Here is a 230,686-nt window from a genome sequence, read left to right as displayed (position 1 = left end):
GCTTTCAAGACAGTCACTTGTCCTGTTACACAGTTTTCGAGTACGTTTAAATTATTAAATAAGTTGAAATGTTGAAAAACCATTCCAACCTTGGAACGATATTTAAACAAATTCAAAGATTCTGATAAAATGCTTTCGTTACGATAGAGAACATCACCGGTTGTCGGCTTTTCTAATAAATTTAGGCAACGCAGTAAGGTAGATTTACCTGAACCAGACGCACCAATTAAACAAATAACTTTACCTTCTTCTACTTCAAAGTTGATATTTTTTAGAACTTCGCGCTCACCGAATTTTTTACTTAATCCTTCAACTTTCATTACAGAAGTCATTTTTGCACCTCTTTATCTAATGTAACAATTTGATTTTGATTTCCGCCAACAAGATCGTAGTGTTGCGGGCCGTCAAGCTTCTTCTCTACAAATCGAAGGATTCTCGTTACAGAAAAAGTCATAATTAAATAGAGAATACAAGCAACTGTAAATGGACCAAAATAATCAAAATTTATACCGGAAACTGTTTTTGTCTGGAAGAACAATTCTGTCACAGAAATCACATTTAACACGGAAGTGTCTTTAATGTTAATGACAAATTCGTTCCCCGTAGCAGGAAGGATATTTCTCCAAACTTGAGGCATGATGACAATACGCATCGTTTGCCAATGAGACATTCCGATTGCTTCAGCACCTTCATATTGTCCTTCGTCAATGGATAAAATTCCACCACGAACAATCTCAGTGATATAAGCACCCGTATTAATCGAAACAATAAAGATTGCAGCGAAAATACGATTCATATCCCAGCCAAATGCAATAGCAGATCCATAATAAATTACCATGGCCTGAACAATCATAGGTGTTCCTCGGAAAAATTCGATATAACAAGTTGTTACGAAATGAAGTGTTTTTAAAGCATAGCGTTTAAAACTTCTTTTATCGGGTTGTGGAATCGTACGAACGACTCCCAGAATCAACCCAATTAATAGTCCAATAATCGTTCCAATCATCGAAATATATAGTGTCACCCACGCACCATTCAAAAATAAAGGCGCATTTGCTTGAAAGATATTCCATAAATTACTCAATTGATTTTTCAGCTCCTACTTTTATTGTGCTGCTGGTTGGTTTAGAATTGCAGCATCCATCAGCTCTTGTCTTTCTTCTTCAGAAATTTCACTTAAAATTTGATTCAATTCATCCAATTTTGGTTCATCTTTACGAACACCAATTGCAATCGTTGTGTCTTCTGGACTTGTCTCAAAACCATCTTCAAATTCGACGAAAGAAAAATCAGCATTTGCATTGGATGCACTTACCGCTTCCGGATACTCAGAAACATAACCATCAATCACACCCGATTGTAGAGCCACGCGCATAGCAGAGAAGTTATCCATTGCGGTCTGTTTCTCTACTCCATCAATTTGATCAATTACTCCATAGTGGAATGTGTTTAATTGAGCAGTAATTTTCGCGCCAGAAAAATCAGCCAGTTTCGTTGCATTTTCATATTCACTGCCAGAAGCAACAACCATAACCAATCGAGATTCTAAGTAAGGATCACTGAAATCAATGGTTTGTTTTCTTTCTTCAGTGGGAGACATCCCTGCAATGATTGCATCGATTTTATTCGCTTGCAATGCAGGAACCAGGCCGTCCCACTCTGTCTTAACAATTACTAATTCTTGTCCTAGGTCTTCCGCAATTTTTTTAGCAATTTCAACATCATAACCGCCAGCGTATTCATTTGTTCCGTCAATAGGAACACCGCCATTGCTGTCATCCAGTTGTGTCCAGTTATAGGGTGCGTAAGCAGCCTCTAATCCAACAACAAACTGACCATCATCTGCTGTTTGGTCTGATTCTCCACTGGAATTGTTAGAAGCACATCCACCTAAAATCGCGAATGTTCCGAGCAATAATGCTGCATAACCATATCTCTTTTTCATTTTTACGAACTCCCTTTTCTGTATGTAAGAACACAAAAAAACCGTGAGCAAAAGGCCCACGATTGGTATCGTCCTTTTGCCCCAATATGAACAGCTCTTCAAAAGATAAAATGGGCATTTTATCTCGACAGTCCTATACTTGTTCAGCATAGACCCAGCACCTCTAACAGTACTTCGGCGAATTCCCCTTTCGTTTCCTACTAATGGTTTTCGCGTCCTCTAATTCATATTGTTTTTGATATTCTTCTTGAGTAACTATAAAACATTGATGAAGCGATGTCAACCTGTGAATTACTTATTTTACACATTATTGGTCAAAAAGATGTTAATCCGTTACAATTGGATTAATGATACACGAAGGAGGAAATGTAAATGATACCGAAGATTATTCATTACTGTTGGTTTGGCGGTAACCCTATCGGAGAAAGAGAACAGAAAGTAATGGAAAGCTGGAAAGAGTATTGTCCTGATTATGAGATAATGGAATGGAATGAAGATAATTTCGATGTCGAAAATATGGGGAACTATGTAAAAGAAGCCTATGAAGAAGAAAAATGGGCTTTTGTATCCGATGTGGCTCGTCTTTATGCATTAATACAATATGGTGGCATTTACATGGATACTGATATGGAAGTTATTAAGCCACTTGATCAATTACTAAAATTGGATGCCTTTATGGGATTTGAAGTTGAAACAACCATTTCCACTGCCATTATTGCAGCCAAACCAAAGCATCCAACTTTCCAATTACTTTATGATGATTATGAAGATCGTCATTTCAAAAATGAAGATGGAACGCTTGATGAAAAAACAAATGTAATCCGTATCACAGAAATATTTGAAGAACATGGTCTTGAATTAAATAACGAAAAACAAGAAGTTATGGGCGTTACAATCTTCCCTCGAATCTATTTCTCTCCAAAGAGCTATTGGACACAAGAAATTAATGACGGTGAAGAAACGCATACAATTCATCAATATTCCGGTTCTTGGCTCTAAAAAAATTCTCAATGTAAAACATACTAAGATTAGATAGGCGCCTCGACGGAGGTTTCTGCCTACTAATCTTAGTATGTTTTTGCTCTTACTCACTAATCAAATGCAGCTTGATACCGCTGGAATCTTTCATTTTAAGGACGCCATCATCTTCTTGATAAGCGATTTGATTCTTATCCAACTTCGCTCTGAAGCTGGATAATTCCTCTTCAGAAGGAAGAACCCACTCATAATATGCTATTCCCAATTGATCTTCTTCTAGTGCTGGTAATGATTTCCCGGCCCATGTATTTGTCCCGACTTGGTGATGATAGTCGCCAAACGCAAAGAACTTTGCTTGTCCAAAATAATCCGATTTTAATCCTAGCCCGATAATCTCAGTGTAAAATACACCAGCATCTTCTAAATTATTTACAGTCAAATGCACATGCCCCATAATCGTTCCCACCGGCAATCCTGTGAAGGCTTTTTTAACGGAAGCCAGAACGCCTTCAGCATCCATCTGAATTGTAACCCCTTCCACCCTTCCGTCTTCACGAACATCCCATTCAGACTTAGGTTTATCTGCATACACTTCAATACCATTTCCTTCTGGGTCATTGAAATAAATAGCTTCACTATATCCATGATCACTTGCTCCGCCTAATGGATACTTTTTAACTAATAAATGATATAAAAACTCTCCCAAGTCACTTCTTGTTGGCAATAATAGTGCATGATGGTATAAACCAACCGTCATTTTTTTATCTGCCGCAGGAGTAATCTGAATCAATTCAATTAATTCTTCTTTTGAATCTTTTACTCCTAAAGTGACAGATGAATCAGTTTTTGTTAATACCGCCATCCCCATAATCTCTTGATAGAATTCGCTCATTTCAGTTAAATCTTGTACTTTTAAAGCTACTTTGCCAATTTTCCAATTTCTAGTCGACATTTTATTATCACCTTTATTTTTCTATAAGTAATCTTTCTTTTTGAGCCAAAAAACCGTCAGAATCCCAATAATAATAGAAGCAAATACTAATAAAGCAAATGCAAATAAGTTTTTTTCAAATGGTAAGCTTACGTTCATTCCCCAATACGAGCCAATAATGGTCGGGATTGTCATTACAATCGTTAAAGATGTCAGAAACTTCATAATATTATTCAAATTATTTGAAATTACGCTAGAAAAGACTTCACTTAAATGAGAAATCATTTCATCTGATTCTCTCCTCATTACTCTTGCCTGGTTTGATAAGATACGGATATCGTGCAGAAGTTCATTATTCAGTTTTTCTGTCACTCCTTGTTGTTTCTTATAAACCTGGTCGATAATCTCGTGATTTTTCGTAATCCCTGTTTCGAAATAAACCAGTGTTTTATTAATTGAAATCATCTTGTAAAATGCTTCATTTTTAGTACTATTCACAAGGTTTTGCTCCATGTTTTCAATAACATCATCAATTCTTGTAATTGCTTTAACATATTCATTTGTAAGCTGCCATAAAATTTGTAAAAGAAATAAAGATTCTTCCGATTGATTATTTTGATTAATCGTTCTTTCTAAAAAAGGAAGTTCCTTTGGATATACCATAATCATTTTTCCATTCAGAATAATGATGGATAATGGTAATGTCTGATATTCCAATCGGTCTGCTTCATCGATTTTAACAAGCGGATAAAGGAAGAGCAATAACTGAATGAGTTCATGATTATCTGTCTCATAATTTTCTTTTCGTGGAACCATATAGCGATTTAACCCATCTGTTATAAAATCTAGCGGGATATCATATTGGTTGTGTAAATAGTCGATTTCTTCTTGTGATGGGTCTTCGCACAACACTAATTCTGCTTCCTCTATAGAATCAGTCGATACGTATGCTTGGTTCTCCAAACGAAAAGCTTTCATAACTTTCACTCCAAATCATAAGAAATTGTAGGTATTTGAAACGTTTCTAGCGTATAAGACATCTCTGTTAGTGGATCATCTGTCCACCAGTACCTGCCGCTGCCTAAACAATTACAATAGTATTGAATACCATTTTCTTTTAGGCTCTTACGGAAATGGACATGCCCCATGACACTATGGGTAATAGGATATTCCTTATAGAGAGTCATGTAACTTTTGCTTCCTAAGAAAGCATTGTAATAGTCGTAAATTCTGTGTGGCAGAGGTACGGTAAATTGCGGATGAGTAACTACATGGGTCATCAAAATCGCATTTCGATTTCCAATTAATTGTAAGTCTTCTTTAATTTGATCCAACATTCGTGATGCAACGTTTCGATCAGATTCATTCCAATGGACATATAACCGATCGTTCCAACCACCCACTTTTAATTTTTTTTGTTCAAATTCTTCTATCGTGTACTTACCACTTGCAAATCCATAATCATACCATCCAGGATTTCCTACTACTGCTATATCGTCATTTATAAAAAATGGTTTTCCTACCGGTGAATCTTCTCTGTCACAAAATATTTGATAAATTTTTTCTGTATCCGTTTCTTTGTTTTTAATAGACCAAAAATCATGGTTTCCTGGTACAAAAAGTAAATCACCCACATTATGTTGTTTCATTTTATCAAGAAAAACAATCGATTCTCGATAATCCGAAGCGATGTCTCCTGCTAGTAACAGCAAATCAACTTCGTTGTTATACAAAAGTTGCGCTAATAAAACATCGTAGGAGTCTCCCCTTTTTAATTTCTTTTGGTTACTATCTATATGTAAATCAGATATTACACCAATTTTCATGTTTTTACACCTCACAAACTGTGCTCAAAAAGAGTATATCACATACTTCGAAATAGAGATATTAAAAAAGAAAGATATTTTCGAAATGTTTTTTACTTAAAAACCACCATACAAAACAAATTGTATAGTGGTTTTACAGGAATTATTTTGCGTAAGCCTCTGTCAGCTGAGGAACAACTTGCTTTTTACGGGAAACTACTCCTGGTAAAAAGGCTGTTTCGTTTTCTAATCTTACTTCAAAAGCAGCCTCCGCTTTTGAAACGCCGTCTCCAACTGCAACAATCGTTGAATCACTGTCGATGATATTTGTCACTAATAAAACAAACAAATCATAATTTTCAGCAGCATTTGAAGCTGTCATAAGAGAAATTAATTCTTCCTGACGCTTTAATACATCTTGAAAATCAACCGTATTTACTTGTGCAACACGTACCGTCTTATTCCCCATTGGGAAAGATTTTGCATCTAAATCAAGTAATTCTTCGCTAGATATGTCATCTAAATTTGTCCCTGCTTTTAACATAGCTAAACCATACTCATTTGGATCAACATCAGCTATTTTTGCTAGTGCTTTTGCTACTACTACATCTTCATCGGTACAAGTGGGCGATTTGAATAATAGTGTATCTGAAATAATGGCAGATAACATCAAGCCAGCTAATTCTGCAGGAATTTCAATTCCTTTTTCTTTAAACATCTTATAAATCACTGTATTTGTACATCCCACTGGCTCTGCACGGTAATAAACAGGATTTGCAGTATGGAAGTTATCAATCCGATGATGATCAATCACGTATTGTACTTCAAGGCTTGAAATATCAGAAACACTTTGTTGGAATTCATTGTGATCCACAAGAGCAACAGCTTTTACTTCATTAGAAGCTGTTTTAATTACACGAGGTGCTTCTGTATGAAAGTGATTCAATGCGTAAGCTGTCTCATCACTTAATTCTCCTAAAGCGACTGCTTCTGCTTCGACTCCTATTTGGTTTAAATAATAAGCAAACGAGATTGCCGAAGTAATTGCATCTGTATCTGGATTTTGATGACCGAATACTAATAATTTTTCCATTATATTTTGTCCCTCTTTCATTTCTTATCTTTTTCCATAATAATCAAAAAAAAGGAAAAGGGCAACGGTTAACTCCCTTTTCCTTTAAGTTTAATTTGCTTGTAGATATCCTTTATACTCATTACACCTTAATAGCTTGCGAGCATTTTCTACTCTTTCTTGTGTTGGAGGATCTATTCCTTCCAGCTTATAAGGGATTCCTAAGGCTTCATATTTATAAACACCCATTTTATGATAGGGAAGAATTTCCACTTTATGAACATTATCAAGAGTAGCGATATAATCACCTAATCTTTTTAAATACTCATCGTAATCAGTTCTCTCTGGAATCAAGACATGTCTAATCCATACGGGTTTGCCAATTTTCGATAAGTATTGTGTCATGTCGATAATACTTTCGTTCCGCCACATGGTCAGTTCTTTATGCTTTTGGCTGTCAATATGTTTAATATCCATGAGCAGTAGATCGGTAACTTTCATTAATTCCTCAAATCGATTGAAAAATGGCTCATCATATGTAAATGGTTGGCCGCAGGTATCAATGGTTGTATTAATTCCTTCTGCCTTTGCTTTTTGAAAAAGCTCAATAATAAAATCTATTTGCAGTAATGGTTCTCCACCACTAATAGTAATACCGCCTTTTTCGCCCCAAAACTCTTGATATTGCTTCGCCATGTCAAGGACTTCATCCGTTGTCATTTCTATCCCGCCACCCATATTCCAGGTGTCCGGATTGTGGCAGAATTCGCAACGCATTCGACAACCTTGCATGAAAACAATGAAACGAATACCAGGTCCATCAACAGATCCAAAGCTTTCAGTTGAGTGTACAAACCCTTTAAGTGCACTAGTCATTGTAATAACTCCTTCTTTGTACTCTTTCTTTCCCATCAAAAAGAGAGATAAGGGGATCTCTCCCTTTGATGGAAAACGGATGAATAAATCATTCATCCGTTTCCTTTTTTTACATGCTTTCGTGCATTGTACGATTGATAACGTCTAATTGTTGTTCACGTGTTAATTTAATGAAGTTAACTGCATAACCAGACACACGGATCGTTAACTGTGGATAGTTTTCTGGATGATCCATAGCATCTAGCAAAGTATCGCGGTTAAAGACGTTAACGTTTAAGTGGTGACCGCCTTTGCGAGCATATCCGTCAAGCATACTTGCTAAGTTTTCTTCTTGAACTTCCCCTTCGCGTCCCAATGCCTTTGGAACGATTGAGAAAGTATTTGAAATTCCATCTAAAGAGTATTTATAAGGAATTTTTGCTACTGAAGAAAGACTCGCTAATGCGCCATGAGTATCTCTTCCGTGCAATGGATTTGCTCCAGGAGCAAATGGCACAAGTGCTTTACGTCCATCAGGTGTGGAACCAGTGCTTTTACCGTATACAACGTTAGAAGTAATAGTAAGGATGGAAGTCGTGTGTTTTGAATCACGGTATGTTTTATGTTTTTGAACTTTACCCATAAAGTCTTTTAATAACCAAACTCCAATGTCATCCGCACGATCATCGTTGTTTCCATATTTTGGATAGTCTCCTTCAATTTCGAAATCGACCGCGATACCATCTTCATCACGAATTACTTTTACTTTTGAGTGTTTAATTGCTGATAAGGAGTCAATTGCTACAGAGAAACCAGCAATTCCGGTTGCCATTGTACGCATAACGTGCGTATCATGTAGAGCCATTTCGAGATTTTCGTAACTATACTTATCGTGCATATAGTGGATTACATTCAATGTATTAATGTATAGACCTGCTACCCATTCATTCATTAAATCATATTTTTCCATAACTTCATCAAAATCCAAGTATTCAGAAGTAATTGGTTGATATTTTGGTCCAACTTGCTTTTTAGTAACTTCATCCACACCACCATTAATTGCATATAATAGTGTTTTAGCTAAGTTTGCACGAGCTCCAAAGAATTGCATTTGTTTACCAATGCGCATTGCAGATACACAACAAGCAATTCCGTAATCATCGCCCCACTCCAAGCGCATTACATCATCATTCTCATACTGGATGGAACTTGTCTCGATAGAAATGTGTGCACAGAACTTCTTGAATGCTTCCGGTAATTTTGTCGACCATAAGACAGTCAAGTTTGGTTCAGGTGCTGTTCCCATGTTCTTTAATGTTTGTAAGAAACGGAAACTGTTTTTTGTAACCAATGTACGGCCGTCTTCTCCCATGCCCCCAATTGATTCGGTTACCCAAGTAGGGTCTCCTGAGAACAATTCGTTGTAATCTGGCGTACGGGCAAATTTAACTAAACGAAGTTTCATAACAAAGTGGTCAACAATTTCTTGTGCTTCCACTTCTGTTAATGTGCCATTTTTAAGATCACGTTCGATATAAATATCCAAGAATGTAGATACACGCCCAAGTGACATAGCCGCTCCATTTTGTTGTTTAACCGCTGCTAGATAGCCCAGGTATAACCATTGGAATGCTTCTTGTGCAGTAGTTGCGGGTTTTGAAATATCGAATCCATAAATATTTCCTAGTTCTTTCAATTCTTTCAATGCTCGATATTGGTCGCTCATTTCTTCACGTAAACGAATAATATCCTCAGACATTGTTCCGTTACCAATTACTGCATAATCTTTTAATTTTTGTTCCATTAAATAATCTACACCGTATAAGGCTACGCGACGATAATCTCCGATGATTCTTCCACGTCCATATGCATCAGGCAATCCTGTGATAACTTTGTTTGATCTAGCTGCACGCATTTCAGGTGTATATGCATCAAAAACCCCTTGATTATGTGTTTTTCTGTAATCGCGGAATATTTTTGATACTTCAGCGTCAATTTCGTAACCATATGACCCTGCAGACTGTTCACTCATGCGGATGCCGCCGAATGGTTGTAAGGAACGTTTAAAAGGTTTTTCTGTTTGGAAACCAACAATTTTTTCTTTGTCTTTATCTAAGTATCCCGGACCATGAGAAGTGATGGTAGATACAACTTTTGTATCCATATCCAATACTCCGCCTGCTTCTCGCTCTTGTTTTGTCAAATCCATTACTTGTGCCCAAAGTTCATTTGTAGTAGCTGTAGGACCTTCCAAAAATTCTGCACTGCCTTCATAAGGTGCATAGTTTTGTTGGATAAAATCTCGCACATCAACTTCTGTTTTCCAAGTCTTTCCTTTAAAGCCTTGCCATTGTTCCATGAATAAAGCCTCCCATTTAACTCTTATTGTGATTTATGTAACACACTTTATGAATTCATTATAACACGTTAAAATGATTGTGCAATACTTTTCAATCAGATTCTTTAAAATAAATATTTATTTTAAAGAAATACCTAAAATCCTTTATTCAATAAGCTTCTTGAGCTTTTAAAATTTTCCTCGAATTAAAAATTAATTCACTTTTATTTCGAAAAAATGGAAACAAAAAAGCAAACTGTATTATACAACAGTTTGCTTCTGTACTAATTCGTGTTTTTTAATCTTCTAATTGTGAAAGAGAGTATATTTTCTTAATCGAATAGATCATTCCTTCATCTTTCTCAACTAAAACAGAGGAACCATTCGTATATCTTGCACTGAATGGGACATTCTTGCTGTATAGTTCTTTTGTCTGACCTCTTGTGGTTCGAATGCGATATAAAGTATTTGCTTCGGTGTCTGCATCCATATAAATAATTCTATGAGGATTTGTTTTTAATTCCTTGATTAACATTAGCCCACGTTTTGCTCTTCCCAATCTTGGAATTTCACTCGTTCTAAATCGCTTGGCATTTCCTCGTTGAGTCATAATTAAAATTGGATATTTCTCATCATCCATTTCAAATATTGCAGCTCCCACTACATAATCATCTACTTTTAAGTTAATCGCCTTAACACCGCTTGTACGAATTCCCGTTACAGATATTTCGTCTAGTAAATAGCGTAAACTAAAGCCACCATTTGTTATAAGTAATACTTCGTATTCTTTTTTAGCTGCATCAATAAAATGGATATTGGTGACGAAATCTGTTTCCGTCTTTAAACGAATTGCTGTACTTTTTTTCCTTTTGTAACCTCTAAACGTTTGATATTCGGATAATAACGACCGTTTAATCATGCCCTCTTTGGTGACAAAAATAACGGATTGGCTCTCAGACAATTCTTCCTCATGTTTGATAATTTTTGCAACAAGAATTTCTTCATTATTCGCAAAAGGAATACTCTGAGATAAATGATGTCCCATATCCTTCCATTTTAATTCCGGTAATTCGTAAATGGGGAAATGCATATAATCGCCTCTATTAGTAAAGATGGCAATGGCATCCAAAGTAGAAGCTTTCTCAATAAGCAACGGCTGATCGCCTTCTCGTAATCCTATATCAGTCAAATCGGTCGCTGCAAAAGAACGGAGATTGGTACGTTTATAATATCCTTCTCGTGTTAAGACAACGACAACTTCTTCTTCTGGAATTAACACTTCGGTCTCGATTTTTATCTCATCTATTTCTTCTTCAATTACTGATAGACGAGGGGTAGCATATTTCTTTTTGATTTCATTCAGTTCGTTTTTCATTACCAATAACAATGTCTTCTCGTTCTTTAAAATACTATTATAAGAGGCAACTAACTCGCTTAAATCCAGACGTTCATTTTGAAGAGCAACTATATCTGTATTGGTTAAACGATAAAGTTGTAAAGAAACAATTGCTTCAGCCTGAACTTCCGAAAAATCAAAAGTTTTCATTAAATTGTTTTTAGCATCTTTTTTATCATTACTATTTCGAATAAGTTGGATTACTTCATCTAAAATAGAAACTACTTTTATTAAAGCATCTACGATATGCAATCGTACTTCTGCTTTTTTTAAATTGTAGCGGGTTCTGCGAACAATCACTTCTTTTTGATGAGCGATATAGGCTTTTAATATATCTGATATACCAACTTGTTTGGGCATTCTTTCATCAATCGCAACCATGTTAAAGTTATAATTTACTTGTAAATCAGTATTTTTAAATAAGTAATTCAAAATACCTTCTGCATTCACGTCTTTTTTAAGTTCAACGACAATTTGCAATCCTGTACGGTCTGTCTCATCACGAACTTCTGCGATTCCTTCAAGTTTTCGGTTAATCCGAATCTCATCCATTTTCTTGACTAATTGTGCTTTATTCACTTCAAAAGGAATTTCGTTGATTACAATTTGCTGCTTGCCGCCGCGAAGGGATTCGATTACTGCTTTTGATCGAACAACTACTTTTCCCCTTCCTGTTTTATAAGCAGTTTTCAGTCCGTCAATTCCTTGTATAATCGCTCCAGTCGGAAAATCAGGTCCTTTCACAAATTTCATTAATTGATCTAAAGTCGCATTTGGATGTTCTATTAAATAGGTTGTTGCATCAATTATTTCTCCTAAATTATGAGGCGGAATATCGGTCGCATATCCTGCTGAGATACCTGTTGTCCCATTCACTAAGAGATTGGGATAACGCGCTGGTAGCACTAATGGCTCCTCATCGGTATCATCAAAATTCAACATAAAATCAACCGTTTCCTTATCGATGTCGCCAAGTAATTCACTCGATATCTTTGCCAGACGTGCTTCCGTATAACGCATAGCTGCAGCAGGATCTCCATCCATACTTCCGTTATTCCCATGCATTTCAATAAGGGGTTCACGCATCTTCCAGTCCTGACTCAAACGAACCATTGCTTCGTATACACTTGAATCGCCATGAGGATGATAATTCCCGATAACATTCCCAACCGTTTTAGCTGATTTACGAAATTGCTTTTCAGAAGTGTTCCCACTCACATACATTGCATACAAAATCCGTCTTTGAACTGGCTTTAAGCCATCTCGAATATCAGGAAGCGCACGATCTTGAATAATATATTTTGAATAACGACCGAAACGATCGCTCATCACGTCTTCCATCATTAATTCTTTAATTTCCTGTCTCTCTGCCAATCTTATTCACCACTTTCAATATCCAAAACAGTTTGCTCAAGCTCCTCTGTTGAAACACCAGAACCACTTGCTTCTTGCTTTTCTTCACGAACCTGTTTTTTTACTTGTTTCGTTCCATCCGTTGCTGACTGTTCGGTTTTGTCTTCTTCCAAAATACTTTTATCATCTTCCAGTGTGAATTGAACATGTCCTTCAATCCATTTCCGACGCGGCTCTACTTTATTCCCCATCAAAGTTGTCACTCTTCGCTCAACCTGTGCTTTATCATCAATGATTACACGAATAAGAGTGCGGCTATCAGGATTCATCGTTGTTTCCCATAGCTGGTCGGCATTCATTTCACCCAACCCTTTATAACGCTGAAGAATATAACCCTTACCAACAATCTTTATTTTGCTCTCTAATTCTTTTTCTGTCCATGCATACTCCACTACCTCTTTTTTTCCAGCTCCTTTTGATACTTTATATAAGGGCGGTTGCGCAAGATACACTTTCCCCGCTTCCAATAATGGCTTCATATAACGATAAAAGAAAGTTAATAGTAAAGTTTGGATATGAGCTCCGTCAGTATCCGCATCGGTCATGATGATGACTTTATCATAATTACTGTCATCCACATCGAAGTCCGGGCCAACACCTGCTCCGACCGTATGAATAATCGTACTAATTTCTTCATTTTTTAAAATGTCCTGCATATTTGCGCGCTCTGTATTAATTACCTTTCCACGAAGCGGTAAGATTGCCTGGAATTTCCGATCGCGACCTTGTTTAGCGGACCCGCCAGCGGAATCTCCTTCGACCAAGAATAATTCATTCTTTTTCGCATTTTTCCCTTGAGCAGGAGTCAATTTACCAGAGAGTAAAAGCTCTCCTTTTCTTTTCTTCCCGTTCCTTGAAAGTTCTCTCGCTTTTCTTGCAGCATCTCGAGCTTCTCGAGCTTTTAATGATTTCCTGACAAGCATTTGGGCAACTTCTCCATTTTCAATTAAGAAAAAATTTAAACGTTCATTGAGAAGATTATCAACAATGGGACGTGCCTGAGGAGTACCTAGTTTTTCTTTGGTCTGTCCTTCAAATTGAAGAACTTGCTCAGGTATACGCAAACTAAGAACAGCAGTTAGTCCTTCGCGGACATCGCTGCCTTCTAAATTTTTGTCTTTTTCTTTTAAGAGCCCCATTTTACGTGCATATTCATTAAAGGCCTTTGTCATTCCTGTTTTCGCACCTGTTTCGTGGGTACCCCCATCCTTGGTGCGAACATTATTTACAAAAGATAGAATCGTCTCGGAATAGCCATCATTGTATTGAAAAGCGAATTCAACCTCGATTCCTTCTACCATTCCACTAAAACTGGTAATTTCTGTCAACGTATCCTTTTCCTCATTTAAGTAGGCAACAAACTCACTGATTCCTTTTTCATAAAAGAAAACATCACTTTTGTCAGAGCGTTCATCTTTCAGTGTAATTTTAAGTCCTTTTAAGAGGAAGGCTGATTCTCTCATTCGTTCTGCCAAGATGTCATAAGATAATTGAGAAGTACCGAATATTTCTCTATCCGGTAAAAAATGAATAGCAGATCCGCTTGAGGGAGATGTAGTTTTTTTCTTTTTTAATTTTCCCGTTGGTTTTCCACCATTTTTAAAAGTTAGACTATACAGCGTCTTATCTCGAATAACTTCCACTTCTAAATACTCAGATAATGCATTCACAACGCTGGCCCCCACTCCATGCAGTCCTCCAGAGGTCTTGTAACCACCTTCTTGACCAAATTTACCTCCGGCATGTAACACTGTAAAGATGACTTGAATCGTTGGTATACCCGATTGATGCATTCCTGTGGGCATCCCTCGGCCGTTATCTCTTACAGTAATACTTTGATCTGCATGAATCATGACTTCTATTTCGTCTGCGAATCCTGATAATGCTTCGTCTACTGCATTATCGACAATTTCATATACCATGTGATGTAGTCCCCGGCTGTCCGTAGATCCAATATACATTCCCGGTCTTTTACGGACTGCTTCCAGTCCTTCTAATACTTGTATTGATTCATCATTGTACAAATTCTTTTTTACTTGTGTCATAGTTAAACTCCTTCATTCTAGCTACGGAATTCGAACATCCATTCTATTATAATACTTGAAATATTGGTGATTGTAAAAGGAAAATCAAATTATTATATCATTCAAAAGCTATTCTAACAGGGTTTTATAAAAAACTTAGTATGAAAAACCATGGAATAGTGGTAGAATAATGACGTATTATTTTTAATTCGTATATAGGAGTGAACCAAGTGATTTCACTAATTACCATCATAGCAGCATATTTATTAGGATCCATCCCTTCTGGTGTGTGGATTGGAAAACTATTTTACCATAAAGATATTCGTGAATTTGGCAGTGGTAACATGGGAACTACCAATACGTTCCGCGTGTTAGGCACAAAAGCGGGTATTATTGTACTCATCATGGATATTTTAAAAGGCTCTATCGCTACCTTACTGCCGATTTGGTTTGGTCTACCGATTCATCCTTTATTAACAGGTGTTGTCGCTTCTATTGGCCATACCCTTCCGATCTTTGCAAGTTTTCGGGGTGGAAAGGCAGTTGCTACCAGTGCCGGTATTATTCTAGCGTATAATCCTTTATTTTTTACTCTAGCGATTATCTGCTTCTTGATTTACCTATTCATTTCCAGCATGGTTAGTTTTGCAAGCATCGTTGCTTGTCTTACAGCCATTGTCATTTCTTTCTTTATGGGTGATGTCTGGTTGATTGTGGTAACTGTTTCCTTAACTTCGTATATCATCTATCGCCACCGTGCAAATATTCAACGGATCAAAGAAGGCACAGAAACTATGGTCCCGTTTGGATTAAGATATAACAAATCAAAAGGACCAAAATAAAAAAGATGCTTTCCAGCATCTTTTTTATTTTGGAGATAGATATATTAGGATAATTTTTCCTTTATCTCATTTAATAATCTCGGAGAGCTTACTTTAATATAGGTGCCTTTCATCCCCAACGATCTTGATTCCAGAATACGTGCGGATTCCAATTTTCTCAAAGCATTTACAATGATGGATCGAGTGATATTTTTCTTCGCCGCGATTTGAGATGCATTGATTCGAGTTTCCAATCCATCAATATTTTTAAATATCTCTGTAATTGCTTCCGTCTCACTAAAGGACAGCGACTGCAGAGCAATGGCAACAGCTGTTTCTGCTCGAGCAGCTTCTTCGGTCCTGACATTCATCAAATGAAGCATTTCCATTCCAATTACAGTAGCACTGTGCTCTGCCAAAATCAAATCACCACTATCAAAAGCATCTTTTAAGCGAGCAAAAATCAAACTACCTAAACGAGTTCCAGCAGCAAATATAGGGATGACCGTTGTCAAACCTGTTACAAATATATCTCGCGTTTCAATAGGAAAAGCGGTCATATTTGATTCAATGCCGATGTTAGCCGTTGTAAAAGTGAGCTTATTCAGATCAATGGCATAATTTTTAGGGAATTTTTTATCAATCAGCATCTGTTTAACTCGTTCATTGTTGATGTCAATCGCTTCACTAAATCCTAATAAGTTTCCCTCAACATCAATTAGATAAGCATTAGCTCCTAAAATTTTTGACAATTTTTCGGTCATCTCTAAGAAAGGTAAGTCATCGTGACCTTCGTCTGAAATGTTATTTGTAACAAAACCATCTTTTTGAAGCAAACGGTTAATTGTTCGTAACCTTTCTAATATTTCTTCCATATGCTCCCTCACAGTATATAACGTCTTAGATCTTGATCTTCGATAATATGTGCTAGTTTTTCATCAACGTAATCCGCAGTAATCGTAATTTGTTGTCCTGGCATGTCTGGTGATTCAAATAAAAGATCTTCTAATAGTTTTTCTAAAATGGTATGAAGTCTTCTCGCTCCAATATTATCTGTTTCGTTATTCATTTTAGTTGCATTTGCAGCGATGCGATCAATCGCCTCTTTTGTAAAGGTAATAACTACATCTTCGGTTTCCAATAATGCTTTGTATTGTTTTAATAAAGCGTTATTCGGTTCCGTTAAAATCCGCACAAAATCCTCTTCTGTTAAATCATCTAATTCAACACGAATCGGGAAACGGCCCTGCAATTCTGGTATCAAGTCACTTGGTTTAGACACGTGGAAAGCACCTGATGCAACAAAAAGAACATGATCCGTTTTTATGTTCCCATATTTTGTTGCAACTTGAGAACCTTCGACAATTGGAAGGATATCTCTTTGAACACCTTCTCTAGAAACCTGTCCGCCTTGGTCTGATTTTGATGTAATTTTGTCAATCTCATCAATAAAGATAATGCCGCTTTCTTCAGCTAATTTTAAAGCTTCCATTGAAACATCATTTTTATCAATCATTTTATCTGTTTCTTCATCCACACAAATTTTCAGTGCATCTTTTACTTTCATGGTTCGATTACTTTTCCGCTTTGGTGTCATTGACTCCAAAGCGGATTGAAGCATCATCATCTGTTCATTTCCACCCATTGCCCCTAAAGGACTGCCGCTTTTTTCTTCTACTTGAATCGTTACATCGCGATTATCTAAGATACCTTTACGAATTTGTTCAACGATCTCAGTTCTTGCAGTTGCGATTTCCGCAGTCACTTCTTCTGTTTCTTCTTCTGTTTCATCGCTCAATGGTGGCAGTCCAAATTGTTGGAACATATTTTGGAAGCTATTTGAATCAGTTGTTTTTTTCTTTTTAATTCCTGGTTTCAGTGCCTTGGCAATACGTTGCAACGCTTTTTCATACGCTTTACTGTATACATCGCTACGTTTTTCTTCTTCCACTAATGAAATGGCATTTTCTACCAAATCACGAACCATTGATTCGACATCTCGACCAACATAACCTACTTCAGTAAATTTCGTTGCTTCCACTTTAACAAAAGGAGCATTTACAAGATTCGCCAATCTGCGTGCAATTTCTGTTTTTCCTACACCAGTAGGGCCAATCATTAATATATTTTTTGGTGTTACCTCTTGTTGCATATCTTCAGCTAATAACATACGACGGTACCGATTACGCAATGCAACCGCTACTGATTTTTTCGCATCATTTTGTCCAATAATATAACGGTCTAGTTCTGTCAGCACCTGACGCGGTGTTAAGTTTGTTTTAGTTTTCAAAAGAATTCTCCCTTCTTACGCAAATTCATCAACAATAATGTTGTCATTTGTATAAACGCAAATTTCAGAAGCAATTTGCAAACTTTGTTGCGCCATTTCCTTGGCAGTCAATTCATTACTATTTCGTTTCAACGCGCGAGCAGCTGCCAAAGCAAAATTACCACCCGATCCAATCGTTAAAATGCCGTCATCGGGTTCAATTACTTCCCCGCTCCCTGAAACAAGGTACATTTCGTCTTTATTCATGACAATTAATAGAGCTTCCAGCTTTTGTAATGCACGGTCCCCTCGCCAAATTTTAGCTACTTCAATGGATGCGCGCAATAAATTTCCTTTATGTTGGTTTAATTTTTCTTCAAATTTGTCTTCAAGTGTAAAAGCATCTGCTACACCGCCAGCGAAGCCGACAATGACTTCATCGTTATAAATCCGACGAATTTTTTTAGCAGAACCTTTCATGATTACTTGTTCTCCCATTGTAACCTGGCCATCGCCAGCCATAGCAGACTTTCCATTGTGTTGTACGGCACATATTGTTGTCATTCTGTAAATCCCCTTTTTATAATCAGATTCAATAAAGCTGAATTCTCAATAATAGTATTATACAGCTATTTTTTCCTTTTGGCTCGTGGATGATACGCTCGATAATTCTTTTGTAAGACGTCTTTCGTGACATGGGTGTAGATTTGCGTGGAAGATAAGCTCGAATGGCCTAGCAGCTCCTGTACGGTCCGCATATCAGCTCCTCCATTCAACATATCAGTCGCAAATGTGTGGCGCATCATGTGTGGATGTAAGTTTCCGGTCATACCTGTTTTTTTCATAATAGTGTTTAAGATATGTTCCATTCCGCTTGTCGTCAATGGATCCCCTAAACGATTAACGAATAAAGTCGAGTGTGTTTTATGATATTTCATCATAATCGGTTCTCTTCCTTTTTGCAAATATTGCTCCATCGCCTCTAAGGCAAAGTGTCCAAAAGGAACATATCGTTCTTTATTCCCTTTTCCGATAATCAAAATTACACCGAGAGTGAAATCAATATCTTCTAAAGTGATATTACGGCATTCGCTAACTCGGATTCCTGTTGCATACAACAGTTCCAAGATTGCTATATTACGATAATCCAAAGGCTCGATTCCTTTTGCCGCTTCGAAAATTTTTTCTAGCTCTTCATCATACAGATACTTTGGCAAACGTAAGGAACGATTCTTAAAGGTAATGCTTGAGACAGGATTTTCCGTAATCATTTTTTCACGTAATAAATAACCATAAAACCCTCGAAGACTGGATAGAATACGTGAAATAGTGTTGCGGCTTAGCTCTTCTTCGTCTAAAAAACTCAAAAAGGTCCGGACATCAAAAAGACGGACTTCAACAAACGAGGCAGTCCCGCTTTCTTTTAAAAAAAGTTCGAATTTTTTCAAATCTTGCAAATACGCTTTTACTGTTTCTTCAGAATATCGTCGTTCAATCGATAAATAGTGAACAAAGCTTTCTAATAAATTTTGATTTGTTTTCAAAAAAACCCCTCCAGCAACTTACGTTTAAAATATCATAAGGCTGGAGAGAATTCAATTAGTCTCTATTAAGTTTAAGAGTTTATTTAATCTTGCCGTAGTTACTTTTGTACTTCTTCTTCATAATCACAATGACTACACTTTACTTGCATGCCGCCTCGTACTTTTTTCTGAACTAGGAAATGCTCGCATTTAGGGCAATCTCTACCGATCGGTTTATCCCAAGAGACAAATTCACATTCCGGATAACGGTCACATCCATAAAAAATACGTTTCTTTTTTGATTTTCTCTCGATTACTTCGCCTTTTTTGCAAAGCGGACAAGTAACGTTGATTTTTTTAACAATCGGTTTTGTATTTCGGCACTCAGGAAAGTTACTGCATGCATAGAATTTTCCAAATTTACCAATTTTGATAACCATAGGATGGCCACATAATTCACAATCAAAACCAGCTGGCTCGTCTTTTATTTCTATTTTTTCCATTTCTACTTCAGCTTTTCCAACTTCTTCACTGAACGGTTGGAAAAATTGGTCAATCACTTTTACCCATTCAATTTGTCCTTCTTCTACTCGGTCCAAGTCTTCTTCCATACCCGCTGTAAATGACACATCGACGATATCCGGGAAATACTCTTCGACGACATGATGAACAATGGTTCCTAATTCTGTTGGTTCGAAACGTTTAGCATTTAATTTTACATAATAACGTCTTTGAATAGTTTCGATCGTCGGTGAATAGGTAGAAGGTCTTCCCACGCCATTTTCTTCCAATGCACGAATAAGCGTCGCTTCAGAGTAGCGTGCTGGCGGTTGAGTAAAGTGTTGGTTAGGAATAATATCTTTAGAAAACACTTTATCGCCAACTTCAAGATCCGGCAACATATTATCTTTTTTCTTTGAATCAACATAAACCTTACGATAACCAGGAAACTTTTCCTTTGATCCATTTGCACGGAAAATAATATCTCCATTGGTCAAATCCACTCTCATTGTATCAAAAACAGCTGGAGTCATTTGACTTGCTACAAAGCGAGACCAAATGAGCTGATACAACTTAAATTGATCTTTTGACAAGTATTGTTCAATATCCTCGGGTTTACGTAAGACACTAGACGGTCGAATTGCCTCATGGGCATCTTGTGAAGAGCCACTTGCTTTATCATTACGTGGTTTGTTCCTTGCATATTCATTACCGTATTGATCAACAATAAATTCATGGGTCTCATTTACAGCACTCTCTGCTATACGTGTGGAGTCGGTACGCATATAAGTAATTAAACCTACAGAACCTTCTCTTCCAAGAGAAATCCCTTCATACAATTGTTGAGCGACCATCATTGTTTTTCGAGTACGAAAATTTAATTTATTTCCTGCCTCTTGCTGCAAACTGGATGTAGTAAAAGGGGCTGATGGGTTTCTTTTTTGTTGTTTTTTAACAACATCATCGACTAAAAATTCGTTATCTTTTAATTGTTCTAAAATTTCATTTGCTTCTGATTCATTATTTAAAACTAATTTTTTCTTATTTCTTCCATAGAAAGATGCTTCAAAAATACTTCTATCTTTTTGGAACGTTCCATCTAACGACCATGATTCAACTGGCTTAAAATTATTTATTTCTTCTTCACGTTTAATAATCAACTTTAAGGCTACAGATTGGACACGTCCTGCACTTAAACCTTTTTTCACTTTCTTCCATAATAAAGGAGAGATTGAATAACCAACTAAGCGATCTAAAATACGTCTTGCCTGTTGAGAATCTACTAAATCCATATTAATAGGACGTGGATTTTTAATTGCTTCTTTTACAGCTGTTTTTGTTACCTCATTATAAACTACACGGATATTATCTTCTGGATTAAGACCAAGTAAAAATGCCAAATGCCATGCAATTGCTTCCCCTTCTCTATCCGGGTCAGATGCAAGAAAGATTTTTTCAGCACTTTTAGCATATTTTTTTAGTTCTTTAATGATTGGTCCTTTTCCACGTATGGAAATATAATCAGGTTGATAATTATTTTCAGTATCAACGCCCATACGACTTTTCGGCAAATCACGGAGGTGCCCTTTGCTTGCAACCACCTTATAATTGCGTCCAAGATATTTTTCGATTGTTTTTGCTTTGGTTGGGGATTCTACAATCACCAAGTATTTATATGCCAAAGGAAAACCCCTTTCTTTCTTAGTTTATTCGATTTAAATCCATCGAACTAAAATCGTAAATCATCTTATGCTACTAAGTAGTGATTTGTCAAATTTAATTTTCGATAAATGAAAAAATATTTTCAAAATCCGGAAAGTTTTCTGTCTATTATCTTTATTTAGGCTTCACAACAACCACAACTCTCTCAGTTCATCAAAAATATCTTCTACATCTAATACTAATTTTGCTCCAGCCTGAATTAATTGATTGGTTCCTTTACTTCCAGAAGATAGAATACTGCCTGGAACAGCAAAGACTTCTCGATTTTCTTGAAGAGCAAGATTTGCTGTAATGAGACTTCCTGATCGTTCTTGTGCTTCAATGACTAATGTACCATGACTGAGACCAGCAATAATACGATTACGCATTGGAAAATGATATTTCGCAGGTGGCACTCCTAAGGGATATTCACTGATCAGCAATTGCTCTCTTCCAATTTTTTGTTGCAAATAAATATGATTCTTTGGGTAATGTTGATCAATTCCAGTCCCAATCACAGCAATGGTATCTCCACCAAGACGCATCGTTTGAGAATGGACTTGTTGGTCAATCCCGGCTGCTAATCCGCTAATCGTCGTTACATTTCTCTGGACTAATGGTGGCATTATTTTTGTTAAAACGCGTTCACCATATTCCGTTGATTTTCGGCTACCTACAATTCCGAGTCGACGTCTTTTAGTAAGCTTCCAGTTCCCTTGGTAGAATAGAACAGCTGGTGGTAAATAAGTTTCTTTTAACGAAAGAGGATAATCCTCATCAACAATCGTGCAAAAATGAATATCTGCTTCTTGATATTTTTTCATCAGATCCTCTCTGTTTTTTTCTTTATCGAAAATTGCTATCTTTTCTTTTAATTGCCGAATATTTGCTTCTTTTTTATAACATTTCTGAACCAAATAATCTCTTCCAATGATAAAGGCGAATCTGTAATCAGTTCATTTGCGATTGCAGACAATTGTTTTGAGTTAAATATATTCATAACTGCTAAACCAATCAATTTCTCTCTTATTTCTTTATTTTCCATATAAAAAAACTCCCTTCTCTATATAAATAGAGAAAAAGGAGTTGTTTCTGTTATTTTAATCAATCACTTGTTTGTCAGCTGAATAAAAACTAACGATTTTCTCTCACCATCGTTTTTATCGGTTCAAAGCTTTTACGGTGAATGGGAGTCGTTCCAAATTCTTTTAAGCCTTCTAAGTGGATTTTTGTACCGTAACCTGCGTTACTTTCGAATCCATAATGAGGATAAATCTCTGCATAATCTTTCATGAGGGTATCTCGATATACTTTGGCAACAATGCTGGCAGCTGCAATAGAGTAGGAATGAGCATCCCCTTTTATCAAGGATACCTGCTTAGTAGTTGTCTTTAATTTCATTGCATCGATTAGTAGAGCATCTGGCTGAATGGGAAGTGCGTGGATTGCTTTTTCCATTGCTACCTTTGTTGCTTCATAGATGTTAATGGAATCAATTAAATCATTTTCAACAATTCCAATCCCAACTTGAGCACATCCAAAAATTAGCTCGGATAACTCTTCACGAAGCGAAGCTGATAATTTTTTTGAATCATTGATCGGCAATGCGGGGATATCTTCTGGTAAGATGACTGCTGCGGCTACAATGGGTCCAGCTAAAGGACCCCTGCCCACTTCATCGACACCTGCAATAAATCGATAGCCTTCTTCCTTTAGTTGTCTTTCTGGAATCAGCATCGTTTTTTTATGTTCCTGCAATAATAGCTGTTTATCATAATTACTTTGCCATTTTTTTAAAGCAAGCTGGACGCCTTTGCGGGTGTCGTTTGCTAACTCTTCCAGCAAAGGATCGTCTATTTGATTAATCTTTGAAAGTTGCTTCTTCACATCACTTATCGTCGGTTTTTTTTCCATCAGTTAAACTCCTTTTCGTCACTTACAGGAGTATGAGGTATTTCATCTAAGGTAAATGTACCAAGTTTTCCATCACGAATATCAAAGATCAATTTTTCGCTGGCACGGTCATAATCGTCTCCAAAATTTAACTTTTTCGTCAACTCCATTAATAAATCCGGCAAGTTTTCTTCTGAAATATCTTCGTTTAGATGATAATATGACTGCAATCTGCCCGGGTAATTAGAAAGAAAGAATTTTAATGCGTATAAAGCTATGTCATCTTTGTGAAAAAGTGTATCCTTTATTGCGCCTGTCAAAGCTAAATGAATGCCCGTTTGAGGATCTTCAAATTTATGCCATAAAATTCCCGGTGTATCTAGCAGTTCAAATTCATTGCTAATTTTCAGCCATTGTTGCTGCTTCGTTACTCCTGGCTTATTTGCTGTTTTTGCGCGATTCTTCCTAATCATTTGATTAATGAAGGTCGATTTACCCACATTTGGTATCCCTAAAACCATTAAACGAGTAGCTCTTGGTTTCATGCCTTTCTCTTTCCACTTTGCTGCTTTGTCTGACATCATTCCCTGCAGTACTTTTTTGGTGTAATTGATATCTGTTTGGTTAAATACATTAATCGCGATAGCTTTTTGATTTTCAGTGTTCCTATTATAATATTGCAACCATTTCTCTGTCTTGTTTCGATCGGCTAAATCAGCTTTATTCAAAATAATTAATCTTGGCTTATTTCCTACAATCTCATCCATTAAAGGATTCGAACTTGATTCAGGTATACGAGCATCTACCAATTCAATAACGATATCTACCATTTTTCTGTTTTCAATTGCTTCTCTTTTCGCTTTGGCCATATGACCAGGGAACCATTGAATAACCATACTCTATTACCTCCTTATAACACATCAATGGGCCGGGAGTCCTCCCAGCCCAATGCACTCTTTATTCATTCTTCTCAAGAAAGCCAATTCTGTTTAATGGCCAAATTCGCAAACTTGTTGTTCCTTCTATCACTTCTTCTGGAACAAGCCCAAACATCCGACTATCTTTAGATACTTCACGATTGTCTCCTAACACAAGGTACATTCCTTCAGGAACCACGAGACTCTCGCTTCCAGGGACATCTAATAAGGTAAAGTCGGGAGTAAGCAGACTGTTTTCTTGATCTTCTTTTAATGTTTCTAAATATTTTTCCTCTACTACTTCACCGTCAATATACAACTCATCATCCTGATAAGAAATTTCATCTCCTGGTACACCAATGATTCGTTTGACATACTCTTCATTGTTTTCAGAACTTTCTGCGTCAGGAGCAGGAAAAACAACGACGTCAAAACGATCCAGTTGCCCCAGACGGTTAAGGATTAAGCGGTCTCCGTCTTGCAGCGTTGGGTACATAGAGGGTCCGACTACTTGAAATGGAAAGAATAAATACGCACGTATTAGCAGAAATAAAAGATAGGCAACAACCACTGAAAATAATATATTCAACAGTTCTTTAAAAAAACTATTACTAGCTTTGTTATTTTTCGATTGATTATCTTTCCATGACTCTTCTTGTTCTGTATTCATAATTAATAGCTCCTTTTCTCTCACTTCCTCTAAAAAGAATGCTAAGGAAGAATGGAAATCTCATTAAAAGGAAAAATAACAAATCTTACTTTTCCTTCAACGGCCATTTCAGAAACAAATCCAAACATTCTGCTATCCTTACTGCGTGGTCGATTATCTCCTAAAACGTAGTAACTTCCTTCTGGCACAACTTCAACGCCTGTCATTGAATCTAATGTAAAATCTGGCGTGTTGACTTGATTATTATTTTTACCTTTTACTAGAAAGGACTCTTCAATATGCTCTCCATTAATATAAAGTTGATCGTTTAAATAACTAAGCGACTCCCCCGGCAAGGCAATGACTCTTTTTACAAAGGCTTCTCCTTGTTCATCGTGAAACAAAATAATATCAAATCGTTCCAATTTTGTATAGGGTTCATAGACTATATAGCTATTTGGCTCTAATGTAGGAAACATGGATCTTCCTTCAATTTTAACAGGAATAAATAAGAAATAACGAATGAATAGAGCAATTCCTAACGCCATTAAAAATACTTTGCCGAGTTCGGTTAATTTTTTTGATTTTGAAGATTCAATTTCCATCTATTCATTCATGTCCCCTAATACTTCAATTGCTTTTTCTTTTTGAGTATCATTTTGAGCAATAACTTCTCTTAAACGTTCTACTAATCTTGCCCCAGTTTCTTCATTTAATTCTCCTGTAACCTCTAACTCTTGGCTCATTTGGAAATTTTGAATGGCTGTCATCGTTTCCTCATCAAAATATCCATCAGCTGTCACTTCAAATCCAACAGCTCCAAGCATTTTCTCTACATTTAATACAGCTTCGGAAACTTTTCCTAATCCATAGTCAGCTGTAAAATCAATGAGTGTTAAAAAGGCATATTCCGGTAATTCAACTTCATAATCTGGTGCGATACCTTTGTCATGGATCCAATTACCATTGGGAGTTAACCATTTTGCCACAGTTAATTTTAACTCATTATCTTCACTCAATGGATAAATCGATTGTACAGTACCTTTACCAAATGTAGTAGTTCCAACTAATGGAACTCCTGCTGCTTCTTGTAATACTCCTGCAAGGATTTCTGAAGCACTTGCGCTTCCTTCATCAATTAACATCACTGTTGGTTCAGTAATTTGGAATGAACCATATTCTTTGTCATTCGCTAGTATCGGTTGCGCTTTTGAACCTCGTTCTTCCGTCTGAACAAGTATTTCTCCGTCTTCTACAAACATGTTTGCAATTTTAATCGCTTGATCAAGCAGGCCGCCTGGATTTTGTCGGAAGTCGAATACAAATTTCTTTGCTCCTTCTTCTCTTAAATTCGTCACAGCTGTTACAATTTCATCATAAGTAGGGCGTGCAAAACTGAAAACACTGATAATTCCGACATCTGATTGATTCTCATCCATTTCATATGCAACCGTCTCAATCGGAATCGTGTCCCGGATGATATCTACTGTAAATGTCTGACTGCCTCTTTGAACTTCCAATTGGACAGGAGTTCCTTTTTCTCCACGAATCAAACTGACTGCTTCCGTAGTAGTCATGCCGCTTAACGAAGTTCCATCAGCACTTAGTACAATATCATTCGGAAGCAAACCAGCTTCTTCAGCTGGAGAGCCTTTAATAGGAGATACAATCACAATCTGGTCGTTCAAGCTCATGATTTCAGCACCGATCCCTTCGAAGGATGCTGATATCGTTTCATCTAACGAATCACTTTCATCAATATTTAAATACTGACTATAAGGGTCTTCAATGGCATTTACCATCCCTTGAAGGGCGCCTGACACAAGAGTTTCACCGTCAACCTCATCAATATAGTTCTCCATGATTAATTCATAAACTGCTTGTAGATTTTTAGAACCTTGAATACCCGATATGTTACTTACTTGACTACTTGTTAAGGGATAAAAAGGGCTTTCTTCCGATTCTTTATTATCTAAAAAGAACCAAGTTGTTCCGATTGCAATCAATGCAACTAAGAACATAGAAATAAAATAAACAGGAAGTTTAACCCCTCTTCTTCTTTTCTTTGTTTTATTAAAATCCTTCTGTTGACTATCTTTTTTCATATTGCAAGGGTCACCTCCAGTGATACTTTATTATAGTGATTATTCTAGCACGCTATCAAGCGCAACTAACATCATGTCGTCAAATGTTTTTTCTCTTTCTTCCGAAGTTGTTTCTTCTCCAGTCAAAATATGATCACTAATTGTTAAAATCGCTAATGTATTTACCTTATGTTGCGCACCAAGCATATAAAGACCAGCCGCTTCCATCTCAACAGCTAAAACACCGTAATCTGCTAATTTCTTTTTATCCAGCTCTTCATTATAGAAGCGGTCAGAAGAAAGGACATTTCCAACGTGAACCGTTAGATCTCTTTCCTTTGCAATGCCATAAGCAGTATGAAGCAAATCAAAGTTAGCAATGGGAGCAAAGTTCACTTGATTCTTAAATATATTTTGAACAACGCTCGAGTCTGTTGTAGCTCCTTGTGCCAAAACAATGTCCCTAATATGCACATCTTCTTGTATGGCTCCTGCAGATCCAACACGAATTAAATTCTTTACTCCGTATTCAGTTATTAACTCTGTCGCATAAATCATGATCGAAGGTAATCCCATTCCTGTTCCTTGAACAGAAACTCGTTTACCCTTATAAGTTCCTGTATACCCAAACATATTCCGTACTTCATTATATTGAACAACATCTTCCAAGTATGTCTCCGCAATATACTTTGCACGTAAAGGGTCTCCTGGTAATAAAACTGTTTCTGCAATTTCTCCTTGCTTAGCTGAAATATGTACACTCATGCTTCATTTTCCTCGCTTTTCATCGTTATTTTATTTGCTTGTTCTTTTCTTTCTTGAAATAACTGATACATCTCATCAAACGTATCCATATAACTAGCGTATTCTCCGCTTAATTCTAAATAATCTGCCAAGTCTGCGTAATTAGAATGGTCCCTGGGAAACCCATAGTCATCTTCCAATTGATTTGCAAAATCGGTCAAAACATCTTTTTTATAGGGATCACGAAAAGTCATCGCAAATTGAAAAAATTGTTGGTCCAAATCTTCCACCTCTTTTAGTCTTTCTACATTTTTTGCAAAAACCTTTCTTCTATTGTAGCAAATTTTCTTTCGAGATAGTTACCTCAAATGTATATTCTTGTACTTCTTTATCGATTTGAAGTAATTTTATTTCTTCTACATTTTCTAATGGTATTTTTGTAAGAAAAACGGTGATTAATTGATTTTCAGTATCAAGTTCAATTGGTAACTCGTTGCTAAATTGATTCAGCATAATATTCATCGTTTGTTTAATTGGCAAAGATAGATTTCCTAACTGGATCTCATTCACTTTTAATTGCAATTCTCCACCCTCAACCAAGAATGGTTCTGCTCCAATTGAATAGGATACAGGCATTCCAAGAATACTCAATTCTCCATCTAAAAAGATTGATTCTTCCACTCTGATTTGCCTGATCGTGTCTGTTTCGTTTGCAATCAAAGCTTCTTGTAATAAAGCTTCTACATCTTTATTCTCCAAAGTTATGATTGCTTTCACATTCTCACCAAGGTTACTAGGAGCCTGATCTTCATTCATGACCACTGGGTTTCTTGGTGTAAACAAAGCAAAATAAATACTAACGGCAACGATAATATTGAAAATAAATAAAATAAAAAAAGCCCACTTCCATTTCATTTGTGTTTCCCTCGATCGTTTTTCCAAAGACCATCTTCCTTTGCATTTTCTTAATTTCTTTGTGCTCTATATTTCCTAATTTTATCATGAATTATGCTATACTGTCATTAGAATGACTTGTTTATCTCGAAATAGTTAGATTTGAAGGAGGTTCAAGATGACAACTGAACTAGATACAAAGAAGCCCAAGGGTATTTTAATGGAAGTATTGAATGCCGTAACCCATGGGATCGGAACATTGTTAAGCATTGTCGCACTCGTTTTCCTGATTATGAAAGGATTGGATTCAAACGATACCGTTCATTTTACCGCCTATTTAATTTATGGTATTTCAATGATTCTTTTATTTCTATCCTCTACCCTTTACCACAGCTTTAGCTTTACGAAATATTACAAAATATTCCGTTATATTGACCATGCTGCCATTTATTTATTGATTGCTGGTTCTTATACTCCATTTTGTTTAATCGCTCTGGAAGGAAACCCTTCTAAAGTCCTTTTCATCACAATTTGGTCCATTGCAATTGTTGGGGTAGTTTTAAAAATATTTTTCGTGGGTAAATTTAACGGTATATCGACTATTCTTTATTTAGTAATGGGTTGGTTAGCAATTTTCTTGATTGGACCCATGTATAATCACTTAGGAACAAATGGATTGATTTTACTTGTCCTTGGCGGATTAAGTTATAGCTTGGGTACCATTTTTTATGCGAATAAAAAATATGGTATCATGCATGTAATCTGGCACTTGTTTGTGTTAGCTGGCGCAGCATTCCATTATTTTGCGATTTTATTATATGTCTAGAATCCCAAGACCAAAAAAACGTAGAGAGCACAGCGCTTTCTACGTTTTTTATTGTTTATTGATTTACAATGAGCTTCTAGTCATTCATTTTAATAAACTTTTGGAAAACATGTTTGTGTTGATTCTTCGCATCAACAATTCCCTCTTTTTCTTCAGCTAATCGCCATTCTTGCCAATTTACTTCTGGGAAAAAAGTATCTCCATCAAAGTTACCAGAAACTTTCGTTCTCCAGAGTACATCTGCAATTGGTAAAAACAAACGGTAAATCTCGCTGCCGCCAATTACATAGATATTTTCCCGCTTTGGAATCTGTTTTTTTAGCTCTTTTAAATCATGAACAACCGTCACATGATCGGCTTGATAATCTTCTTGCCTCGTAAGTATGATATTATTACGTTTTGGCAGAGGTCTTTTCCCCATACTCTCAAACGTTTTTCTTCCCATTACTACGGTATGTTCCGTTGTAGTATCTTTAAAGAACTTCATATCATTTGGCAATGACCATGGCAGGCCGCCGCCTTTTCCAATTGCACCTGTTTCATCTTCTGCCCAAATCAAAATAAACATGATTGTGACCCCTTTCTACACAGCTATTGGAGCTTTTATTCTTGGATGACTCTTATATCCCTTTACCACAATATCTTCTTTTTCCATTTCAAAAATAGATTTCTCAGGATGTTTTATTACTAATTCAGGAAGCTTATAGGGCTCTCTAGCTAGTTGTTCTTTTACTTGATCCATGTGATTCATATAGAGATGAGCATCTCCAAACGTATGGATAAATTCTCCAACATCCAGCCCAGTCTCATTTGCAATTAAATGAGTGAGAAGTGCGTAGCTGGCAATATTAAAAGGTACACCTAAAAATACATCTGCGCTTCTTTGATAAAGTTGACAGCTTAATTTTCCATCGGACACGTAAAACTGGAATAAAGAATGACAAGGAGGCAGCGCCATATTCGGAACATCTTCCGGGTTCCATGCAGAAACAATCATTCTTCTCGAATCAGGATTATTTTTTATCATATCAATAACGTCTTTAATTTGATCGATCGTTTCTCCTTGGCTCGTTTTCCAGCTACGCCATTGGGATCCGTAAATATTCCCTAATTCTCCGTACTTTTTTGAAAATTCTTCATCTTCCAAAATATTCTTTTGGAACTCTGCCATCTCTGCCTGATAAAGAAGATTAAATTCGTCATCTTCAAGGGACCGACGTCCAAAATCTGCCATATCAGGGCCGGAATATTCTTCTGATTTGATATATCGGCCAAAAGCCCATTCATCCCATATGTGATTATTATTTTCTAAAAGATAGCGTATATTTGTATCGCCTTTTAAAAACCAAAGTAGTTCACTTTTAATCAACCCAAAAGCTGTTTTTTTCGTTGTCAACAAAGGGAACCCCTCTTGAAGATTGAAGCGCATTTGATAACCAAAGATACTTTTTGTACCTGTCCCTGTGCGATCTTCCTTTGTAGTGCCTTCATCAAGAATTTTTTGTGCTAAACCTAAATACTGTCTTGTCATTTTTACCCACCTCAAGATTACACGATTACTCATCAATAAATTGACTTAAATACTCATAACGGTTCCAGTGATTCGTTAGTTTTTCTTCTGTTTTCTCTAATTCTTCTTGTAGTTCAGCCAACTTGGCATAATCACTTGTATGCTCTGTCATTTCATTTTTTAGGTGTTCTACTTCTTCTTCCACCAACATGATATCTTCCTCTATTGACTTCCATTCAATTTGCTCAGAATAGGTTAACTTCGTTTTTTCTTGTTTTTCTTTCGGCACATATTCAGAACTGACTTTTTTATTGACTGATGTAGATACTTCACTCTTTAATAAGTCACTTTCTAAATAATCACTCATATTTCCATAATATAATGCTGGCCCACTTGGATGATCTAAAACCAGTAACTTCTGAGAAACTTTATCCAGAAAATAGCGGTCATGAGAGACAACCAACACAGCACCTTGAAAAGTTGTTAAAAAATCTTCTAAAACTGTTAACGTATCAATATCCAAATCGTTCGTTGGTTCATCGAAAAGCAGAACATTCGGTTGATTCATTAGTATCTTTAATAAATAAAGACGTCTTTTCTCACCGCCGGAAAGAGTTCGAATCAGGCTGCCGTGCATTTCACGGGGAAACAAAAATGTTTCGAGTAATTCAGTCACACTTACTGTGATGCCATCTTTCCTTTTTGCTTCTTCTGCAATTTCTTGTAAATAATTAATCACACGTTTATCTTCTGGAAAAGGTTCCATAATTTGTCGATAATAACCGATTCGAACAGTTTCCCCTATAATAAAATTACCCGAGCTCGGCTGTATATCTCCAGCAAGCATTTTTAATAAGGTCGTTTTGCCGGAGCCATTTTTTCCTACAATTCCAATTCGATCGGTCGATTGAAAGATATGGTTAAAATGTTCTAAAATTGTTTTTCCACCAATTTCGAGAGTAACATTTTCTAAATTAAAAACTCTTTTACCCAAACGAGAACCCTCTAAAGCAATCTCTAACTGCGGTTCATCTCCAGAGCTCTGTTTTATATCTTGTTCCAAATTTTCAAAGCGATGGATGCGAGCTTGTTGTTTTGTCGTTCTTGCTTTAGCACCTTTTCTCATCCAGGCTAATTCATTTTTGTATAATTTCGCTTGTTTTTCATCCATCCGCTGTTGAATCGCTTCGCGTTCAGATTTTTGCTCTAAATAAGAAGCATAATTACCGGAATAACTTTCAATATTCCCATTTTTTAATTCCAACATATGATTAGTGACTCGCTCTAGAAAATAACGATCATGAGTAATCAATAATAAAGAACCTTTATATTGAGACAAATATTTTTCTAACCAGATAATTGCTTCAACATCTAAGTGGTTAGTAGGCTCATCCAACAATAATAAATTAGGCGCTTGAATCAGTACTTGCGCAAGACCAACACGCTTTCGCTGTCCGCCAGAAAGCTCTCCAATTTTTTTATCCAATTCATGGATCCCTAATTTATTCAAAATCGTTTTGAATTGAACTTCAGCTTGCCAAGCATCCTTTGCATTCATTTCCTGTTCTGCACGCGCGTATTCTTTTTGATGATGGGCACTCATACTATCTTCTGCCAATAAAGAAACTGCCTTTTCATAGTCTCGTACAACCCGTGCAATAGGTGCATCTCCTTCAAAAACTGCTTCAAAAACCGTATGTTCTTCCTTCATCTCCGGTTCTTGCGACAGGTAGCTAATTCGAAAGTCATTTGGCTTATCAACACTACCGGAATCGGCAACATCTTTTCCTGCCAAAATTTCCATTAAAGAACTCTTGCCGCTCCCATTAGGTCCAATCAAACCAACATATTCTCCTTCTCTAATCGTGAAAGAAACGTTGTTGAATAATTGTTTTACTCCATAAGTCTTGGATATTTCGATTGCTTTTAAATCTTTCATATTTCTTATAACCTCAGTTCCCATTTACATTCTAAGCTATTATAGCATAAGTTCCTACATAGCTGTGGTTAGAATAAGCCGGTAACTGTGCCATCTTCCAAAACATCCATATTTAAAGCGGCTGGTTTCTTAGGCAAGCCTGGCATCGTTAGGATATCCCCGGTTAATGCAACGATAAAGCCAGCACCGATTTTCGGCACAAATTCCCGAATTGTAATAGTAAAACCTTCTGGACGAGCCAATTTTTTCGGATCATCTGAAAGAGAATATTGCGTCTTTGCCATACATACAGGAAAATTCCCCCAGCCATTACGAGCAAACTGTCTCATTTGATTTTGAGCTTTATTCGTATATTGAACGTCCGAACCGCCATAAATTTCTTTCACAATCTTTGAAATTTTCTCTTGAATCGAGGTATCTTCTGCGATATAAAGTGGCTGAAACTGATTGCTTTGTTCACAAGCATCGACTACTGCTTCCGCAAGTTCTATTCCGCCATCAGGGCCATTCTCCCAAGTAGAAGCTAGTATACAAGGAATATTTATTTCATCACATAACCTCTGTAAAGCAGTAAGTTCAGCAGGCGTATCGTGAACAAACTGATTAATACCGACCACAACTGGAATTCCATAACGTTGCATATTTTCAATATGTTTTTGTAAGTTAACAAAACCAGCTTTAACTGCCTCTACATCCTCCACCTCTTTCAAACTAGCCATCTCTGCTCCGCCATGCATTTTCAACGAACGAATAGTTGCGACCATCACAACAGCGTCAGGTGTTTTTTCTAATACCGGTGTTTTAATATCTAAAAATTTCTCTGCTCCTAAGTCAGCACCAAATCCAGCTTCCGTTATTACATAATCTGCTAATTTTAAAGCTGTTTTAGTAGCTATCACGCTATTACATCCATGAGCAATATTGGCAAAAGGACCACCATGTACAAATGCTGGAGTGTGATACAAAGTTTGTACCAAGTTAGGTTCCAGAGCGTCTTTTAATAATAACGTCAGTGCTCCTTCCATCTGAAGATCCCGAACAGTTACCGGCTTGCGGTTCATATTATAACCAATTACGATATCTCCTAATCGTTTCTTCAAGTTTTCTAAGGAGGTTGCTAAGCATAAGATTGCCATAATTTCACTCGCTACCGTTATATCGAATCCATCTTCTCGAGGAACACCATTTGTCGCTCCTCCTAAGCCGATAACAATATTTCGTAATGCGCGGTCATTAATATCTAAAACTCTTTTCCAAGTAATTCGACGGGGATCGATATTTAATTCATTGCCTTGTTGAATATGGTTATCAATAAACGCTGCAAGAGCATTATTGGTTGTCGTAATGGCATGCATGTCACCAGTAAAATGCAGATTGATTTCTTCCATAGGTTGAACTTGTGCATATCCGCCGCCTGCGGCTCCACCTTTCATACCCATTGTTGGTCCCATCGATGGTTCTCTTAAAGCAATCATTGTTTTTTTACCAATTTTTGAAAGGGCGTCACCCAAGCCAACAGTCATGGTTGATTTTCCTTCACCAGCTGGCGTTGGGCTAATAGCAGTAACTAAAATTAATTTTCCATCTGATTCATTTTTTAAAGAATCAATTTTATTCCAATCCAGCTTTGCCTTGTACTTTCCATATTGCTTCAAATCATCCTCCACAAGACCCAATGTTTCTGCTACATTTACAATTGGCAGCATTTCATTCTCTTGTGCTATTTGAATATCATTTTTCAATCGATTCAACCCCATTCCAAGTGTTTTATCTATTTTACCAAATATTTCGCGTAAAAAAATAGATATAGTATCTTTTTCGATAAGATCATATATCTATTTTTTCTTGCAGCCTTTTCCTGCTTTTTAATTTATTCTGTTAAACCAATATCTCGTCGATAAAATGTATCGGGAATACTTACTTTTTCAATCATTTTATAAACGCTGTCCCGGCAATCAGAGAGTGAGCGCCCTTTGGCTGTCATCATTAATATGCGACCGCCATCAGAAACAAATTGTTTAGAATCTTCTCTTTTCACCCCAGAAAAACAAATTGACTCTACAGGACAAGTATCTAATAATTTGATTGGCATGCCTATCTGGTAACTTTCTGGATAGCCGTTTGCCGCGATAACCACTCCTAAACCATAATCGAGAGAATGATTTACACTTATATCTTGTTTTTCTAAATGAGCATGAGTTAATTCATAAAAATCAGTTTCAAGGAGAGGCAATAAAATTTGTGTCTCAGGATCTCCGAAACGTGTATTAAATTCGATTACATAGAGCCCTTTTTCGGTCTGCATAAGCCCAGCATACAGCACACCAGTAAAAGGAGTATTTTCTTCTATCATTTTCTGTATGACTGGCTGAATTATCGTGGTATGAATTTCGTCGATGAGATTTTCATCTACCCAGTCAACCGGCGCATATGCTCCCATTCCACCCGTGTTTAAGCCTTCATCGTTATCAAATGCTCTCTTGTAATCACAAGCAGTCCCAATAGAAATAATATGTTCTTCATTCACCAGACAGAAATAAGAGAATTCCTTACCGGTTAGAAACTCTTCTATGATGACGGAAGACTCTTGTTCAATCATCAGTTTCTCTAAGGCCTGCTCTGCCTCTGCCCGTGTAGTGGCTATTATAACACCTTTCCCTTGTGCCAAACCGTCTTCTTTTAGAACAACTGGTAAAGCGTGCTCAGATAAATAACGAGAAGCTTCTTGAAATTGAGTAGGATCGAATGATTGATAAGCAGCTGTTTGAACACCTGCTCGATTCATAATCCCTTTCGCAAACCCTTTTGAAGCTTCTAATTGGGATGCTTGTTTTGTTGGACCAATAATTTTTAATCCTTCTTTACGAAATTTATCTACGATTCCTGAGTTTAAAGGGATTTCCGGTCCTACAAAAGTTATCTGGATCTCGTTCTCTTTCACAAAAGCACATAATGATTCAAAATCTTCTATTCCAATATCTACACAATCAATCGCTGCAGATGAATCCCGCTCTGGTTGTATCATAGCAGGATTTCCTGGAGCTACCCATACATGACTTACATGGTCGCTAGCGGCGTATTGTTTCGCAAGAGCATGCTCTCTGCCACCGGAACCAATGATTAAAATTTGCGTTGTGATCAAGCTGTCTTCCCCCTACGATTAATGTTTGAAGTGACGAATACCTGTTTTAACCATGCTCATACCCAGCTCATTGCAGGCAGCAATAGAATCTTTATCTTTTAAAGAACCAGCTGGTTGTATAATAGAAGATACACCGTATTCATGAGCCAATTTAACTGTATCATCCATCGGGAAGAAAGCATCACTCGCCATGATCAATAAAGAATCTTTCATGTCCTTTGTTGCATTTTTTGCTTGTTCCAAAGCAATTTTCGCAGCGCCTACCCGATTCATTTGTCCCGAACCAATACCTAATGTACGATACTCATTGCTGATGACAATGGCGTTACTTTTGACATGCTTACATACGCGCATTCCAAAGCTCAGTGCTTGTTTTTCTTTCTCAGTTGGAACTAATTCTGTCATCGTTTCCCATTCTGAAGGATTTGTTAATTCACTAGAACAATCAACATTTTGTACCAGTAATCCGCCCGAGACAGACGCATACTCCATTTCAGGTCGGTTATCTTTTTCTGAGAAATGAACAGTCATTAAGCGGATATTTTTCTTCTTAGCAAGCAATTGAAAGGCATCTTCCTCAAATGATGGAGCAATAACAATTTCAAGAAAAATATCATGTAATTTTTCAGCTAGGGCGAGCGTTACCGGTCGATTCAGAACGACGATGCCGCCAAAAATTGAGATAGGATCTGCTTCGAAACAATGGTTAAATGCTTGTTCAATGGTTGATCCGATTGCTACACCACAGGGATTTAAATGTTTTACTGCAACTGCACAAGGTTCAGGGAACTCGCCAATGATTTGTAAAGCTGCATTTGCATCTTTGATATTGTTATAGGATAGTTCTTTTCCATGAAGCTGTACAGCGTTCGCTAAAGAATATTCTGGTGCGTCTAACTTTGTATAGAAATCAGCAGCTTGATGACTGTTTTCGCCATATCGCAAGCTTTGGCTATGTTCATAAGTAAGTGTGATATGCGGCCAATCATTACTTTTTTCTGCCTCTATGTTATCAAACTGTTGTGTTAAATACTCTGCAATCAGTGAATCGTAATAAGCAGTTAACTGGAAAACCTTTTTTGCAAGATATTGTCTAAATTGCAAAGTAGTTTCATTGTTATTTGTTAATTGTTCAATTAGCAGAGGGTAATCTCTTGGATCTGTCACAACTGTAACCGATTGATAGTTTTTAGCAGCGCTTCGCAGCATGCTGGGTCCACCAATATCGATGTTTTCAATCGCATCTAGCAAGCTTGTATTGGGATGCTGAATGGTTTCTTTGAATGGGTATAAATTCACTACCACTACGTCTATTGGGACGATGCCATGATCGCTCATGGCTTTTTTGTGCTCTTCATTTTTACGTACACCTAACAAGCCGCCATGAATTTTAGGATGCAAGGTCTTTACTCGACCATCCATCATTTCTGGAAATTCTGTTACAGTTTCAACTGCTAGAACAGGGATATTTGCTTCTTCTAATGCCTTTAAGGTCCCTCCAGTACTCAACAAGGTTAAGCCTGACTGAATAAGTGCTTCAGCAACTTTTTCGATATCTGTTTTATCGGATACACTAATTAATGCATAGCGGTCTGTCATGAATTGAATCGCTCCTTTTGAATGACTTCTTGAATCACTTTTGGATAGAGTTGATGCTCTATTTGATGAATCTTTCTTTCGAGTGTTGGCAAATCCCAATTTCGCTCAATCGATAACTTTTCTTGAGCGATAATCGGGCCTGTATCAATCCCACGATCCACGTAATGGACCGTAACACCCGTTTCTTTTACTTTTGCTTCAAATACATCTACTATACTCTGTTTTCCTGGAAAATCAGGCAATAAAGATGGATGAATATTTATAATGCGTCGAGGATATCGTTTTAATATCGGCTCGCTTATAATCCTCATAAACCCTGCCAAGATAATCCAATCTACTTTTTGTTCCTCCAGAAAAGATAAAATTAGCTCTTCCCATTTATTTCTACTTGCACACTGACGCGGAGAACAGACAAAATAGGGAATTTCGTATTTTTTTGCTCGCTCAATGACGTATGCATGTGGATTGTCAGAAAAAACACACGCAACGGATGCATCAATCCTGCCTTCTATTATAGCTTGAATAATTGATTCCACGTTGGAGCCATTTCCTGATGCGAATAAAGCTAGTCTCATCTTATCTGGACTCCTTTATACTCAATATAACGGATTGTTCCGTCGTCTTGTTATTAATTGAACCGATCACTACTGCATCAGCAATATGGTCTAGGACACTTTCTACTTGCTCAGGAGCTACTGCGGCTACCATTCCGATTCCCATATTGAAAGTATGATACATTTCTTCCTCATCAACTTCTCCAAGTGCTTGAATCATAGCAAATATCTCAGGCTTATGCCAAGAGTCTGTATCCACTTGAGCTTGCAGTTTTGTTTCGTCGAACATACGCGGTAAGTTTTCATAAAAACCTCCGCCCGTAATATGAGCCAAGCCTTTTACTGCACCTGCTTTTATTAATGGCAGTAGTTCATTTACATAAATTCGAGTAGGAGTTAATAATTCATCTATTAGTGTACGTTTATTGGCTAATACTGTTTCGAATGGCCAATCATGATCTTTAAAGAATACTTTACGGACTAAAGAGAATCCATTTGAATGAAGTCCCGAACTTGGAATTCCTATAAGAACGTCGCCTTTTTCGATGTTATGAGAATCAAGTAACTGCGCACGGTCCACAATACCAACACAAAAACCTGCTAAATCGAATTCCTCTGCTGAATATACATCAGGCATTTCGGCAGTTTCGCCCCCTATAAGAGCTGCTCCAGCATCAACACATCCTTGAGCAACACCAGAAACGATTTGCTCAATAGTTTCTGGATCATTTTTGCCAACAGCTAAATAATCTAAGAAAAACAGCGGTTCTGCTCCTTGAGCAAGAACATCATTCACGCACATTGCTACACAGTCAATGCCAATCGTATCGAATTTTTGAGACTGTTGTGCTAAAACAATTTTTGTTCCCACTCCGTCTGTTCCAGAAACTAGAACGGGATGCGTTCCGGAGCGAGCATGTTTCGACAAGTCAAATAAACCACCGAATCCGCCTAATTGAGACAGCACCTCCGGACGATCGGTACGTTGAATATGTTTTTTCATTCGTTCAACAGCTTCATATCCTTTTTCAATTTGAACGCCCGCTGCTTCGTACGCTGAATGTTTGCGATTACTCATCAACGTTTTCTCCTCTCAAGATTCTTTTTTGAATATCTGTTAATTGAAGTTCTAATCCTGTTTTGTAATCTCCAAGCGGCGCCGGGTATTCTCCTGTAAATGCACTGATACATAACCCTTTGTGAGGCGCGTCAAAATTTACACCAATACTTTTAATCGTACCATCGACGGATAAAAACTCTAAACTATCCGATCCAAGATAGGTACACATTTCTTTAATAGTAAAATTAGCAGCCAGTAATTCAGAACTCGTGCTCATATCAATTCCATAGTAGTTTGGAAAGCGGAAAGGCGGGCTGGAAATACGAACGTGTACTTCCCGCGCTCCCGCTTCTCTCAGTAAAAGGATCAGACGTTTCATTGTTGTTCCTCTGACAATAGAATCATCTACCAATACAATTGATTTCCCTTCTACAACTCCTACAACAGCAGATAATTTTTTTCTAACTCCCTGCTCGCGCAGTTCTTGCGTCGGTTCAATAAAAGTACGGGCCACATATTGATTCTTTACCAATCCCATTTCGTAGGGAATACCACTCTGTTCTGCATATCCAGTTGCGGCAGATAAAGATGAATTGGGAACACCGATTACCATATCAACACTTGCTGGAGATGGCTTTTCAATCGCGAGTTGTCTTCCCATTGCTTTACGAGCACTATGGACGTTAATACTTGCTATATCTGAATCAGGCCGAGCAAAATAAATATATTCCATCGCTTCAATTGCAACCATGGTTTCATTTGTGTAGGGACGAATATCAATGCCATCATCATTAATAATGGCATAATGACCAGCATGTATATTTTGAACAAACTCAGCACCTACTACATGCAGGGCGCAAGTTTCACTGGTCAATATATAAGCCCCGTTCTTCATTTTCCCAATGACTAAAGGACGGAAGCTATTGGGGTCAACCGCTCCGATTAGCGCTTCTTTCGTTAAGACAACATAATTAAATCCACCTTGAATCTTTCGCAATGAGTCTTCTAATTTTTCATAAAATGATTTCTCTTTACTGTGGCGGATTAGATGAACAAGCACCTCAGAATCAGAGGAGGAATTAAAAACTGCTCCCGCTACTTCTAATTCCTTCCGCAAACTTTTAGCATTTGTTATATTTCCGTTGTGTGCTAAAGCTATGTCTTGGTCATAAAAATGAAATAAAAAAGGTTGAAAGTTATTTAAGTTATCGTGACTTCCGTTCGTCGCATAACGTACATGACCGATTGAACGATCGCCTTCCAAAGACTCTAAATCGATTGGATTATCGAATACTTGGCTTAGCAAACCAATTCCACGGAAATTTCGTAATCCGTTCTTATCACCACAAGTGATTCCAGCTCCTGCTTGTCCACGATGCTGCAAAGCATGTAAGCCGAAAAAGGCGACACGATTTGCCTGAGGGTGATTCCATACTCCAAACACCCCGCACTCTTCATTCAATGTGCGTACTGTTTTCTCATCCCATTCCATACTGACAAGGTCTTCTTTTCCTTCCCGATAAAAGTTAGGAGTTTGAAATATTTCAGTCTGAATACCAAGCGGAGAAGAACCTGTACTACTCTTTTGTAAATCTAAGCGTTCAAAAGACATGGAATAACCTCTTTCCATTTTGACTCGATTACTTCACGATTAAATGAAATAGTTGCTTCATCTGTAGTCACTGTTATCTCACCAGAACTCGTTACTTCGCCGAGTAATTTTACTGACAAATTCGCAAAATCCTCTGAAACATATTGTTCAAATTTCGTTTGGTTTTCTTTCTTGACTGAAATAACAAAACGAGATTGTGTTTCACTGAATAACTGTCCGTTTGTTAAAGAGGTTTTCACTTTAAAACCAAATGGAGTTGAAAACACAGATTCCATCAGTCCGGCAGCTAATCCCCCTTCCGATAAATCATGAGCACTTTCCAAAAAGCCATCTTCATTAGCATGTTGAACAAATTTCTGGTTTTGGTACTCTTCTTCTATGTCAAAAGCAATAGTTCCTGAAATACTTTTTTGTTGTACTTTTTGAATAAGTGAGCCAGAAAAATCATTTCTTGTTTCCCCAACAACATAAATGAGATCCTCCGCCTGCTTGAATGTCTGCGTTAAGATATTTTTTACATCCTTAATTAGCCCGATCATCCCGATAGTGGGAGTAGGATAAATGGCACCATTTGCATTCTCATTATAAAGAGAAACATTTCCAGAAATAACAGGAGCATCAAATCGTTCACAAGCAACAGAAATTCCTTTAGCAGATTCTTGTAGTTCATAAAATATTTCAGGATTTTCAGGATTTCCAAAATTTAAGCAATCGGTAATCGCCAATGGATACCCACCAGATGCAACAATATTACGTGCTGCTTCTGCTACTGCAATCTGACCACCTGCAAATGGATCTAGATAAATATAACGGGCATTACAATCAGCAGTCATTGCTAAAGCTTTTTTCGTTCCTCTGATTCGAATGACAGCAGCATCACTCCCCGGCCCAACAACCGTATTTGTGCGCACCATGGAATCATATGTTTGATAGATCGGTTCTTTACTTGCCAAATCGGGTGTCGTTAATAAGTCAAACAATGTTTTTTTCAAATCATTTACTACTGGAATAAACGCTTCTTCTCGTTCAAATTGGACGATACGTTCTGGCTTTATTGCTTCATTCTGGTATACAGGTGCATCTTCCGCAAGTGAATCGACGGGCACATCTGCAACAAGTTCTCCGTGCTGAAACACACGATATTGATTACCTTCTGTTACTTCTCCCACTACGACCGCATCTAAGTCATAACGAGCAAACAGGCTTTCTACTTCTTTTTCATATCCCTTTTCCACACATAAAAGCATTCTTTCTTGTGACTCCGATAATAGAATTTCGTATGGTGTCATTTCTGTTTCTCGCTGCGGAACTTTATCTAGATTGATCGATACTCCTGTTCCAGCTTTCGAAGCCATCTCCGAACTTGATGAAACAAGTCCAGCCGCTCCCATATCCTGGATTCCGACTAAATGATCACTTAATTCTTTGATTAATTCCAGACAAGCTTCCATTAATAATTTTTCCATAAAGGGATCGCCTACTTGGATCGCCGAACGTTGACTGGTATTTTCATCGCTGAATTCCTCACTTGCAAAGGTTGCTCCGTGAATACCATCCCGACCTGTTTTAGCACCGACATACATAATCGAATTTCCTACACCAGTCGCTTGTCCTTTTTGAATATCCTCGTGATTGATTAATCCTACACACATAGCATTTACTAAGGGGTTCCCTTCATAAGAAGCATCAAATTTCGTTTCGCCTCCTACTGTTGGAATGCCGATACAATTTCCGTAACCGCCAATCCCTTCCACAACTCCAGAGAAAATGGTTCTCGTGCGTGCATCCGTTAACTCGCCAAATCGCAATGAGTCTAACATCGCAATCGGTCGCGCTCCCATGCTAAAGATATCACGGATGATTCCTCCAACACCTGTAGCAGCTCCTTCATAAGGTTCTACCGCTGAAGGATGATTGTGGCTCTCCATTTTAAATACGACTGCTTGATTATCGCCAATATCAACAATTCCAGCACCTTCACCAGGACCTTGCAATACTTGCTTTCCTTCAGTGAAAAATGTTTTGAGAACTGGTTTTGAATTTTTATAAGAGCAATGTTCACTCCACATAACAGAATAAAGACCAGTCTCCGTATAATTTGGAGTACGCCCCAATATTTTTTCAATTAACTCAAACTCTGAATCTTTCAAACCCCATTGACGGAAAATGCCAGAATCTTTCACTTCCTCTGGCTTCATTGCTTGTAAAAGCATAATAATCCCCTTTCGTTTTCAGCTTTTTTATTGTTTTACGAGACTCTGTGCGAGTGACTGGAATAGTTTCAATCCATCTTTAAATCCTAGTATTTCTTCGACTGCACGTTCCGGATGAGGCATCATTCCTAAAACATTTCCAGCTTTGTTCGTGATACCAGCAATGTTTGCTAGACTGCCATTTGGATTATCATCGGACGCATAACGAAAAACAATTTGATTATTTGCTTCTAATTCTGCCAACGTTTCTTCATCACAATAATAATTTCCTTCTGCATGTGCGATTGGTAAAACAATTTCTTCTTTCTCATCATAAAAACGAGAGAAAATAGTCTGATTATTCTCTACAATTACTTTTTGAGCTTTACATGCGAATTTTAAATCGATATTCGAATGAAGAGATCCGGGTAACAATCCTGCTTCTGTTAGTATTTGGAATCCGTTACACGTTCCAAATACAGGTACACCTTGTTCGGCTTTTTCAATGATGGTATCCATTATAGGAGCGAACCGCGCAATTGCACCACAACGTAAATAGTCGCCATAAGAAAAACCACCTGGAATTAAAATAGCATCATAGTCGTCCAATGTTGTTTCACGATAATCTACATATTCAACTTCTTCTTTTAAAACAGAATGAATGGCTTCATATAAATCAACATCACAATTTGATCCTGGGAAAACAATTACTGCAAATTTCATGCTATGCCTCCTCAATTTCGTATCGATAGGATTCCATAATGACATTCGCCAATAACTGATCAGAAATTGATTCAATGATCTTTTCAACTTGGCTCAAATCTGATTCATTTACCTCAATTTCAAAATATTTACCCATTCGAACCGACTCTACTGATTGATAATCTAATTGATGGATTGCTTTTTTTACTGCTTCTCCTTTTGGATCTAAAATTGACTCTTTATACGTTATAAATACTTTTGCTAAAAACATGATTTCACTCCTTATTTGTATTGACCATTTACTATTTGATTCTTACCATTCTAAATTACCATTTCCCAGCAACAAACTCAACCATTTTAAGAACATTTATTTTATTTTAAATATAATTATTCGTATTTTGCCCGAAATATCTCATTTATCTATTTCCCACACTATAACATGTACCTAAAATGCGAACATTAAAACGAACGTTCGTAAAAAAGAGACTAGCGAAATTGCTAGTCTCTTTTGATTCATTCATTTGAATTTTCTAAGTTTTTTCGAAGAGAGTCATATTTTTCAAAGTAATTATCTACGAATGTCAGATGACCCATTTTCCGATTTTTCTTCGCTTCTCCTTTTTGGTACAAGTGGACAACTGCTTCTGGATATTTTTCCCATATATGAGAAACATGTTTAACATCTTGTCCCAGTATATTGAACATGAGCGCTGGTTTCAAAAGCTTTATTGGACTGAGTTTGTGCCCAGAAACAGCGAGGATATGTTGGTCGAATTGAGATACATTACATGCTTCAATTGTATAGTGGCCTGAATTGTGTGGTCGAGGGGCTACTTCATTTACCACTACTTCACCCTTTGATAAAAGAAAGAATTCAATGCCCAAAACTCCTATTAAATTTGCTTTTTTCGCAATCTTTTTCGCAATCTTTTGAATTTTTTCTTCAGCCGTAGAGGACAACTCAGCAGGTACTTGACTTGAAAATAGAATTCCTTTTCGATGAATATTTCTGCTGATCGGAAATGTTTCAATCGTTCCATATTGATCTCTTGCTACCATGACTGAGACCTCTTTATCAAATGCACAATAGCCTTCTAAAATACAAGCTGACTGTAACATCTGTGCTAATGAGTCCCTATCATCTGATAATTGCTCTTGATTGTATATAACGATTTGGCCCTTTCCATCATACCCAAAGCGGGTTGTTTTTAATATAGCAGGAAAGCCAGACTCAATTAATGCAGCCTCTAAATCTTCAAAGGAACGAATTTCCCAAAAAGGCGCCGTCGCGACACTCATTTCATTTAACCATTTTTTTTCTAGTACTCGATCTTGAGACGTTAGTAATAAATCGGTCCCTTGCGGAAGATTCACTTCCGAGTGAAGTGTTTTTAGAATCTGAGCATTGATATTCTCAAATTCATATGTCACGACATCTACTTTTTTTGAAAAATCTATTAGCGACTCTTCGTCATCAAAGCTGCCAACTTGGTGCCAATTGGAAACAGGAAAAGCACAGGCTTTAGGGTTCGGATCGTAGGTGGCAATTCGATAACCCATCTTTTGAGCAGATTGAGCAAGCATTTTCCCTAATTGACCCGCCCCAATGATTCCAATCGTTGCATCTGGCTGAAGAGGCATCATCATTCTAATTCCTCCGTACTCTTTTTTGCATATTCTGTTTGAATATTTTGAAAATCGATTAAGTTCCGTAAAATGGCAGAATCATGAACCGCTAATAACCGAGCAGCAAACAAAGCTGCATTTTTAGCTCCTGCGGCTCCAATTGCCATTGTTGCAACCGGAACTCCGCCCGGCATTTGAACGATTGACAAAAGAGAATCAACTCCATTTAACGTACTTGATTTAATTGGTACACCAATAACGGGAAGAGTCGTTTTTGATGCAATCATCCCTGGCAGGTGAGCTGCTCCTCCTGCTCCTGCAATAATTACTTCATATCCATTCGATACAGCTGTTTCTGAAAATCGAAACATTTCATCAGGCATACGATGGGCAGAAACAACTTCCTTTGTATAAGGAATCTTTAATCCTTCTAATAATTGTGCGCATTCTTTCATTTGAGTCCAATCTGATTTACTCCCCATAACAATGGCAACTTTCGGTCGAAGATTGGATGGTTGATTCGTCGATGACATTAAAAACAGCCTCCTTTTAACTGTCACAATAGCATATTTTTATTTTTTTATCCAGGAAAAAATGCAAACTTAATCGATAACAAAAACTGAAAATGTTCGTCTTTAATTGAAAAACTCCTCTTTTATAGACAAAAAAACCCTAATATGAACGAAAAAAAACCAACATTCATATCAGGATTTAATTTACCTTTTCTGTTTTTTTCTTTTGACAAACTAGTAAAATATTTAGTGCTATTTATCAAACTACTTTACTTTCTATAACAATTTTCGATACAGCTGAATAATTTCTTCTACAGTAGTGTCCCTTGGATTACCACCTGTACAAACATCTGCGAAAGCATCTGCTGCGATTTGATCAATATCCTCTTCTTTAAAGCCAACTTCTGTTAACGAACGCGGAATCCCCACATCCAGACTCAATTGCCGAACAGAATCAATAGCCGCTTCCCTTGCTTCTTCAAGAGTCATCTCTTCTACATTGGATATTCCCATTGCTACTGCGATATCTCGGTATTTTTCACTTGTGTATTCTTTGTTATAATCCATTACGACCGGTAACAAGATTGCGTTTGCCACTCCATGAGGTGTGTCATACCAAGCTCCTAAAGGATGAGCCATTCCATGAACCAAACCAAGCCCGACATTAGAAAATCCCATACCCGCTATATACTGGCCTAACGCCATCTCTTCTCTAGCAGATAAATCACCCTCCACTGATGACTTTAGAGAACGGCCAATAATTTCAATCGCTTTAATGTGGAACATGTCAGACATTTCCCAAGCACCTTTGGTAATATACCCTTCAATCGCATGGGTTAACGCATCCATACCAGTCGCTGCCGCTAAACCTTTTGGCATTCCCGCCATCATCTCACTATCAATAAAGGCAACAGCAGGAATGTCATGAACATCCACACAAACAAATTTTCTCTTCTTCACTTCATCCGTTATCACATAATTAATCGTTACTTCTGCTGCTGTTCCAGAAGTAGTTGGTACAGCAAAAATTGGTACACTAGGATTTTTTGTTGGAGCTACTCCTTCTAGACTAACGATATCTGAGAACTGTGGATTAGCGATGACAATACCGATTGCTTTCGCGCTGTCAATCGGAGAACCCCCTCCAATAGCCAAAAGATAATCTGCTCCAGAGTTTTTAAAAGCTTCTATCCCTTCTTTAATGATTGAAACAGTTGGATTCGGTACGGTTTTATCGAATACTTCATATGATAAATTCTTTTCTTTCATCAAATTTGTAACCTTTTCAACTAACCCTGCTTGCACAAGCCCCTTATCCGTCACAATAAATGCTTTCTTAAATTGGCGAGCTGCCACTTCTTCCGGGATATGCTTAATCGCACCTGCCCCAAAGTAAGACGTTTCATTTAAAACAATTCTGTTTGTCATGTTAAAATCTCCTTTTCTTGTATATAAATTCACAATATATGTTGGAGAAAAGCTTACTGTTGATTTAAACAGTAAGTTTTCTTTAACAACTATTTTCGCTTATTCAAAACTTCTTCTTCATATTTTTGAGCTTCTTTTAACCAGTCCAGACCCACTGGAACCTGATTTATTTCACAATAATAGTTCCATACATCCGCAAAAGGAAAGTCTTTCAACTCTTCCGTTAATGCCAAACGAGTTGTGAAATCTCCTTCTAATTCTATTTTTTTCAAATAATCCGTTGGTTCAAGCATGGCTTTAAGAATTGCCTTAATCGTATTTCTCGTACCAATCGCCCAAGCTGCTACTCGATTAATGGTTGCATCAAAGAAGTCCAATCCAATATGAGTTTTTCCTAATAAATCATTACGAACGAGTTCGCGTCCAATTTCTTGTAATTCATCATCCATAATCACTACATGATCTGAATCCCAGCGAACCGGACGAGAAACATGCAGTAAGATTCCTTCACTGAATAAGGCTATGGAGGATAGTTTGTTCGAAATCACTTCTGTTGGATGGAAATGCCCCGCATCCATACAAATTAGCTTATTGCGCGTTAGACCATATCCCATATAGAATTCGTGGGAGCCAACAGTATAAGCTTCGGCACCAATACCAAATAATTTACTTTCTACCGCATCGAGGGTATATTCAGGATTGATTTCCTCACTGAATATTTCATCTAAAGATTCCATCAAACGTTGGCGTGGTAAATAACGGTCAATCGGGTTGTCTTTATAACCATCTGGAACCCAGAAGTTGTTTACGGCAACTTGCCCTAATTCTTTTCCAAAGTATTCTGCAATCCTTCTCGTGCGTTTTCCATGTTCAATCCAGAACTCTCGTACTTCTTTATCAGGTGATGCCAGTGTAAATCCATCTTTATACATAGGATGCGAAAAGAACGTTGGATTAAAATCAAGACCTAAATCTTGTTCCTTTGCCCATGATACCCATTTTTCAAAATGCTTCGGTTCAATTTCGTTTAAATCTACATCCTCATCCGTATCGAGATAAATGGCATGTAAATTCAATTTGTGTTTTCCAGGAATCAAAGAATAAGCCTTCTCCAAATCTTGACGCAGTTCTTCCGGCGTGCGAGCTTTACCAGGATGATTTCCGGTAACCGTAATTCCTCCTGAAACTTCATCATCACTTAAAAATCCAGCGATATCATCTCCCTGCCATACATGCATCGAGATCTTCACTTCTTCAAGACGCTTCAATACTTCATCAGTATTTACGCCTAATTCTGCATATTTTTCTTTTGCTTCTAGATATTTTTTTTCAACTGTTGACATATTATACCTCCTCGATAAATTGTTTATATTTTTCTAATATCGTTTCATCATTTCTTTCAGGTTTATGAACGGTAAATTCAAAAGAGTTTTTAATTAATTTTCGAGCAGCAGGTATATCTGTTACTTCTTCACTAGCGATCATCTGCATTACAATATTTCCGATTGCAGTCGCTTCGCTTGGACCCGCTTCAACAATGGTGCCAGTGAGATTTGCTGTAAGTTGGTTTAGGAATTGGTTGTTAGATCCTCCCCCAACGATATGCAATCTTTTAATTTTCTGATCTGTTCCGCTCAATTTCGTTAATTTTTCTAATTCAAGTGCATAACAAAGTGCCAAATTATCATAAATACAGCGAGCAATTTCACCAGCAGTTTTTGGAACGATTTGATTTGTTATTTTGCAATATTCTTGTATCTCTTCAATCATATTTACAGGGTTCAGAAAGCGTCCATCATTCACATCGATAAATTGCTGGTAAGGAACTGCCTGACTAGCAAGATCTGCTAATTCCGGATAGCTGTGTGTATAATTTTGACTGCGGGCAACTTCTTGAATTAACCACATTCCCATAATATTTTTTAGAAAACGGATTGAATTATGAGCGCCCCATTCGTTTGTGTAATTAGCTAAGAAAGCATCTTGGTGAACATTGATCACATTTGTCTCAACACCTAACAAAGACCATGTCCCACTACTAATATAAGCCCAATTGCTGCTTTCGCCAGGAGTACCTAAAACAGCTGAAGCTGTATCATGACTCGCAACAGAAACAAAAGTTGCATCTGGTAAATCAAATTCAGGAAATTTATCCTTTTGCATTTGACCAAGAATCGTTCCAGCATCTACTAATGGCGGGAATAAGTTTTCCGTCACTCCTATAAGCTTTAGTAAATCAGCATCCCAATGTTTTGTATTTGCATTTAATAACTGCATGGTTGAAGCATTTGTTTTCTCTGTTACCATTTTTCCTGTAAATACATAGCCCAAGTAATCAGGTATCAGCAGTAACTTATCGGCTTGATCTAATACTTGCCTTTCTTCTACAAAAAGCTGGAAGATCGTATTGAAAGGTTGAATCTGGACGCCCGTCTTTTCATAAAGTTTCTCTAACGATATTTTCTTTGATAGATTCGTAACCGCGTTATTTGTACGGCTATCTCGATAAGAAATAGGTTCTCCGATTCTTTCACCAGAATTGTTGACAAGACAATAATCGACCGCCCACGTATCGATTCCTACATGACAAGAAGTAATTCCTCTGTTCTTTACTTTCTCTAATCCTACAAGGATTTCTTGAATCAGGTAGTCGATTTCCCAACAGTCATATCGACCTTTTTTGCTAAAGCCATTTTTAAAACGATGAATTTCTTCCATCATTATTTTATTTTCTTCATTAATGGAACTTATAATAAGACGCCCACTGGAAGCACCAATATCAATGGCAATATATGTATTCATAGCACATCCCTTTCACTTTGTTGTTGGATAACTGTTATCGTTTACATATATAATATACAGAAATTGAACCCGTTTTACATCAGACAATTTTGGTGTATAATTGCACTATCTTGGTTAAAAGGAGGAAGATAAGAAATGAAGTATTGGGAAAAAGGAAATCATACGTGGAGCAATGATTCTCTCAGACAGATTCGCACGCCTACTCAAAAAAGCCAAGAATTATTTTATTACATTCAAGAGATTGGTTACTTTAAAGCAAATAAACCCTACTATACGGAAAGGGAGAATCTTCCCTCCTATTTAATGAAATTCACTTTGTCAGGAGAAGGTCAATTAACTTATCAAAATAAAGTCCATAGAATAAGAGCAGGTGATGTATTTTTTATTGATTGCCAAGAATACCAGCTTTACGAAACGATTAGTGAGGAACCTTGGGAAATGGATTGGATCCATATTAACGGAGCAAATATACATGCATTCTATAATGAGTATTCTAAGAACAAATCCCCTATTTTTCACGTTGATCAAACAAATTTAAAAACGAACCCTATACATTTAATCATCACTCAATTATTACAGTTAACAACAGAATCAGACGCTCGAACAGATTTTCAATGCTCCGTGTTGATACACGAACTATTAAATCAGCTATTAATTCAGAAATTCGAATTAGATTTTGAAGATGCAGAAATACCAAAATATATTCTAGAGGTCAAGACACTGCTAGATAACCAATTCAAGGAGAATATTTCTTTAGAGGATTTAGAAAATAGATTTCATCTTAATAAGTTTCAGATCGTTAAAGACTTTTCAAAATTTATTGGAACACCACCCATTGATTATCAAATTAACCAAAAAATTTCTTATGCAAAAGACTTGTTACGATACTCAAATTTATCAATTAAAGAAATTTCCTTAGAAATCGGATTAGAAAATTTTGCCTATTTCAGTAGATTATTTAAGAAAAGAACCGGGTTATCACCAAGCGTATATCGGAGGATTGGGTAGAAAAAAACAGGTCTTAAAATCATTGGTTAGATTTTAAGACCTGTTTTGGATTTTTTATAGACTAGGGGATTATAAGTTCAGCCATCAATGTCTAGCTCCCAAGTCCTGGCCTACTGAAAAAAAGATAAATTTGCCCCATTGCGCGCTTCGCTGCTCATTCAGGGACAAATTTCCTATTTTTTCATAGGCCAAGGCGGACTTGTCCGCTTTTCTTATTCAGTTGTTTGTTCAACCGGAGTTTTTGTCTCTACAACATTTGAAATCGGTGTAACAAACTTGTTTGATTCTAACGTTTCATTAAGATCAGCAATCTTAGATCCTACATTACTATTTCCAACATAAGAATTAATTAATTCAGACATATCTAATCCAAGTGTTTCTTTTAAACTTTCTTGAATACCAGCCAGCGTTTTTGTTGTATATCCGCTGACTTGCGATACACCGTTGCCTTCGCCACCATCAATAATCGTAATTTTGTCAATATTACTAATTGGTTCTGCAGCGTACTTAACAATTTCTGGATATACTTTTAGTAACTCTAACATAATTGCTTGCTGACCGTATTCTTTATAAGCTTCCGCTAATTTCTTAGCTGCTTCCGCTTTTGCTCTACCGACTTCTGAAATGTTCAATGACTCAGCTTCCGCCTTTGCTTTACCAACCTTAGCAATACTTTCTGCTTCGGCCTGAGCGTTTAATTCCAATTCTCTTGCGGCAGCTTCTGCATCCAGTATACGTCTTTGTTTATCAGCTTCCGCTTTTTGAACATCCGCATACCGTTTTGCATCAGCAGATTTCTCAACTTCAGCTTCTAATTTTTTCGCTGCCAAGAAAACTTCTTCTGTTTCAATTTCAATTTGCTTTCTTCGATCGACTAATTCAATCTCTTTTTGCTTTTCCACTAATTGTTTTTGTAATTCTGCATCTTGTAATTGATAAGCTTTATCAGCAATGGCTTGTTGAACATCTTGTTCTTTCTTATATTCAGCTAGTTTTAATTGTTTATCTTTTTCAGATAAAGCAATCTCTCCTGCACGTCTATTTTCTGCTTCTCGTGCTTGTTTCATTGCATCTGCTTTTTGAATAATCGTCGTTTTTTCTGCTTCAGCTTCTGCAATTTCTGCATTTTTCTTCACCTCTGCAATTTGAGGACGCCCTAAACTTTCTAAATAACCGTTCGAATCACCTACATCTTTAATTGTAAAGGAAACAATCTTCAATCCCATTTTTTCTAAGTCATGGGAAGCAACTTGTTGTACCTGTGCTCCAAATTCATCACGCTCACGATAAATTTCTTCAACGGTCAAACTACCGAGAATCGCACGCAAATGTCCTTCAAGAACTTCTTGTGCTTCCTCTTCCAGTTCATTTGTTTCCTTTCCTAAATACTGTTCTGCCGCAGTAGCGATTTCTTCTACAGAAGAACCAATTTTAATAATAACTGTACCAGTTGCAGATATTGGAACACCTTGTTTCGTGTAAACTTCACTTGCTCCAACCTCTAGCTTACTAGACATTAACGATAATCTTTTTCCTTGTTGAAAAATAGGCCATAAAAATGTTCCACCGCCCCGAACGATTTTCATTTTGTTATTTTCTTTATCGGTAAACACGTTGTTTCCCTTTCCTAAGAAACTACCACTTACGATTAAAGCTGTATCAGGCGATACAGTAACATAACGACCAATAATTGCTACTAAAAATACAATAACAACTGCAGCTAAACCTATCCAAATTAAATATTCTTCCATTCACTATCAACCTTCTTTTCTTTTATTTTTATTTTCCCCAATGGCTTTCCAAAGGGGGGAGGAAAGCTTTTTCTTCGTATGGCGCCACAAAAACGATAGATTCTTGAATATCCATTACTCGAATCATTTGTCCATTGGCAATCTGAATAATTCCATCATTTTCTTGATGATAAATTTTAGCAGTCATAGGAACGTTTCCGAAAACAGTATACAAAACTACTTCCCCTAGTCCCTCTTTCGTAATCGTTACCGTAACTTTTCCTCGTTCACCAATATAATCTTTTCTAGATAACAGAGCATTCGTCTCTGCTTTCTCCTGAAATGGTACAAAAACAAAAAGCTTAATGAGTATAATCACGATTGAAACACCTAAAAATATACCCGTTAATAAGAACTTATTCTGCTCCATTCCTTCGTCCATCTTAGTCATGATTAAACCAACAAAGAAAAGACTAATAAACACATCGCAGATATCGTAAAACTCCAAGCTGATGACATCTTTGATGGGAATCAAAATAATTGCTCCTGCAGTTCCGATTAACATTAAAAGATTTGGCAATGTCATTGATTCAATGAATGCTTGCAAAATTCCTCACCACCTCTTTTTAGCTAAGTTGAAAAACAACATTAATCAAATTAATTATAATACTTTTACATTGATCTGTAAATAAAAAATAGAACTATCTTTTCTAAGTAGACGGAAATTTTTTATCAGGGAAAAGAGAGAATTTCACCACCCCCTATCCTTGATAAACAGTAGTTATCAAGGATAGGGGGCGGAAAAGAAGAAGGTTTTACCTGATAAAAATCAAAGAAACATTTCAAAAAAAGAGACACAGCCGATTTATTCGACCGTATCTCTTCAGGTTATTCAGAATAATGGGATATATTTTGCCATCTTTTTTTTGCCCGGGATGGCAAATGGATGGCACCCCCCCTATCCTTCAAATATAAATTTTATAAAGCCTTGACACAACAAGCTTCTACTCTTCATCCATCTTCAGAACAGTCATAAAGGCTTCTTGAGGCACCTCTACAGACCCAACTTGTTTCATGCGTTTTTTACCTTCTTTTTGTTTCTCCAACAATTTACGTTTACGAGAAACATCCCCACCGTAACATTTTGCAAGAACATTCTTACGCAAAGCTTTGATTGTGGTTCTGGCCAGGATTTTATGTCCAATCGCTGCCTGGATTGGCACTTCAAACTGTTGACGCGGAATGATTTCTCTTAGCTTTTCAGTAATCGTACGGCCGCGATTATAAGCAAAATCTCGGTGTATAATCGTACTTAATGCATCCACAACTTCTCCGTTTAGCATGATATCCATTTTCACCAATTTGCTTGGTTTATAGCCGATCATTTCATAGTCTAAAGATGCATATCCCTTTGTGCTGGATTTCAGTTGATCAAAGAAATCAAAAATGATTTCTGCTAATGGAATTTCATAGATAACATTGACACGGTTGTCATTCAAGTATTCCATGGTCAAAAAACTTCCGCGTTTGCGTTGTGCTATTTCCATAACAGATCCAACATAATCATTTGGAACCATGATACTTGCTTTTACATACGGCTCTTCTATCCGTTCTATTTCTGTTGAATCCGGCATTTCTGAAGGATTATCAATGGAAATAACTGTTCCATCAGTTTTGTTAATATTATAGATAACAGAAGGCGCAGTTGTAATAATCGCTAAATCGAATTCACGTTCTAATCGTTCTTGAATTACATCCATATGGAGCATACCCAAGAATCCTGTACGGAATCCGAACCCTAATGCTTGGGAGGATTCTGGCTCAAATTGGAGTGAAGCATCATTTAATTGAAGTTTCTCTAAAGCTTCTCTTAAATCATTGAAGTCTGAAGAGTCAACCGGATAAATCCCACAGTAAACCATCGGATTAAGCTTGCGGTACCCTTCCAAAGCCTCACTAGCTGGATTGTTAGCAAGTGTGATAGTATCTCCTACACGAGCGTTTTGGATGGTTTTAATGCTTGCTGTTACGTAACCGACGTCACCCACCATCAAATAATCACGGCTGATTGGTTTTGGCGAAAAAATACCTACTTCAGTAACATCAAATTCTTTTCCGTTTGACATCATTTGTATTTTATCACCTGGACGTAAAATACCATTTTTCACACGAACATTTAAAACAACGCCGCGGTATGGGTCATAAGCGGAGTCAAAAACCAATGCTTGTAAAGGTTCTTCTATATCGCCAGCTGGTGCAGGAACTTTTTCTACAATCTGTTCTAATAATTCTGAAATACCAATTCCAGCTTTTGCACTAGCCAAAACAGCTTCACTTGCGTCAATTCCAACTACATCTTCTACTTCTTGTCTTACTCGTTCTGGATCAGCTGCAGGCAAGTCAATCTTATTAATGACAGGAACAATCTCCAGATCGTTATCTACTGCTAAATAGACATTAGCCAATGTTTGGGCTTCAACACCTTGTGCTGCATCAACGACTAAAATTGCTCCTTCACAGGCAGCCAAACTACGAGATACCTCATAGGTAAAGTCTACGTGTCCTGGGGTATCAATTAAATGGAAAATATATTCTTCTCCATCATTTGCTTGATAGGTCAATTCCACTGCATTTAATTTTATCGTAATTCCACGCTCACGCTCTAAATCCATTGAATCTAAGAGTTGCTGTTGCATTTCTCTATCAGCAACAGTATTAGTAGCTTGTAGAATCCTATCTGCCAAGGTAGATTTTCCATGATCTATATGGGCAATAATAGAAAAATTTCTAATTTTCCTTTGTCTTTCTTTCATTTTTTCTATGTTCATTGAACTACTCACTCTCTTCTTCCAACTATATACCCTAAGATTATAACAAGTTTAGACCAAAGTAACAAGTTCTCAAACCACTAGAAAAGCGGACAAAATCAGGACTTGAGAGTTAGACATAGAAAGCAGAACCTATAACACCTTAGTCTGCAAGAAAATACAGTTGTTAGCTGCTAAAGGCAACTAACAACTGTATGAAAATTTTTTTACAAATAATTAACTAAGTCTTTTAATAAAGCAATCGCTTCTTCTGGCAAAGGATGATCTTGATGATCTTCATTGAATTTTTCAACGTATTCTAAACGCATTTGCATCCGCTCTTTTATAAGCTTCTTGTAAGAAGAATCATCAAAATCAGGCTCATATCCTTTGACATCTAGATAACTTAAGTTTTCTACATTATCAAAGGGTTTAAATTCAGCAGTTTGCTCAACAACACTTTCAATGGCTCCTAAAGTTACCTCTTTTGGTATTTTTTTATCTAGGAAGTAACCTGTATTGATAATGTAGCACTCCATATTTTCTCGACTTAACAATTCTTTGAAATCATTAAAATCTTCTACTAATGGGTAAACTCTAAATGGATTCGCATATGGTTCGATAACTAATTTATCGGTAGATTCACCTTTCTTCACATTCTCTGCACTTGTCCGTTTAGTAGCGAGAGTCAGACCAAAAATTGAGCCCAATACTGGATTTGTTATCTTTACCAATGGTGGAAGTGATTCATCTTTCATAATCCAATAGACTGCATTAATGGGCTCCGTGAATTTATCAACTCGATTTGGTGTCGAATAACGTGATTTCACTGTCCGGCCATTTCCATTTCGAATATCTTCTGTAACAAGAACTTTCTTTCCATCTGTATCCAATGTCACTCCTACATTTTGCACGGTAACAAAATAGTCCTGTTCTGGATGATCTGCTGGGTAGTCTTGAGTTTTATCAAAATAAGCTGGTTCCAAAGCGATAGAAGAGCCATCATTCAGATTGATTAAAAAAGCATCATCATGTAAGACTTTTACGTTGTATTTGTTGTCATGTTTTGAATGTGTCAAGGTTGATTTTCCTGAACCAGATAATCCAAAGAACGACGCAATATAAGACCCATCATCTGTAATAAATTCTTTTTGCCCGCCATGACAAGCAACGAATTGATTACGATGACCGGTTCCCCAAGCCAGCGTTAACGTTCCCTTTTTAAATTCTCCGAAGTATTGCATCCCTAGGATACAAGCTACGTTACTATCAGGTTCAAAATAAGCCAAACCTACAGGATAATCTGGATGTCTCCAATCTGGATCTCCATAAATGTAAATATCTCCTTCAGAAAATTCAGTTGATTCTGCATACATTTCATCGTACTTTTCATTGCTTGCCTGAAAATTCAAGAGCCATGAATACAAATTATTTTCTTGTCCTTCAGGAAATGCAATATGTGCTTTTATCATAAAATCTGGATCTAATCCGACATATCCAGTAGTTTTATAGTACTTCCTGTCGCTACTTTCATAAATCACGTCTCGAATAATTCCTTCTAACTTTGCATCTTCCTCTTTGTCTTCTCCAACGGTTCTTCTCGCTCTTGCGGTTCTTCCAAACGTTTTTCCTCCATTCTCCACTAAAATCTTCGCATCAGAAGGCAGCCCTAATTCTTCAGTATGTTTCACAGGTAAATCGGTAATAATGGTACTTCCAGCTTCTGAAGCTAATCGATAAGCTTCGGCAATGTCATTGACTTCAACCATATTATTTCCATAAAAGGCTGTTTCAATGGTAGTCCGAAATTTCGTCAACAATGGGTTGGTTTTCTTTATGCTTTCCCTTTCATACCGTTCAACAGTTGCCATACATTTCCACTCCTTCACAGTTTGTTACTTCTATTATAAACTTAATTACCGATTTTGTAACCCCTTACATATTTTTGTTTCAAAACATACTATTTATAAATGCTAATTAGGAATAAAAAATTACTTTCCCAAAAACATACAAGGGAAGCAAAAAAAGTGAGAAGAGTTTCTGATAAGCTCCCATCAAAGTAGACACTGTAAAAAACAAACTACTTTGATGGGGGTTTTTTTCTATGGCCAGAAAACATACAGAGATGGAATTATTACAATTCATCGGCCTACACCTAGAGGGTGTCCCTTATCGGACACTCGTCGAAAAATTCAATCTAATGTTATCAATTGCCGTTTTTATGAAATATGTTGACAAGTATCAACGTGATGGCGTCGAAGGGATCCGCTAGCAAAAGAACAACCGCCGGGATACGAAAGAGTTCAAGCAGCAGATCGTGTCTGAACATCTAAGAACGGGATATGATTTTTCTTACTTAGCCGTTAAACATAACATTCCATCGGAAACAACAGTAAAAAATTGGATAAAACGGTATACTGAAGGAAAAGAGAATGTATCCGATTCTCCCAATTCCGAGGTGTATCAGATGACCAGTGCCAAGAAAACATATGAAGAGAAGTTACAAATCGTAGAGGATTACATCAGCAATCGCTTGACCTACAAGGAAGCAGCCGAGAAACACCAGGTAAGTTACAACAACATTTACTTATGGGTAAACAAATACAAAAAGCATGGACCGAAAGGTCTGGAAGACAACCGGGGCCGCGGGAAGCCCACGGAACTTCAAACAACGGAAGAACGGTTAAACGCAGAAGTTGAAACACTCAAAGCCAGAAACAAATGGCTGGAAATGGAGAACGATGCGTTAAAAAAGCGCCAAAAGATCGCTGGGAGTCTCAAATCTCAGGAGTTAGACAAGAAGCGGAATATCTGACTATTGAAGAATTAAAGCATAAATACCCAGTCAACCACCTTTACGACATACTGGGGAATGAGCAATCGTAATGATCATCCATTAGTGCTAAATACAATGAAGCAGATTTTGAGTGATGTAAAACCTGAAACCACCTTAATCCACAGCGACCGTGGCTCCCAGTACACCTCCCATGCATTCAATAAGATGATCCATAGTATGTCGCGTGTCTCAAAATGTATCGACAACGGTCCTATGGAAGGTTTTTGGGGGACGCTAAAGGTGGAAATGTTTAACCTCGATACCTTTGATACACCGGCCTATTTAGATCGGAAAATCAAGACATATATTGCGTTCTTCAATAATGAGCGCGTAACTTTGGATATGGGATTAGCGATTCCCACGGAAGAGAAGATTCTACAAACGGTTGCATAAATGCGATAAAAAAGACCACGCATTTTTACATACATGGTCTAAAAGATTTATTTTTTTACCTGTCTACTTGACAGTGGGCAGTTCATTCCTCTTCTCACTTTTTTACTTCTTTTTTCCTTTTGAATCGAAGTTAAAAGCATCTCTCACTTTATTGAAAAAGCCACTTTCTTCGCCATTTATTTGTTCGCCACTTGCTTCAGCAAAAGCATGCAATGCTTCTTTTTGCTGGTCGCTAAGATTTTTCGGTGTTACGATGCTCACTTTTACATGTTGATCGCCGTTCCCAGTTCCTCTTAAACGTGGCGCTCCTTTTCCTCTTAAACGGAAATTCGTACCCGTTTGAGTTCCAGCTGGAATTTTTAACTTCACTTTTCCATGCACAGTAGGAACTTCAATTTCAGCTCCCATTGCTGCTTGAACAAAAGAGATTGGAAGAACATAATAGATTTCTGCCCCATCTCGGTCAAATATGTCACTTTCTTCAACAGAAAAAATAACATATAAATCTCCGTATGGTCCTCCGTTTGAGCCAACTTCACCTTGACCAGCTAATCGTAATTGCTGACCATCTTCCACTCCGGCTGGTATGGTAACATTTACAGAATGTTCTTTCTCAACATGCCCATTACCATGACAAGTTTCACATTTTTCTACAATTTCTTTACCTGAACCTTGACAAACATCACAAACCGCTTGGGTCATTACGCGACCAAAAGGCGTGTTGCGTTCCACTTGAACAGCACCTGAACCATGACACTTCGAACAAGTTTTTGGCTCTGTTCCAGGCTTTGCACCAGACCCGCTACAAGTTTCACATTCTTCTTCACGTGCATAACGAACGGTTTCTTCTTTACCAAATATAGCTTCTTCAAATTTCAAGTGTACACGATATTGTAAATCTGCCCCTTGACGTGGTGCATTATAGCTTCTAGAACGGCCGCCGCCACCACCAAAGAAGGTATCAAAAATATCATCGAATCCACCTGTAAATCCTCCGAACCCACTGCCGCTTCCGCCGCCAAAACCGCCATAGCCAGCTCCAAAATTTGGGTCTGTGCTTGCATGTCCATATTGATCGTAAGCAGCTCTTTTTTGTGAATCACTCAAAATTTCATAAGCTTCAGCAACTTCTTTAAATCTTTCTGCTGCGTCATCAGCTTTGTTAATATCAGGATGATATTTTTTTGAAAGTTTTCGATAGGCTTTTTTAATTTCATCATCTGAAGCGGTTTTTGAAACGCCTAATATTTCATAATAGTCTCTTTTCGCCATATATTTTCCTCCATTAGATCACTATGATACGGATGCAGTTCCGCACATATATACATCACTATTTTTATATCAGCAAGAAAGCTATCCGTTTTTCATAGTCGCTTAAGAGTTTCGGCAACCTAATCAGTCAAACACGTACAGCCCAATGAAGTTCTGTACGCGTTTTGCTTTCACTAATAAGAAATTATAAACTAATTTCTCTATGACTTAATTAGTCATTGTCAACTTCTTCAAAGTCAGCATCAACAACATTATCGTCATCAGATGAGCCTTGACCGCTGTCAGCTCCTTCACCAGCTTCTGCTTGTTGAGCAGCTGCTTGTTCATAAAGTTTAACAGTCAAGTTTTGAACTACTTCATTCAACGCATCGCGTTTTTCTTTCATAGTTTCTAAATCATTTGCTTCAACTGCTGCTTTTAATTCATCACGTGCTTCTTCTGCTTTTTTCACTTCGTCAGCGTCAACTTTTCCTTCTAAATCTTTCAAAGTCTTATCAGTTTGGAAGATTAATTGATCTACTTCATTACGTAATTCTACTTCTTCTTTACGTTGTTTGTCTGCTTCTGCGTTAGCTTCTGCATCTTTAACCATTTTTTCAATTTCTTCATCAGTTAAACCAGATGATGATTTGATGGTAATTTGTTGTTCTTTTTGTGTTCCCAGGTCTTTCGCACTTACATTTACGATACCATTTTTATCAATATCAAATGTTACTTCGATTTGTGGGATACCACGTGGTGCTGGTGGAATATCCGATAATTGGAATCGACCTAATGTTTTGTTATCCGCAGCCATTGGGCGTTCACCTTGCAATACGTGTACATCTACCGCAGGTTGGTTATCTGCCGCTGTTGAGAATACTTGTGATTTGCTAGTTGGGATCGTTGTATTACGATCAATTAATTTCGTAAACACACCGCCCATTGTTTCAATACCAAGAGAAAGTGGTGTTACGTCAAGAAGTACGATATCTTTTACATCACCTGTAATAACGCCACCTTGGATTGCTGCACCCATTGCTACTACTTCATCCGGGTTCACTGATTTATTTGGTTCTTTACCTGATTCACGACGTACCGCTTCTACAACTGCAGGAATACGAGTCGACCCACCAACTAAGATAACTTGGTCGATTTCACTTTTCTTGATTCCAGCATCTTCAATAGCACGACGTACAGGAATTTTTGTACGTTCTACAAGATCATGTGTCAATTCATCAAATTTTGCTCTTGTTAATGTCATTTCCATATGCAATGGACCAGATGCTCCAGCAGTAATAAATGGCAGGCTGATTTGTGTTGAAGTTACACCAGACAAGTCTTTTTTCGCTTTTTCAGCAGCGTCTTTCAGACGTTGTTTAGCCATTTTGTCATTTGCTAAATCAATTCCATTTTCCTTTTTGAACTCTGCAACCATGAAGTCAATAATTTTGTTATCAAAATCATCTCCACCAAGGTTGTTATCTCCTGATGTACTTAATACGTCAAATACGCCATCACCAAGTTCAAGAATAGAAACGTCAAATGTTCCTCCACCTAAGTCAAATACTAAGATTTTTTCATCCGTATCAGTCTTATCTAGTCCATAAGCCAAGGCAGCTGCTGTCGGCTCGTTCACAATACGCTCAACCTCTAGACCAGCGATTCTACCTGCGTCTTTAGTTGCTTGACGTTGTGCATCATTAAAGTATGCAGGAACTGTAATAACTGCTTTATCTACAGTATCTCCTAAGTATTCTTCTGCATAACCTTTTAGGTATTGTAGAATCATTGCAGAAATTTCTTGTGCTGTATAGGATTTGTCTTCCACTTCAACTTTAAAACCAGCTTCCCCTATATGGCGTTTTACAGAACTAATTGTATTTGGGTTTGTAATTGCTTGACGTTTTGCAACTTCCCCTACTTGAATTTCACCATTTTTGAAGGAAACAACAGAAGGTGTTGTTCGATTTCCTTCTGGGTTTGGAATAATTTTAGCTTCTCCACCCTCTAATACTGCAACTGCAGAGTTTGTAGTTCCTAAGTCAATACCGATAATTTTGCTCATAGTTGAATATCTCCTCTAATTTTTAAATTTTTAAATTTTTAAAATACATTAATTATTGTGCCACAATTACCATTGCAGGTCGAAGTACACGGTCTTTTAAACTATAACCTTTTTGGACAACAGATACAACCGTATCAGCTTCTTGCCCTTCTTCGAGAGCTTGTACTTGAATCGACATATGGAAGTTTGGATCAAATGGTTCGTTGACCGGATTGATTACTTCAATGCCTTCACTCTTCAAAGCTTCCACAAAAGAATTATATACCATTTCAACGCCTTTTTTTAGATTCAATGCTTTTTCATCTTCTACTTCGATTTCTAAAGCACGTTCCAAGTTATCCACTACTGGCAGCAATTCATTTGCTAATACTTGTGAACGGTATTTCGCAGCATCTTGTCGTTCTTTGGCATTCCTCTTTTGGATATTGGCTAATTCGGCTTGTACGCGTAAATAGCGATCCTGTGTTTCCTCTAGCTCTTTAGTCAGCTGTTCTATTTCAGAAACCGTCTCTTCAACTTCTTCGACTGTTTCGTCTATTGCAGCAACTTCTTCGTTTTCATTTAGGTTTTGTTTTTCTCCCACGACGATTCTCCTTTACTATTCTTCATAAAAATCATGCATACTGTCTGATAGTTCATCACTTGTCACACGCATAATTTTGATAATTTCATCATACGGCATATTGGTAGGGCCTAGTAAAGCAATTAATCCTTTACCGCTCCTGCCAGCGCTGTATGTGGCCGTAATTAAACTTAAATTATTCAATAATTCATTATTCATTTCTGTACCAATCCGTACCGTGATTTGGTTTGGATCGCTTAACAGCAACGAATGCAATTCATTCGATTGATGGATCAATGAATAAATTGATTTAATCTTCTCTCGATCATTTGACTGATCAAAATCAAAATAGTTAAGGAGATTCATTTCTCCACCAATATAGATTCGGTCATTATCCATTTTAGAGATAATTTCTTTGAAGATAGAAAATAAATCCAGTTCATCGCCTACATACCTTGTCACAAGTGCAGGTATTTCCGTCTGAAGCTTTAGATAGACTTCATTAAGCTGTAAACCTGCTAATTCTTCATTAAATATATTAATGATTTTCTCAAGTTTGCCAGTATCAAAGTTTCTGCCTAAGGAGAACATCTTACTTTCAATATATCCTTTATCAGTCACTAGGATTGCCATGTACTGACCACTTGTAACAGGCACTAAACGAAAACCCGTTAACTTACTATTAATCTTCTCAGGACCAATGCTCAAGGCCGTGTAATTCGTTAAGTAAGAAAGCATTTCAGCAGAGGTTTCGATAATCTCCTGAGCTTCCTTATAGGGTGAACGTATCGAACGTTTAATCTTTTTCCTGATTAAATCTTCGGAAGAAGATTCAAGTCTTTGCTGGAGCAAATAATCAACATAATGACGATAGCCTAAGATAGACGGTATTCTTCCAGAAGAAGCATGCATTTTCTCTAAATATCCCAACTCTTCGATGCGCATCATATCATTTCGGATCGTCGCCGGAGAAACGGATAAATTTATTTCATTTAATAAGCTTTTCGAGCCAAGTGGTTCACCATGCTCAATATAATGCTTAATAATCTGGTTTAATATCATCAGCTGTCTTTCTGTTAACATATATTCACCTCGCTTTAGCACTTAAGCATACAGAGTGCTAATCCATAAACAAATTTATCACGATGCTATGTTTTTGTCAACAGATATCAACTGTTTTATTCTCAATCATTTATTAATTATCCATTAAGAAGGAACGGAACACTTCATTTCCTAAAAAAACGCCTTTTTTCGTCAAACGAATATAATCCCCTTCAATTTTAATCAACTTTTGATTAAAAAGCGTTGTTAATTCATTCTGGTAAATTTCCTCGACCGCTTGTCCATATTTTGTTTTGAAGAGCGTTTGGTCGATACCTCTCATTGTCCTAAGACCAAGGATCATCTCTTCCTCCATTTTATTTTGCTTGGATAGAGTGTTTTGATAAATAATTGGCGATTCACCTTGCCTTAGTGGCTCTAAAAAATGTTGAATCGGCCCATGATTGTTATAACGGACTCCATCAATGTAGCCATGAGCGCCCGCTCCAAAACCAAAATATGTATCATTATTCCAATATGCCAAGTTGTGTTGAGACTGAAAGCCCGGCTTTGCATAATTTGATATCTCATATTGGTAACGCCCAGCTTTTTCCATCGTTTCCATCGCAAGTTGAAACATATCCGCCTCATCATCTTCAGATGGCAATGGAAGTTTCCCTTGTCGCATTAAATTATAGAAAATCGTTTTGTTTTCGAGGATTAAGGCATAAATCGAATAATGCGGTAAGTCTAACTCCAATGCTTTTTGCAAGGTTCGAGTAAAATCTTCTATTGTTTGATTCGGTAAACGAAATATAAGATCAATACTGATATTATCAAAGCCAGCTTTATCTGCGTTCGCAACACAATCATATACTTGTTCTGCTGTATGGATTCTACCAATTTTTTTTAATATTTCATTATTGAAAGATTGAACACCCATACTGATTCGATTTACACCATGTGATTTCATTACAGCAAATTTTTCAAAAGAGACACTTTCCGGATTTGCCTCAACAGTAAATTCTGCATTTTTATCCAGAGGGAAATACGTTTGGACTCCATCCAAAAGTTTGTCTAATTGTTTAGCTGTGAGCGTCGTTGGTGTTCCTCCGCCAATATAGAAGGTACTGACCGCCTCCTTAGGATGCCGGCTCTTCATAATCGCCATTTCCTTGATTACAGCGTCCACATACTCGTCAACAGGTTGTCCTTCTAAAAATACTTTGTTAAAGTCACAGTAGAAACAGATGTGTTCGCAAAAAGGAATGTGTAAATAAGCAGCGGTCATTCCATCATCTCCAAATCAGAGTTCACGTCTGCATCCACGATTTGATCAGGATGCTGAGAAAAGTATTTTTCCGTATCAATTTGGTCTTGTTTTAACTGATCAATCAATCCTTCAATACCCGTAAATTTTACTTCATCACGTAGATAATGATGCCAACGAACGGTTACTTTTTCCCCATAAATCATTTTATCAAAATCAAAGATATTTACTTCGATGGTCTTTTGGCGGTCTTTTTCAAATGTAATATTATAGCCGATTGAGGCCATACCTTGATACCATTTCCCTTGAACTCTAATGGATACCGCATATACGCCTACTTTTGGTAACCGAATATACTTGCCTATTTTTATATTTGCAGTAGGAAAACCAAGTTCTCTTCCTCTTGCATCACCATGCATGACACGGCCATCAAACTGATAGATATAACCAAGCATTTGATTAGCTCTCTCTAAATTACCGCTATCTAATGCTTCACGGATACTCGTTGAACTAATCTTTTCTTTGTTGTCGGTTACTTGAGCAGAAACTTCGATAATGTCGAATCTTTTTTTTGCATAAGAAGGTAAATGAGCCATGTCAGCAATATTCTTAGGACCATAAGTATAATCAAAACCAGCGACAATTGCATCGGCATTAAGACCGACTATATACTGATCAACAAATTCTTGCGGACGTAAAGTTCCAAAATCATACGTAAAATCAATGATATAAAAATAATCCACACCTAACTGCTCCATCAAGGCTATTTTTCTTTCTGGAACAGACAAATATTTCATTGATTCTGCGTCCAGTTTCTTATATACAATACTAGGGTGTTGGTTGAAGGACATTACCGCTAATTTACTATCTCTTTTTATCGCTTCTTGTTTGGCTTTCTTTATAACCGCTTGATGCCCGATATGGACGCCATCAAAGTACCCCAAAGCTAAAACTACCGACTCCTTGGGGATTTCTTCTTTCTTATAAGGATGATGAATATATAATACTTCCATTATTAACTCTCTTTCCTGTTTGCCAAAATTAGGACAAAAACATTTTCCGTGGTTTTTTAAACCCTTCTCGACCAGGGTGATTTTCATACAATGCTACCAAATTATTATTATAATGGAAAGCAATCAGATTTATTTCTTCCATCCCTGGAAAAGCATCGGCTTCGATTACTGCTCCATTTTTCACTCTGCTCCACAAGGAATCGTTTAACGAAAAGCTAGGAAGTTCCTCAAAAATAAGATCAATAGGCTCTAAAATTGAAGAAACTTGATTACTTTCTGCCAGTTCACGAACTTGTGCTAATGTATAACAGTTTGTTTGTTCGAAAGGGCCGCTCTTCATGCGCGTTAGTTGCGACATATGAGCAGGATACCCTATTTTTTTGCCTAGATCTACTGCAAGTGTACGAACATAAGTCCCTTTTCCACAAGCCACAACAAATTTCCAAGAAACTGTTTGATTTTTTTCATTATATTTTGGATTGCTTGTTCTATTAAAAGAATAAATTTGAGCGGTTCTTTTAGGACGCTCTACTTCTTCCCCATTACGTGCGTATTCATAAAGTCTTTTACCATTTACTTTTACTGCGGAATACATTGGAGGTATTTGAGTAATTTCTCCGACAAAAGACTTCATACAACAATCAATCTCTTCATTCGAAATATCTTTTCTTACTGAAAGCTGTTCGATTATTTCACCATGAGCATCTTCTGTCGTCGTTGCGATTCCTAGCGTAATCTCTCCGGAGTATGCTTTTCCCATATCCGTCATGAATTCAGCGGCTTTTGTCGCTGGTCCAAGACAAATTGGTAAAACACCGTCTACTTCTGGATCAAGTGTTCCAGTATGCCCAACTCTTTTCATTTTCAAAATTTTTCGAAGTTGAAAAACACAATCGTGGCTGGTCATCCCTCGCTCTTTCCATAATGGCAAAATTCCATTCATTCTCTTTCCTCCAATCTTTACAACCCTGTAATTATAGCATAATCAAAGCTGCTTTCGAACCTTCATTCAAAAGCAGCTCTAATGAAATTAATGTAGTCTGTAATAAAAAATAAAACCCCATGCTAACAATCCTGCTAGATACCAGCCATAAAAATAAAAATGCTTTGTTTTATGTCGAAAGATCTTCATTCCAGCAATACCACCGATTCCTCCACAAATAGATCCTACTATTAGTAACATTTTTTCAGGGATACGGAATTGTCTTTTTTTTGCTCTTGATTTATCAATACCCATTAAAATAAAAGCAAGGATATTCAAAAGGAAAAGTCCAGCAAAATAAAATTCTTTGTAATCAATCATAGCTCAGAATAGTGTTGACTTTGACGAATAATTTCAACGATAACATCTGTAGCTTTTACCATGCTTTCTGCCGCAACGAATTCATAACGTCCATGGAAGTTCTCTCCACCCGCAAATATATTAGGCGTTGGTAACCCCATATATGTCAATTTCGAACCGTCTGTTCCACCTCGAATTGGTTCAATAATTGGTTCAATCGATAGAGATTTCATTGCTTTTTCAGCTAAGGTTACAGGACGCATATCTTTTTCAAGAAGTTCTCCCATATTATAGTATTGATCAGCAATCTCAATATTAATACGCGGTTCCTTAAAGGCTTGATTCATTTTTTCAGCAATCTCTTGCATATTTTTCTTTTTCTCTTCAAATAATCTACGATCGTGGTCTCGGATAATATAAACCATCTTACTTTCTTCAACGGTTCCTTCAATGCCCAAAAGATGGTAGAATCCCTCTCGTTGATCTGTTTTTTCGGGAGTTTGTTTTTCTGGCAGATAGCTGTTGTATTCCATAGCTAATGTAATTGCATTGACCATCGTGTCTTTTGCTGTTCCCGGATGAACATTTTTCCCTTGAATTTCAACGACAGCTTGTGCAGCATTAAAACTTTCAAATTGTAATTCCCCTACAGGACCACCATCCATCGTATAAGCAAAATCGCAAGCAAAAGCTTCTACATCAAAAAGATCTGCACCTTTTCCAATTTCTTCATCGGGACCAAAAGCGACACGAACTTCTCCGTGTTTGATTGTGGTATCTGCTAAAATGATTTCCATAGCTGTCATAATTTCCGCAATTCCAGCTTTGTCATCTGCACCTAGTAAAGTGTTGCCATCTGTGGTAATCAAAGTTTGGCCTTGATAATTTTTTAAATTTGGAAAGTCTTCCGGAGATAAAACAATATTTTTTTCTTTATTTAGGATAATTGCTTCTCCATCATAGTTTTCATGGATTTGTGGATTGACATTTTTTGATTCAAAATCAGCAGTATCCATATGTGCTATAAAACCGATTGCAGGTAATTTTTCATCTGTACTTGCAGGAATATGTGCAGTCACAAAACCATTTTCAGGATTGTATTGAATAGCAGACATTCCAATTTTTTCTAATTCAGGTATCAAAATTTCTTTTGCAAATGCAATCTGGCTAGCTGTAGACGGCACTGTTTCACTATTTTCATCTGAACGTGTATCAAACTTAGTGTAGGTAAGTAATCGATTAATTAATTGTTCTTGCATGGATTTATTGCTTCCCTTCTTAAAAACTATAATTGATTATCAAAAATAAACGGATTCGTGTTAACGGTAGACGGAATAATTTCTACATCCCAAGACAATTCTTTTTTCCACTCAGTTAACATCTCTCGCAGCTTCGGAATACAAACTTTTTCTATGTGATGCCCTGGATCAACAACTACTAATCCAGCTGCTTGCATATCGTGAGCAGTGTGATAATAAACATCCCCTGTTATATATACGTCTGCTTCTTTTTGGATTGCTTTCGGATAGTATTTTCCAGCATCTCCGCCACAGAGGGCTACTCTACGTATCTTTTTATTAAGGTCATTCTGAGGCGCAATCACTCGTAAGCCGTCTACTTTAAAAGATTTTTTCACATGTTTAGCGAAATCTTTTAAATTCATCTCTTTTTCTAAATTCCCTACTCTGCCTAAGCCAAACGTTTCTGCTTGTTTTTGGTCAACCGAGTAGGTTTCAAAAACAGGTTCTTCATAAGGATGTGCTTGATACATCGCTTCAAGAATAGTGGTGAGTTTCTCTTCTTCGAGAATCACTTCTATTTTCTCTTCCATTACTTTTTCTGGCTTTCCAACTTCTCCAATAGTAGGGTCCGCTTCATTCACAGGAGTAAAGCGACCAATTCCTTCTAAAGTGTAAGAACAATCTTTATAGTTATCGGTTATCTTTCCAGCGCCTGCTGAAGTAATTGCTTGCCTGACAACTTCTGCGTGTGTTTCGGGAACATAGACAGCCAGACGTTTTAGACAAATGGTTTTACTCACATCCATTATTTCTACATCGTTTAACCCTAATTGATCTGCCAGCCAATCATTCATACCACCATTTGCGTTATCTAGATTGGTATGCGCTGCATATACGGTAATATCATTCTTCATTAAATCAGCATACATTTTTATTTGGGGATTAGCTAAATCTAAACGAGCAATAGGACTGTAGATAGGCGGATGGTGTGCTAATATGAAGTCTATGTTTTTTTCAATTGCTTCTTGAACCACTTCTGGCCGCACATCTAGAGTAACCATAATTTTTTTTATGGTTTTTGAAAGATCACCGACATGTAAACCTACTGGATCTCCATCCTCAGCTAACCAAAGAGGGACTTCTTTCTCAAAGTGTTTCACAAAATCAAATCCGATAAGAGTTTTCATGAAATCTCCTCCTTGATTTTTTTCATTATTTTTTTGACCTCTATTTTTTTATCTGAAACATCTCTTTGCGAATGGTCTAAACTATTTAAAATATATTCATATTTTTCATATTCGTTTTGCCATTTTTCAACAAACACCTTACTCTTTTCTTTCCGCAAAAATCTTCCAAAAACAAAATCTTCTTCAGCGTAGTTTGGCAGCTCGTCTGCTGGTTCTGCAACGATGATTTCATAAATTTTATTATTTTCCGAAATGATTTGTTCAGCTATAATGTTATATTGATTTTCTATTAACCACATTCGTAATTTTTTTTCCGCATTGTTCGGCTGCAAGATTAATCGTTTCACGTTTAACAATCGATTTTCCTCATTGCCAGAATCTAAAATCCTAGCTATTAAATCGCCGCCCATTCCGCAAATGGTAACTGTATCAATTTTATCCGCGGCTTCAATAACCGAAACACCATCCCCTAGTCTTGCCTGAACAATGTGTTCTACTTGAGATGCTTCAATTTGTTTTTTAGCGGAAGCAAAAGGGCCTACAACCACTTCGCCAGCTATCGCGAACTCAATCATTCCCTTTTGTGCCAGATTACAAGGTAAATAAGCGTGATCTGAACCAATGTCTGCTATCCGTGCACCTTTTTCTATATAGGATGCAGCAGTTTCTAATCGCTTTGATAATTGATTATCATTCATGTACTGCTCCTCCTTTCAAAATTCTTACTTCTCCTTATAATCTTATCAGTTTAAGCTAAAAAATTAAAGCATCGTTCAAAAAAAAGAGAGAGAGTGGGAAAAAAGGCGTTCAGCCCCGAATCACTGGAGCGAATCATGCTCAGATGGTTGCAGACCATCTGAGCATGATTCGTGAAGTGGACGTCGGGGCTGCCTTTTTGAGCACATTTACGCTACATTATTCGGGTATAGGAAAGAGGCTGGGAGTTTTTTCCCAGCCTCTCTCTTAGCCAAAGCGGGACAAGCCCTCTTTTCTTATTCTAAGAAATCTTTCAATTGTTTTGAACGACTTGGATGTCGTAATTTTCTTAAAGCTTTTGCTTCAATTTGACGAATACGTTCACGAGTAACGCCAAACACTTTTCCAACTTGTTCAAGGGTACGTACGTTCCCATCGTCTAATCCAAAACGCAATCTCAAAACATTTTCTTCTCTATCTGTCAGCGTATCAAGAACTTCTTCTAATTGTTCTTTTAATAGCGTTTGTGCAGTATGTTCGGCAGGACTTGTCACTTCTTGGTCTTCAATAAAATCTCCAAGATGAGAGTCATCTTCTTCACCAATTGGCGTTTCTAAAGAAACTGGTTCTTGAGCAATTTTCAATATTTCACGTACTTTTTCAGTCGGCAAATCCATTTCAGCACCGATTTCTTCTGGTGTTGGTTCGCGACCTAAATCTTGTAATAGTTGACGTTGAATACGAACAAGCTTATTAATCGTTTCTACCATATGTACTGGAATACGGATGGTCCTTGCTTGGTCTGCAATAGCACGCGTAATTGCTTGACGAATCCACCAAGTAGCATACGTTGAGAACTTAAATCCTTTTTCATGGTCAAACTTTTCAACGGCTTTCATCAACCCCATATTTCCTTCTTGGATAAGGTCTAAGAAGTGCATACCACGCCCAACATAGCGCTTTGCAATCGAAACAACTAAACGCAAGTTTGCTTCCGCTAACTCTTGTTTTGCTTCTTGATCGCCATCTAAAATACGAATTGCTAATTCTTTTTCTTCATCGGCAGTTAATAAGGATACACGTCCAATTTCTTTCAGGTACATTCTAACTGGATCATTGATTTTCACGCCCGCTGGTGCAGTTACTTCCTCTTCAATTTTTTCTTCTTTCTTTTCAACCTTTTTCTTCTCTTCGGTTTTCAATTGACGGGCAGTCGGACCGCCATCAGCGTCTACCACACTAACACCGCTATCTTCCATTTTTTGGATAAGTTTATCCATTTGGTCCGCATCGAGTTGGAAAGGTGTCGCTACTTTATCGGTTAGATCATCATAAAAAATAGATCCCAACAGTTTGTGTTCTTTAATCACCTGATTCGTTACTTGCTCGAGTGTCTTACCTTTTTCATTTTTAACAATGGCCATAAAAATTCCTCCATTTCAATACGGATTATTTCTTTACAAGTCTCAACTCTCTTGATAAAAGAATAATTTCTTCAAGGAGATGTCTAGCTTTATCTTTATCATTGTGACGTGAAGCTTCCTTCATATCACGCTTTTTTTGTCTTAATTGTTCTTCCAAACCAGCTTTAGAACTAATAATATGCACGATATCTGCTATTTCTTGATGGGACACTTCCGATTGTAAATCTAACATTTCAATATTAATAATCGTTTTTATTAGATGACTCTCTTTAATCCGATCTAAAAACCGATCAATTTGGCCTATGTCACCTATTTCATCATGAAAAGCACTATACAGCAAAAAAATTGTTTGATGCTCTTCATTAATAAAATTGAATTGAGGGGAAATTTCTCCTAAGTAGTGCCATGCTTCCTCGTAATGAAATAGCCGATATAGCAACTGTCTCTCGCTCGCTTCCACCTGTGTATATTTTTTCTTAACAGGAGCATCAATGATTACAGAAGGAGCCGGCTGATCAGGCGTTTCTTTCTTTTGCGCTTTCAAATAGTTGCTTTGGTATTCTTGTAACTGTTTCTTTAAAACTGCTGCATCCAAATGAAACTCTTCGGCTAATTCATTTAAATACATCTCCCGTTCAATAATTGAATCCACTGTTACTAATCGTTTCAACATTTCTTCCAAGTATTGAAGTCTATTCGATTCAGAATCTAGATCCATCTGTCTTTTTAAAAAACGAGAATGAAACTGGAACACCATCTCTCTTTGACTCACAATGCTTTCTCGAAAAGCCTGCATCCCTTTTTCCTGAATATAATCATCTGGATCCATTCCAAAAGGAAGTGGAAATATTGATAGTTCAAACCGATTGCCTATGCTTAATAGTTCAATTGCCTTATTTGTTGCTTCCATGCCTGCTCTGTCACCATCATAAGCAATGGTAACCGAATCAACAATTTTATTTAGGACTCGGATTTGTTCTTCCGTTAAAGAGGTTCCCATCGAAGCAACACCATTGGTTACGCCCGATTGCCAAGCAGAGATAACATCCATATATCCCTCAAATAAAACCACTTCTGATGTCTTGCGCATCTGAGACCTTGCTTTATCTAAATTAAACAAAAAATTCCGCTTAGAGAAAATAATCGTTTCGGGACTGTTTAAATATTTCGCTTCATGAAAATCGAAATCACTTGTCTCCTCGTCATTTGGAAGCGTCCGTCCAGAGAATGCGACGACTTTTCCTTTTTCATTTCTAAGTGGGAATATAATCCGAGAACCGAAGCGGTCCAACAATTCATTTGTATCGGTCCTATCCGAAAAAATGCCTGATTCCCTTAACAATTCATCTGAATAATGATCTCTTTTCAAAATTTGGTGAGTGGTTGTTTTATTTGGGGGTGAGAATCCAATTTGGTATTCTTCAAGTAACTCTGTCGTAAAACCACGTCTTAATAAATATTGTAGTGCTTTTTCGCCGGTTACAGTATTCATCAAAATTTGATGATAATAAGCTGTGGCAGCTTCATGGATAGAGATTAATTGTTCTTTCTTGCTTTGAATAGCACTTTTAGGTTGATCGTCAATTGCAATATCAACATGAAGATCAGATATCTCAGCAGCTTTCTTTACTGATTCTATAAAGCTTAATCCCTCAACTTCCATTAAAAAAGTAAAGAGATTTCCACCTTTCCCGCAACTAAAACAATGAAAAATTTGCTTTTCATCCGTCACAGAAAATGACGGAGTTCGTTCATCGTGAAAAGGACAAAAACCAAAGTAGTTCTTCCCTCTCTTCTTCAATTGAACATACTGACTGACAACATCAACAATATTTGTTTCAGTTCTTATCTTATTAATCGTTTCTTCAGGTATTCGCGTTGCCATTGAATCACCTCTTTTGTGTACCCTTTTTTTGATTAAAAAGGGCATAAAAATACAAAATACATTATAGCAAACTTTCCTTAATTAAGCAATCTCAATGAATTGAAGAACTTGTACGTATAGAAGGCCGGGAAAAATTCCCAGCCTTCTATACCCAAATAATGCGGGCTCTATCATTTCTGGTGTTGGTGCCTCGAAAGAAATTTCAAGATGGGGCTAAACGCCTTTTTTCCCACTCTTTTTTCTAAAATTATTCAACTTCTTTTTCATGGGGGATCTTTACAAAAATAAGAAGAACTCCTCCAATGACAAACAATATGATTAAGGCAAATACACCATCTAATGAATTCCCTGTAACTTGGGCAATAATACCAACCAACAATGGGCCAACAACTGCTGCAAACTTACCAAAAATATTATAAAAGCCAAAGAATTCATTTGCTCGTTCTTTTGGAATTAACTGTCCAAATAAAGAACGACTTAAAGATTGCACCCCGCCTTGTGCGGTACCGACTAATAACGCGAGAATAATAAAAGTCTGCAAACTCTCTAATTGCAGAGCATAAATACAAATGAAAGTATAGGTTATAATACCAACAAATATCATATTCTTAGCACCGAACCGTTTCGCTAAAACACCATACAAAATTGAGAATGGAAACGCCACAAACTGAACAATTAACATCACGACAATTAAATCATTGGCGGATAGTCCAATATCGCTACCAACTGCAGTCGCCATTTTAAAAATAGTTCCAACTCCATCAATATAAAAGAAGTAAGCAATTAGGAATAGAAAAGCTTGACGATATTCCTTGATTCCTCTTAAAGTACTCCATAATCTTAAAAAACTATTCTTGATAAGATGAGGTTCTCTTTCAATAAAGGATTTTTGTTCTACATTTTTCCAATAAGGAATTGTGAAAACAAACCACCATACTGCTGTCAGCACAAAACCCATTTTTATCAAGGTTGTCTGAGATACAGGTAGAACACCTGTTAATTGGAAAGCAATAAATATAACAAAAGGGATTGAACTGCCAATATAGCCCCAACCAAAACCAGCAGAAGAAACTCGATCCATCCTGGAATTCGTTGTTACATCAATTAAAGAGCCATCATAGAATATATTTGCTCCAGAAAAACCAATTGCAGAAATCACATAAAAAATGAATAAATAAAGCCAACTGCCTGCTGGTGCAAATGAAAAAGCTAATGTTGCAACAATCCCACTGAGAGTAAAGAAAGTAAACATCGACATTCTTTGATTCTTATAATCAGCTAGTGCACCTAAAATAGGTGCCAATAAGGATACAATTAATGTGGCGATTGAATTTGCATATCCCCAATAAGCGGTAGAAGTTGCATCACTCAATCCGCCAGAGCTTGCTACTGCTTTGAAAAATAACGGGAATACAGCAGTGGTAATCATAATAGAATAGGCAGAGTTTCCCCAATCTTGCATAATCCAACTGCGTTCCTCTTTTGTATACTTAAATCTACTTGTGGCTGGTTCGCGTTTCATTGATTGCCTCCTTGGATTTCTTATTCAAATACTTATCTGAATCATATCGAATTCAATTCATTTGAGCAACTACTGCCTTCAATCAATCTCGTTTTCTAAGATAAATATTGACTAATCACATTCCAAGCCTTGTCTTTTCCTTCTCCACTTTCCGAAGAGAAAATAATCAATGCATCATCATTTTTTAGCCCTAAAGCTTTTTTAGTTTGAGAGGTATGTTGATTCCATTTTCCACGCGGGATTTTATCTGCTTTGGTTGCAATCACGGTATACGGTATTTGATAATACTCGATAAATTCCTTCATTTGAATATCATCCGCAGTTGGTGGATGACGAAAATCAACCATTAAAAACACATGCTGTAAAGTTTCTCTTTGAGTAAAATACGTTTCTAGCATTTCTCCCCATTTTGCACGTTCTGTTTTGGATACTTTTGCATAACCATAACCTGGAACATCGACAAAATAAAAAGCTTTGTTAATCAAATAATAATTCAATGTTTGTGTTTTACCTGGTTTACTAGAAGTACGTGCTAGAGCCTTCCGTCTAATCAGTTTATTTATAAACGAAGATTTCCCTACATTCGACCTTCCTGCCAACGCAAATTCAGGTAATCCTGTTGTTGGGTATTGTTTAGGGCTTACCGCACTAATAATAATTTCTGCATCGGTTACTTGCATACCAATCACTTCCTTTTCATGGAATAAAGAACCAATGTATGTGGGAGACTATCCTATACATTGGTTCTTTTCATATTCATTAACTGATTAATCGTTGGTCGTCTCCATAAAGCAGAGGCTTTCCTTCTCCATCGATAATATCTTTTGTAATTATTACTTTTGTGATTTCATCTCTACTTGGTATTTCATACATGATGTCAAGCATCACATTTTCAATAATTGAACGAAGTCCACGTGCACCTGTATTCCGTTCGATCGCTTGTTTTGCGATACCAAGAAGGGCATCTTCTTCAAACTCAAGTGATACGCCGTCTAATTCAAGTAAGCGTTGATACTGCTTCACTAAAGCATTTTTTGGTTCAGTTAAAATTCGAACCAAGTCGCTTTCTGTCAGTTTTTCCAAGGCAGCCATGATTGGCAACCGTCCGATAAACTCAGGAATCAAACCGAATTTCAACAAATCTTCTGGAATAATTTGCTGCATCAAACTCTTATCGCTTTCTTCTTTTGTTTTTGCAGGACTAAAACCAATTATTTTTTCACCTAGACGTTCTTTTACGATTGCTTCAATGCCATCGAACGCTCCACCAACGATAAAGAGAATATTTGTTGTATCGAATTGAATGAACTCTTGATGTGGGTGTTTACGTCCGCCTTGTGGTGGAACATTCGCTACGGTTCCTTCAAGTATTTTTAACAATGCTTGTTGGACACCTTCGCCACTTACATCACGTGTGATGGAGACATTTTCACCTTTACGGGCAATTTTATCAATTTCATCAATATAAATGATGCCACGTTGAGCACGTTCTACATCATAATCCGCTGCTTGTAAAAGTTTCAATAAGATATTCTCAACATCTTCTCCTACATAACCAGCTTCCGTCAGGCTTGTAGCATCTGCAATGGCAAATGGAACATCTAAAATGCGCGCTAAGGTTTGGCCTAGGAACGTTTTACCAGATCCTGTAGGACCAATTAAGCAAATGTTACTTTTTTGTAATTCTACATCGTCTTCTTTTTGGTTACTCATTTGAGTGATTCGTTTGTAATGGTTGTATACTGCTACAGACAATGTTTTCTTAGCGTTGTCTTGGCCAATAACGTACTCACTTAAAATCTCACGGATTTCTTGCGGTTTAGGTACGTCACCAAATTCTACGTCTTCATTACTATAAATTTCTTCTTCCATAATTTCCTTGCACAGATCGATACACTCATTACAAATGTATACATCCGGACCAGCAATAATTTTCTTTACTTGGTCAGAAGATTTTCCGCAAAAGGAACAATGAATGCTTGTGCCATCGTCTCGGAACATATGCATTCCCCTTTCATACTTATATATGTAATTTCACCCTTCATCTCTTCTATTTTACCATAAAACAGAAAAGTATATAGAGGTGCCATTCATTAACTGATAGGTTTTTATAAAAAACCTAGCGTATTAAAAACTATGTTAGCAGTGAGTTTTCTAATAACGCACCTAATCTTAACATATTTTGACCAAATCACAACTATTCTGTTTGTCATCCAGTCAAAAAATAAAGAGACATTGCAAACGATGCAGATGTCTCTTTATTCCAGCTTACAAAAAGTGTTTATGCTTCTACAGCTGAATCACTAATTAAAGCCATAGCTTTCTTCATTTGGATATCATTTGTTAACATGTCATTGCTTATTAAACCACGTACACGTTCAACATCCATGTTGTATTGAGAAGCTAATGTTTCGATTTCTTCATTGATTTCTTCTTCAGTAGCTTGAATATTTTCTTCTTTAATAATTTGCTCTAAGACAAGCGTTGTTTTTGTACGAACGTCTGCATCTTCTTCCATTTGTTTATGAAGATCTTGTTCAGTAGTTCCAGTAATTTGATAATACATTTCTGGAGAAATACCTTGTCTTTGCATATCATTCAAGAATAAATCCATTTGACGGTGAACTTCGTCATGAACCATTACATGTGGTAATTCCACAACTTCAGCGTTATCTACTGCTTGGCGAATTGCTGTTTCTTGAACAACTTCATCAGCAACAGATTTTTTGCTTTCTTCTAGTTCTTTACGAATTTTTTCTTTTAATTCGTCGATTGATTCAACTTCTTCATCTAAATCTTTTGCAAACTCATCATCCAACTCAGGAAGTTCTTTTGTTTTCACTTCATGAACAACAACTTTAAATGTAGCTTCTTTTCCAGCTAGATCTTCAGCTTGATATTCTTCCGGGAATGTAACAACTACATCTTTTTCTTCGCCAGCTTTTGCACCCACTAATTGCTCTTCAAAGCCTGGAATGAATGAATTAGAACCTAGTTCTAGTGAATGGTTTTGGTCTTTTCCGCCTTCAAAAGCTTCTTCGCCCAAGAATCCTTCATAATCGATAACAACTGTATCACCTTCAGCAGCTGCATCTTCTTTCAATACTAGTTCAGCATGACGTTCTTGACGTTCTTTTAATGCATCTTCCACGTCTGCTTCAGTTACTTCGCGATCTTGTTTTTCAACCGTCAAGTTTTTGTATTCACCAAGTTTTACTTCTGGTTTTACAGTTACATCAGCTGTGATTACCCAAGCTTGACCTTTTTCCATGCTCTTGATGTCAATATTAGGTTGGGAAACTGGATCAATTCCTGCTTCTTTAACAGCATTGTCATATGCTTCTGGTAAAGCAGCATTCAAAGCATCTTCATATAATGATTCTTCGCCGTATTGTTTGTTGAAAATATGACGAGGAACTTTCCCTTTTCTGAATCCAGGAACAGAAATATTCTTTTTAACTTTGTTAAATACTTTATCCGTTTCAGCTTTAATTGTTTCTGCAGGTATTTCAAATGTTAAGACACCTTCGTTAGTGCCTGTTTTTTCCCAATTTGCAGTCATTATCTTTCCTCCAAAAATCTATCATTTTTCGCAATGTTTCTCTCATTGCATACTAAATCAGTGTACACTAGAAAGCTTTTAAAGTAAATAAAAAAACAAAAGGCTTTTTCATAACACTTGAAAAAAATGAAAATGGTGGTAAAATCTTACAGAATTGACTTTAGACTATGCTGAACCATTCATTAAAAACTACTTTCCTACGAGATTCCTTGTCTTTAAAAAAACTTTAAACGAAACTTTACACATTCCTACAAAAGATTGCTACAATTTAATAGGAGGAAGTGAGAAAATTGATGAATTATCCAAATGGAAAAATCTATAAAAAAACAGCTGCATCAGACCATGAAAAAAAGAAGACAAAGACGGTTCAATACGGAAAACGTGGAATGACGCTAGAAGAAGAAATTAATCAGTCTAATCAATTCTACCTTGAACGTGATATTGCTGTTATCCATAAAAAACCCACTCCTATTCAAGTTGTAAAAGTTGATTATCCTAAACGGAGCGCAGCAGTAATCCGTGAAGCTTACTACCGGCAATCTTCGACTACGGATTTCAACGGAGTATACAAAGGTTTTTATTTGGATTTTGAAGCAAAGGAAACAAAGAATAAACAGTCATTTCCATTAAAAAATTTCCATGAACATCAGATTTTTCATATGGACAAATGTCAAAAGCAAGGTGGCATTGCTTTTGTTTTAATTTGTTTTTCTATTTTTAATCGTGTATTTCTTTTGGAAAGCGAATATTTGTCTATGTTTTGGAACAATCAGAAAAAAGCTGGTTCCCGAAAGTCAATTCCTCTTTCTTTTATCGAAGAGAATGGCTATGAAATACAATATGGTTTTCAACCTTCTTTACATTATCTGGGAGCAGTTGATCAAATAATCAAGAACAAAAAATAGAGGTGAAAGGCAATGCCCAATAATGATCAGACAAGAATGTCTCGTTCAAAACAAAAAAAGAAACCCGCAAAAACGAATCATAAGAAGAATAGAGGGAAAAAAAGTATTTGGAAGAAAATAATCCTTACTATCGTAGCCTTCGGATTCATTGGTCTTTTAGCTGGGGGTGGATTGTTTATCTATTATGCTTCAAGCGCCCCTAAAGTAAATCGCGCTGAACTAGTAGATACGGTTCCTTCTCAAATTTTAGATCGAGATGGTAATTTAGTAAAAGAGATTGGTGCGAATGCACAAAATCGTGATTTAGTTGATATGGAAGAAGTTCCTGCTATCTTGCAAGATGCAATCATTTCGATAGAGGATCGACGTTTTTATAAACATATCGGTGTTGACCCCATCCGGATTGTAGGTGCTCTATTTGCCAATATTCAAGGCGGAGGCATCTCTCAAGGTGGAAGTACGATTACACAACAGCTAATCAAGCTCTCCTACTTCTCCCACTTAGAAGAAGATCAAACACTTAAAAGAAAAGCACAAGAGGCGTGGATGTCTGTTCAACTAGAACAAGAATTAAATAAGGATGAGATTCTCGCACTCTACATTAATAAAGTATATATGGGAAATAATGCTTATGGTATGGGAACAGCAGCTGAGTATTACTTTGGAAAAGAATTAAATGAAATAAACCTCTCTGAAGCAGCTATTTTGGCCGGGATGCCGCAAGCTCCGAATTTTTATGATCCTTATATAAGTCCAGAAGAAACAGAAGAAAGAAGAAACCTTGTTTTAGACATGATGGTAGAAAACGAAAAAATTTCGCAAGCAGAGCGAGATGAAGCAGCAAGTATGCCAATAACGGAAAACCTCGTTGATCACTCAAATGATGCTGACTACTCTCTTGTCGTTGACTCTTATATTCAAATGGTAATGGACGAAGTTCGCGAAAAGACTGGCTTAGATGTAGAGATGGGCGGCTTAACCATTCAAACAAACTTAGACATGGATGCCCAGCAACACTTATATGATATCGTCAATTCAGATGACTATATTCAATTTCCGGATGATGAATTGCAAACAGCAGTAACAATGGTTGACGTTGAGACCGGAGCCTTGAATGCCGTTATTGGTAACCGAAAAATTAATAATCAATTAGCTGTAAACTATGCAGACCAAACAGTACGCAGTGTCGGTTCTACAATAAAGCCTTTAATCGACTTTGGTCCAGCAATTGAATACTTAAATTATTCAACAGGAAGTCTGATTGTTGATGAAGAATGGTCGTACCCTTCTGATGGTACACCTCTTTATAACTATGATAGACTCTTTAAAGGAGATATGACGTTACGTGAGTCTTTGGTGGATTCTCGAAATGTCCCCTCTGCAAAACTGTTGCAAGAAGTAGGCTTTGATAATGCTAATTCCTTTTTAAATGGATTGGGTATTGAAATATACAACGATGGCCAGCAAGAATTAGTAGATTCAAATGCGATCGGTGGTGAAATTTCAAACGTTGACTTGGCAGCCGCCTATGGTGCTTTTGCAAATGGCGGAACTTATTATGAACCTTACACAGTTCAGTCAGTTACCACTTCTGATGGCGAAATATTTGAATTCTCGCCAAATGGCACAGAAGCAATGAAAGATTCAACTGCTTACATGGTTACGGACATGTTGAAAGATGTTATTCCTCAAAGCGCTCCTGAAGCTGATGTAGCAGGCTTGATTCATGCTGGTAAAACGGGTACTACGGATTATCTTGAGGATGAATTAGAATCTGTCGGTGGCATCGGAGTTGAAAACATTGGAAAAGATTCTTGGTTCGTTGGTTATACAACTAATTATGCCATATCAGTGTGGTTAGGTTACGCTCAACCACTAGAATATGGAAATTACTTAGATTATGAAACAAGAAAAATCACAAGATATATTTATAGTGAGTTGATGGGATATGTTTCCCAAGACGTTGAAAATACTGATTGGACAAAACCTGATTCTGTCGTAGAAGCTTCTATGGAAAAATATACGAGCCCTATTATGAAACCAGGTCCAAATACCCCTTCAAATATGACGATTACTGAATTATTCGTTAAAGGCTATGAACCTACGCAGATATCAAAGAAATACGGTGAAAAACTTGAAGCACCTACAGGCTTAAAAGCCGTTTACAACAAGGACAAAGACGAGCTGACAATTAGCTGGGACGCATATAAATCAAGCACCGAAGACGATAATCGCACGCCACAATATACGATAACTGCTGGATCGCAAACACAAAATACGACCAATACAGAAGTTGTCATCAAAAATCCTGCAAAAGGTAATATAAAGATTACTTTATTAGCCAAGATTGGATCGAGCACTTCTCCAGCAGCCTCTATCTCTATTACAATTGAGGAAGATAAGGAGAAAGAGGAAGAAGAAGAAAACGATGAGGAAAACTCTTCTAGCGAAAGTAGTTCAGAATCTAGTTCATCTTCTTCAGAAGAAAGTTCATCCGAAGAATCTTCTGAGGAACAACCGGAACCTACTCCTCCTGAATCTGAGGAATCTGAAGAATCCGAGGAAGAACAACAGCCCGGAGAGGAAAATGAGGAGAATCCAGCAGACGAAGAGGAAGCTGCTTAATTCATCCAATAAGAAAAGCGGACAAGTCCGCCTTGGCCTATGAAAAAATAGGAAATTTGACCCTGAATGAGCAGCGAAGCGCGCAATGGGGCAAATTTATCTTTTTTTCACTAGGTCAGGACTTGGGAGCTAGACATTGATGGCTGAACTTATAATCCCCTAGTCTACAAAAAAGTCTTGATAACCGTTTTAAAACAGTTATCAAGACTTTTTTATTCTTCTTCCAGCCAATTAAATAGCGGTATCATCTCTTCTTCTGGCTCTTCTTCCGAATCTCTTCCTTGTGTATATTGTTGATTAGCAAATCGTTTGCTTTCTTCTTTTGCTTGATTAGACGAACGAATATTTTTCTTATCCCACGAGAGAAGAATACGATCAATATATTTTAAACTGTATTTTTGATTTAAAACAGCTTCTCGAAGCGCTTCAAGGATAAGTTCTTTCGAATAGTCATCCGTATCCAGCCATTCACCGATTGTTTGCATTTCAATCGGAGTAAGCAACCTTCCAAACTCTTGTTGGAAGATTTCCAATAAATTTATGTCTGATTCAGAAGATTTTGTTTGTTCGCTCTTTTTCGTCAACAACATGCCTAGTTTTTTATATAGCGGTATTAAAGAATACCGATCAACAACTTTATCAAAATCATCTTTTTCTGTTGTAATAGAAATATAGTTCTTTTGAATTAAAGAATGCAGAATAGCGAAAATCTCAGACTCTTTCCGATCCATTCGATTGGCAATCTCTCCCATATTAGGAAAGTAAATGTTCTGGTCTAAATAACTTTGCAACTGAATAACAAAAACTAATTCCGTCTCATTCAAGCCGATTGCCATGTAATTTTCTAACAAACTATTATTTATTACTGTGTGACCATAATTTAGCCATAACTCCAAGTGGTCATTCATATAGCGTAATCCTTCTTTCTTAAAAAAATGTGGAACAGCACTTACCTCATTGCTGTCCCACCTTTTTTATTTGATTATGGATAAATACGGTTTAATAAACGAGGGAATGGAATTGACTCACGAATATGTTCAATACCAGAAATCCAAGCAACTGTTCTTTCTAATCCAAGCCCAAAACCTGAATGAGGAACAGAACCATATTTTCTTAAGTCAAGATACCAACTGTATTCCTCTGTACTTAAACCAAATTTTTCAATTTGTTTACTTAATTTCTCATAATCAACTTCTCGCTCGCTTCCCCCAATAATCTCTCCGTATCCTTCTGGAGCAATTAAATCTGCACAAAGAACAACATCATCACGGTCCGGGTGCTCTTTCATGTAAAATGGTTTAATTGCTTTTGGATAGTTCAAAATAAAAACAGGTTTCTCAGATTGCTTTGCGATAAATGTTTCATGCGGAGAACCAAAGTCATCGCCCCACTTGATATCATCGAAGCCATTTTCTTGCAATAAAGTTATTGCATCATCATAAGAAATACGTTTGTAAGGAAGATCTGTGTACTTCTTGAGCGCTTCTTTATCACGCTCCAACACATCTAAGTATATACTACAGTTATCCAACACAGACTGTACAAGATAGCTTACATATTGTTCTTGGACAACTAAACTATCATCTTGGGACATAAATGCCATCTCTGGCTCAATCATCCAAAATTCAATTAAGTGACGACGTGTTTTGGATTTTTCAGCGCGGAAAGTTGGTCCAAATGAAAATACTTTTCCAAACGCCATAGCCGCTGCTTCCATATAAAGCTGTCCGCTTTGAGATAGATAAGCTTCTTGGTCGAAATATTCCGTGTGGAACAATTCAGTTGTTCCTTCTGGAGCACTACCTGTCAAAATTGGTGGATCTATTTTTAGGAAGCCTTCTTTATTGAAAAATTCATAAGTTGCCCGAATAATTTCGTTTCTAATTTTCATGATCGCATGTTGTTTGCTAGAACGCAGCCATAAATGACGATGATCCATTAAAAATTCCGTTCCGTGCTCTTTAGGAGTAATCGGATATTCATGGCTTTCTCCGATTACCTCAATATTATTTACAAGTAACTCGTAACCAAGTTTTGAACGAGTATCTTCTTGGACAATTCCTTCTAGGATAACGGATGTTTCTTGTGTCAGTGATTTTGCGATTTCAAATATCTCAGGTCCGACATCATTTTTTACTACAATACCTTGGAAGTAATGTTCTCCATCACGTAACTGTAGGAAAGCAATTTTCCCGCTGCTACGCTTGTTTGTAACCCATGCTCCAATTTTTACTTCTTTTCCAACATATTCATTTGCCTGCTTCATTGTAATTCGTTCCAACGTCTTATTTCCCCTTCGCTCTTTTATCCTTTGGTCTTTTTTTCCATAAATTGATTGATGCGGTTTACAGCTTCTTTTAGTTGCTTTTCTTCTAGCGTATAACTAATACGAATATAATCAGAAAAGCCAAATCCTTCTCCCGCTACCACAGCTACTTGTGCCTCTTCAATCAAAGCTAAAGCAAACTCTGATACGGAAGAATAACCAGCTATTTCTGCCGCTTCTTTACAATTTGCAAAAATATAAAATGCTCCTTGTGGTTTGGTAACTTTAAAACCAGGAATTTTTTCAACTAAAGGATAAAAATAATTTAATCTTTTCTCAAATGTTTCTCTTAATTCAGTAACAAATTTTTGATCACCGCTTATTGCTGCTAAAGCAGCATATTGGCTTGGGCCGGCAGGATTAGATGTCGAGTGACTTGAAAGTTCAATCATCTTACTGATTACTTGTTTATTTCCAATCGCATAACCAATGCGCCAGCCAGTCATAGCGTAACTTTTCGATACACCATTAATGATAATTGTTTGTTCTTTAATTCTGTCAGAAATGGACGCCATCGAGACGGCTTCATTGCCGTTATAGCAAAGATTGTAATAAATCTCATCAGCCACGATAATGATACCATGTTCTACTGCCCAATTTCCGATCGCTTCTAGTTCTTTTTTTGTATAAACAGTTCCCGTCGGATTATTAGGTGAATTTAAAACAAGGGCTGTTGTCCTTTCTGTTCGCTTGCTCTCTAAATCTGCTACCGTTACTTTAAACTGGTTTTCAGGTGTGGATGTAACCAAGACATTCACGCCTTCTGCTAATTTTACTTGTTCTGTATAACTTACCCAATAAGGAGAGGGAATCAACACTTCATCACCTGGGTCTAAAATTACTTGGAATAAGGTATAAAGTGCATTTTTTGCACCCTCTGTAACAATTACTTGACTTGCTTCGTACTCGATTTTATCATACTTTTTGTGATAATCTACAATCGCTTGTCTTAATGGCATAATCCCAGCAGTCGGAGTATAGTGATTTGCCCGATTATCTAGAATCGCTGCAACTGCCGCATCTTTAACTTCTTTAGGAGTTTCTAGATCCGGTTCACCCACAGTCAGACTGATGATGTCTTTTCCTTTCTCTTTCATTTCTTTCACTTTAGCTGAAGTAGCTAAAGTAGGAGATTCTTCAATTACAGACATTCTTTTTGAAATCCGGAACATATCCCTCGCCCCATTCTATATGTTTTTATATTCTTTCATGAGTTCACCTGTATTAGCAGAAAGTAATACATATCCTAACTTTCCATCTATATCTCTGTATGCGACTTCCCAAAATGGTTCGTCTGCTTCCATTCCCAGTCGTGCTTCAAGAATTTTTTGCGGTTCCTTTATCGTTTGCAATATGGACTTTGCTTCATCCTCTGTAACTATCTGTTGGGAATCCAGTATGGTCACTTCTCCACCATTTTGTTTTACCACGACATACAAATAGCGATCTTCAGAAGTATATCCCGCTACAGTGAAGAATGTATCATCACTTCCATTGTACCAGTAAAAATTATCTACACGTTGAATGTCAGCACTTTCTTCCGCAATTTTTGAAACTTCCTTTTCTGCTTGAACCATTGGCTGTTGTGAATAGAAAAAAAAAGAATAAGAGCTGACAATCAACACAAATAGAACACCTATCAGTCCCATTATAAAATTTCTCTTCAAAAAAGTACCTTCTTCCTATGTATTTGTCTGATACATCTACTTTACTAATCATACTCAAATTTAATAAAAAAAGGAATTAGTCCATTCGATTTTTATTAAATTTTTCAACTTCTTGTTCGATTAAGTGCAGTGGCAATCCAGTAATGGTTATTCCTGTTGGCAATACTTGTTTAATTTTATGAGCATATGAACTGTGTAGCATTCGTGTATCTAAACAAACTAACAATCCCATCTCATTCTCTTTTCTACTGACTCGCCCTACTCCCTGGACCAGTCGGGACATCATCTTCGGCAACATTTCTTGCTGGAAACTATTCTCCCCAACTTGATGGTAGTATTGAGATATAGCTCTATTTTCTGGACTATCTGGAGAATCAAACGGTAAGCGTACCATTAATAAAACATCAACCGCTTGATCAGGAAAATCAATTCCTTCCCAATACATTCCGCTGCCTAATAAGACAACTTTGGATGCTTCTGAAAAACGTCGATGGACTCTCTTTCTACTTCCAGTATATCCTTGTGCAAGAACATCTAATTCATCCTGCTTATATTCTTCTGTTTCTTTAATCTTGTTATAAACGTCTTCTAGCGCCTGGTTCGAATTAAACAAAACCAATACTTTATTTTGATTCTTCATCATGATTGTTATGATTAATGTAGCAGTCATGTGAATCCATTCGTGATAATCGAACTCTGCCACGCTTTGAATATCGCTAGGAACAATAATCTGAAGCTGCCTATTCTGCTGCTCATTGTAGGAGCAAGAAGAAGTCTTTAAACCTTCTATGCCTAACTTTCGTTTCATATAGTTAGATTCATCTTCTAGCAATAAGGATGCACTAATATAAATCGTCTTATCAAAAAAACTTTGGATGTTTTTCTGTAATTCTGCGCCCATGTTCCACTTTGATTTTTCAATCTCATAAAACATATGGACAGCCTGGTAATAATAAATTAAAGAATAGAAGTCAAATTCTTCAGTATGACTGAACGATTCCAGCTTCGTTTTCGTTTGATCGATCGTGCGATTAAACTTAGTAATTCTTTGGTTAAACTCCGATTGATCAGAACTTGATTCCGATTCATTATACCGCACACCCGTTAAAATTACTTCATCAATTTGCCTTGTGATTTGTTTTAATTTTCTCTGAAATCCAGGTCGGACGATTAAATCATTGTCAATGGCAATTTTTTGTTCATTTTTTTTCTTAGCGCTCTTTTTAAATTCATTTTCAAAAATAATCTCACTTAAATGATTTTCTAAGACAGTCAAACTAGCAGCAAGCTGAGACAGGGAAAATTCAAGGTTAATTAATTCATAATGCGGAAAAGGCTGGGTCGCTTTATTTTCTAAATGCTCTCGATACCCTCTCACATCGCTTAAAAACTTTTGAATTTTACGTTTTATAGAAGTTAAAGCAAACGAAACTTTTTTACTTTCTTGATATATGGTTGGTAAACGGTGCGCTTCATCAACAATTAAAAATGGTTTTTCTTCCCCACATAATTTATAAATATCTTCAAAGTGATGGGTTAAAAATGCATGGTTGGTTATAAGAATACTCGCCTGTTCTGCATTTCTATAATAGTGTTGCAAGAAATCCTCTGTTAACCATTTAGACGACAGTAAGCCATCCTCTCTTTGATAGACTATTTGTTCTAATAAGCCTCCAGCTTTATGACTTGAACTTAATTCAGATAAATCCCCCGTAGTCGTTTCTGTTAACCAGACAAAAACGCTCATCATCACTAACGACTCGATACTTAATAATTTATCTAAGTCGATTTCTGCAAAACGCTCCAGATGAATGAAATGCACTTTGCTTTTCAAAGAAGTAACATTAAAAGAAAACGGTAATTCATGACGTAGTTGATTAATCTGTTCTTGTAATTGTTCTTGCAGCAACAGTGTAGAAGTACTAATCACAATTTTTTTATCAGGATTGCCAGTTAAAATTGCCGGTATTAAATAAGCATAGGTTTTTCCAAAACCTGCTGGAGCTTCTATCGTTAAAATATCGCTACTTGATTGATGAAAAAATGTATCAATCTGATTCATCATTTTTTGTTGATTCATTCTTTTTTTATAAGCGATTTGTTTTAAAAAAGCTGGACTTAAAAAATAATCAACGTTCAAATTTTTTTTCATCCGATGAGCAGTCTGCTCAATCAATGTATCTTTCTTTTTTAATGCAATGCCGTTCAAAATTATGATTTCTTCCGATAGTGCTTGTTTATTCTTAAGCGCTATTTCCAAACATGTCTCAAAGAAGATTTGATTGTCTTTTTGAGTATGCGGGGATAGCGAAGCAAGCTTCTCTAACGTGACTAGTGGTAAATGAACCGCCTTGTTCTTTAATTCAATAAATAATTCAGCTGTTGCTCTCGCATCTCCAGCAGCATCATGAACATTCACATGCTCAATTCCAAAAAACTTGGAAAGGTCTGAAAGGCGGTAACTGCTTAATGTTGGAAATAGAATTTTTGTTAATTCTACTGTATCAATTCCTTTTTGATTGAGAGCTGGCAATCCAACTGAGACAAATGACTCACTTAAAAAATGATAATCAAAAGCGATATTATGTGCTACAAAAATACAATTCTCCAATAAATTATGGACATATGGTGCAACATCCTCAAAATAAGGCGCGTTTTTTACATCTTTATTTTTAATACCTGTCAAATCTTTAATCATAGGTGGAATGGCTTGTCCAGGATTTATTGTAAAATTATAATCTTGGATGATTTGATCGTTCTGCACCATCGTTATTCCTATTTGAAAAATTTTATTTCCTTTTCGATAACTAGAACCGGTTGTTTCCAAATCAACAACTGCGTAAATTTCATTTTCATAGCTCATTTTTATTTAATGCTCCAATTCAACTGATCTTATCTACTATACTTTCTCTATTTTACTAAAAAAAAACAAATAATTGTAGCCTTTCCTAGTAAAGATTAGAAAAAACAACAGAATAAGATCTATTTACAAAAGCGAAACGAAAAACAAGGAGGTCGAGAACTGAGTCTCAATCTCCTTGTTTCTTTTGTAATTTATTTGTTAGGGTAAATTTCTTCTACGTCTTTAGTTGGATCAATAACAATGTATAATTTTTCAGCAACTGTTTTAGATGATTGATATTCATTGTCGTTTCCATCAGTGTCCAGTGCTTTATATGGGAAATAAATACGATCGCTTTGGACAATCACATCTGATTTCGGATGGTCCTCATCTTGGTACATAATATCCATCATTTCAATATCTTGATATTTTTTAACGCGATCAAACATTCCTGCTTCAATACCGCCTAAATTAATATCATCAGATTTAACATGGTCTGCTTCTTGGAAAATCTCAATACGCAATGATTCGCAAGGATGAATTTCTTGAAATTCACTATTACCAATTCTACCATAACTAGTTGTTACTTGTTTGATCCATAAATCACCTATATTTTCACGACTAATTGTCCAAGTCTCACCATTACGGAAAATAAATTTTAAGCTCGACATTACTTTTTTCATTTTCTCACTCCTGACTTATATCTTGTGAACATTTTATCATATATTTGATAAAATGAAAAGCGACAACTGTTATATATTTCAAAATCAACATTGCACTAGTATTTCAAGGGTTTTTCGAACGGTTTTCATTTTGTTAATTTATTCCTAAATTCGTTTTTGTTAATGATTTTTCTGGTATGTTCTCCAATAGCAACGATATCATCGCCATTTCTCGCAACAATGGAAAATGAATATTTTTTTCCAGATAATTCTTTAATCCGTGTTTCAATGATGATTTTTGAGCCGATTTCTGTAAGATAGTGATGATTCATGCTGACAAAAGTACCTACGGACGTTTCATCTTCTTCAACAAGACCTTCAATCATTTCTTTGCAGCTCTCCTCCATAAAAGAAAGCAAGCTAGGCGAAGACAGCACTCCTGTATCTCCTAATTCTATAGATCTGGCGCTATTCCCTTCTTCCACAATATACTCTTTTTTTTTCACTTCATCCAGATAAATGAATCTTCTTTTTAAAATAAATGTTTCAATTTGTTTTTTGTTGTTTGGTAAGCTGCCACTCAGAATTCGATCTTTTACATCTTCCAAGATGGTGCCCAGATAAGGACCACCACGATTAAATCCTAACAAATGAATTACTTCATTTCCATTAATTTGGATATCGTGTGTTGAATGTATGGGCAGAGTTTTATCAAGAGCCAGCAGTCGATTTATATCATTTACCACACCAAATCCTGCCATAATGTCTTCTATTTCTAACGCAATTTTTATTCCAGTTGCAAACAGGAGATGGTTATCCCAAAAACGTTCCATCCGTACTCTTAAAGCGTATAATGCAGTTCGTACATTTGAAATCTCTTTATTAGAAAGTTTCCACGCTCTTAGAAAAGAACTTACTTCTTCCTCATCAATTTTTAAAAAATACAATAAAACCGTCCAAGCGATTAATGGCGTCTGAAATTGATGGGGAAATAACGCTAGGTCAACCAAATCTTCTGAACGATTTTGAAAACCAGGACACATCTGAAACAATCGCGTTTCTATAAAAAATTTTACTCCTCCTTTTCTGTTTCTCCCAATTAATAATTTTGTCCATTCTTCGCGAATTCTTTCAACTGCAATTTTTGAAAGTAATGGATGATAATACTCAACCGCTTCTTTCGTTTTCTCTTCAATATCAAAACCTAATTGGCTCATAAAACGAGCTGCTCTCATCATTCTCAAGGCATCTTCACGAAATCGTTCAGAGGGATTCCCTACCGCTCTTATTAATTTATTTTTTATATCAATTTGTCCATCAAAGGGATCAACCAGCTGCCCATTTCTATTCAGGGCAATTGCATTAATAGTAAAGTCTCGACGCTTTAGGTCTTCTTCTAAACTTCTGACATAATCTACTTTCTCCGGTCGCCGAAATTTTTCATATTTTGATTCCGTTCGAAAAGTAGTAATCTCATAAGTTTCTTTCTCATGTAACACCATAACGGTTCCATGTTGGATTCCAACATCAAAGGTCACTGGAAAAAAACGCTTTATTTCTTCTGGGGTTGCACTGCTAGCAATATCCACATCTGAAATAGGTAGGTGAAGTAACGTGTCACGTACTCCACCACCCACAAAATAAGCCTCATATCCTTCTTTTTCAATTTTTTCTATGAGAGAGGCCGCCTTATTAAATTCAGGTATTTGCTTTATATTAATCATGTTAAATCCAATCTATTGCTTTTCATCACATCTAGAAAGCAATTTATATCATATTTTTTTCATCAATTTCTTTTAACTCTTCTGTGTACTTCTTAAATTTTTCTTCGTCTTTTTCGATAAGGGCTGTGTCTATTAATTGCATAAGATGATTTTTTCGTTCTTGCCACGCAAGTTTTTTAAGTGATTGATCAACAATACTCACAACTTCTGGAGAAAATAATTTATCTCCATCTTCAAATGGATTGGCTTCTAATACACTATAAAACGAAAGAACTTGATAAGATTGTTCAAAATAAAGTTCCAAGTAAAAATCTTCTTTCCAATTTAAACGCAGGTCATGAAATGCTTGTTCAGGGTCATCGTACCTTTTCCCTTCTTTGTAGTAAACAAACGGTTCATTTGAACTCGTAACGGTCGCTAATCCCATACCGCGGTTTGTAAGAGCGATATTTTCAACAAAATGGATGTTCTTTAATAATAATTCATGGTTTAGTAAGTAATTCAAAATCCAAAGCGATTCTCTTCTTTTTAATTGATGATTCTGTATAAACCATGTGATGAACGTCTTCTTTTCTTCTAATGTTGGCCGTCTCATGTTCTCCTCCCCCTTTCAGTGGTTACTCACTCGTTAACAGATTCTCTCGCAATTCATTAAAGTAAGTATGGTTCGGATCTAGCATCAGTGCTTTTGCGACTAACTCTGCTAATTTAGTATCATTTGCTTCCTCTCGAAGAAACTCACTGTAATCTTCTAAGAAAGAAAGATTGTCTGCTAGTGTAAGATAAGCTTTATCAAAATGAGCAGCTGCCTTCACAAATTCTTCTATTTCATTATAGACTTTTGCTAATCTCCATTCATAGTTTGGATGATAGATTCCTTCGTTATCTTCTGTCTCAATCATTTGAATCACTTCATCGTACGATTCTTGACCGATTAATAAATCTATTTTCAGTAATTTTGCTTCCATCAAATCAGGATCTAAATGTAAGACTTGATCCAAACTTTTTTCAGCTTCATTTTCTTCAGATAATTTAAGATAAAGTTTTGCCTGAAATAAAAAGAATTCTGGTTGATAAGGATCTATATCAATTCCTTTTTGAATAGCATCTAAAGCTTCTTCATGCCTATGTTCTTCATCAAGTGACTCAGCTAAGTAGAAATAAGCACTATTGTAATCGGGATCCATTTCCAATAACTGTTCAAAAATTTGGACAGCTCTTGGAAATTGTTTTAATTGTAAATAGGCAAAACCTAATTGAAATAGACTGTCGGAAGTATGATCTTCTTGATAAATTTGTTCTAAGTAATCAATTCCTTCTTCAAAATTCCCAATAGCATTGTGACAATCCGCAAGAAGTATAAACAGGTTCTCTTGCCATAAATCTTGTGTTTCTTCCTCCACTAATTGTTCGTATAAAATAATTGCTTCTTTATATTTGCCGCTTGTATGATACAGTTGAGCAAGTGCATAAACTAAAACAGGCTCGTCAGGAAGAATCCTCATCGCTTCTTTTATTTTATGCTCACTCACTTCGTATAAGCCCATTGTTTGATAAGCATCAGCAAGCATCAATAGTGCGTTTGGATATAATTCACTCTCTTCATCAAACTGGAGCAACAAATCTAAACCAGAATCGGTTTGATTTTGATCAATGGCGATTTCTGCTAGAAAGAGGTTCCATTCTTCTATTTCTGGAGCTAGTTCTTGTAATAATAAATAGGACTCTTTAGATTGTTCCAAAAAACCAGCCATGTGCAAGGAACGTGCAAATTCAGCTAACCCTTCAATATCTTTTTCTATTTTCGCTTTTTTTAGAGATTCATTAAAATAAACAAGAGCCTTTTCCTGCTCATTCTCTCGAATTGCGTCAAACATTTTTTCTGCATCATTATTCAATAGTATCCACCTACCCTAACCTTCTACCTTTATTTTACCATATTCTAAATTTTATGTATGTAAGTCAACTTTGATAATACAGAACTTTTCTCTAGCATAATACGTTTTATAAGAAAAGGTCAAATAAAAAGAAAAAACCGAAGACGTTTCGTCTTCGGTCGATCTAGCTTATTGTTTTACTGCATCTTTCAATGCTTTACCTGGTTTGAAAGCAGGAACTTTAGTTGCTTCGATTTGGATTTCTTCCCCTGTTTGAGGGTTACGTCCTTTACGAGCCGCACGGTCACGAACTTCAAAGTTACCAAATCCGATAACTTGAACTTTTTCACCGCTTTGTAAAGCTTCTTGAATTACTTCAAATAATGCATCTACTGTAGCTGTAACTTCCTTTTTGGTAAGGTTTGTTTTATCAGCAACTCTTTCTACTAATTCAGCTTTGTTCGTCATATTGTCTTTTCACCTCCTGCCAAAAAAAGAAGATCCATGCTTTTATAGACTTTCTATTAAAAAACATGATGAACTACTTTTGAGTGGTCCAAAAATAGTGAAGGAAATTCCAACTATTTTATTGGTAATTCCTAATACAGAATATCATAGAAAAGTTGGTACTGCAATGATTATAAAGTATTTTTGATTGATTCTTATGGTTTATTTCTTCTGTCTTGCAATAACTTTAAAAGGTGTACCTTCAAAATTAAAAGTATTTCGAATTTGATTTTCAATAAACCGCTCATATGAAAAATGCAGTAATTCTGGATCATTCACAAAAAGAACGAATGTAGGAGGTTTTACACCCACCTGAGTAATATAATAAATCTTCAATCTCCTGCCTTTATCCGTTGGCGTCGGATTTCTAGCTATGGCATCCATCAAGACGTCATTCAGTAAAGAAGAAGAGATACGTTGATTTTGAGACTTACTCACTTCTTTAATCTTATCAGGAATTTGTACCAACCGTTGTTTTGTCAAGGCTGAAACATATAGGATAGGAGCATAGGAAAGATATTGGAACTCATCGCGAATATCTGTTTCGAATTTATTCATTGTATGATTATCTTTTTCAAGTTTATCCCATTTATTAACAATAATTACAATGCCTTTTCCAGCTTCATGTGCATAACCAGCAACTCGTTTATCCTGCTCACGAATGCCTTCTTCTGCATTCAAAATCATGAGAACAACATCTGAGCGGTCAATTGCACGAATAGCACGCATGACACTGAATTTTTCGGTTGATTCTGTTACTTTTCCTTTTTTACGGATTCCGGCGGTATCAATCATCCTGAATTTAACACCTTCAGAATCAGTAAACGTTGTATCAATTGCATCACGTGTGGTTCCAGCAATATCTGATACAATTACTCTTTCTTCGCCAAGAATTGCATTTACAAGGGAAGACTTCCCAACATTTGGACGGCCAATTAAACAGAAGTTAATAACATCCTCGTCATCAGTAAAGTGTTCTTCTGGAGGCAGTTCTGCTACCACAGCATCCAATAAATCTCCTAAACCTAAACCATGGCTCCCAGAGATTGGATAGGGATCTCCAAGACCCAAACTGTAAAACTCAAAAATATCTGCGCGCATTTCAGGATTATCAGCTTTATTTACTGCAAGAATTACAGGCTTGCCAGATTGATACAATAAGCGAGCTACGTTTTCGTCGCCCTCTGTCACGCCTTCTCGCACACTTGTAATAAAGATAATAATATCTGCTTCTTCCATCGCAACTTGAGCTTGTAGCTTAATTTGACTCATAAATGGTTCGTCCTTGAGATCAATTCCACCTGTATCGATAATATCGAATGTTCTACCTAACCATTCACCTTCTGCATAGATTCGATCTCTTGTTACACCGGGAATATCCTCGACGATGGAAATCCTTTCTCCCGCTAGACGATTAAAAATAGTCGATTTACCAACATTTGGTCTTCCTACAATTGCAATAACAGGATTCGGCATTTACATCACTCCCTATTTCATTTTCTTATTTTTTCCATAGAAAAGGACATGGATAGACATCCATGTCCTATCAGCATTTTGTTTATTCGTTATCTTGCAAGTCTTTCAATTGATCACCCAATACATCACCTAGTGTGAATGCTGAATCAGAGTCATCTTCGTAAGTACCTGCTGATTCTGGTTCAACTGCACCTGATGCTCCTTCTTTTTGATCTTGCAATGCTTTGATGCTCAATGATAAACGGTGCTCCTCTGGCTTCACATCCAGTACTTTCACTTCAATCTCTTGACCTTCTTGAAGTACTTCGTGTGGAGTTGCGATATGTTGGTGAGATATTTGAGAAATATGTACCAATCCTTCTACTCCAGGGAATACCTCAACAAATGCTCCAAAGCTTGTCAATCTTTTGACTGTTCCAGTTAAAACAGAATCAACTGGCGCTTTTTCTTCAACTGTTTCCCAAGGTCCTGGTAGAGTATCTTTAATACTTAATGATACACGACCACGATCTTTATCTACTGATAATACTCTGACATTTACTTTTTCACCAATTGTCAATACGTCTCCTGGGCTATTCACGTGTTCATGAGCAATTTGAGAGATATGAACAAGTCCATCCACTCCGCCTAGATCAATAAATGCACCAAAGTTTGTAAGACGTGCAACTGTTCCTTCTACCGTATCTCCTTCAGTGAGGGTATTCATTCTTTCTTCGCTTAGCGTTGCTTTTTCTTCTTCTACAACAGCTTTGTGAGAAAGAATTAGACGATTTTCACTTGGTTCAAGTTCAACAATTTTGAAGGTCATTGTTTTCCCTTTATACTCTGAAAAATCTTCTACAAAGTACTCTTCAACCATAGATGCAGGAACAAATCCTCGTACCCCAACATCTACAACAAGTCCGCCTTTAACCACTTCTTTGACAGGTGCTTCGATGTATTCGTTGTTGTCGTGTTTCTCTTGGATATCTTTCCATACTTTTTTAGCATCTAGACGGCGTTTGGAGAGCAAGAAACTTCCGTTCTCTTTATCTTTGATTTGTTTAATAACCACTAAATCAACCACATCGCCTACATTAAGAACTTCTTTAATGTCATCAAATGGTTTTGCAGACAATTCTTTATAAGGAATGACTCCTTCTACACCACGTCCGCTTATTCCCACGATTGCTTGATTGTCTTCAATCGTTAAAACTTCACCTTGAACGGTATCGCCAACTTCTAATGGTGGGTATGCGTCCAACATTTCATCCATTGTCAATTCGCTGTTTTCTGAATCTGGTTCGCGCTTTGGAACTAAATTATTTTCAATATCTTCTGGAGCAAAATCTTCTACTTCTTGAAGAGCAGAATCTACTTCCTCATCCGTATTAACTGTAATCGGGGATACAGGTGTTGGTTCAACTTCTTCATTCTCTCCTGCAGTTTCAGAAGTAATTTCTTCGGGTGTTACATTTAATTCCTCTTCATTTGCTTGTGAATGCTCTTTAAAATCTGCCATATGCCTTTTCCTCCTAGTATCATTCTTACGCATGTTTGTATTTTTTTGTTAATCAACTTCTATTTCATACAAACGATTGAAAACGTATAACCATATAGAATCATTTTAACATTTTCTTTAAACATCGTCCAGTAATGTAGGATTTAGACCGTATTTACATTCATAATTCTTTCTTTTTTCGTTCTACAGCAAGTTTCAAGACTATCTCTACCACTTCATCAATGCTCAAATGAGTAGAATCCAGCTCGATGGCATCGTCTGCCTTCTTTAGTGGAGAAGCAATGCGATTCGAATCATAATAATCTCGTTCTTTCAGCTCTTTTGTCAGCTGCTCTAAGGAAACATCCATTCCTTTAGCAACCGATTCTTTGTATCTTCTCAGTGCTCTTTCTTCCGCTGAGGCAACTAAAAATATTTTTAAATCTGCTTTCGGCAAGACTACCGTTCCAATATCGCGACCATCCATTACAATTTCTCCGGTAGCTGCAATCTTTTGCTGACGCGCAACCATTTCTTCTCTTACCTTAGTGTGAGCAGAAACCAAACTCACATGTTGCGTAACATCTTTCTCTCTTATTAACTCAGTTACGTCTTCACCATTCACAAAAACTTTTTGTCGGTCACCTTCATATGAGAAAGTAATTTCAATTGAATCCAGCAACTCTACTAATTCATCTTCGTTATCTAGCGAAAGAGACTCTTTTATTGCTATATAAGTTAAAGAGCGATACATTGCGCCAGTGTCGAGGTATATAAACCCTAAATTTCCAGCTACTTTCTTAGCGATGGTACTCTTCCCTGCAGAAGCAGGTCCATCGATTGCAATACTAAAATTATCCAACGTTTTCCTCCAGTTACTTTGAATTTAAATTATTAAAAAGACCAAGGTCCGCGTAGCACGCAGACCTATTGTCTTTCTTTTATTTTACTTTTAAAACAACACCAATTTCAGCTACGTCGCTAGACAATCCATTTACTTCCTTTAATTCATCTAAAGTCATGCCATGATTCACGGCAATGCGGTATAAATTATCTCCAGCTTTAATGGTATATATATTCGCATAAACCTTATCGTCATCATCTGATTCTTCCTCAATCGATTCCGGCTCCTCTACAACAGGTGGAACCTCTGGGGCAGTACTTTCTGATTCTTCAGAAGTTGGATCTGAACTAGATTCAGACGAGCTATCCGCCTTTGATTCTGAAGAAACGCTTGATTCTGCTTCGCTTGACTCTTCTTCAGAAGAAACTTCGCTTTCTGAAACAGAACTTGCGGCTTGTTTTCTTTCTATCACTTGTTGAGCAGTTTGCGGCTCTGGATTTTTCTTTGACTGCTCACTCCAGTAGTAAGTAGCGAATGGAATCACGAGCAAAGCAAGGAACACAAATAATATTACTTTATACAGAGGCGCTACTTCCTTTTTCTTAGAATTCCTGGCTGACCGGGAATACTGACGATTATTGAAGTTCTCATCCTCGCCAAAACGTCTAGACCATGGTTCTTCTTGTTTTTTATTTTTCTTACTCATCCATTGTTCCTCCTAAAGATTCTTCGAACTTATTGTAGCACATTTCTTCATTGAAAAAATAAATTTTTATAAAAGAAAAAGAACTTTAATTATTTCTTTCCAATTTTTTAAGGAAGCATCTTTTTTCTCTATCATTGGCTCTGTCACTGGCATCTCTTTTAATAGCTCTGCTTGGTTTGGATTGCATATAGAACAACACCAAAATGGTTTTTCTTGACTTTCATGTTCAAAGTAATTAGAAATTATTTTCCTCTTACATTCTTGTGTTTTCGCAAAGTCATTCATGGCAAATAGTTGTCGTGTTTTTTCTTCAATGCGATTATTTACAAACAGAACTGCTTCTTGCTTGTTCATTTTTTTATATTGAACGATTTGCAGCATAGCTCTATCAGAATCAGATAGATCATCTAAACTGCTATTCTTATTTTCATAAATATTCTTCATCATTTGTTCATCAAGTGCTGTTTCATGATTTTTACGATTCTTAAATGAAAAATCAGAATAGGAATAAAGTAGTGTTGCTATGCTCTGTTTTCCATCTCTCCCAGCTCTTCCTGTTTCTTGTAAATACTCTTCTAAAGATCCTGGTAAATGATAATGGATAACGGAACGAATATTTTTCTTATTAATCCCCATTCCAAACGCCGCTGTTGCACAAATAACATCTAGTTTATTTTCTAAAAATTGTTTTTGTATCGTCATCCTGTCCTCATTCGTACGATCGGCATGGTATGTAGCAACTCTAAGGGAGGTGTGAAGTCGGATGAATTGATTGATTTTTTCTGCTTGCAGTTTACTTGTAAAATAAATAATTCCTGGCATGGGATATTCAGTTAATAATTCTAACAATATCTCGTCTTTATCTCTTGCAGTTGTGTCCACTATTTTATAAAAGATATTAGAACGATTGGGATTATTTCGATGAATCTCTGTTTGTTCCTTGGATAGATGTAAAACTGCTATAATATCATTTACAACTTTTTCTGGCGCAGTAGCTGTTAAAGCTAATGTCAAAGGGTTATTAAAACGTCTTCGTACTTCTCCCAGAAAAAGATAGTCAGGTCTAAAATCTTGTCCCCATTGAGAAATACAATGAGCTTCGTCAATCACAAATAGACCAATTTTAATCGTACGAAGCAAATTCAGGAAATGATTTGACTGTAACATTTCAGGAGAAACAAATAAAAATTTGTACTTCTCTATATTATTTTCAATTAATCTTCTTTCTTCAAGAGAGAGCATACTATTCAACGCCGCAGTCCTTTTCTCCCCTGTTTTCTTTAATTGCATGACCTGATTATCCATCAAGGACAGCAATGGCGAGATAATCAAAATGGTTCCTGGAATCGAATACCCTGCATACTGGTAAATCAATGATTTTCCACTACCTGTAGGTAAAATAGCGATTGTATCTTTTTTATCTAAAATAGATTGAATCGGTTCTTTTTGTCCAGATCTAAAAGAATCAAAACCAAACCATTCTTTCAATCGCTCTTCTAATTTTTGTTCGACCATAAATTATCAACCTCACCCATAATCTGCATTAATCGATTTTCAAAAAAAGCCAACTCCGGAAATTTTTCCTGAATCTCTTCGTAATGAATTGGTTTGTTACTTTTGGTTCTTTGCTCTACATATTGAACCTGTTCGGGACTCAAAATCTTTTCAAATGGAAAAGACGGATACATAATAGCCATTTCAGAAATATGATCATTTATCGTACTAATTTTTAACCGTCTGATAGTAGCGATTTCAGCCAAACTTTTACCAGAAGACCATAAAAAATAGCTTTCTTCAGTACTTTTTGAACAAAGACCGCCATTCTCTACTATTTCTTGAAATATCTTAGCTATAATTGGCAAATCAGTGTTGTTTTTTACAAGATAAGTAATGATTTGAAGCCAATCTTGTTGCCATTTAATAATGACTTCTGTTTCTTCCCATCCAACTTCAAGAGCCACTTGACCAGATGTCTGACGGATTTTATTATTTCCTTCCAGTTGATGGACAAACAACTCTTGATTGATAGCAGGAGTTTTTTCTAGCAATAAAAATAACTCTTTCCCAAATTGTTGTGATAGTACCTTTTTTTCTATTCCAGTTGTTCGAATAAATTGTTTCAACCAAACTTGTTCAGAGACTCGAGATTGAATTGGAAAATATTGATTGTTTTCATGTGCACTTTCTGATAATACTTGAATTAAAAAAAGTAATCTTCTTTTAAAAATAGGTAAAACTGCACAATAATTCATTTGATAAATATTTTCATTTCTTATGTGTGTAAGGAAGAAATCTTCCAGTGTCTTTTTACCTTTTTCTGTTAACAAATAGTTGTCTTCCACTTCCAATAACAAACCAAGTTTTAAAAAATAGAAAATTCTCTCTTGAAAGTTAGTCAAATTTAATTTGGGAAAAACAGCAAAATAAGCTGTTAAGCGATAGCGTAATGTTTGAAGCATCACTGATATCGTTCGCTTTCCTGTAAGTATATGATATAACGAATTTATTTTTCTAGGTTCAATCGTTGAAAAAATATCTAAAAAAAGATACTCTAAGTATGTAAGCTTCACTATTACACCCCACTTATTTTGATAGAAAGTTGTGTTCTTATGCATTATACCAAAGTTAACAGAGAAATATGTATTGCTTGTGGCTTATGTCAATTAATTGCTCCTTCTTTATATGAATATGATAAAGATGGGATCGCCTATACAGTAAAAGATCAAAATAAAGGAACAATGCCTATACAAGAACAAGAATTTGAAAGCTTCAAAAAAGCCTATACAAGCTGTCCAACTGGCGCAATTCTTCGTTCTACTGCACCATTCGAAGATTTGGATACTCAATCTTAAAGAAAAAGAAACTAGAAACAGTCGAGATTACTGAAAAAACCTTTCTTTAAACTAAGACAAATACAAAATTAGTAATATTTGTTTCTATAAAGGACAAAATTAGAAAGATTTTTAAATTTGAAAATAAATAGAGAAAATTACGAGAAGATGTAGGGAGTGAAGATATAATGAAATAAAGGTCTTTTTTCATGGATTTTTCAAAAAAATCCCAAGTACCCGTGATGGCAAAGTCGTGTTTTTCTCAAATGCAACAGCTTCGTGGACCGTCATTTTTTTGGCCGAGATGCACATTCTCCTTAAGGAAAAGCAAAGGGGCATAGGCTTCCTACAGAAGAAGCATGTAGTAAACAGCTGTAAGCAACCTTCGTGCTATGGTAATGATTGCTTTTTTGTGGCCTCGTCGTTTCTCCAATTGTAGATACTTGTTTAGTTTCCTTGATATTTCTCACCCCGTATGATGGTCTTAGCGATTTAGACAAAGAGGGACTTTAAGTATTGTCCCGCTTTTGAAAAAGGTCTCGGGAATATCCATTCCACAATGATTTATATAGGCAATGGCTAACATGGTTATTACATCCTTGAAGGAAAATAGGAAACAAACCACCCAGAGACTGTCCAGCTCTCTACAAACGAGTTATTTGATCAAAAATAATTTTTCAGGCTCCATGTCCTACTTAGTTGTGCTTGAAGAGGGAAACTACACATATAATAATACAAGATCGTGCTTCTTGGAGGCAGTCACTCCCTTCCTCGTGATTTGTAGTCTGAGCAGATTTTTCCTCTAAATAAATAATACATTAAACGCAAAAGGCGTAACGCTATTTTCATCTTATGTGGAGCCTTGAGTGAAGCGAAAGGAGTGAAGTATAATAATGATAGAGAAAAATTGGTTGTTACCTATTATAATTATTATTTTAATTGGGATAATATTATATGGTTGGCAAAGAAACATTAGGTATGAGGAAATGGCTAAGAGCTTAAGTAGTATTCCATTTGTTGATTCTATTTTAGTAAAAGATGCTAAAAATGAGGAAAAAATTTTAAACCTTACACAGGAAGATCCAATTTTTGATGAATTAAAAAATATTTATCAGACCTATTATGACTTAGATTGGTCGCAAAGAAAATTATTAAATGGAGAGCCGCTTTTTTATGTTGAATATTTAGTGGAAGATGAGAAGAGACATACTGTTAGTATATACCAGATAGATAATGAGCAAATTTCCTTAATACCAGAAGACCAATGGACAGGTACAAGAACAATTACATACAACTACCTTAACTCAGACAATACCAGACCTTATATACTTGTGATTGAGAAACTAAATCAGATAATAAGCTTCTCTGAAGGAACTAAAAAGCTAATAAATGATTTGGAAGACATAATGGGCAATAGATAAACTTGATAGATATGAAAGTTAATTTAACTAATCTTAGGTATAGATAATAATTTTGTGTAAATGGCTTTCCAGATTGCAGAATATTTCTTAAGCACATTCTCCGTGGCGATATCAGCATTTCTTCCAGCTTTCATTCGGCAAAATGGAATCCTCAATGTCTGCGAGACAAGAATTTCTGGTTGTAGGTTTTAAAGGCAGAAACCAGAAAACGATCCATCGACTCTTCATTCTGGAATTGTTCCTTCCGACGTAGGAAAGTCCTCTTTTCTGTTAATTGGTTGTCGTAAACTCTATTCTAAAGAAAGGATTTCCTTTTTCTATTTACACGTAATATTTTACACTCTCTTGCTTTCAAAACAAACTTATTTATGCAATGTTTGAGAATGTTACTTGAATTTCATCATCTTTTTCTTCCGCTGATTTTCTTTCATATTACTGGGAGAATTGTTCTGAGTCAGGTACTCTCTTCTATATCTTCACTTTAAAAATAAACTCTTTCGGCTAAGCTTGTTTTAAGTGCGTAATTTAGTAAGAAAGCGCATCTAATATTGGCTTTTTTTATATTCTATAGGTTTTAGTAGCATCAAATTAATACATAAAATAATGTAGCATTCTATGTGAATAAAATATATAATAAAGTTGATATCCAATATTAAGTGTAATATAATAAATATATTCTTTGGCCTAAGAATATATTTTGCTCTGAAAATTTCATTGTTTTTGAAACCAAGTTCCTTTGTTTGCCGCTTAAATGAAAGGGCATTCAATAATGAAAAGATTTATTAATATTGTTTTAATAGTAACTTTATTTATCTCAACTTCTGGTTTAATGAATGTTTTAAGTGTGAATGCTGCCTCTACTTCAAATGCTACTTCTCCTTCAATCGAAAGTGAAAATTATTTTAGTGAAGTTTTTGAATCGAATGGCGTTCAATACTTTTATGAGCAGACTGCAGAATATACAATAACGATAACACGAGCATTAAATGGAGAGCAGACAATAGTATACAAGGATACGTTAAATAATGGAAGTGATGAAATTTTTTATCATTTTGAAAAAAGGAATTCAGAGATATCACATTATGTATATGAAACAATTCCTGAAGAAGAAGTTCAGACAATTCCATTAGATTCTTCTGATATAGAAAAATTAAAAAGTATTAGAGATGCAGTTTTAAATAATGAAATAACTTTTGAAAAACAAGCTCTTCAAAATATCGCCGAAGTAACTTATTTTGAAGAAGAAGGAGAAACCGATTCTTTATCTTCAATTCAGCCTGCTAGTGCTAGTAAAGTTACTCAGGCCTTATCTGCTATCTACGGATCACCTTATCTAAATAAATACTTAACGAGTCTAACTCGGAGAGGCTATACTGGATATTTGTATCAACATATGACATTTGGCTCAAGCATAAAAACATCTGTGCTCTTCGATGTATTGACTGGTATTGGAATAGTAGCGACTGCTTTTGGTACGCCTATTAGTAGTTTACTCGGAATTGCAGCGTGGGTATCAGCAGGTGCAGCGGGCTATCAGTTGGTAAGGCTTACTTCATTTTCACAGTGGAATGCAACAGTTTACCTTCAGAAAGAAGTTAAAGTATCGAATTCATATCCATACAGAGCATTTTATGAAAGATATCTTACTGCTGTAACTGGCTCCCAAGGAACTGCAGCTCTAAGTGGTGTCAATAGTTCATATAAGAGTAGTGATTACGACAATAACACTACTTTGCTAACTAAAGGAATTGATTTATATATTGGATATTAAGAAATAAGAGAGTAAACCATTTAGACAATATAAAAAGAAGCATTACTATTTTTAGCCAATATTAATCAATCATTTATACTTACATTGGAATATTTATTCCTAATTATTCAGTTACGACTAAAAATAAGCTGTCAAAAAAGTTCGTTATAAACTGAAGATCAAGGGACTGGGAAAACACTTCTGTCCTAGAAAATCAAGCTCCTTGTCAAGAAGTGTTGATAGTAAATTTTCCTGATTAAATGAAATCTAAATTTCACAATCTTTTCAAGCAGTAGCTGGGAACCAAATGGTTCCTAAGCTACTGTTTTTATTTCTAATAATTTATATTCAATAAAGATCCGATTACGGAAGTTAGAAAAATTACGATAGCCGTAGGCTGTTCGCTTAATGGCCTTGATTTTATTGTTGATTCCTTCTACTAGTCCGTTTGAGTAGGAATACTTTAGTGCGTTTACAATGGCTTCCTCTGATTGTCGGAAAGTCTTTAAGGCTTGGTCCATCTTGGCTGAAAGCCCCCGTTGCTTTTCGTGGATGAAGGACTGAAACAATTTTGGTTTCCGATAGTTAACGGTAAAGACGATTGTTTGGTAGATGTTATATTGGTGGCGTAAACCTTCGTCCAGGGAAAGGAGATAATTAACGATTCCCCTTTCCGTCACCATGCCTTTGAAAAGACGATGATAATGGTATTCTGTGGCTTTTAACTCTTCTTCCTTTTTTAGGATTAATTTCCAATATTTTTTTAACTTTCTGTAATCCTTCTTCGATTTCGAATCGCTCGATTTCTGTACGGTTTTCATGAAGGCTACCCGTGCTATATTGAGGGCTCGATTCACCTGTGTAACAATGTGAAAACGATCAATGATCAAATCTGCTTTGGGAAAAAGAGACCGAAAGAGTTTTTGGTACGGACCGTAGAGGTCCACGACTACGGTTTTCACTTTCGCACGTTGTTCTTTTGGAAAACGCTTAAAGTAATCCGTGATGGACTTGTTTCGACGGTCTTCAAGGATATCGAATATTTTTCGGTTATCAGAATCACAAATAATCAAGCTCATCGCACCATCGGCACTTTTCACGCTTTTAAACTCATCAATGGCTAAGTTCTCGGGAACGTGTTGATAGGTTTGACGGAATGTATCATAAAAAGTTTTGAAAACCCGTTTAACCGTGTTATTGGAAACGCGGTGTTCCAAGGCAATGTCCTTTTCAGAGATGTTTCTCGTACCTTGTACGGCTATGGAACGTTTGACATCATTCGAGATGTGACAACGTTTCTCAATGACCGAAATTTCTGCAATAAAAGTTTGTCCGCATTCTCTGCATAAGAATCGTTGTTTCTTCAACTCCAGGTAGGCTGGACATCCCGCCATATCTAAAAGCAGAGGACGGGTCAGTTTCGTTCCGTTCTTTACGATTGATCCATTTATTTACCTAGTTTGTATCTGGCTTCGTTCCAATTGTCCAACTAATAATCGCGCCATCATAACAATCGATAATGAGAGAGGGTAGACTTTTCCTGTTGGAATACGAAATTCAGTAATATCCGTTAACCATTTTTCGTTGGGATGCCCCGCTTTAAAATTGCGATTCAATAAATTTGGCTGTGCAGGAGTAATCTCCCCGCCATACGGAAAATATTTTTTTCCGTTTAGAAAATCTAACAAATAGATTTTCCTCGAACATTAACATTCTTACGGTTTTTTCAGAAAGTGTTTTACCCATATTTTTAAGAACTTGGTGAATTCTTCGATAACCATATGCGCAGAAGTTACTGTTAAAAATTGAGAAAATTAATTGTCGTTCTTCGAAATACTTATCCGAATTCCTAATTACCTATTTCTGATAAAAATAGCTGCTTTTAGATAACTGGAGCTGTTGAAGAAATTCTTTCAATTTGAATTGGTTTCGTAAGGCATCAATTAATATCGTCTTTTCTTGATTTGTTAGATGAAGAAGATTGAGGCCTTCTTCTTTTTTTAATAATTCAGTAGCTCTTTCGAGTAACGCTTTCTCGAGCTGTAATTGGTGTACTTGTTTTTGTATTCTTCGACTTCCTTTAAAAGTAATTCTTTTTGGTTTCCTTGATTTTTTGAAGTCATGCGTAGTAGAAAATCCTTTCCAAGATACGTATCTTTCCATTGGTATAGAGCAACTCTACTGATGCTTTCAGCTTCAGCTAAAGTTTTTCTGTCAGTTTTTTGATGATTTCTGCTACACTATTTTCTACGGGAGTCTTTCTCTACACTATTTTTAGGCCATGAATCTATATTAGTTTAAGGGTCTCCCTCTTTTTATTCAACATCAGAATAGTTATCACCGAAAAAAAGTACACACTAAGTGTGTGCACTTCATTTTAAAGCTTACTTTTCGTTTAATCAGAAAATTTTACTGTCAACACTTCTTGTCAAAAAGCCCAAAGTAGTTTTTTAGTGTCTTCTTTGTAGGGAACGTTCCACTCTTGCCAAAATGACTTGTAGCTTTCTAAAATTTTATGAGGTTAATTTTCAAATTATTTCTGCAACTTTTTTGGCGTTTGATTAATCGTTAATTAACATTCTATTTTGTTTTACTAGCCATGGTTTTAATTTAGGAAGTACCATTAGAAACACAATACTGATAATAGTTCCTTTAATAATATTGAAAGGGACGACACCCGCTAAGATATACTCGCTTAAATTCCCTACGCTGAAATTCAATATTCTTAAATATAAAGGTGTAATAACATATAAATTAGCAATTGATAAAATAATTGTTAGTGAAATTGTTCCAAATACAAAGGCAGCTGCTGCCCCTTTTTGTGTTTTCGATTTTTTTAATAAAGCATATGCAGGCCAACAATAAGATAAGGTCGCAATAAAACTTGCAAAATCACCGATTGGATATCCCATGTCTCCTCCAGTTTGGATATAATGCAAAATGGTTCTCACCAGTGCTGACATAATCCCGCCAAATGGACCGTACAATAAAAATGATATTAATATTGGCAAATCGCTAAAGTCCACTTTTAAATATGAAAACGCAGGAATTACTGGAAATGCCAGAAACATTAATATGAATCCTAAAGCACCAAACAATGAAATACCTACTAACCGATGTGTCTTACCTTTTAACATATGAATTCCTCCTTGCGAAACAATCTCAGAGAATCAATTTCTAGATAAACAAAAAGAACCCATCCCACCTGTCTTCAAAAAAAGGTAGAAATGGATCCTTGACAAATATGCATATCAAAGAAACATTATCTTCTTCCATCCAGACTTTACTGTCGGTACTGGAATTACACCAGTTCAGCCTATATCATAAAGATATAGGGTCGTGGACTATACCACCGGTCGGGAATTTCACCCTGCCCTGAAGACGTTTCATAATTTTATTTTGTTTTATTTTACATTTATAACTATAGCTCATTGTGAATGAATTGTCAAACCTTATTTCGAATTTGAATTAAAAAACTGCTTTTGTTCATGAAAAATCAGTACTGCTCTTCTGCATAAGGGAGTGTAATAATAAAAGTAGTTCCTACGTCTTGTGTACTCTCCACTTCAATTTCACCTTTATGTTCATTAATAATAGAATGAACAAGTGATAAACCAATCCCTGATCCAGAACTTACTGGTCTTGATCTCGATTTATCATCCTTGTAAAATCTTTCAAAAATAAAAGGAATGCTCTCTTGCGTTATACCAATTCCGTTATCAGAAATTTGAATCAACGCTTGATCTAAAACATTATCCAGTTGAATATTTATCTTAATAAAGCGCTCGCTCCTTGTTTCAGGATCAGCAGCATAACGGATCGCATTATCGATTAAATTATAAAAAACATGATGCATCTTCTCTTCATCCATCAATAAATAATCAAGATTGTCCTCGATAGAGATTGAAAAAACTATATTCTCTTTTTCTAAGGTTTCTTTAAAACGATTCTTTAATCTGATAAAAAAACTTTCTAAATGAACCATTTGATAATTCAGATAAACGTATCCAGCTTTAATCCTTGAAAGATCTAACAAATTATTAATGGTTTTATTCAGTTCTGTTGCTTCGTCATAAATGATTTTGGCCATCTCATTTTTTTCTTCCGTTGTTTCAGCAATGTCATCAAGAATTGCTTCGCTGTAACCTTTTATCGTTGATAAAGGAGTTCGAAAATCATGAGATACGTTCGTGATAAGATCTTCCCGCATAGAGGCTAATCTTTTAGCGTAAGTAACATCTTCAATTAATAATAAGACCCCGCTTACCGAATCGTTTTCCTCGGATAAAAGAGTTGAAAAGCGAATATCAAAAATCATTTGATTTTGCTGCACTTCAATCCTCTGTCCTGTTTTATTTTTAAAACAATCTGCTAATATTTGGGCATAACTTTCTTTTATGCCACCGCTCATTTCTAAATCATCGGATTTTATAAAAGAAGCAAAATATTGTTGTCCCGTGCTATTCATGCTTTTTACCATCAATTCGTCGTCAATATAAATAACACCGACATTTAACGAATCGTAAACATGCTCTAACAATTCTTTTTCTTGTGTGTTCATTAAGGTGCTTGCTTCCATAGCTTTCCCTAATTTACTGATAGCACTTGCCAGATTTCCAATCTCATCATTTGTTTTAGTGGAAGTTTTCGCATCAAAATTATTTTCGGAATACTGGTAAGCAACCTCAGTCATTTCTTTTATTGGTTTTTGTATTTTTTTATGTTGTAAAAAATAAATGTAGATGAATACTCCTACAAACATTAAAAGAATAATAGAAAAAATGATTCGATTATTCCTTAGAAACGTATGATACGCACCTATATTTTTAGATAACAAAAGAATACTCTCATCATCCAAGAAAGTAATCGAGATATAGAAAGAGTATTTTCTATTTGTTTGATTTTTATAAGAAACTATTTTAATTTGGTCCGACTTTGAAGCAAGTAATTCAGCTGCTTGATTTGAATTCAAGAAAATTTCTTGAATAATTTGAGATTGTACTTGTGCATCTTGATTATCATTTAATTCATGCATATTTTGGTTTTCTAGATATAAAACACTAATATCCTTTGGTAAATCTAATTCTTCGTCTTCAAGAGAGTAAGTTAACCGCTCTTCTGTAAGAATGTATTCCCGAACCCCTCGTAGAGAATCTTCAACTGTTTGAAAAAAAGCACTTCCAAGTGAATTTTTTAAGTTATTTACTTCAAGAAAATTTAGTGTTAATAATAACAAAACTCCCGTAACAACAAAAAGAAACGTATTGGTTAGCGTAATGTTTTTTCTTTTCATTAATTTTCAATCTCATTATTCTTTTGATAATCTGTTTCTAGCGGAGAAAACTTATATCCTGTCCCCCATACCGTCACAATCATTTTTGAAACATAAAGCGATTTTTTTTGAAGTTTTTCACGCAATCGCTTTATGTGGGTATCTACTGTGCGCAAATCGCCAAAGTAATCATATCTCCAAACTTCTTTTAATAACATTTCCCGTGTGAATACCTTTTCTGGATTTTCAGCGAGATACAAAATTAAATCAAACTCTTTAGGTGTTAAGGTCAGAGGCTCACCTCCAGCAAGTACTAATCTTGATTCAGGAAAAATATCTAGTTCTGGATACGAAATGATGATGGTTTCTGGTTCTTCGATTTTCGTTCTTTTTAAAATTGCTGCTACTCGAAGCATAACTTCTCTTGGACTAAAAGGTTTTACAATATAATCATCCGCTCCAGCTTGAAACCCTTCTACCCTTTGGCCTTCATCTCCACGAGCGGTAATCATAATAATTGGAGTATCTTTTATTTTACGAATCTCTTTAATAACTTCTAAACCATCGATTTCAGGAAGCATAATATCAAGTAAAACCATATCGTAATCTTTTTCTTCCATTTTTCTAATCGCAGAAACACCATCAGCCGCTTCTTCTGAAGCATAGCCTTCCTTTGTTAAATACAATTTCAAAAGACGCCTGATGCGCTCTTCGTCATCCACAATCAATATCGTAGTGTCTGAATTAGCCAACAACCTCACCCTTTCCCTCTCGCTAATTCCATCTATAGGATTAGTAAGAGTTTGATTAATTTTCTTGAGCGAATTTCTTTAATTTTTCTATTTCAAAAGATTTTAATTCGCGATACATACCTGGTTGAAGCTTCTCTAAAGTCAAGAAAGAAAATTTTTCTCTTTTTAGTTTAGTTACCGGACAATTAATTGCTTCAAACATTTTTTTTACTTGATGATTCCAGCCTTCATGAATGGTTAATTCCACAATCGCTGTATTTTTCTTATTGTCTTGAGATATTAATCTCGCTTTGGCTTTTGATGTTTTCTTGCCATCGATGACAATACCTTTTTCTAACTTATAAAGCTGTTGTTTAGTAGGGATTGCACTAACTTTTGCCACATACGTCTTTTCAACTTGATATTTCGGGTGCATTAATAAATTAGCAAATTCTCCATCGTTTGTAAGCAGAATCAGACCTGTAGTATCAAAATCTAATCTTCCAATTGGATAAATTCGTTCAGGTATTTCTTTAAAATAGTCAGTTATAACTGGTCTTCCACGATCATCAGATACCGCAGACAGTGTGTTCTTTGGTTTGTAGAATAGAAAATATACCGGATGTTCTTTATCAATTGGTATGCCATTTACTTCTACTAAATCCTTGGAAGAGACTTTTACTCCTAACGTTTTTACAACTTCCCCATTCACTTTCACTTTTCCTTGCGTAATCAAGTCTTCTGATTTTCTTCGAGAAGCTATTCCCGCATGTGCAATTACTTTTTGTAAACGTTCCATATTTTGTTTCACCTAGTTATCTCTCTATACTTCTTATTGTGAATCATTTTTATTTTTTAACTCGTATATTTCCATTCTATCATGATTCTCTAGAAAGTCCTCTTGATTGAATAAGTCAAAGGACTCATCTTGAATTTGGAACAGTGCTTCTGCACTTGGAAGATCATCTAAATCTTTTAAACCAAAATAATTCATAAAATAATCAGTTGTTCCATAAATAATTGGACGCCCTGGTGTTTCCGCACGCCCTATTTCTTTTACCAAGCCTCGAATCAACAATCGCTGAAGCATGCCTGAAGACTGAACTCCTCTGATTTCATCAATTTCAATACGTGTAATAGGCTGTTTATAGGCGACGATAGCCAATGTCTCCAATGCAGCTTGAGACAAATGGGAAGAAAAAGGAGACGTAGCATACTTACGTATTAATTCTGAAAAATCTTTTTTTGTTGCTAGTTGAAATCTTTGTCTTGTTTCAATAATAGTCAAACCAGTACTAGAATCAAGATCATATTTATCTCGTAAAGTAGAAATAAGATGATGGGCTTCTAGTGGAGTTATTTCAAGCAAAGAAATAATTTCTTCAATACTTAGACCTTCATCGCCGGCAACAAATAAAAGACTTTCTAAAGCTCCCTCTTTATTCATTTATTTCTACTTCCTCCCACAATCGTTTCAATAAAATATCACCATACATAACTTCCTGAATAAAATAGATTTTTTTTTCTCTTACTAATTCCAACATTGCTAAGAAAGTAGTAACAATTTGTGATTTGGAAGGTACCTCGTAAAAATCCGTAAAAGGAATGCTTTCGTCTTTTTTATCAAAAAGATTATCAAATCGCTGTAGAATGTGTTTCATCGTCTTCTCTACAGAGATTTCTTCCTGGTCTAAACGAGCATTTAACGGCTTCTTACGCTGAAGTTTTTGGTACATTTTTTGTAGGGCAGCAATCAAATCTTCTGAAGAAACTTCTCCAGGAGTTAACGGAATTGATTGACGGTAATTATCTAAATCAGCGGGTAATTTAGTGAAAAAATCTCCGCGTTCATTTTCCATTTCTTTCAGAACTTTTGCAGCTTCTTGAATACGTTTATATTCAAGAAGCTGGTTAATTAGTTCTTCACGAGGATCTTCGCCTTCTTCATAAAAATCATCTTCCATTTCTATTTCTTTTTTTGGTAGTAACATTCTACTCTTTATTTCCAATAAAGTAGCTGCCATGAGCAAATAATCTCCTGCAATGTCTAAACGTAGTTCTTGCATTGTCTGAAGGTACTGAAAATATTGATTTGTAATCTCAACCATCGGAATGTCAAAAATATCTACTTTTAGTTCCTTAATCAAGTGAAGTAACAAATCAAGCGGTCCTTCAAAGGCTTCAAGTTGTATCATTAATTCATTTGATTCGTTCATTCTTCATCATCCAACTCACTTGAAGTTTCTGCATTTTTTTGAACCCATTTTGTAATAATCGGCACCGTTTCCAGTGTTCCATTTATTGTTTGATCTGGGAATCGAGTTTTTAACTTATCAAGCATTTTATGCATGATTCCTTCATTTCTAAATGATGGATTAACAGAAATATGTCGAACCAGAACAATTGACTCCGCCCATTCAATACCAATAATCGCAATGATATTATCAGTCTCCGTATCTCGCCAAAGAAATAACCTTTTATCTTCTTCACTTATATAGCTTTCCATTTCTTTCTGAAGACGCTCAACATTTTTCAAATCGGCAATATAAGATAGCAATCCCATAGCGATTTTTTCATAGTTTTGATTATAAGAAATAAGCACTGTTTTCTCCTCGCAAATACACAAAAAACACTATAATAATGTTTTTTAGTTTTTTGTTACCTTTTTTCGAAAAACACAAAAGATACTTTACCATATGAAAGAACGAATCACAAATTTATGGTTCAAAAATTCGCTTATATTACTTTTAAAGTCTCTTTTAGTAAAGTTTTAAATGTTTGATTTACTCGTTTCGAAACTTCGACAACTTCTTGATGATTTAAACTTGTCTGCATTCCAGCAGCTAAATTTGTTATACAAGAAATACCAAAAACTCGTAAATCAGAATGACGAGCAACAATTGCTTCCGGCACGGTTGACATTCCAACTGCATCAGCGCCTAATGTTCTAGCCATCTTGATTTCTGCAGGTGTTTCATACGTTGGTCCGCTGAATCCCATATAAACACCTTCTTTTATTGCAACATTCATTTTTTTCGCTACTGATTTTATTTTTTCTTGGTAATCTGAATCATAAGTTTGACTCATATCAGGGAATCGCGGTCCCATTTCTTCGTCATTTGGTCCAATTAGTGGATTTTGAGCTGTAAAATTAATATGATCTTGGATTAACATTAAGTCTCCAGGTGAAAAATCAATATTCACTCCACCAGCAGCGTTTGTAAGACCTACACTATGAACACCTAATAACTTCATTACTCGTATTGGTAAGGTAACTTCTTGGATAGGATAGCCCTCATAGAAATGGAACCGTCCTTGCATGGCTATCACTGTTTTACCGCTCAATTCTCCATATACTAATTGTCCTTTATGACCTTTTACGGTAGAAATTGGAAAATGAGGAATTTCAGAATATGGGACTACAATTGGATTTGTAATTTCATCAGCCAGGTCACCAAGTCCTGACCCTAATATTAAACCAATTTCTGGTTCTAAAAATCCTTTATCTTTCAAGTAATTTGCTGTTTCTACTAACTGTTCATGTTTCATCATATACGTCCTCTCTATAATAAAGTGCTGCCTCTATTTTAAATTTGGCAAGAAACTTGTGCCGTATTCCGTTATTTCTACGTCGAAATTATCAGCGATTGTTGCTGCTATATCTGCAAAATAGCCTTGTGCTAAAGCACCGTTTTCTTGCATAGACTTACTATAAACCAACAATGGTACATATTCTCTGGTATGGTCTGTACCTGTAAAAGTTGGATCATTTCCATGGTCAGCAGTAATGATAAGTAAGTCATCATCCGCTAAGTGTTCCAAAATTTCTGGAATTCGTTTATCAAAATCTTCTATTGCTTCCGCATATCCTTTTGGATTGCGTCGATGGCCGTATAGCGCATCAAAGTCAACCAAGTTTAAGAAACTGATACCTGTAAAATCTCTTTGCATTACCTTAATTAATTGGTCTACCCCATCCATATTGCTTACGGTACGCACAGAATCCGTAATCCCTTGTTCATTAAATATATCACTGATTTTACCAATTGCGATGACATCATAGTCAGCTTCTTTTAAGTAATCCAGTGTTGTCTTTCCGAACGGACTTAAGGCATAATCATGACGGTTACTTGTACGTTTAAAGTCACCAACCGTGCCAAGATAGGGACGTGCAATAATCCGACCAATCATATAAGGATCTTCTAATGTAATTTCACGTACATATTCGCAAATATCATAAAGTTCTTCTAAAGGAATAATCTCTTCATGTGCTGCAATTTGTAAAACTGAATCAGCAGAAGTATAAACGATCAAATCACCTGTTTTCATTTGGTATTCACCATATTCATCCAATATTTCAGTTCCACTGGCAGGCTTGTTGCCAATAATTTTTCTTTTTGAATAGCTTTCAATTTTTTCAATTAACTCATCTGGAAAGCCATCTTCAAATACTCGGAACGGCGTTTTTATATTTAAACCCATAATTTCCCAATGCCCGGTCATTGTATCTTTTCCAACAGAGATTTCTTCGAGTTTTGTATGATAACCTAACGGATTATCGATTGGTTTAATTTGTTCGATTGGACGAATATTGCCCAATCCTAACTTCTCGAGATTAGGAACCGTCAGTCCAGCAGTTTCTGCTATATGACCAAGTGTGTCTGAACCTACATCTCCAAAGTCTGCCGCATCGGGTGCTTCGCCAATTCCTACAGAATCCATTACCACAACATGCACACGTTTATATTTTTTCATAAAAAAACCTCCTAAAACATTTTCTATAATCTCTACGCACGCGGATGATATTTACGATAAGATTCAACCATTCGCTCTTTCGTAATATGCGTATAAATTTGGGTTGTCGAGATATCCGAATGTCCCAACAATTCTTGCACTACACGTAAGTCCGCTCCATTTTCTAATATGTGTGTGGCAAAAGAATGTCTCAACATATGGGGCGAAACTCTTTTATTTATTTTTGCTTCTACAACGATTTTATTTAAATTTTTCCAAATTCCTTGACGGGTAAAACCTTGTCCATGAAAGTTCAGGAATAAATAGGGACTTTCTTTTCTTCCCTTACTAAGGGATGGACGACTAAAAGATAAATATTCTTCCACCCAATAAACTGCTTCTTCCCCCAATGGAACGACTCTTTCCTTATTCCCTTTTCCAATCGTTTGAATAAAGCCAAGGTCCAAATGTAATTCAGCTAAGGTTAAATGTACGAGTTCACTTACTCTTAATCCTGTTGCATAGAGTACTTCTAAAATTGCCCGATCACGCACACCAAAGACAGTCTTTGTGTCAGGGGTAGCGAGGATACGGTCTACTTCATCAATTGAGAGAGACTTCGGCAGACTTTGTTTCTTCTTAGGGAGCTTAATTTCTTCCATCGGGTTAATTTTTACTATTCCTTCTACCAATAAATATTGGTGGAATTTACGAAGACAAGAAATCATTCTGCTTATAGAGCTAGAAGCTAGCTGCTCTTTATCTAAAACTTCTAAAAAAAGAAAAACTTCCACTTTAGTAACTTCTTGAAAGGAAGCAATTGCTTTTGATTGCAAAAAGAGTGAATACTTTGTTAAATCTCTACGGTAACTTTGGATTGTATTAGCTGCCAATCCTTGTTCAATTCTCAAATGGTGAAGATATTCAATAATAATTTCATCCATAAACTTACTTCCTTGTTTCTGCAGACAGTTCAGGTGTTTTATTTTGTCTCTTTTGATAGCAGTCAGTGCATATACCATGAAAAATCAGACGGTGATCTTCTACTTGAAAATGGTATTTTTTTTCTATTTCTTTTTCCAAATCACTAATTAAATCATCATATATTTCTTTTATTTTACCGCATTCCATACACAGAAGATGAAGATGGAACTGTTTATTGCTTTCTCTTCGTATATCATAACGAGCCAGTCCATCTTCAAATAACACCTTATGAGTTATATTCAATTGTGTTAAAATTTCCAAGGTACGATAAACGGTCGCAAGACCAATATCAGGATTTGTTTGTTTTAAATGCATAAATATTTCCTCTGCACTTAAGTGATCCTTTTCTAGCAAAACTTTTACCGTTGCTTCACGTTGGGGGGTAAGTTTAAAACCACCTTCTTGCAGTGAAGTTTTTATGCTCGCTAATGATTGCTCTGACAAACAATCCACCTCCTCAGAAATTTTCTGTTTTTTCCTCGTTTACTCTTTCTCAATTAACCTTGTTTCCCCATCTTCTTGTATAATTAATCTATTTTTCAGTAATCGACCCATTGCGCGTTTAAATTGAGCTTTACTAATTCCAAAATAGTTTCTAATATCATCAGGATCACTTTTATCCGTATAGGGAAGAGAAGCTGTAGGACTTTTTTCTAGTAAAGCCAAAATCATTTTGGCATCCCCCTCTAACGCTTCATGAGCGCGAGGTTTCAGCGATAAGTTTAACATACCATGTGGACTTACTCCAATTACTCGCGCATTGACTACCTCTCCTAAACGAGGTTCAACTTCTCTTTCTGTAGGATGAATAAAACCAATATAATAATCATCCGTCAGAATGAACGTGCCAACCATTTTCAAACGATATACAATCCCCGTAACATCCTTATTCTTCCAATCTTGTTCGGAAGGAATCCGTGAAATCGAACGGAACAGATCTTCGTCAGCCAATTCTCCCCACATACGATCTTTTTCATCAACTGATAAAGTGACCATTAAGCGATCCCCTTTTTTCGGCCACAAACTTTTTAGTTCTGGCATACGATCAAGAGAAACAACAATGTCTTTATCTCCTAAACCAATATCCACAAATACACCTAGATCACGACGAACATTGATAACCTCGCCCCACCCATAATGTCCAATACGGACTTTAGGGATTTTTGTCGTCATTTTCAAATCTTTGTTCATTGTTTCGTATACAAAACCACTTGCTACATCTCCAATACTTAATTCTTCTGGAACATCTTCTTTTTCTAAACGATAGGTAATTCCATTTTTTTGCACGAAAAGAGCTTCTTCATTCTCGTCTGTCACCATCGCCGTTATGATTGTTCCTAAATCTTTATTCATATTATTCTCCATCCCATCTCTATATCTCCTATCATTTTATCACAATTGTTCCCTTTAATTCCAAATAACCGATGAGAAAATAAAAAGAAAAGCAGAGTAAATCGATAGTTACTCGAAAGAAATTATACTTGTCTAGTCTATAATAAAGATGTTCAACGGTATATCCTCTGCTGAATATCGTTATTTTCTTTAAATAAAGAGTCTCATCATTAAAATTCAATCGGAACGTCTGTTTCTTTTGAAGTACTAATCAATACTCTAATCTATTAGAAAAGCGGACAAGTCCGCCTTGGCCTATGAAAAAATAGGAAATTTGACCCTGAATGAGCAGCGAAGCGCGCAATGGGCCAAATTTATCTTTTTTTCACTAGGTCAGGACTTGGGAGCTAGACATTGATGGCTGAACTTATAATCCCCTAATCTATAAGAAAAGCGGACAAGTCCGCCTTGGCCTATGAAAAAATAGGAAATTTGACCCTGAATTGTCAGGAGACTTCACGCTTCAGCGGGTTAGTCGAATGATATGCGTTAGCGAGCAGCGAAGCGCGCAATGGGGCAAATTTATCTTTTTTCACTAGGTCAGGACTTGGGAGCTAGACATTGATGGCTGAACTTATAATCCCCTAGTCTACAAAAAAAGAAGGAAAACACAATACGGTTCTCCTTCTTCCTGCTTATTAAATTTTAGATAGCCGTTGTTGCGCCACGATAAATAATTCCACGACGAGAATCTACTGTGATTACTTCACCATCATTAACGAGTGTAGTAACATTTTCAGCACCAACAATTACTGGAATTCCTTGTGCAATTCCTACAACTGCTGCATGGCTTGTTAATCCACCTGTTTCGACTACAATTGCGCTTGCTTTTTCAATAGCAGGCATATATTCTTTGTCAGTATTTTTAACAACTAGAATACAGTCTTCTGTTGCATTTTTGTTTGCTTCTTCAGCTGACGAAGCAACTACCGCTTTGCCAACTACTGCTTGTTCGCCGATACCTTGACCGCTTGTTAATTTGGATCCAATTAATTGAATCTTCATTAAGTTTGTCGTTCCGCGTTCTCCAACAGGGACACCAGCAGTAATAATAATTAGATCGCCTTCTTTAGCATATCCATTATTTTTAGCTACAACTGCTGCTAAATCCATCATTTCATCTGTTGTTGCAGGTTTTTCAGAAACAAATGGGTAAACTCCATAAGAAAGTGCTAATTTACGAGCTTGACTTTCTGTAAATGTCACAGCTACGATATGTGCTTTCGGGCGATATTTAGAAATCATACGAGCTGTATGTCCAGACTCAGTTGCAGCAACAATTGTTTGAATACCCAAATTGCGTGCCGTATGTCCAACTGATTGTCCAATCGCTTCTGCCATATCTGTATTTGAATATGCCTTCAAAGCAAATGCATCTTGTCCAACAAGAGCTTCTTCTGTACGTTTTGCAATAGTTGCCATTGTTTGAACTGCTTCCACTGGATAATCGCCAGCAGCAGTCTCTCCAGATAGCATAACTGCGTCAGTTCCATCAAAAATTGCATTTGCCACGTCTCCAGCTTCCGCACGTGTAGGACGTGGGTTGCGTTGCATGGAATCAAGCATTTGAGTTGCTGTAATAACAGGTTTACCTAGACGGTTACATTTTTCAATCAACATTTTTTGAGCAATTGGAACCTCTTCAGTTGGAATTTCAACACCAAGGTCACCACGAGCAACCATCAAACCATGAGAAACTTTTAAGATTTCATCGATGTTATCGATTCCTTCTTGGTTTTCAATTTTAGGAATGATTTGAATTTCAGTAGCATCATGTTTTTCTAAAATTTCAGAAATTTCTAATACATCACTTGCGCGACGAACGAAACTTGCTGCAATATAATCAATGTCATTTTCAATACCAAAAATGATGTCAGATGCGTCTTTATCAGTGATTCCTGGTAAGTTTGTTGAAACACCCGGTACGTTCACACCTTTTTTGTTTTTCAAGATTCCAGAATTTTTAACTGCTGTAACAATTTCACCATTATCTTTATCGATATCAGTAACTTCTAAATCTACTAATCCATCATCTAATAAAATATGGTTTCCAACTACAACATCATTAATCAATCCAGGATATGAGATGGAGAATTTTTCTTTTGTTCCTTCCACTTCATCCATAGAGATACGAACAGTTTCTCCAGAAATTAGCGAAACTACGCCATCTTTCATGTTATGCGTACGAATTTCTGGTCCTTTCGTATCTAAAAGAATTGCAACCATTTTACCGGTTATTCGTGATGCCTCACGAATATTTTTAATACGTGCTAAATGCTCCTCATGGTCTCCATGGGAAAAGTTTAATCGAGCAACGTTCATTCCTGCCTCAATTAACTTTACAAGTGTATCTACTGTTTCACTTGCTGGTCCGATTGTACAAACAATCTTCGTTTTCTTCATGCGTAAATCTCCTCTTCCTTTTAGTTTTAAGAAAATTAAAAAGAAATTTCCTTATTAATTTGATACAAAGAAAGATATGGGACATGACGTTTTGTTTCCAAAGTTTCAATAATATCATTAAAAACAATCTGAGTACCCCTAATACCTATACAAATGCCGCCCTTACCTTCCTCTAATAATTGTACCGCATTATAGCCAAATAAACTACCTAAAACTCGATCTCTTGCAGAAGGAGATCCCCCTCTTTGAACGTGACCAAGAACGGTTACACGAGTATGGAAGCTTTTGTATTTTTCTAATTCTGCAGCGAAATCATTCCCATTCATTACACCTTCAGCCAATAAAATAATGGTATGTTTTTTACCGCGTTTTCTTCCATCTTCAATTTCTTTTACAACTTCCTCCATTGTAAAATTAACTTCTGGAATAACAATACTTTCAGCTCCACTACCAACACCAGTCCAAAGTGCAATATCTCCAGCATTGCGCCCCATAACTTCAATAATAAATGTACGGACATGACTTGTTGCTGTATCTCTAATTTTATCAACAGAGTCTAGAACCGTATTAATTGCTGTATCAAAACCTAATGTATATTCTGTTCCGGAAATGTCATTATCAATCGTTCCAGGGATACCAATTGTTGGGAATCCAAGTTTTGTCAAAGCAGCTCCACCACGATATGAACCATCTCCGCCAATTACAATCAATCCATCAATACCGAATTTCTTCAGTTGTTCAATCCCTTTTTGTTGACCTTCTATCTCTTGAAATTCAGGATATCTAGCAGAATACAGAATGGTTCCACCACGACTGATTGTATCTCCTACATCATCAACGGTCAGTTGATGGATATCTCCTGCAACCATGCCGGCATAACCATAATTAATTCCATATACTTCTAATCCATCATAAATTCCTTTTCTTACAATTGCTCTAATTGCAGCGTTCATTCCAGGTGCATCTCCACCACTTGTTAAAACTGCGATTCGTTTCACATCATTCACCTCGTCAAAATTGAGAAAACTCTATTTAATATTCTTGTACCATCTTACCATTGTTTTTATAAAAAGTCTCAAATGTTATTCATTTTATTACAATTCCTGTTATCGGTAACACCTCTTTTTACAGAGTTTTTTATTGAATCACCACATTCTTCTCACCAAATAAACGATTTAATTTTTCTACGCTTTCTTTTGATGGATTAAAACGATATTTTTCATCCAACAATATTTTTCGGTCACGAACGGTGTCCACTAACACTACTTGACAGAGACCTGGGAATTCTTTTAAAAGGCTGATTAATTCTTTGAATTGTTTATCATATAGCTCTTCGTTTGTCATACGAATAAAACATCTTTGGTTCTTCTTTTCTCTTTGTAACAAGTATTCTTCCATGAGCACTAATTTTTGTACAATAAATGATGATTGATTTTCATTACGTTTATCTTCGTACTTTCCGGTAAGAACTACTAGTTGTCCTTCTTGCAGATATTTAATATACCTGACGTATTGTTCTGGAAAGAGCGTTGCATTCAACATCCCAGTTGCGTCAGTGAGCGTAAGGAACGCCATAGGGTCGCCTTTTTTTGTTTTAATACGTTTTACTTCTTTTATTAATCCCATTGTGCGAGTGGATTGTTTAGATGTTAATTCACCAATATAGAAGATATGATTTTCTTTATACAAATGTCGATACTCCTCAATAGGATGTTCTAGCAATGAATAACCTAAGTACTTCTCCTCTAATTCCGTTAGTTCTGATAAAGGAAATTCCTCTTTTTCAACATAACGAGGTTCTAGCACTTCAATTAAATCAACATTGTTACCACTATATTCAATACTCGACAGCATTCCAGCTAGCGAGCCCATCAAAGTCGCTCGTGTGTGTCCAAAGGTATCGAAAGCTCCACTAGCAATTAAGGGAATGATCAGGTCGCTTTTTAACCACTTAGTAGAAATTCTACGTAAAAATTGGACAAAATCTTGATAGGGGCCATTTTGTTTGCGTTCAACTAGAATATGAGAAATAAAATCTCTTCGTAATCCTTTCACCCCACTTAAACCAAATTGGATTTGATTATTGACCAAGGAATACTGCCAATCGCTCTGATTAATATCAGGATAGGTCAATTCAACGGATTGCTTTATAACATCTAATAAATAACTTTTCATTTTGTCAGAATGAGCATTAGCAGAGTTGAGTAAAGCAGCAAAAAAAGCAGCTGGATAATGAGCCTTCACATAAGCCATCTGGTAAGCAATATAAGAATATGCAACCGAGTGAGAACGATTGAACCCATAGTTTGCAAAACGTTCAATGTATTGATAGACTTCTTCTGCTTTTTTAACTTCATATCCATTATTGATCGCACCTTGAATAAAATGTTCTTTTTCTCGATCAAGAGTCGCTTTTTCTTTTTTTCCAATGGCTCTTCGGAGAATATCTGCTTCTCCTAAAGTAAAACCAGCTAGTTTGGAAGCTACTTGCATAACCTGCTCCTGATATACCATTACGCCATAAGTGACATTTAAAATAGGTTCCAAATCAGGATGGAGATAATCTATTGGTTGTTTGCCCTTCTTACGGCTGATAAATGTATCAATTTGTTCCATTGGTCCTGGGCGGTAAAGGGCGTTGACGGCAACAAGATCTTCCAGATTTTCTGGCCCTAATTTCCGAAGAACATTTTTAATACCGGCAGATTCAAATTGGAAGATGCCATTCGTATTGCTTTCCTTAAATAATTGCATTGTTTTTGAATCATTAATCGGAATGGAAAAAATATCAAACGCTTTTCCTTCAGCTTTTTCTACCAGTTGAACTGCATCGTTTAAAATACTCAAGTTTTTCAAGCCCAAAAAATCCATTTTTAAAAGACCAATCTCTTCCACATTCCCCATGGGATACTGCGTTAGGGACAATTCATTTTCTCTTTGTTGGAGAGGTATTAATTCTACTAATGGTTGATCACTAATCACCACACCAGCCGCATGGGTAGATATGTGACGAGGAACTCCTTCTATTTTCATGGCAGTTTCAAAAAGAAGACGATTAGTAGTGTTTTTTTCGACTAGTCTTTGAAGTGGTTTAGACTGTTTATATGCATCTTTTAATTGAATCCCTATCTGGTTTGGGATGGCATTTGACCATACCGATGCTTCTGCAGGAGTCAAACCAAAAACGCGTGAGGTATCCCGTATCGACATCTTTGCCGCAAGCGTTCCGAACGTAATGATTTGGGCAACGTGGTGATAGCCATATTTATCCTTTACATAGCGCAAAACTTCATCTCTTCGATCATCGGGAAAATCTAAATCAATATCCGGCATGTTGTAACGTTCTTTATTAAGGAATCTTTCAAACAATAAATTGTACTCAATTGGGTCCACATGTGTAATTCGCAATACATAAGCCACTAATGATCCAGCAGCTGAACCCCTTCCTGCTCCAGGCAAAATGCTCGCATTCTTAGCAAATGCCATTACATCCCAAACAATTAGAAAGTAGTCATCAAATCCCATTTCGTGAATAATGCTGAGTTCATATTGAAGTCGCTCTAGGTAATCCTCCTTACCTTTCTTCATACGCATTGTTAAACCTTCCAGACAGACTTTCTTCAAATATTCACTAGCACTTACTCCTTCTGGAACGGGATATTTCGGCAATAAAGGTTGGTTTAAAGGCAATTCAATAAAAATTGAATTGGCTACTTCAGCCGTCTTATCCGCAAGCTCACCTAATCCCATAGCTTGGTAACGATTGTAAATGTCTTCTGGGGCTGGAAGATAGTATTCGCCGTTTATTTCCTCTGAGTGGATATCAATTGGTTCGTTTGAGCCAATTGATTGCAAAACTTGGCAACTAAATTGATCTTCTGAATTCAAATAGCGAATTTCATTTAGTGCAATCATTGATACTCTTACTTCTTTACTTAATTGCTGCAATGGCTCAATGAGTGGATGCATCTTTTGATAGAGCTGTACACCCAAGAAGAATTGATTAACGGAAAATATTTCTTTCCAAAATTGCACGACTTCTTTTGCTTTTTCATATTCATTATTGGCTAAAAGCGTCTCTACCTCGCCTTTTTCACCGGATGTTATCCCAATAATATTTTCCAGACCAAATTGAAGCTCTTTTTTCAATTCGCTCTCATCTTCTTTCGAACGAATCGTCGAGAGCTTCAGTAATTTTTGATATCCTTGATAGTTTTTAGCCAATAATACGATTGGAAAAGTCTGTTCTTGGTAATGATTTCCTTTTAACTCAAGCTGAATACCGAGAATGGGTTTTATTCCTGCTTTTTTACACAGTTTATAAAAATCCAACTGTCCGTATAAAACATTATAATCCGTTAATGCAAGAGCTTCGTATCCCTTCTCTTTTGCAGATTGGACTAAATTAGTTAATTTTGTTGTACTCTGAAGTAAAGAATATGAACTGATAACTTGAAGTTGTGTAAATGTCATAATTTCCCTCCTTCCCTCCTAATGCATTATATAATATTTCCATCTTTTCTTATAGGTGTAAACGAATAGTATTTGCTCTTTTTTAAATGAATAGTATTTCTGCCATCAATGATAGGGATTTAGACGACTTTGTCACGTTTTCTAATTATTATAACTTGTCTTCTGGTCAATTAGTGATAAAATAAGGTTCGAGAAGAGGTGCAAGAAATGAAATTTATCGTCTGTTTAATATGGGGATTTATCCTCGGACACGTTGCTTTTTATATCGGAAGTGCCTTAGAAGGTAATTCTTATGATTTTATCAGCGCATCAATTATGGGAATTGTTGTTGCCTTTATAGTGTTTATATTAACAAGTATGTTCCCTAAAAAAGCAGATGCGAAGGTATAATCTTAGCATCTGAATAAATACCCCCTCAAAGAAAAACTGAGGGGGTATTTATTATCCAAATTTACTTGATAAACATTGCATCGCCAAAGCTAAAGAAGCGATAACGTTCTTTAACTGCGTGTGCGTATGCATTTAAAATTGTTTCTCTTCCTGCAAATGCACTCACTAACATTACCAATGTAGACTTAGGCAGATGAAAGTTCGTAATAAAAGCATCCACTACTTTAAACTTATATCCCGGTGAGATAAAAATACTGGTCCAATCACTATCTGCTTTTATTTCACCAGCATATTTCGTACCAACAGTTTCTAATGTCCTGATAGATGTTGTTCCGACCGCAATGATTCTGCCGCCATTTTTCTTTACTCTGTTCAAAATTTCAGCAGTTTCTGCAGGCAAATAATAAAACTCCGAATGCATCTCATGATCATCCAATTCATCTGCCGATACTGGACGGAATGTCCCTAAGCCAACATGAAGAGTCAAGTAAGCAATGTGAATACCTTTTTCCTCAATCTGCTCTAAGAGATCTTTTGTAAAATGCAATCCCGCTGTCGGAGCAGCTGCAGAACCATTTTCTTTTGCATACACCGTCTGATACCGATCAGGATCATCTAATCTTTCCTTAATATATGGAGGTAACGGCATCTCGCCTAGGCTTTCCAAAACTTCTAAGAAAATGCCCTCATATTCAAATTCAATGATACGTCCACCATGTTCTAATTCTTCCGTTACAACTGCAGTAAGAGTATCTCCGCCAAAAGAAACCCTGGTACCTTTTTTCGCTTTTTTAGCTGGTTTAACTAGTGTTTCCCAAGTATCTCCTTCTTGATTATTTAAAAGAAGTACTTCTAGATGTCCACCTGTATCCGGCTTGACTCCATGAAGGCGGGCAGGTAAAACACGTGTATTATTTAATACCAATGCATCTCCCGCTTGTAACTCATTAATAATAGCTGGGAAACGGTTATCAGACACATCTCCGGATGAAGAGTCCACTATTAATAAACGAGAATCTGCTCGATTTTCTAATGGAGTCTGAGCGATCAACTCTTCTGGTAAATAAAAATCAAAATCACTTGTTTTCACTAAAATTCCTCAATTCTAATATAACATTCCTTTATTTTTCAAATGGATAACCCAAATGTTCATAAGCTATTCGAGTTACCATTCTACCTCGTTGTGTTCGTTGTAAAAAACCAATTTGTAAAAGATAAGGTTCATACATGTCCTCAATTGTTTCGCGGTCTTCTCCAATTGTTGCTGCAATAGAGCCAATTCCGACTGGTCCACCTTGATAGAAGTCAATCATGGTCGTTAAAATCCTCCGGTCTGTAGCATCCAAGCCTTCCTTATCCACCCGCAACAGTGTAAGACCTTCTTTAGCAACATCTTGAGTAATGACTCCATCTGCGTACACTTGAGAAAAATCCCGTACCCGTTTCAATAAACGATTCGCTATCCTGGGAGTTCCACGTGAGCGACGAGCAATCTCTTTTGCGCCATCTTCTTCAATATCAGTTTGTAATACATTAGAAGAACGAACAACAATATCGGTCAAATCAGAATCACTGTAATAATCCATTCGTAATACAATACCGAACCGAGTCCTTAAAGGCGAAGATAGACTTCCAGCTTTCGTTGTTGCGCCAATCAGTGTAAAAGGAGGAAGTGAAAAATGAACGGGACGAGCAGTAGCATCTTGACCAATAATAATATCTACAAAATAGTCTTCCATCGCTGAATAAAGTACTTCTTCAACGATTCTCGGCAGTCGATGAATTTCATCAATAAACAAAACATCTCCTGGGCTTAACTCATTTAATAGAACCATTAAGTCTCCTGGTTTCTCAATTGCAGGCCCGCTGGTTGTATGCATTTGGACTCCCATCTCATTCGCAATGACACCTGCCAAAGTTGTCTTTCCCAAGCCAGGGGGCCCATAAAGCAATACATGGTCTAACGCTTCATTCCGATGTTTTGCTGCTTGAACATAGATATTTAATTCATTTACAACTTTCTCTTGACCAATATATTGTTGAATCGTTTGCGGCCGAAGTGTTTCTTCCATTTCTTCTTCATTCCAGCTTTCCACATCAGTAGACAACATACGATTATTCTCCATTCTTTTCACACTCCTTTTCTAATTTTTTAATAATAGTTTGAAAGCAATACGCAATACTTCTTCCGTATTCATAACGTCTGTTTCTTCTAATTGGGGTTTGATTTTATTGATTTCTCTCGGTGAGTATCCAAGCCCTTTTAGAGCCTCTAAAGCTTCAGAAACATAGTGTTTATTTGAGCCATTCGCTTTATCGTCCGAAATAAGGGGTAATTGCCCCACTTCAATTAATAAATCATCTAACTTCCCTTTTAAATCAAGCACAATCTGTGAAGCAGTTTTTTTCCCTACTCCTGGAAACTTAGTCAAATAGTTAATATTTTCAGTTTCAATTGCTTGTATCAACCCTGTATGGTCATCGTTTGCCAAAATAGATAAACCACTTTTCGGACCAATACCAGAAACACTAATCAATTTAAGATATAATTGTTTTTCATGTTCATCTTTAAATCCATACAATGTAATCGCATCTTCTCGAACAGCTTGGTGAATAAAAACTTTTACTTCTTGCTCTAAGAAAGAAGTGAAACGGAATGGGTTCGCAACTTGTATTTGATAACCGATTCCCTGTACATCTAAAACAATGTAGAGCGGATGAATACTAATCAATTTACCGTTCATATATTCATACATCCGTTTTTTTCTTCCTTTCTAAATCATTTCCTGTCTTCCATATTATCATATTAGAACCATTTAGGCATTTTGTTTTCTCTATTAAAACAGAAAAAAAGAGGTTCATTTACCTCTTCTTTCATGCTGACTATTTTAAGAAAACAAAGAACGATATTCTCCATAGCCTTCTTTTTCTAAGTCTTCATAAGGTACAAAACGTAAAGCTGCTGAATTAATGCAGTAACGTAGTCCTCCCATTTCTTGAGGTCCATCCTCAAATACATGTCCCAAATGAGAATCTCCTTCTGAACTTCTTACTTCTGTACGTGCGCGCATTAATTTTGTATCTTCTTTTTCTGTTAATTTGGAAATTGGTTTGGAAAACGACGGCCATCCACAACCTGCATCATATTTATCGGTCGAACTAAATAAAGGTTCATCACTTACGATGTCAACATAGATTCCTTGTTCATAAAAGTCATCGTACTCACCTGTAAAAGGACGCTCTGTCGCTTCATTTTGAGTTACTTCATACTGTAATGGTGTTAATTTTTTACGAAGTTCTTCTTTATTCTCTTTCATACCTATCATTCCCTCTTTATATGTTTGTTTTCTACACTTATCTTACCTTAATCTTAATGAAATCAACAATGATTGGTTTGTGAAAAACTCTCAATGAGGATCTTGAATTCTTTTAAACATTTTCTCCATATCTTGATTGGTAAAATGAATCAGAACAGGACGTCCATGTGGACAATTATAAGGATTTTTTGTCTTAGATAAATCTGCTAATAATGTTCTTGCTTCTACCTCATTCAAATGATGATTCGCCTTTATGGATCGCTTGCAACTCATCATAATAGCGGTCGCTTCACGTAATTTTTTAACGGAAATATTTCCTTCTTTTAAAATCATATTAATAACATCATTGATAATTGCTTCTTCTTGTCCTGCCTTAAACCAAGTAGGATGCTGATCCAACAAGAATGTTTGTTTTCCAAATGGTTCTAAAAAGATGCCAATGTCTTCCAGCTTTTCTTGATTTTCTTTCACTCGCATATACTCATCCATTGGAAGATCAATCGTGATTGGAACCAACAGTCCTTGTAAATCTCTTGATACCTTTGCAATTTCTTCCCGATAAAATTCATATTTTATGCGTTCTTGTGCAGCATGCTGATCAACAATGTATAGTCCTTTTTCATTTTGAGCAAATAAATAAGTTCCATGCATTTGTCCAAAGTAGTACAATTCTGGAAAATTCTCTATCTCCTCTTCTTCACTCAATGTTCTTTCGGCTGTTATTAAAACAGCTTCTTCATGCAGTTCGGGTTGAACGAACTCTTCTACAACAGCCTTGCCATTTTTTGATTTGGTTGTTTCAATCGGTTTCACGGTCTCTCCCATAATTTCATCAGTCTCTTCCACTGAAAAAATAGAGTCTGTCTGTAATGGTTCCTCTTTCCGCCCCTCTGGGTAAAGATCAACATAGGCGATTTCCTTCGGCTCATCCTCAACTGGTTCTGCAGTATTTGTACTTTCTTCTTCTAAGCGAATATTTATCTGTTCGTGAAAAGGAACTTGTATTGGTTTTCGTTTAAAAGATAAATTTTCTAAGCCACTTGGTATAAACGGTTTATCCTTTAAAGCACTTTGAATGGCTTCCATTATGAGTCCTGTTAGTTCTTTTTCTTTACTGATACGGACTTCTTTTTTAGATGGATGCACATTTACATCCAGTAACAACGGATCCGTTTCAATCGTTACAACAGCAATTGGAAAACGACCTACCATTAAGCGAGAACCAAACCCATCCACAATTGCATTTTGTAATTGAAAATTACGTATGTAGCGTCCGTTCAATATAATCGTTAAATAATTTCTACTTGCTCTTGTAACTTCTGGCATAGTCACCAGGCCGCTTATTTGAAAATCCAAATTTTCTGCCTGAATGGTCATCATTTTTCGAGCTACTTTTGTTCCATACACACCAGCAACTGTTTGCTTTAAGTCCCCATTTCCGCTTGTTCGCAATAATGGATTGTTATCATGATACAAACGAACAGAGATTTGAGGATGGCTTAAAGAAATTCGATTAATAATATCCGTAATGTTTGAAAGTTCAGTCTGAAGCGTCCTTATGTATTTCAAACGAGCAGGTGTATTGAAAAATAAACTTTCAACGGTAATACTTGTACCCTTTCTTGTTCCATAAGTCTTTTCCTCAACAATTGTACCGCCATCAATCCTTAGCATTTTTCCAGGTAAAGATTCAGTTGCGGTCTCTACCGTTACTTTTGCTACAGAAGCAATACTTGGAAGAGCTTCTCCACGAAACCCAAGTGTATGGATACGAAATAAGTCTTCTTGAGAATAGATTTTACTGGTCGCATGTCTTTCAAAAGCTAAGGAAACTTCGTCAGGATAAATTCCTTGTCCATTATCACTTACTTTTATTTTTTTTAATCCTGCTTCTTCTATCCAAATATCGATTTGAGTACTTTTCGCATCAATCGCATTTTCCACTAGTTCTTTTACAACTGAGGAAGGTCTTTCAATTACCTCCCCAGCAGCAATTTGATTTGTTAAATGTTCTGGAAGTTCTCGTATTGTTGTCAAAACACGTCACCTCACTTTTTCTTTTCAAGAATCTTTTTCCATTCGTTTACTTGATACATTAAATCCATCGGTGTAAAGTTTTCAATTGCTAGGTCTTTCATCTCATTGATTACTTGTTTTTCGTTCAAATCCACTTCAACTTCACTAAATAAAGATAACTGAGTCGTGTCATCAGCTTCAGCTACTGAGTCTTTCGTCACTTTCGCTTCGCTTTCTAAACGATGGAGAATCTGTCTCGCTTCTGTTATTAGCGAATCAGGCATTCCTGCTAATTTTGCAACATGCAGACCATAGCTTTTATCTGCTGGGCCTTGCATAATTTTATGCAAGAAAACTAATTCTCCATTTTGCTCAATCGCGCCTACATGAACATTCCTTAATCCAGAAAGTTCTTTCTCAAGGCTTGTTAGTTCGTGATAGTGAGTAGAAAATAGCACTTTTCCTTTTTTATTTTGATGTAAATGTTTTAGAATTGCTTCTGCAAGAGCCATTCCGTCATAAGTAGCTGTACCTCTCCCAATTTCATCAAATAAAATTAAGCTACGCTCTGTAGCAAATTGCAAAGCTTGGTTGGTCTCTACCATCTCAACCATGAATGTACTTTGTCCAGAATACAGATCATCCGCAGCTCCAATTCTCGTGAAAATCTGGTCAAAAACTGGCAAATGCGCTTCATTTGCAGGAACATAACATCCCATTTGAGCCATGATGACAATGAGTGCTACTTGTCTCATATAAGTACTTTTACCCGACATATTCGGTCCCGTCACGAGTAAGATACGATTGTCTTCCTCCATTTGAATGTGGTTTGAGACGTATTGGTCTTTCCCTAAAACCTCTTCCACAACGGGATGTCGTCCTTCTAAAATATTGATAGCTTTTGACGTTGAAGACATCGTTGGTTTTGTATAATGATATCGTTCGCTAATCTCAGCAAAACTTTGCAGGACATCCAGTTCGGAGATTTGTTTTGCTAGTTGTTGCAAGGATTCACTGTACGCTTTTACTTTTTCACGTATTTCGATGAACAACTCATACTCTAAGGTAGCAGATTTCTCTTCTGCTTCTAAAATGATTCGTTCTTTTTCTTTTAATTCCGGTGTAATAAAGCGTTCTGCATTTGTCAAAGTCTGTTTGCGGTCATACAGTCCTTCTGGCAAATGTTGAACATTTGCTTTTGAAACTTCTATGTAATAACCAAAAACGCGGTTATAGCCAATTTTCAATGTTTTAATGCCCGTTCTCTCACGTTCTTGTTGCTGTAGAGCGGCAATCCATTTTTTACCGTTTCTCATAGCATCCCTGTATTGGTCTAACATGTCATTATAGTTGTCCTTAATGACATTTCCTTCTGTTATTAAAATGGGAGAATCTTCTATAATAGCAGTCTCAATAAGGCTACGCAGTTCGGGCATCTCTTCTATTTTATCCAAAGTAGACTGCCATACTTTTTCATCAATGGATTCTAAGGTATTCTTTATCAATGGTAATTGTTCCAAAGATGTTTTTAATTGGATCAATTCCCGTCCATTTACATTCCCAAAAGAAACTTTTGCTACCAGACGCTCCAGATCATACACAGAAGATAATGCTTCATTAATATCCATTCTTTCAAAGTAATGATTTAATAATGATTCTACTTTTTGTTGACGCAATTCAATTTCGGTTTTATTAATGAGTGGTTTTTCCAGCCATTGTTTCAACTTTCGCCCACCCATCGCAGTTTTCGTTTGATCCATTAACCACAACAGACTACCTGCTTTTTGTTGATCTCGAATCGACAATGTTAGTTCGAGGTTTCTTCTAGCATATGCATCCATCTTTAAAAATTGGTCTGGTTTATAGCGAATAGCCTTTTGTATATGGGATAAGCTTCTTTTTTGTGTAATAGAAAGATAGTCCAAAAGTATTTTTAGAACACTTTCACATTTTTCTTCATCGATGTCTTCCAATAATTCTTCGTAATTAGCAGTCGTTACTTGAGTATTTTGGTTGGAAATAAGCACTCCCGTCTGCTGTTCCAGTAGCTGTGCGATGGGTGGATACTCCTCACTTGAAAAAACGACTTCTTTTGATTGTAAGGATTGCACTTCGTTAATTACTGCATCTTCATTTTCCAGAATCGTTACTCTTAATTCTCCAGTGCTGATATCTGCATAAGCGAGAGGAAATATCCCGCCGATCTGCTCAATCGCAACTAAGTAGTTGTTACTGTTGCTGCCTTTCTCATCCATATAAGTTCCCGGAGTTAATACTTGGACAACTTCTCGTTTTACCATCCCTTTTGTTGTTTTTGGATCTTCTATTTGTTCACAAATTGCAACTTTATATCCACTTGTCACCAATGTACGAATGTATTCTGTTGCAGAATGATACGGAACTCCACACATCGGGACTGGATTATCCGCATTCTTATTTCTACTTGTTAGTGTAATTTCTAATATTTTCGCTGCTCTTATAGCATCTTCATGAAATAATTCATAAAAATCCCCTAAACGATAGAACAAAAAGGCATCAGGATGTTGTTCTTTTATCAAGAAGTATTGCTCCATCATTGGTGTTTGTTTCGTTTTTTGTGTCATTCTTTCACCTCAATAACCCTTTACTTCTACTTACTCATTCATCTCTTCAAATAGATTCACGGATTCCTGAATTTGAGCGAACAGAAGCTGAACAATTTCATTTGCTTCCCAAAGAGAATCTTGGTAAGCATTGACGGTAATGTTCTCATCTAGTTCTCGATTTAGTTCTTCAAGTTCCTTTAATGTCGCCTGATAGGCTTCTGGTTTTTCGTAATATTCAAAATTGACTAGGTTTTTTTGTTTTTCTTTAATTTGTTCAACAATCTGGTTCAACCACTGATTTTCTGAAACATTCTTTTCCATTTCTTGATAACGAATAATCTCTTCTTTATCTTGAAGAAGTTCAATCAATTTGTCCAATTCTCGATCAACTGATTCTTCAATTTTTGGTCGATTCTCGTTCATTATTTATTCACTCCCGAATGGTTGGTCGTCGTTTATCAAAATATTTTCAATCCGCAGTGCCTTTCCAGTCGTAGAATCCAGTTCGATAAAGCACCCGCTTAATATTTTACGTCCTTGTTCAGGAATTTCATGGCGCACCGGCATCTGACTGATGAATTTTTCTATAATGATTTCTTTTTCCACACCTAAAATACTATCATAAGCCCCAGTCATTCCAGCGTCGGTAAGATAGGCAGTTCCTTGTGGCAAAATACGTGCATCGTTTGTCTGAACGTGTGTGTGTGTGCCAACGACCGCTGAAACCTGTCCATCTAAATACCAGCCCATTGCCTGTTTTTCACTTGTAGTTTCGGCATGGAAATCTACAAAAATACAATTCGTCTCACTTTTTACTATTTTAAGAATTTCATCCATTTTACGGAAAGGATCATCTAAACTATTCATTAGCGCCCTTCCTTGCATATTGATAACGGCAATTTTTTGTTGGTTGATGGCAATAATTTTGTACCCAATTCCTGGCGTTCCTTCAGGGAAATTTGCAGGTCGCAATAATTTTACTTTTTCATTGTCCACGAATGTAAAGATATCTTTATTATCCCATGTATGGTTTCCCATTGTAATGATGTCTACTCCTGATTGTAAAAATTCTTTATATATTTTTTCAGTTATACCTCTTCCGGCTGCAGCATTTTCTCCATTCACAATGGTAAATTGGGGACGGTATTTTCTTTTTAATGCTGGAAGGCTCTCACTTAACATATTTCTACCAATTGAACCAACTACATCCCCGATAAATAACAGTTTCATTGTATATTTTTCCTCATCTCTACATTTCACTTATTCCTTTATATTAACAATAATTTGTTTTTTTGCATAGTTATCAATAATAGCAGATTCTTTTTATAGCAGGAATATTTCTTTTGTAACGAAAACCCCAATTTTTTCATCTAAAAAAGACCAGGACACTTAGTCCCAGTCTTCTAATTTATTATTTTGCATATTCTATTGCTCTGGTTTCGCGTATAACCGTAACCTTGATGTGTCCCGGATAGTCTAATTCTTCTTCGATTTTTGCTTTAATATCGCGCGCCATTAAAATTGCATGAGAATCATCTACATTCTCTGGGTTTACCATAATTCTAATTTCTCGACCTGCTTGAATAGCAAAGCTATTTGCAACACCTTCAAATTCATTTGCAATTCCTTCTAGTCTTTCTAGCCTGCGAATATAATTTTCCAATGATTCACTTCTTGCTCCTGGTCGCGCAGCTGATAATGCATCTGCTGCCGCTACTAGAACAGAAATGATGTTAGTTGGTTCTACATCTCCATGATGGGATGCAATTGCGTTCACAACAACAGCATTTTCTTTATATCTCTGTGCAATTTCTGCACCGATTTCAACGTGAGATCCTTCTATTTCATGATCAAGTGCCTTACCAATATCATGGAGCAGCCCAGCTCTTTTCGCTAATGTAATATCTTCTCCTAATTCAGCAGCCATTATGCCTGCTAACTTAGCAACTTCAATACTGTGATTTAAAACATTTTGACCGTAGCTAGTACGGAAATACATTCTTCCAAGAATCTTGATTAAGTCAGGATGTAACGAGTGAATACCGACTTCAAATGTAGCCTGTTCACCGATTTCTCTGATGCGTTCATCCATTTCTTTACGAGCTCGATCAACAGCTTCTTCAATCCTAGCTGGATGAATTCTTCCATCTTGAATTAAGCGTTCCAATGCAATCTTAGCAGTTTCTCGGCGAATTGGATCAAACCCACTTAACACTACTGCTTCAGGAGTATCATCGATAATCAAATCAATTCCTGTAAGAGTTTCTAGAGTTCGAATATTTCTTCCTTCTCGGCCGATAATTCTACCTTTCATATCATCATTTGGTAATGTAACAACAGAAACTGTCGCTTCAGATACTAAATCCGCTGAACTACGTTGAATTGCTTGTAAGATGATATTTTTAGCTTTTCTTTCTGATTCATCTTTCGCACGTTGTTCAGATTCCTTGACTAGTATCGCACGTTCATATGTTAACTGTTCTTCCGTTTCTTTCATGATAATCGTTTTTGCATCATCTCGTGACATGGTAGCAATTCGTTCAAGCTCTTGTTGTTGTTCTTCAATAATATCCTGAATCCGATTTTCTTCGGCTATTAAAGTTTGATTTCTCTTAGCAAGATTTTCTTCTTTTTGTTCAATCGCTTTTTCGCGTTTTGATAAAGAATTATCTTTACGATCCAAATTTTCATCTTTTTGAATTACTCGATTTTCTTGTTTGAGAAGATCATTTCTTCTTTCGCGAAGCTCTTCTTCAATTGTAGAACGGTATTGATGGCTTTCTTCCTTCGCTTCCAACATTGCCTCTTTTTTCTTTGTTTCAGCATCTTTTTCTGCTTCTTCAAGGATTGAGGCTGCTGTATTTCTTGCTCCTGCTAGTTCTTTTTCATGATTCGATTTCCGATAGTAATATCCGATAACGACACCAACAATTAAAGCTATGATAGCGAAGGCAATTTCAAACAACTCCATAAATTCACCTCCGTATCTATTTAGTTTGTCGTTAAAAAAATTAAAAATATTTTCTAAAGTATGTGTAGTATTGGGACTTACACATATACCAATTTTAAACTTTGTTGAGCATACTGTCAATCAAATTATAGTTCTAAGCTATTCTAAAATAAGAAAAGCGGACAAGTCCGCCTTGACCTATGAAAAAACAGGAAATTTGACCCTGAATGAGCAGCGAAGCGCGCAATGGGGCAAATTTATCTTTTTTTCACTAGGTCAGGACTTGGGAGCTAGACATTGATGGCTGAACTTATAATCCCCTAGTCTATGAGAAAAGTGAGACAAGCTCACCATAGGACAAATTTATCTTTTTTCAATAAGCTAGGATTGGGGAGCTGGACTTTGATAGCAAAACTTAAGGGGACTTGTACAATTCTAATGACAAAAAACAGAGAAGTTAAAAAAAGGAAAGCAAATGAATGCTCTCCTTTTGTTTAATTTTTATTCTTCGTCTAACAATTCAATTGAGTCATTATTAGTTTCATCTATCATATCTTCTGGCAACAATTCACCAATTCCATATTCAGCACGAACTTTTCGTTCGATTTCTTCCCGAACTTCAGGGTTTTCTACTAAATACTTCTTAGCATTTTCTCGTCCTTGGCCTATTCTTGTTTCTTTATAAGAATACCAAGAACCACTTTTATTGATAATATCTTTCTCTGAAGCCATATCGACAATTTCACCGATAATAGAGATTCCTTCTCCATACATGATATCTACTTCAGCTACTTTAAAAGGTGGAGCAACTTTGTTTTTTACCACTTTTATCTTCGTACGGTTCCCAACAACTTCTACGCCATTTTTGATTTGTTCTGCCCGACGAACTTCTAAACGAACTGTTGAATAGAATTTTAGTGCACGGCCACCCGGCGTTGTTTCTGGGTTACCAAACATAATTCCAATTTTTTCACGGATTTGGTTAATAAAAATAGCAGTTGTTTTTGTTTTATTAATTGATCCGGATAGCTTACGTAATGCTTGGGACATTAATCGAGCTTGAAGCCCCATATGGGAATCTCCCATTTCTCCTTCGATCTCTGCACGCGGCACTAATGCTGCTACAGAGTCAATAACTACAATATCAATTGCTCCCGAAGAAATTAACGCATCTGCGATTTCAAGGGCTTGTTCACCCGTGTCAGGTTGTGAAAGCAGTAACTCATCTACATCTACACCAATTGCTCTTGCATATTTTGGATCAAGAGCATGTTCAGCATCTATAAATGCAGCCACTCCGCCTTTTTTCTGAGCTTCAGCAATTGCATGTAGAGATACAGTTGTCTTACCGGAAGATTCAGGTCCATAAACTTCAATAATTCTTCCTCGTGGATATCCTCCCACTCCAAGAGCGATATCCAGTGCTAATGATCCAGATGGAACTGTTGAAATTTCCGTATCTACTTTTTCTCCCATTTTCATAACAGAACCTTTTCCATATGTACGTTCAATTTTTTTCAAAGCTTCATCTAAAGCTTTTTGTCTGTTTTCATTATTCGTTGACATTTATTTAACCTCCATAAAGAGAATATTCTCTTCTCAATTCGCATACTTATCTTATCCTTTTCTAAAGAAAAAAGCAAGCAAAACGTGAACAAACGTTCGCACCTTTATTCTTTCAGCAATGTCCGACGAATTAAGTCTAATCCTTGCATAACACTTTGACTTCGATTGCCGTTCCGATCCCTCATAAAACGGTATTGCTTTGCAAAGGACAACTCCCCTTCTTGACTAATCCCAATCCATACTGTTCCGGCAGGATGTCCCTCTAACGAATCTGGTCCAGCAACGCCTGTAAAAGAAATACCTATCTCTGTACCAAATTTTTCACGACATTTGTCAGCCATCGAAATGGCACATGCCTCACTTACCATTCCCTCTGTTTCTAAAATTTCTGGAGAAACGCCTAGTACATCTCTTTTAATTGCCTCTTCATAAGCAACAATACCACCTCGAAATACTTTGCTGCTTTGAGGAACAGAAACAAGAGTCGATTGAAATAAACCACCAGTTAAACTTTCCGCCGAACTTATTCTCATCTTTTTATCTTGAAGAAGTTTTCCCACTACTTTAACTAAACTATTATCATCTCCTTCTCCATAATAAAAATCCCCAACCAATGAAAAAATTTGATCTATGGTATGAGTAATAAGATGTTGACATTCTCTTTCATCTTTCCCACTTGCAGTAATTCGTAAAGACACTTCATGATTTCCAGCATAAGGAGCAATTGTTGGATTTGATTGATTTTCTATTAAATCATTTAATTTTGATACGAGCGTAGATTCACCTATTCCGTAAAAACGGAGTGTTTTAGAAACAATAAATTGACGGTCATCTTGTGTCAAGGTCGCTAGGAAAGGGGTAATTTCATCATGAAACATTCTTTCCATTTCAATCGGGGGACCCGGTACTAACAAGTAAGCTTTCTCATCTTTTTTTAGATAGGTTCCAATAGCATGGCCGTTTGCATTTTTAAAAAAACGACCATTTTCAAAATAATAGGCTTGTTTCTGATTATTTTCAGTCATATCTCGGCCCGTTTTTTCAAAATAATCACGTATTAATTTCAATGATTCTATTTCTAACTCTAAAGGTTCATTTAAATAACTTGCAATAGTTTGTTTTGTAACATCGTCTTGTGTTGGGCCAAGACCTCCGATGAAGATTAACAGGTCACTCCTTCCTTCTGCAATCTTAATTACTTCTTTAATTTTAGCTGTATTATCTCCTACTACTGATTGATGATAAGTATTGATTCCTAACATCGCTAGTTCTTTTGCAATAAATGCTGCATTCGTATTCACAATTTGGCCAAGTAAAAGTTCTGTTCCAATAGAAATAATCTCTGCAATCATAATCATACCCCTCACTATTAATATTCGCTAAAAAGAACTCTTTCAATTAAAAAAACAGTCGAATTACTTAGCCTAAATTAAACTAAATAGTACTACTTCAACTGTTTTTACATATATTTGATTTTAATTTCCAAATGAATCCATAAATACATACTTATTCTTAATAAAGTAATCCGTTCCTGAGTAAACTGTGAAAAATAAGCAAATATACAATAAAATTGTACCAAGTGGAATACCTATTCCTGCAACAGGAAAATCATCTAAAAACAATAAAATAATGGCAAACATTTGAGTGACCGTTTTAATTTTTCCAGGACAAGCAGCTGCCATAACTTCTCCATCTTTTACTAACAATAATCGTAGACCAGTAACTGCTAGCTCGCGGCAGAGAATAATACTTACTACCCAAGCTGGCGCTAATCCTTTTTCAACTAAAACGATGAAAGCTGCAGCTACAAGCATTTTATCTGCTAAGGGATCAGCAAACTTTCCAAAATTTGTCACAAGTCCATCTCTACGAGCAATGTAACCATCCAGCCAATCTGTAAAACTGGCAACTGAAAAAATAATGGTTCCAATTAATTGGACAGTCGGTATGGAAGAACCTAATAGTTCAACCGTTCCCCATTCAAAAGGAATCGTCATTAATAATAAAAATATCGGAATCATAAAGATTCGGATTACAGTAAGTTTATTGGGTAAATTCACGTTTTTTTCTCCTAACTATTTCATTACATTTCATTATTCAAAAGTAAAATAGAGGGTTTGCGTCTGATTCGTGCTACTGTCTTCAGGCTTCTCAACTTCTTCATCACCAAACAGAACGCTGGTAGAAGGCAGGTATCCAATTCGAACAGCTACTTCTTCTGTATCTTCTGGAATTTCTATTTCTTGAGAACTCCCCGCAGAAATAGTTCCTTCAAAAAGAACAGATTCGTTGATAGTCACCTGAACCCATGAATTTCCACTTGTATCGATTTCTAAAAGAAGTTGATTTGGTAATTCAAAGTTCGTAACTCTATACTCTATTCGATTGTTATTATCTTCTCGGATAATGGAGAGTTCTGAGGAGTTTTCAGCACTCTCTTCTGCGCTTTCGACATCTTCACCCACAGTTTCACTTGTCTGGGCCTCGCTTGAAACAGTTTCGGTTTGATTAATTACACTATTATTATTCGTCGATTCAGGTTCGTTACTTCTTATAAAATAAAAATAAAACCAAATCATTCCTAATACCAATATAAGAAGCAGTACCATCAAAAAGGTAGGTAAACTGCTTTGGGATGAACTACTGTAGTTGAAATTCGTTTCTTTGGAAGACCGTTTCAATTCTGACCTAGTAGGTAATGTTGGTTCCTGTATTTCAGTTTGACTATCCGGATTTTCTTCCTTTTTACTGGATACAACTGCGGACTCATCAACATCCATTTCCAGCACTTCAGCGTATTGTCGAATAAATGCCTTAACAAAAAAATCGCCTGGAAGTTCATCAAGATTATTTTCTTCAATTGCTATTAAATAATGTTTTTGAATTTTAGTAAGTTGTTGTAAATCATCGAGTGTATAACCTTTTGCTATTCTTTCTTGCTTTAATTGTTCACCAATATGATTTTTCTCACCCATTCAACGCACCACCTTATCTCTATTCACAGTATATTATAGCATAATAGAATATGATGATAATAAGCAGAATGTACTTCTTAGAGACTCATTAAAAAGCTACATTCTGCAATTTTAAAAATCACTTCAGCCAACCGCCGCTTACGGTTAGAACCTGTCCAGTCATATAAGAACTTTCTTTTTTTAGTATTTGTTTTACCCAAAAACTAATTTCTTCCGGTCTACCCATTCTTCCAATCGGTATATCGTCTAGTAAGTTCGTAATTTCCATTTCAGTATAATGCTGATTCATATGTGTATTCACAGCGCCCGGGCTGACTGCATTCACAGTGATCCCCCAAGAAGCCACTTCCTTACTGTATGCGCGGACAAAGGCAATTTGAGCGCCTTTTACAGTACTATAAAAAACCTCGTTGCTGCTTCCCATTTCTCCATAGACAGAACTGATAAAGACAATTCTTCCTTGGTTGTCCTGATGGATTTTATTTTGAAAAGCTTGCGTAATTAAAATAGGAATTTTAACATGCATTTTCCATAATTGGTCCATTTTTTCCGATGCAAGCTCATTTAACAATCCATATTCTGTTATACCATGCGAAAAAACAATGGCGTTCAATGAAAATATTTGTTCTTTTAGTCGGTCAATCGCATCATCTTGTTCTAGATTTGCTTGCACAGAAAAAAATTCTTGTTTTGGATATTTTTCAATAAACTCCCTAATAATACTATTTATTTTCTCTTTATTTGAATGATAATGCAAGTATAATGACCAACCATCTTCAGCCAGCTTTTTCGCAACACTTGAACCAATATCTCCGGAAGCACCCGTAATCAGAGCAATCTTCATGTTTACTTCTCCTTTTTCGGATAAATAACAAAGGTACTCATTAATTGTTCTTTGATATATTGTTGAGCAAATTGCTGAATATCCTTAAACGTAATGGCTTCTATGTGATCAATGCGATCAAACATTTCAACTCCGCTGAAGTACAGATAACCATATTGATTTGAAATATATTCCAAAGAATTAAAAGCTTGTAATTGTTCGCCAATGAATGCTCTTTTCAATAACTGAAAACTTTCTTCTGTAAAATCAGGATCCGTTTTCCAATTCAATAAAATATTTTTCCATTCAGTTATTGCTTCATCCGGCCGATCTGTGTCCGTCTCAATAGCCATAAAATGAAAACTACGATCCACGTTGAATGAATAATTAAAAGTGTCATCAATTAAACCACCGTTATAGAGTGTATTAAAGTTCTCAGAACCTCTTCCAAATAACAACTCCATAAGCAAAGTTCCCAACAGATAATAAGTATCCGATTCGTTTCCTTCTGGAACAGATGTTATCCCTTTTATGCCCATCGCTACTTTAGGTCGTTTGACGTCCATCTTGATTTGTTGATGAGCTACCATACTCTCGATTCTCTCAACGGGTAAAAAGCGCATAATATGATCTTCTTTTGGAAAGTCTTTTGATGCTTGATTCTCCCTAATGGAATCCATTGTTTTTTCAGGATCAAAGTTCCCGATTACCACCAAGTTCATATTAGATGGATGGTAAAAAGTATCGTAACAAGCTTGAAGAATTTCAGGTGTTATTTTTTGGATACTCTCGACTGTTCCTGCAATATCAATTGAAAGTGGATGATTCGGATACATATTTTTTAATAAACCGTAAAATAATCGCCAATCAGGAATATCTTCATACATATTTATTTCTTGAGCAATAATTCCTTTTTCTTTTTCTACTCCTTCTTGTGTAAAATGAGGAGTTTGAACAAAATCCAATAAGGTGCGAATATTTTCTTCTTCTTTGCTAGTAGCTGAGAATAAATAGCTTGTCCTTGTAAAAGAGGTGAAGGCATTCGCAGATGAGCCTAATTCAGCAAAATCATCAAATGCATCACGTTCTTCCCCTTCAAAAAGTTTATGCTCCAAAAAATGGGCAACCCCGTCCGGAACCTGGATGGAAGAATCAGATTGTAGAGGAACAAAATGATTGTCAATGGAACCAAATTTTGTCGTCATAATTCCGTATACTTTTGCAAATTGAGGCTTAGGAATCAAAATTACCTGTAATCCATTATCCAAGGTTTCATAATAAACCGTTTCATCTAAAAGAGGATAGTCAACTTTATGCATGATTTTCTTCCTCTCCTTTCAAAAAGAATATAGCTTCTAATTTCATCTGTTTGGCAACTTCAATAATATTTTCTTTTGTAACATCCATTAATGAACGAAGCCATTCTTCATCCGATATATTGTAACCAGCTAGTAACTCATTTGTATAAATCTTGGAAAGAGCCTTTCCTTGGTGATCATCATTTTGCTTGTATTGATTAATCAGCATCTCTTTTGTTTGACTTATTAATTCTTCCGAAAAATTTCCAAGCTGCATGTCTTTCAGTTGTTCCATCACAATTTTTTCAACTTGATTTCGTTTCGAAAAATCTATTCCTGTTCTTACAATCATTTTCCCACGAATATTATCGATTGAACTGGATGCTGAATAAGCAAGGCTTTCTTTTTCACGTACATTTTGAAACAGCTTGGAATGAGGAAATCCACCGAATATCCCATCAAAAATCATAGCTGCATAATAATGTTTATTAGAAAAGTAAGCTGGCGAAGAAAAACCAAATAATAAATTCCCTTGTGTTACATCTGAAGATTCTTCTTTTTTCACTACCGGATTTACTAGATCACTAGTAACGAAGATGTCAGCTGTTACACTTTCTCGATTTGAAAACTTACTTTGCTCCAAAATTTGTTGAATACGTTCTTCTTCAACATCGCCCGACACAAAAATATCAATGCTATCTTCCTGAAGCATTTTCAAGTAGGTATTATAAAGAGACTCTGGGGTAATAGCATCTAGATATTGCACATCGCCGATTCCTAAATAGACTTGATTTGTCCCCTTAAATAAAAGTTGGTTCAAGCGAAACAATGAGTACCCTGACTTATTTTCTTCAATAGAATCAAAGTAATTCTTTAAATTTTTCTTTTCGCGATGGAATGTTTCTGAGTGAAAGGCATTGTCAGAAACATTTGGATGAAAAATAATTTCTCGTAAGAAAGAAAACGCTTCTTCTAATAATGTTTCATCTCCACCAATAAATTTATCGTTAACAACTCTCAAACGAAGCGTAACAACATGGTGATTTCCATAACGTTGAGAATTAGAGCTTAAGGAAGCGCCATATAACCAAGACATTTGATGATCCATCATTTTTTGACTAGGATACTTCTGTGTATTTGTTACCATCATATTTTTTAGTAAAGTTCTCGCTGTAGCTTCATCCGGTTCATACAGACTTCTAAACTTATATTCAATTAGAACCGTTTTAAATTTTTTTGTATTTTGAATATGGGCGTTTGCGCCCTTTGCCAATACTAATTCCACGTATTCACTTCCAATACTTCATAGTTTGTGTCAGCAACCAAAACTACTGACAGACATATAAAAACTATACTCTACTTACATAAATTTTACAAACCAATTTAAATGCGTAAGAAAAGCGGACAAGTCCGCCTTGACCTATGAAAAAATAGGAAATTTGACCCTGAATTGTCAGGAGACTTCACGCTTCAGCGGGTTAGTCGAATGATATGCGTTAGCGAGCAGCGAAGCGCGCAATGGGGCAAATTTATCTTTTTTTCACTAGGTCAGGACTTGGGAGCTAGACATTGATGGCTGAACTTATAATCCCCTAGTCTATAAAAAAAGCGTGCAAAGCTGCCCTATCCTACAAAAAAAGGCATGGAACTTAATCCAGCCTTCTTCTTTTGATTTATTTTGTTTTTATATAAGTAGTTCCATTTGCTGCAGGTCCTTTTGACTTTCCAATAAAACCAACCAACACTACAATCGTTAGAACATAAGGAAGAACGCTTAAATACACACCTGGAATATCTTGTACGATTGGAATGTAATTCCCGATAACACTCAAACTTTGTGCTAAACCGAAGAATAATGCAGCTCCCATAACCGTTATTGGATTCCATTTACCAAAAATCATTGCCGCCATAGCAATAAACCCTTGACCTGCGATGGTCGTCACAGAGAAGTTCAGCGTAATAGATTGTGCAACGACTGCCCCACCTACACCGCCTAAAAACCCTGAAATCAAGACACCGGAGTAACGCATCAAATATACATTAATCCCTAATGTATCTGCTGCTTGAGGATGTTCACCAACAGAACGTAAACGCAGACCGAATGTCGTTTTGAAAATGATAAAGTAACTTAGAATGGCAACCAATATACCCAAATAAGCAGCAATCGTAATATCCGTAAAGAAAATTCTTCCTATAATAGGGATATCTTTCAAAAATGGTACACTACGTTTTCCAAAGTTATAAACAATAAAATCTGTTTGCCCTTTCCCATCATATAGAACTTTGGTCAAGAAAATTGCTAAAGCCGGGGCCAACATATTCAATACCGTTCCTGAAACAATGTGATCGGCACGCAGATTCACAGTTGCTGCAGCATGAATGATAGAAAATAAAATCCCGACAATTCCTCCAATAAGTAACCCTAGCCATGGAGTAGCCGCTCCAAAAGTTGCACCGAAGCTCAAATTAAAAACGATAGAAGAGAATGCTCCCATAACCATAATTCCTTCTAAACCGACATTGACAATCCCGCTTCGTTCAGAGAACGTTCCACCTAATGCAGTGAAGATAAGAGGGGCTGAATAAATTAATGTATTGGAGACAATGATTGTCAGAAGTGTAATCACATCCATCTAGGCCACCTCTTTCTTTTTAACTGGTTTCGTTTTTGCAAGAAGCAAACGAATAATATAATTCGCACCTACAAAGAAAATAATCAAAGCAATAACAATATCGACAATTTCATTCGGCGCCCCTGAAACTAGAGGCATGCTTGTACCACCTGTTTTCAGAACACTGAATAAGAATGAAGAAAATAGAATACCCAGAGGGTTGCTTGCTCCTAGCAAGGCAACACCCATTCCATCAAAACCAATTGTAGGAACAGCGCCTTGAGTGAAGATGTTTTGAAAGTTCCCCAGCCCTTCCATTGCTCCACCTAATCCAGCTAACGCACCACTTAACAGCATAGCTAAAATGATGTTCTTTTTAGCGTTCATTCCAGCATAATCAGCAGCATGTGGATTCATACCTACAGAACGGAATTCAAAACCAAACGTTGTTTTATTAATAAGCATCCACACTACGAACACCATAATAATGGATATAAAAATACCTCCATGAATGGTTGAATTATCTGTTAAAGTTGTCAAGAATGGAATACGTAAACTAGCAGCCTCTGAAATACGTGGTGAAGAGTCACTATTTTCTGTTAAAACATTACGAATCAGGTAATTAACAACATGAAAAGCCGTATGATTCAGCATAATTGTAACAATTACTTCACTCGTTCCAAAATACGCACGAAGAAACCCAGCAATCCCTGCCCAAATTGCACCTGCTGCCATCCCTGCCAAGATACATATCGGCAGTAAGATAAAACCAGGCAGTTCAGGAAACACATACGATATAGAAACAGAAGCGAACCATCCTACTAATACTTGTCCAGCCACACCGATGTTGAAGAACCCAGCAGTGTTTGCTACAGCGAATCCCAAGGCAATGACAATTAGCGGGGCCATCAAACGAAGCGTCTGCCCAAAATAAAATGGTGTGAATAAGGCTCCTTTAATCATCGCTGTATAGCCTGTAATTGGATTAAAACCAAACGATAACATAAGAATCGCACCAATAAGGATTCCTAATATGACAGACAATATTGGAACTGCATATTGTTGAAAACGAGCATTCTGATACATTTTACCCATGACTGTTTTCTCCTTTCTCTTCAGCAGTTTGAAGTTCTTTTCTTGCTTGTTCTAAAGGAGTTCCTGTCATCAATAAGCCAAGCTCCTGCTCAGATGTTTCTGATTGTTTTACTTCAGCAACAATTTGGCCTTCATAAATAACAACAATTCGGTCAGAGACATTCAATATTTCGTCTAATTCAAAACTCATTAATAAGACAGCATTTCCTTGATCTCTATGTTCAATCAAACGTTTGTGAATGAATTCAATTGCTCCAACATCTAGCCCCCGTGTAGGTTGAGCCGCGATTAGTAACGAAGGGTCTCGGTCTATTTCTCTAGCAATAATTGCTTTCTGCTGGTTACCACCTGATAGAGACGCAGCAAATGATCTTTCACTTTGCGTACGTACATCATATTCCTGAATCAAACGAACCGCATGTTTATCCATTTCTTTCTCATTGAGGAGATGATTATGACTAAAAGGTTCTTTGTAATAACTTTGTAGAGAGATATTCTCAGATAATGTCATCGGCAGAATAAGCCCATGTCTTTGACGGTCTTCTGGAATGTGTCCAACACCAGCTTCTGTAATTTTTCTTGGAGGAAGATTTGAAATTTCCTTATCATGAAGCTTGATTGATCCACTCTCTGTTTTTCTCAAACCAGTAATGGCTTGTATTAATTCAGATTGTCCATTTCCATCAATACCGGCTATTCCGACTATTTCTCCCGCACGAACTGTTAAATTTAACCCTTTAACCGCTTCAAGACCTCTGCTCTCTTTTACTACTAAATTATTAATTTCTAAAACAGTTTCTTTTGGAGAAGCAGCTTGTTTTGTTGTCTTGAACAAAACAGATCTTCCTACCATCATGTCAGCCATTTCTTGCTTAGACGTGCTTTTAACATCAACGGTATCAATACTTTTCCCTTTACGAATAACGGTAACACGATCCGCAACAGACTTGATTTCATCCAGTTTATGCGTAATGAGTATAATTGATTTCCCTTCTTTTACTAACCCCTTCATAATCAAAATCAGTTCATCAATTTCTTGAGGGGTCAGCACAGCTGTCGGCTCATCAAAGATAAGAATATCAGCTCCTCTGTAAAGAGTCTTCAAAATTTCTACACGTTGTTCCATCCCAACTGTAATATCTTCAACCTTTGCAGTTGGTTCTACATAGAGATGATATCTATCTGATAATTCTTTTATTGTTTTTTGAGCTTTTTTACGATTCAAAACCCCAAAACGGCTTTCTTCATTTCCCAAAATAATATTTTCGGAAACGGTAAAGTCCTTCACTAACATAAAGTGTTGATGAACCATACCAATTCCTAATTTATCTGCGACTGTTGGAGAAGTAATCTCCACTTCTTTTCCATTTACTTTTATCGTACCACTCGTCGGTTGTAACAAGCCGGAAAGAATATTCATCAAAGTTGATTTTCCTGCACCATTTTCACCTAACAGAGCATGAATTTCTCCTTTTTTGACTTTAAGATGGATATCATCATTTGCTTTAAAATTTCCAAAAGCTTTGGTGACTCCAAGCATTTCAATGACATAATTCTCATCCGTCATGGCGGTTCCTCCTTTTCTATCTCCTATATTTATCAAACAGCTTATTTCTATTATACGTTAACCGAATGCAGTTTAATAATAAAAAAAATCTAATAATAGCATGATACAAAGTCATAAACATTCGTTTTCAGCTGAACTCTATAAAAGAAAAGGAGCTGGGACAAAAGTCTCAGCCCCTTTGGGATTATTCATTTTAATTAAAGATTATTGTGGTGTTTCACTTACTACGATATCACCACTAATAATCGCTTGTTCTGCTTCATGTACTGCATCTAATACTTCTTGAGTCAATAGCCCATCAGTCAAGCTAACTCCACCATCCACTAAACCAAGTGTTACTACTTCATTAGCTGGGAAATCTCCATTCATTGCTGCATTCGCGATATCATGAGCTGCAACACCAACACCTTTTACAGTAGAAGTAAGTGTTAGATCACGAGTTTCACCATCAATTGTGATTTTTCCTTCTTCTTCTTGGTCACGGTCTACACCAATTACATAAATTTCGCGTTCTGGGTCTGATTCTACGATATCACGTGCTTCTGAGAATACGCCATTACCAGCATTTCCTGCTGCTTGATAAATGATGTCAGCACCGTCAGAATACATACCATTTGCAATTGATTTTGCAAGCGCAGCATCATCAAATGACCCAACATACTGAATGTTTACTTCAATACTTTCATCAACATACTTAACACCTTCAACAAAACCAGCTTCGAAACGGTCGATAACTTCACTTTCCATTCCACCTACAAAACCAATTTTGTTTGTTTTTGTTGTCATTGCCGCAGCAACGCCAGCCAAGAATGCTGCTTCATTATCTGCAAACAATACAGATGTTGTGTTCTCACCTTCGATTACATCATCAATAATCGCAAATTTTGTATCTGGATAGTTTTGAGAAACTTCTTGCATTGCATCTTTTAGTTTATAGCCAACACCAAACACTAAATCATAATTATTGTTCACTGCTGTCGTAAGGTTTGTAATGAATTCTGCATCACTGTTAGAAATAATATTTCCATATCCATTAATGCCTTCTTCTTTACCGTTTTCTTCGCCCCATGCCTGAAGACCTTCCCAAGCACTTTGGTTAAACGATTTGTCGTCAACACCGCCGATATCAGTTACCATTACCGTAGTGAAATCATCCGAACCAGCTTCTCCACCAGTTTCTCCGCTCGTTTCTTGACTTGTTTCCTCTACTTCACTGCCTGTATCCGCACCTTCATCGTTGCCACAAGCTGCTAGAAGAACACCAGCGCTTAACCCTAACGTTAGTAAGCTTAGAAATTTTTTCTTTCTCACAATAAACCCTCCAGTTTGAGTATGGACTACTCATATTTTTGCAAGTACGAATCTCGCTTAATCAAAGAATAGCACAATTCTTTCGAATAGGAAATATACAATCTTCCTTTTTCATTTATTTTTCATCTTAATATTCTTTTTCCATTTTTTGAAAGCGGTAACCTCGAGATTCGTCACTCAGAATCCGAACTTTCTTGTAGTAATTCTTTTGTTACGTTCACTTTCCTGGGCTTACTCCCGTCTGCTGGACCTACATACCCTCTTGCTTCCATATCATCGATGATCCTAGCTGCACGGTTATAACCGATTCGAAATTTTCTTTGTAATTTTGAAATACTTGCGGATTCTTCTTCCATGACGAATTCTAACGCTTGGTCAAAATATTCATCTTCAGGATCCTCTGAAACCGCAGCGGTTGGCTCTAGTTGCATCATCTCTTCCACATAATTCGGTTCTTGTTGTTCTTTCACAAATGTCACGATACTCTCTACTTCAGAATCAGAAATAAAGGCACCTTGAACACGTCTTGGTTTATTTTCTCCCATAGGACGGAATAACATATCACCGCGTCCTAATAGTTTTTCTGCTCCGCTTCCATCAATAATTGTACGTGAATCAATTGAACTGGAAACAGCAAATGCAATTCTGGATGGGACATTTGCTTTGATAATCCCTGTAATAACATCCACACTTGGACGTTGTGTAGCAAGAATCATATGGATTCCAGCTGCACGAGCCATTTGTGCAAGCCGGGTAATCGCATCTTCGACTTCATTACTTGCTACCATCATTAAGTCCGCTAACTCATCGACAATCACAACGATATAAGGAAGAGTCGGATTATTTTCTCCTTTTTCAACGTTGTATTCCATAACCAACTCATTATAACCATCGATATTTCTCATACCTGTTCCTGCAAATAATTCATAACGTCTTTCCATTTCGGCTACTACTTTATGCAGAGCTTGCGCAGCTTTGCGAGGATTTGTTACTACAGGTGTGAGAAGATGAGGAACACCATTATAAACATTCAGTTCAACTTTCTTAGGGTCAATCATCATCATTTTTACTTCATTCGGTTTAGCCTTCATTAAAATACTTGTAATAATTCCGTTAATTGATACGGACTTCCCACTACCGGTAGCACCAGCGATTAGTAAGTGAGGCATCTTCGTTAAATCCGCATATTGAACGACACCAGAGATATCTCTTCCTAACGGAACTTCCAATAACTTATCACTTTCATGGTTACGATCTAAAATACTTCGGAAAGAAACCGTACTGATTTTACTGTTAGGAACCTCAATTCCGATAAAGGATTTTCCAGGAATCGGCGCTTCGATACGAATATCTTTCGCAGCTAATGCTAGCGCTAAATCGTCAGCAAGGTTCACAATCTTGCTGACTTTCACACCTACAGCAGGTTGAATTTCATATTTTGTTACAGCAGGACCAAGATTTGCTTTTCGAACTTTCGCATCCACTCCAAAGCTGGCAAATGTTTCTTCCAGTTTTTTAACATTTTTCTCAATAATTGCATATTCATTCGACTGATCCGTCGGCGGAATATCCTTTAATAAAGAAATCGGTGGTAATTGATAATCACGATTTTCTGTTTCTTCGGTAATTTCAAAATCCAATACCTCTTCATTATCGTCTTCTTCAATTTCTTCAAGCTCTTTAATTTTCTCTCCACTTGATTGGGTTTCTTCCTCTTGTTTCATAGCTACCTCATCTTTCTTTTGGTAACTGTCAATCATTAATTGAATTTGTTCTGGCGTATCGTCTCTTTCTTTTTCTTCATCCACAATCATTGCAGTTGTTTCTTTCCTGATTTTATTTTTCGCTTTTTTAAACCAGTTATCATTCGAAGAAGATTCTGCTCCCACTTCTTTTTGAGAAGTTACGATGGACGGCTGAGCTTCTCGATTCTTTAATTGCTCTGTTTTTTCTCCTACTTTTTCCTTCATAAAATTGATAATTGGATTAAATAGTTTTTGGAGGAAGCCATAGATTGATAAAAATATTTTTCTAATTAATTCCATGACATCATGCGTATCCATTCCGAATAACACACAAACTCCAAAGAAAACCAAGAAGCCTATAATGGTAAAGGTTCCCCATTGGGATACGAGGAAATGGCTGCATTGGTATAAAACAGCACCAATCATGCCGCCTCCCATAATCCCTGAAACCGTGCTGGTTCTTACGTCAGATAGAAAACGCATTAAGGTAATTTGAAAAAGAGATCCCTCTGAATCCATTACGTGCTGAAACGTTTGAGCATGCAATAAAAGCATCCCTGCAACTAAAAATAACACGCCAGATAACACAAAGTTTTTCCTTAAACGCGGTTCTCTGCCCATTATTAGTAAATACAAACCATATATTCCAAATAATGCAAGGGGAACTACAAACAGTTCTCCAAAAAAGAAACGGAAAAAGTTCGCGATTAATATACCAATAAATCCTAATTGGCTTAGCCCTAACACAGCTGAAAATACGAATAATATTCCCACTAATTCATATGAAACTTTGTTTGTCTTTTTTGTTTTTCGTTTTGTTTTATTCTTATTCGTTGGTGTTCTTGCCACAGTCTTCACTCATTTCCTTCTTTTATCTATTTATAAATTATTACGTTAAGCTCATGTAATCTTATTATACATGATTCGAATAACTTTTAGGGAACCAAACTCATCTCCATAGAAAAAGGACATCCATCATTGGATATCCTTTCATTTATATAATTATAATTCCAATATCTGTTCATCATGCAATAACATTACTCCATGAAAAATTTGTATATCGTCTTCACAAGACTCACAATACTCCATTTCTTCTTCACACCAATATGCCTTTAAAAAAGGTGTTTTATTCTTTTGAAAAGGATATCTCGATGAAAGTTCAGAAGAGTATTGCTCATAAACTTGATGCGCCTCTTTAAAATTTGAACAATCAACTTTTTTTATCACTAATGTCTTCCAATCATCAAAAAACCACCAAGGCTCGTATTCGCCTTTTGTTAAAAAAACTTGATACATACAATTACCTCTCTTTACAATCTTCCATTAAAATTGACTGGATGCTCTCCAGTGAGTACACTAAAAATATAGCAGAAAGCTCCTATCGAGGGAAATAAATTGATTCAAAGGAGGAAAAATAATGAGAAAAGTAAAGATCCAGGTAATCGGCCGTGTACAAGGTGTAGGCTTTCGTTATGTCACAAAACAATTAGCAGATGACATGGAAGTAAAAGGAACGGTCCGCAACGAGTCAGACGGCTCAGTTTACATCGAAGCAGCAGGGACAAATGAACGCATAGAACAATTTATTACTGCATTGGAAAATAATCCCACTCCATTTTCAAAAGTGAATAATGTCATCGTTACAGATGACGCAAAGCTTGATAATTTCGTAAGCTTTAAAATAACTAATTGAAATAACAACTTTACTCCTGTATAGTTAGTGACATATGAAATTTTTAAAAAGGAATGTTGTCATGAAATTTAATAAAAAGAAATTAATGTTTTCAGCAGAAATGCTAGCAATCTTAACTTTTCTTTCAGGTTGTATGCAATATGACGAAAACAGGAATCCAACTGGATTTATATACGAATACATGGTTGTTCCAACGGGTAATTTAATTGTTTGGCTAGCAGAATTATTCGGTGGTAATTATGGCTTGGCGATTATCTTGATAACAATTATTGTTCGTATCATCATTATGCCATTGAACTTTAGTCAAATAAAGAAATCAATGATTCAGCAAGAAAAAATGAGTTACATCAAGCCTGAACTAGAAGATATCCAACGTCGTCAAAAAGAAGCAGAAACTCCAGAAGAGAAAAATGAAGCTTCTCAAGATATGATGGCTCTTTACAAAGAAAATAATATCAGTATGACCGGTGGAGTCGGTTGTTTGCCAATCTTGATTCAGATGCCTGTCTTTACGGCAATGTATCAAGCTGTAAACTTAACTCCTCAAATTTCCGCGAGTACATTTTTGGGTATTAACCTTGGGAGCCCAAGCATTCTTTTAGCAATTCTTGCCGGGGTAGCTTATCTTGGTCAAGGATATGTTTCCATGATGGGCATGCCTGAAGAAACAAGAGGCCAAATGAAGACAATGCTGCTTATGAATCCGATCATGATTTTATTCTTCTCATGGTCTTCTCCTGCAGGTTTAGCGCTTTACTGGCTAGCAGGTGGTATCTTTGCAGTAGGACAAACACTTATTCAGAATAAACTGATTAAGCCTCGTGTCAAAGCTGAAGTGGCAGAAGAGCTTAAAAACAATCCAATTAAGAAACCAATCAAAAAAGCAAAACCTGTTAACAAGCCAAGTACAAAGCCTGTCAAAACTTTATCTGCGTCTCAACAGTACGCAAACAAAGGAAAAGGAAGAAATGCAGGGAAACAACAAAAAGACCGCCGTTAATATTGATATAAATCAACTTGTAAGACTAGATAGCAAAAAAGGAAGCTGACCGATATCGGTCAGCTTCCTTTTTTATAGACTAGGGGATTATAAGTTCAGCCATCAATGTCTAGCTCCCAAGTCCTGACCTAGTGAAAAAAAGATAAATCTGCCCCATTGCGCGCTTCGCTGCTCGCTAACGCATATCATTCGACTAACCCGCTGAAGCGTGAAGTCTCCTGACAATTCAGGGTCAAATTTCCTATTTTTTCATAGGCCAAGGCGGACTTGTCCGCTTTTCTTAGATTTCTTCTTCCTCTTTTTGATAATCAACCATGAATGGCAGCTGGATACGAAAGACAGTTCCATGCCCCAGCACACTCTCGACAGATATATCTCCTTTATAACCTTCTAACAGTTCCTTTGCAATCGATAATCCTAGACCATGACCACCCTTTTCTCTTGATCTAGCTTTATCTACTCGGTAAAAACGATTAAATATTTTTTTCTGATCTTCTTGAGACATTCCTTCCCCGAAATCCTGAATAGCAATCTGCACTCTGGAAAGTGTCTCGGAAATAGAAATGTGAATTTCTTTTCGTTCTGTTGAATATTTCACAGCATTATCAAGCAGAATTACTAAAATTTGTTCGAGATGATTGCGGTAAATATTTACATACCTTTCGTTATCGAGGTCATCATCAAAATAAATAGTGAATTCTGAATAAAGCATTTCAAAATTGTGAAAAACTTGCTTCACAACCTCTCCAATTGGGGTTATCTCGTTGTGATAATGCATCTGGACTTGTTCTGCTCTCGAAAGGTCCAGCATTTCTTGCACCAATGTTTTCATTCGTGTGATTTCATTTAAAGACGCATGTAGCGATTCTTCCAGCACCTGAGGGTCGTCCTTGCCCCAACGATTTAAAAGCTTTAGATGGCCCTCTACAATTGCGGTAGGTGTCCTTAATTCATGAGAAACGTCTTCAACAAACTGTTTTTGTTGTGAAACGTACAAAGCCATCTTATCTAATAAATTATTTATCTGCTCAGACAAATCAGTCAGTTCATCGTCACGATCTTTACTTTTAATATTGATACGTGATTGTGATAAAGTATCTTCGGTAATATCATTCATTGTATCTGCCATATGTTTAATGGGTCTGAAGAAATATTGTGCAAATCCGTATCCTAACAACACACAAATAATCGAGCCCAGTAACATAAAGACAAAAATGTATTTATTGTTTTGTGAAACAAGTTCATGATAGTCACTCATACGAAAAACAATCTGAACGTATCCTAGCAGCATAGAGTTTTCTTTTCCAACAATTGTATTGCCGCCAACAAAAGCATCTCTGTTGTTGTATTTTGTTTCATTAAAATAAAAACCGGAATTTCGTTGAAATGCTGTATTCATACGTCGAGATTCATAGAGTAAACGTCCATCCGTATTAAATACGCGAATCGTAATCCCCCGTCCCTCTAATTCATCGAGATAAGGAACGTTGTCTACCCTCAAAACACCTCTTGTGGTTGTAGAAACGGAGATTTTTTCCATTAGACTTTTGACATTATTTTCTGTTAAGCTAGTATCTAATTGGGCAAAGGTCTCAGATACCGTGTGAACCATTTCCTCAGCATCTTGTCTTTCTTTCTCATACAAACTTTCATGAATCTTACTTAATACAAAGAATGATGTAAATAGAAATAAAGATAAAAAGGCAACGGTTAATCGGAGCCCCCACTTCCAACGTATCGAACTGGTGGTTCCTTTCTTTCTATAAGGCATATTTATTCATCCCATCATGAATTTAGTGAACGCATAACATATCCAGTTCCACGAACCGTTTGAATGTAGCTGTCTTTTCCAGGAACATCAATTTTATTTCTTAGGTAACGAATGTATACGTCTACTACGTTTGTTTCTACTTCAGACTTATAGCCCCATACTTTATTCAAAAGGACATCTCGAGAAAGAACCACATTTACGTTTTCCATCAAGATTAATAGCAATTCATATTCCCGTTTTGTTAATTCAATCGGTTCATCATTACGACGAACAATTCTATTTTCTTTTTCAATGACTAAATCACGATAAGTTACCGTTGTTTGTTTTACTTTTCTTTGTTCTTCTTCAATTTCAATACGACGTAACAAAGCGCGGATTCTCGCAAGCAATTCTTCAATTGCAAAAGGTTTTACAATATAATCGTCTGCACCATGATCTAATCCAGAAACACGATCGATTACAGAATCACGAGCCGTCATAATGATAATTGGGACATTTTTAGTTGGTCTAAGTCGTCGACACACTTCAATTCCATTTAACTCTGGTAACATCAAATCAAGAAGAATTAGATCCCAGTCAGAATTTAAAGCTGCTTCCAGTCCTGTCCGGCCATTATAACAAATCTCTGTCTCGTACCCTTCATGCTTTAATTCTAATTCAATAAAACGAGCAAGATTTTTTTCATCTTCAATGATTAAAATACGTTGCTTTTCTTTTTTCTCCATAGCATTCACCCTTTTACATCATTCTATAACATGTTATCCGTCTATAATTAAATTCTATTCTCATTCTAACATATATCTAATAAAAAACGCATCTATATCATTCTATTTTTCTCTCTTTACTTGCATAAGTTTGCTTTTTACTTTTAAACACATAAATTACAGCAGGTGGAGAACTCCACCTGCTGCATAAAACTGTCATTTATTGCGGAACTTCTATTTCTTCATCCCATTCAAAGTGATAAACACCATCTTTATCCGTACGTTCATAAGTATGAGCGCCAAAGTAATCACGTTGTGCTTGAATGATATTTGCTGGCAATGTCTCTGAACGATAAGAATCAAAGTATGCAATCGCGGAAGAAAGAGACGGAACTGGCAAACCAGCTAACACGGCAGTAGAAACTACTTTACGAACAGATTGTTGATACTCTTTTGTAATATTTATAAAATAACCGTCTAACAGCAAATTCTTCAGTTCTGGATTCTTTTCATATGCGTCAGTGATGTTTTGTAAGAACCGAGCACGGATAATGCATCCCGCTCTCCAAATTTTTGCAATTTCGCCATATTGTAGATTCCAGTCATTTTCTTCACTTGCAAAACGCATTTGAGAAAAACCTTGAGCATAGCTCATGATTTTACTAAAGTATAAGGCTTTACGAATATTTTCTAAAAACTCTGCTTTGTCCACTTCTGGTAGAGTTTCTGTTGGTTCTGGTAGAATTTTGCTTGCTGCAACACGTTCGGACTTGATTGCTGAAATAAAACGAGCAAACACTGATTCAGTAATCAACGGCAACGGCACTCCTAAATCTAGTGCACTTTGAGAAGTCCATTTACCAGTACCCTTGTTTCCTGCACGATCTAGAATGACATCAACCATTGGTTTGCCAGTTTCAGGATCATATTTCGTTAGAATATCTGCTGTAATATCAATCAAGTAACTATCAAGTTCGCCTTCATTCCACTCTTTGAAGACTGAAGCAATCTCTTCTACGCTCATTTTCAGGAAATTACGCATTAAGTCATAAGATTCTGCAATTAATTGCATATCTCCATATTCAATACCGTTGTGGACCATCTTTACATAATGTCCAGCACCATCGCTGCCAATATAAGTCACACACGGGGTACCGTCTTCTGCTTTTGCGGAGATTTGCTCTAAAATAGGAGCTACTAATTCATATGCTTCTTTTTGTCCGCCTGGCATAATGGAAGGTCCTTTTAGCGCACCTTCTTCTCCACCAGAAACGCCTGTTCCGATAAAGTTCACACCAGAATTTTCTAATTCTTTATTACGACGGATCGTTTCTTGATAGAAAGTATTTCCTCCATCAATTAATACGTCTCCTTTATCTAAGTGCGGAAGAAGTGATTGAATGGTTTTATCTGTTGCTACACCTGCTTTTACCATTAATAAAATTCTTCTTGGTTTTTCAAGTGAATCTACAAACTCTTCAATCGTATATGTTGGAACTAGTTTTTTATCAGGATTTTCAGCAACAACTGCTTCTGTTTTTGATCCAGTTCGGTTAAAGATAGATACTGAGTATCCTCTACTTTCAATATTGAGGGCTAAGTTCTTACCCATTACAGCCATGCCTACAACCCCAATTTGTTGTTTAGTCATATTTAATGCTCCCTTCATATTAAACACATCATACTATAAGGACAATCCTATCAAAAAATAAAGAAAATGGAAAGGATACTTTGGCGGAAAGTGAAATATAATTACGATATAGGCTTAAAACATTTACATTCTCCCTGCATTATTGTAAACTAGCTAGTGAAATCTAGCAAAGGTGGGTAAATTGTGAGCAAAAAATCAAATACAACTTCTAAGCAAAGTAAAATGGCAAAAATCGTTATTTGGATTATGCTATTCGCTATGGTCGGAAGCGCGCTTCTCTCCGTTTTGTATTCCCTATTTATTAATCTATAAGAATCCTTGTCCAATAAAAAGGTTACCTCATTCTCATTAAGGTAACCTTTTTTAATTTCTTCCAAAGAGTATTTTCTATTACACTCTTATTTAATTTCCTTTTTTAATCTTACCATCCCAGTTGTCGTAACCGCCTTTTAAGATGAAGATTTTGTTTTTGTCATAGCCATTCTTTTTTAAAATAGCAGCAGCGCGGCCACTTAACGAAGTACGTTGATCATACAAATAGACTGGTTGATCTTTGCGAATTTCAGGATATCGCTCTTTGAATTGTGTGAAAGCAATATTTCTTGCTCCTAAAACGTGTCCCGCTTCAAACTCAGGACGTTCCCTCACATCCACAATCTGTACTTTTCGCATGTCCTTCCGAAACTCATCCGAAGTTAAAAGTTCTGCCGATCTTTTTCTTTCAATAAAGCGATACAACCAATAAATACCATATATGATTAATCCACCCCAGAGAATTAATGAAAATAAATTAAAACCATTCATAATGAGTAAATTCCCATCCTTTCTTTCCTACTGTACCTGCTTATTCTACACAATATTTTGAGTTTTTTCTATGCTTTTCAAAATTAAAAGACGTTAACATTCCTATTTGAGGTTAACGCCACAATATTTTTTAGACTATTTATTAACTTTAACTAAATACCCTGCTCCGATTACACCTGCATCATTTCCAAGCTCAGCTAGTTTTACATGAGTCGTTTCACGAACATTCGGGAAGGTATAAGTAGCGAAGCTTTTTTGTACCTTTTCCAGCAAAAACTCTCCTGCATTTGATACTCCGCCGCCAATGATAATATACTTAGGATTTAAAATGTTGCCGAGATGACTACATGCTAACCCTAAATAATAGGCAAATTGATCGACTACCATCTCTGCTAAAGCATCTTTCTCTTTTGCTAAATCAAAAACCATCTTTGAAGTAACTTCTGCACCATCATCTATTAGAGTCTTTAATTCAGATTTTCCAGCAAATTTCTCTGAATACTGACGAGTTAAATTGATGACACCAGAGGCGCTCGCTACTGTCTCTAGACAGCCTTTTTTACCACAAGTACATTCAAACCCATTTGGCTCGATTGTAATATGTCCAATTTCTCCACCAGACCCTGCAGTTCCATGGATAAGTTCGCCGTTCATAACGACACCGCCGCCAACACCGGTTCCGAGTGTAATAAAAACTACATCAGGATCATCAGCACCTGCACCCATCCACTTTTCTCCAAGCGCAGCGACGTTCGCATCATTGTCAATATAAAATGGAAGCCCAATAGCATCCTCAATCTCTTTGCCAACTTCTTGTGAATCTTTCCAATTTAAATTAAAGGCTCCCGTAACAGTGCCCAACTTGCGGTTCACTGCTCCAGGGGAACCCATGCCGATTCCTTTGAAATCATCTTTCGTTAATTGGTACAGGTCAAAATGATGTTGGATCGATTGAATAATATCTGGAACAATTTGTTTTCCGCCATCCAAGATATCGGTCCCAATACTCCATTTTTGTTGAATCTTTCCGTCTTCCGTAAGAATCGCTAATTTTACAGAAGTCCCGCCTAAATCAATTCCTAAAATTTTTGATGACAAAGTCAACGCCTCCCACTGATTTTTCTCTATTATATCATTCCAAATCTTCTAAATCCGATAGCTATAAATAAAATTGCTAAAAGCAGGTAAGCAATCAGCATTTTGATACGAATATTTTTTTCAATCGGTGCTAAATTAGGGATCATGATAAAACATGCAGCCAATCCGCCGCCCATGGCCCCGCCTAAATGCCCCCAGTTATCAATGGAAGAACTGGTTAAGCCAGAGATAAAATTAATAACAATCAAAATCAAAAAGCCTTGTGCCATGTTCCTGATTGCATAATTATGTGGATACAACCTGCCTAACACGACTGTAGCAGCAAACAATCCAAACAAAGAAGTGCTTGCTCCCGCCGAAATCGCTGGAGTAAAGGCAAAACTCATCGCATTGCCCATAAATCCGCCTAGTAAATAGATAATTGCAAATCGTATACTTCCATACGTTAGTTCTAATTGAGAGCCCAGATAGTACAGAGTAATACTATTTATTAACAAATGCATAAAACCGATGTGTAAAAAAATAGGCGTAATAAGGCGCCAGATTTCACCCATAACAATAGCTTCATTCACTTTGGCTCCGAATATATATAAGGTAAATGTATTTTGACTGCCGCCCATAAATGTCATTAATAAAAAAGCAATTACCTGTATACCTAAAAAGAGATAGGTCATAATGATTCGTTTCTTCCGAAATTTTCTACGTATACTAAAATTTTCCATCTAACTGCCTCCTCGTAACTAGCTATAGTACTATTATAAGTTATTCAGAAGCGATGAACAATTTTTGTATGGGGATATCGAACGGCTCTACCAGGTCTTCAACCTGTTCGTCTAACTGAAATGGATACAATATCGAAATCGTTTTTCCGTAATAATCTGCTAAATAACGATCATAATACCCGCCGCCAAATCCGACTCGGTAGCCCCTTTTTGAATAACTCAGTCCAGGAACAATAAGTAAATCAATTAATTCTTTTGGTACTTCTTCTGAACGATCTGCGGGTTCCAACAAACCAATTTTACTTTCTTCCAATGGGGTGTCTCTCTCATAGTAATAAAAAGACAATCTTCGATTTCTTCCACTGTATGGAATAACGACTTTCTTTCCTGCGTCCCAAGCAGCTGAAATGATTTTTTCAGTTTCAACTTCCGGATATCGTGCTAAGGTAACCCCTACTACTTCAGAACTTTTCCATTCTGAACTATTTATAAGCTTTGAAATCAGCTGCTGGTTATAACTCATTCTTTTTTGTTTCGGTAGTTTTTTAAGAGTAGTTAGTATTTCCATGCGAATAGTTTGTTTATCCATAGAGAAACCCCCTTTCTTCTTTTCTTTAGAAAAGCGGGGCAAGTGTATCCTGACTCGAAAAAAATTAGATAATCGTAATCTTAGTTGTGGAAAGACTTGCTGGTTCAGCAGCTTTGGCTGCTTATGGATACAGTAACGACCAGTATGCGTTAGAAGGGTACGGTTGATCTAATTTTCCAGAGACAGGCTTGACCCATTATACATCGAAGGTAGTAATCACTTGTTTAAAACCTACGATACAAAAAAACAACAGGAAGCCTGTTGTTATTTTACTTCACGGTGAAGAGTTACTTTTCTTTCACGTGGGCAGTATTTTTTCAATTCCAAACGATCAGGGTTGTTACGTTTGTTCTTTTTAGAAAGATAATTACGCTCTTTACATTCTGTACATTCTAAAGTAATGTTTAATCTCATCAGTCATACCTCCAAACATAAAAAAATTGAAGACTCATTCATCTTCTTGCATGTTGCATTGTATCATTATCATGGCTGAGAATCCAGTCTTTTATTACAACACTATTTATTATACACATATTTCTTAGAAAAAAAAGAGTGAAGTTGTAGTTGCAGAAACTTTCTCATTTCATTAAAATACTAGAAGTGAGCAATTGTTTAGAATAGAGGTGAAAAGATGAACTTATGGATAATCGTAATTATATTATTAGTATCAGCAATCCTTCTTCTGTTAATTTCTTTCTTCACAAAAGAAGAGGAACATGCTTTACTAACCGAAGTCAGTGATTTTACGCTTCAAATTACAGAAGATGTGCATGCTTTAAAAACTAGACTTTCCACAGTTGAAAAAATAGTAAAAGAAGATTCTTCTGAAAATGAGGATCTTCCAATTAAAAAGATGACAGCTGTTACCAAGCAGCACGCAGTATCGCTTCATGAAAAAGGTAAGACGATTGATGAAATTGCTGAGCAATTGGATCTTCCTGAAACCACTGTTCAATTAATTCTTGATAACCATCAAGAAAGCTTGCAATAAAGCATCTTTTGTTTTAGAAAGGAAATATAATGACTAAAGATAGATTACGCTTTTTAGCACTGGGTTTCTTTTTCTCCGCCCTCCTTTTATCAGCCTATAACTTGTTCGCTTCACCTGTAGCTGCTCAAAAAGAAGGTTCAGAAGAAACAGACACCAGTAATATGGTCGATTATCAAAATAAATATGAAGAGCTTCTTGTAGAGCATGAGCTTTTAAAAAAAGAGATGCAATCAAAACATTCTGAAACAACTCTTTCTGAAGAAAGTAGCGATAATGAAGAGCTTGAATCTGTGAACGAAGAAACTGAATCAACAACTTCTGAAAGTGAAGCAGCTGAGGACGATTTACAGTCCGATAATCAAATTGTCTTTTTAATTCATGAAGGGCAGCCTTCTTCTGTCGTATTACAAAATTTGGTAGAAGCTGGCTTGATTGATAGTGTTGAAGATGCTGAGAATTACTTGCAAGATAACGACCTAACATCCAAGCTTCAATACGGCTCTTATGACTTATCGAAAGACATGACTCAAGAACAAATCTTAGATACCATTACAATGGAATAGAAAAAACGGACAAGGAAGCAATCCTCGTCCGTTTTTTTTAATCTTTGAAATACGCATCCAGCACTTCTTTTGCGATTACCGTGGATGGTGAAGTGTCGTTTAATAAGTAAGGAATAACAACTGCTATTGAAATTTCAGGATTCTCAAATGGTGCAAAGGCGACAAATGTAGAATTTGTTGATTCCTCGTTTGTCAAAGATTTGATACTTCCTTGATAAAAGGATTCTCCTGTACCAGTTTTCCCAGCAGCACGATATGCATAATCGGCTCCAAAAATACGCGTAGAAGCAGCTGTCGGGCTGTGCATCACTTGCCACATTCCTTGGTGAACGCGAGCGATTGCTTCTGAACTAACATTCAATTGGTTCATTATTTTTGGTTCTTTTACCAATTCGACTGGTCCCAAACTACCGTCACTATTCGTTCCTCTTATTTCCTTCACAAGACGGGGTGCATAACGAGTACCGCCATTAGCAATCGTTGCAATATATTGCCCCAGTTGAAGGGGTGTATAATTATCATATTGTCCGAAAGCTTCAAAAAGAACTTGTCCAGGATCACTTGCTTCTCCAAGATAACCTGTCGATTCAGACGGCAAATCGATCCCCGTTCGAACACCTAAGCCAAATTGTCCATAATAAGTACGTAGTTTAGCAAGCGCTAAATCCATATCCATATCAATTTTCTCTTCATATTCATAGGTATACTTACCACCCATCATCATTGCAATTTTTGCCATATAGGTATTTGATGATTTCTCTAAAGCAAGAATGTCGCTTAGAGGAACTTGATTATTGTAAGACTGATTAAACAAAGATGCGATTTTATTAGTTGCCTCAAACTTCATTGGCTCATCAATCATCGTATTATCCGTCTCAGAAATAACCCCATCCATGTACCCAGCAAGAACTGTGGCACCCTTCATTGATGATCCGATGATAAAACTTTCATTTAACACCCCATGAACATTATCAGACACTTCTCCTGTATTTTTATCAATTTGTTTTCCGGTCATCCCAATAATATCGCCATTATTGGGATCCATAGCAACAATATAGATACGGTCTCCCCATGAATCTGATCCGCTTTCCAGATAATTCGTAGCAATTTCTTCAATTTTCTTTTGAAACTCGATATCTGTTGTTAAAAGTAAATTATTCCCTTGTTTGCCAACATAAGATTGTGTTGTTTTAATTGTTTCCCCATCCTGATTCGTGATTGTTTCATACTGCGCTTTCGAACCACGCAACACGGTTTCGTATTGTTGTTCCAAGTAGGCATTACCCACTCGGTCATTCCGGGCATACCCTTTTGCAAGATAAGATTCGACAAGATTTGTTGGAATTCCGGCTTTTTCAGAAGTTACTCCACCCAGAATTGTTTTTAATAAATCGCCATGTGGATATACGCGTGTCCAATCTTTCGAAATATCGATCCCAGGAAGGGAAGAAATATTCTCACTAACCATTGCAAGTTCTTGATCTGTTACATCTACATTTTTTATATTGACCGTTGTCAGTGCAGTGGCACTATTCATACTTTTAAAAATAGCAACTGCCTGTTTCTCTTCATCTGAAAAGTTAATATCCTCTTCAGTAATTTTCGACAGTTCTACTTCATAAACTTTATCACCTGAAAGAAGCTTCTCTTCTTCAGTCATCCGTTCCAATAGAGCTTCACGATGAGTGGCAGCCCAGTAATCTTTCAAATCTCTTTCAGTGAGGTTTTCTGCATCAACTGTTAAAATTTCTGCCAACTTACCAGCTGTCTCTGCCATATTGGTCGCAGTATCATCTGTTCCTCTTGTATAAATAACGGCATGTTGCGCTTCGTTGCCTACAAGGACATTTCCATTACGATCGTAAATCAGTCCCCGAGGAACATTCTGAGTAACAATCGTGGTTTCCGTTCTTCTTACAATTGCCTCAAATTCGTCTCCTCTAATAATCTGTAAATAACCTAAACGAACAATGATTGCCGAAAATAGAATAAATACAATAAAAAACAAGAGATTCAAACGAAAAGGTATGTGCGACTTCTTTTTTTTGTGCTTTTGGTTAGACTTTCCCAATGTCCACACTCCTATTTATATAAATCTTTTTCAATACCCTATTATAACAAAAAAGATTGCCTTAACAATGTATAAAACATAAAGTTCTGATAAGATTCATGGCAGAAGCAGTGCAATAAATAATTCACTATGTTATTTTATTATTAGTGATTTAGAAAGGAGAGCTGCCTGCCATATGTTACGAACCGAATCAATAAGAAAAACACAAAAATTACTGCTATTATCTTTTTTATTGCCTTTTTCTATTATGGCAATCATTTATGTTTTCATGGGCGTTTATCCGTTTGGGAATAACACCCTTTTAACGATTGATTTAGGCCAACAGTATGTTGATTTCTACAGTTATTATCGGCATACCCTTCTCGAAGAGCCACACGCAATCTTTTACTCCTTTGTAAAAGGAATCGGCGGAGAAATGGTCGGAGTCTGGGGGTATTATTTAAACAGCCCGTTTAATTTACTGCTGTTGTTATTTCCTCAACGATATTTACCAGTTGGAGTTACCTTATTAATACTCCTGAAAATTTCTTCTTCCGGCCTGTCTTTTGCCTATTTGCTAATTAAAAAATTTGACGGTCAAGGATATTTAGTACCTACTTTTGCTGTTTCTTATGCCTTAATGGGTTATACGATTGCTAATCAGTTAAATGTAATGTGGCTAGACGGGTTGATCCTCTTGCCTCTCATCGTTCTTGGAGTAGAGAAATTAATTGACGGTGAAAAAGGCTTCTTTTACACTGTCACACTAGCAATCATGCTTTTTTCTCATTATTATATCGCCTATATGATTTGTCTTTTTATTTGTTTTTATTTTTTATTTGCTTTATCAAAACAAGAACAAACAAAGGGTAAAAACTTCTCCGAGAGATTTATTTTTTATTGTAAAAAAACAATCAGCTTCGCCTTCCATTCCATTTTAGGAGCTTGTTTGGTCGCATTTTCTCTGTTGCCTAATTTCGTTTCTTTATTGGGTGGAAAAGCGAGTTACACTTCCGACGCGATTGATTGGAGTTTGGAGTACCCTTTTCCAGAAGTGCTTTCTAAATTCTATATAGGTTCTTTCAATTTTGACCAGCTTCCCAGTGGACATCCAAATTTATTCATCGGTACGATCGCCCTTGTCGGTTTTCTTTTTTATTTTTTTAACCGTCAGTTTTCGCTGAAAGAGCGTATGGTAGCACTGGCTGTTACTGTCTTTTTCTTTTTATCGATGAACGTACAGATTTTGAATAAAGCATGGCATGGATTCCAAAACCCGATTTGGTATCCTTATCGATTCTCTTTTGTTGTGTGTTTCTTTTTCATTCTGAATGGCTTTCGTAGTATTCAAAAAAACAAATCTTTCCCGCTTTCTTTTGCCTGTTTGTTATTGATATTGCAAACTGGGAGTGCTTTATATGTTTTAGAACAAGATTTTGAATTTGTTATTCCCTTCCAAGTTCTTACCACGGTCCTCTTTTTAATATTTGTGCTTGTTTTATTCTTAGTCAGAGAAAGTGCATATAAGTGGATGCCCTACGTCTTGCTATTGACGGCAGTAGTCGAAATGAGCACCAATGCTGCAATCGATCTCACTCGCTTAAGTTATGTGAAAATGGCGCCTTTTAATGACTACCAGCTCGTATTAAACGATATGTTAGCGAATGTCCGCCCGAAGAAAGATGAATTTTATCGGATAGAAAAAGTTTTTCAGCGGTCTAAAAATGATAGTTTTCAAGCTAATTACCCATCCGCTTCACACTTTAGTTCGACTTTTGAAAAAGAAGTCCCCGAACTATATAGCTATTTAGGCTTTCCGGAAGGGAATGGATTTGTTTCCTATTCGACAGGTACTTTGTTTACAGATGCATTTTTTGGAATCCGTTATTTATTTGAAAATAAACCATTGTCCGATGAATTTCAAAATTCTTCGTCCGTCTATAAAATAAATGCAAATTCAACACGTCCTGATTTAAGTCATTATCAAAAAATTGCTGATCACTACCGAACGACTGGTTATTTAAATGAAAATGCACTTTCATTTATCTTTGCGGCTCCTGAAGAAATACTAGATGTTCGCTTAAAAGAAAATAATCCAATCAGTAACCAAGAGAACATTTTAAAAGCACTGTCTCTGAATGTCTATGAATCACCCTTTTATACTGAGGAAGGAATCCGTACAACGATTACAGAAAATATTTCTTCTCCGTTACAAGGTTCCCTTAATAAAACGTATACGAAAGATGATTCAGATAAGTCTGCATCCATTGAATCACAATTTGTACCTGAAACAAATGATTCTTATTATCTTATACTGGATTCACGCATAGATGACGAAGATGCAAAACTACGATTAAATGGAGAGGATCTTTCTTATTATAAGACGTATCGCAGCGACCAAATCATTAATGTCGCAAGCAATCAAAACGATCAAACCATTCGTTTTGGCTTCGAACTATTAAAAGATACCCTAACAATCCGAGATATGAAACTTTACCGCTTTAATCAAGAACAATTCGAAGAGGTTGTTGCTGAAAGAAAAAAAGAAGGAATTACCCTCACTTCTTTCAGCCAAACCAATATCGAAGGAACTATTAAAATTGCACAAGATAACCCGATTCTATTGATCACAATCCCTTTTTCTGAAGGTTGGGATGTTCTAGTTGATGGAGAGAAGGTAAATACTTTTCCAGTTTTAGGCAGTTTGCTTGGCGCATCTATTGAACCAGGCGACCATCACATTCAACTAAAATATAAAACTCCTTATTTAGCAGAAGGAATGTGGATTTCAGTTGGAGCATTTTCAGTGGTTCTCCTACTCGTCATCAGAAATAGAAAAAACCGTTCCTAATTTAAGGAACGGTTTTTGAATATCTGATTATTTTGCTGCTTCGTAACGTTTGTTAACTTCATCCCAATTAACAAGATTCCAGAATGCTGCAATGTAATCTGGACGCACATTTTTATACTTCAAGTAATAAGCATGCTCCCAAACGTCTAATCCCAACACAGGAGTTTTACCTTCCATTAATGGACTATCTTGGTTTGGTGTAGAAGTGATTTCTACTTTTCCGTCTGTTACTACTAGCCATGCCCATCCTGATCCGAAACGACCAGTTGCTGCGGCTGTAAACTTTTCTTTGAAATCTGCGAAGTTTCCAAATGCTTCGTCAATTACATCTTTAATTGCGCCTGTTGGTTCTCCCCCGCCATTTGGAGAAAGAACTTCCCAGAATAAACTGTGGTTTGCGTGTCCCCCAGCGTTATTTCTGATAGCAGTACGAATTTCTTCTGGAACTGAATCAATATCTTTTAGTAATTCTTCCACAGATTTTTCAGCTAACTCAGGATGTTTTTCTAACGCTGCGTTTGCATTCTTAACATAAGTTGCATGATGTTTATCATGATGCAGGTGCATCGTGTCCACATCAATATGTGGTTCTAATGCGTTGTAATCGTATGGTAAATCCGGTAATGTAAATGCCATTTGTAAATTCCTCCTAAAAATGAAATTTCAATCTAATATAAGAGTACCATTTCGCGCTATATAATTCAAAGTAAAAGCTTATTATTTTTTTCTGAATTGCCTTTTTCGGTCATTTTCGATAAGATTACACTATACTTTTAACAAAGAAAAGAGTGATTCCGATATCCTTACTCCGTTTAATAACAACAACTTTCTTTCATCCTTCTGAAATCTGGAAGGCAATCGAATTAAACAAAAGAAAAACAACTTTTCTTTTTCTGTTAATCTGTTTTTTTGTTTCTATCCCTTATTTTATATCTGGCCTCTCTCAATTCTCCTTAATGGCTAACGATATGGAACGGATAGAAAGCCATCTGCCAGCTTTTATTATTGAAGATGGCCAAATTATCTTTGAAGAGCCTTTGGATAAAGCAATTGTAGCAAAAACAGATTTTGTTAATTTGATTATTGATACAAACGATCAATATGAAGATCGTTTGGAACAAAAGGATATTCAAAACACACCTATTAATCTTTTATTCAGCAAAGAGCATGTGTCTTTTTATGCCACAGGAATTCCAATTACCTTTGCTTATACTGATTTAAATGGTCTTACTGATAATTTCTTACGAACCATTCTACTACAATTTAGTAATACAACGGTGGTTCTTATCCTTACGATGATCGTTTTTAGTTTCATTACTGGAACTTTTGAAGCAGTGTTCCATTTATTTTACTTCACTTTACTGGCTAATTTATTGTCAGCATTCATGAAGGTCCGCTTGCCATTTTCAATTAATTGGAAAATGATTATGTTGGCAAGTGCCGTTCCATTCCTATTGTTTTCAGTCATGAATAGTTTTTCTATACAACCAGGCGGTCAAACATATATCCTTTTAACGATTGTACTTTATATGTATTATAAAGGTGTAAAAAGTTATCTAAAAAACATTACCTGATTTAAGAAAAACGGATAAGCGCCCATTGGAAGCGATTGGTCTAATTTACGCAAGCCATTGATGGCATAACTTAAAAAGGAACGAGGATAAATTAAATTATCCCCGTTCCTTTTTTTAAAGAATTTGTCTTCCATGCTTATTTCTTTTTCTTTCGGTTAAAGTCTGAACCTCTATTCGTTTTAGACTGTCTTTTAATTTGTTCATTTAACTTTTTCTTGTAGTTGGGTTTAACCTTTTTCTTGGCCTTTTTAACCATTCCTCGAATACGTGGATCAACTTCCGTTTGACTCTTAGTGTTTTTTCGTTGACGATTTCTACGATCGTCTATTTCTTCAAATCCACCGTCTTTTATTCGAACTGTTTGAAATTGAATTCCAATACGTTCTAGTTCGTTCACTGACTTTTCTTCATCTGGCGAATAGAGGGTAATAGCTGTTCCTGCTAAATCTTTACGACCCGTACGACCAATGCGGTGAACAAAAAAATCACTATCTTTTGGAATTTCATAATTAATAACATGAGAAACTCCTTCAATATCGATTCCTCTAGCAGCTAGATCCGTCGCAATCATTAGTTGGTATTCCAAATTATGAACCCTTCTCATAATTCTCTTTCTTTCACGAGCTGGAATATCTCCGTGCAGAACCGCGCAATCGTATCCTTTTTCTTTTAACGCATTCGCAATTTCATTTACATTTTGTTTTGTATTTGCAAAGACGAGCGTAAAATACTGCTGTCCAATCGATAAAACATCTTCTAATACTTTTATTTTTGTTTGTCCTTTAGTTGGTAATAAATAATTGGTAATCGTCGGAGCAATCACATCTTTAGGTTCCAAATTGATAATTTGTGGTTTTTCCATATACTTCATCAGGAATGGCTGCAATTTTTGAGGTATCGTTGCGGAAAAGACTAACATTTGCAACTCTCTTGGCAGTCTGCCAGCAATCTGATCAACGTCATGTAGAAACCCTAAGTCTAGTGTCATGTCTGCTTCATCTACTACAAGTATCCCTGCTGTATGAACTTTTAATCCTTGTTCATTCACCAAATCCAAAATTCTTCCTGGGGTTCCGATAACAACATGGGGCTGATTATTTTCTAACTTCGCTAATTGTCTCTTTTTGTCTGTCCCGCCTACGTAATTTGTTACACGGATTTCGGTTGGTGCCTTTGCAACGATTTGAGCAGCAACTTGATAAAGTTGCTCTGCTAGTTCACGGCTTGGCGCAGTAATAATTGCTTGTACTTCATCTTTAGTCGGATCAATTTTATTTAAAATTGGCAATAAGAAACTGTGACTTTTTCCAGATCCTGTTTGAGATCTTCCAACAACACTTTTATTCGATTGAATGATTGGAATAATACGTTGTTGAATTTCAGTTGGTTCTTTAAATCCCAATTCTTCAATTGCTTCCATAATGAAAGATTGAAAGTTGTATTGTTTAAAATTCATGTTCCACCTCTTTGTATTTCTAGTTTTTTGTTATTATAACACAATCGGTTGTAGAGTCCTTTTTATTTCAAAATTCTCATAATTTTAAAGTCATTATTTTCATAATGTGAAATACGAGCTTGCACATGAAAAATGAAAATAGTATAATGAAACAATGAATATTTTCCAATATACGGAGGAGGTTTTCCATGAACACCGATATTAGCGCACTGTTCACTATCTTTGGAGCAACGGGTGACTTAGCGCATCGTAAACTTTATCCATCCCTGTTCCGACTTTATAAAAAAGGATTTATTAATGAAAACTTTGCAGTTATTGGAACTGCTCGTCGTGAATGGACAAATGACTATTTCCATGAAGTTATCGCTGAGTCAGTAAAAGATTTAGTTGATAATGAAGATGAATTAGTTAAGTTCACTTCTCATTTTTACTACATTTCTCATAATGTTAAAGATGCTGCTCACTATGTCGAATTAAAAAAACTATCAGATCGATTAGATGAAAAGTATACGCTGAAAAATAACCGTATCTTTTATTTAGCAATGGCTCCAGAATTTTTTGGTACGATCGGTGACATGTTAAAACAAAATGGCTTAATTACAAAAGACGGTTTTAGTCGTCTCATTATTGAAAAACCATTTGGATCTGATTTAGACACTGCAAAAGAATTGAATGAGCAATTAAGTCATTCCTTTACAGAAGATCAAATTTATCGTATTGACCATTATTTAGGAAAAGAAATGGTTCAAAACATTTCTGCGGTTCGATTTTCCAATATGATTTTTGAATCACTGTGGAATAATAAGTATATCGACAATATCCAAATTACACTAGCTGAAACAGTCGGTGTCGAGGATCGTGGCGGTTATTACGATAGAACAGGCGCTCTCCGCGATATGGTGCAGAACCATGTCTTGCAAATTATTGCTCTACTCGTTATGGAGCCGCCGATGTCGCTGTCTGGTGAGGACGTTCGTGCTGAAAAAATTAAAGCGCTCCGCTCTCTCCGCGTTTATAAGTCTAAAGATGAAGTTTGGGAAAACTTTGTTAGAGGGCAATACACATCGAATGATGAGGTTGCAGGTTATTTAGATGAACCTAACGTAAATTCGGATTCCGATACAGAAACATTTGTTGCAGGAAAAATATCCGTTGATAATTTCCGTTGGGCGGGTGTACCATTTTATATCCGTACAGGGAAACGCATGGCTCAAAAAGAAACTTATATTCATGTTCAATTCAAACATGTTTCAATGGACCTTTTCCCGACAGAAGATGTTGATGAAATTGCTGAACCAAATATTTTAACCATTCACATTTCTCCATTAGAAGGCTTCTCTTTACGATTAAACACAAAGAAAGTCGGGCAAGGAACCGAGATGAAAAACATTCGTATGCACCAAATTATGGATGAAGAAACACTAATGAATAGTCCAGAAGCATATGAACGTCTACTATTGGATTGTCTAAATGGCGATCCTACGAACTTTACTCATTGGCAAGAAGTTGAACAGTCATGGCGTTTCATCGATCAAATCCGTAAAATATGGGATGAAGAGCCTGATCAACTATACCAATATGAGAGTGGCACAATGGGACCAAAAGAAAGCTACCAGTTACTTGAAAAAGATGGAAATAACTGGATCGAATTCAATTGGAAACATACAAAATAATCAAAAACAAGAGCCTATTTGCATCCTGCGGATAGGCTCTTGTTTTTTAGTAATATACGTCGTGATTATAGAACAGGCTCTTCGCTGCTTTTATTCCACTCTACCATCAACTCTTCAAACTGATGGATGATTTCTTCTACTTCTTCGAGATCTTTCGCATTTGCTCCACTCGCTAATGGATGTCCTCCACCGTCATGAAGTTTTGCGACTTCATTGATAATCGGTCCTTTTGAACGAAGCCGGCATCTATAGCTGCCAGTCTCTTGCTCTACAAAAATCCCCCAGCACATTATCCCTTCAATGGTACCTGGAAGCGGGACAACAGGCGCTGTATCCTCATCTTTTGCATCAAACTTTTCTAGAATTTCCTTAGTTAGGATAATATGACCAACGCCTAAATCACTGATTTCAATATTTTGTAAAACAAAACCTGATAAATTAGCAACCTTTTTAGTATTCGTATTCATCAGCTGTCCGATTTCCGATGCAGAAAAATCAAATTCCATTAACTTTGAGGTAATTTGCATCGTTCTTGCAGTGGTAGCCGCATATAGAAAACGTCCAGTATCCCCAACGATTCCAGCGTATAAAGCTCTTGCTGCCTCTTTTGTCAACGGTAATCGTTCGTTCAAATATAAGGAAAGATCTGCTATGATTTCACTGCAACTGCTTGCTTTATCATTAACAAGACTAATATCACCGTAATGATCTTCATCAGGATGGTGATCTATTTTAATCATTTTCTTTCCTTTTGAAAAACGTTTATCGTCAATACGCGGTCGATTGGCTGTATCAGTTACAATAACCAGCGCATCTTTATAAAGTTCCGTGTTAACTTCATCCATTTTTCCAATAAAGGATAAACTTTCAACTTCTTCCCCTACCGCAAAGACACTCTTTTCTGGGAACCGGTTACGAATCAAATGAGCCAACCCTAATTGTGATCCTAATGCATCAGGATCAGGCCTGACATGCCGATGGATGATGATGGTATTAAATTCTTCAACTGATTGATAAATATCTTCATATAATTGTGTAAACAATATGTATAGCTCCCCTTTACGTTCTTTCCATAATTTGACAAACAACAATTGCTTTCGCAACAATTGAATTTTCTAGGTAAACTTCTACGTCTAATTTTGACGAACGTCTGCCTAATTCAAAAATATTGGTTCGAATTTCAATAATACTGTCAATCTGGATCATCTTAAAATGATGAACATCCATTTGTTCAACTACCGCATTTCTTTTCTGGAATTGGTGTAAGATTTTTTTCGTTACATTTGAAATAACTTCGCAAAGAACACCAAATGAAACCGTACCAATATTATTTGTCATTTGCGGTGTTACTTGGAATCGATAAACAGGCAACTCTCCAGCAACTGTCTCACGTTCGTAAACTTCAATGCCGCTTAGGATTTGGTCTTCGATCGTGTTCCCTACTTGAGGCTGTCTTTGTGCCAATTGCATTGCTTTCATGACATCTTGACGAGAAATGATTCCAAGTAGTTGCAAATTATCTTTTACTACAGGAAGAACTTCCAGCCCATCCCAAATCATGCGGTGAGCAACACTTGCGACACTCATGTGAGTTTTAGCGATAATCGGATCTTTTGTCATGACTCTTTCCATGGAAAGGTTATCTGATTTCCCTAATGTGTCTTTTGCAGTAATCATTCCCACTAAACGCATATTATGGTTAACAATCGGAAAGCGCGAATGTCTACTCTCTTCGTTTAATTCGCGATATTCCAGAATTGTTTGGTCCATAAATAAATATTTTGTCTCCTCTAAACGAGTAAAAATATCATTTACCAACATAATTTCTTTTTTAATCAGTTGATCTGTCATTGCACGGTTAATCATTGTAGCAACAGTAAACGTATCATAAGTTGTACGTAGTATTGGCATTTCAACTTCATCCGCTAATCTTAATATTTCCTCATCTGTATCAAAACCACCGGTAATTAAAACAGCGGCACCTTTTTCTAGTGCATACTTTTGAATATTGTTTCGATTTCCGACAATCATCAAGGATCCGGGACTAATGTAACGATCGATTGCATCTTGCTGCATTGCACCAATAATGAATTTACTAAGTGTTTTATCCAACCCTTTTTTGCCGCCAAGAATATCGCCTTCAATAATATTTGCTATCTGACCAAAAGAAAGTGTTTCGATGTTGTCTTTGGATTTTCGTTCAATTCGAATTGTCCCTACTCTTTCAATTGTAGAAACAAGTCCGATATTTTCTGCATCTTTAATTGCCCGGTAAGCAGTTCCCTCGGACATCTTTAGATTCTTTGCTATTGAACGAACAGAAAGTTTCTCGCCCACTGGCAGTGTTTCTATATACTGAATAATCTGCTCATGCTTTGTTGCCATTTTATTCCCTCTCACGTTTGAAATTAGTTATCATTATACTCCTATTGAATCTCCGGCTTGTAAAACAATACCGACTCCTTCATTTAATAATGAAGTAAAATCAACTGGATCTTGTTCAATTAATGGAAAAGTATTGTAATGAATGGGGACTGCTTTTTTTGCTCCTAAAAATGTTACTGCTTTTGCTGCATCTTTTGGTCCCATTGTGTAATTATCGCCAATCGGTAAGAATGCTAAATCAATTGGAAAGTCTTCTCCAATTAGTTTCATATCAGAAAACAGAGCGGTATCACCTGCATGATAAATCGTTTTTCCTTGATCATGAAGCACAATACCAGCAGCTAATCCTAAGGGGATTGACTCTTCTTCTGTCTCATAAGTTGAGCCATGAATGGCAGGCGTCATTTTTAAATAGCCAAAATCAAATTGATATCCGCCACCAGGTTGCATGCCGTGTGTTTTCAACCCTTTTTTGCTAAAGAAATCTGCAATTTCTACCGTTGAAATAAGTAGTGCTCCAGTCCGTTTTGCAATTGCTTCCGCGTCTCCCACATGGTCATTATGTCCATGAGTAATAACGATTACATCGCATGTAACTGTGCTAGCATCCAAATCGGTTGATGGATTTCCATTAATAAAAGGATCAATCAGAATCTTCTTACCGTTGCTTGTCTCCATAATTACACAAGATTGCCCATGCCATGATGCTTTCATCTTTTTCATCCTTTCTGTTATTATCTGTTTCTTTCTGCTGTACCATTCTGTTACTATCCTATCACGAAAAAGTTTTTTCTCCAACTGAAAATTCATCAATAATTGACAAAGTATATTCTATAAAATTACCCAAATAAGTGATTCTAAATAATAAAGAAGGCCAGGAATACGATTCCCACCTTCTTTGTCTATACTTTATCCTAATGCTACATCCAAAATCATCATGACTGTAAATCCAACCATCAATCCGATTGTCGCTATATCACTGTTGCCGTTTGTCTGTGATTCTGGAATTAGTTCTTCAACCACTACGAAAATCATAGCTCCAGCAGCAAAAGCTAAAGCGTAGGGTAAAATAGCCTGCATCGACAAGACTGCTGCAGCTCCGATAACAGCAGCCACTGGTTCAACAATCGCTGATAACTGTCCTAAATTAAAAGCCTTCCATCGACTGTTTCCATCTGCACGAATCGGCATCGATAAAGCAGAACCTTCGGGAATATTTTGGAGTCCAATCCCCAATGCCAATCCAATCGCACTCATAAGCGTATTTTCTGTTGCTAGTCCGTGAGCTGCCGCACCAAAGGCAACCCCTACCGCTAAACCTTCCGGTATATTATGAATCGTAATCGCTAAAAATAGTAGTAAATTTCTTGAGGCACCTGTTTCGGGTCCTTCACGATTTTCAATCGGTTCGCCAAGATGGAGATGCGGAATAATGGCATCCGTTAAACGTAAAAAAGCACCGCCTAATAAAAAACCAATAGCTGCCGGCACCCATGAAAAAACGCCATATCCGTTATCTTCTGCATAAGAAATTGATGGTGCTAACAAAGACCAAAAGGATGCTGCAATCATTACTCCTGCAGCAAAACCACTCATCACATCTAATACTTTACGATTTACCGTTTTAAAGAAAAATACAAAAGCTGATCCCAACACCGTACATCCCCAAGTAAACAAGCCGGCGATCAATGATTGTAATATTGGATTATAATTACTAAATGTCTCTAACATCCCCATCTATCCTCTCACTTAAAATTTATCTTTTCCCCACAATGGCAATTGGATATTTGTATAATATTGGGGAGCAAGTTGTGTAACAGTGATTCCTAATAAGCGAATTTCTTTTTCAACTTCTCCATGCTCTTGCCATAATTGTGATGCTTTCCAATAAACAGCCTCTTTTGATTCAACAAATTCAGTAAAACTTTTTTGCCTGGTTAATGTTGTGAAGTCAGCATACCTAATTTTCAAAACTACTACTCGCCCGTGCATTTTATGTCTTTCTAAGTTACGGGCAACTGATTCCGCTAATAGTTTCAATTCTTCATCCACTTGCTCCTCGTTCATTAAAAAGATTCGATAGGTATGTTCTTTTCCAATTGATTTTCGTTCCCGATTCGGATTCACTTCGTTATTGTCAATCCCCCGAACTTTTCGATAAAGTACGTATCCCATTTTTCCAAACTCATCAATTAAAAACTCCGGAGAAAGTTGGTGCAAATCGTTGCCGTTTTTTATTTCTAACTGCTTTAATTTCTCTGCTGTTTTTTGGCCAACACCATAAAATTTTTCAATCGGTAATTCCAATAAAAACCCTTGAGCCTCTCGAGGTGTAATAACAGTTATTCCAGCTGGTTTCTTAATATCGGAAGCAATTTTTGCAAGGAATTTATTATAGGATACACCCGCCGAACAAGTCAGCTGGAGCTCCCGCCAAATTTGAGCTTGGATTTTTTTCGCGATAATAGTAGCACTTGGAATATTCTTTTTATTTATCGTAACATCCAAGTACGCTTCATCCAATGATAAAGGCTCAATTAAATCTGTGTATTGGTGAAAAATGGCTCTAATTTGCGAAGATATGGTTTTATAATAATCCATGTTCGGAGAAATAAAAATAGCATGCGGACAACGTTCATAAGCTAGTTGTGCACTCATTGCTGAATGAACACCAAATTTCCGCGCTTCATAATTTGCTGTCGTAACAACTCCCCTCCCCCCGTTTCTCGAGGATCGCGCGCAATGATTACGGCTTTTCCTTTTAATTCGGGATGATCCCTTTCCTCAACTGACGCATAAAAAGCGTCCATATCAATATGAATAATTTTTCTGTTGACATTGTTTTCCGGTTCATTAAATGTCAATAATCCATATTGCATGTTTACCGCCCCTAACTATTTTAAAGAAACTTTAACCTCTTTTCGGAAGACTGTTAATCTTTTTTTAAGCAAAGTTAAACTCATCTAGTATTATTATATTCTTTTTTCGACAGCAGAGCAATAAAGGACTTGGAACAACTCCAAGTCCTTTATTGCTATCTATTAGTTATTTATTTTCCGTAGTATGCAGCATATAAAACTTCTTTTAGTTCACTAATCAATGGTTGTTTTGGATTTGCGGTCGTACATTGATCTTCAAATGCTAGTTCAGCAATTCTATCTCCATCATTTTTCAACCATTCTTCCGAAACACCCTGCTCTTGGAAGCTCATCTTAATACCTACATCTTTTCCAAGTTGATGTACTGCATCTGCTAGAGCTTCTACTAGTTCTTCCGTTGTCTCGCCTTTCAATCCAATATAGCGAGCAATGGTTGCGTAATCTTCATCCGCTCTAAATGATTCATATTTTGCCCACATACTTAATTTTGAAGGTTCTTTCGCGTTATAACGAATAATATGCGGTAACAATACTGCATTAGTTCTACCATGAACTAAATCCCATAGTCCACCAATCTTATGCGCAATTGAGTGAGAAATCCCTAAAAATGCATTTGCAAATGCCATTCCAGCAATCGTAGAAGCATTATGGATCTTTTCACGAGATACGCGATCTCCCTTCTCATATGAATCTCTCAAGTGATCAAATACTAATTTAATTGCTTGAAGACTCAATCCACGTGTATAGTCATTTGCCAATACAGAAACATAAGATTCAATCGCATGAGTCAAGACATCCATTCCTGTATCTGCTGTGACCACTTTAGGAACACTATAAACGAACTGCGGATCCACAATCGCTACATCAGGTGTTAAGGCATAATCTGCTAATGGATATTTAATATGTGTTTCGCTATCTGTGATAACGGTAAATGGTGTTACTTCAGAACCTGTACCGGATGTTGTAGGGATACATACCAAACGAGCTTTTTCCATTGGATCAATCTTATAGGTCCGTTTACGAATATCCAGATACTTTTGTTTTGCACCAAAGAAACTGCTTTCTGGATGTTCATAGAATAACCACATTGCTTTTGCAGCATCCATTGGCGATCCGCCCCCAATAGCAATAATTGTATCAGGATTAAAATCACGCATTTTTTCTGTTCCGCGATTGACTGTATCTGTTGATGGGTTTGGTTCAACATCTGAGAAAATCGTGTAGACCACTTTATCTTTTCTTTGTTTTAATTGCTCTAATACAATATCTACATAACCTAGCTTCATCATACCTTCGTCACAAACGATGAATACACGTTCAATATCTCTCATATCACGCAAGTAACGTACTGAATTCTCTTCAAAATAAATTCTGTCAGGAACTTTTATCCATTGCATGTTATTTCTCCTTTTCGCTACCGTTTTAATATTCAATAAGTCGAATGAAGAAACATTCCCCGATACAGAGTTTCTTCCGTACGAACCGCATCCAAGTGTTAAGGAAGGAATATTATTATTGTACAGACCGCCAATACCGCCTTGTGCTGTAGGAGAATTTACTAAAATACGACAAGCTTTCATCTGTTTTCCAAATTCAAGAATTAAATCATCATCTGTCGTATGAATACATGCCGAATGTCCAAGTCCATCTAAAGCAAGCATATCTTTACTCAATTTGAAAGCATGTTGGTGAGAAGTTGATTTCATCATTGCCAATACCGGCGATAGTTTCTCTCTTGATAAAGGATATTCTGCTCCCGCTCCAGGTAATTCAACAATCAACAACTTTGTGTCTTCTGGAACTTTAATCCCTGCCAATTCAGCAATTTTCGTTGCAGCCATTCCAACAATTTGAGGATTTACCCCTTGCTTGTCTTCGCGCATCATAGCTGCTTCTAATTTAGCCACTTCTTTTTCTTTTACGAAGTAAGCTCTTCTCTTTGTAAATTCTTTTTTAACTTCATCATAAATTTCTTTATCGACAATGACTGCTTGTTCTGATGCACAAATCATTCCATTATCAAATGTTTTGGAAAGCACTAAGTCATTTACCGCTCTTTTAACATCAGCAGTCTTTTCAACATATGCCGGTACATTACCTGGACCCACGCCTAGAGCTGGTTTACCAGTTGAATAAGCAGCTTTTACCATCGCTGCACCACCAGTAGCCAACACCGCAGCAACATCCGGATGATGCATCAATAGATTTGTTTTTTCCATTGAAACACCGTCAATCCACTGAATACATCCTTCTGGTGCACCTGCTTCAAGAGCTGCTTTATAGAGAAGCTCGGCAGTCGCGACTGAACATTTCTCAGCACTTGGATGGAAAGAAAAAATAATTGGATTGCGTGTCTTCATGCTAATGAGTGCTTTAAAAATAGTGGTTGATGTAGGATTCGTTGTTGGAATAATTCCTGCCAAAACTCCTAAAGGTGCAGCAATTCGAACAATTTGGTCTACATCATTATCTTCAATAATTCCAACAGTTTTATTTTTTTTGATTGAATGCCAAATGTTCTCAGAAGCATAAATATTCTTCAAACATTTATCTTCGTAAACGCCCCTGCCTGTTTCTTCAACAGCCATTTTTGCGAGTTCCATATGTTGATCAAGTGCAGATAATGCCATATGCCGAACAATCTCATCTATTTTTTCTTGATCCATTAATTCCATTTTTGCTAAAGCTTTCAAACCATTTTCTGCGAGATTATCAATCATTTCTTCAGGTGCAGTTTGCACTTCTTTCACATTCAAAGCTGACATATAAAACATCTCCTTGTTTGTTCTTTATTTCACAAATTATTATATTACATCTTTTAATCATTGTAAACACCTTTTTGTATTTTGTTTCACATGTTTATAAACCCCTTCACATCAACCACCACCCCTAATCGTTATTATTTAAACGTTGTAAGCGCTTTTGTGATTGATTTAACAATTAAAGAAAAAAATAGATCCGTTGTTGATTCCAACGGATCTATTCCTCTTCTTAAAAAAACTCTTCAAAATTAATTTCTTCCAAAGATGAAACATTATATACTTGCGCTTCTAACGACTTATAATCAAAATATTGATTTACATTAAGATTCAATATTTCGAATACTTGTTGGTAGTAGTATTGTGGCACGGAATGTCTCCAGACAAGATTTTTAAAACAAAGAATCAAATCGCTTGTCTCGATATTTGAATATCCTTCTTTAGAAAATTCCGACACCTTTAGTTCAAACCATGGAAGCAATTCTTCGTAAAAATCAGTATTTTCTTCAGTCATCCCGCTCTCCACTCCATTTTGAAATAAGAACTATTCGTTCGTTTCCTCATTGTCTTGAGTGATATCGTCTGACTCTACAATTCCCGCTTCTGTTGTAATTGTTGAAGCTTTTACAACACGCGAAATAGAACGTTTTTCAAATGTTAAGAAAATCCCTTCGCAATCAAGTGTCACTGTATTATTTGTCGTATTTACTTCGTCTACAACCCCGTGTAAACCACCAATTGTAACTACGCTATCTCCAGGTTTTACTTGGCTCAGCATATCTTGTGTTTTCTTTTGTTGTTTCTTTTGAGGACGAATAAGAATAAAGTACATTACTCCAAATAAAAGTCCGTAAAAAAGAATCATCGTTAGTCCTTGTGGCATAATAAATTCCTCCATCATTTTTAATGTATATATAAAACCTTACCAAAACAGCAGCTTACTTACCATAACTATTAGAAGTTTTTAGCATTTTTTTGATTATAACCGTATTCTTCGATAAATGCTTCACGAAACTCTAATAAATTATCGTCCAAAATTGCTTGTCGAACTTGATTCATTAGATTTATCAAAAAGTGTAAATTATGATAACTTGTAAGACGCAATCCAAAGGTTTCGTCTGCCTTAAATAAATGGCGAATGTAGGCACGTGTATAGTTTTGACAAGTATAGCAAGAACAATTTTCATCTAATGGTCGAAAATCTCGTTCAAATTTAGCGTTTTTAACTACTAAACGTCCTTTGCTTGTCATACAAGTACCATTTCTTGCAATTCTGGTTGGCAACACGCAATCAAACATGTCTATTCCACGAATAACACCATCAATCAAGGAATCAGGTGCTCCTACGCCCATCAGATATCTCGGTTTTTCATCAGGAATAACCGGTGTAAGATAGTCTAATACTGCGTTCATTTCTTCCTTCGTCTCTCCAACTGATAAGCCACCAATTGAATATCCAGGAAAGTCCATTGACATAAGATCTTTGGCACTTTGCAAACGAAGATCTTTGTAGCCGCCACCTTGGATGATTCCAAATAATCCTTGCTCTGCTGGCTTTTTATGCGCTTGTAAGCCACGTTCTGCCCAACGACTGGTTCGCTCAATGGACTTCTTAATATAGTCATAACTTTCATTAAAAGGCGGACACTCATCAAAGCTCATGATGATATCTGCTCCTAATTTATTTTCGATATCAATCGCTTTTTCTGGTGAAAGAAACATCTTTGCGCCATTTAAATGGTTTCTGAAATGTACTCCCTCTTCCGTGATCTTACGATTTTCCGCTAATGAGAACACTTGGAATCCACCTGAATCTGTCAGAATTCCTTTATCCCAGTTCATAAATTTATGTAATCCGCCTGCTTCTTCTACTAAGTTTGCACCCGGACGCAACCACAAATGATAGGTATTGCTTAAGATAATTTGCGAGCCCATTTCTTTTAACTCTTCAGGAGACATTGATTTTACAGTCGCTAATGTCCCAACTGGCATGAACATAGGAGTTTGAAACGTTCCATGTGGTGTAATAATCTCTCCTAGTCTTGCACCAGTATGTTTTTCTTTCTTTATTAACCGATAACGGATTGCTGGTTCAACCAATATTTTCCCTTCCTTCTAAAACTAGTCACTCCATAGTATACCACAGTAAAAATAATCCGTGAAATAAAAAAAGCGCGATTACTCAAGAATAAATCTTGGATAATCGCACTTTTTTATTTTAATATTTCTCAATCTGTTCTTTTTGCTTTTTCAAAACATACATAGCCTCATCTTTACTTCCACAAGGGTATTCAATCGCTGCTGGAACACCCTCTGGAAAAGAACTTAGTACATTTGGTATGTTCACAACGCCTGTTTCAAAATGAGCTAGTTCGAGCTCCCCTTTTTGGTTTCGTTTTACATTTTTAATATGGATGTAATGAACGAAGTCCTGCAAAACATGGGCAGCTTTTTCAGAATCTTCTTGAATATAGACAAAGTTCCCCGTATCAAATGTTATTTTTAAAGGCAATTTTTTTTCGTGAGCTGTTACAATCAATGCAGACAATTTTTCAGGACTGCCCCCATCTCTTGATTGATCATTTTCAATACTTAGTTGTATCTTCGGAAACTCTTCCATTATTCCTTTTAGCTTATGAATAATTCCAGGTGAAAATCCTTCATATTGACCTAAAGTGAGTTTTATTTGACTTGCTCCCATTTCAACAGCTTCTTTAAAATACTGTTTCAATTGAGGATTTATTTTACCAGACTCAAAAAGAACTGATGGGACAGAATAAAATAATGGTAGATTTAGAGCAGATGCCTGTTTCTTCGTTTCTTTGAATTCACTTTCCAGATCACGAATGAATTCTCGACGTATTTCAACGAAAGAAAACTCTAATTCTTTTATGTCTTTCAAATATTCCCATTGTTTTTTCTTACCTTCAAGTAATTCCTTATTAAATACAAGGGTGTTCACTCCAATTAACCGAGACATGCAATCCTTCCCTTCGTTAAAAATCTGGCTTTTCTAAAATAACAGTTGCAATAACTGCTTCTTTAAGCCATTTTTTATCAGAAATTTCTTTATCCAATCTGGTTTTATTAAAACGAGACGAGGAAGAAGCAGTCTGTATGGATTCAGTTAAATCTTTTCCAGAGATATCTTCCATAAAATAATCAAACTCATGAACGACAGAGTCATATTCGCTTTGTAACTGAGCATCTTCTCTATCCAACCAATCCAAATCAATATATTCTTCATCTGCAGAAGGTTTTTCGACAACCGCTTGTGGCGTTTTTTGAGAACCCATGGGTCTTGATGCAGTCTGTCTTCTTGATGACCCAGAACTAATTTCTGCAAGCGATTTTTGAACGCTCGGCCATACATCAGGTCTTCTGATAAATTTAATCAATTCCACTTCAGCATTGGGAGAATTAAAAATACTTTGAATTTCTTCTTTGTATTCTTCCGGTAAATGGTCTTTTAATAAGCGATACAAATCAGCAGGTTTGTACTTCATTAATTCTCTTAATCGAATGCTCTGTCCATCTGTTTTCGCACTCGTAGATTGCCAAGAAGTACTCCTTTTTCTTTGCTGCGAACGCGCATTTGTCCTAGTTCCTCTTTGTGCATTTCTTCTACTTGGAGATGACACGGATGGCTCTTTTGCTATTTGTCTACTTTGCTGCGTTCTTGTTTGTTGTGTCCATTGATTTTGAGTTCGTTGCTTTCCTTTGCGCATTTCACGTAAAAAATTACGAACAAAGATAATCCAAATCACAACAATAAAAATCAATGCAGCGAAATTAAATAAAGTTGGTAGTAAAAAAGTCCATGGGCTCATTAGGAATCACTTCTGTCTTTATTTCCTGACAGTGAGTTTCTCATGTCCGTATCCGCCGTAATGTTTTTCATTTTATAATAATCCATTACGCCAAGGTTCCCTGAACGAAGAGCTTCTGCCATCGCTAACGGAACTTGCGCTTCTGCTTCAACAACTTTTGCACGTTGTCTTTGAACTTCAGCAATCATTTCTTGCTCTTCTGCAACAGCAAGTGAACGTTTTTCCTCTGCTTTTGCTTGAGCAACGCGTTTGTCCGCTTCAGCTTGCTCTGCTTGTAATTTAGCTCCTACGTTGCGTCCTACATCTACGTCAGCGATATCGATTGATAGAATTTCGAATGCTGTACCGGAATCCAATCCTTTACGTAAAATGGTCTGTGAGATAGAATCTGGATTCTCTAATACTTGCGAATGGGCTTTTGCAGAACCTACAGTAGTTACAATCCCTTCACCAACACGGGCAATGATTGTCTCCTCACCAGCACCACCGACCAAACGTTCAATGTTCGCACGAACAGTTACTTTTGCTTTTGCTTTTACTTCAATACCATTCATAGCTACACCAGCAATAATAGGTGTTTCAATAACTTTCGGGTTAACACTTACTTGAACCGCTTCAAAAACGTTTCTTCCGGCCAGATCAATTGCAGCTGCTTGCTCGAATTCAAGATCAATATTCGCACGCTGAGCAGCAATCAGTGCATCAATAACCTGATTAATATCTCCACCAGCCAAGTAATGCGCCTCTAATTCACCTGTGTCAATAACCAGCCCAGCTTTCGTAGCTTTAATCAAGGGCTGAACGACTAAGCTTGGTGATACCCTTCTTAATCGCATTCCGATTAATTCTGAAATTTTTAACTTTACTCCTGAAAAATATGCAGTAATCCATAATCCCACAGGTACGAAACGGAAAAACAAAGATAAAACCAAGATTACGATTACGGCAATGATAACAATGCCGATAATACCTTCTTGCATATTACGCCAACTCCTTCACTATAATTTTTATTCCTTCTACATGTATAACTTGAACCGATGCTCCTTCGCGAATCACATTTCCATCACTTAAAACATCCAGTACTTTGCCATCAATTTCAGCTTTTCCTGAAGGACGAAGCGTCGTAACCGCTGTTCCCGTTTTTCCTAAATAAATCGTATAATCTCTTCCAGTAGAATATCCACGATTTTTTTGTAACGATGTTCCAAGTACCAAACTACTCTTACCAGGTAAAAAAGTATATCCTTTTTTTAACAAGATATAAGCCGTAATCACTGCAATCACTATCGCAAGCCCTAAATCAAACAGGCTTCCCCATAAATCATTTTGATTGGAGAGATAACCAAGAGCGAGCAATACGAAGCCTGCTATCCCAATTAAACCAAAATCCGGAATAAATATCTCCAGTATGAGCAGGAAGATACCAGATAAAAAGAGTAGGAATGTTACCCAAGAACCGTCTCCCACCATCATAAAGTAAATAAAGAAACTGATAATTGACAAGCCGCCAAATACATAAAATTTATTCGTAAATAACATAACAACCAAACAAATAAAACCAATTACCAAGAAAAGCAATATTATCACCTCCAACATAAAATACATATTCGTAAGAACAAAACTTTACACTATTATTTTATCGTACATTTGCAATTAAATAAAGCGACAACAATATTTTACTAGTATTGTTGCCGCTTTATCTTAATGATCTTTTAGAATAGAAAAATTAATTTTTCCGTCTACTAAATTTATCAGCACATGTTGGTTTTCTTGAATCGAACCTTTAATGATCTCTTTCGCTAATAAGTTTTCAATTCGATTGGTAATAAATCTTCTTAGAGGGCGTGCCCCATATTGAAAATCATAGGCATTTATTGTAATCCACTCTTTTACTTCTTCCGAAATCGATAACTTGATTTGACGGTTAGCCAGCCGCTCTTGTAACTCCAGAATGATTTTATCAACGATTAGATGGATGTCTTCTTTGTTAAGTGGAGAAAACAGAACCGTGTCATCAATTCGATTGAGGAATTCTGGCTTGAAAGTTATCTTTAATAAATCAAGCACATTATTTTTAGTTTCTTCCGTTATTTCACCATTTTCTTCCATACTGTTCAGGAGATATTGAGATCCGAGATTACTTGTCATAATCAAGACTGTATTCTTGAAATCAACCGTTCTACCTTTCGAGTCAGTTAATCGACCGTCGTCCATTACTTGAAGAAGGATATTAAATACATCCGGGTGAGCTTTTTCAATTTCATCCAGGAGCACAATTGTGTAAGGACTTCTGCGAACCGCTTCCGTTAATTGGCCGCCCTCTTCGTATCCAACATAACCTGGGGGTGCACCAACCAAACGACTTACTGCAAATTTTTCCATATATTCACTCATATCAATTCGCACCATATGGTCTTGTGAATCAAATAAGTTTTCAGCAAGTGCTTTTGCTAATTCTGTCTTTCCGACCCCTGTAGGTCCTAAAAATAAAAAGGAGCCGATTGGTCGATTCGGTGATTGCAAGCCTGCACGAGAACGAAGAACTGCATTTGTGACGCTTTCTACCGCCTCATCTTGTCCAATCACTCGTTTGTGTAAAGTTTCTGAGAGAGTTAATAGTTTTTCTTTCTCCCCTTCTACTAACCGCTTAACTGGTATGCCCGTCAAGCGTTCTACGACCGATGCTATTTCATTTTCGGTAACGGCTTCTTGAACAAGCTTTCCTTCGTCGGTTTGGGTCTCAGCATTTTTTCGCTCTAAATCAGCCAGTTCTTTCTCTAATTGTGGAATGGTTCCATGTCTTAGCACCGCTGCTTTTTCTAAATCATATTCTGACTCGGCGTCTTCTAGTTGTCTTCGAGCGATTTCCAATTCTTCTCTTTTGGAACGAACCGTTTCAGCTTCTTCTTTTTCTATTTCCCATTGCATCTTAAGCCTGTTTGCTTCTTCACGAGATTCGGCCAATTCATTTTGTATGCTTATTAACCGCTGCTTGCTTAATTCGTCTTTTTCTTGTTTTAATGCAGCTTCTTCAATTTCAAGCTGCATTAGTTTGCGAGTTACTTGATCAAGTTCTGTCGGCATGGAATTCATCTCTACTTTGATACTGGCACAAGCTTCGTCAACTAAGTCGATGGCCTTATCCGGAAGAAAACGATCCGTGATATAACGATTAGAAAGTGTTGCTGCAGCTACAATCGCATTATCTTGGATGGTTACGCTATGGTGTATTTCAAAGCGTTCTTTCAATCCTCTTAAAATCGTAATGGTATCTTCTACTGTTGGTTCTGCAACTACTACTTTTTGAAAACGACGCTCCAAAGCTTTATCTTTTTCAAAATTTTGTTGGTACTCATCCAATGTAGTTGCACCAATACAATGCAATTCTCCACGAGCTAACATTGGTTTTAGAAGATTTCCTGCATCCATGCTACCTTCTGTTTTTCCGGCACCGATAATGGTATGGATTTCATCAATAAATAAAATGATCCGTCCATCACTTTTTTTCACTTCTTTTAAAACACTTTTCAGACGCTCTTCAAATTCACCACGGTATTTCGCTCCTGCAATTAAAGCACCCATATCGAGAGAAAAAATCGTCTTGTCTTTTAAATTATCCGGCACATCTCTTCTGACGATCCGTTGAGCCAAACCTTCAACAATTGCAGTCTTCCCAACGCCTGGTTCTCCAATGAGGACAGGGTTGTTTTTTGTTTTTCTTGAAAGAATTCGAATGACATCTCGAATCTCTTCATCACGGCCAATAACCGGATCATGCTTGCCGCTTTTCATTGCTTGAATCAAATCAATTCCATATTTTTCCAATGCTTGGTATTGTTCTTCTTGATCTTGTGAAGTCACACGATCACCGCCTCTTATTTCTACTATTTTGTTTTTTATAATTTGCTTGCTTAGTCCATTCTCCTTTAAATAGAGGGTTAGTGGATGATGGGATAGTGAATAAAGAGCTAACAAAACCACTTCGGTTGATAAGTATTCATCTTGGAATTCTTCCATCTCTTTATTGGCTTCAAGGAAAAGCTGGTAAAGATTTTGCCCAAAAGACTGACCGTATTGAATATTCGTTCCGGATACTTGTGAAATTTTATCGAGTTCCTTATCAATCACGTGGTCCAATGCTTGTAAATCCATCCCTAAATCTTGATAGAAATTTCTAGCAAACGAATTTGGCTGCATCAATGTTTTCCATAGATGAGGAATTTCAATAAATTGATGTTTCCTATTAATTGCAATATTCTGTGCTTCTCCTAACGCTTCTTGCATCGCGCGAGTCATCTTTTCTACTTGCATTTCAGTCACCTCTTCTTCAGTCCATAAGGTAATTATACAACCTTGGTCAGTTATGGTCAAAAAATAACACTATCAAAAATAGCTTCTGACTTAATAATTTTTCATTAGTCAGAAGCTATTGCTTTTAATAACGGCCAATAATCTCCGCGAAGAAGGTCAACGCCAAACCTTGTCCCCAGCCTTGAAGCCAGTTTTTCGAAATGTCGCGGTATCCTGCTAAATCCCTCATGACTGCTGTACCTGCAGATACATTTAGAACCCGACCATCATCGCTGACATTATCAAAAATACCGCCAATCGATTTTTGCAGGTACTTTAAGCGCAGCGGGTTATGCTTGACAGCCATGGCTGCTGCAATCCCTGCGGATGCAGAAATTTCTTCATAAGATTCGGAGTCATCCAAAATAGTCCGCCACAAACCATTTTCAGTTTGCAGTAGTTTCAGAGCCGAAAGCTGCTCTTCAAGCGCACCTAATACATCCATATACTTGGGATAAAGATAGGCTTCGGGTAGTCGAGCACAAACTTGAGACATCGTATATGCTGCCCAAGCATTAGCTCTTCCCCAATAAAAGCTAGATAAATTACTTTTGCTTGTATCTTCGTAACCATGATAAAAGAGGGAGGTTTCAGGATTTTGTAAGTATTTAATATGCCAATAATACTGATGGAGTGCATCATCAATTAATTCTTCCTTCTTAGTGATAATGCCCACCCTCAGCATCAAAAAAGCAGCCATAAATAAAGTATCAGCCCATGCTTGCCCAGGAAAATCATCATTGGAAGATACAGTGTGCTGCAAAACACGGTCACCAAAGCGCAGTGCTTCATGTTGTAAATAATCAATTTTACTCAAAACTAAATCCCAATACTTCTGTTCGCCAGTGACTTCGTATAAGGTAATTAATGCATGTCCCATAGCACAACGATTAACTGTCCAGCCGTACCCGTCGTCTAGGTCGATTAATTCATCTATGCGGTTTTGTAAAAGATCGATATATTCCTGTTTACCTAGAACTTCGTAAGCCTGGCAGATTCCATAATAGGCGACCCCGGTTCCCCAGTCCCATGTCAAATCCATCTGCATGGTTCTTTCTACAATGGCATCCATTTTACCGATTATCTTTTCCTTTTCAAAGGTTAATTCATTCAATTGATAAATACCTACTTTCCATTTTTAATGAAAAACCGCCATGTTTTCGGAAAAACTCCTCGACATGGCGGCTTATTAAAACAATCTTACTCTACTTCTAATAAACGCGTTGAATTTCCATCCTTATAAGCCTGTAAGCGTTCCTCTACAATCTCCCTAAATCCAGCATCGTGAAATTGTTGTGCGTACTCTTCGTATAAACTTTCGAACTCACTTGGATCAGCCATTACTAACTTATCACGAAGCTCTTTATATGTTTCTGTTAAACTTCCCGAGTATTCTACTTCTGCTTCAATTGGGACTGAGAATGACGGGAAGTTGACAGCGTAAGCTTCCTTGTATAGTTCAGATTTACGATTTGTAATAGCTAAAATCTCTTCATTAAATTCTTGAGGAAGACCTTTAGGACTAACTGCTGAAATCTGATCCTCTAAGTCTCCGACAACTCGAGAAGCTGTTACGATACACCAGTAGTCAATGTTGTTATTGTAGCCTTGCTTCTTGTCGCCTTCGTAATCAACCACACTTTCTGGTAAAGCTGTTTCTTCGTTAATTGTATAGTTTTCGCCTTCAACTCCCCACTGCATAATCTTTAAATTATCTTCATCCGCAATCCAATCCAAATACTTCCAAGCAGCCTGAATTTCATCATCCGTTGCTAAAGAAGAGAAACCAACGATCATACCAAATGGGTTATCTGCCATGTAGACTGCTGATGTACCAGCTTCTTCATCCACTTCGGCTGCAGGAACAATACCCAACTCAGCTTCAGGATTGTTTTCATAAAATGATATGAGCCAATCCATTGTATTTGAAATGTAAGAGCCAAACACAAAGCTTTCCCCATTGGCGAATTTCGCTTGAGCGGATGCAGTATCCGTTAAATAATACTCCGGATCTGTAAAGCCAAGGTTGTAATGATTGTTCTCTCTTTCTAATAATGCTTTGTTAGCATCAAATCCTAAAGCAGGGATAACGGCAGAAATATAACTTGCCCACTCTTCTTCGTTAATTGGGAAATCCATGAATATCCAAGGAAGGTCTGCCCCTTGGCTCGGAATCATTGTTCCACCTGCTGGATGATCTGCTAAGCCAGCATCTTGTATTTTCGTCATGGCATCCACCCATTCGCTATAAGTTTTTGGATACTCATCGTAGCCAACTTCTTCTAGCCAGTCTTTGCGATAAAACTGTTGGAAGTTAAAGCCATTGGACCAGTTTGGTCGATTTCCTAAAACAAAATGTGTTTCACCATTCATTTCCGTAAAGGCCATTTGTCCTTCTGCATCCATTTGTTCGAAGTATTTTGGTGCAGCTTCTTTAAACTCTTCCATATCAAATGTTGCAAGATATCCTTCGTTTGCCCATTGTGATAATTTAGGATAGTCATACTCCATTAAAATAGTGGGTAAGTCTTGAGATGATGCCAGTAATGCATAATCAGTCATAACATCCGATCGATTAATAGCGACATACTCAACAGTGATATTATTTGGATTACCAAAATTTTCTTGAACGTAATCGGTCCAGTAATTGTCCGTTACATTCGGCACACCTTCTACACCACGATCATAAACAGGGATTTTTAATGTAACTTGCTCGCCTGCCCCAGTTGAATCGCTTGAACCGCCGCCAGCAGTTCCACTATCCATTGAGTCATCGCCACCACTGCTGCTACATCCTGATAACGTTAACAAAGCTGCACTCCCTAAAAGTATCTTTCTCCAATTGCTATTCTTCATCATTTTATTCCTCCTGTTCATTTTTTTGTTAACCTTTTACTGCTCCAATCATGACACCTTTCACAAAATATTTTTGTAAAAATGGATAAATAATAATAATCGGAATGGTTACAAACATAACGGCTGCTGCCTGAAGAACTTCTGGCGTACTTTGAACGGCTGCTGCTTCCGAAAGGGAAGTTGTCTGAGCTTCCGTTGCAGACGAAACCATTTGATACAGTTTATATTGCACCATTTTTAAATTTTCAGTGCGAATAAAATACATATTGTCCGCGTAAGAATTCCAACGTCCAACCGCATAAAATAACGACAGTGTCGCCATAATAGGTTTTGAAAGTGGTAATGCAAGCCTTAATAAGATTTGGAAATTTGTTGCTCCATCCAAGACCGCCGATTCCTCCAAGCTATCTGGTAAATTCGCCTGAAAATAAGTTTTCATAATCAACATATTATAAGCAGAATAAATACCTGGCAGAATCAAAACCCAGACTGTATTCAAAATCCCCAGACTTTGGTAGAGCAAATATTGTGGTATGATCCCTGCACTGAAATACATCGGAAACATGAAAATAAAAGTAAATCCCTTACGTCCTTTTAGGCGTTTTTTTGACAAGGGATAAGCTGTACAAATACATACCAGCATTCCTAAAACAGTAAATGATACTGTCACAATAACGCTGTAAATAATTGAATAAATCATGTTTCCATCTTTAAAAATCGATACATAGGCATCGAAGTTAATCCCTTTTGGTATGAGGTAAATATTACGGGCCAGCACTTCGCTATTAGAAGAGATTGACTTCGCAGCTATATGGATGAATGGCAAAACACACGTTAAACATAAAATAAATAGAAATGTTGCCATTAAAAAATCGCTGATTCCGATTTTTTCCATTGCATTCGTTCCCAGATGGTTTTTGTCTTTCTTTTTACGTATATTCGCATTAAGTTCCATTACAACAAACCATCCTCTCCGATTTTCTTAGCCATACGGTCTGATAATAATACGAGAGCTAAACCAATTAACGACTGAAACAAACCTACTGCTGTCGCTTCACTAAACTTACCGCCTCCAAGACCCTTTTCAAAAATATAAACGGCTAACTGGTATTGATAGTCCCGAACCTGTGAATTACCCAACGCTGTTAGACGCTCCAAATTACTTCCCATAACCCGACCCAGGTTCATAATGAGTAGCGTTACGATTGTCCCTCTAATCCCCGGCAAGGTAATGTGCCAGATCCGTTTCCAACGGTTTGCACCATCAATCATGGCAGCTTCGTAAAGCTCTGAGTTAATACTGGTCATAGCCGCCAAGTAAATGATGGTTCCCCACCCCATCGACTGCCATATACCAATTAAAATATAGGTTACTGCCCAGTGGCTCGCATCATTTAAGAAAGGAATCCCTTTTTCAATCAACCCTAAGTTTTGTAAAACAATATTCACTAAACCAGAACTTGGTTTAAATAAAAGATATGCCACACTCCCCACAACTGCCCAAGATAAAAAATGAGGCAAATATAAGACAGTTTGACTAATTCGTTTGAAACGTTTCAAACGTATCTCGTTAATAATAAGAGCTAAAATAATAGGTACCGAGAATCCCGTTATTAAATCAAGAAAGTTAAACATGATCGAATTTTTAAGTGCTCTAATAAAATCAGCATCATTAAAAATCTTAATAAAGTTCTCAAATCCGACCCATTCACTACGTTCATAACCTAGAATAGGTTTGAAATTCATAAATGCCATTCTCAGACCAGGAAAACTAGCATAATTGAAAGCGATAACAATCACTAGCGGAATAATGAGCAGAATATACAACTCCCAATCCCTCTTAATAGCTATGACCCAGGAAGAACTACGACCAAGGCCTACTGAAGCAGATTTTTTATTTTTTTTCGTCAACACAAACCACTCCCTTACGTTTTTAATAGCGACTCACTCTTAAGTCCTATTAAGTGATTGAATATTCTGTTAAAAATAAAAGCATTCAGGTACAATGTTAGCGCACTTCCAATAAACAAATAAAAATATATCAACAAACCATACGCATTTGGTAGCCACTTATAAACAGCCATAAGAGGACCGAGATTGATAACCAATAAAATCAAAACCCAAGGAAAGTAGCCCATCATCAGTAAAAGAACATTTTTACTCTGTTCCCAAATTGTATTTTTAAATTTGTAAATCATGGGGAAAATAAACAAGCTGTAAACCACAGCTAGAATCAGAAAAATAACAGTTGCGTAGACGACTATTCTCCTTAGACCATCTAGTTCACTAATCACAAATAAATCCAATATCAATACGACAATGATAGATAAAACAATTAGCCAAGCTGTCGTCGCTTGTCTAAAGTTCTCTTTAAAGTGTTTTAGATACATTTTTAACACAGGACTTTCATTTTTATCAATCATTTGTAAAAAGACTGCATATAGAGCTGCCAAATTAGCGCCGATAGTAATGATTGGAATACTCATTAGTAAAAACAAGACATTCAGCATGATTAAATCAAATATTTTTGTCATGAATCTACCAAACTTACTATCATATTTGAACATTCTGTCACCTTCTTTCTTGTAATCATTCAAAACGGAAAGCTTGTTTGCTTTATTTTGTATGCGCTTTCTTTTATTGCGATTAGCTTATCATAGAAATTAAACATTAATAAATGGAACAAATCTACATTTTTTGTACAAACTATGGATTGGATGTTATACTAAATGGAAAAAAAGAGGCTATGAGGGGATTTTTTATGCTCGATTTAATGAACATGGAGTTAAAACATTACTACTTGCGCGATTGTTCGTTTGGTTGGCATTTAGACGAACACGTCTATCAGAGAAATGCCCTAGCACTTATTATTCAAGGCGATATTCTCTATACCATTAACCAAAAGGAATACCATGCTACTCAGGGGAATTTGGTCTACATGCCCTCCGGTAGCATCCGAAAAGCCACCCCCTCTAAAGACTGTGTTTTTGTTGCCATGGATTTTAATTTAAAAAAAGGACAGTTTCGATTACCTACCGTTTCCAAAGTTTCTCTTACCGAACGTGTGAACAGCCTCTTGAAATCAATTGAATATCATTGGCTTCAGATGAATGAGCGCGATCGGATAAAAGCTCACATTCTGTTCCTTGATCTAATTCACGAGTTACTTTTCAATAAAGTTGAAAATCATTCCAATCGTCATGTTGATCGCATCAAGCGTTATGTTACTGAAAATTTTTCTGTATCCATTACCGTAGAGGAATTAGCCAACTATGTGGGACTCAGTCCTGCTTATTGCGGAACTTTATTTAAAAAAGAGGAAGGTCGCACTATTCTTGACTATGTTAATAACATTCGAATTAATCATGCAGCTACACTTTTAACGGAAGGTGGTTATTCGATGAGTCAGATTGCCGACATGTGTGGTTTTAAAGACGTCTATTACTTCAGTAAAACCTTTAAAAAACAAATGGGCTTATCTCCTAAAAAGTACTGGGCGGAAAATAATTATGATTGAAAACAAACACTGCGATTTTGCCACTTTTATAATTATGTATCCAGTACATTCAAAAAAGACGTTCATCATGAACGTCTTTTTATCATACTTCTATCGAATCCCCAACGCAATTCTTGCATAGCGGGACATTCTTTCCGTTGTCCATGCCGGATACCAAACGAGTTTTACTTTTATGTCTGTGACTTCTGGAACTGACTTTAATGCACGATGAATTTCATCGGTGATGACATCTGCTAATGGACATCCCATTGTAGTAAGCGTCATATTCACTTGGCAAAAACCATTTTCTTCTAACAATACTTCATATATTAAGCCCAAATTGACAATATCAATTCCCAATTCCGGGTCAATTACTTGTTCTAAGGCCATTAAAACACGTTCTTTAATTTCTTCTACTTCCTCAGTAGTATAGTTCTCTGACATAGATCATTCTCTCCTTTATGAAGGGTTATAAGCATCATAGCAAGGATTGATAGAATTATCAATACTCTATTGTTTCCCTAAAAATGCAGCCATTTTCTCGAATATTTCATAGGGAACCTTGTGTCCGTGTCCTTCATAGTAGTCATAATGCATATTAGAAGCATAAGGCTCATCTTTTATCTCTGAAACAAACGCCTCCATTTGCTCAAATGGAACACTGTTATCCGCAGTTCCATGCCAAATATAAAATGGTCTGCCCGCAAGTTTTTCTGGTGATTCTTGTAAGCTAAGTTCACGGAACGGTTCCATCAACTGTACTGCCACTTCCTTGTTGACAGGTTCCATCCCTTCCACCCAGTTCGATGTCAAAATCCATTCTGTAAAGCCAATCGGATCTGGGTTTCCCATCAAACAGCCACCCGCAAAAATCCAAGGATATTTCGCTAATGCCATACATGTCGTGATTGCCCCCATTGACAGGCCCGTTACAGAAACTCGATCTGCTAGAGCAAGTTTTTCAGTAACGTAATGATCAACGAGATACGGCAACTCTTCGATGCTATGCCATACGATTGTCCAAAATTCCATTTCTTTTTTACCGTTAAATTCTTCTTCTTTTCTCTCTCCATGTAAAAAAGCATCTGGAACAACTACTCGCATTCCTTGTTTGGCAAGTTCATATCCTGCTTCCAGCCCTCTTTCCTTTCGGCCTGTGATTCCGTGAAAGAAAATAGCCAAAGGAACTTTTTCATTTTCTTTGTCGTTATCAACTATTTCTAAAACTGGTACATGATGAATAACTTTTCGCTGAATTGAAATCATGGTTTCCTCCTTGTTAAGTGAACACTCTGGAAATTTCATCTCATTTAGTGTACCATGAGATGAAGTATTCTAGCTATACGAAAGGAAGCTTTTAACGAAATGAACAAAAAAATCATTGCGATTGATTTAGACGGTACGACTCTTAACAATCAATCCTTACTTTCAAAAAGAACCGTTCGTACATTACAATCACTGCAAAACAATGGCCACCACGTATTAATCGCCACAGGTCGACCATATCGAAACAGTAAACAAATCTATTCTGAAATTGGTTTAAAATCACCTATGGTTAACTTCAACGGTGCCCTTTGCCATATGCCTGAAAACAACAGTTGGTCTGATTACTATCACAGAACTATCGACTTAGATTTGGTTATGGATATCCTAGGAAAACAACACATATTAGGTTATGATTGGCTCTCGATTGAAGGAAAAGAAACCTTGTATGCTTCTACTGAAAGAATCCCTACAAATGAATTTTTCCCGAAAGATACACGTTCGACCTATGTTACAACCAAAACAAAATTTGAAGAACAACCAACCGCCTTGAATCTTTATGTTGACGAAGATAAACAAGAAGCCATTCGTTTGAATATTTTAAATGAATATGGAAGTGATACCCTGTCAGTTCGTACGTGGGGCGGCTCTTATCCATGTTTGGAAATTGTTGCACCTGGCATCCAAAAAGCACTGGGAGTTGAAACTGTTGCTCGTCATTACGGAATTAGCCAAACCGATATCCTTGCATTCGGTGATGAAGATAATGACTTTGAAATGCTTGACTATGCTGGGCACGGTGTCATGATGAAGAACGGAATTGACCGCTTGCGTTCTGTTGCAAATGACATGACCGAGTTCACAAATAACGAGGATGGTCTGGCGCTCTATTTAGAAAAATACTTCCAGTTATCCTAATATGTAAATAAAAACTGGCAACTTTCCATTTAAATGAAAGTTATCAGTTTTTTATTTTGTGTCCAAATTCAACAATTAACCCGGCTTAACTAGAATTATTCTAAATAAAATGTATAATGATAGTTGTGGCAAAACTTTTATTTATCGGAGGTAATTGAGTGAAAATTATAGTTGTAGGTACATCACATGCAGGATACGAAGTCGTTCAAACAGTTTTGAAGGAAGATCCAAGTGCAGAAATTCATTTGTATGAACGTGGAACGACTGCTTCCTTTTTATCATGCGGAATTCAAAGCTACTTGGAAGGAATCTCTCCATCATTAGATAGCTTGCACTATGCGAATGAGCAATCATATATTGACCAAGGCGTTCATGTTCATATGAATAGCGACGTTGTTAGCTTAGATCCAAAAGGAAAGACAATCACTGTTAAAACAAATGATGGCGAAAAAGAAGAAAGCTATGATAAATTATTCTTGAGTCCAGGTGCTGTTCCTGTTGAACTTTCAATCTCTGGATTAGATAATGAACATGTTTATTATGTACGCGGGCGTGAATGGGCTGACGCTATTAAAGAACGTATGAAAACTGCTAAAAAAGCAGTTGTTGTCGGAAGTGGATACATTGGAATTGAAGTTGCTGAGGCTTTTACGAAAGCTGGTATTGATACCACAGTGATTGACATTCTTGATTCTATTCTTCCTTCATACTTAGATAAAGAATTTACAAATATCCTGACAGCTCACTCTGAAGAAAAAGGATTAAAAATAAAAACCGGAGAATGTATTCAAGAAATTGAAGCAACTGACGGAAAAGCGAGCAAAGTAATCACAGACAAAGGATCTTATGACGTAGATACTGTTATCATGGCAGTTGGTGTTCGTCCGAATACTGAATGGTTGCATGGTATTCTAGAATTGGATGCACGCGGATTTGTTAAAGTAGACAGCCATATGAAATCTTCTGAAGAAGATATTTATGTTGCAGGAGACGCTACTAAAGTTCCATTTGCTCCAGCTGTAAATGATGATAAGGCAATCGCATTAGCATCAAACGCACGACGTCAAGGAATTATTGCAGCACAAAACATGGTCGGAAAAAATGCTGAAATGAAAGCTGTATCTGGAACTTCTGGGTTATCTCTGTTTGACTATCATTTTGCTTGTACAGGTGTAAAAGACATCGATGCTAACTTACTTTCAGCAGAAGTTGAAAGTACTTATTATGAAGAAGCAATTCGTCCAAAATTCATGGGAGACGAAGGAAACGTAATGATGAAAATCCATTACGAAAAAGATTCCCACCGTATCGTTGGTGCACAATTAATGTCAAAAGAAGATGTTACCGCATCTATCAATACGATTTCTGTAGCAATCTCAGCTCACTGGACATTAGAAGATCTAGCTGAAGCTGACTTCTTCTTCCAACCTGGATATAACCGCCCTTGGAACTACTTGAATGTATTGGCTCAACAAGCACTTGGCCAAACTTTTGGTAGCGACAAACAATTATTTTAATATTTTTTGAAACAAGTAAAGGCTCAAAGAATTTTCTCTGAGCCTTTACTTGTTTATTTTATTCAACTGGTGGTGCTATTTTCTCGACTTCTTGGATAACCTGTTTAACAACATTTGACCCAACAATCAACATTTCATACAATGGTCGGACATCTTCTGTTGTTTTCGCCATTGTTCTCATTAAAATCTCGCCATCCCCTGCAAGAGAGACTTTATAATAGAAAGCTTTGCCTAGATTTAATTCATTGATTACTTCAAGAAGTTTTGCTTTATCATTATAATTTGTTAAATAGCCAATTTGTTTAAAAGTAATCTGGAAATCAACGACCCCTTCTCCATTTACAATAACAATTCCAAAAGGAACTTTTTTGCCAGGGCGAACTAAAAAAGATCCTTGATACAGAGTTTGGTTATTTACAATTTCTTGTCTTTTTAATGGTAATTTTTTCTCAGCGAATAACTTATCTAATTCTTCTAAAATTTGCACAAACTTATCCCCTCTCTTTATTTCTTTTATTAGTATAACATAATTGCAAACAGTGCCTAGAATAATTTCTCTTTTAATTGTTTATAAAAGTAAGATTGCTTTTAGGCACAGCACTATCAACTCACAGAACCAGTTATTAAGAAAAGCGGACAAGTCCGCCTTGACCTATGAAAAAATAGGAAATTTGACCCTGAATGAGCAGCGAAGCGCGCAATGGGGCAAATTTATCTTTTTTTCACTAGGTCAGGACTTGGGAGCTAGACATTGATGGCTGAACTTATAATCCCCTAGTCTATAAAAAAACTGACAAGTCCGCTTTGCCCTATGAGAAATAGGTTTTTTCCCCTAATAAGCAGCGAAGCGTGCCATTAATAAAATTTGTCTTTATTCACGAATCCAGGACTTATACTACCCTTGTCTAAAATAAAGATGTTCAAACTCCTTTTAAAAGCTGAATATCTTTATTTTTTTAGAATAACGATGTTCAACGTTAAATTTCCTATTGAACATCGTGTTTTTTTAAAAATGAAGATGTTCAACCCTCACATACCATTTGAACATCTGTTTCTATAAAAGTTTCCGTATTCGTAAGCCAACTCTCTCATAGAAAAGCGAGCGAGGATAGGGCCTTTTTTTCACGAGGCCAAGACTTGATAGATAAACATCGATGACAGGACTTGTACTACCCTGACTCTATAAAAAGAGCCAAATCACGATGATTTGGCTCTGAGGTACTGCTATTTGAAATATTAACGGCGACGTTCTGGAATACGAGCTGCTTTTCCGTGTAATGCACGCAAGTAATATAGTTTTGCACGACGTACTCGACCGTGACGAACTACTTCAATTTGTGCAACACGTGGTGTATGGATTGGGAATGTACGCTCAACGCCAACACCATTTGAAATTTTACGAACTGTGTAAGTTTCGCTGATCCCTTGTCCGCGACGCTTAATAACAACGCCTTCGAAAAGTTGGATACGTTCTCTCTCTCCTTCGACAACGCGCGCGTGTACGCGAACCGTGTCTCCAGGACGGAAAGCAGGAATATCATTACGTAATTGTTCTTGTGTAATTGATTCGATTAAGTTCATTTCTTTTTTCTCCTTCCAACAAATATTCATACATAGCTTTATCTATCAGCGGAATATCGTTATCTTAGAGCAGTCTCCTGCTCACTCGTAAGAGTTTATCATAATTTCTAATGTCTGTAAAGGGCTTTTTCTTTATACGATATAAATTACTCATCTAATTCTTCCTTAATTTCTTGCAGCCATTTCTCCTGTTGTTCAGTTAATTCGATTTTTTCCAACAAATCTGGTCGTCTCTCCAACGTCTTGCGTAGAGACGCTTTTTCTTGCCACTCAGCTATCTTGGCATGGTTGCCGCTTAACAGTACTTCTGGCACTTCTTCCCCTCTAAAAGAGCGTGGTCTTGTGTATTGAGGATGCTCCAGTAAACCTGTTGAAAAAGAGTCCGTCTGATTGGATAACACATTTCCTAATGTCTCTGGTAATAAACGAACCACACTATCGATTATTACCATAGCACCTAATTCTCCCCCTGTTAGAATAAAGTCTCCAATTGAAACTTCATCCGTTACATGGGATTTTATCCGCTCATCAAAACCTTCATAATGACCACAAATAAAAATTAAGTGTTCCTCTTGAGAAAGCTCTTCAGCTAACTTTTGATCGTACTTTTTTCCAGCTGGGTCCATTAAAATAATCCGCTTCTTTGTCTCTGGCTGAGACTTTTTAATCGCATCGATGCTATCGACAATAGGTTGAGCTGTCAGAAGCATCCCAGCTCCTCCACCAAAAGGATAATCGTCTACCATGTTATGTTTGTTCTCTGTATAATCACGGAAATTGGTCGTTTTAATTTCTACAAGCTCTTTTTCAATTGCTTTTCCAATAATAGACTCACTCATTGGCCCGTCAAACATATTCGGAAAAAGTGTCAAGACATCAATTCTCATTCCTCTAACATTCCTTCCAACAACGTAACGATAACCATTCCTTCTTCTAAATTTACTTCATTCACAACATCTTTAATATATGGAATCAACAAATCTTTTTTTCCTTTTTCTCCGACTACCCACACATCATTTGCACCAGGTGACAATATTTCTTTAATGGTTCCCAGCTGCGTACCATCCTCTGTAACAACCGATAATCCAATAATCTGATGGTAATAGTATTCTTCACCTTCTAATTCTTGGATATGTTCTTTTGAAACTTTCAAAATGGATCCCTTGTATCCTTCTACATCTTCAATCCGTGAATGCCCTTCAAAGGTTAAGATATCAAAGTTTTTATGCTTTCTATGACTGCTTACAGTTATTTCAACCGGTTCTTTACCATCTTGAAAAATAGTTAGGACAGAACCTTTTTTGTAACGTTCCTCTGCAAAATCAGTAACAGATATCACACGAATTTCACCTTTTAATCCTTGCGTATTGACGATTTTACCTACCTCTAAATAGTTTTCCATCATTTTCACCTCTTTTATGGCTCTTCCCTACAAAAAAAGGGACAAGTTCACCTTTTCAAATGAATGTCCGCTTTATTTTGTATATGCATTTATAATAGTGTCCTAAAAATCTACTCTGCTCCTTCTATAACTAGACGAACACGCTTCGATTTTTTAGTTCGCACACTATATACAATTGTTCGAATTGCACGAGCAACTCGACCTTGTTTTCCAATGACACGCCCTACATCTTCTGGGTGAACAGCAAGATGATATTCATAGAAATCATTTGTTTCTTTAATATCAATCGTGATGTCATCCTGATGTTCAACTAGAGGGGTAACCATTGTTAGAATCAATTCTTTAATATCAGGCATGTAAACCACCATCCTTTTGGTTGAATTCAATGCTTCTGAATACTTATTATCCAAACAAATTATTTAGCTGTTTTAGATTCATGGAATTTCTTCATGATACCTTCTTGAGAAAGTAAGTTTCTAACTGTATCAGATGGTTGTGCACCGTTTGCCAACCATTTTAGGACTAGTTCCTCATCAAATTTTACTTCAGCTGGTTCAACAACTGGGTTATAAGTACCAACTTTTTCGATGAAGCGACCATCACGTGGTGCGCGGGAATCAGCTACAACAACTCTGTAGAATGGATTTCTTTTAGAACCCATACGTTTTAGACGGATTTTTACTGCCATTTTATAAATACACCTCCATTTGTCTCAATCTCACAAGTGATATCATACCAGTTTAATTATAGCTTGTAAAGTATTTTTTCTTTACAGTCTTATCTTTTTTTTCTTTTCTTTTTCTTGCCCATTTTTCGGGACATTTGTTTCATTGCCAGCTGGCCTAATTTCCCTTTCGGTCCATTTCCAAGCAAGCCTTCCATGCCATCAAAGTTTCCTTTAGACATTTTATTCATCATTTTACGAGATTCATTAAACTGTTTAATCATACGGTTTACTTCTTGTAAGGAACGTGCGGAACCTTTTGCAATTCTTCTTCGTCTGCTTTGAGACAGAATTTCAGGATTTTCTCGTTCTTCCGGAGTCATGGAAAGGACAATTGCCTTCATATGTGCCATATCTTTTGGATCAACTTTCACTTGGTCAATACCCGGCCAGTTACTCATCCCTGGTATCATCTTTAAGATATCTTCAATCGGCCCCATATTTGAAACTTGGTCCATTTGATCAATAAAATCATTAAAATCAAAAGTATTCTCACGGATTTTATCCGCCATTTCTTGCGCTTTTACTTCATCATAATCCTGCTGTGCTCTTTCAATCAGCGTCAGCATATCTCCCATACCAAGGATACGAGAGGCCATACGATCCGGATAGAACGGTTCAATATCGTCTAATTTTTCTCCTTGACCGGTAAATTTAATTGGTTTACCCGTTACGGAACGGATTGACAAAGCAGAACCACCACGAGTATCTCCGTCTAACTTCGTTAAAATAACCCCAGTAATACCTAATTGCTCATTAAATGCTTTCGCTACATTTACCGCGTCTTGCCCGGTCATTGCATCTACTGTAAACAGAATTTCGTCTGGTTGCACAGCAGCTTTAATATTTTTCAATTCGGTCATTAAAAGTTCGTCTACGTGAAGACGACCTGCCGTATCAATAATAACAAGGTCGCGTCCCGTCATTCGTGCTTCCTCAACCGCCTCTTCTGCAATTGCTACGGGATTCGCTTCCACGCCTTTTTGATAAACCGGGAAATCCAATTGTTTCCCAATGGTTTGCAGCTGGTCAATCGCTGCTGGACGATATACGTCTGCTGCAGCTAATAAAGGACGTTTATTTTCACGTTTTTTCATATAATTCGCTAACTTGCCAGCTGTGGTCGTTTTACCGGCCCCTTGCAAACCAACCATCATTACAACAGTAGGTGGTTTTTTAGAGAAAAGAAATGGTTCTTGTTCTCCACCCATCAATTCGGTCAGTTCTTCGTTAACGATTTTTACTACTTGTTGAGCAGGTGACAAAGATTCTAATACATCGGACCCTAATGCCCGTTCATTCACTTTTTTTACAAAATCTTTTACTACACGAAAGTTTACGTCGGCTTCAAGTAACGCGAGACGAACTTCACGCATCATTTCTTTTAAGTCAGCTTCGGTAATTCTTCCTTTTTTACCAATTTTTGTCATTGCGCCTTGTAAGCGTTCCGACAGGCCTTCAAATGCCATATTTCTTCACATCCTATATTCTATTCGTCAAATGATTCAATTAATTGAATCATTCTTTGTATTTCGTTATCACTTGGATATTTCTCTGTTGCATATTCTTTTAATTGATCCAATACTTCTTTTCGCAGAAGAAAATTTTCAACTAAATGAAGTTTTTTTTCATAATTAATAAGGATTTTTTCTGTTCGTTTGATATTATCATAAATTGCTTGTCTGCTTACTTCAAACTCATCAGCAATTTCACCTAATGAATAATCATCGCCATAATAGAGGGAGAGATAACCTTTTTGCTTATTCGTAAGCAAAATACTATAGAATTCGAATAAAGTGTTCATATAATTAGTCTTTTCAATTTCCAAGATAGATCCTCCATTTCACTCTTCTATGCCGTCAAGTATTAAATCTTTACGTCATTCATAAGGTTACCTATTACATCAAGATTAGTCAACTTATTTTTTTCTTTAACACTGGCAAAAGAAATGAGATGATTGACTTTTTTCAAATCATACACCTCATTTCTTTTATTAGTCTAAGCTTTTACTTCAACTAAATCTTTAACTAATCCATAAATGTACTGTTCAGGATCGAAAACTTGTAAATCATCCATACCTTCACCTAATCCTACAAATTTTACGGGAATAGCTAATTCTTGGCGAATTGCTAAAATAACACCGCCCTTTGCGGTTCCATCTAATTTCGTTAAAATCAAGCCGGTAACATTGGTTGTTTCTTTGAATTGTTTTGCTTGAATCAAAGCATTTTGCCCTGTCGTAGCATCCAAAACAAGTAATGTTTCTGAAGCCCCTTCTGGAATCTCACGACTAATAATCCGGTTGATTTTTTCTAATTCTTTCATTAGGTTCACTTTATTTTGGAGGCGACCCGCTGTATCGATCAGCAGGTAATCATATTCTTCTTTTTGACCTTTTTTCAAAGCATCAAAAACAACCGATGCAGGATCTGAATGCGCGTCGCTTGTAACGACATCCACCTGAACTCTCTCAGCCCAAACTTCTAATTGTTCAATTGCTCCAGCACGGAATGTGTCTCCAGCCGCAAGCAATACTTTTTTGCCTTCATTTCTTAATTTGTGAGCATATTTTCCGATGGTCGTTGTTTTACCTACTCCATTAACTCCTACAAATAAAATTACCGTTAATCCATTTTTATTTTCGTTAATCGTTGGAAGTCCCACTTCACCCTTTTCATAAATCTCAACCATTTTTTCAACAATGACATTTTTAACTTGCTCTCCCGTACGAACATTTCGTAATCTTACTTCTTCACGGAGAACATCCGAAATGGCAAGTGTCATATCAAAACCAACATCAGCAGAAATCAGTACTTCTTCTAAGTCATCGAAAAAGTCCTCATCAACTTCTCTAAATCCAGCGAAAAGTTCATTTATTTTCTCAGAAAAACTTTTCCGGGTTTTTTCCATTCCCTTGTCAAATTTTTCAATAACAATTCGTTTCTCTTCGTTTACTGGTTCTGTTGTAACATCTTCTCCAGTAAATGCTCGTTTAATGCGATCAAACAATCCCATATCATCACACCCTTATTTCTGAATTTTATAAAACAAATTGTTGGATTGCATGTGCAACTCCGTCTTCATCGTTTGTTTTCGTTACAAAAGATGCATACTCTTTCACTTCATCTCTGGCGTTTTCCATTACGACAGCTGTACCAGCATATTCAAGCATTGCCAGATCATTTTCTTCATCGCCACAAGCCATCACTTCATCTTTTGTATAGCCTAGTATGTTACACAACGAATCAATGCCTTTTCCTTTATTCACTTCAGGATGCATAATTTCAAAAAGTAATGGACGGGATTTCATCATTGAGTACTTCTCAAAGTAAGCAGATGGTATTTTGGCAATGGCATCATCCAACACATCTGGTGGTGTACAATAAACAACTTTATTAAATTGATGAGCCTCTTTAAAAGAATTAATGTCTTTTTTTACAAACGGTAAGCTTGCACTCATTAAGCTCGGATAAAGCGACTCCCGATTTTTTGGATATGCGGGTTCATATACATACTCTAAGTCTAACATATTCATAGGTATATTTAATTGCTGGCTCAGTTCATATAATTCTTGAATTTGGTGATAAGACAAAGTTTTTTGTGATACGATTTCTGATGTCTTATTTTTTTGAACGAGTCCGCCATTATAAGTAATAGAAAAATCACCCTCATCCAATAAGTTTAACTCTTCTAAATAACGTTTGATTCCTTTTAGCGGCCTGCCGGAACAGAGAACGACTTTCACGCCTTTTTCTTTTGCTAATTGAATAGCGTTTTTGTTTCCTTCACTAATCTTCTTTTCTGAATTCAATAATGTTCCATCCAAATCCAGAGCAATCAACTTTATCATGCATCGTTCTCCTCTACTTTATTGTATTAAATCTTCCTCTTCATTAAACTTAACAGAAGCTAAGCGGGATACACCTGAATCTTGCATGGTTACCCCATAAAGTACGTCTGCTTCTTCCATTGTACCTTTTCTATGTGTAATAACAATGAATTGCGTTTGGCTCTCAAATGACGTTAAATACTTCCCAAAGCGAACCACATTCGCTTCATCCAACGCAGCTTCTACCTCATCCAATATACAAAAGGGAACAGGTGAAACTTCAATAATAGAAAAAAGCAAGGCAATAGCCGTAAAGGCTTTTTCTCCACCCGACAGCAAGCTGAGCTGTTGTAACTTTTTCCCAGGTGGCTGCGCAATAATTTCAATTCCTGTTTCCAATAAATTTGCCGGATCTGTCAGCTCAATAGTCGCCTTTCCACCACCAAATAATCGTGGAAAAGTTTGTTCGAATTGTTTTTTTATTAATTGGAATGTTTTTTCAAATCGCTGAGAAACTTCCTCATCAATCTCTTCCATTGCTTGAAGAAGTGTCAATTTTGCTTCCAATAAATCTGCCTCTTGTCCAGATAAAAACTCATATCTTTCAAAAATACGCTCGTATTCTTCGATTGCTGTTAGATTAATTGGTCCGAGTTGATTAATCTCATTTTTTAATTTTTTTACTAAAGATGAGGACTCTTCAATTGAAATCGTCAAAGAATATTCTTCTTTAGCTGCTTCATAAGTTAATTCATATTCTTCATTTAAACGGTTCAAATGATGATCAATCGCAACTTCAAAACGACCTGAACTACTTTCTAATTTAGCCAGTTCTTCCCATGACATCTTTAATGTCCGGTTCATTTCTTGCAGTTTCTCATTTTTTATTTCTATTTTTTGATCTCTTTGCTTTTTGTTTTTGCGTTTTTCATTTAATAATTCATTAAAAGTAATCTTCTCTTTTTTACCAATTTTTAACTGCTCGTTGATTTCATCAATTGATTGAAATTCCGTGTTTTCTAACTTCAAGGCTTCATCAATGCTAGCTTGGATAGCATCCACTGTATTGGTTTCCGTCTCAACAATTTCTTTAGAACTTTGGATATCACGTCGCAACTGTTTCTCTTGCTCTTGCAATACTGCTAAATTCTGTTGATGCTGCTGTAATTCATTTTGGATGGTTTGTAACAGTTTTTGTCGTTCTTCTTCATTTAAAGTGGAGTCGGTCATATGTTGTTTCAAACGAACAATCTCTGAATTCAGAGTATCTCTTAATTTTCTCGCTTTTTGCAACTCTGCTTCCATCTCACGTGTACTGGTTGAAAGATCTTTTTGTTCATATTTACCGGATAATAATTCTTCTTGTAATTCCTGCAGTTTTGCTTCTTCACGCGCCTTTGTGTTTGCTAAGCCTTCTAACTCAAATCCCAATTTACTCAATTCTTGTTGTAAAAATTCTTTTCGTGAGCGTAATTGGATTACTTGTTTTTGCTTTTCTTGACACTCTTTCTCTAGCTTTTGATAGGCAAGTGTCTGTTCTTCAATATAAACCGTTAATTTCTGTATATTGTTTTTACGACTAAAAACGGAACTGCCTTGTTGTTTTTTTGTCGCTCCACCAGTCATAGAACCTCCAGCATGAATTACATCGCCTTCAAGGGAGACAATACGATATCGATTGTCTATTTTTTTAGCAATCTCTAGACCAGCATACAAAGTTTCCGCAATGATGGTTGTGCCGAGAAGATTTTCCGCAATTGATGTATACTCGTCTGAATAATTGATGAGGTCAGATCCAATTCCAATGAATCCTTGAACAGTTTGCAATTCATGGGTAAGGTAGCTAGGAATATTTCTTGATTTTATAACCGTTAATGGCAAGAAAGTCGCTCTACCTAATCGATTTCTTTTTAAAATCGAAATGCATTTAGAAGCTGCCTCTGTATCATCCACGACGATATTTTGAATGCTGCTTCCCAGCGCTGTATCAATTGCCAATGTAAATTGATCAGGTACTTGAAATAACTCGCCCACTGGACCGCGTATGCCTGTGATATGCGATTTTCTCTTTAAAATTTCTTTAACACCTTGATAGTAGCTGGCGTAACTGTCTTCTAGTTCTTGCTGGCTTTCTTTTCTAGCCTCAGCTTGTTGCAATGCTCTAGAAAGAGTCAACAATTCTTCATTATTTTTTTTCAAACTTGCTTCATTTGATTCAAGAGCAACCGATTGAATGCTTTGTTCTTCCTGATAGTCAGCAATTTGTGTTTTTATTTGCTGCAGTTGTTGATTCGTCACGTCCACGCTTTCTTTTGTACTGGATACCACTCGCTCGTACTCATCAATTTTACTTTTTAATCCCGTGCTTTTTTCAGTTGTTTGAGCAAAATCTTTTTCTAGTTGTAAAATTGTATTTTTATTTGCGGATTGATCTTGTAATTTTTCAATATATCGATCTCTCAATTGCTGGATTTGTTCATTTTTATCGATTGAAAGTTGTTTGACTTTCTCTTTTAATTCGTTTATTTTATTTTCTAATTCTTTTCTTTCTACTTGTTTCTGTTTGTTGTCAGAACGTAAAGTAATTAATTTCTTTGTTTCTTTTTCAATCAACTGTTTCTTTTCAGATAAGATTCTTTCTTGCTCTTCTTTATTTTTAGCAGAGAAATCAGCTCTTTGATCTAATATGTTTTTCTGACCTTCTAACTGCTCCAGTTTTCGTACAATGCTAACATATTGTTCCTGGAGAGTGTCCAGTTCTTCATTCTCAACCACTGCCAGTTTCTTTAATTCTGAAAGTTCATTTTGGAGAATGCTTTGTTGTTTTTCTAAAGATTCAATTTGCTCTTCATAATGCTGGATATCTTTTTTACCTAATTGCCATTGTTCATTCAGGGTTTCGATTTCTACTGCTATTAAAGCTATTTCAATATTACTTAATTCCATTTTCTTTTCCCTGTATAATAATGCAGTGTCTCTTTGTTTTTTTAACGGCTCTAATTGATTCGTAATTTCATGTAAAATATCTTCTACACGGTTTAAATGCTCTTGGGTATCCCCTAATTTTTTTTCCGCATTTCCTTTTCGGTTTTTATACTTTGCGATTCCAGCAGCATCTTCAAAAATCGATCTGCGTTCTTCGGGTTTATTTTGAAAAATCTGTTCCACTTTCCCTTGAGATATCATTGAGAAAGAATCTTTTCCAATACCCGAATCCATTAATAAGTCCGTGATATCTTTTAAGCGACATGGTTTTTTATTGATAAAGCAATCACTATCACCATTACGATTAATTCTACGAGTCAGACTCACTTCCGTAAAATCAATTGGAAGAGAATGATCCTCATTGTTTAGAACAAGTGTTACTTCAGCAATATTGATTGGTTTTCTAGATTGAGAACCTGAAAACACAATATCATTCATTTTTTTCCCGCGCAAATTACGCGCAGACTGTTCTCCTAGTACCCAGCGGACTGCTTCAGAAAGATTGCTCTTACCACTTCCATTAGGTCCAACAATGGCTGTCACGCCTTTATCAAATTCAATAACCGTCTTATCAGCAAAAGACTTAAACCCTGTCATTTCAATTCTTTCGAGATGCAAACAAAACATCCTTTCTCGAAACTTATTTTTTTACTATTTTCTTCAAAGCCATTTGTGCTGCATTTTGTTCAGCACTCTTTTTGCTTGTACCTTTCCCTGTACCAAGTAATTTATCATTCGCATAAACTTCTATTTCAAAACTTTTTGCATGAGAAGGTCCTTCTTCAAGTACTGTTCGGTACTGAATCTGAATATCTCCATCTTTTTGAAGTTCCTCTTGAAGCAATGTCTTGTAATCCATCGCATGTGAAAAAGCATCCTCTTTGATTTTTGGCAACACAACTTGATAAATGAATTTTTTCGCTGCTTCCATTCCTTTATCTAGAAAAAGTGCTCCGATAAATGCCTCGAATAAATCACAAAGCAATGCGGGGCGGTGTCGACCATTCATTCGTTCTTCACCTTTCCCTAAACGAATATACTGATCAAAACTGCACTCTTTAGCAAATGCAGCTAAACTAGGTTCGCAAACAATTTGTGCACGAAGTCTCGTTAATTTTCCTTCGTTCCATTCCGGATATTGGTGGAACAAGAATTCTGACACAACAACTTCTAGCACAGCATCTCCTAAAAATTCGATTCTTTCGTTATGTTTTAAATTTAATTGACGATGCTCATTCACATATGATGAATGAGTGAATGCTTCCAATAACAAATCCTCATTATCAAAAACAATCTGATAGTGCTTTTTAATAATATCTTTTATTTCTTCCATTATGATCCTCCTTCCAAAAGAATATCCATACCCTCACATTATACGCTAAAAACAAGCTTCCTGCATCTTCAATCTTACTTTTAAAAACGAAAAGAAAGAGCTGAGAAAACTCAGCTCTTTCAAGTAATTAAACAATTCGATTAGTATGCTGTTTCTGAAGTTAATTCTACAGCTTCCCAACCATCAGTTGTTCCATAAGTAATGTCATAGCCTTTCACACGGTTGTTAACTGCGAAGACTTCTGAACGCCATAGTGTAGGAATAATTGGAACATTATCAAACATATGTTGTTGCCATTCACGGAATGCTTCAAACTTGTACTCTGGATCAAATGATGCTTCAGAGTTAATCTTAGCCAAGATTGCTTCGTTTTCGTCATTTACGTAACGAGCGTAGTTAAATGATGCATCTTTACCATATAGTCCTGTTGGGTTTGGATCATGTCCAGTTCCCCAAGCGCCTTGGTAAATATCAATTTGCTCATCGTCAGCTTCTAACATATCGTAGAATGCTTGGAATTCAATGAGACGTCCAGTTGCAAGTTGAACTTTCAGTCCAATGTTTTCCCACTCTTGGATGTAGTATTGTGCAATCGGCTCTGCAGTTGCTCCACCAGACATAGAAGCAAAGTTAATAACTAACTCTTCTCCTTCTGGCGTTTCACGGAAACCATCTTCATTAGTATCAACATAGCCAGCTTCATCCAAAATAGATGCTGCTAGTTCAGGATCATAGTAGAATCCTTCGATGTCTTCGTTAACAAAGTCTGCAAACACTGGTGGAATCATAGCTTTTGCATTCTCACGTAGTCCTTGATAGAAAGTTGTTGCAATAGCGTTATTGTCGATTGCGTAAGCCATTGCTTTACGTAATTCTGGATCAGCCATTTTTGCATCGGGATTTGATACGTTTTTAGCCGGTTCAGTTACCTTACCATCTTCATCTGTTACAGCTGGTTCCCAGTGTCCTAATTTAAATCCTAGGTAAGTATAAGCAAGTTCTTGACGACCTAATAATGTTAGGTTTTCAGAATCTTTATATGTATCATATTGGTCTGTAGGCATTTTAGCTACGTCATAGTTACCATTTTGCATTTCTGAAACGATTGTTTCTGGTGCAACAACTTCAGCGATAACGCCGTCTAAACTAGGAGCACCTTTCCAGTAGTACTCATTTGCTTCAAATTCTACTGATTCCCCAGCAGTAATTGATTTTACGCGGAATGGACCAGCACCAACTGGGTTGTTACGGATTTCTGGAGCAGCTGCCATATCAGCAATTGCAACACTTTCAAGTTGGTGTTTTGGCATTGGGTAACCCCAGATACCACCACCTGATTGTAAGATAGAAGGGTTTACTTCGATATATTCAATCGTAATGTTTTGATCATCAATGATTTTAATACCTGAAATTGAATCAGCTGCACCTGTATGGTAATCTTCAACACCAACGATATTAGAGAAGTCTGCACCATAACGAACACCAGTGTATTCTGGACTAGCAATTACTTCATATGAGAAAAGAACATCTTCTGTAGTCAATGGCTCGCCATCAGACCATTTTAAATCGTCTTTTAATGTGATATGAATTGTTTTTGCTTCTTGATCAAATTCAAAAGTTGCCATACCATCTTGTGACAACATAAAGTTCTCATCAACTGAGAATAATGATTCATGTGTGAAGCCCATTAATTCTGAGTCATAAGCATCTTCATAAAACTCTGGACTGAAGATTCCTTGGAAAGGTGAACTAGCAACAAGTGCATATCTTAACGTACCACCTTCAATTGAGTCCTCATCGTTTGTTTTCAGAGTGTCGAATTCAATAACACCTGCTGTTTCTTCGCCACTTTCTTCTACTGCTGATTCGTTAGTAGTTCCGTTATCACTGCCAACAGTGTCAGAACCGCCGCTTTGGCAAGCTGCCAAAGTTAATACAAATGCACTTAAAGAAACTAAACCTAATTTTTTCTTCACCATACATAATTCCTCCCTTTTCTTATCCTAATCTTTGTTTTGAGTCTGCCACGCGCTGCAACGCTTGGCCGACATAGTTTATACTCAACATCAATACTAAAATTAATAAAGATGCTGGCAACCAAACCCACGTTTTATTTTCGATGACATCTGGGGATGTCGCAAACCCAATAAGCGTACCTAAACTTGGAACTGACTGCGGTAAACCGAATCCAAGGAAACTTAGCCCTGTCTCGATACCAATATTTCCTGCAAAGTTCAATGTTGAGTTAACAATAATCAAAGAACTTAAGTTTGGCATTACTTCACGGAACATTATCTTTATGTCACTTGTACCAAGAGTCTTCGATGCATTAACATAATCACGGTTAGCTTCTGATAGTGTGCGACTTCGGAAAATCCGAGCCTTTCCTACCCAACTAAACGCACTCATAATCGCAACAAATGTAAAAATGTTATAGTCTTTAACCATGGATACAAAAACAATAATAATCATATTAATAGGTAAAACCATAATAAAGTCAACGATACGCATGATAATGTTATCAATAATACCACCGTAATAACCAGAAATGATACCTAAACCAATTCCGATTATACCAGTTACGATAGTCACACTAAATCCAATAATAATGGAGTTACGTGCACCAATAAATAGTTGACCGAGAACATCACGTCCACCCTCATCTGCTCCTAAAAAGTATTGTTCACCAGGAGCTGTATAACGATTTAGGATATGAACTTTCATTACTTCACTTTGATCAAAAAAGAAATATGATCCTATGAAGATAATGATTAGTAAGGTGATGAGTAAGCCTAAAGAAAACATGGCTAATTTATCTTTTTTAAATTCACGGGCAATTACTTGAAAACCAATAACTGCGCCTTGATCATCTGTTGTGTCTGGTAAAGTGGTTAAATTGGAATCTGTATGATCCAAATCTTTAATATCAGAAGCAACTTCTTCCATTTTCCCAGTTTTTTTGTCTTCTTCCGAATACATTTTATTACCTCCTTCTCTTTATTAAGTGCTACTCAATTCGAATACGTGGATCAACGATACTCATGATAATATCAGATAATAGAGTACCAAACAAAGCCGTCAATCCAAATAATAGAATTAATGCGGTGATGACACTGTAATCACGGGCTAGCAGTGAATCAATAAACAACCGTCCCATTCCAGGGAATGAGAAAATCCGTTCTATAAAAATTGATCCTCCAATAAGTCCAGTAATGTCATACCCAATAAAGGAAGCGATTGGTAAAATAGAATTACGGAAAATATGTTTGTTATAAACTTTGTTCTCAGGAACGCCTTTTGAACGTGCAGTCTTCACATAGTCTTCTTGTTTTGCATCAATAACCCCTGTTCGCAAATACTGAATGGTACTGGTCGTTGCCAATAAGGCGTACGATAAGGCAGGTAAAATCAAATGGTAGATTCTACTCCAAACATATGCGAAAGTCCCGGGCGCGACTCCTGTTTGTACAGTTCCTCTTGTTGGGAACCAACCTAAATTAAAACCAAAAATCCAAATTAACAATAACGCAAAAACAAATGTTGGAATGGCAAAACTAAAATAGTTATAAAAACTAATCGCTTTGTCTCCCCATGATCCGTTATATCTACCTGCGAACATTCCAAGAGGAATTGCCAGCAAATAAGTAAAAACTAAGGATACAATTGATAACCAGATTGTGTTACCAACACGTTGGCCAATAACTTCAGATACTGGTATCTTATAAGTAAAACTCTTACCAAAATCACCTTGAATCGCATTAACTATCCAATCCCAATAACGAATATACCACGGATTATTTAAACCAGCCGCTTCTCGAAGTCTTTCAATCGTAGCTGGATCCATATCCGGAGTAATTAATCCTGTAAAAGGATCACCTGGCATTGCGGAAGCCATCAGAAAAACGAAAAGACTAAGAATAATGATTTGTGGAATCATTAGTAATACGCGTCTTAATATAGTTTTCCACATAATCATTCACCCTCCTTTACTGCATTTGCATGTACTTTGATTGCTGCCTTATGCGTATCTGTCAGAGGGGATAAATCATAAACCCGTCCATCTTCATTGTAAAATTTCTCTTGATTCATATTGTATTCTTTTTCAACCGCGATACGATCTGCTTTATGCTTTTCACGATTAATTGGGTCAATGGTCGGAATCGCTGATAACAAGCGTTTTGTATAAATGTGTTGCGGATTATTATAAATGTCTTTTTTATTTCCATATTCAACAAAGCGCCCACGATACATAATCGCTAAGTCGTCACACATATGTTTTACAACACCTAAATCGTGAGAAATAAATAAATAAGAAACATTATATTCTTCTTGAATTCGTTTCATGAAGTTTAAAACTTGTGCTTGTACAGATAAGTCCAAAGCAGAAACTGGTTCATCTGCAATGATTAACTTAGGATTCGTTGCAACAGCTCTCGCCACGCCAATCCGTTGTCTTTGCCCACCAGAAAATTCATGAGCATACTTATAAAGAGCATCTTCCGGCATATTTACGATATCCAATAATTCCATTACACGTTTTTTCGTTTCATTAGGCGATAAACGTTCAAAATTATCCAATGGTTCAGAAATTATGTCAATAACTCTTTTTCTTGGGTTTAGACTGGACATAGAATCTTGAAAAATCATTTGGACATTACGATTATAATCAGAAGTACGTTTACGAGCTTTATTCGTTACATCTTCTCCTTCATAGAAAACTTTACCAGATGTAATTCTTTCTAATCCGATAATCGATTTTCCAATCGTAGACTTTCCTGATCCAGATTCACCTACTAATCCGTAAGTTTTTCCTTCTTCGATTTCTAAATTAATTCCATCAACAGCGTATACATGGTCTGTTACTCTGTTCCAAAAACCACTTCGAATCGGATAATGTACTTTTAAATCTTTAATTTGCATAAAACTCAAATTACTCAGCCTCCCCTTCAAAATGGAAATGTTCATGGCATGTACATCTCACAAAATGATTTGGAAGTATCTCATGCAAAGTTGGATTTGCTTCGTGCGCTTCTTTTGGAACCCAAGGAATTCGTGGAGCAAAACGGCAACCTGTTCTAGGAAGATTCTTTAATGAAGGAACTGTACCTTGAATGACATGCAGTTCTTCTGACTCTCCTTCCAAATCTTCAGATTGTGGAATGGAATTCAATAACGAACGTGTATAAGGATGTCTTGGATTCGTAAATAGTTCTTCTGCAGTTGCCATTTCAACAATCTCGCCCGCATACATTACTGCTACACGGTCAGCGGTTTCAGCAACAACGCCCAAGTCATGTGTAATTAAAATAATTCCTGCTTCTGTTTCATCTTGTAAATCATTTAGTAAGTCCAATATTTGTGCTTGGATAGTAACATCCAAAGCCGTTGTAGGCTCATCCGCAATGATAATAGGCGGTTTGCAAGATAAGGCAATCGCAATGACAACCCGCTGTCTCATCCCACCTGATAATTCATGTGGGTATTGCTTCGAAATTCTTGCTGGGTTTGGAATCCCAACTTGATTTAGCAATTCTAAGACGCGGTCTTTTCTTTCTTGAGCAGACATTTTTGTGTGGTATATCAAAGCTTCTTCAATTTGGTCAGAAATTGTCATTAACGGATTTAAAGCAGACAATGGATCTTGAAAAATCATGCCGATATCATTTCCACGAATTCGGTTGTATAAGGTCTCATTTAAATCGATTAAATTTAAATCTTGGTATAAAACTTCGCCGCTAATTTTAGTATTTGCTTTATTATGAAGGCCAATGATTGTGGTAGCTAACGTACTTTTTCCAGAACCTGACTCACCTACAATTGCTAAAATTTCATTTTTTTCTAATGTCAGTGAAACATCGTCCACTGCATCATAATAATTGTCTTTAATTCTAAAACCGGTATGGAGATGATTAATCTCTAGTAGTGGTTTCCCTGTTGACATGGGATACCCTCCTTCTAATGTCTATACAGTGCATTGTTCGTATATAGCTTGTATCATTCAAAAAAATAAACTTTTATTTTAAAATAAACAATAATTCCTTACTATTATTAGTTTGTGAATTATATTAACATTTCTAATTATATACAGTATAGATTAGAAAGGCAACCTCTTTTTCATTGTTTTTTAATTATACAATCTGCTATGATACGTTTTTTCTAAACCTTTGTTTAAGAAAAAGCAACATTGACTTTTTTGAAAAATGACAATGTTGCTAAAAATTTTAAATTATTTCAAAAAACTATTGATTCGCATCGATATAATCGACAGCATCGCCGATTGTATTGATTCTTTCAGCATCTTCGTCGGAAATCTGAATTCCAAAAACATCTTCCATTTCCATAATTAACTCGACAACATCTAAAGAATCTGCGCCTAAGTCCTCTTGAAAAGTTAATTCACGACTAACTTTTTCTTCATCAACGCCAAAGCGCTCGATAATCATTTGGGAAATCTTTGTTAAAGTTGTATTCTCAGTCAAAAAAACACCTCCTGATTGCGATTTTTTCAAAGTTTAAAAATCTCGATTTGAAAATTACATTATCAATTCTACCGTTCAAACTACACTTTGTCCATTATTTTTTTATTCCATTTTAATATTTCTAAAAATTAGTTTTTTTCTGTTTGGTTTTGTTCTTCAAAAAAATTAACTAAGTCTTCAATTACGTTAGAAGACAAAATCTTTCTAATTTGTTTGATTGTATGGAAAACAGCTGTTTTATCTGCAGAACCATGCGTTTTAATAACAGGGGCCCTCAAACCAAATAATACTGCTCCGCCATGTTTTGAGTAATCCATCGTATCCTTCACATCGCTAAGAGCATCTTTTACCAACAAGCCACCTAGTTTTGTTTTCATACCACCATTTACAATACTATTCTTCATTAACTTCATTAATCCCAGTGCAGTTCCTTCGATTGTCTTTAAAACGGCATTTCCTGTGAATCCGTCCGTCACAATTACGTCTGCATCTCCAGAAAATAACTCTCTCGCTTCAATATTTCCAATATAATTAAGCGAGTCATCTTCAGAAAGTAACTCATAGGCTTTTTTAGAAAGCTCGCTGCCTTTTCCTTCTTCAGAACCGTTATTTAATAATGCAACTTTAGGTGAATTGATTCCTAGTACAAATTTTGCATAATAAGAACCCAATATTCCGAATTGATGAATATTTTCTGCTTTTGAATCTGCATTTGCCCCTACGTCCATTAGCACAAATTGTTGATTTTCTTTTCCAATAACGGGTAATACCGGCATCAGCCCTGGCCGATCAATTCCTTTAATTCGACCAATTACCAGTAAGCCAGATGCAAGTAAAGCTCCTGTGTTTCCTGCAGAGAAAAGAGCATCTGCTTCGCCGTTTTTTACCGCTCTAGCTGCTAGGACCATGGAAGCATTTCGCTTAGATCGAACCGCTCTTACAGGTTCATCATCACTCGTGATTTTTTCGTCTGTATGGATTACTTTAATTTTATCTTGATTATATTGCTCTCCTAATAATGGTTTTATTTGAGCGCCATCTCCATAAAGCAGGAACTCTACATCTGAAAATTCTTTTTCAGCCATTAAAATCCCTTCAACTATTGCTTGAGGAGCATGATCTCCTCCCATTGCATCTACTGCAATTCTCATTTAATACCCTCTTTTCTTTTTTTAGCTATTCTCTATTTTAAATAAACACAGCTTAAATGTCATCTATCTGACTAAAATCACTGTAATTTTTTCGTATGAGTTTGTCCATTAAGAATATATTCCCTTAAAGGCATATATTCGGCAGAGTCAAAAAAATCTTCTTTACTTAATAGATAGATGGTATCACTGTGTGCAGCGTCTAGCACATTAGCGTTTTTAACAATATCGCCATATTTAAAATCAGGCATCCCTGATTGTTTTACGCCAAACAAATCTCCTGAACCTCTTAATTCTAAATCTTTTTGACTTAAATAGAAGCCATCAGTAGAGGAAGTCATAATCTTCATTCGCTCTTTCCCGTTCTCGGTTTTTGGGTTAGCTAGCAGGATACAAAAAGACTCCACGCTTCCCCTGCCTACACGCCCGCGAAGCTGGTGCAATTGGGATAAACCAAAACGTTCCGCATCTTGGATGACCATGACTGTCGCGTTTGGAACATTTAAACCAACTTCAATAACCGTTGTAGAAACCAAAACTTGGTATTCATTGTTTTTGAAAGCTTGCATGATTTGTTCTTTCTCATCTGCTTTTTGTCTGCCATGCAACAAGCCGACTTTCCATCTTCCTTGATAGTAGGAGCTGACTCTCTCATGAACCTCTTTTGCGTTTTTCAAGTCCATTAATTCAGACTCTTCGATCAAAGGTGTAATAATGTAGGCTTGTCTTTTTTGAAGTAATTGTTTTTCAATAAATTCCAATGAACTTTCCATCTGCTCTGATTTACTCCAAATCGTACGGATTGGTATGCGTCCAGCTGGTAATTGTTTTAATGTAGAAACATCCATTTCCCCCATCAATGTAATAGCAAGCGTCCGTGGTATTGGGGTAGCAGTCATATAGAGGACGTTAGGGTTTTGTCCTTTTTCATTTAGTTTCTGTCTTTGATTCACTCCAAAACGATGCTGTTCATCTGTAACAACTAATCCTAAATTATTAAAAATCACATCATCTTGGATAAGGGCATGCGTTCCAATCAGTAAATCTAGATTTCCCAATGATAAATCTTCCAAGATTTGTTTTCGTTCTTTGACTTTTGTACTACCTGTCAAAAGAGCAACGGAAAAATTGGTATCCTCAAATAACTGAGAAATCGTTTGATAATGTTGTTCTGCCAAGATTTCAGTAGGTGCCATCAGAGCTCCTTGATACCCCTCTAATGCTGCAGCAACTAATGAAATAACTGCCACAATCGTTTTCCCGCTCCCCACATCTCCTTGTAACAATCGATTCATCTCAAATGGTTCGCGCAAGTCTCGACAAATTTCATTGACTACTTGTTTTTGTCCTTCTGTCAATTCAAAAGGCAATGTCTGAATGAACTCTTTCAATTTGCTCACATCGTATAGAACCGCCGTTCCTTTGCTCCCTTTTTTTCGCTTGTAGCGGAGTAATTGAAGCTTCATTTGATATAAGAAAAACTCTTGATAGGTAATCTGACGTCCGGCTTGTTGAAACTCTTCTTCATTTTGTGGAAAATGAATGGCCCGAATAGCATCTTTATGAAGCATTAACTTATAATGCTGGTTAAACTCCTCTGGGATAACTTCTGGAATGAGATCGTAATAAGATTCCAAAGCAGCTTTGAGCAAGTTAATAATAGTTTGTTGTTTGATGCTTTTATTTACATGATAGACTGATTCAAAGTCTTTTTGTTCGTCACTTGAAGGATCAGAGCCAAGTATTTTGAACCCCGCCAAATTCTGACGTAAAGAATCCCATTTACCAAATACAGCTATATCTTCTTCCAAATGAATGCGGCTTTTTAAATATGGCTGGTTAAAAAACGAAACACTTACAACAGCGTCTTCCATTGCTAATTTAAAAGACAGCCGGCTTTTTCGATTGCCATAGTAATTAACAACTGCTTGTGTCACGACTTTTCCCTTTAAAGTAACTTTCTCTTGGTCTTCAATTTCATCTAAACTTTTCACTTGTATGTCTTCATATCGAAATGGAAAGTGTGTCAGTAAATCATAAATGGTAAAGATCCCTAATGAATGTAACGCCTCTAGTCGTTTTGGCCCCACACCTGGAAGAACCTCAACTTTATTATCGATTTGTTTTTTATTTGATTCTTCCATGCACGATCCCTCCTTTGAATATCTTCAAAAAAAGACTAAGGCAATCGCCTCAGCCTTTTGATTAATTATTCTACAGAAATTAAGTAGCTGTATACCGGTTGATTTCCAGCTTGGATTTCAAAATCAATATCCTCAAATTCGTTTGATACTGTTTCAACGATTGTTTCACATTCCTCGCTGTTTGCGTCCACACCATATATTAACGTGACAATTTCGCTCTCTTCATCAATCATGGCACGAAGTGTGTCAAGTACAGCAGATGATCGATCTGGATTTGAAACGATAATTTTACCATCTACAATCCCCATGAAATCATCTTTCTTAATACTAACACCTTCGATAGCTGTATCCCGTACAGCATTCGTGATTTGTCCGCTCTTTACATTATCCAACTCTTGCATCATGTTGGCTTGGTTTACTTCTAGCTCCGCTTGGTCGTTAAATGCCAGCATGGCAGTCAAACCTTGTGGAACGGTCTTCGAAGGAATCACAATGACATCTTTCTCAGACACGCTTGCAGCTTGATCGGCTGCCATAAAAATATTCTTGTTGTTTGGAAGAATAATTGTTTTTTCAGCATTTGCTTCATCAATTGCTTTCATGATATCTTCCGTACTTGGGTTCATTGTCTGTCCACCATTAATAATAGTAGACACGCCTAGACTCTTGAATAGATTGTGGATACCCTCTCCGGCCGCAACTGCAATTACTGCGTAAGGCTTTTCTTCTTCGGTCTTTGGAGCAACAGTTCCTTTAACCGTTACTTCATCATGCTGCATACGCATATTATCGACTTTAATTTTAACTAACGATCCGAATCTTTGTCCATAATTCATTACTTCGCCAGGATATTCAGTGTGAACATGTACTTTAACAATTTCATCATCCGCAACAACCAACAATGAATCCCCCACTTCGTTTAAGTGGTTTCGGAATGTGTCGTAGTCAAATGTATCAGTAACAGTCTCACCTTCACCTAGTTTCACCATGATTTCTGTACAGTAGCCAAATTTAATTTCTTCATTTGTCACTGCATGCGCGATATTACTAAAATTCTCTTGATGTGCAATTTCAGTTACATCAGCTTTTTTTATTGTTGTAGCTGGCAACGAAACTTTTTCACCGGTTAAAGATTCTAAAAATCCTTGATAAATAAACAACAGGCCTTGGCCGCCGCTATCAACCACACCAACTTCTTTCAACACAGCCAGTAAGTTAGGAGTATTGTCTAAGCTCTTCTTTGCAGAATTGACCACAGTTTCCATTATAACGATGATATCATCAGTTTCTTTAGCTATTTCTACTCCTTCAACAGCTGATTCTCTCGCTACAGTAAGAATTGTGCCCTCCACTGGTTTCATAACCGCTTTATAAGCTGTCTCGACACCTTGGGAAAAAGCATCAGCAAATTCTTTAGCATTTAGGGTTTCTTTATCTTCCATTGCTTTTGAAAAGCCACGGAAAAGTTGAGATAAGATTACTCCTGAGTTTCCTCTAGCACCCATCAACAGTCCTTTAGCTAAATCTCTTCCTAATTGGTCAACACGATTCGCATCTGAATATGAAACACGTTCTGCTCCAGATGTAAAAGATAAATTCATATTTGTTCCGGTATCTCCATCTGGAACCGGAAAAACATTTAACGAGTTTACATATTCTGCATTTTCACTTAAACGCTCTTGTGCGACCTCCACCATCGCTTTTAAATCATTTGCAGTCAGTTCTGTTTTCTTCACCTTGCATATCCTCCTTCACCATGTGGAATGGTGATCTCTCCATTAATCATTTAATACGCGAACGCTTTGTACAAAGACATTCACTTGTTCAGCAGCAAATCCAAGCATTTTTTCAAGGTTGTATTTGACTTGAATTTGAACGTTTCGAGATATTTCCGAAATTTTTGTGCCATATAAAACAACGATATATGCATCAACCGCTACTCCATCGCCTTCTTGTCGAACAATGACACCCTTTGTATAATTTTCTTTTTTTAATATTTCGCTGATATTATCTCTGATTTGGTTTTTGCTAGCCATACCAACTACACCGTAGTTATCGGTAGCAGCCCCTCCCACAACAGTTGCAATAACTTCGTTTGTTAATTCTATTTCTCCATATTCTGTTTGGATTTTTACTGCCATGTTACATAGCCTCCTTAGTATAATGGGAACAAACACTAATCAACATCCATAATAGCATATATTACACCAAAAAATAACTTTTATCTTTAATTTATTATAACAAACATTCATTTTTTATTGGAAGCAGAAGCTTTTCTTATTTTAACAGACCATAATTCCTTCTCTTCTGTTAAAAAGAGTGTCAAGTATTTCTTCTTGAAAAGAGTTGCAATCAAAGCTGAATTATGATAAATTATTCAAGTGTATGAAATTGGAAAAATAAGCTTCTGAATCAGTGCTTCTGAAAGAATATTAAAGGAGGTAAAGACATGTCAAAAGAATGTTACGTAACTGGACGTAAAAGTCGCTCCGGAAATAATCGTTCACATGCTATGAACTACTCAAAACGCACTTTCAAACCTAACTTACAAAAAGTTCGTATTTTAGTTGATGGTAAACCTAAAAGAGTTTGGGTTTCTACTCGTGCTTTGAAATCTGGTAAAGTTGAACGTGTTTAATAATTAAAAAAATCTCTCAGGTAACGTACGTACCTGAGGGATTTTTTTGTATAATGAACGGTATTCATTTTTTTTTATATTCTTTAGTCTTTGCTCTGGATAACTGCCATAATTCCTTCATCAAACGAGAATTCGATGGTATTTTCTAGAAATTCATTGCTGACCAAGGCAATTGGATAAGTAAAATCGTCTCCTTGCAACGGATACTTGGCATGAACTAATTTTAGATTTTTTATCGGTGTCATACCAATAAAAGAAATATATTTTTTATTCTCTTCTTTTGAAATTTCATATTTTCCTGGTTCAAAATAGGATAAAGTATTATTCCGGTCTAAAATCTGGATTCGGGTCAACAAGGGTCTGTATTTCGGCTGGTAAGCCAACCAAATATTACTCATCATATGATCCACTCTGCCTCCAAGTAATCCCAGCATTTTAATAACATCCACCTGGTAGTGTTCTGACACGAATTCCAGAGCAGCCTCTGTATCTGTTAGATCTTTTTCAGCAGGCAGCTCGATCACTTTAGGGATTCTCATTTTAAGGTTTTCAAGTTGTTCTTTACTGATTGAGTCAAAGTCACCGATGGCAACATCAACCGATATTCCGGCTTCAAGTAAACGAATGGCTCCCCCATCTACCCCAACAATTTTTTGATTCTCACGTTGAACTCCTATTAGCTTGATTAGATTGTCAGTTTCACCGCCAGATACAATGATTGCCTCAGATGTCATTACTGATTGCCCCTTTTAGTTTTTGGAAAGCACGCTCCATATCTTTTGCTCCATAAATATAGGAACCAGCTACAAAAATATCTGCGCCTGCTTGATAGCACCTCTTAATTGTTTTATCCGTAATCCCACCGTCCACTTCAATCAGGAAATCATATCCTTTCTCTTCTCTTAAACGATTCAATTCGGAAATTTTAGAAACAGTGCTCTCAATAAAGGACTGTCCTCCAAACCCTGGATTGACTGTCATTACTAGTACCAAGTCAACATCTCCCAAAACAGCTTTGATAGCTTCTACTGGTGTACCGGGATTAATGACAACTCCAGCTGCCACATCTTCATTTCTTATCATTTGTAACGCACCATGAATATGTTTTGTTGCTTCTACATGAATCGAAATAATATCAGCGCCGGCTTTGGCAAAACTCGGTATCAGTTTCTCCGGATCTTCGACCATTAAATGACAATCCAACGGGAGTTTTGTATGAGGACGTATCGCTTGAACAACGTTTGGTCCCAAGGTTAAATTATTTACAAAATTACCATCCATTGCATCAATATGGATATATTTTGCACCCGCTTCTTCCGCCCTCTTTACATCACGTTCTAAATTTGCAAAATCAGCGCTTAATATAGATGGAGCTATAAGCATACTTTTACACACACCTTACTTTTTATTTTTTTGATATTTTGGCTTCCTATTCTGAATCTCTTCTAGGAATTGCAAATAATGTTCATAACGATATTCTTTAATTTTTCCTGACGAAACGAGTTCTTTAATGCGACAATTCGGCTCGTTCAGATGCATACAGCCTGAAAACCGGCAATCATCACGATTCGCTAAAAACTCAGTAAATAAATCTGGGAGATCCTGTTCTTCAATTTCTTCTAGTTCAACACTACTAAATCCTGGCGTATCAGCAATTAGTGCCTCTCCAACAACAATCAATTCAACATGCCGTGTAGTATGTTTTCCACGACCTAAGGAAGAAGAGATTTCTCCCGTCTGGAGAGCTAATTCCGGCATTATCTGATTCAATAAGGTTGATTTGCCTACACCTGATTGGCCCATGAAAACCGCTGTTTTTCCCCCTATTACTTCTAGTAATAAATCAAGTGATTTCTTTTCAGTTTTGTAATCTGACAAAAGAACTGTGTATCCAAGAGACTGATATTCTCCTTGATGTAAAATCAGTTCTTTTTCTTGTTCTTTATTTAATAAATCGATTTTTGTTACATAAATAATGGCATCCATTCCTTGTCCTTCTAAATAAACAAGGAAACGATCCAATAGATAAGTTGAAAAATCTGGTTCAGTTGCAGACATCACAATCACGCCTACATCAATATTCGCGATTGGAGGACGCACGAGCTCATTTTTTCTTGGAGCAATTGACTTTAAAATTCCCTCTGTCATATTATCACTTTCAAATTCAACAAAATCTCCCACAAGCGGCGTTGTGTCTTTCACTCTGAAGTTTCCTCTTCCACGGGTTTGGTAAGTTTTACCATCTGAATAGACATAGTAGAATCCACTCAATGCTTTTCTTATCTGTCCTTGTTGCAAAAAAACGCCCCCTTTATCCGATTTCTTTTTATTATACCAAAAATGGAGTAGGAAAGGATATGTTCACCTTTTTTAATAAGAAAATAAGTGGCCCTTTACCTAAAGCTTTCTGCGTGCATTTACTAACAATCGAGTTGTATAATAAAAGGAAGGAAAAGATAGAGAAAGTAGGGATACATGTGAGACGAATTATTTTTGTGCGGCATGGTCAAAGTGAATGGAATGCACTGAATCAATTTACAGGTTGGGTTGACGTGGACTTAACTGATATAGGAATGAAGGAAGCTCATGAAGCAGGCAGAAAATTAAAAGAAGCAGGAATTGAGTTAGACTTAGCTTTTACATCTGTCTTGAAAAGAGCCATTAAAACGTGCCATATTGTCTTAGAGGACTCTGAACAGTTATGGGTACCGGAAGTTAAGACTTGGCGCTTGAATGAACGGCATTATGGAGCTTTGCAAGGCCTCAATAAAAAAGAGACTGCGGATAAATACGGCATCCAGCAAGTGCAAGAGTGGCGCCGCTCTTATGATATTTTACCACCTTTATTGACACCTGATGATCCACATTCAGCTCTAAATGATCGACGCTATGCTCAGTTGCAAAAAAGGGTCGTTCCCATGGGAGAAGATTTAAAAAGAACATTGGCACGCGTGATTCCTTTATGGGAAGACCAAATTGCACCTGCAGTTTTAGATGGAAAAACTGTTTTAGTGGCAGCCCATGGAAATTCACTGAGAGCTTTGGCAAAATATATGGAAGAAATTTCTGATGATGAGATCATGAAATTAGAAATACCAACTGGGCAGCCTTTGGTATATGAATTAACAGAAGAATTAGATGTTATTAAAAAATATTATCTATAAAAATGGGCTAATCATGGAATCAGGAATATTTGTTCTACTGTACTCCAGTAGAATGTAAGAATAATCGCATCTGATTTGTAATTCGATTAAGGTCGAGCTAGTTTCAGGCCTTTTTTACGAGCCGAAGCTTGCAGTTTTGAGAAATCGTATGAATATAAAAAATAAGAAATTTGACCCTGAATTGTCAGGAGACTTCACGCTTCAGCGGGTTAGTCGAATGATATGCGTTAGCGAGCAGCGAAGCGCGCAATGGGGCAAATTTATCTTTTTTTCACTAGGTCAGGACTTGGGAGCTAGACATTGATGGCTGAACTTATAATCCCCTAGTCTATCAAAAAAGCTATTGAAGGATGGATTCACTCACCTCTCAACAGCTTTTTTTCATTTCCTTAACTAGTTATTGTCTTGAAAAAGTACACAGCCTCTTTCCACCATGAAATGTTCTACTCAGTTAGATTATCTTCTTCCATAATCACTTTACCATCGCGTTCGACGATGTAAGCCCCATTTTCTCCTTCAAGGATTCGGAAGTTTAGGGTAACTTTTTGTTCTTCTTTAATATCAAATTCACGGAAGACATCTTCGATTTTGTGGTCTGCATCTTTCATGTAAATAATAACATGATTTCGAGCAGGCTGACTTGCGCTCTCGGAAGAATTTGATTCTGAATTGCTTTCTTCACTTGAGCTTTCCTCTTGAGGAGCTTCGAACGGAATCGTAATTTCTTTTGAAAAAGTAACAATCTCTGGTTCAGCAGGTCCTGAAGAAATAGTAACAGTAATATTGTCTCCACGATTGAAATTACTTAATGGAGAAATCGATTGTGAAAGAACGAGTCCTTCTGCAATCTCATCAGAAGCTTCTTCATTAAAATCTACATTCAATCCATATTCATCTGCATAACTTTCTACAGCTTCTCGGTTTAATCCCGAAAGATTTTCCATTGTATAGGTTTGTTCTCCCATACTAACAGTTAATACTACTTTTGTTCCTTTTGCGACCACTTCAGTATTGGGATCGATGCTTTGCCCCAGAACAGTTCCTGATTCTGATTCATCATATACATTTTCTCTTTCAACCATGAAACCAAGTTCTCTTAACTCTGAACGGGCATCGGAATAGTTTTCTCCCAAGTAGTCATCAAAAATAACTGGTTCGTTTCCGAGACTTATGTATAAATCCACTTCGGAGCTAGGCGGAAGGAACTCACCCGATTCGGGATTCGTCCTAATAACAAAGCCCTCTGCAACTTCTTCATTGTATTCTTCAATTACTTCCCCAACGGTTAAATTTGCTTCTTGCAACAATGACCGCGCTGTATTCTCATTCACATTTGAAATAGCAGGTACTTCAACAGGATCCGGTTCTCGGTTCATAAATATAGCAAAGGCTGCAATTGCAATAGCTGCAATAAGAAAGAGAATTGCAAAAATCCATTTCTTTTTTTTCGATTTCTTTTCTTTTTTAGAATTTCGTTCTTTTTCTTTCTGTGCTGTTGAATCTTCCACAGTTGTTGCCGTCACTGTCTGCTCTTTTTGCGTCTTATCAGGTACTTTTATCGGTTCAAGTACTTTCGTCTCATCTAGCATGGCCGCAGGAGTGAAAACTTCCTCATGGGCTCTACTAGGACTTAAAGAGCTTTCCAAATCATGCAGCATATCTTCACATGATTCATAGCGGTCAATCGGTTCTTTCGCCGTTGCTTTTAGAATTACATTTTCTAAACTTTGTGGAATTTCTGGATTCTGTTCTCGTATTGAAGGCATCGGTTCTTGGAAATGTTTTAACGCAATGGAAACAGCAGATTCTCCATCAAAAGGCACTTTCCCATTCAACAATTCATACAGAACAATTCCTAGCGCATAGATATCCGATTTAATCGTAGTCATACTCCCCCGAGCCTGTTCAGGTGAAATATAATGAACGGAACCAAGAAGTGTATTTGTTTGAGTAATAGATGTGTCAGAAAGTGCTACGGCAATTCCAAAATCCGTTACTTTAATCGTATTATCTTTATCGATTAATAAGTTTTGAGGCTTAATATCCCGATGAATAATTCGATTTCGGTGAGCAAGTGCCATTGCAGAAAGAACTTGGCTCATAATATGAATGGCTTCTTCCGGACTAGCTTTTCCGTTTTTTTCGATATACTTCTTTAAATCCGTTCCTTCAACGTATTCCATAATAATGTATTGCAGTCCGTTATCTTCATCAACATCGTATACACCAACGATATTCGGATGAATGAGCTGCGTTGCAGAAAGAGCTTCTCTTTGAAATCGTCTAAGCGCTTCTTTATTATTTTGGAAATCGTAACGAAGTACTTTCACTGCAACATCTCGATCAAGTATCAGGTCATGCCCTAAATATACATTCGCCATTCCGCCTGTACCAATGTGACGAATTATTTTATATCGTTCACCGATTTTTTTACCGATTTCTAACAACATCATTCCTCCCTTCTTTCAGAAAAGTCTGCAAGTACCACAGAAATATTATCCAAGCCGCCTGCTTCATTTGCTGACTCTATTAATTTATTCGTTTTTTCTTCTACACTAAGCCAATCTTTCAGAACACCTTTTATACCTACTTCATCCACCATATTACTCAATCCGTCGGTACACAGTAGTAAAATATCATTCTCAAGTACCGGAATGGATGTTAGGTCGACTTGAATTGACTCTCTTGTACCTACGGAACGGGTAACAATATTTTTTTGTGGATGATTCTTGGCTTCTTCAGATGAAATCTCACCTGATTTCACTAATTCATGGACCAAAGAATGATCCTCCGTTAGTTGCTTCAATTGATAATTTCGGTATAGATAAGCTCGGCTATCCCCAACATGAGCGATGACTAGTTCTTTACCAATATAAGTAGCAGCTACTAAAGTCGTTCCCATTCCATCTAAATCAGTAAAATCCAAGGATTTTTGAAAAATTAAACGATTTACCTTTTGAATGGTATTCAATAACCAGACAGAAACTTGTTCGCAATCGGTAAAAGAAGTTGGTTTCCAAGCTTCTCCCATATGAGAAACAGCCATTTCACTTGCTACGTCACCAGCTTGATGACCGCCCATTCCATCACAAAGCAACAATAAAGGCTGTCCATTTTCATTAGAAAACCAACTGACAAAGTCTTCGTTTATCTTTCTATTCTTACCTCTATCACTTCCATAAGCAATTTGCATTCTCTTCCGTCTCCTCTATCACTCTACTCTTTCCATCACACAGATAAAAAAGCCATCAGTGCCAAAATCATCCGGGAAAATTTGAATATATCCTTCTGAAGTAACGATTTCGGATGGAAATTTCTCGTCTCCGTTTTCATTGACTGCGGAGTTAGCAGGCAGCACACGATGATTAGGATGCTCTGTTAGAAATTTTTCAACAATTTCCTGATTTTCTTCCCTCGCCAGTGTACACGTACTATATACTAATCTGCCGCCTTTTCTCACTAACTGTTCAACAGCCGTTAAAATATTGTATTGTTCCTCTTGTAAGGAAGTAATCCCCTGCTTTGTTACTACATATTTAATCTCTGGTTTTCGTCTCATTAGCCCTAAACCAGAACAAGGTGCATCTACAAAAACAACATCGAATTGCTCTTTGGAAAATTGAGTATCCGCTTGTTTTGCGTCCAGCAAATGGGTATTTATTCGATTAGAAACATTCATACGTCGAGCATTTTCTTCAATCAGCTGGATTTTATGTTCATGAATATCAAGTGCATGGACAGTTCCTCCTGATCCTTCATCTAAAAAACTAGCCATATGAATGGTCTTGCCGCCAGGCGCTGCACAAGCATCAAGCACCGCATCAGCTTTCTCTAGTTTACCAAATAAAGCTACTAGTTGACTAGACTCATCTTGAATTGTAATCGCACCTTTTTTAAAGAAGGAACTATGCGTCACTTTTCCTGATTTCACGCGTAATCCTACGGGTGAAATTGGACTGCGCTCCGTTTCAATACCTTCTTTTTCCAAGGCTTCTCTTATTTCATCCAATTTTTCTGGGTTTTGGACTCGCAAAGAAAGATAAGGAGCATGTTGGAGAGATAATAGCAATTTTTCAGCTTTTGCATGCCCAAAGTCCTTGATAAATTTCTTTACTAACCATTCTGGAACACTTGCCCCAATTGACAATTTTTTCGTTTGATCTGGAATTTCTTCCCAATCTTGCCACCCTGTTCGTTGGAAATTACGTAAAACACCATTTACTAGTTTAGCAATCCCAGTATGACCTTTTTGTTTGGCAATTTCAACTGCATCATAAAAAATTGCATGATCAGGTATTTTATCCAGATAAACAATTTGATAAACAGACAGACGCAGTAGATTTATTACCCAGCTTTGCATTTTTTGAGGTTTCCGAATAAAGGGTTGCAAGAAATAATCAAGTGTTAATTTTCTTTGTGTGACTCCATAAACCAACTCTGTCAATAAACCAATATCTGCGCTGTTTAATTGCTCTTTTTCGATTATCGCATTCAAAAGAATATTGGAATAGGCACCTTCTGTATCAATTGCATCCAGCATCTCAGTTGCTAGGTATCTTACAGAATGGACAATTTTATTTGTTTTCTTTTTACTCATATTAGTCAAATCCTATTCTTTTAATCGCCTCAATGTCATTCCCATTTAGAAAATTATTTATAGACATTTTCTTTTTTCCCGCTTGCTGTAATTCGGTGATTTTTAATACTGTGCCATTTCCGCAAGCAACAAACAAGGATTTTTTATCCCATTCTACAATAGAACCTGGGGATAATGTTGTCTCCTTATCTGTTTTCTTTGCTTGCCAAATTTTACATCTTTCCCCATCTAAAAGTGCATGCGCAACAGGCCAAGGACGCATTCCTCTTACTTTATTAGCAATCTGCTCCGCAGTTTGGTCC

At 36.6% G+C, this 230,686-nt stretch carries 202 protein-coding genes, 4 pseudogenes and 2 riboswitches (2 of these 208 cut by a window edge); of the genes and pseudogenes, 27 read left to right on the top strand and 179 right to left on the bottom strand.

Annotation, left to right across the window (positions count from 1 at the left end):
- Both EJN90_RS12445 and EJN90_RS14060 read right to left on the bottom strand, forming a co-directional pair.
- Positions 1-332, bottom strand: partial view of an amino acid ABC transporter ATP-binding protein gene (locus tag EJN90_RS12445; protein ID WP_126111730.1) — the 5' end (the start) only. 412 nt of this gene lie to the left of the window's left edge; only the first 332 of its 744 coding nucleotides appear in the window; the start codon lies at positions 330-332; its stop codon lies beyond the left edge, outside the window.
- Positions 329-1,945 (bottom strand): annotated as a pseudogene (locus EJN90_RS14060) (ABC transporter permease subunit). Before EJN90_RS14060 ends, EJN90_RS12445 begins: the two are co-directional and overlap by 4 nt.
- An 83-nt stretch (positions 1,946-2,028) precedes the next feature.
- Positions 2,029-2,175: riboswitch (Lysine riboswitch) on the bottom strand.
- Positions 2,176-2,317: 142 nt separating this feature from the next.
- Between EJN90_RS14060 and EJN90_RS12430 the strand changes: the two are divergent.
- A complete protein-coding gene (locus tag EJN90_RS12430) occupies positions 2,318-2,944 on the top strand; it encodes a glycosyltransferase family 32 protein (RefSeq protein ID WP_126111726.1) in 627 nt (208 codons plus the stop codon).
- Between the two features lie 85 nt (positions 2,945-3,029).
- Here the strand turns inward: EJN90_RS12430 and EJN90_RS12425 are convergent, their stop codons facing one another.
- The 8 genes from EJN90_RS12425 to parE all read right to left on the bottom strand — a co-directional run bounded on the left by EJN90_RS12425 (position 3,030) and on the right by parE (position 14,778).
- Complete coding sequence (locus tag EJN90_RS12425; protein ID WP_126111724.1) at positions 3,030-3,875, bottom strand: VOC family protein; 846 nt, start codon at positions 3,873-3,875, stop codon at positions 3,030-3,032.
- Between the two features lie 21 nt (positions 3,876-3,896).
- Entirely contained in the window at positions 3,897-4,832 is a 936-nt protein-coding gene (locus tag EJN90_RS12420; protein WP_126111722.1) for a magnesium transporter CorA family protein, read from the bottom strand.
- A 5-nt stretch (positions 4,833-4,837) separates the two neighbouring features.
- Positions 4,838-5,680, bottom strand: a complete 843-nt coding sequence (locus tag EJN90_RS12415) for a metallophosphoesterase (protein WP_126111720.1) — start codon at positions 5,678-5,680, stop codon at positions 4,838-4,840.
- 142 nt (positions 5,681-5,822) lie between these two features.
- Positions 5,823-6,752, bottom strand: coding sequence for a manganese-dependent inorganic pyrophosphatase (locus EJN90_RS12410; protein ID WP_126111718.1), 930 nt, complete (start codon positions 6,750-6,752; stop codon positions 5,823-5,825).
- Positions 6,753-6,842: 90 nt separating this feature from the next.
- Entirely contained in the window at positions 6,843-7,607 is a 765-nt protein-coding gene (pflA, locus tag EJN90_RS12405) for a pyruvate formate-lyase-activating protein (protein ID WP_126111716.1), read from the bottom strand.
- A 109-nt stretch (positions 7,608-7,716) separates the two neighbouring features.
- Positions 7,717-9,945 carry a formate C-acetyltransferase gene (gene pflB / locus EJN90_RS12400; RefSeq protein WP_126111714.1) on the bottom strand — a complete coding sequence of 743 codons (2,229 nt, stop codon included), beginning with the start codon at positions 9,943-9,945 and terminating at the stop codon, positions 7,717-7,719.
- Positions 9,946-10,222: 277 nt separating this feature from the next.
- Complete coding sequence (gene parC, locus EJN90_RS12395; RefSeq protein ID WP_126111712.1) at positions 10,223-12,694, bottom strand: DNA topoisomerase IV subunit A; 2,472 nt, start codon at positions 12,692-12,694, stop codon at positions 10,223-10,225.
- Positions 12,695-12,696: 2 nt separating this feature from the next.
- Complete coding sequence (gene parE, locus EJN90_RS12390; protein WP_126111710.1) at positions 12,697-14,778, bottom strand: DNA topoisomerase IV subunit B; 2,082 nt, start codon at positions 14,776-14,778, stop codon at positions 12,697-12,699.
- Positions 14,779-14,987: 209 nt separating this feature from the next.
- Here parE and plsY point away from each other — a divergent pair, with 209 nt between their 5' ends.
- On the top strand, positions 14,988-15,599 hold the full coding sequence (gene plsY, locus EJN90_RS12385) for a glycerol-3-phosphate 1-O-acyltransferase PlsY (protein ID WP_164544087.1): 612 nt from the start codon (positions 14,988-14,990) through the stop codon (positions 15,597-15,599).
- A 44-nt stretch (positions 15,600-15,643) separates the two neighbouring features.
- On the opposite strand, the gene codY is transcribed toward plsY, so the two are convergent.
- The 15 genes from codY to EJN90_RS12315 form a co-directional block, all read right to left on the bottom strand.
- Positions 15,644-16,453: a GTP-sensing pleiotropic transcriptional regulator CodY gene (codY, locus tag EJN90_RS12380; protein WP_126111706.1), complete on the bottom strand. Its 810-nt coding sequence runs from the start codon at positions 16,451-16,453 to the stop codon at positions 15,644-15,646.
- 8 nt (positions 16,454-16,461) lie between these two features.
- Complete coding sequence (hslU, locus tag EJN90_RS12375; RefSeq protein ID WP_126111704.1) at positions 16,462-17,868, bottom strand: ATP-dependent protease ATPase subunit HslU; 1,407 nt, start codon at positions 17,866-17,868, stop codon at positions 16,462-16,464.
- 15 nt (positions 17,869-17,883) lie between these two features.
- Entirely contained in the window at positions 17,884-18,411 is a 528-nt protein-coding gene (gene hslV / locus EJN90_RS12370) for an HslVU peptidase proteolytic subunit (RefSeq protein ID WP_126111702.1), read from the bottom strand.
- Between the two features lie 65 nt (positions 18,412-18,476).
- On the bottom strand, positions 18,477-19,391 hold the full coding sequence (xerC, locus tag EJN90_RS12365) for a tyrosine recombinase XerC (RefSeq protein WP_126111700.1): 915 nt from the start codon (positions 19,389-19,391) through the stop codon (positions 18,477-18,479).
- A gap of 98 nt (positions 19,392-19,489) precedes the next feature.
- On the bottom strand, positions 19,490-21,553 hold the full coding sequence (gene topA / locus EJN90_RS12360; RefSeq protein WP_126111698.1) for a type I DNA topoisomerase: 2,064 nt from the start codon (positions 21,551-21,553) through the stop codon (positions 19,490-19,492).
- A gap of 165 nt (positions 21,554-21,718) precedes the next feature.
- Positions 21,719-22,396, bottom strand: coding sequence for a DNA-processing protein DprA (gene dprA, locus EJN90_RS12355; protein ID WP_126111696.1), 678 nt, complete (start codon positions 22,394-22,396; stop codon positions 21,719-21,721).
- Positions 22,397-22,443: 47 nt separating this feature from the next.
- Positions 22,444-22,617, bottom strand: a complete 174-nt coding sequence (locus EJN90_RS13925; protein ID WP_164544086.1) for a hypothetical protein — start codon at positions 22,615-22,617, stop codon at positions 22,444-22,446.
- An 89-nt stretch (positions 22,618-22,706) separates the two neighbouring features.
- A complete protein-coding gene (locus EJN90_RS12350) occupies positions 22,707-23,486 on the bottom strand; it encodes a ribonuclease HII (protein ID WP_126111694.1) in 780 nt (259 codons plus the stop codon).
- On the bottom strand, positions 23,486-24,361 hold the full coding sequence (gene ylqF, locus EJN90_RS12345) for a ribosome biogenesis GTPase YlqF (protein ID WP_126111692.1): 876 nt from the start codon (positions 24,359-24,361) through the stop codon (positions 23,486-23,488). The genes EJN90_RS12350 and ylqF overlap by 1 nt, the downstream gene beginning before the upstream one ends.
- Positions 24,362-24,422: 61 nt before the next feature.
- Complete coding sequence (gene lepB / locus EJN90_RS12340) at positions 24,423-25,052, bottom strand: signal peptidase I (protein WP_126111690.1); 630 nt, start codon at positions 25,050-25,052, stop codon at positions 24,423-24,425.
- Positions 25,053-25,093: 41 nt separating this feature from the next.
- The gene (lepB, locus tag EJN90_RS12335) at positions 25,094-25,636 is read right to left on the bottom strand and encodes a signal peptidase I (protein ID WP_227872515.1); all 543 of its coding nucleotides are present in this window, start codon (positions 25,634-25,636) and stop codon (positions 25,094-25,096) included.
- On the bottom strand, positions 25,637-27,136 hold the full coding sequence (locus EJN90_RS12330) for a S41 family peptidase (protein ID WP_126111688.1): 1,500 nt from the start codon (positions 27,134-27,136) through the stop codon (positions 25,637-25,639).
- A gap of 39 nt (positions 27,137-27,175) precedes the next feature.
- Positions 27,176-27,880 (bottom strand): purine-nucleoside phosphorylase, encoded by a 705-nt coding sequence (gene deoD / locus EJN90_RS12325; RefSeq protein WP_126111686.1) that lies wholly within the window; start codon positions 27,878-27,880, stop codon positions 27,176-27,178.
- Complete coding sequence (locus EJN90_RS12320) at positions 27,877-28,140, bottom strand: YozE family protein (protein ID WP_126111684.1); 264 nt, start codon at positions 28,138-28,140, stop codon at positions 27,877-27,879. Before EJN90_RS12320 ends, deoD begins: the two co-directional genes overlap by 4 nt.
- A 49-nt stretch (positions 28,141-28,189) precedes the next feature.
- The gene (locus tag EJN90_RS12315) at positions 28,190-28,774 is read right to left on the bottom strand and encodes a DUF2140 family protein (RefSeq protein ID WP_126111682.1); all 585 of its coding nucleotides are present in this window, start codon (positions 28,772-28,774) and stop codon (positions 28,190-28,192) included.
- A 157-nt stretch (positions 28,775-28,931) separates the two neighbouring features.
- Here EJN90_RS12315 and trhA point away from each other — a divergent pair, with 157 nt between their 5' ends.
- Positions 28,932-29,579, top strand: a complete 648-nt coding sequence (gene trhA / locus EJN90_RS12310; RefSeq protein ID WP_126111680.1) for a PAQR family membrane homeostasis protein TrhA — start codon at positions 28,932-28,934, stop codon at positions 29,577-29,579.
- Between the two features lie 76 nt (positions 29,580-29,655).
- Here trhA and EJN90_RS12305 read toward each other — a convergent pair whose 3' ends face one another.
- From EJN90_RS12305 to rhaB, 17 genes are all read right to left on the bottom strand, one after another.
- Entirely contained in the window at positions 29,656-30,147 is a 492-nt protein-coding gene (locus tag EJN90_RS12305; RefSeq protein ID WP_126111678.1) for a dihydrofolate reductase, read from the bottom strand.
- A gap of 15 nt (positions 30,148-30,162) precedes the next feature.
- On the bottom strand, positions 30,163-31,110 hold the full coding sequence (locus EJN90_RS12300; RefSeq protein WP_126111676.1) for a thymidylate synthase: 948 nt from the start codon (positions 31,108-31,110) through the stop codon (positions 30,163-30,165).
- Positions 31,111-31,135: 25 nt separating this feature from the next.
- A complete protein-coding gene (locus EJN90_RS12295) occupies positions 31,136-33,028 on the bottom strand; it encodes an ABC-F family ATP-binding cassette domain-containing protein (protein ID WP_126111674.1) in 1,893 nt (630 codons plus the stop codon).
- 68 nt (positions 33,029-33,096) lie between these two features.
- Positions 33,097-34,770, bottom strand: coding sequence for a formate--tetrahydrofolate ligase (locus EJN90_RS12290; RefSeq protein ID WP_126111672.1), 1,674 nt, complete (start codon positions 34,768-34,770; stop codon positions 33,097-33,099).
- A gap of 128 nt (positions 34,771-34,898) precedes the next feature.
- Complete coding sequence (gene purD, locus EJN90_RS12285; protein ID WP_126111670.1) at positions 34,899-36,170, bottom strand: phosphoribosylamine--glycine ligase; 1,272 nt, start codon at positions 36,168-36,170, stop codon at positions 34,899-34,901.
- 18 nt (positions 36,171-36,188) lie between these two features.
- The gene (purH, locus tag EJN90_RS12280) at positions 36,189-37,769 is read right to left on the bottom strand and encodes a bifunctional phosphoribosylaminoimidazolecarboxamide formyltransferase/IMP cyclohydrolase (RefSeq protein WP_126111668.1); all 1,581 of its coding nucleotides are present in this window, start codon (positions 37,767-37,769) and stop codon (positions 36,189-36,191) included.
- Positions 37,766-38,344, bottom strand: coding sequence for a phosphoribosylglycinamide formyltransferase (gene purN, locus EJN90_RS12275; RefSeq protein WP_126111666.1), 579 nt, complete (start codon positions 38,342-38,344; stop codon positions 37,766-37,768). The genes purH and purN overlap by 4 nt, the downstream gene beginning before the upstream one ends.
- A 1-nt stretch (position 38,345) precedes the next feature.
- Positions 38,346-39,401 (bottom strand): phosphoribosylformylglycinamidine cyclo-ligase, encoded by a 1,056-nt coding sequence (gene purM, locus EJN90_RS12270; RefSeq protein WP_126111664.1) that lies wholly within the window; start codon positions 39,399-39,401, stop codon positions 38,346-38,348.
- Positions 39,394-40,875 (bottom strand): amidophosphoribosyltransferase, encoded by a 1,482-nt coding sequence (gene purF, locus EJN90_RS12265; protein ID WP_126112470.1) that lies wholly within the window; start codon positions 40,873-40,875, stop codon positions 39,394-39,396. The genes purM and purF overlap by 8 nt, the downstream gene beginning before the upstream one ends.
- Before the next feature lie 101 nt (positions 40,876-40,976).
- The gene (gene purL, locus EJN90_RS12260; protein ID WP_126111662.1) at positions 40,977-43,208 is read right to left on the bottom strand and encodes a phosphoribosylformylglycinamidine synthase subunit PurL; all 2,232 of its coding nucleotides are present in this window, start codon (positions 43,206-43,208) and stop codon (positions 40,977-40,979) included.
- A gap of 27 nt (positions 43,209-43,235) precedes the next feature.
- Complete coding sequence (purQ, locus tag EJN90_RS12255) at positions 43,236-43,910, bottom strand: phosphoribosylformylglycinamidine synthase subunit PurQ (RefSeq protein WP_126111660.1); 675 nt, start codon at positions 43,908-43,910, stop codon at positions 43,236-43,238.
- A 1-nt stretch (position 43,911) separates the two neighbouring features.
- Complete coding sequence (gene purS / locus EJN90_RS12250) at positions 43,912-44,160, bottom strand: phosphoribosylformylglycinamidine synthase subunit PurS (RefSeq protein ID WP_126111657.1); 249 nt, start codon at positions 44,158-44,160, stop codon at positions 43,912-43,914.
- Between the two features lie 242 nt (positions 44,161-44,402).
- The gene (purK, locus tag EJN90_RS12245) at positions 44,403-45,536 is read right to left on the bottom strand and encodes a 5-(carboxyamino)imidazole ribonucleotide synthase (RefSeq protein ID WP_227872514.1); all 1,134 of its coding nucleotides are present in this window, start codon (positions 45,534-45,536) and stop codon (positions 44,403-44,405) included.
- Positions 45,533-46,048 (bottom strand): 5-(carboxyamino)imidazole ribonucleotide mutase, encoded by a 516-nt coding sequence (gene purE / locus EJN90_RS12240; RefSeq protein ID WP_126111653.1) that lies wholly within the window; start codon positions 46,046-46,048, stop codon positions 45,533-45,535. Before purE ends, purK begins: the two co-directional genes overlap by 4 nt.
- Positions 46,049-46,303: 255 nt before the next feature.
- The gene (gene fucO / locus EJN90_RS12235) at positions 46,304-47,455 is read right to left on the bottom strand and encodes a lactaldehyde reductase (protein ID WP_126111652.1); all 1,152 of its coding nucleotides are present in this window, start codon (positions 47,453-47,455) and stop codon (positions 46,304-46,306) included.
- Between the two features lie 89 nt (positions 47,456-47,544).
- Positions 47,545-48,798, bottom strand: a complete 1,254-nt coding sequence (gene rhaA / locus EJN90_RS12230) for an L-rhamnose isomerase (protein ID WP_126111650.1) — start codon at positions 48,796-48,798, stop codon at positions 47,545-47,547.
- A gap of 1 nt (position 48,799) precedes the next feature.
- Positions 48,800-50,257: a rhamnulokinase gene (rhaB, locus tag EJN90_RS12225; RefSeq protein ID WP_126111647.1), complete on the bottom strand. Its 1,458-nt coding sequence runs from the start codon at positions 50,255-50,257 to the stop codon at positions 48,800-48,802.
- Between the two features lie 135 nt (positions 50,258-50,392).
- Here rhaB and EJN90_RS12220 point away from each other — a divergent pair, with 135 nt between their 5' ends.
- A complete protein-coding gene (locus tag EJN90_RS12220) occupies positions 50,393-51,265 on the top strand; it encodes an AraC family transcriptional regulator (RefSeq protein WP_126111646.1) in 873 nt (290 codons plus the stop codon).
- Positions 51,266-51,477: 212 nt separating this feature from the next.
- Here EJN90_RS12220 and EJN90_RS12215 read toward each other — a convergent pair whose 3' ends face one another.
- The 4 genes from EJN90_RS12215 to EJN90_RS12200 form a co-directional block, all read right to left on the bottom strand.
- Positions 51,478-53,016 carry a flotillin family protein gene (locus EJN90_RS12215; protein WP_126111644.1) on the bottom strand — a complete coding sequence of 513 codons (1,539 nt, stop codon included), beginning with the start codon at positions 53,014-53,016 and terminating at the stop codon, positions 51,478-51,480.
- A 28-nt stretch (positions 53,017-53,044) separates the two neighbouring features.
- The gene (locus EJN90_RS12210; protein ID WP_126111642.1) at positions 53,045-53,602 is read right to left on the bottom strand and encodes an NfeD family protein; all 558 of its coding nucleotides are present in this window, start codon (positions 53,600-53,602) and stop codon (positions 53,045-53,047) included.
- A gap of 397 nt (positions 53,603-53,999) precedes the next feature.
- The gene (gene lepA, locus EJN90_RS12205; RefSeq protein WP_126111640.1) at positions 54,000-55,823 is read right to left on the bottom strand and encodes a translation elongation factor 4; all 1,824 of its coding nucleotides are present in this window, start codon (positions 55,821-55,823) and stop codon (positions 54,000-54,002) included.
- Between the two features lie 206 nt (positions 55,824-56,029).
- Positions 56,030-57,673 carry a phosphoenolpyruvate carboxykinase (ATP) gene (locus EJN90_RS12200; RefSeq protein ID WP_126111638.1) on the bottom strand — a complete coding sequence of 548 codons (1,644 nt, stop codon included), beginning with the start codon at positions 57,671-57,673 and terminating at the stop codon, positions 56,030-56,032.
- Between the two features lie 233 nt (positions 57,674-57,906).
- On the opposite strand from EJN90_RS12200, the gene EJN90_RS13920 reads away from it, so the two are divergent.
- The 4 genes and pseudogenes from EJN90_RS13920 to EJN90_RS12190 all read left to right on the top strand — a co-directional run bounded on the left by EJN90_RS13920 (position 57,907) and on the right by EJN90_RS12190 (position 59,031).
- Positions 57,907-58,074: a hypothetical protein gene (locus tag EJN90_RS13920; protein ID WP_164544085.1), complete on the top strand. Its 168-nt coding sequence runs from the start codon at positions 57,907-57,909 to the stop codon at positions 58,072-58,074.
- Between the two features lie 18 nt (positions 58,075-58,092).
- Positions 58,093-58,245, top strand: a pseudogene (locus EJN90_RS14130) (transposase); the annotation flags it as partial.
- Between the two features lie 24 nt (positions 58,246-58,269).
- Complete coding sequence (locus tag EJN90_RS12195; protein ID WP_265415851.1) at positions 58,270-58,617, top strand: helix-turn-helix domain-containing protein; 348 nt, start codon at positions 58,270-58,272, stop codon at positions 58,615-58,617.
- Between the two features lie 57 nt (positions 58,618-58,674).
- On the top strand, positions 58,675-59,031 hold the full coding sequence (locus EJN90_RS12190) for an IS3 family transposase (protein WP_407657490.1): 357 nt from the start codon (positions 58,675-58,677) through the stop codon (positions 59,029-59,031).
- Positions 59,032-59,133: 102 nt separating this feature from the next.
- Here EJN90_RS12190 and dnaJ read toward each other — a convergent pair whose 3' ends face one another.
- The 17 genes from dnaJ to tig all read right to left on the bottom strand — a co-directional run bounded on the left by dnaJ (position 59,134) and on the right by tig (position 79,035).
- Entirely contained in the window at positions 59,134-60,303 is a 1,170-nt protein-coding gene (dnaJ, locus tag EJN90_RS12185) for a molecular chaperone DnaJ (protein WP_126111634.1), read from the bottom strand.
- Positions 60,304-60,514: 211 nt separating this feature from the next.
- A complete protein-coding gene (gene dnaK / locus EJN90_RS12180; protein ID WP_126111632.1) occupies positions 60,515-62,350 on the bottom strand; it encodes a molecular chaperone DnaK in 1,836 nt (611 codons plus the stop codon).
- Positions 62,351-62,402: 52 nt separating this feature from the next.
- Complete coding sequence (gene grpE / locus EJN90_RS12175; RefSeq protein WP_322348862.1) at positions 62,403-62,933, bottom strand: nucleotide exchange factor GrpE; 531 nt, start codon at positions 62,931-62,933, stop codon at positions 62,403-62,405.
- Positions 62,934-62,948: 15 nt separating this feature from the next.
- Positions 62,949-63,995, bottom strand: coding sequence for a heat-inducible transcriptional repressor HrcA (gene hrcA, locus EJN90_RS12170; protein ID WP_126111628.1), 1,047 nt, complete (start codon positions 63,993-63,995; stop codon positions 62,949-62,951).
- 112 nt (positions 63,996-64,107) lie between these two features.
- A complete protein-coding gene (gene hemW, locus EJN90_RS12165; RefSeq protein ID WP_126111626.1) occupies positions 64,108-65,244 on the bottom strand; it encodes a radical SAM family heme chaperone HemW in 1,137 nt (378 codons plus the stop codon).
- The gene (gene ribF, locus EJN90_RS12160; protein WP_126111624.1) at positions 65,241-66,236 is read right to left on the bottom strand and encodes a riboflavin biosynthesis protein RibF; all 996 of its coding nucleotides are present in this window, start codon (positions 66,234-66,236) and stop codon (positions 65,241-65,243) included. The genes hemW and ribF overlap by 4 nt, the downstream gene beginning before the upstream one ends.
- 28 nt (positions 66,237-66,264) lie before the next feature.
- Complete coding sequence (gene truB, locus EJN90_RS12155; protein ID WP_126111622.1) at positions 66,265-67,179, bottom strand: tRNA pseudouridine(55) synthase TruB; 915 nt, start codon at positions 67,177-67,179, stop codon at positions 66,265-66,267.
- Between the two features lie 87 nt (positions 67,180-67,266).
- Complete coding sequence (locus EJN90_RS12150; protein ID WP_126111620.1) at positions 67,267-67,539, bottom strand: DUF1294 domain-containing protein; 273 nt, start codon at positions 67,537-67,539, stop codon at positions 67,267-67,269.
- The gene (gene pepT / locus EJN90_RS12145; RefSeq protein ID WP_126111618.1) at positions 67,536-68,777 is read right to left on the bottom strand and encodes a peptidase T; all 1,242 of its coding nucleotides are present in this window, start codon (positions 68,775-68,777) and stop codon (positions 67,536-67,538) included. The genes EJN90_RS12150 and pepT overlap by 4 nt, the downstream gene beginning before the upstream one ends.
- Before the next feature lie 26 nt (positions 68,778-68,803).
- Positions 68,804-69,946: a Nif3-like dinuclear metal center hexameric protein gene (locus EJN90_RS12140; RefSeq protein ID WP_126111616.1), complete on the bottom strand. Its 1,143-nt coding sequence runs from the start codon at positions 69,944-69,946 to the stop codon at positions 68,804-68,806.
- The gene (locus EJN90_RS12135) at positions 69,943-70,644 is read right to left on the bottom strand and encodes a tRNA (adenine(22)-N(1))-methyltransferase (protein WP_126111614.1); all 702 of its coding nucleotides are present in this window, start codon (positions 70,642-70,644) and stop codon (positions 69,943-69,945) included. Before EJN90_RS12135 ends, EJN90_RS12140 begins: the two co-directional genes overlap by 4 nt.
- A gap of 294 nt (positions 70,645-70,938) precedes the next feature.
- Complete coding sequence (gene rpoD, locus EJN90_RS12130) at positions 70,939-72,066, bottom strand: RNA polymerase sigma factor RpoD (RefSeq protein ID WP_126111612.1); 1,128 nt, start codon at positions 72,064-72,066, stop codon at positions 70,939-70,941.
- Positions 72,067-72,091: 25 nt separating this feature from the next.
- Positions 72,092-73,951: a DNA primase gene (gene dnaG, locus EJN90_RS12125; protein ID WP_126111610.1), complete on the bottom strand. Its 1,860-nt coding sequence runs from the start codon at positions 73,949-73,951 to the stop codon at positions 72,092-72,094.
- 247 nt (positions 73,952-74,198) lie between these two features.
- Positions 74,199-75,473 carry an MFS transporter gene (locus EJN90_RS12120; protein WP_126111608.1) on the bottom strand — a complete coding sequence of 425 codons (1,275 nt, stop codon included), beginning with the start codon at positions 75,471-75,473 and terminating at the stop codon, positions 74,199-74,201.
- A 95-nt stretch (positions 75,474-75,568) separates the two neighbouring features.
- A complete protein-coding gene (gene yihA / locus EJN90_RS12115; protein WP_126111606.1) occupies positions 75,569-76,153 on the bottom strand; it encodes a ribosome biogenesis GTP-binding protein YihA/YsxC in 585 nt (194 codons plus the stop codon).
- Positions 76,154-76,232: 79 nt separating this feature from the next.
- Positions 76,233-77,474, bottom strand: a complete 1,242-nt coding sequence (gene clpX / locus EJN90_RS12110) for an ATP-dependent Clp protease ATP-binding subunit ClpX (protein ID WP_126111604.1) — start codon at positions 77,472-77,474, stop codon at positions 76,233-76,235.
- A 280-nt stretch (positions 77,475-77,754) separates the two neighbouring features.
- A complete protein-coding gene (tig, locus tag EJN90_RS12105; RefSeq protein ID WP_126111602.1) occupies positions 77,755-79,035 on the bottom strand; it encodes a trigger factor in 1,281 nt (426 codons plus the stop codon).
- 293 nt (positions 79,036-79,328) lie between these two features.
- On the opposite strand from tig, the gene recU reads away from it, so the two are divergent.
- Positions 79,329-79,940 (top strand): Holliday junction resolvase RecU, encoded by a 612-nt coding sequence (gene recU, locus EJN90_RS12100; RefSeq protein WP_126111600.1) that lies wholly within the window; start codon positions 79,329-79,331, stop codon positions 79,938-79,940.
- Between the two features lie 12 nt (positions 79,941-79,952).
- Entirely contained in the window at positions 79,953-82,565 is a 2,613-nt protein-coding gene (locus EJN90_RS12095) for a PBP1A family penicillin-binding protein (protein ID WP_126111598.1), read from the top strand.
- Between the two features lie 212 nt (positions 82,566-82,777).
- Here the strand turns inward: EJN90_RS12095 and EJN90_RS12090 are convergent, their stop codons facing one another.
- From EJN90_RS12090 to EJN90_RS12015, 16 genes are all read right to left on the bottom strand, one after another.
- Positions 82,778-83,473: a DnaD domain protein gene (locus EJN90_RS12090; protein ID WP_126111596.1), complete on the bottom strand. Its 696-nt coding sequence runs from the start codon at positions 83,471-83,473 to the stop codon at positions 82,778-82,780.
- Between the two features lie 74 nt (positions 83,474-83,547).
- Positions 83,548-84,831, bottom strand: coding sequence for an asparagine--tRNA ligase (gene asnS / locus EJN90_RS12085; RefSeq protein WP_407657543.1), 1,284 nt, complete (start codon positions 84,829-84,831; stop codon positions 83,548-83,550).
- Positions 84,832-84,869: 38 nt separating this feature from the next.
- Positions 84,870-86,063, bottom strand: coding sequence for a pyridoxal phosphate-dependent aminotransferase (locus tag EJN90_RS12080; protein WP_126111592.1), 1,194 nt, complete (start codon positions 86,061-86,063; stop codon positions 84,870-84,872).
- 15 nt (positions 86,064-86,078) lie between these two features.
- Positions 86,079-86,558, bottom strand: a complete 480-nt coding sequence (locus tag EJN90_RS12075; RefSeq protein WP_126111590.1) for a cell wall elongation regulator TseB-like domain-containing protein — start codon at positions 86,556-86,558, stop codon at positions 86,079-86,081.
- Between the two features lie 76 nt (positions 86,559-86,634).
- The gene (locus EJN90_RS12070) at positions 86,635-89,421 is read right to left on the bottom strand and encodes a helicase C-terminal domain-containing protein (protein ID WP_126111588.1); all 2,787 of its coding nucleotides are present in this window, start codon (positions 89,419-89,421) and stop codon (positions 86,635-86,637) included.
- Between the two features lie 191 nt (positions 89,422-89,612).
- Positions 89,613-90,083, bottom strand: coding sequence for a hypothetical protein (locus tag EJN90_RS12065; RefSeq protein WP_126111586.1), 471 nt, complete (start codon positions 90,081-90,083; stop codon positions 89,613-89,615).
- Between the two features lie 125 nt (positions 90,084-90,208).
- Positions 90,209-91,786 (bottom strand): CCA tRNA nucleotidyltransferase, encoded by a 1,578-nt coding sequence (locus tag EJN90_RS12060; protein WP_126111584.1) that lies wholly within the window; start codon positions 91,784-91,786, stop codon positions 90,209-90,211.
- A gap of 43 nt (positions 91,787-91,829) precedes the next feature.
- Positions 91,830-92,381 (bottom strand): ReoY family proteolytic degradation factor, encoded by a 552-nt coding sequence (locus EJN90_RS12055; protein WP_126111582.1) that lies wholly within the window; start codon positions 92,379-92,381, stop codon positions 91,830-91,832.
- A 22-nt stretch (positions 92,382-92,403) separates the two neighbouring features.
- Complete coding sequence (locus EJN90_RS12050) at positions 92,404-93,684, bottom strand: tetratricopeptide repeat protein (RefSeq protein ID WP_126111580.1); 1,281 nt, start codon at positions 93,682-93,684, stop codon at positions 92,404-92,406.
- A gap of 168 nt (positions 93,685-93,852) precedes the next feature.
- A complete protein-coding gene (locus tag EJN90_RS12045; RefSeq protein ID WP_126111578.1) occupies positions 93,853-94,131 on the bottom strand; it encodes an HU family DNA-binding protein in 279 nt (92 codons plus the stop codon).
- Positions 94,132-94,332: 201 nt separating this feature from the next.
- Positions 94,333-95,646: a ribosome biogenesis GTPase Der gene (der, locus tag EJN90_RS12040; protein ID WP_126111576.1), complete on the bottom strand. Its 1,314-nt coding sequence runs from the start codon at positions 95,644-95,646 to the stop codon at positions 94,333-94,335.
- 82 nt (positions 95,647-95,728) lie between these two features.
- A complete protein-coding gene (gene rpsA, locus EJN90_RS12035; RefSeq protein WP_126112469.1) occupies positions 95,729-96,901 on the bottom strand; it encodes a 30S ribosomal protein S1 in 1,173 nt (390 codons plus the stop codon).
- A gap of 406 nt (positions 96,902-97,307) precedes the next feature.
- Complete coding sequence (gene cmk / locus EJN90_RS12030) at positions 97,308-97,988, bottom strand: (d)CMP kinase (RefSeq protein WP_126111574.1); 681 nt, start codon at positions 97,986-97,988, stop codon at positions 97,308-97,310.
- A 79-nt stretch (positions 97,989-98,067) separates the two neighbouring features.
- A complete protein-coding gene (locus EJN90_RS12025; RefSeq protein ID WP_126111572.1) occupies positions 98,068-98,676 on the bottom strand; it encodes a LysM peptidoglycan-binding domain-containing protein in 609 nt (202 codons plus the stop codon).
- Between the two features lie 66 nt (positions 98,677-98,742).
- The gene (locus EJN90_RS12020) at positions 98,743-100,191 is read right to left on the bottom strand and encodes a RecQ family ATP-dependent DNA helicase (protein ID WP_126111570.1); all 1,449 of its coding nucleotides are present in this window, start codon (positions 100,189-100,191) and stop codon (positions 98,743-98,745) included.
- The gene (locus tag EJN90_RS12015) at positions 100,173-101,246 is read right to left on the bottom strand and encodes a helix-turn-helix domain-containing protein (protein ID WP_164544084.1); all 1,074 of its coding nucleotides are present in this window, start codon (positions 101,244-101,246) and stop codon (positions 100,173-100,175) included. The genes EJN90_RS12020 and EJN90_RS12015 overlap by 19 nt, the downstream gene beginning before the upstream one ends.
- Positions 101,247-101,285: 39 nt before the next feature.
- On the opposite strand from EJN90_RS12015, the gene EJN90_RS12010 reads away from it, so the two are divergent.
- The 3 genes from EJN90_RS12010 to EJN90_RS11995 all read left to right on the top strand — a co-directional run bounded on the left by EJN90_RS12010 (position 101,286) and on the right by EJN90_RS11995 (position 104,699).
- On the top strand, positions 101,286-101,528 hold the full coding sequence (locus tag EJN90_RS12010; RefSeq protein ID WP_126111566.1) for a ferredoxin: 243 nt from the start codon (positions 101,286-101,288) through the stop codon (positions 101,526-101,528).
- Positions 101,529-102,400: 872 nt separating this feature from the next.
- Positions 102,401-102,928, top strand: coding sequence for a hypothetical protein (locus EJN90_RS12000; RefSeq protein ID WP_126111564.1), 528 nt, complete (start codon positions 102,401-102,403; stop codon positions 102,926-102,928).
- A 769-nt stretch (positions 102,929-103,697) separates the two neighbouring features.
- A complete protein-coding gene (locus EJN90_RS11995) occupies positions 103,698-104,699 on the top strand; it encodes a hypothetical protein (RefSeq protein WP_126111562.1) in 1,002 nt (333 codons plus the stop codon).
- Between the two features lie 293 nt (positions 104,700-104,992).
- On the opposite strand, the gene EJN90_RS11990 is transcribed toward EJN90_RS11995, so the two are convergent.
- The 17 genes and pseudogenes from EJN90_RS11990 to dnaE all read right to left on the bottom strand — a co-directional run bounded on the left by EJN90_RS11990 (position 104,993) and on the right by dnaE (position 124,667).
- Positions 104,993-106,084, bottom strand: a complete 1,092-nt coding sequence (locus tag EJN90_RS11990) for an ISL3 family transposase (RefSeq protein ID WP_407657542.1) — start codon at positions 106,082-106,084, stop codon at positions 104,993-104,995.
- A 58-nt stretch (positions 106,085-106,142) separates the two neighbouring features.
- A pseudogene (locus EJN90_RS11985) lies at positions 106,143-106,900 on the bottom strand (IS3 family transposase); the annotation flags it as partial.
- A gap of 339 nt (positions 106,901-107,239) precedes the next feature.
- A complete protein-coding gene (locus EJN90_RS11980; protein ID WP_126111558.1) occupies positions 107,240-107,815 on the bottom strand; it encodes an ECF transporter S component in 576 nt (191 codons plus the stop codon).
- A gap of 123 nt (positions 107,816-107,938) precedes the next feature.
- Positions 107,939-108,065: riboswitch (FMN riboswitch) on the bottom strand.
- Positions 108,066-108,174: 109 nt separating this feature from the next.
- Positions 108,175-109,971 carry a sensor histidine kinase gene (locus EJN90_RS11975; protein WP_126111556.1) on the bottom strand — a complete coding sequence of 599 codons (1,797 nt, stop codon included), beginning with the start codon at positions 109,969-109,971 and terminating at the stop codon, positions 108,175-108,177.
- A complete protein-coding gene (locus EJN90_RS11970) occupies positions 109,971-110,702 on the bottom strand; it encodes a response regulator transcription factor (protein WP_322348861.1) in 732 nt (243 codons plus the stop codon). Before EJN90_RS11970 ends, EJN90_RS11975 begins: the two co-directional genes overlap by 1 nt.
- 55 nt (positions 110,703-110,757) lie before the next feature.
- Positions 110,758-111,480, bottom strand: coding sequence for a pseudouridine synthase (locus EJN90_RS11965; protein ID WP_126111554.1), 723 nt, complete (start codon positions 111,478-111,480; stop codon positions 110,758-110,760).
- 33 nt (positions 111,481-111,513) lie between these two features.
- Positions 111,514-112,128 carry an SMC-Scp complex subunit ScpB gene (scpB, locus tag EJN90_RS11960; protein WP_126111552.1) on the bottom strand — a complete coding sequence of 205 codons (615 nt, stop codon included), beginning with the start codon at positions 112,126-112,128 and terminating at the stop codon, positions 111,514-111,516.
- On the bottom strand, positions 112,121-112,897 hold the full coding sequence (locus tag EJN90_RS11955) for a segregation/condensation protein A (RefSeq protein ID WP_126111550.1): 777 nt from the start codon (positions 112,895-112,897) through the stop codon (positions 112,121-112,123). The genes scpB and EJN90_RS11955 overlap by 8 nt, the downstream gene beginning before the upstream one ends.
- Complete coding sequence (locus tag EJN90_RS11950) at positions 112,894-113,283, bottom strand: GNAT family N-acetyltransferase (RefSeq protein WP_126111548.1); 390 nt, start codon at positions 113,281-113,283, stop codon at positions 112,894-112,896. The genes EJN90_RS11955 and EJN90_RS11950 overlap by 4 nt, the downstream gene beginning before the upstream one ends.
- 134 nt (positions 113,284-113,417) lie before the next feature.
- The gene (locus tag EJN90_RS11945) at positions 113,418-114,233 is read right to left on the bottom strand and encodes a purine-nucleoside phosphorylase (protein WP_126111546.1); all 816 of its coding nucleotides are present in this window, start codon (positions 114,231-114,233) and stop codon (positions 113,418-113,420) included.
- A 30-nt stretch (positions 114,234-114,263) separates the two neighbouring features.
- Entirely contained in the window at positions 114,264-115,436 is a 1,173-nt protein-coding gene (gene deoB, locus EJN90_RS11940) for a phosphopentomutase (protein WP_126111544.1), read from the bottom strand.
- 32 nt (positions 115,437-115,468) lie between these two features.
- The gene (gene xerD / locus EJN90_RS11935; protein WP_126111542.1) at positions 115,469-116,359 is read right to left on the bottom strand and encodes a site-specific tyrosine recombinase XerD; all 891 of its coding nucleotides are present in this window, start codon (positions 116,357-116,359) and stop codon (positions 115,469-115,471) included.
- 4 nt (positions 116,360-116,363) lie between these two features.
- A complete protein-coding gene (locus tag EJN90_RS11930; RefSeq protein ID WP_126111540.1) occupies positions 116,364-116,843 on the bottom strand; it encodes a Fur family transcriptional regulator in 480 nt (159 codons plus the stop codon).
- 39 nt (positions 116,844-116,882) lie between these two features.
- The gene (locus EJN90_RS11925) at positions 116,883-117,752 is read right to left on the bottom strand and encodes a CvfB family protein (protein WP_126111538.1); all 870 of its coding nucleotides are present in this window, start codon (positions 117,750-117,752) and stop codon (positions 116,883-116,885) included.
- A 684-nt stretch (positions 117,753-118,436) separates the two neighbouring features.
- Positions 118,437-120,194 carry a pyruvate kinase gene (pyk, locus tag EJN90_RS11920; protein ID WP_126111536.1) on the bottom strand — a complete coding sequence of 586 codons (1,758 nt, stop codon included), beginning with the start codon at positions 120,192-120,194 and terminating at the stop codon, positions 118,437-118,439.
- A gap of 35 nt (positions 120,195-120,229) precedes the next feature.
- A complete protein-coding gene (gene pfkA / locus EJN90_RS11915; protein ID WP_126111534.1) occupies positions 120,230-121,192 on the bottom strand; it encodes a 6-phosphofructokinase in 963 nt (320 codons plus the stop codon).
- Positions 121,193-121,331: 139 nt separating this feature from the next.
- Positions 121,332-124,667, bottom strand: a complete 3,336-nt coding sequence (dnaE, locus tag EJN90_RS11910; RefSeq protein ID WP_126111532.1) for a DNA polymerase III subunit alpha — start codon at positions 124,665-124,667, stop codon at positions 121,332-121,334.
- 207 nt (positions 124,668-124,874) lie between these two features.
- Between dnaE and EJN90_RS11905 the strand changes: the two genes are divergently transcribed.
- Positions 124,875-125,057 (top strand): YjzD family protein, encoded by a 183-nt coding sequence (locus EJN90_RS11905; RefSeq protein WP_126111530.1) that lies wholly within the window; start codon positions 124,875-124,877, stop codon positions 125,055-125,057.
- A gap of 61 nt (positions 125,058-125,118) precedes the next feature.
- On the opposite strand, the gene queA is transcribed toward EJN90_RS11905, so the two are convergent.
- The 22 genes from queA to EJN90_RS11795 all read right to left on the bottom strand — a co-directional run bounded on the left by queA (position 125,119) and on the right by EJN90_RS11795 (position 152,213).
- Positions 125,119-126,153 carry a tRNA preQ1(34) S-adenosylmethionine ribosyltransferase-isomerase QueA gene (gene queA / locus EJN90_RS11900; protein WP_322348880.1) on the bottom strand — a complete coding sequence of 345 codons (1,035 nt, stop codon included), beginning with the start codon at positions 126,151-126,153 and terminating at the stop codon, positions 125,119-125,121.
- A 25-nt stretch (positions 126,154-126,178) separates the two neighbouring features.
- Positions 126,179-127,183: a Holliday junction branch migration DNA helicase RuvB gene (gene ruvB, locus EJN90_RS11895; protein WP_126111526.1), complete on the bottom strand. Its 1,005-nt coding sequence runs from the start codon at positions 127,181-127,183 to the stop codon at positions 126,179-126,181.
- Between the two features lie 18 nt (positions 127,184-127,201).
- Entirely contained in the window at positions 127,202-127,813 is a 612-nt protein-coding gene (gene ruvA / locus EJN90_RS11890) for a Holliday junction branch migration protein RuvA (protein ID WP_126111524.1), read from the bottom strand.
- Between the two features lie 132 nt (positions 127,814-127,945).
- A complete protein-coding gene (gene msrB / locus EJN90_RS11885) occupies positions 127,946-128,374 on the bottom strand; it encodes a peptide-methionine (R)-S-oxide reductase MsrB (protein ID WP_126111522.1) in 429 nt (142 codons plus the stop codon).
- Between the two features lie 90 nt (positions 128,375-128,464).
- Positions 128,465-130,411, bottom strand: a complete 1,947-nt coding sequence (mutL, locus tag EJN90_RS11880) for a DNA mismatch repair endonuclease MutL (RefSeq protein ID WP_126111520.1) — start codon at positions 130,409-130,411, stop codon at positions 128,465-128,467.
- 11 nt (positions 130,412-130,422) lie between these two features.
- A complete protein-coding gene (gene mutS, locus EJN90_RS11875; RefSeq protein ID WP_126111518.1) occupies positions 130,423-132,993 on the bottom strand; it encodes a DNA mismatch repair protein MutS in 2,571 nt (856 codons plus the stop codon).
- Between the two features lie 30 nt (positions 132,994-133,023).
- Entirely contained in the window at positions 133,024-133,398 is a 375-nt protein-coding gene (locus EJN90_RS11870; protein ID WP_126111516.1) for a YlbF family regulator, read from the bottom strand.
- Positions 133,399-133,401: 3 nt separating this feature from the next.
- On the bottom strand, positions 133,402-134,205 hold the full coding sequence (locus tag EJN90_RS11865) for a TIGR00282 family metallophosphoesterase (protein ID WP_126111514.1): 804 nt from the start codon (positions 134,203-134,205) through the stop codon (positions 133,402-133,404).
- Positions 134,206-134,386: 181 nt separating this feature from the next.
- The gene (rny, locus tag EJN90_RS11860) at positions 134,387-135,946 is read right to left on the bottom strand and encodes a ribonuclease Y (RefSeq protein ID WP_126111512.1); all 1,560 of its coding nucleotides are present in this window, start codon (positions 135,944-135,946) and stop codon (positions 134,387-134,389) included.
- 480 nt (positions 135,947-136,426) lie between these two features.
- Complete coding sequence (gene recA / locus EJN90_RS11855) at positions 136,427-137,491, bottom strand: recombinase RecA (protein WP_126111509.1); 1,065 nt, start codon at positions 137,489-137,491, stop codon at positions 136,427-136,429.
- 104 nt (positions 137,492-137,595) lie between these two features.
- Positions 137,596-138,843 carry a competence/damage-inducible protein A gene (locus tag EJN90_RS11850; RefSeq protein WP_126111507.1) on the bottom strand — a complete coding sequence of 416 codons (1,248 nt, stop codon included), beginning with the start codon at positions 138,841-138,843 and terminating at the stop codon, positions 137,596-137,598.
- Positions 138,844-138,966: 123 nt separating this feature from the next.
- On the bottom strand, positions 138,967-139,551 hold the full coding sequence (gene pgsA, locus EJN90_RS11845; RefSeq protein ID WP_126111505.1) for a CDP-diacylglycerol--glycerol-3-phosphate 3-phosphatidyltransferase: 585 nt from the start codon (positions 139,549-139,551) through the stop codon (positions 138,967-138,969).
- Between the two features lie 33 nt (positions 139,552-139,584).
- Positions 139,585-140,466: a helix-turn-helix domain-containing protein gene (locus EJN90_RS11840; protein ID WP_126111503.1), complete on the bottom strand. Its 882-nt coding sequence runs from the start codon at positions 140,464-140,466 to the stop codon at positions 139,585-139,587.
- 118 nt (positions 140,467-140,584) lie between these two features.
- Positions 140,585-141,310, bottom strand: a complete 726-nt coding sequence (gene ymfI, locus EJN90_RS11835; RefSeq protein ID WP_126111501.1) for an elongation factor P 5-aminopentanone reductase — start codon at positions 141,308-141,310, stop codon at positions 140,585-140,587.
- Positions 141,311-141,312: 2 nt separating this feature from the next.
- Positions 141,313-142,608, bottom strand: a complete 1,296-nt coding sequence (gene yfmH, locus EJN90_RS11830; RefSeq protein WP_126111499.1) for an EF-P 5-aminopentanol modification-associated protein YfmH — start codon at positions 142,606-142,608, stop codon at positions 141,313-141,315.
- Positions 142,601-143,872 (bottom strand): EF-P 5-aminopentanol modification-associated protein YfmF, encoded by a 1,272-nt coding sequence (gene yfmF, locus EJN90_RS11825; protein WP_126111497.1) that lies wholly within the window; start codon positions 143,870-143,872, stop codon positions 142,601-142,603. The genes yfmH and yfmF overlap by 8 nt, the downstream gene beginning before the upstream one ends.
- Positions 143,873-144,260: 388 nt before the next feature.
- Positions 144,261-145,220, bottom strand: a complete 960-nt coding sequence (locus EJN90_RS11820; RefSeq protein WP_126111495.1) for an ABC transporter permease — start codon at positions 145,218-145,220, stop codon at positions 144,261-144,263.
- Positions 145,221-146,294, bottom strand: coding sequence for an ABC transporter permease (locus tag EJN90_RS11815; protein ID WP_322348860.1), 1,074 nt, complete (start codon positions 146,292-146,294; stop codon positions 145,221-145,223). It abuts the gene before it with no gap.
- Positions 146,287-147,861: an ABC transporter ATP-binding protein gene (locus EJN90_RS11810; protein ID WP_126111493.1), complete on the bottom strand. Its 1,575-nt coding sequence runs from the start codon at positions 147,859-147,861 to the stop codon at positions 146,287-146,289. The genes EJN90_RS11815 and EJN90_RS11810 overlap by 8 nt, the downstream gene beginning before the upstream one ends.
- A gap of 204 nt (positions 147,862-148,065) precedes the next feature.
- The gene (locus EJN90_RS11805) at positions 148,066-149,172 is read right to left on the bottom strand and encodes a BMP family lipoprotein (protein ID WP_126111491.1); all 1,107 of its coding nucleotides are present in this window, start codon (positions 149,170-149,172) and stop codon (positions 148,066-148,068) included.
- 173 nt (positions 149,173-149,345) lie between these two features.
- The gene (locus EJN90_RS11800; RefSeq protein ID WP_407657487.1) at positions 149,346-151,775 is read right to left on the bottom strand and encodes a DNA translocase FtsK; all 2,430 of its coding nucleotides are present in this window, start codon (positions 151,773-151,775) and stop codon (positions 149,346-149,348) included.
- Positions 151,776-151,919: 144 nt separating this feature from the next.
- Positions 151,920-152,213, bottom strand: a complete 294-nt coding sequence (locus EJN90_RS11795) for a DUF1033 family protein (RefSeq protein ID WP_126111489.1) — start codon at positions 152,211-152,213, stop codon at positions 151,920-151,922.
- A 121-nt stretch (positions 152,214-152,334) separates the two neighbouring features.
- Here EJN90_RS11795 and EJN90_RS11790 point away from each other — a divergent pair, with 121 nt between their 5' ends.
- Together EJN90_RS11790 and yidC are read left to right on the top strand one after the other, a co-directional pair.
- Positions 152,335-152,610, top strand: coding sequence for an acylphosphatase (locus EJN90_RS11790; RefSeq protein ID WP_126111487.1), 276 nt, complete (start codon positions 152,335-152,337; stop codon positions 152,608-152,610).
- A gap of 61 nt (positions 152,611-152,671) precedes the next feature.
- A complete protein-coding gene (gene yidC / locus EJN90_RS11785; RefSeq protein WP_126111485.1) occupies positions 152,672-153,610 on the top strand; it encodes a membrane protein insertase YidC in 939 nt (312 codons plus the stop codon).
- 280 nt (positions 153,611-153,890) lie between these two features.
- On the opposite strand, the gene EJN90_RS11780 is transcribed toward yidC, so the two are convergent.
- The 3 genes from EJN90_RS11780 to gndA all read right to left on the bottom strand — a co-directional run bounded on the left by EJN90_RS11780 (position 153,891) and on the right by gndA (position 157,736).
- Positions 153,891-155,381: a sensor histidine kinase gene (locus EJN90_RS11780; RefSeq protein ID WP_126111483.1), complete on the bottom strand. Its 1,491-nt coding sequence runs from the start codon at positions 155,379-155,381 to the stop codon at positions 153,891-153,893.
- 14 nt (positions 155,382-155,395) lie between these two features.
- Positions 155,396-156,106, bottom strand: a complete 711-nt coding sequence (locus EJN90_RS11775) for a response regulator transcription factor (RefSeq protein WP_126111481.1) — start codon at positions 156,104-156,106, stop codon at positions 155,396-155,398.
- Between the two features lie 199 nt (positions 156,107-156,305).
- The gene (gene gndA / locus EJN90_RS11770; protein ID WP_126111479.1) at positions 156,306-157,736 is read right to left on the bottom strand and encodes an NADP-dependent phosphogluconate dehydrogenase; all 1,431 of its coding nucleotides are present in this window, start codon (positions 157,734-157,736) and stop codon (positions 156,306-156,308) included.
- Between the two features lie 183 nt (positions 157,737-157,919).
- On the opposite strand from gndA, the gene EJN90_RS11765 reads away from it, so the two are divergent.
- Entirely contained in the window at positions 157,920-158,048 is a 129-nt protein-coding gene (locus EJN90_RS11765; protein ID WP_227872512.1) for a DUF4044 domain-containing protein, read from the top strand.
- Between the two features lie 90 nt (positions 158,049-158,138).
- Here the strand turns inward: EJN90_RS11765 and EJN90_RS11760 are convergent, their stop codons facing one another.
- The 5 genes from EJN90_RS11760 to rpmG form a co-directional block, all read right to left on the bottom strand.
- Entirely contained in the window at positions 158,139-158,540 is a 402-nt protein-coding gene (locus tag EJN90_RS11760; protein ID WP_126111477.1) for a rhodanese-like domain-containing protein, read from the bottom strand.
- A 135-nt stretch (positions 158,541-158,675) separates the two neighbouring features.
- A complete protein-coding gene (locus EJN90_RS11755) occupies positions 158,676-159,638 on the bottom strand; it encodes an ROK family glucokinase (protein ID WP_126111475.1) in 963 nt (320 codons plus the stop codon).
- A gap of 29 nt (positions 159,639-159,667) precedes the next feature.
- Positions 159,668-160,360: a rhomboid family intramembrane serine protease gene (locus EJN90_RS11750; RefSeq protein WP_126111473.1), complete on the bottom strand. Its 693-nt coding sequence runs from the start codon at positions 160,358-160,360 to the stop codon at positions 159,668-159,670.
- Positions 160,361-160,400: 40 nt separating this feature from the next.
- The gene (locus EJN90_RS11745) at positions 160,401-160,949 is read right to left on the bottom strand and encodes a 5-formyltetrahydrofolate cyclo-ligase (RefSeq protein WP_126111471.1); all 549 of its coding nucleotides are present in this window, start codon (positions 160,947-160,949) and stop codon (positions 160,401-160,403) included.
- Positions 160,950-161,213: 264 nt separating this feature from the next.
- Positions 161,214-161,363, bottom strand: a complete 150-nt coding sequence (gene rpmG, locus EJN90_RS11740) for a 50S ribosomal protein L33 (protein ID WP_126111469.1) — start codon at positions 161,361-161,363, stop codon at positions 161,214-161,216.
- A 217-nt stretch (positions 161,364-161,580) separates the two neighbouring features.
- Here rpmG and EJN90_RS11735 point away from each other — a divergent pair, with 217 nt between their 5' ends.
- Complete coding sequence (locus EJN90_RS11735; RefSeq protein WP_126111467.1) at positions 161,581-161,940, top strand: helix-turn-helix domain-containing protein; 360 nt, start codon at positions 161,581-161,583, stop codon at positions 161,938-161,940.
- Between the two features lie 29 nt (positions 161,941-161,969).
- On the top strand, positions 161,970-162,503 hold the full coding sequence (locus EJN90_RS11730; protein WP_126111465.1) for a hypothetical protein: 534 nt from the start codon (positions 161,970-161,972) through the stop codon (positions 162,501-162,503).
- A gap of 37 nt (positions 162,504-162,540) precedes the next feature.
- Here EJN90_RS11730 and EJN90_RS11725 read toward each other — a convergent pair whose 3' ends face one another.
- Complete coding sequence (locus EJN90_RS11725) at positions 162,541-164,574, bottom strand: penicillin-binding transpeptidase domain-containing protein (protein ID WP_126111463.1); 2,034 nt, start codon at positions 164,572-164,574, stop codon at positions 162,541-162,543.
- A 175-nt stretch (positions 164,575-164,749) separates the two neighbouring features.
- On the opposite strand from EJN90_RS11725, the gene EJN90_RS11720 reads away from it, so the two are divergent.
- Positions 164,750-167,404 (top strand): YfhO family protein, encoded by a 2,655-nt coding sequence (locus tag EJN90_RS11720; protein WP_126111461.1) that lies wholly within the window; start codon positions 164,750-164,752, stop codon positions 167,402-167,404.
- A gap of 27 nt (positions 167,405-167,431) precedes the next feature.
- On the opposite strand, the gene EJN90_RS11715 is transcribed toward EJN90_RS11720, so the two are convergent.
- Complete coding sequence (locus EJN90_RS11715; protein WP_126111459.1) at positions 167,432-168,040, bottom strand: superoxide dismutase; 609 nt, start codon at positions 168,038-168,040, stop codon at positions 167,432-167,434.
- 152 nt (positions 168,041-168,192) lie between these two features.
- Between EJN90_RS11715 and EJN90_RS11710 the strand changes: the two genes are divergently transcribed.
- Positions 168,193-168,978 (top strand): DUF1189 family protein, encoded by a 786-nt coding sequence (locus EJN90_RS11710; RefSeq protein WP_164544083.1) that lies wholly within the window; start codon positions 168,193-168,195, stop codon positions 168,976-168,978.
- A 136-nt stretch (positions 168,979-169,114) separates the two neighbouring features.
- Here EJN90_RS11710 and EJN90_RS11705 read toward each other — a convergent pair whose 3' ends face one another.
- Positions 169,115-170,434 carry a DEAD/DEAH box helicase gene (locus tag EJN90_RS11705; protein WP_126111455.1) on the bottom strand — a complete coding sequence of 440 codons (1,320 nt, stop codon included), beginning with the start codon at positions 170,432-170,434 and terminating at the stop codon, positions 169,115-169,117.
- Positions 170,435-170,622: 188 nt separating this feature from the next.
- Between EJN90_RS11705 and zwf the strand changes: the two genes are divergently transcribed.
- Complete coding sequence (zwf, locus tag EJN90_RS11700) at positions 170,623-172,107, top strand: glucose-6-phosphate dehydrogenase (RefSeq protein ID WP_126111453.1); 1,485 nt, start codon at positions 170,623-170,625, stop codon at positions 172,105-172,107.
- 65 nt (positions 172,108-172,172) lie between these two features.
- Here zwf and EJN90_RS11695 read toward each other — a convergent pair whose 3' ends face one another.
- From EJN90_RS11695 to EJN90_RS11605, 19 genes and pseudogenes are all read right to left on the bottom strand, one after another.
- Entirely contained in the window at positions 172,173-173,150 is a 978-nt protein-coding gene (locus tag EJN90_RS11695) for a DHH family phosphoesterase (protein ID WP_126111451.1), read from the bottom strand.
- A gap of 16 nt (positions 173,151-173,166) precedes the next feature.
- Positions 173,167-174,492 carry a DRTGG domain-containing protein gene (locus EJN90_RS11690; protein WP_126111449.1) on the bottom strand — a complete coding sequence of 442 codons (1,326 nt, stop codon included), beginning with the start codon at positions 174,490-174,492 and terminating at the stop codon, positions 173,167-173,169.
- A 33-nt stretch (positions 174,493-174,525) separates the two neighbouring features.
- Positions 174,526-175,206, bottom strand: coding sequence for a metal-dependent hydrolase (locus EJN90_RS11685; protein ID WP_126111447.1), 681 nt, complete (start codon positions 175,204-175,206; stop codon positions 174,526-174,528).
- A gap of 195 nt (positions 175,207-175,401) precedes the next feature.
- Complete coding sequence (locus EJN90_RS11680) at positions 175,402-176,223, bottom strand: ZIP family metal transporter (RefSeq protein WP_126111445.1); 822 nt, start codon at positions 176,221-176,223, stop codon at positions 175,402-175,404.
- 18 nt (positions 176,224-176,241) lie between these two features.
- Positions 176,242-177,371: pseudogene (gene dinB, locus EJN90_RS11675) on the bottom strand (DNA polymerase IV).
- 170 nt (positions 177,372-177,541) lie between these two features.
- Positions 177,542-180,136 carry a bifunctional acetaldehyde-CoA/alcohol dehydrogenase gene (gene adhE / locus EJN90_RS11670; RefSeq protein ID WP_126111443.1) on the bottom strand — a complete coding sequence of 865 codons (2,595 nt, stop codon included), beginning with the start codon at positions 180,134-180,136 and terminating at the stop codon, positions 177,542-177,544.
- Positions 180,137-180,362: 226 nt separating this feature from the next.
- The gene (locus tag EJN90_RS11665; RefSeq protein WP_126111441.1) at positions 180,363-180,644 is read right to left on the bottom strand and encodes a post-transcriptional regulator; all 282 of its coding nucleotides are present in this window, start codon (positions 180,642-180,644) and stop codon (positions 180,363-180,365) included.
- Between the two features lie 30 nt (positions 180,645-180,674).
- The gene (yajC, locus tag EJN90_RS11660) at positions 180,675-181,013 is read right to left on the bottom strand and encodes a preprotein translocase subunit YajC (protein ID WP_227872511.1); all 339 of its coding nucleotides are present in this window, start codon (positions 181,011-181,013) and stop codon (positions 180,675-180,677) included.
- A 71-nt stretch (positions 181,014-181,084) separates the two neighbouring features.
- On the bottom strand, positions 181,085-182,230 hold the full coding sequence (gene tgt / locus EJN90_RS11655) for a tRNA guanosine(34) transglycosylase Tgt (RefSeq protein WP_126111439.1): 1,146 nt from the start codon (positions 182,228-182,230) through the stop codon (positions 181,085-181,087).
- Between the two features lie 118 nt (positions 182,231-182,348).
- Positions 182,349-183,110: a sugar phosphate isomerase/epimerase family protein gene (locus EJN90_RS11650; RefSeq protein ID WP_126111437.1), complete on the bottom strand. Its 762-nt coding sequence runs from the start codon at positions 183,108-183,110 to the stop codon at positions 182,349-182,351.
- A gap of 16 nt (positions 183,111-183,126) precedes the next feature.
- Entirely contained in the window at positions 183,127-183,960 is an 834-nt protein-coding gene (locus EJN90_RS11645) for a hypothetical protein (protein WP_126111435.1), read from the bottom strand.
- A complete protein-coding gene (floA, locus tag EJN90_RS11640; protein WP_126111433.1) occupies positions 183,960-184,940 on the bottom strand; it encodes a flotillin-like protein FloA in 981 nt (326 codons plus the stop codon). The genes EJN90_RS11645 and floA overlap by 1 nt, the downstream gene beginning before the upstream one ends.
- Position 184,941: 1 nt before the next feature.
- Positions 184,942-185,538 carry an NfeD family protein gene (locus EJN90_RS11635; protein ID WP_164544082.1) on the bottom strand — a complete coding sequence of 199 codons (597 nt, stop codon included), beginning with the start codon at positions 185,536-185,538 and terminating at the stop codon, positions 184,942-184,944.
- Positions 185,539-185,661: 123 nt separating this feature from the next.
- Complete coding sequence (gene clpB, locus EJN90_RS11630) at positions 185,662-188,271, bottom strand: ATP-dependent chaperone ClpB (protein WP_126111429.1); 2,610 nt, start codon at positions 188,269-188,271, stop codon at positions 185,662-185,664.
- A gap of 124 nt (positions 188,272-188,395) precedes the next feature.
- Complete coding sequence (locus EJN90_RS11625) at positions 188,396-189,424, bottom strand: glycoside hydrolase family 88 protein (RefSeq protein WP_126111427.1); 1,029 nt, start codon at positions 189,422-189,424, stop codon at positions 188,396-188,398.
- An 86-nt stretch (positions 189,425-189,510) separates the two neighbouring features.
- Positions 189,511-191,169, bottom strand: a complete 1,659-nt coding sequence (locus EJN90_RS11620) for an extracellular solute-binding protein (protein WP_164544081.1) — start codon at positions 191,167-191,169, stop codon at positions 189,511-189,513.
- A gap of 25 nt (positions 191,170-191,194) precedes the next feature.
- A complete protein-coding gene (locus EJN90_RS11615; protein WP_126111422.1) occupies positions 191,195-192,121 on the bottom strand; it encodes a carbohydrate ABC transporter permease in 927 nt (308 codons plus the stop codon).
- Positions 192,121-193,077: an ABC transporter permease gene (locus tag EJN90_RS11610; protein WP_126111420.1), complete on the bottom strand. Its 957-nt coding sequence runs from the start codon at positions 193,075-193,077 to the stop codon at positions 192,121-192,123. Before EJN90_RS11610 ends, EJN90_RS11615 begins: the two co-directional genes overlap by 1 nt.
- Before the next feature lie 14 nt (positions 193,078-193,091).
- Positions 193,092-193,733: a YesL family protein gene (locus tag EJN90_RS11605; protein ID WP_126111418.1), complete on the bottom strand. Its 642-nt coding sequence runs from the start codon at positions 193,731-193,733 to the stop codon at positions 193,092-193,094.
- A gap of 194 nt (positions 193,734-193,927) precedes the next feature.
- Here EJN90_RS11605 and EJN90_RS11600 point away from each other — a divergent pair, with 194 nt between their 5' ends.
- Entirely contained in the window at positions 193,928-194,683 is a 756-nt protein-coding gene (locus EJN90_RS11600; RefSeq protein WP_164544080.1) for a helix-turn-helix domain-containing protein, read from the top strand.
- Positions 194,684-194,773: 90 nt separating this feature from the next.
- Here EJN90_RS11600 and EJN90_RS11595 read toward each other — a convergent pair whose 3' ends face one another.
- Together EJN90_RS11595 and EJN90_RS11590 are read right to left on the bottom strand one after the other, a co-directional pair.
- The gene (locus EJN90_RS11595) at positions 194,774-195,106 is read right to left on the bottom strand and encodes a metal-sulfur cluster assembly factor (RefSeq protein ID WP_126111414.1); all 333 of its coding nucleotides are present in this window, start codon (positions 195,104-195,106) and stop codon (positions 194,774-194,776) included.
- Between the two features lie 66 nt (positions 195,107-195,172).
- On the bottom strand, positions 195,173-195,928 hold the full coding sequence (locus EJN90_RS11590) for a prolyl oligopeptidase family serine peptidase (RefSeq protein ID WP_126111412.1): 756 nt from the start codon (positions 195,926-195,928) through the stop codon (positions 195,173-195,175).
- A 99-nt stretch (positions 195,929-196,027) separates the two neighbouring features.
- Here EJN90_RS11590 and EJN90_RS11585 point away from each other — a divergent pair, with 99 nt between their 5' ends.
- Together EJN90_RS11585 and EJN90_RS11580 are read left to right on the top strand one after the other, a co-directional pair.
- A complete protein-coding gene (locus EJN90_RS11585) occupies positions 196,028-196,843 on the top strand; it encodes a Cof-type HAD-IIB family hydrolase (RefSeq protein WP_126111410.1) in 816 nt (271 codons plus the stop codon).
- A gap of 158 nt (positions 196,844-197,001) precedes the next feature.
- A complete protein-coding gene (locus EJN90_RS11580) occupies positions 197,002-198,360 on the top strand; it encodes an FAD-dependent oxidoreductase (RefSeq protein WP_126111408.1) in 1,359 nt (452 codons plus the stop codon).
- 58 nt (positions 198,361-198,418) lie between these two features.
- Here the strand turns inward: EJN90_RS11580 and EJN90_RS11575 are convergent, their stop codons facing one another.
- From EJN90_RS11575 to EJN90_RS11470, 22 genes are all read right to left on the bottom strand, one after another.
- Positions 198,419-198,847 carry a hypothetical protein gene (locus EJN90_RS11575; RefSeq protein WP_126111406.1) on the bottom strand — a complete coding sequence of 143 codons (429 nt, stop codon included), beginning with the start codon at positions 198,845-198,847 and terminating at the stop codon, positions 198,419-198,421.
- A gap of 749 nt (positions 198,848-199,596) precedes the next feature.
- Positions 199,597-199,941 carry a 50S ribosomal protein L19 gene (rplS, locus tag EJN90_RS11570; protein ID WP_126111404.1) on the bottom strand — a complete coding sequence of 115 codons (345 nt, stop codon included), beginning with the start codon at positions 199,939-199,941 and terminating at the stop codon, positions 199,597-199,599.
- 146 nt (positions 199,942-200,087) lie between these two features.
- Positions 200,088-200,828, bottom strand: a complete 741-nt coding sequence (trmD, locus tag EJN90_RS11565) for a tRNA (guanosine(37)-N1)-methyltransferase TrmD (protein WP_126111402.1) — start codon at positions 200,826-200,828, stop codon at positions 200,088-200,090.
- On the bottom strand, positions 200,825-201,343 hold the full coding sequence (gene rimM, locus EJN90_RS11560) for a ribosome maturation factor RimM (RefSeq protein WP_126112457.1): 519 nt from the start codon (positions 201,341-201,343) through the stop codon (positions 200,825-200,827). Before rimM ends, trmD begins: the two co-directional genes overlap by 4 nt.
- A 110-nt stretch (positions 201,344-201,453) precedes the next feature.
- Positions 201,454-201,699, bottom strand: a complete 246-nt coding sequence (locus tag EJN90_RS11555) for a KH domain-containing protein (RefSeq protein ID WP_126111400.1) — start codon at positions 201,697-201,699, stop codon at positions 201,454-201,456.
- A 59-nt stretch (positions 201,700-201,758) separates the two neighbouring features.
- Positions 201,759-202,031 carry a 30S ribosomal protein S16 gene (gene rpsP / locus EJN90_RS11550; RefSeq protein WP_126111398.1) on the bottom strand — a complete coding sequence of 91 codons (273 nt, stop codon included), beginning with the start codon at positions 202,029-202,031 and terminating at the stop codon, positions 201,759-201,761.
- Between the two features lie 89 nt (positions 202,032-202,120).
- Positions 202,121-203,536 (bottom strand): signal recognition particle protein, encoded by a 1,416-nt coding sequence (ffh, locus tag EJN90_RS11545; protein WP_126111396.1) that lies wholly within the window; start codon positions 203,534-203,536, stop codon positions 202,121-202,123.
- A 20-nt stretch (positions 203,537-203,556) separates the two neighbouring features.
- The gene (locus EJN90_RS11540) at positions 203,557-203,895 is read right to left on the bottom strand and encodes a putative DNA-binding protein (protein WP_126111394.1); all 339 of its coding nucleotides are present in this window, start codon (positions 203,893-203,895) and stop codon (positions 203,557-203,559) included.
- Between the two features lie 170 nt (positions 203,896-204,065).
- The gene (ftsY, locus tag EJN90_RS11535) at positions 204,066-205,082 is read right to left on the bottom strand and encodes a signal recognition particle-docking protein FtsY (protein ID WP_126111392.1); all 1,017 of its coding nucleotides are present in this window, start codon (positions 205,080-205,082) and stop codon (positions 204,066-204,068) included.
- Positions 205,083-205,107: 25 nt separating this feature from the next.
- Positions 205,108-205,917: a sugar-phosphatase gene (yidA, locus tag EJN90_RS11530; RefSeq protein ID WP_126111390.1), complete on the bottom strand. Its 810-nt coding sequence runs from the start codon at positions 205,915-205,917 to the stop codon at positions 205,108-205,110.
- A gap of 18 nt (positions 205,918-205,935) precedes the next feature.
- Positions 205,936-209,499, bottom strand: coding sequence for a chromosome segregation protein SMC (gene smc / locus EJN90_RS11525; RefSeq protein ID WP_164544079.1), 3,564 nt, complete (start codon positions 209,497-209,499; stop codon positions 205,936-205,938).
- A 22-nt stretch (positions 209,500-209,521) separates the two neighbouring features.
- Positions 209,522-210,214: a ribonuclease III gene (gene rnc, locus EJN90_RS11520; RefSeq protein ID WP_126111386.1), complete on the bottom strand. Its 693-nt coding sequence runs from the start codon at positions 210,212-210,214 to the stop codon at positions 209,522-209,524.
- A gap of 140 nt (positions 210,215-210,354) precedes the next feature.
- On the bottom strand, positions 210,355-212,193 hold the full coding sequence (locus EJN90_RS11515) for an oligopeptide ABC transporter substrate-binding protein (protein WP_126111384.1): 1,839 nt from the start codon (positions 212,191-212,193) through the stop codon (positions 210,355-210,357).
- 19 nt (positions 212,194-212,212) lie between these two features.
- On the bottom strand, positions 212,213-213,193 hold the full coding sequence (locus EJN90_RS11510; protein ID WP_227872510.1) for an ABC transporter permease: 981 nt from the start codon (positions 213,191-213,193) through the stop codon (positions 212,213-212,215).
- 28 nt (positions 213,194-213,221) lie between these two features.
- A complete protein-coding gene (opp4B, locus tag EJN90_RS11505) occupies positions 213,222-214,184 on the bottom strand; it encodes an oligopeptide ABC transporter permease (RefSeq protein ID WP_126111382.1) in 963 nt (320 codons plus the stop codon).
- A 2-nt stretch (positions 214,185-214,186) separates the two neighbouring features.
- On the bottom strand, positions 214,187-215,134 hold the full coding sequence (locus EJN90_RS11500) for an ATP-binding cassette domain-containing protein (protein ID WP_174919299.1): 948 nt from the start codon (positions 215,132-215,134) through the stop codon (positions 214,187-214,189).
- A gap of 10 nt (positions 215,135-215,144) precedes the next feature.
- The gene (locus tag EJN90_RS11495; RefSeq protein ID WP_126111378.1) at positions 215,145-216,155 is read right to left on the bottom strand and encodes an ABC transporter ATP-binding protein; all 1,011 of its coding nucleotides are present in this window, start codon (positions 216,153-216,155) and stop codon (positions 215,145-215,147) included.
- A gap of 298 nt (positions 216,156-216,453) precedes the next feature.
- Positions 216,454-216,693 carry an acyl carrier protein gene (acpP, locus tag EJN90_RS11490; RefSeq protein WP_126111376.1) on the bottom strand — a complete coding sequence of 80 codons (240 nt, stop codon included), beginning with the start codon at positions 216,691-216,693 and terminating at the stop codon, positions 216,454-216,456.
- Positions 216,694-216,821: 128 nt separating this feature from the next.
- Positions 216,822-217,844, bottom strand: coding sequence for a phosphate acyltransferase PlsX (gene plsX / locus EJN90_RS11485; protein ID WP_126111374.1), 1,023 nt, complete (start codon positions 217,842-217,844; stop codon positions 216,822-216,824).
- 77 nt (positions 217,845-217,921) lie between these two features.
- Positions 217,922-219,985, bottom strand: a complete 2,064-nt coding sequence (gene recG, locus EJN90_RS11480; RefSeq protein WP_126111372.1) for an ATP-dependent DNA helicase RecG — start codon at positions 219,983-219,985, stop codon at positions 217,922-217,924.
- A 65-nt stretch (positions 219,986-220,050) separates the two neighbouring features.
- Entirely contained in the window at positions 220,051-221,721 is a 1,671-nt protein-coding gene (locus EJN90_RS11475; RefSeq protein ID WP_174919284.1) for a DAK2 domain-containing protein, read from the bottom strand.
- A 42-nt stretch (positions 221,722-221,763) separates the two neighbouring features.
- On the bottom strand, positions 221,764-222,126 hold the full coding sequence (locus tag EJN90_RS11470) for an Asp23/Gls24 family envelope stress response protein (protein ID WP_126111370.1): 363 nt from the start codon (positions 222,124-222,126) through the stop codon (positions 221,764-221,766).
- Positions 222,127-222,434: 308 nt separating this feature from the next.
- Between EJN90_RS11470 and rpmB the strand changes: the two genes are divergently transcribed.
- Positions 222,435-222,623 carry a 50S ribosomal protein L28 gene (gene rpmB, locus EJN90_RS11465; RefSeq protein WP_126111368.1) on the top strand — a complete coding sequence of 63 codons (189 nt, stop codon included), beginning with the start codon at positions 222,435-222,437 and terminating at the stop codon, positions 222,621-222,623.
- Positions 222,624-222,706: 83 nt separating this feature from the next.
- Here rpmB and EJN90_RS11460 read toward each other — a convergent pair whose 3' ends face one another.
- From EJN90_RS11460 to rsgA, 3 genes are read right to left on the bottom strand one after another with little or no spacing between them, the layout of a single operon-like run.
- A complete protein-coding gene (locus EJN90_RS11460; RefSeq protein ID WP_126111366.1) occupies positions 222,707-223,357 on the bottom strand; it encodes a thiamine diphosphokinase in 651 nt (216 codons plus the stop codon).
- The gene (rpe, locus tag EJN90_RS11455) at positions 223,347-224,006 is read right to left on the bottom strand and encodes a ribulose-phosphate 3-epimerase (RefSeq protein WP_126111364.1); all 660 of its coding nucleotides are present in this window, start codon (positions 224,004-224,006) and stop codon (positions 223,347-223,349) included. Before rpe ends, EJN90_RS11460 begins: the two co-directional genes overlap by 11 nt.
- Positions 224,007-224,021: 15 nt before the next feature.
- Complete coding sequence (rsgA, locus tag EJN90_RS11450; RefSeq protein WP_126111362.1) at positions 224,022-224,921, bottom strand: ribosome small subunit-dependent GTPase A; 900 nt, start codon at positions 224,919-224,921, stop codon at positions 224,022-224,024.
- A 179-nt stretch (positions 224,922-225,100) separates the two neighbouring features.
- On the opposite strand from rsgA, the gene gpmA reads away from it, so the two are divergent.
- Complete coding sequence (gene gpmA, locus EJN90_RS11445; protein WP_164544078.1) at positions 225,101-225,787, top strand: 2,3-diphosphoglycerate-dependent phosphoglycerate mutase; 687 nt, start codon at positions 225,101-225,103, stop codon at positions 225,785-225,787.
- A gap of 443 nt (positions 225,788-226,230) precedes the next feature.
- Here the strand turns inward: gpmA and pknB are convergent, their stop codons facing one another.
- The 4 genes in view from pknB to fmt are tightly spaced (at most 18 nt apart) and all read right to left on the bottom strand, a layout consistent with a single transcriptional unit that may run on beyond the window.
- Positions 226,231-228,240 (bottom strand): Stk1 family PASTA domain-containing Ser/Thr kinase, encoded by a 2,010-nt coding sequence (gene pknB / locus EJN90_RS11440; RefSeq protein ID WP_227872509.1) that lies wholly within the window; start codon positions 228,238-228,240, stop codon positions 226,231-226,233.
- The gene (locus EJN90_RS11435) at positions 228,237-228,980 is read right to left on the bottom strand and encodes a Stp1/IreP family PP2C-type Ser/Thr phosphatase (RefSeq protein ID WP_126111358.1); all 744 of its coding nucleotides are present in this window, start codon (positions 228,978-228,980) and stop codon (positions 228,237-228,239) included. Before EJN90_RS11435 ends, pknB begins: the two co-directional genes overlap by 4 nt.
- An 18-nt stretch (positions 228,981-228,998) precedes the next feature.
- Positions 228,999-230,384, bottom strand: a complete 1,386-nt coding sequence (gene rsmB / locus EJN90_RS11430) for a 16S rRNA (cytosine(967)-C(5))-methyltransferase RsmB (RefSeq protein ID WP_126111356.1) — start codon at positions 230,382-230,384, stop codon at positions 228,999-229,001.
- A gap of 1 nt (position 230,385) precedes the next feature.
- Positions 230,386-230,686, bottom strand: the 3' end of a protein-coding gene (fmt, locus tag EJN90_RS11425; protein WP_126111354.1) for a methionyl-tRNA formyltransferase. It continues 641 nt past the right edge of the window; the window shows 301 of its 942 coding nt (coding positions 642-942); the start codon falls outside the window, past its right edge — the gene reads right to left on this strand; its stop codon occupies positions 230,386-230,388.

Source organism: Jeotgalibaca ciconiae, assembly GCF_003955755.1.
GTDB classification, from domain to species: domain Bacteria; phylum Bacillota; class Bacilli; order Lactobacillales; family Aerococcaceae; genus Jeotgalibaca; species Jeotgalibaca ciconiae.
Note: the sequence above shows the minus strand (reverse complement) of the source record. Positions and strands in the feature narration are given on the sequence as shown.

What these genes read in the sequence shown, in the direction of transcription:
- yfmH (WP_126111499.1), bottom strand. Translation starts at nt 142,608, where the DNA reads ATGCATAAAGTTGACTATCCTCTTTTAGATGAAACGGTTTATTATGAA.
- EJN90_RS12000 (WP_126111564.1), top strand. Translation starts at nt 102,401, where the DNA reads ATGATAGAGAAAAATTGGTTGTTACCTATTATAATTATTATTTTAATT.
- yajC (WP_227872511.1), bottom strand. Translation starts at nt 181,013, where the DNA reads ATGCCACAAGGACTAACGATGATTCTTTTTTACGGACTTTTATTTGGA.
- yihA (WP_126111606.1), bottom strand. Translation starts at nt 76,153, where the DNA reads ATGCAAGTAACCGATGCAGAAATTATTATTAGTGCGGTAAGCCCTAAA.
- dprA (WP_126111696.1), bottom strand. Translation starts at nt 22,396, where the DNA reads ATGAAAAAATATCAAGAAGCAGATATTCATTTTTGCACGATTGTTGAT.
- EJN90_RS11905 (WP_126111530.1), top strand. Translation starts at nt 124,875, where the DNA reads ATGAAATTTATCGTCTGTTTAATATGGGGATTTATCCTCGGACACGTT.
- EJN90_RS12060 (WP_126111584.1), bottom strand. Translation starts at nt 91,786, where the DNA reads ATGATTAATATAAAGCAAATACCTGAATTTAATAAGGCGGCCTCTCTC.
- EJN90_RS11555 (WP_126111400.1), bottom strand. Translation starts at nt 201,699, where the DNA reads ATGCCTGATATTAAAGAATTGATTCTAACAATGGTTACCCCTCTAGTT.
- EJN90_RS12070 (WP_126111588.1), bottom strand. Translation starts at nt 89,421, where the DNA reads ATGAGCTATGAAAATGAAATTTACGCAGTTGTTGATTTGGAAACAACC.
- EJN90_RS11705 (WP_126111455.1), bottom strand. Translation starts at nt 170,434, where the DNA reads ATGAATTTTAAACAATACAACTTTCAATCTTTCATTATGGAAGCAATT.
- EJN90_RS11750 (WP_126111473.1), bottom strand. Translation starts at nt 160,360, where the DNA reads ATGGAAAATTTTAGTATACGTAGAAAATTTCGGAAGAAACGAATCATT.
- rhaB (WP_126111647.1), bottom strand. Translation starts at nt 50,257, where the DNA reads ATGAATACATATATTGCCATTGATATTGGTGCTTCCAGTGGGCGTCTT.
- EJN90_RS11965 (WP_126111554.1), bottom strand. Translation starts at nt 111,480, where the DNA reads ATGGAACGTTTACAAAAAGTAATTGCACATGCGGGAATAGCTTCTCGA.
- purH (WP_126111668.1), bottom strand. Translation starts at nt 37,769, where the DNA reads ATGACAGACCGCTATGCATTAATTAGTGTATCCGATAAAACAGATATC.
- recU (WP_126111600.1), top strand. Translation starts at nt 79,329, where the DNA reads ATGAATTATCCAAATGGAAAAATCTATAAAAAAACAGCTGCATCAGAC.
- opp4B (WP_126111382.1), bottom strand. Translation starts at nt 214,184, where the DNA reads ATGTGGAAAACTATATTAAGACGCGTATTACTAATGATTCCACAAATC.
- EJN90_RS11775 (WP_126111481.1), bottom strand. Translation starts at nt 156,106, where the DNA reads ATGGAGAAAAAAGAAAAGCAACGTATTTTAATCATTGAAGATGAAAAA.
- rnc (WP_126111386.1), bottom strand. Translation starts at nt 210,214, where the DNA reads ATGGAAGAAATAAAAGATATTATTAAAAAGCACTATCAGATTGTTTTT.
- xerD (WP_126111542.1), bottom strand. Translation starts at nt 116,359, where the DNA reads ATGGATGAAATTATTATTGAATATCTTCACCATTTGAGAATTGAACAA.
- EJN90_RS12025 (WP_126111572.1), bottom strand. Translation starts at nt 98,676, where the DNA reads ATGAGTAAGAAAAATAAAAAACAAGAAGAACCATGGTCTAGACGTTTT.
- yidC (WP_126111485.1), top strand. Translation starts at nt 152,672, where the DNA reads ATGAAATTTAATAAAAAGAAATTAATGTTTTCAGCAGAAATGCTAGCA.
- parE (WP_126111710.1), bottom strand. Translation starts at nt 14,778, where the DNA reads ATGACACAAGTAAAAAAGAATTTGTACAATGATGAATCAATACAAGTA.
- EJN90_RS11790 (WP_126111487.1), top strand. Translation starts at nt 152,335, where the DNA reads ATGAGAAAAGTAAAGATCCAGGTAATCGGCCGTGTACAAGGTGTAGGC.
- rpsA (WP_126112469.1), bottom strand. Translation starts at nt 96,901, where the DNA reads ATGGATGAAATGTTGGACGCATACCCACCATTAGAAGTTGGCGATACC.
- EJN90_RS12215 (WP_126111644.1), bottom strand. Translation starts at nt 53,016, where the DNA reads ATGGAAGAATATTTAATTTGGATAGGTTTAGCTGCAGTTGTTATTGTA.
- rimM (WP_126112457.1), bottom strand. Translation starts at nt 201,343, where the DNA reads ATGGAAAACTATTTAGAGGTAGGTAAAATCGTCAATACGCAAGGATTA.
- EJN90_RS13920 (WP_164544085.1), top strand. Translation starts at nt 57,907, where the DNA reads ATGGCCAGAAAACATACAGAGATGGAATTATTACAATTCATCGGCCTA.
- EJN90_RS12330 (WP_126111688.1), bottom strand. Translation starts at nt 27,136, where the DNA reads ATGAAAAAAGATAGTCAACAGAAGGATTTTAATAAAACAAAGAAAAGA.
- purM (WP_126111664.1), bottom strand. Translation starts at nt 39,401, where the DNA reads ATGAGTAATCGCAAACATTCAGCGTACGAAGCAGCGGGCGTTCAAATT.
- pflA (WP_126111716.1), bottom strand. Translation starts at nt 7,607, where the DNA reads ATGACTAGTGCACTTAAAGGGTTTGTACACTCAACTGAAAGCTTTGGA.
- EJN90_RS12135 (WP_126111614.1), bottom strand. Translation starts at nt 70,644, where the DNA reads ATGAATGATAATCAATTATCAAAGCGATTAGAAACTGCTGCATCCTAT.
- rsmB (WP_126111356.1), bottom strand. Translation starts at nt 230,384, where the DNA reads ATGAGTAAAAAGAAAACAAATAAAATTGTCCATTCTGTAAGATACCTA.
- EJN90_RS11980 (WP_126111558.1), bottom strand. Translation starts at nt 107,815, where the DNA reads ATGTTAAAAGGTAAGACACATCGGTTAGTAGGTATTTCATTGTTTGGT.
- EJN90_RS11470 (WP_126111370.1), bottom strand. Translation starts at nt 222,126, where the DNA reads ATGGCAGTAAAAATCCAAACAGAATATGGAGAAATAGAATTAACAAAC.
- EJN90_RS11605 (WP_126111418.1), bottom strand. Translation starts at nt 193,733, where the DNA reads ATGTTCAAATATGATAGTAAGTTTGGTAGATTCATGACAAAAATATTT.
- ruvA (WP_126111524.1), bottom strand. Translation starts at nt 127,813, where the DNA reads ATGTATGAATATATGAACGGTAAATTGATTAGTATTCATCCGCTCTAC.
- EJN90_RS12140 (WP_126111616.1), bottom strand. Translation starts at nt 69,946, where the DNA reads ATGAAAACTCTTATCGGATTTGATTTTGTGAAACACTTTGAGAAAGAA.
- gndA (WP_126111479.1), bottom strand. Translation starts at nt 157,736, where the DNA reads ATGACTAAACAACAAATTGGGGTTGTAGGCATGGCTGTAATGGGTAAG.
- EJN90_RS12425 (WP_126111724.1), bottom strand. Translation starts at nt 3,875, where the DNA reads ATGTCGACTAGAAATTGGAAAATTGGCAAAGTAGCTTTAAAAGTACAA.
- scpB (WP_126111552.1), bottom strand. Translation starts at nt 112,128, where the DNA reads ATGAATAAAGAGGGAGCTTTAGAAAGTCTTTTATTTGTTGCCGGCGAT.
- EJN90_RS12195 (WP_265415851.1), top strand. Translation starts at nt 58,270, where the DNA reads ATGACCAGTGCCAAGAAAACATATGAAGAGAAGTTACAAATCGTAGAG.
- lepB (WP_227872515.1), bottom strand. Translation starts at nt 25,636, where the DNA reads ATGGAAATTGAATCTTCAAAATCAAAAAAATTAACCGAACTCGGCAAA.
- EJN90_RS12300 (WP_126111676.1), bottom strand. Translation starts at nt 31,110, where the DNA reads ATGACAAGACAGTATTTAGGTTTAGCACAAAAAATTCTTGATGAAGGC.
- rpmG (WP_126111469.1), bottom strand. Translation starts at nt 161,363, where the DNA reads ATGAGATTAAACATTACTTTAGAATGTACAGAATGTAAAGAGCGTAAT.
- EJN90_RS11690 (WP_126111449.1), bottom strand. Translation starts at nt 174,492, where the DNA reads ATGGCAACAAAGCATGAGCAGATTATTCAGTATATAGAAACACTGCCA.
- EJN90_RS11600 (WP_164544080.1), top strand. Translation starts at nt 193,928, where the DNA reads ATGCTCGATTTAATGAACATGGAGTTAAAACATTACTACTTGCGCGAT.
- codY (WP_126111706.1), bottom strand. Translation starts at nt 16,453, where the DNA reads ATGGAAGAAATATTAGAAAGGTTACGAACAATTAACCGTTTGCTTCAA.
- EJN90_RS12190 (WP_407657490.1), top strand. Translation starts at nt 58,675, where the DNA reads ATGAGCAATCGTAATGATCATCCATTAGTGCTAAATACAATGAAGCAG.
- dnaJ (WP_126111634.1), bottom strand. Translation starts at nt 60,303, where the DNA reads ATGGCGAAAAGAGACTATTATGAAATATTAGGCGTTTCAAAAACCGCT.
- EJN90_RS11715 (WP_126111459.1), bottom strand. Translation starts at nt 168,040, where the DNA reads ATGGCATTTACATTACCGGATTTACCATACGATTACAACGCATTAGAA.
- EJN90_RS12315 (WP_126111682.1), bottom strand. Translation starts at nt 28,774, where the DNA reads ATGAAATGGAAGTGGGCTTTTTTTATTTTATTTATTTTCAATATTATC.
- EJN90_RS11760 (WP_126111477.1), bottom strand. Translation starts at nt 158,540, where the DNA reads ATGAATGGTTTTAATTTATTTTCATTAATTCTCTGGGGTGGATTAATC.
- msrB (WP_126111522.1), bottom strand. Translation starts at nt 128,374, where the DNA reads ATGAAAGAGAATAAAGAAGAACTTCGTAAAAAATTAACACCATTACAG.
- dnaE (WP_126111532.1), bottom strand. Translation starts at nt 124,667, where the DNA reads ATGACATTTACACAACTTCAAGTTATCAGTTCATATTCTTTACTTCAG.
- EJN90_RS12350 (WP_126111694.1), bottom strand. Translation starts at nt 23,486, where the DNA reads ATGGAAAAAAAACCGACGATAAGTGATGTGAAGAAGCAACTTTCAAAG.
- EJN90_RS11820 (WP_126111495.1), bottom strand. Translation starts at nt 145,220, where the DNA reads ATGGATGTGATTACACTTCTGACAATCATTGTCTCCAATACATTAATT.
- mutS (WP_126111518.1), bottom strand. Translation starts at nt 132,993, where the DNA reads ATGACACAAAAAACGAAACAAACACCAATGATGGAGCAATACTTCTTG.
- EJN90_RS11955 (WP_126111550.1), bottom strand. Translation starts at nt 112,897, where the DNA reads ATGAACGAATCAAATGAATTAATGATACAACTTGAAGCCTTTGAAGGA.
- EJN90_RS12090 (WP_126111596.1), bottom strand. Translation starts at nt 83,473, where the DNA reads ATGAATGACCACTTGGAGTTATGGCTAAATTATGGTCACACAGTAATA.
- EJN90_RS12020 (WP_126111570.1), bottom strand. Translation starts at nt 100,191, where the DNA reads ATGGTCGAACAAAAATTAGAAGAGCGATTGAAAGAATGGTTTGGTTTT.
- EJN90_RS11460 (WP_126111366.1), bottom strand. Translation starts at nt 223,357, where the DNA reads ATGACATCTGAGGCAATCATTGTATCTGGCGGTGAAACTGACAATCTA.
- recG (WP_126111372.1), bottom strand. Translation starts at nt 219,985, where the DNA reads ATGGAAGAATCAAATAAAAAACAAATCGATAATAAAGTTGAGGTTCTT.
- EJN90_RS11780 (WP_126111483.1), bottom strand. Translation starts at nt 155,381, where the DNA reads ATGCCTTATAGAAAGAAAGGAACCACCAGTTCGATACGTTGGAAGTGG.
- EJN90_RS11685 (WP_126111447.1), bottom strand. Translation starts at nt 175,206, where the DNA reads ATGAAAGCATCATGGCATGGGCAATCTTGTGTAATTATGGAGACAAGC.
- EJN90_RS11925 (WP_126111538.1), bottom strand. Translation starts at nt 117,752, where the DNA reads ATGAATAAAGATTTAGGAACAATCATAACGGCGATGGTGACAGACGAG.
- pknB (WP_227872509.1), bottom strand. Translation starts at nt 228,240, where the DNA reads ATGATGTTGTTAGAAATCGGTAAAAAAATCGGTGAACGATATAAAATA.
- deoD (WP_126111686.1), bottom strand. Translation starts at nt 27,880, where the DNA reads ATGAGTGTACATATTTCAGCTAAGCAAGGAGAAATTGCAGAAACAGTT.
- EJN90_RS13925 (WP_164544086.1), bottom strand. Translation starts at nt 22,617, where the DNA reads ATGGAAAATAAAGAAATAAGAGAGAAATTGATTGGTTTAGCAGTTATG.
- rplS (WP_126111404.1), bottom strand. Translation starts at nt 199,941, where the DNA reads ATGAACTTAATCGAATCAATTACACAAGAACAATTACGTAATGATATT.
- EJN90_RS12305 (WP_126111678.1), bottom strand. Translation starts at nt 30,147, where the DNA reads ATGTTTATTTTGATTTGGGCAGAAGATGAAACAGGTGCAATTGGAAAA.
- EJN90_RS11850 (WP_126111507.1), bottom strand. Translation starts at nt 138,843, where the DNA reads ATGATTGCAGAGATTATTTCTATTGGAACAGAACTTTTACTTGGCCAA.
- EJN90_RS11810 (WP_126111493.1), bottom strand. Translation starts at nt 147,861, where the DNA reads ATGACGGATGAGAATTATGTCATTGAAATGCTTGGAGTCACCAAAGCT.
- EJN90_RS11495 (WP_126111378.1), bottom strand. Translation starts at nt 216,155, where the DNA reads ATGTCAACAGGGAAACCACTACTAGAGATTAATCATCTCCATACCGGT.
- EJN90_RS12220 (WP_126111646.1), top strand. Translation starts at nt 50,393, where the DNA reads ATGAAGTATTGGGAAAAAGGAAATCATACGTGGAGCAATGATTCTCTC.
- purN (WP_126111666.1), bottom strand. Translation starts at nt 38,344, where the DNA reads ATGAGACTAGCTTTATTCGCATCAGGAAATGGCTCCAACGTGGAATCA.
- hslV (WP_126111702.1), bottom strand. Translation starts at nt 18,411, where the DNA reads ATGACAACAATATGTGCCGTACAACACAATGGAAAGTCTGCTATGGCT.
- zwf (WP_126111453.1), top strand. Translation starts at nt 170,623, where the DNA reads ATGAACACCGATATTAGCGCACTGTTCACTATCTTTGGAGCAACGGGT.
- EJN90_RS12200 (WP_126111638.1), bottom strand. Translation starts at nt 57,673, where the DNA reads ATGGCAACTGTTGAACGGTATGAAAGGGAAAGCATAAAGAAAACCAAC.
- floA (WP_126111433.1), bottom strand. Translation starts at nt 184,940, where the DNA reads ATGCAAGAAGGTATTATCGGCATTGTTATCATTGCCGTAATCGTAATC.
- EJN90_RS12410 (WP_126111718.1), bottom strand. Translation starts at nt 6,752, where the DNA reads ATGGAAAAATTATTAGTATTCGGTCATCAAAATCCAGATACAGATGCA.
- ymfI (WP_126111501.1), bottom strand. Translation starts at nt 141,310, where the DNA reads ATGAAGATTGCTCTGATTACGGGTGCTTCCGGAGATATTGGTTCAAGT.
- EJN90_RS11665 (WP_126111441.1), bottom strand. Translation starts at nt 180,644, where the DNA reads ATGACTGAAGAAAATACTGATTTTTACGAAGAATTGCTTCCATGGTTT.
- rpmB (WP_126111368.1), top strand. Translation starts at nt 222,435, where the DNA reads ATGTCAAAAGAATGTTACGTAACTGGACGTAAAAGTCGCTCCGGAAAT.
- EJN90_RS12010 (WP_126111566.1), top strand. Translation starts at nt 101,286, where the DNA reads ATGCATTATACCAAAGTTAACAGAGAAATATGTATTGCTTGTGGCTTA.
- fucO (WP_126111652.1), bottom strand. Translation starts at nt 47,455, where the DNA reads ATGACAAACAGAATTGTTTTAAATGAAACGTCTTACTTTGGGGCAGGT.
- tig (WP_126111602.1), bottom strand. Translation starts at nt 79,035, where the DNA reads ATGACTGCAAATTGGGAAAAAACAGGCACTAACGAAGGTGTCTTAACA.
- EJN90_RS11510 (WP_227872510.1), bottom strand. Translation starts at nt 213,193, where the DNA reads ATGTATTCGGAAGAAGACAAAAAAACTGGGAAAATGGAAGAAGTTGCT.
- EJN90_RS11995 (WP_126111562.1), top strand. Translation starts at nt 103,698, where the DNA reads ATGAAAAGATTTATTAATATTGTTTTAATAGTAACTTTATTTATCTCA.
- dnaK (WP_126111632.1), bottom strand. Translation starts at nt 62,350, where the DNA reads ATGAGCAAAATTATCGGTATTGACTTAGGAACTACAAACTCTGCAGTT.
- purS (WP_126111657.1), bottom strand. Translation starts at nt 44,160, where the DNA reads ATGTTTTTAGCAAAAGTATTTATAACGTATAAAGAGTCAATTTTAGAT.
- trhA (WP_126111680.1), top strand. Translation starts at nt 28,932, where the DNA reads ATGACAACTGAACTAGATACAAAGAAGCCCAAGGGTATTTTAATGGAA.
- EJN90_RS11795 (WP_126111489.1), bottom strand. Translation starts at nt 152,213, where the DNA reads ATGTATCAAGTTTTTTTAACAAAAGGCGAATACGAGCCTTGGTGGTTT.
- EJN90_RS11615 (WP_126111422.1), bottom strand. Translation starts at nt 192,121, where the DNA reads ATGGAACTTAATGCGAATATACGTAAAAAGAAAGACAAAAACCATCTG.
- asnS (WP_407657543.1), bottom strand. Translation starts at nt 84,831, where the DNA reads ATGAAGCAGGCAAATGAATATGTTGGAAAAGAAGTAAAAATTGGAGCA.
- ylqF (WP_126111692.1), bottom strand. Translation starts at nt 24,361, where the DNA reads ATGGTTATTCAATGGTTCCCTGGTCATATGGCCAAAGCGAAAAGAGAA.
- EJN90_RS11735 (WP_126111467.1), top strand. Translation starts at nt 161,581, where the DNA reads ATGAACTTATGGATAATCGTAATTATATTATTAGTATCAGCAATCCTT.
- lepB (WP_126111690.1), bottom strand. Translation starts at nt 25,052, where the DNA reads ATGAATACAGAACAAGAAGAGTCATGGAAAGATAATCAATCGAAAAAT.
- trmD (WP_126111402.1), bottom strand. Translation starts at nt 200,828, where the DNA reads ATGAGAATTGATGTCTTGACACTTTTTCCGAATATGTTTGACGGGCCA.
- EJN90_RS12420 (WP_126111722.1), bottom strand. Translation starts at nt 4,832, where the DNA reads ATGAAAGCTTTTCGTTTGGAGAACCAAGCATACGTATCGACTGATTCT.
- recA (WP_126111509.1), bottom strand. Translation starts at nt 137,491, where the DNA reads ATGTCAACGAATAATGAAAACAGACAAAAAGCTTTAGATGAAGCTTTG.
- rhaA (WP_126111650.1), bottom strand. Translation starts at nt 48,798, where the DNA reads ATGTCAACAGTTGAAAAAAAATATCTAGAAGCAAAAGAAAAATATGCA.
- rny (WP_126111512.1), bottom strand. Translation starts at nt 135,946, where the DNA reads ATGGAGTTGTTTGAAATTGCCTTCGCTATCATAGCTTTAATTGTTGGT.
- EJN90_RS11720 (WP_126111461.1), top strand. Translation starts at nt 164,750, where the DNA reads ATGTTACGAACCGAATCAATAAGAAAAACACAAAAATTACTGCTATTA.
- truB (WP_126111622.1), bottom strand. Translation starts at nt 67,179, where the DNA reads ATGAATGGAATTTTGCCATTATGGAAAGAGCGAGGGATGACCAGCCAC.
- EJN90_RS11515 (WP_126111384.1), bottom strand. Translation starts at nt 212,193, where the DNA reads ATGGTGAAGAAAAAATTAGGTTTAGTTTCTTTAAGTGCATTTGTATTA.
- purQ (WP_126111660.1), bottom strand. Translation starts at nt 43,910, where the DNA reads ATGAAATTTGCAGTAATTGTTTTCCCAGGATCAAATTGTGATGTTGAT.
- hrcA (WP_126111628.1), bottom strand. Translation starts at nt 63,995, where the DNA reads ATGTTAACAGAAAGACAGCTGATGATATTAAACCAGATTATTAAGCAT.
- ribF (WP_126111624.1), bottom strand. Translation starts at nt 66,236, where the DNA reads ATGGAAGTATTATATATTCATCATCCTTATAAGAAAGAAGAAATCCCC.
- clpB (WP_126111429.1), bottom strand. Translation starts at nt 188,271, where the DNA reads ATGCAAGTAGAAAAGATGACTCGCGCGATGCAAGAAGCGTTAGGAGAA.
- purF (WP_126112470.1), bottom strand. Translation starts at nt 40,875, where the DNA reads ATGGAATGGGATGAGAAAACAGTACGCACATTGAATGAAGAGTGCGGG.
- pepT (WP_126111618.1), bottom strand. Translation starts at nt 68,777, where the DNA reads ATGCAAGAACAATTAATTAATCGATTACTTACCTACACTAAGTTTGAT.
- EJN90_RS11435 (WP_126111358.1), bottom strand. Translation starts at nt 228,980, where the DNA reads ATGCAAATTGCTTATGGAAGTGATAGAGGTAAGAATAGAAAGATAAAC.
- EJN90_RS11595 (WP_126111414.1), bottom strand. Translation starts at nt 195,106, where the DNA reads ATGTCAGAGAACTATACTACTGAGGAAGTAGAAGAAATTAAAGAACGT.
- EJN90_RS12150 (WP_126111620.1), bottom strand. Translation starts at nt 67,539, where the DNA reads ATGATTGATTACAAAGAATTTTATTTTGCTGGACTTTTCCTTTTGAAT.
- EJN90_RS11645 (WP_126111435.1), bottom strand. Translation starts at nt 183,960, where the DNA reads ATGAGCCCATGGACTTTTTTACTACCAACTTTATTTAATTTCGCTGCA.
- EJN90_RS11945 (WP_126111546.1), bottom strand. Translation starts at nt 114,233, where the DNA reads ATGATGAAACATGAACAGTTAGTAGAAACAGCAAATTACTTGAAAGAT.
- EJN90_RS11620 (WP_164544081.1), bottom strand. Translation starts at nt 191,169, where the DNA reads ATGATGAAGAATAGCAATTGGAGAAAGATACTTTTAGGGAGTGCAGCT.
- EJN90_RS11500 (WP_174919299.1), bottom strand. Translation starts at nt 215,134, where the DNA reads ATGCAAATTAAAGATTTAAAAGTACATTATCCGATTCGAAGTGGTTTT.
- EJN90_RS11745 (WP_126111471.1), bottom strand. Translation starts at nt 160,949, where the DNA reads ATGGATAAACAAACTATTCGCATGGAAATACTAACTACTCTTAAAAAA.
- rpoD (WP_126111612.1), bottom strand. Translation starts at nt 72,066, where the DNA reads ATGGCCATTGTTAAAAATGAAAAAGGTAAGACACTCGAGCAAGTAACG.
- yidA (WP_126111390.1), bottom strand. Translation starts at nt 205,917, where the DNA reads ATGATAAAGTTGATTGCTCTGGATTTGGATGGAACATTATTGAATTCA.
- plsX (WP_126111374.1), bottom strand. Translation starts at nt 217,844, where the DNA reads ATGAGAATTGCAGTAGATGCAATGGGAGGAGATCATGCTCCTCAAGCA.
- pflB (WP_126111714.1), bottom strand. Translation starts at nt 9,945, where the DNA reads ATGGAACAATGGCAAGGCTTTAAAGGAAAGACTTGGAAAACAGAAGTT.
- EJN90_RS11840 (WP_126111503.1), bottom strand. Translation starts at nt 140,466, where the DNA reads ATGGGTGAGAAAAATCATATTGGTGAACAATTAAAGCAAGAAAGAATA.
- purE (WP_126111653.1), bottom strand. Translation starts at nt 46,048, where the DNA reads ATGTCATCGACGAATCAACCATCCAATCTTCGACCGAAAGTTGCCATT.
- purK (WP_227872514.1), bottom strand. Translation starts at nt 45,536, where the DNA reads ATGATGATGCCTCTTCAGCCAGATGCAACGATTGGAATCATTGGGGCG.
- EJN90_RS11730 (WP_126111465.1), top strand. Translation starts at nt 161,970, where the DNA reads ATGACTAAAGATAGATTACGCTTTTTAGCACTGGGTTTCTTTTTCTCC.
- dnaG (WP_126111610.1), bottom strand. Translation starts at nt 73,951, where the DNA reads ATGGCAACGCGAATACCTGAAGAAACGATTAATAAGATAAGAACTGAA.
- EJN90_RS11865 (WP_126111514.1), bottom strand. Translation starts at nt 134,205, where the DNA reads ATGAAACTGTTATTTATCGGGGATGTAGTTGGTTCAATTGGTAGAAAT.
- der (WP_126111576.1), bottom strand. Translation starts at nt 95,646, where the DNA reads ATGCCGAATCCTGTTATTGCAATTGTAGGAAGACCAAATGTTGGTAAA.
- EJN90_RS11585 (WP_126111410.1), top strand. Translation starts at nt 196,028, where the DNA reads ATGAACAAAAAAATCATTGCGATTGATTTAGACGGTACGACTCTTAAC.
- pyk (WP_126111536.1), bottom strand. Translation starts at nt 120,194, where the DNA reads ATGAAGAAAACGAAGATTGTTTGTACAATCGGACCAGCAAGTGAAACA.
- hemW (WP_126111626.1), bottom strand. Translation starts at nt 65,244, where the DNA reads ATGACCGCTGCTTATTTACACATTCCTTTTTGCGAACACATCTGTTTC.
- EJN90_RS12055 (WP_126111582.1), bottom strand. Translation starts at nt 92,381, where the DNA reads ATGAGACGGCCAACATTAGAAGAAAAGAAGACGTTCATCACATGGTTT.
- deoB (WP_126111544.1), bottom strand. Translation starts at nt 115,436, where the DNA reads ATGAAAAAATATAAACGTGTGCATGTTGTGGTAATGGATTCTGTAGGA.
- EJN90_RS12095 (WP_126111598.1), top strand. Translation starts at nt 79,953, where the DNA reads ATGCCCAATAATGATCAGACAAGAATGTCTCGTTCAAAACAAAAAAAG.
- rpsP (WP_126111398.1), bottom strand. Translation starts at nt 202,031, where the DNA reads ATGGCAGTAAAAATCCGTCTAAAACGTATGGGTTCTAAAAGAAATCCA.
- rpe (WP_126111364.1), bottom strand. Translation starts at nt 224,006, where the DNA reads ATGCTTATAGCTCCATCTATATTAAGCGCTGATTTTGCAAATTTAGAA.
- ffh (WP_126111396.1), bottom strand. Translation starts at nt 203,536, where the DNA reads ATGGCATTTGAAGGCCTGTCGGAACGCTTACAAGGCGCAATGACAAAA.
- EJN90_RS12430 (WP_126111726.1), top strand. Translation starts at nt 2,318, where the DNA reads ATGATACCGAAGATTATTCATTACTGTTGGTTTGGCGGTAACCCTATC.
- EJN90_RS11590 (WP_126111412.1), bottom strand. Translation starts at nt 195,928, where the DNA reads ATGATTTCAATTCAGCGAAAAGTTATTCATCATGTACCAGTTTTAGAA.
- EJN90_RS12080 (WP_126111592.1), bottom strand. Translation starts at nt 86,063, where the DNA reads ATGTTCCGGATTTCAAAAAGAATGTCTGTAATTGAAGAATCTCCTACT.
- EJN90_RS11870 (WP_126111516.1), bottom strand. Translation starts at nt 133,398, where the DNA reads ATGAACGAGAATCGACCAAAAATTGAAGAATCAGTTGATCGAGAATTG.
- EJN90_RS11815 (WP_322348860.1), bottom strand. Translation starts at nt 146,294, where the DNA reads ATGGGTAAAATGTATCAGAATGCTCGTTTTCAACAATATGCAGTTCCA.
- EJN90_RS12415 (WP_126111720.1), bottom strand. Translation starts at nt 5,680, where the DNA reads ATGAAAATTGGTGTAATATCTGATTTACATATAGATAGTAACCAAAAG.
- EJN90_RS12120 (WP_126111608.1), bottom strand. Translation starts at nt 75,473, where the DNA reads ATGAAACGCGAACCAGCCACAAGTAGATTTAAGTATACAAAAGAGGAA.
- clpX (WP_126111604.1), bottom strand. Translation starts at nt 77,474, where the DNA reads ATGTTCCGAGACGATGGCACAAGCATTCATTGTTCCTTTTGCGGAAAA.
- EJN90_RS12045 (WP_126111578.1), bottom strand. Translation starts at nt 94,131, where the DNA reads ATGACGAACAAAGCTGAATTAGTAGAAAGAGTTGCTGATAAAACAAAC.
- EJN90_RS11680 (WP_126111445.1), bottom strand. Translation starts at nt 176,223, where the DNA reads ATGTTAGAGACATTTAGTAATTATAATCCAATATTACAATCATTGATC.
- EJN90_RS12065 (WP_126111586.1), bottom strand. Translation starts at nt 90,083, where the DNA reads ATGAAAAAAGTAATGTCGAGCTTAAAATTTATTTTCCGTAATGGTGAG.
- EJN90_RS11975 (WP_126111556.1), bottom strand. Translation starts at nt 109,971, where the DNA reads ATGAAAAGAAAAAACATTACGCTAACCAATACGTTTCTTTTTGTTGTT.
- ruvB (WP_126111526.1), bottom strand. Translation starts at nt 127,183, where the DNA reads ATGGAGAATAATCGTATGTTGTCTACTGATGTGGAAAGCTGGAATGAA.
- ftsY (WP_126111392.1), bottom strand. Translation starts at nt 205,082, where the DNA reads ATGGGATTGTTTGATCGCATTAAACGAGCATTTACTGGAGAAGATGTT.
- EJN90_RS12295 (WP_126111674.1), bottom strand. Translation starts at nt 33,028, where the DNA reads ATGAAAGATTTAAAAGCAATCGAAATATCCAAGACTTATGGAGTAAAA.
- purL (WP_126111662.1), bottom strand. Translation starts at nt 43,208, where the DNA reads ATGCTTTTACAAGCAATGAAGCCAGAGGAAGTGAAAGATTCTGGCATT.
- lepA (WP_126111640.1), bottom strand. Translation starts at nt 55,823, where the DNA reads ATGAACATAGAAAAAATGAAAGAAAGACAAAGGAAAATTAGAAATTTT.
- EJN90_RS11650 (WP_126111437.1), bottom strand. Translation starts at nt 183,110, where the DNA reads ATGTCTCGGTTAATTGGAGTGAACACCCTTGTATTTAATAAGGAATTA.
- adhE (WP_126111443.1), bottom strand. Translation starts at nt 180,136, where the DNA reads ATGTCAGCTTTGAATGTGAAAGAAGTGCAAACTGCACCTGAAGAAATG.